This window comes from Paenibacillus allorhizoplanae (assembly GCF_927798215.1).
Classification (GTDB): Bacteria; Bacillota; Bacilli; order Paenibacillales; family NBRC-103111; genus Paenibacillus_E; species Paenibacillus_E allorhizoplanae.
This window is the reverse complement of the sequence record NZ_CAKMMW010000014.1, coordinates 1-194,387: the sequence shown is the minus strand read 5'-3', so window position 1 is coordinate 194,387 and position 194,387 is coordinate 1. Positions and strand designations below refer to the sequence as shown.

The 194,387-nt window shown below is 45.8% G+C and carries 169 protein-coding genes, 2 tRNA genes, 3 rRNA genes and 2 riboswitches; of the genes, 153 read left to right on the top strand and 21 right to left on the bottom strand.

All coding sequences use genetic code 11. The features are described 5' to 3' along the window. From L6I86_RS22050 to L6I86_RS35700, 14 genes are all read left to right on the top strand, one after another. Nucleotides 1–100 (top strand): 23S ribosomal RNA (locus L6I86_RS22050); the annotation flags it as partial. A 106-nt stretch (nt 101–206) separates the two neighbouring features. Further along, a 5S ribosomal RNA gene (rrf, locus tag L6I86_RS22045) occupies nt 207–323 on the top strand. Between the two features lie 102 nt (nt 324–425). Next, nucleotides 426–1,628, top strand: coding sequence for a putative glycoside hydrolase (locus L6I86_RS22040; RefSeq protein WP_236290541.1), 1,203 nt, complete (start codon nt 426–428; stop codon nt 1,626–1,628). Nucleotides 1,629–1,789: 161 nt separating this feature from the next. Further along, nucleotides 1,790–3,247: an IMP dehydrogenase gene (guaB, locus tag L6I86_RS22035; protein WP_171633418.1), complete on the top strand. Its 1,458-nt coding sequence runs from the start codon at nt 1,790–1,792 to the stop codon at nt 3,245–3,247. A gap of 167 nt (nt 3,248–3,414) precedes the next feature. Next, nucleotides 3,415–4,785, top strand: a complete 1,371-nt coding sequence (locus L6I86_RS22030) for a D-alanyl-D-alanine carboxypeptidase family protein (RefSeq protein ID WP_236290540.1) — start codon at nt 3,415–3,417, stop codon at nt 4,783–4,785. Between the two features lie 119 nt (nt 4,786–4,904). Beyond that, complete coding sequence (gene pdxS, locus L6I86_RS22025; protein ID WP_056611791.1) at nt 4,905–5,786, top strand: pyridoxal 5'-phosphate synthase lyase subunit PdxS; 882 nt, start codon at nt 4,905–4,907, stop codon at nt 5,784–5,786. Continuing rightward, entirely contained in the window at nt 5,786–6,364 is a 579-nt protein-coding gene (pdxT, locus tag L6I86_RS22020) for a pyridoxal 5'-phosphate synthase glutaminase subunit PdxT (RefSeq protein WP_236290538.1), read from the top strand. Before pdxS ends, pdxT begins: the two co-directional genes overlap by 1 nt. 92 nt (nt 6,365–6,456) lie before the next feature. After that, nucleotides 6,457–7,737, top strand: coding sequence for a serine--tRNA ligase (gene serS / locus L6I86_RS22015; protein WP_236290535.1), 1,281 nt, complete (start codon nt 6,457–6,459; stop codon nt 7,735–7,737). An 83-nt stretch (nt 7,738–7,820) separates the two neighbouring features. Further along, nucleotides 7,821–7,907, top strand: a tRNA-Ser gene (locus L6I86_RS22010). Between the two features lie 157 nt (nt 7,908–8,064). Next, complete coding sequence (locus tag L6I86_RS22005; protein ID WP_236290533.1) at nt 8,065–12,225, top strand: choice-of-anchor I family protein; 4,161 nt, start codon at nt 8,065–8,067, stop codon at nt 12,223–12,225. A gap of 120 nt (nt 12,226–12,345) precedes the next feature. Further along, complete coding sequence (locus L6I86_RS22000; protein ID WP_236290531.1) at nt 12,346–12,693, top strand: hypothetical protein; 348 nt, start codon at nt 12,346–12,348, stop codon at nt 12,691–12,693. Between the two features lie 20 nt (nt 12,694–12,713). Continuing rightward, nucleotides 12,714–12,869 carry a hypothetical protein gene (locus L6I86_RS21995; protein ID WP_236290529.1) on the top strand — a complete coding sequence of 52 codons (156 nt, stop codon included), beginning with the start codon at nt 12,714–12,716 and terminating at the stop codon, nt 12,867–12,869. An 18-nt stretch (nt 12,870–12,887) separates the two neighbouring features. After that, entirely contained in the window at nt 12,888–13,058 is a 171-nt protein-coding gene (locus tag L6I86_RS21990; protein ID WP_236290527.1) for a small acid-soluble spore protein P, read from the top strand. Nucleotides 13,059–13,085: 27 nt separating this feature from the next. Continuing rightward, nucleotides 13,086–13,208, top strand: a complete 123-nt coding sequence (locus L6I86_RS35700) for a hypothetical protein (RefSeq protein WP_276574885.1) — start codon at nt 13,086–13,088, stop codon at nt 13,206–13,208. A gap of 119 nt (nt 13,209–13,327) precedes the next feature. Here the strand turns inward: L6I86_RS35700 and L6I86_RS21985 are convergent, their stop codons facing one another. The 5 genes from L6I86_RS21985 to L6I86_RS21965 form a co-directional block, all read right to left on the bottom strand. After that, complete coding sequence (locus tag L6I86_RS21985; protein ID WP_236290523.1) at nt 13,328–14,491, bottom strand: hypothetical protein; 1,164 nt, start codon at nt 14,489–14,491, stop codon at nt 13,328–13,330. After that, nucleotides 14,491–14,967, bottom strand: a complete 477-nt coding sequence (locus L6I86_RS21980; protein ID WP_236290521.1) for an anti-sigma factor — start codon at nt 14,965–14,967, stop codon at nt 14,491–14,493. The genes L6I86_RS21985 and L6I86_RS21980 overlap by 1 nt, the downstream gene beginning before the upstream one ends. Further along, on the bottom strand, nt 14,964–15,494 hold the full coding sequence (locus tag L6I86_RS21975) for an RNA polymerase sigma factor (RefSeq protein ID WP_276574886.1): 531 nt from the start codon (nt 15,492–15,494) through the stop codon (nt 14,964–14,966). The genes L6I86_RS21980 and L6I86_RS21975 overlap by 4 nt, the downstream gene beginning before the upstream one ends. 228 nt (nt 15,495–15,722) lie before the next feature. Beyond that, nucleotides 15,723–15,896: a hypothetical protein gene (locus L6I86_RS21970; RefSeq protein WP_236290517.1), complete on the bottom strand. Its 174-nt coding sequence runs from the start codon at nt 15,894–15,896 to the stop codon at nt 15,723–15,725. Between the two features lie 30 nt (nt 15,897–15,926). After that, on the bottom strand, nt 15,927–17,132 hold the full coding sequence (locus L6I86_RS21965; RefSeq protein WP_236290515.1) for an MFS transporter: 1,206 nt from the start codon (nt 17,130–17,132) through the stop codon (nt 15,927–15,929). Between the two features lie 149 nt (nt 17,133–17,281). On the opposite strand from L6I86_RS21965, the gene L6I86_RS21960 reads away from it, so the two are divergent. Further along, entirely contained in the window at nt 17,282–17,614 is a 333-nt protein-coding gene (locus L6I86_RS21960) for a hypothetical protein (RefSeq protein ID WP_236290513.1), read from the top strand. 130 nt (nt 17,615–17,744) lie between these two features. Here L6I86_RS21960 and L6I86_RS21955 read toward each other — a convergent pair. Next, nucleotides 17,745–17,818 (bottom strand) — tRNA-Arg (locus L6I86_RS21955). A gap of 136 nt (nt 17,819–17,954) precedes the next feature. Between L6I86_RS21955 and L6I86_RS21950 the strand changes: the two genes are divergently transcribed. Then, the gene (locus L6I86_RS21950; RefSeq protein ID WP_236290511.1) at nt 17,955–18,197 is read left to right on the top strand and encodes a hypothetical protein; all 243 of its coding nucleotides are present in this window, start codon (nt 17,955–17,957) and stop codon (nt 18,195–18,197) included. A 15-nt stretch (nt 18,198–18,212) separates the two neighbouring features. Further along, complete coding sequence (locus tag L6I86_RS21945; protein ID WP_236290509.1) at nt 18,213–18,782, top strand: DUF1697 domain-containing protein; 570 nt, start codon at nt 18,213–18,215, stop codon at nt 18,780–18,782. On the opposite strand, the gene tadA is transcribed toward L6I86_RS21945, so the two are convergent. Next, nucleotides 18,779–19,237, bottom strand: coding sequence for a tRNA adenosine(34) deaminase TadA (gene tadA / locus L6I86_RS21940; RefSeq protein ID WP_327205090.1), 459 nt, complete (start codon nt 19,235–19,237; stop codon nt 18,779–18,781). The genes L6I86_RS21945 and tadA overlap by 4 nt on opposite strands. A 286-nt stretch (nt 19,238–19,523) precedes the next feature. Next, nucleotides 19,524–19,610: riboswitch (cyclic di-GMP riboswitch) on the top strand. Nucleotides 19,611–19,713: 103 nt separating this feature from the next. Here tadA and L6I86_RS21935 point away from each other — a divergent pair. The 30 genes from L6I86_RS21935 (at nt 19,714) to L6I86_RS21790 (ending at nt 50,562) form a co-directional block, all read left to right on the top strand. Then, nucleotides 19,714–20,454, top strand: coding sequence for a PilZ domain-containing protein (locus L6I86_RS21935; protein ID WP_236290508.1), 741 nt, complete (start codon nt 19,714–19,716; stop codon nt 20,452–20,454). A 78-nt stretch (nt 20,455–20,532) separates the two neighbouring features. Then, nucleotides 20,533–21,633, top strand: a complete 1,101-nt coding sequence (ychF, locus tag L6I86_RS21930; protein WP_236290506.1) for a redox-regulated ATPase YchF — start codon at nt 20,533–20,535, stop codon at nt 21,631–21,633. A gap of 33 nt (nt 21,634–21,666) precedes the next feature. Beyond that, nucleotides 21,667–22,731: a peptide chain release factor 1 gene (prfA, locus tag L6I86_RS21925; protein WP_056611751.1), complete on the top strand. Its 1,065-nt coding sequence runs from the start codon at nt 21,667–21,669 to the stop codon at nt 22,729–22,731. Next, nucleotides 22,731–23,621 carry a peptide chain release factor N(5)-glutamine methyltransferase gene (gene prmC, locus L6I86_RS21920; RefSeq protein WP_236290504.1) on the top strand — a complete coding sequence of 297 codons (891 nt, stop codon included), beginning with the start codon at nt 22,731–22,733 and terminating at the stop codon, nt 23,619–23,621. Before prfA ends, prmC begins: the two co-directional genes overlap by 1 nt. A gap of 153 nt (nt 23,622–23,774) precedes the next feature. Next, nucleotides 23,775–24,542, top strand: coding sequence for a stage II sporulation protein R (gene spoIIR / locus L6I86_RS21915; protein ID WP_056611746.1), 768 nt, complete (start codon nt 23,775–23,777; stop codon nt 24,540–24,542). Between the two features lie 27 nt (nt 24,543–24,569). After that, nucleotides 24,570–25,649 carry an L-threonylcarbamoyladenylate synthase gene (locus tag L6I86_RS21910; RefSeq protein ID WP_236290502.1) on the top strand — a complete coding sequence of 360 codons (1,080 nt, stop codon included), beginning with the start codon at nt 24,570–24,572 and terminating at the stop codon, nt 25,647–25,649. A 65-nt stretch (nt 25,650–25,714) separates the two neighbouring features. Beyond that, nucleotides 25,715–26,275 carry a manganese efflux pump MntP gene (locus L6I86_RS21905; protein WP_171633386.1) on the top strand — a complete coding sequence of 187 codons (561 nt, stop codon included), beginning with the start codon at nt 25,715–25,717 and terminating at the stop codon, nt 26,273–26,275. Nucleotides 26,276–26,330: 55 nt separating this feature from the next. Next, entirely contained in the window at nt 26,331–26,903 is a 573-nt protein-coding gene (locus L6I86_RS21900; protein ID WP_236290500.1) for a low molecular weight protein arginine phosphatase, read from the top strand. A 109-nt stretch (nt 26,904–27,012) separates the two neighbouring features. After that, nucleotides 27,013–27,093: riboswitch (ZMP/ZTP riboswitch) on the top strand. 104 nt (nt 27,094–27,197) lie between these two features. Further along, entirely contained in the window at nt 27,198–27,656 is a 459-nt protein-coding gene (gene rpiB, locus L6I86_RS21895) for a ribose 5-phosphate isomerase B (protein ID WP_236290498.1), read from the top strand. 15 nt (nt 27,657–27,671) lie between these two features. After that, on the top strand, nt 27,672–28,283 hold the full coding sequence (locus L6I86_RS21890; RefSeq protein WP_236290496.1) for a TIGR01440 family protein: 612 nt from the start codon (nt 27,672–27,674) through the stop codon (nt 28,281–28,283). Between the two features lie 36 nt (nt 28,284–28,319). Continuing rightward, nucleotides 28,320–29,570 (top strand): serine hydroxymethyltransferase, encoded by a 1,251-nt coding sequence (locus L6I86_RS21885; RefSeq protein ID WP_276574884.1) that lies wholly within the window; start codon nt 28,320–28,322, stop codon nt 29,568–29,570. A gap of 207 nt (nt 29,571–29,777) precedes the next feature. Continuing rightward, on the top strand, nt 29,778–30,806 hold the full coding sequence (locus L6I86_RS21880; RefSeq protein WP_236290494.1) for a glycoside hydrolase family protein: 1,029 nt from the start codon (nt 29,778–29,780) through the stop codon (nt 30,804–30,806). 140 nt (nt 30,807–30,946) lie between these two features. Beyond that, entirely contained in the window at nt 30,947–31,849 is a 903-nt protein-coding gene (locus L6I86_RS21875) for an ABC transporter permease (RefSeq protein ID WP_236290492.1), read from the top strand. Nucleotides 31,850–31,864: 15 nt separating this feature from the next. Beyond that, nucleotides 31,865–32,737, top strand: a complete 873-nt coding sequence (locus L6I86_RS21870; protein WP_171633376.1) for a carbohydrate ABC transporter permease — start codon at nt 31,865–31,867, stop codon at nt 32,735–32,737. A gap of 79 nt (nt 32,738–32,816) precedes the next feature. Continuing rightward, complete coding sequence (locus L6I86_RS21865) at nt 32,817–34,430, top strand: type 2 periplasmic-binding domain-containing protein (RefSeq protein WP_236290491.1); 1,614 nt, start codon at nt 32,817–32,819, stop codon at nt 34,428–34,430. Between the two features lie 71 nt (nt 34,431–34,501). Beyond that, a complete protein-coding gene (locus L6I86_RS21860; RefSeq protein ID WP_236290489.1) occupies nt 34,502–36,286 on the top strand; it encodes a cache domain-containing sensor histidine kinase in 1,785 nt (594 codons plus the stop codon). Further along, nucleotides 36,283–37,884 (top strand): response regulator, encoded by a 1,602-nt coding sequence (locus L6I86_RS21855; RefSeq protein WP_236290487.1) that lies wholly within the window; start codon nt 36,283–36,285, stop codon nt 37,882–37,884. The genes L6I86_RS21860 and L6I86_RS21855 overlap by 4 nt, the downstream gene beginning before the upstream one ends. Before the next feature lie 16 nt (nt 37,885–37,900). Continuing rightward, nucleotides 37,901–41,065, top strand: a complete 3,165-nt coding sequence (locus L6I86_RS21850) for a glycosyl hydrolase (protein WP_236290485.1) — start codon at nt 37,901–37,903, stop codon at nt 41,063–41,065. A 214-nt stretch (nt 41,066–41,279) separates the two neighbouring features. Continuing rightward, nucleotides 41,280–41,909 (top strand): uracil phosphoribosyltransferase, encoded by a 630-nt coding sequence (upp, locus tag L6I86_RS21845; RefSeq protein ID WP_056611696.1) that lies wholly within the window; start codon nt 41,280–41,282, stop codon nt 41,907–41,909. A gap of 110 nt (nt 41,910–42,019) precedes the next feature. Continuing rightward, a complete protein-coding gene (gene wecB, locus L6I86_RS21840; protein ID WP_236290484.1) occupies nt 42,020–43,156 on the top strand; it encodes a non-hydrolyzing UDP-N-acetylglucosamine 2-epimerase in 1,137 nt (378 codons plus the stop codon). A 223-nt stretch (nt 43,157–43,379) separates the two neighbouring features. Next, nucleotides 43,380–43,601, top strand: a complete 222-nt coding sequence (locus L6I86_RS21835) for an AtpZ/AtpI family protein (protein ID WP_056611689.1) — start codon at nt 43,380–43,382, stop codon at nt 43,599–43,601. Next, complete coding sequence (locus L6I86_RS21830) at nt 43,601–43,981, top strand: ATP synthase subunit I (RefSeq protein ID WP_056611685.1); 381 nt, start codon at nt 43,601–43,603, stop codon at nt 43,979–43,981. The genes L6I86_RS21835 and L6I86_RS21830 overlap by 1 nt, the downstream gene beginning before the upstream one ends. Nucleotides 43,982–44,027: 46 nt before the next feature. After that, nucleotides 44,028–44,726, top strand: coding sequence for a F0F1 ATP synthase subunit A (gene atpB, locus L6I86_RS21825; RefSeq protein ID WP_236290481.1), 699 nt, complete (start codon nt 44,028–44,030; stop codon nt 44,724–44,726). Nucleotides 44,727–44,806: 80 nt separating this feature from the next. Next, the gene (gene atpE / locus L6I86_RS21820; protein WP_028556930.1) at nt 44,807–45,031 is read left to right on the top strand and encodes a F0F1 ATP synthase subunit C; all 225 of its coding nucleotides are present in this window, start codon (nt 44,807–44,809) and stop codon (nt 45,029–45,031) included. A 78-nt stretch (nt 45,032–45,109) separates the two neighbouring features. Further along, nucleotides 45,110–45,595, top strand: coding sequence for a F0F1 ATP synthase subunit B (gene atpF / locus L6I86_RS21815; protein ID WP_236290479.1), 486 nt, complete (start codon nt 45,110–45,112; stop codon nt 45,593–45,595). Next, nucleotides 45,592–46,125, top strand: a complete 534-nt coding sequence (locus tag L6I86_RS21810; RefSeq protein WP_056611679.1) for a F0F1 ATP synthase subunit delta — start codon at nt 45,592–45,594, stop codon at nt 46,123–46,125. The genes atpF and L6I86_RS21810 overlap by 4 nt, the downstream gene beginning before the upstream one ends. Before the next feature lie 32 nt (nt 46,126–46,157). Continuing rightward, complete coding sequence (atpA, locus tag L6I86_RS21805; RefSeq protein ID WP_236290477.1) at nt 46,158–47,672, top strand: F0F1 ATP synthase subunit alpha; 1,515 nt, start codon at nt 46,158–46,160, stop codon at nt 47,670–47,672. 125 nt (nt 47,673–47,797) lie between these two features. Further along, on the top strand, nt 47,798–48,655 hold the full coding sequence (atpG, locus tag L6I86_RS21800) for an ATP synthase F1 subunit gamma (RefSeq protein ID WP_029195659.1): 858 nt from the start codon (nt 47,798–47,800) through the stop codon (nt 48,653–48,655). Nucleotides 48,656–48,704: 49 nt separating this feature from the next. Further along, nucleotides 48,705–50,102, top strand: coding sequence for a F0F1 ATP synthase subunit beta (gene atpD / locus L6I86_RS21795; protein ID WP_056611673.1), 1,398 nt, complete (start codon nt 48,705–48,707; stop codon nt 50,100–50,102). A gap of 55 nt (nt 50,103–50,157) precedes the next feature. Next, a complete protein-coding gene (locus L6I86_RS21790) occupies nt 50,158–50,562 on the top strand; it encodes a F0F1 ATP synthase subunit epsilon (RefSeq protein WP_056611670.1) in 405 nt (134 codons plus the stop codon). A 114-nt stretch (nt 50,563–50,676) separates the two neighbouring features. Here the strand turns inward: L6I86_RS21790 and L6I86_RS21785 are convergent, their stop codons facing one another. Continuing rightward, nucleotides 50,677–50,841, bottom strand: a complete 165-nt coding sequence (locus L6I86_RS21785) for a hypothetical protein (protein ID WP_236290475.1) — start codon at nt 50,839–50,841, stop codon at nt 50,677–50,679. A 219-nt stretch (nt 50,842–51,060) separates the two neighbouring features. Here L6I86_RS21785 and L6I86_RS21780 point away from each other — a divergent pair, with 219 nt between their 5' ends. The 80 genes from L6I86_RS21780 to argH all read left to right on the top strand — a co-directional run bounded on the left by L6I86_RS21780 (nt 51,061) and on the right by argH (nt 145,518). Then, nucleotides 51,061–51,426: an NADH-quinone oxidoreductase subunit A gene (locus L6I86_RS21780; RefSeq protein ID WP_057313434.1), complete on the top strand. Its 366-nt coding sequence runs from the start codon at nt 51,061–51,063 to the stop codon at nt 51,424–51,426. Then, the gene (locus L6I86_RS21775) at nt 51,411–51,929 is read left to right on the top strand and encodes a NuoB/complex I 20 kDa subunit family protein (RefSeq protein ID WP_056611667.1); all 519 of its coding nucleotides are present in this window, start codon (nt 51,411–51,413) and stop codon (nt 51,927–51,929) included. The genes L6I86_RS21780 and L6I86_RS21775 overlap by 16 nt, the downstream gene beginning before the upstream one ends. Continuing rightward, nucleotides 51,926–52,864, top strand: a complete 939-nt coding sequence (locus tag L6I86_RS21770) for an NADH-quinone oxidoreductase subunit C (RefSeq protein ID WP_236290473.1) — start codon at nt 51,926–51,928, stop codon at nt 52,862–52,864. Before L6I86_RS21775 ends, L6I86_RS21770 begins: the two co-directional genes overlap by 4 nt. Nucleotides 52,865–52,867: 3 nt before the next feature. After that, entirely contained in the window at nt 52,868–53,968 is a 1,101-nt protein-coding gene (locus L6I86_RS21765; protein WP_056611664.1) for an NADH-quinone oxidoreductase subunit D, read from the top strand. Beyond that, a complete protein-coding gene (gene nuoH, locus L6I86_RS21760) occupies nt 53,968–54,972 on the top strand; it encodes an NADH-quinone oxidoreductase subunit NuoH (protein WP_236290471.1) in 1,005 nt (334 codons plus the stop codon). Before L6I86_RS21765 ends, nuoH begins: the two co-directional genes overlap by 1 nt. Before the next feature lie 107 nt (nt 54,973–55,079). After that, the gene (nuoI, locus tag L6I86_RS21755; protein ID WP_056611658.1) at nt 55,080–55,532 is read left to right on the top strand and encodes an NADH-quinone oxidoreductase subunit NuoI; all 453 of its coding nucleotides are present in this window, start codon (nt 55,080–55,082) and stop codon (nt 55,530–55,532) included. Next, a complete protein-coding gene (locus tag L6I86_RS21750; RefSeq protein ID WP_056611655.1) occupies nt 55,525–56,055 on the top strand; it encodes an NADH-quinone oxidoreductase subunit J in 531 nt (176 codons plus the stop codon). The genes nuoI and L6I86_RS21750 overlap by 8 nt, the downstream gene beginning before the upstream one ends. Before the next feature lie 2 nt (nt 56,056–56,057). Then, complete coding sequence (gene nuoK / locus L6I86_RS21745; RefSeq protein WP_056611652.1) at nt 56,058–56,369, top strand: NADH-quinone oxidoreductase subunit NuoK; 312 nt, start codon at nt 56,058–56,060, stop codon at nt 56,367–56,369. 15 nt (nt 56,370–56,384) lie between these two features. Then, nucleotides 56,385–58,307 carry an NADH-quinone oxidoreductase subunit L gene (gene nuoL, locus L6I86_RS21740; protein ID WP_236290469.1) on the top strand — a complete coding sequence of 641 codons (1,923 nt, stop codon included), beginning with the start codon at nt 56,385–56,387 and terminating at the stop codon, nt 58,305–58,307. After that, on the top strand, nt 58,297–59,919 hold the full coding sequence (locus L6I86_RS21735; RefSeq protein ID WP_056611647.1) for a complex I subunit 4 family protein: 1,623 nt from the start codon (nt 58,297–58,299) through the stop codon (nt 59,917–59,919). Before nuoL ends, L6I86_RS21735 begins: the two co-directional genes overlap by 11 nt. Nucleotides 59,920–59,923: 4 nt before the next feature. Further along, nucleotides 59,924–61,435 (top strand): NADH-quinone oxidoreductase subunit N, encoded by a 1,512-nt coding sequence (locus L6I86_RS21730; protein ID WP_236290466.1) that lies wholly within the window; start codon nt 59,924–59,926, stop codon nt 61,433–61,435. A gap of 459 nt (nt 61,436–61,894) precedes the next feature. Further along, a complete protein-coding gene (locus L6I86_RS21725) occupies nt 61,895–64,360 on the top strand; it encodes a S8 family peptidase (protein WP_236290464.1) in 2,466 nt (821 codons plus the stop codon). A 19-nt stretch (nt 64,361–64,379) separates the two neighbouring features. Next, entirely contained in the window at nt 64,380–64,640 is a 261-nt protein-coding gene (locus L6I86_RS21720) for a DUF1146 domain-containing protein (protein ID WP_063795496.1), read from the top strand. Nucleotides 64,641–64,838: 198 nt separating this feature from the next. After that, nucleotides 64,839–66,158 (top strand): UDP-N-acetylglucosamine 1-carboxyvinyltransferase, encoded by a 1,320-nt coding sequence (gene murA, locus L6I86_RS21715; RefSeq protein WP_171633436.1) that lies wholly within the window; start codon nt 64,839–64,841, stop codon nt 66,156–66,158. Between the two features lie 711 nt (nt 66,159–66,869). After that, nucleotides 66,870–67,916 carry a stage II sporulation protein D gene (spoIID, locus tag L6I86_RS21710; RefSeq protein ID WP_236290462.1) on the top strand — a complete coding sequence of 349 codons (1,047 nt, stop codon included), beginning with the start codon at nt 66,870–66,872 and terminating at the stop codon, nt 67,914–67,916. A gap of 82 nt (nt 67,917–67,998) precedes the next feature. Continuing rightward, a complete protein-coding gene (locus L6I86_RS21705; protein WP_056611631.1) occupies nt 67,999–68,736 on the top strand; it encodes a M23 family metallopeptidase in 738 nt (245 codons plus the stop codon). A gap of 248 nt (nt 68,737–68,984) precedes the next feature. Continuing rightward, nucleotides 68,985–69,275, top strand: a complete 291-nt coding sequence (gene spoIIID / locus L6I86_RS21700; protein WP_057313422.1) for a sporulation transcriptional regulator SpoIIID — start codon at nt 68,985–68,987, stop codon at nt 69,273–69,275. A 174-nt stretch (nt 69,276–69,449) separates the two neighbouring features. Next, nucleotides 69,450–70,448, top strand: a complete 999-nt coding sequence (mreB, locus tag L6I86_RS21695; protein ID WP_057313423.1) for a rod shape-determining protein — start codon at nt 69,450–69,452, stop codon at nt 70,446–70,448. Between the two features lie 27 nt (nt 70,449–70,475). Further along, entirely contained in the window at nt 70,476–71,369 is an 894-nt protein-coding gene (locus tag L6I86_RS21690; protein WP_236290461.1) for a flagellar hook-basal body protein, read from the top strand. A 24-nt stretch (nt 71,370–71,393) separates the two neighbouring features. After that, nucleotides 71,394–72,260, top strand: a complete 867-nt coding sequence (locus L6I86_RS21685) for a flagellar hook-basal body protein (RefSeq protein WP_236290459.1) — start codon at nt 71,394–71,396, stop codon at nt 72,258–72,260. A 25-nt stretch (nt 72,261–72,285) separates the two neighbouring features. After that, nucleotides 72,286–72,504: a DNA-directed RNA polymerase subunit beta gene (locus L6I86_RS21680; protein ID WP_056611616.1), complete on the top strand. Its 219-nt coding sequence runs from the start codon at nt 72,286–72,288 to the stop codon at nt 72,502–72,504. 114 nt (nt 72,505–72,618) lie between these two features. Next, nucleotides 72,619–73,137 (top strand): CDP-alcohol phosphatidyltransferase family protein, encoded by a 519-nt coding sequence (locus L6I86_RS21675; protein ID WP_236290457.1) that lies wholly within the window; start codon nt 72,619–72,621, stop codon nt 73,135–73,137. Nucleotides 73,138–73,305: 168 nt separating this feature from the next. Further along, entirely contained in the window at nt 73,306–73,734 is a 429-nt protein-coding gene (gene fabZ / locus L6I86_RS21670) for a 3-hydroxyacyl-ACP dehydratase FabZ (RefSeq protein WP_029195635.1), read from the top strand. Between the two features lie 32 nt (nt 73,735–73,766). After that, complete coding sequence (locus L6I86_RS21665; RefSeq protein WP_236290455.1) at nt 73,767–75,461, top strand: phospho-sugar mutase; 1,695 nt, start codon at nt 73,767–73,769, stop codon at nt 75,459–75,461. Nucleotides 75,462–75,634: 173 nt separating this feature from the next. Then, nucleotides 75,635–77,686, top strand: coding sequence for a DUF5693 family protein (locus L6I86_RS21660; protein ID WP_338113428.1), 2,052 nt, complete (start codon nt 75,635–75,637; stop codon nt 77,684–77,686). After that, on the top strand, nt 77,659–78,786 hold the full coding sequence (csaB, locus tag L6I86_RS21655; protein ID WP_236290453.1) for a polysaccharide pyruvyl transferase CsaB: 1,128 nt from the start codon (nt 77,659–77,661) through the stop codon (nt 78,784–78,786). The genes L6I86_RS21660 and csaB overlap by 28 nt, the downstream gene beginning before the upstream one ends. A 78-nt stretch (nt 78,787–78,864) precedes the next feature. After that, nucleotides 78,865–79,656 carry a WecB/TagA/CpsF family glycosyltransferase gene (locus L6I86_RS21650; protein WP_236290451.1) on the top strand — a complete coding sequence of 264 codons (792 nt, stop codon included), beginning with the start codon at nt 78,865–78,867 and terminating at the stop codon, nt 79,654–79,656. Nucleotides 79,657–79,791: 135 nt separating this feature from the next. Next, complete coding sequence (locus L6I86_RS21645) at nt 79,792–80,901, top strand: glycosyltransferase family 4 protein (protein WP_056611602.1); 1,110 nt, start codon at nt 79,792–79,794, stop codon at nt 80,899–80,901. Nucleotides 80,902–81,170: 269 nt separating this feature from the next. After that, on the top strand, nt 81,171–85,124 hold the full coding sequence (locus tag L6I86_RS21640) for an S-layer homology domain-containing protein (RefSeq protein WP_236290449.1): 3,954 nt from the start codon (nt 81,171–81,173) through the stop codon (nt 85,122–85,124). A gap of 283 nt (nt 85,125–85,407) precedes the next feature. Next, on the top strand, nt 85,408–88,296 hold the full coding sequence (locus L6I86_RS21635) for an S-layer homology domain-containing protein (RefSeq protein ID WP_236290447.1): 2,889 nt from the start codon (nt 85,408–85,410) through the stop codon (nt 88,294–88,296). 403 nt (nt 88,297–88,699) lie between these two features. Next, nucleotides 88,700–91,585: an S-layer homology domain-containing protein gene (locus L6I86_RS21630; protein WP_236290445.1), complete on the top strand. Its 2,886-nt coding sequence runs from the start codon at nt 88,700–88,702 to the stop codon at nt 91,583–91,585. Between the two features lie 336 nt (nt 91,586–91,921). Further along, the gene (locus L6I86_RS21625) at nt 91,922–94,978 is read left to right on the top strand and encodes an S-layer homology domain-containing protein (RefSeq protein ID WP_236290443.1); all 3,057 of its coding nucleotides are present in this window, start codon (nt 91,922–91,924) and stop codon (nt 94,976–94,978) included. A gap of 78 nt (nt 94,979–95,056) precedes the next feature. Continuing rightward, complete coding sequence (locus L6I86_RS21620; protein WP_236290441.1) at nt 95,057–95,593, top strand: hypothetical protein; 537 nt, start codon at nt 95,057–95,059, stop codon at nt 95,591–95,593. Between the two features lie 146 nt (nt 95,594–95,739). Next, nucleotides 95,740–96,006, top strand: a complete 267-nt coding sequence (locus L6I86_RS21615) for an alpha/beta-type small acid-soluble spore protein (RefSeq protein WP_056611585.1) — start codon at nt 95,740–95,742, stop codon at nt 96,004–96,006. 481 nt (nt 96,007–96,487) lie between these two features. Next, on the top strand, nt 96,488–97,702 hold the full coding sequence (gene metK / locus L6I86_RS21610; protein WP_173117235.1) for a methionine adenosyltransferase: 1,215 nt from the start codon (nt 96,488–96,490) through the stop codon (nt 97,700–97,702). A 201-nt stretch (nt 97,703–97,903) separates the two neighbouring features. Continuing rightward, a complete protein-coding gene (locus tag L6I86_RS21605; RefSeq protein ID WP_236290439.1) occupies nt 97,904–98,158 on the top strand; it encodes a hypothetical protein in 255 nt (84 codons plus the stop codon). 195 nt (nt 98,159–98,353) lie between these two features. Continuing rightward, entirely contained in the window at nt 98,354–100,957 is a 2,604-nt protein-coding gene (locus L6I86_RS21600; RefSeq protein ID WP_236290437.1) for a stalk domain-containing protein, read from the top strand. A 98-nt stretch (nt 100,958–101,055) separates the two neighbouring features. Next, on the top strand, nt 101,056–102,219 hold the full coding sequence (locus L6I86_RS21595) for a sensor histidine kinase (protein ID WP_171633325.1): 1,164 nt from the start codon (nt 101,056–101,058) through the stop codon (nt 102,217–102,219). Between the two features lies 1 nt (nt 102,220). Then, on the top strand, nt 102,221–102,946 hold the full coding sequence (locus L6I86_RS21590) for a response regulator (protein ID WP_056611570.1): 726 nt from the start codon (nt 102,221–102,223) through the stop codon (nt 102,944–102,946). Between the two features lie 80 nt (nt 102,947–103,026). Next, nucleotides 103,027–103,422, top strand: coding sequence for a glycosyltransferase family 2 protein (locus L6I86_RS21585; protein WP_236290435.1), 396 nt, complete (start codon nt 103,027–103,029; stop codon nt 103,420–103,422). Between the two features lie 80 nt (nt 103,423–103,502). After that, nucleotides 103,503–105,365 carry an ATP-dependent helicase ComFA gene (locus tag L6I86_RS21580; RefSeq protein WP_236290434.1) on the top strand — a complete coding sequence of 621 codons (1,863 nt, stop codon included), beginning with the start codon at nt 103,503–103,505 and terminating at the stop codon, nt 105,363–105,365. Beyond that, entirely contained in the window at nt 105,362–106,117 is a 756-nt protein-coding gene (locus L6I86_RS21575; protein WP_236290432.1) for a ComF family protein, read from the top strand. Before L6I86_RS21580 ends, L6I86_RS21575 begins: the two co-directional genes overlap by 4 nt. A 116-nt stretch (nt 106,118–106,233) precedes the next feature. Continuing rightward, the gene (locus L6I86_RS21570) at nt 106,234–106,650 is read left to right on the top strand and encodes a flagellar protein (RefSeq protein ID WP_236290547.1); all 417 of its coding nucleotides are present in this window, start codon (nt 106,234–106,236) and stop codon (nt 106,648–106,650) included. Between the two features lie 112 nt (nt 106,651–106,762). Further along, on the top strand, nt 106,763–107,032 hold the full coding sequence (flgM, locus tag L6I86_RS21565) for a flagellar biosynthesis anti-sigma factor FlgM (protein WP_236290430.1): 270 nt from the start codon (nt 106,763–106,765) through the stop codon (nt 107,030–107,032). 44 nt (nt 107,033–107,076) lie between these two features. Then, the gene (locus L6I86_RS21560) at nt 107,077–107,574 is read left to right on the top strand and encodes a flagellar protein FlgN (RefSeq protein ID WP_236290428.1); all 498 of its coding nucleotides are present in this window, start codon (nt 107,077–107,079) and stop codon (nt 107,572–107,574) included. A gap of 48 nt (nt 107,575–107,622) precedes the next feature. Then, nucleotides 107,623–109,068: a flagellar hook-associated protein FlgK gene (flgK, locus tag L6I86_RS21555; protein ID WP_236290426.1), complete on the top strand. Its 1,446-nt coding sequence runs from the start codon at nt 107,623–107,625 to the stop codon at nt 109,066–109,068. A gap of 39 nt (nt 109,069–109,107) precedes the next feature. Next, nucleotides 109,108–110,007: a flagellar hook-associated protein FlgL gene (gene flgL / locus L6I86_RS21550; protein ID WP_236290424.1), complete on the top strand. Its 900-nt coding sequence runs from the start codon at nt 109,108–109,110 to the stop codon at nt 110,005–110,007. A 24-nt stretch (nt 110,008–110,031) separates the two neighbouring features. After that, complete coding sequence (locus tag L6I86_RS21545; protein ID WP_236290422.1) at nt 110,032–110,601, top strand: DUF6470 family protein; 570 nt, start codon at nt 110,032–110,034, stop codon at nt 110,599–110,601. 186 nt (nt 110,602–110,787) lie between these two features. Continuing rightward, nucleotides 110,788–111,243 carry a flagellar assembly protein FliW gene (fliW, locus tag L6I86_RS21540; protein WP_236290420.1) on the top strand — a complete coding sequence of 152 codons (456 nt, stop codon included), beginning with the start codon at nt 110,788–110,790 and terminating at the stop codon, nt 111,241–111,243. Between the two features lie 5 nt (nt 111,244–111,248). Then, nucleotides 111,249–111,479: a carbon storage regulator CsrA gene (csrA, locus tag L6I86_RS21535; RefSeq protein ID WP_236290418.1), complete on the top strand. Its 231-nt coding sequence runs from the start codon at nt 111,249–111,251 to the stop codon at nt 111,477–111,479. A 172-nt stretch (nt 111,480–111,651) separates the two neighbouring features. Then, on the top strand, nt 111,652–113,271 hold the full coding sequence (locus L6I86_RS21530) for a flagellin N-terminal helical domain-containing protein (RefSeq protein ID WP_236290416.1): 1,620 nt from the start codon (nt 111,652–111,654) through the stop codon (nt 113,269–113,271). Nucleotides 113,272–113,404: 133 nt separating this feature from the next. Continuing rightward, nucleotides 113,405–114,004 carry a hypothetical protein gene (locus L6I86_RS21525; RefSeq protein WP_236290415.1) on the top strand — a complete coding sequence of 200 codons (600 nt, stop codon included), beginning with the start codon at nt 113,405–113,407 and terminating at the stop codon, nt 114,002–114,004. After that, complete coding sequence (locus L6I86_RS21520) at nt 114,001–115,839, top strand: motility associated factor glycosyltransferase family protein (RefSeq protein ID WP_236290413.1); 1,839 nt, start codon at nt 114,001–114,003, stop codon at nt 115,837–115,839. Before L6I86_RS21525 ends, L6I86_RS21520 begins: the two co-directional genes overlap by 4 nt. Before the next feature lie 26 nt (nt 115,840–115,865). Beyond that, a complete protein-coding gene (locus L6I86_RS21515) occupies nt 115,866–116,870 on the top strand; it encodes an NAD-dependent 4,6-dehydratase LegB (protein ID WP_236290411.1) in 1,005 nt (334 codons plus the stop codon). Beyond that, on the top strand, nt 116,867–118,045 hold the full coding sequence (locus L6I86_RS21510; RefSeq protein ID WP_236290409.1) for a LegC family aminotransferase: 1,179 nt from the start codon (nt 116,867–116,869) through the stop codon (nt 118,043–118,045). The genes L6I86_RS21515 and L6I86_RS21510 overlap by 4 nt, the downstream gene beginning before the upstream one ends. Then, on the top strand, nt 118,038–119,198 hold the full coding sequence (gene neuC, locus L6I86_RS21505; RefSeq protein ID WP_236290407.1) for a UDP-N-acetylglucosamine 2-epimerase: 1,161 nt from the start codon (nt 118,038–118,040) through the stop codon (nt 119,196–119,198). The genes L6I86_RS21510 and neuC overlap by 8 nt, the downstream gene beginning before the upstream one ends. A 17-nt stretch (nt 119,199–119,215) precedes the next feature. Continuing rightward, complete coding sequence (gene neuB, locus L6I86_RS21500; RefSeq protein ID WP_236290406.1) at nt 119,216–120,295, top strand: N-acetylneuraminate synthase; 1,080 nt, start codon at nt 119,216–119,218, stop codon at nt 120,293–120,295. Beyond that, nucleotides 120,292–120,930, top strand: a complete 639-nt coding sequence (locus L6I86_RS21495) for an acetyltransferase (protein WP_236290404.1) — start codon at nt 120,292–120,294, stop codon at nt 120,928–120,930. Before neuB ends, L6I86_RS21495 begins: the two co-directional genes overlap by 4 nt. Continuing rightward, complete coding sequence (locus L6I86_RS21490; protein WP_236290402.1) at nt 120,927–121,976, top strand: nucleotidyltransferase family protein; 1,050 nt, start codon at nt 120,927–120,929, stop codon at nt 121,974–121,976. The genes L6I86_RS21495 and L6I86_RS21490 overlap by 4 nt, the downstream gene beginning before the upstream one ends. Continuing rightward, entirely contained in the window at nt 121,973–122,668 is a 696-nt protein-coding gene (locus L6I86_RS21485; RefSeq protein WP_236290400.1) for an acylneuraminate cytidylyltransferase family protein, read from the top strand. The genes L6I86_RS21490 and L6I86_RS21485 overlap by 4 nt, the downstream gene beginning before the upstream one ends. Before the next feature lie 57 nt (nt 122,669–122,725). After that, nucleotides 122,726–123,883, top strand: a complete 1,158-nt coding sequence (locus L6I86_RS21480) for an N-acetyl sugar amidotransferase (RefSeq protein WP_236290398.1) — start codon at nt 122,726–122,728, stop codon at nt 123,881–123,883. Nucleotides 123,884–123,958: 75 nt separating this feature from the next. Then, on the top strand, nt 123,959–124,723 hold the full coding sequence (hisF, locus tag L6I86_RS21475) for an imidazole glycerol phosphate synthase subunit HisF (RefSeq protein WP_236290396.1): 765 nt from the start codon (nt 123,959–123,961) through the stop codon (nt 124,721–124,723). Beyond that, nucleotides 124,720–125,364 (top strand): imidazole glycerol phosphate synthase subunit HisH, encoded by a 645-nt coding sequence (hisH, locus tag L6I86_RS21470; RefSeq protein ID WP_236290394.1) that lies wholly within the window; start codon nt 124,720–124,722, stop codon nt 125,362–125,364. The genes hisF and hisH overlap by 4 nt, the downstream gene beginning before the upstream one ends. Nucleotides 125,365–125,478: 114 nt before the next feature. Continuing rightward, nucleotides 125,479–127,344, top strand: a complete 1,866-nt coding sequence (locus tag L6I86_RS21465) for a glycosyltransferase (RefSeq protein ID WP_236290392.1) — start codon at nt 125,479–125,481, stop codon at nt 127,342–127,344. Between the two features lie 125 nt (nt 127,345–127,469). Beyond that, nucleotides 127,470–127,880: a flagellar protein FlaG gene (locus L6I86_RS21460; RefSeq protein WP_236290390.1), complete on the top strand. Its 411-nt coding sequence runs from the start codon at nt 127,470–127,472 to the stop codon at nt 127,878–127,880. Between the two features lie 45 nt (nt 127,881–127,925). Further along, a complete protein-coding gene (gene fliD, locus L6I86_RS21455; protein ID WP_236290388.1) occupies nt 127,926–129,857 on the top strand; it encodes a flagellar filament capping protein FliD in 1,932 nt (643 codons plus the stop codon). 34 nt (nt 129,858–129,891) lie between these two features. Beyond that, a complete protein-coding gene (fliS, locus tag L6I86_RS21450; protein WP_236290386.1) occupies nt 129,892–130,302 on the top strand; it encodes a flagellar export chaperone FliS in 411 nt (136 codons plus the stop codon). Continuing rightward, the gene (fliT, locus tag L6I86_RS21445) at nt 130,295–130,636 is read left to right on the top strand and encodes a flagellar protein FliT (RefSeq protein ID WP_236290384.1); all 342 of its coding nucleotides are present in this window, start codon (nt 130,295–130,297) and stop codon (nt 130,634–130,636) included. The genes fliS and fliT overlap by 8 nt, the downstream gene beginning before the upstream one ends. A 412-nt stretch (nt 130,637–131,048) precedes the next feature. Then, entirely contained in the window at nt 131,049–131,246 is a 198-nt protein-coding gene (locus tag L6I86_RS21440; protein WP_028556842.1) for a cold shock domain-containing protein, read from the top strand. Nucleotides 131,247–131,416: 170 nt separating this feature from the next. Further along, on the top strand, nt 131,417–131,965 hold the full coding sequence (gene hpf, locus L6I86_RS21435) for a ribosome hibernation-promoting factor, HPF/YfiA family (protein ID WP_056611526.1): 549 nt from the start codon (nt 131,417–131,419) through the stop codon (nt 131,963–131,965). Nucleotides 131,966–132,251: 286 nt separating this feature from the next. After that, on the top strand, nt 132,252–134,771 hold the full coding sequence (gene secA, locus L6I86_RS21430) for a preprotein translocase subunit SecA (protein ID WP_056611523.1): 2,520 nt from the start codon (nt 132,252–132,254) through the stop codon (nt 134,769–134,771). A gap of 54 nt (nt 134,772–134,825) precedes the next feature. After that, nucleotides 134,826–135,939, top strand: a protein-coding gene (gene prfB / locus L6I86_RS21425; protein WP_171633253.1) for a peptide chain release factor 2 whose coding sequence is annotated in 2 segments (ribosomal slippage) — nt 134,826–134,897 and nt 134,899–135,939 — 1,113 coding nt in all. Because the reading frame shifts where the segments join, the coding sequence is not laid out codon by codon here. Nucleotides 135,940–136,085: 146 nt separating this feature from the next. After that, complete coding sequence (locus L6I86_RS21420; protein ID WP_236290545.1) at nt 136,086–136,928, top strand: YitT family protein; 843 nt, start codon at nt 136,086–136,088, stop codon at nt 136,926–136,928. A 445-nt stretch (nt 136,929–137,373) separates the two neighbouring features. Then, entirely contained in the window at nt 137,374–138,423 is a 1,050-nt protein-coding gene (gene argC / locus L6I86_RS21415) for an N-acetyl-gamma-glutamyl-phosphate reductase (protein WP_236290382.1), read from the top strand. A gap of 31 nt (nt 138,424–138,454) precedes the next feature. Then, entirely contained in the window at nt 138,455–139,681 is a 1,227-nt protein-coding gene (argJ, locus tag L6I86_RS21410) for a bifunctional glutamate N-acetyltransferase/amino-acid acetyltransferase ArgJ (RefSeq protein WP_236290380.1), read from the top strand. 36 nt (nt 139,682–139,717) lie between these two features. Next, the gene (argB, locus tag L6I86_RS21405) at nt 139,718–140,488 is read left to right on the top strand and encodes an acetylglutamate kinase (protein WP_236290543.1); all 771 of its coding nucleotides are present in this window, start codon (nt 139,718–139,720) and stop codon (nt 140,486–140,488) included. A 30-nt stretch (nt 140,489–140,518) separates the two neighbouring features. Next, complete coding sequence (locus L6I86_RS21400) at nt 140,519–141,715, top strand: acetylornithine transaminase (protein WP_236290377.1); 1,197 nt, start codon at nt 140,519–140,521, stop codon at nt 141,713–141,715. A 30-nt stretch (nt 141,716–141,745) separates the two neighbouring features. Continuing rightward, entirely contained in the window at nt 141,746–142,705 is a 960-nt protein-coding gene (gene argF / locus L6I86_RS21395) for an ornithine carbamoyltransferase (RefSeq protein ID WP_056611505.1), read from the top strand. Nucleotides 142,706–142,744: 39 nt separating this feature from the next. Continuing rightward, a complete protein-coding gene (locus L6I86_RS21390; RefSeq protein ID WP_236290375.1) occupies nt 142,745–143,983 on the top strand; it encodes an argininosuccinate synthase in 1,239 nt (412 codons plus the stop codon). 119 nt (nt 143,984–144,102) lie between these two features. After that, on the top strand, nt 144,103–145,518 hold the full coding sequence (argH, locus tag L6I86_RS21385; RefSeq protein ID WP_236290373.1) for an argininosuccinate lyase: 1,416 nt from the start codon (nt 144,103–144,105) through the stop codon (nt 145,516–145,518). Nucleotides 145,519–145,616: 98 nt separating this feature from the next. Here the strand turns inward: argH and L6I86_RS21380 are convergent, their stop codons facing one another. Further along, nucleotides 145,617–147,344, bottom strand: a complete 1,728-nt coding sequence (locus L6I86_RS21380; protein ID WP_236290372.1) for a methyl-accepting chemotaxis protein — start codon at nt 147,342–147,344, stop codon at nt 145,617–145,619. Between the two features lie 237 nt (nt 147,345–147,581). Here L6I86_RS21380 and L6I86_RS21375 point away from each other — a divergent pair, with 237 nt between their 5' ends. The 4 genes from L6I86_RS21375 to L6I86_RS21360 are packed head-to-tail and all read left to right on the top strand — an operon-like array spanning nt 147,582 to nt 151,303. Next, a complete protein-coding gene (locus tag L6I86_RS21375) occupies nt 147,582–148,625 on the top strand; it encodes an HD-GYP domain-containing protein (protein ID WP_236290370.1) in 1,044 nt (347 codons plus the stop codon). Between the two features lie 19 nt (nt 148,626–148,644). Next, nucleotides 148,645–149,190 (top strand): heme NO-binding domain-containing protein, encoded by a 546-nt coding sequence (locus L6I86_RS21370; protein ID WP_236290368.1) that lies wholly within the window; start codon nt 148,645–148,647, stop codon nt 149,188–149,190. Continuing rightward, nucleotides 149,191–150,948, top strand: a complete 1,758-nt coding sequence (locus tag L6I86_RS21365) for an ATP-binding response regulator (protein ID WP_236290366.1) — start codon at nt 149,191–149,193, stop codon at nt 150,946–150,948. Then, the gene (locus L6I86_RS21360; RefSeq protein ID WP_236290364.1) at nt 150,941–151,303 is read left to right on the top strand and encodes a response regulator; all 363 of its coding nucleotides are present in this window, start codon (nt 150,941–150,943) and stop codon (nt 151,301–151,303) included. The genes L6I86_RS21365 and L6I86_RS21360 overlap by 8 nt, the downstream gene beginning before the upstream one ends. Before the next feature lie 100 nt (nt 151,304–151,403). On the opposite strand, the gene L6I86_RS21355 is transcribed toward L6I86_RS21360, so the two are convergent. The 4 genes from L6I86_RS21355 to L6I86_RS21340 form a co-directional block, all read right to left on the bottom strand. Beyond that, nucleotides 151,404–152,036, bottom strand: coding sequence for a DUF975 family protein (locus L6I86_RS21355; RefSeq protein ID WP_236290362.1), 633 nt, complete (start codon nt 152,034–152,036; stop codon nt 151,404–151,406). Between the two features lie 232 nt (nt 152,037–152,268). Then, nucleotides 152,269–153,159, bottom strand: coding sequence for a DUF4097 family beta strand repeat-containing protein (locus L6I86_RS21350; RefSeq protein WP_236290361.1), 891 nt, complete (start codon nt 153,157–153,159; stop codon nt 152,269–152,271). A gap of 3 nt (nt 153,160–153,162) precedes the next feature. Then, nucleotides 153,163–153,948, bottom strand: coding sequence for a DUF1700 domain-containing protein (locus tag L6I86_RS21345; RefSeq protein WP_236290359.1), 786 nt, complete (start codon nt 153,946–153,948; stop codon nt 153,163–153,165). Nucleotides 153,949–154,061: 113 nt separating this feature from the next. Then, on the bottom strand, nt 154,062–155,495 hold the full coding sequence (locus L6I86_RS21340) for a VanW family protein (protein ID WP_236290357.1): 1,434 nt from the start codon (nt 155,493–155,495) through the stop codon (nt 154,062–154,064). A gap of 217 nt (nt 155,496–155,712) precedes the next feature. Between L6I86_RS21340 and ftsE the strand changes: the two genes are divergently transcribed. The 5 genes from ftsE (at nt 155,713) to L6I86_RS21315 (ending at nt 161,622) form a co-directional block, all read left to right on the top strand. After that, the gene (gene ftsE, locus L6I86_RS21335; protein WP_056611468.1) at nt 155,713–156,399 is read left to right on the top strand and encodes a cell division ATP-binding protein FtsE; all 687 of its coding nucleotides are present in this window, start codon (nt 155,713–155,715) and stop codon (nt 156,397–156,399) included. After that, complete coding sequence (gene ftsX, locus L6I86_RS21330) at nt 156,389–157,306, top strand: permease-like cell division protein FtsX (RefSeq protein WP_236290355.1); 918 nt, start codon at nt 156,389–156,391, stop codon at nt 157,304–157,306. Before ftsE ends, ftsX begins: the two co-directional genes overlap by 11 nt. 164 nt (nt 157,307–157,470) lie before the next feature. Next, nucleotides 157,471–158,664 carry a murein hydrolase activator EnvC family protein gene (locus L6I86_RS21325; protein ID WP_236290353.1) on the top strand — a complete coding sequence of 398 codons (1,194 nt, stop codon included), beginning with the start codon at nt 157,471–157,473 and terminating at the stop codon, nt 158,662–158,664. Nucleotides 158,665–158,755: 91 nt separating this feature from the next. Beyond that, nucleotides 158,756–160,219, top strand: coding sequence for a S41 family peptidase (locus L6I86_RS21320; protein WP_236290350.1), 1,464 nt, complete (start codon nt 158,756–158,758; stop codon nt 160,217–160,219). 119 nt (nt 160,220–160,338) lie between these two features. After that, a complete protein-coding gene (locus L6I86_RS21315) occupies nt 160,339–161,622 on the top strand; it encodes a PDZ domain-containing protein (RefSeq protein WP_236290348.1) in 1,284 nt (427 codons plus the stop codon). Between the two features lie 133 nt (nt 161,623–161,755). Here the strand turns inward: L6I86_RS21315 and L6I86_RS21310 are convergent, their stop codons facing one another. Next, nucleotides 161,756–162,577, bottom strand: coding sequence for an OmpA/MotB family protein (locus L6I86_RS21310; protein WP_236290347.1), 822 nt, complete (start codon nt 162,575–162,577; stop codon nt 161,756–161,758). Next, on the bottom strand, nt 162,561–163,352 hold the full coding sequence (locus tag L6I86_RS21305) for a flagellar motor protein (protein WP_236290345.1): 792 nt from the start codon (nt 163,350–163,352) through the stop codon (nt 162,561–162,563). Before L6I86_RS21305 ends, L6I86_RS21310 begins: the two co-directional genes overlap by 17 nt. A 271-nt stretch (nt 163,353–163,623) precedes the next feature. On the opposite strand from L6I86_RS21305, the gene uvrB reads away from it, so the two are divergent. The 4 genes from uvrB (at nt 163,624) to L6I86_RS21285 (ending at nt 169,454) form a co-directional block, all read left to right on the top strand. Next, the gene (gene uvrB, locus L6I86_RS21300) at nt 163,624–165,621 is read left to right on the top strand and encodes an excinuclease ABC subunit UvrB (protein ID WP_056611446.1); all 1,998 of its coding nucleotides are present in this window, start codon (nt 163,624–163,626) and stop codon (nt 165,619–165,621) included. 41 nt (nt 165,622–165,662) lie between these two features. Then, nucleotides 165,663–168,545, top strand: coding sequence for an excinuclease ABC subunit UvrA (uvrA, locus tag L6I86_RS21295; protein WP_236290343.1), 2,883 nt, complete (start codon nt 165,663–165,665; stop codon nt 168,543–168,545). A 264-nt stretch (nt 168,546–168,809) separates the two neighbouring features. Then, nucleotides 168,810–168,959 (top strand): hypothetical protein, encoded by a 150-nt coding sequence (locus L6I86_RS21290; protein WP_236290341.1) that lies wholly within the window; start codon nt 168,810–168,812, stop codon nt 168,957–168,959. 291 nt (nt 168,960–169,250) lie between these two features. Continuing rightward, nucleotides 169,251–169,454 carry a hypothetical protein gene (locus tag L6I86_RS21285; protein WP_056611440.1) on the top strand — a complete coding sequence of 68 codons (204 nt, stop codon included), beginning with the start codon at nt 169,251–169,253 and terminating at the stop codon, nt 169,452–169,454. Between the two features lie 80 nt (nt 169,455–169,534). On the opposite strand, the gene L6I86_RS21280 is transcribed toward L6I86_RS21285, so the two are convergent. From L6I86_RS21280 to L6I86_RS21255, 6 genes are all read right to left on the bottom strand, one after another. After that, nucleotides 169,535–170,503: a sugar phosphate isomerase/epimerase family protein gene (locus L6I86_RS21280; protein ID WP_056611435.1), complete on the bottom strand. Its 969-nt coding sequence runs from the start codon at nt 170,501–170,503 to the stop codon at nt 169,535–169,537. Between the two features lie 51 nt (nt 170,504–170,554). Continuing rightward, nucleotides 170,555–171,709, bottom strand: a complete 1,155-nt coding sequence (locus L6I86_RS21275; protein WP_236290339.1) for an MBOAT family O-acyltransferase — start codon at nt 171,707–171,709, stop codon at nt 170,555–170,557. 90 nt (nt 171,710–171,799) lie between these two features. Beyond that, nucleotides 171,800–172,717: a hypothetical protein gene (locus L6I86_RS21270; protein ID WP_236290337.1), complete on the bottom strand. Its 918-nt coding sequence runs from the start codon at nt 172,715–172,717 to the stop codon at nt 171,800–171,802. A gap of 91 nt (nt 172,718–172,808) precedes the next feature. Then, complete coding sequence (locus L6I86_RS21265) at nt 172,809–174,008, bottom strand: class-II aminoacyl-tRNA synthetase family protein (RefSeq protein WP_236290335.1); 1,200 nt, start codon at nt 174,006–174,008, stop codon at nt 172,809–172,811. A 7-nt stretch (nt 174,009–174,015) separates the two neighbouring features. After that, entirely contained in the window at nt 174,016–174,267 is a 252-nt protein-coding gene (locus L6I86_RS21260) for an acyl carrier protein (RefSeq protein ID WP_065854648.1), read from the bottom strand. Nucleotides 174,268–174,318: 51 nt separating this feature from the next. Then, the gene (locus L6I86_RS21255) at nt 174,319–177,582 is read right to left on the bottom strand and encodes an FG-GAP repeat domain-containing protein (protein ID WP_236290334.1); all 3,264 of its coding nucleotides are present in this window, start codon (nt 177,580–177,582) and stop codon (nt 174,319–174,321) included. 259 nt (nt 177,583–177,841) lie between these two features. On the opposite strand from L6I86_RS21255, the gene L6I86_RS21250 reads away from it, so the two are divergent. The 13 genes from L6I86_RS21250 to L6I86_RS21190 form a co-directional block, all read left to right on the top strand. Beyond that, nucleotides 177,842–180,394, top strand: a complete 2,553-nt coding sequence (locus L6I86_RS21250) for a U32 family peptidase (RefSeq protein WP_236290332.1) — start codon at nt 177,842–177,844, stop codon at nt 180,392–180,394. A 423-nt stretch (nt 180,395–180,817) separates the two neighbouring features. Next, a complete protein-coding gene (locus L6I86_RS21245) occupies nt 180,818–181,903 on the top strand; it encodes an ABC transporter ATP-binding protein (RefSeq protein ID WP_236290330.1) in 1,086 nt (361 codons plus the stop codon). Then, a complete protein-coding gene (locus L6I86_RS21240; protein WP_056611390.1) occupies nt 181,896–182,612 on the top strand; it encodes an ABC transporter permease in 717 nt (238 codons plus the stop codon). The genes L6I86_RS21245 and L6I86_RS21240 overlap by 8 nt, the downstream gene beginning before the upstream one ends. 5 nt (nt 182,613–182,617) lie before the next feature. Beyond that, entirely contained in the window at nt 182,618–184,006 is a 1,389-nt protein-coding gene (locus tag L6I86_RS21235; RefSeq protein ID WP_236290328.1) for a GldG family protein, read from the top strand. Further along, a complete protein-coding gene (locus L6I86_RS21230; protein WP_236290326.1) occupies nt 184,003–184,935 on the top strand; it encodes a DUF4340 domain-containing protein in 933 nt (310 codons plus the stop codon). The genes L6I86_RS21235 and L6I86_RS21230 overlap by 4 nt, the downstream gene beginning before the upstream one ends. An 881-nt stretch (nt 184,936–185,816) precedes the next feature. Further along, complete coding sequence (locus L6I86_RS21225) at nt 185,817–186,041, top strand: hypothetical protein (protein ID WP_056611378.1); 225 nt, start codon at nt 185,817–185,819, stop codon at nt 186,039–186,041. A 28-nt stretch (nt 186,042–186,069) separates the two neighbouring features. Further along, complete coding sequence (locus L6I86_RS21220) at nt 186,070–187,014, top strand: spore coat protein (protein ID WP_236290323.1); 945 nt, start codon at nt 186,070–186,072, stop codon at nt 187,012–187,014. 184 nt (nt 187,015–187,198) lie between these two features. Continuing rightward, entirely contained in the window at nt 187,199–187,684 is a 486-nt protein-coding gene (locus L6I86_RS21215; RefSeq protein ID WP_236290322.1) for a DUF6130 family protein, read from the top strand. Nucleotides 187,685–187,861: 177 nt separating this feature from the next. Continuing rightward, nucleotides 187,862–188,563: a heptaprenylglyceryl phosphate synthase gene (pcrB, locus tag L6I86_RS21210; RefSeq protein ID WP_236290320.1), complete on the top strand. Its 702-nt coding sequence runs from the start codon at nt 187,862–187,864 to the stop codon at nt 188,561–188,563. A gap of 7 nt (nt 188,564–188,570) precedes the next feature. Further along, nucleotides 188,571–190,943, top strand: a complete 2,373-nt coding sequence (pcrA, locus tag L6I86_RS21205) for a DNA helicase PcrA (RefSeq protein ID WP_236290318.1) — start codon at nt 188,571–188,573, stop codon at nt 190,941–190,943. A 67-nt stretch (nt 190,944–191,010) separates the two neighbouring features. Next, nucleotides 191,011–193,032, top strand: a complete 2,022-nt coding sequence (gene ligA / locus L6I86_RS21200; RefSeq protein ID WP_236290316.1) for an NAD-dependent DNA ligase LigA — start codon at nt 191,011–191,013, stop codon at nt 193,030–193,032. A 27-nt stretch (nt 193,033–193,059) separates the two neighbouring features. Then, nucleotides 193,060–194,073, top strand: coding sequence for a DUF1835 domain-containing protein (locus tag L6I86_RS21195; protein ID WP_236290314.1), 1,014 nt, complete (start codon nt 193,060–193,062; stop codon nt 194,071–194,073). Nucleotides 194,074–194,294: 221 nt separating this feature from the next. Continuing rightward, nucleotides 194,295–194,387: ribosomal RNA gene (locus L6I86_RS21190) — 16S ribosomal RNA — on the top strand; the annotation flags it as partial.

Below are 194,387 nucleotides of genomic sequence, written 5' to 3'. Positions count from 1 at the left end.
TATGTAAGACCCCTTGTAGACGACGAGGTTGATAGGTTCGAGGTGGAAGTGCGGCAACGTATGCAGCTGACGAATACTAATCGGTCGAGGGCTTAACCATATATAGGGATCTTTAATCGAAGATTAAAGTCTCTCTGCTAGAAAACCTAATACCTACGTTGAAGTTTCGTATCTAGTTTTCAAGGCGCAAACAAACGCTTTGACTGTTTGGTGATGATGGCGGAGGGGACCCACGCGTTCCCATCTCGAACACGACCGTTAAGCCCTCCAGCGTCGATGGTACTTGAACCGCAGGGTTCTGGGAGAGTAGAACGTTGCCAAGCACATAGTAAGAGTCTTTCTGGATTTTTTCCAGAAAGACTCTTTTTTTTGCATCTGTAAATATTGCTTTTTTAACCATACTAATCCTACGAGGAGGGATGACGATGAGAACAACAAGCAGCATGAGATGGATGGGCAGGGTATGTCTTTGTTCAATAGTAACGCTGATGATGAATGGTTGCTCAACCAAAATCGATGAAGTGAAGGAAGAGGCAATTCCACTTCACTCTTTAAGTCATGTAGGTAGCATGGGGCTTGCGCCTAATCAAGAAGTGAAGAAGATGCCGGTCGTTGCGGTAGCGCCTTCTTTTCAAAACCCTGCGAAACCTATCGTGAAGGGTATTTATGTATCCGCATGGTCCTCCGTAGGCAGCAAATTCGAGCAATTGATTGAGCTGGTGGAGCATACGGATTTAAACGCGATGGTGATTGATGTTAAGAACGATTCCGGCCAGGTAACCTATCCCTCAACGGTTCCTTTGGTCAATGAAATCGGGGCGAATAGCCACGTCATTATACAAGATATGAAAGCGAAGCTGCAAAGATTGAAGCAGAAGCATATTTATACGATAGCTAGGCTTGTTGTTTTTAAGGATCCTTATTTAAGTAAGAAGAAGAGTACGTACGCTATGAAAAACAGAGACGGTAGTGTCTGGAAGGATGCGAAAGGAATCGCTTGGGTAGATCCTTTTAAAACTGAGGTATGGGACTATAATCTTCAAATCGCGAAGGAAGTAGCTGCGCTGGGTTTTGATGAGATCCAATTCGATTATGTAAGGTTCCCAGAGAATGGTCAGAAGGTGGACCAGGAGGTCCTTTTCGACAATCCGCAGAAGCTAAGTAAGGCTCAGGATATTGCAACTTTTTTGCATAAAGCGAAGGAACAGATCGGCAATAAGGCGTATATTTCGGCAGATGTATTCGGATTAACGACGTCTTTACCTAATGATATGGGCATTGGACAAGATTGGGCGATGATTAGTAAAGAGGTTAACTTTATTTCTCCGATGCTGTATCCGTCACACTACACGACAGGAATTTATGGGGTGAAATACCCGGATTTGCAGCCATACGCGATTATCCATCAAGCCATTAACGACGCCAAATGGAAAAACCATCAGTTAGCGAAATCAAGTAGTCAGGTTGCACAAATCAGGCCATGGTATCAGGATTTTACGGCAACATGGGTGAAGCCTCATAAAAAATATGGTGTGATCGATGTAAAGGAGCAGATTAAGGCAGCGAAGGAGCAAGGAATCGAGCAGTTCCTACTCTGGAATCCAAGCAGCACTTACTCCTATCGTTAACGGAATTGACTTATTCGAGGTGAGGGGAAGCTGCAGGCTTGTCCTTTTCCTTGACACCAAAAATAGGCTTTTGTTAAGATTGCAATCATACGAAAGAATGAGCTGAGGCTAATGAATCAAGCTTTCTTCAGTTAGAGGGCTTAAGGAGGACATGGAACGCTGTGAGAGAAGATAAGTTTGGCAAGGAAGGTTTAACGTTTGATGATGTTTTGTTAGTGCCGAGGAAGTCCGAAGTGTTCGGTAAGGAGATCGACGTTTCGACGCAACTGGCGCCTGGTGTGAAATTAAATATCCCTTTCATTAGCTCCGCTATGGATACAGTGACGGAGTCCGCGCTAGCGATTGCTATGGCCCGTGAAGGTGGCATCGGAATTATTCATAAGAATATGCCGATTGAGCTGCAAGCTGAGCACGTTGATCGTGTCAAAAGGTCAGAGAGTGGCGTTATCACCAACCCTTTCTCCTTGACGCCTGAACATCACGTCTATGATGCAGAAGAGTTGATGGCGAAATACCGCATTTCAGGGGTGCCGATTGTAAATGAAAATAATCGTTTAGTTGGTATTTTGACGAATCGCGACTTGCGCTTTGTACATGATTACTCCATTAAAATTAAAGAAGTGATGACGCAGGAAGGTCTTGTGACAGCACCAGTAGGCACGACACTTCAGCAAGCAGAGGGTATCCTTCAGAAGCATAAAATTGAGAAGTTGCCTTTGGTAGACGAGAATTTTGGTCTTAAAGGGTTAATTACAATTAAAGATATTGAGAAGGCGATTCAATTCCCTAACTCGGCTAAGGACGCACAAGGGCGTTTGCTTGTTGGAGCTGCTGTTGGTGTATCTAAAGACGTGCTGGAGAGAGCCGCAGCGCTTGTTACAGCGGGTATTGATGTCATCGTCGTAGATTCTGCACATGGTCATCATATTAACATCGCAGAGACTGTGAAGAAACTGAGAGCCCAATATCCAGAACTGCCGATCATCGCAGGTAACGTAGCGACTGGTGATGGGACGCGTGATTTGATCAAAGCAGGAGCTTCCATGGTGAAAGTGGGGATCGGTCCTGGTTCGATCTGTACGACTCGCATTATTGCAGGGATTGGTGTTCCACAAATTACAGCGATTTATGATTGCGCACAAGCAGCGGCCGAATTTGGTGTTCCGATTATCGCAGATGGCGGTATTAAGTACTCCGGTGACGTGGTTAAAGCGATCGCAGCGGGAGCTAGCGCTGTTATGATCGGTAGTCTTTTTGCAGGGACAGAAGAAAGTCCTGGTGAGTCTGAGATTTTCCAAGGTCGCAGATACAAAGTTTACCGCGGAATGGGCTCCTTAGGTGCAATGAAGGAAGGCAGCAAGGATCGGTACTTCCAAGAGAACGAGAGTAAGCTTGTTCCAGAGGGCATTGAGGGTCGTGTGGCTTACAAAGGGCCAATGGCGGATACAGTGTATCAACTGGTTGGCGGACTTCGCTCAGGCATGGGGTATTGTGGCGCACGCAACATTCAAGAACTTATTCATGATACGCAATTTGTTCGTATTACGGGAGCAGGTTTGAAAGAAAGCCATCCACACGATATTCAAATTACAAAAGAAGCACCAAATTACTCGATGTAGATGAGAGACTTTTAGCTCCGCTAAAGGGTCCCTATATGTTGTCACAATATGGATAAAATTGGAGGCGTGGGAGTTGAACCCACGTTTTCTTTTTTTTGTCTAATGGGGTGTGATACAATATAACGTGTCATATTGTTTTACAAACATTATTTAGGGAGAGTGAAATTGTGAGATTTTTACGATTTACAAAGAAAAAGGTTGCTTTGGTGTTAGGTATTAGCTTAATTGCTCAATCCTTACTTTTACATATACAGCCAACCTACGCGGCAGATGAGAAAAAGCCAGCGGCTTCTCCATCCCCAGCGGCGGTGACAACGCCTGCACCTAACGCAGGGACTACACCAGCACCTGCTTTGAATGAACCTCAAGTAGCAGCGAAATCTGCGATAATCATGGAAGCCAGCACAGGAGCAGTCCTGTTTCAAATGAATGCAGATGAAGCCTTCCCTCCGGCGAGTATGGCGAAGATGATGACAGAGTATTTGGCAATGGAAAGCATTAAAGAAGGCAAATTCAAATGGGACTCACCTGTGACGGCCACTAAGAATGCAGCAGATGTTATTGGTTCCGGTCAGTTGATCGCTGAGAATGAAACACTGACGTTCAAAGATATGTTCAATGCGATGTCCATTTATTCCGCGAACGATGCTTCCGTCGCTTTTGCTGAATTGCTTGGCGGTACAGAAGAAAATTTCGCGAAAATGATGAATGACAAAGCCAAACAGCTTGGCATGTCGGATAAGGCTCATTTTATTAGTGCGACGGGACTTTCACGTGCAGATCTCAAGAATCCACCTGCTTCTATTGAAGGTGAGACGAAGATGACGGCGCGCGATGCAGCCATTCTTGCTTATAATATTTTGAAGGACCATAAAGAAATTCTAGAATTTACGAAGATCCCTTCCTTGAAGCTGAGAGCAACAGATAAATCACCTATGATCAACTGGAACTGGATGCTTGAAGGAAATTCAACGAACACCAACTTTAAGAAATATGCGTATCCGGGCTTGGACGGCTTGAAAACAGGCTCTACCGATGATGCTGGTTACTGCTTCACTGGAACGGTAGAACGTAACGGGATGCGTATGATTACGGTTGTTATGGGGACGAAAACGGAACCAGAACGTTTCAATGAAACACGTAAGCTGATGGACTATGCATTTAATAATTTTGAGATAAAACCGTTCTTGAATGCGAAACAGACGATAGATTCTTTGAAAAGTGTGAACATTAAGAAGGGGGTACAATTGGAAGTACCTCTTGTTACGAAAACAGGTGTAACGTTCGTTGCAAGAAAAGGCGCGAAAGATACGGAATTCCAAGTGACGACAGAGTCTGTTGAAGAAAGCAAGCTAGTAGCTCCTATTGCGAAAGGCGACACGCTTGGGAAAGTCAAAGTAAGCTACAATGGGCAAGAAAAAACAGTAGAACTAATTGCAGATGGCGATGTTGAAAAAGGCAGCTGGATCAGGTTGCTGTTCCGTTCCATTAAAAACTTTTTCAGCGATATGTTCAATGGGATCAAGGGCGGCTCTTAGGCCAGAAAATGGGTTGTATATTACCCCTCCTTCATGTAAAATTGTTGTTTAGAAGTTTATATCGAATCGTGTAGGGAACTACACCGAAATTGCATAGAAGCTATAGGAGGAAATAAAGAATGGAAACTGGAACTTCCCGCGTTAAAACTGGTATGGCCGAAATGCAAAAAGGCGGCGTCATCATGGACGTTATGAACGCCGAGCAAGCTAAAATCGCAGAAGCAGCTGGCGCGTCCGCTGTTATGGCGCTTGAGCGCGTACCTGCTGACATTCGTGCAGCTGGTGGCGTGTCCCGCATGGCGGATCCAACAATTGTTGAAGATGTTATGAAAGTTGTATCCATTCCAGTCATGGCGAAAGCAAGAATTGGACACTTCGTTGAAGCGAAAATTCTTGAATCCCTAGGCGTTGACTATATCGATGAGAGTGAAGTACTTACTCCTGCGGATGAAGTATTCCACATCAACAAGCGTGATTTCACAGTGCCTTTCGTATGTGGTTGTCGTGATCTTGGCGAAGCTTTACGTCGTATCGGTGAAGGTGCATCCATGCTTCGTACGAAGGGTGAGCCAGGAACTGGTAACATCGTAGAAGCTGTTCGTCACATGCGTACGATTCAAGGTCAAATTCGCAAAGTTCAAAGCATGTCTTTGGACGAGTTGATGTTCGAAGCGAAAACACTTGGCGCGCCTTACGAGTTGCTTCTGCAAGTTCACCAAACTGGTAAATTACCTGTCGTTAACTTCGCAGCTGGCGGTGTATCCACACCTGCTGATGCAGCGCTTATGATGCACCTTGGTTCTGATGGAGTATTCGTTGGATCCGGTATTTTCAAATCCGATAACCCAGAGAAATTCGCGAAAGCGATCGTTGAAGCTGTAACGCATTACACAGACTTCAAATTGATTGCTGAAATTTCCAAAAACCTAGGTGCCCCTATGAAGGGAATCGAAATTTCCAAGCTTCAAGCTTCCGAGCGTATGCAGGAGCGCGGCTGGTAATGACGAAGATTGGGGTTCTCGCACTGCAAGGCGCGGTAGCAGAGCATATACGTGGTATTGAAAGGGCGGGAGCCGAAGGTGTCGTTGTTAAACGCACCGAGCAACTTGCTGAGCTAGATGGCATTATTCTCCCTGGCGGAGAGAGCACGACGATTGGTAAGCTTATGCGCACGTTTGGCTTCATCGATGCGTTGCGTGAGTTCTCCGCGGCAGGCAAGCCGGTGTTCGGCACCTGCGCGGGGTTGATTGTCATCGCGAAAGAGATCACCGGACAACCGGAAGCTCATCTCGAGCTGATGGATATTACGGTGGCTCGCAACGCGTTCGGTCGTCAACGCGAAAGCTTTGAGACGGACTTGCCGATCAAAGGTATTGACGAGAACGTTCGCGCGGTGTTCATTCGGGCCCCACTCATTGAGAAAGTGGGACCGGATGTGGATGTACTGGCCACGTATGACGGCCAGATCGTAGCTGCGCGGCAAGGACATCTCCTTGCGGCGTCTTTTCACCCAGAGCTGACGGATGATTTCCGTTTGCACAGTTATTTCTTAGACATGGTAAAGCAAAGCCAAGCATAACCAAATGGTTCAAGCACCCCGAGTTAACCGGATTGCCGGTATGGGTGCTTGCTTCCATATACAAACCATTTTGCGCTAACGGAGGAATCTCCTTGTTTGATGTAAAGTTACTTCGAAGTGATTTAGCAGCTGTACAAGCTGCCATGCAAAACCGCGGCAAGCAGATCGAGGAGCTTAATGGTTTCACAGCATTAGATGTGAAACGCAGAGAGCTGCTGCAAGAAACGGAACAGCTGAAAAACCGTCGTAATACCGTTTCCCAAGAGGTAGCGGGACGTAAGAGATCCGGTGAAAACGCGGATGAGCTGATTCAAGAAATGAAAGTGGTCGGAGACCGCATTAAAGAGCTTGATGACGAGATCCGTGTATTGGACGAGTCTTTACAACAAGTTCTACTCTCCATTCCGAATATGCCGCATACCAGCGTTCCTGTGGGCCGTACGGAGGAAGAGAACGTGGAAGTACGCCGAATTGGCGACATTCCTTCGTTCGATTTCGAAGTGAAGCCACATTGGGAAGTCGCGCAGGACCTAGGCATTCTGGATTTCGAGGCGGCGGCGAAGGTAACAGGTTCGCGTTTCGTGTTCTACAAAGGGCTTGGAGCTCGCCTAGAGCGCGCATTGATCAACTTCATGATGGACTTGCACAGCGATGAGCATGGCTATGAAGAAATGCTGCCTCCATATATCGTCAACCGTGATAGTCTGACAGGTACAGGCCAGCTTCCGAAGTTTGAGGAAGATGTGTTCAAGCTGGAGAATTCGGAATATTTCTTAATTCCAACGGCGGAAGTACCCGTCACGAATTATCACCGCGAAGATATTCTAACGAATGAACAGCTGCCGGTTAATTTCGTGGCGTTCAGTGCTTGTTTCCGTTCGGAAGCTGGATCCGCAGGTCGTGATACACGAGGCTTAATCAGACAGCACCAATTCAACAAAATTGAGCTTGTTAAGCTTGTTAAGCCCGAAGACTCCTACGAGGAGTTGGAGAAGCTTACAGGGCATGCTGAGCGCGTTCTACAGCTATTGAAGCTGCCTTACCGTGTACTGTCACTCTGCACAGGCGATATTGGCTTCACATCAGCGAAAACGTATGATCTAGAAGTATGGCTGCCTAACAGTGGCGCATACCGCGAGATCTCCAGCTGCTCCAATTTCGAAGACTTCCAAGCGCGCAGAGCGAATATTCGCTTCCGCCGCGATGCGAAGGCGAAGCCCGAGTTCGTGCATACACTGAATGGATCAGGCTTAGCGCTGGGTCGAACAGTGGCTGCGATTCTTGAAAATTACCAGCAAGCGGATGGTTCGATTATCGTTCCAGACGTACTTGTTCCTTACATGAACAACGTTAAAGTCATCACGAAAAAATAGCACTTGCATCGAGTGATGATTATGTGCTACAATGCTTTTTGTCACTGCACAAGGTCGTCTCCTTAATCGGAGACGCCTATCGTGGAGAGGTGGTCGAGTGGTTTAAGGCAGCGGTCTTGAAAACCGCCGAGGTCGCAAGGTCTCCGTGGGTTCGAATCCCACCCTCTCCGTAGCCAAGGTAATACCCAACCAAAAAGTCATGCGATTCTTGAAATCGTGTGGCTTTTTTTGTTTTTCATATACATGACATTGAGGGAGAGAGCTTTACAAAATCTACATCATATTTTAACGAAAAGTGGGTATTTAGTAGCTGGAGCTTTTCTTATAATGGACGAGATCATCCAATATGAGGAGAGTGAAAACCCTGTGAAGAAGGTTGGAACGAAGGTAGTCTCGGTACTTTTATCCGTGGCAGTCACGATAAGTTCTTTAGCAATAGCCACTCCAGCAAGCGCTGTAGCGATAACACCAGGAACGCCGTATCAGGTGAATGGTACTTACGATGTCACGGTACCACATGTGTTCATTAATCAGGTCTATGGCGGCGGCTTGAAAAACGACACAGGAAATACAGCGTCTTCCCATGGATTTATAGAGTTGTACAACCCAACGAGCAGTGATATCAGCCTAACAGGCTGGTCTTTGCAATATGCGGATCGTGGATCATCTGATCTAATGGGGCCAACTGGAGATTGGGATAAATTAGACCTTGTCGGCACGATTAAAGCGAAGTCCTCCTTCCTTATTCTTGGAAAGGCGACAGGCGCAACGGCACCTAAACTCAATCTCACAAATACCTATGACCAAGTATGGAGTACCCGTTCTATCAATAACAAAGGGTTGAAAGTTGTTTTGATGAGTAATCAGACGAAGTTGGATGTCGCCAATAAAAACCCTTTTGCTAATGTGCCTAAGCCTAATGGTTATGTAGATATGATAGGTTCAGGAAGTAATGATGGCGACAATATAGATATTCAAACGGACATTGATGGTTTTGAATTTGATTATCCGAGAGGATCTTCCGAAGGTACTTCCAAGAAGATATCCGTACGTCGTAAGACATTAACAGATACGGATAATAACAAGCAGGATTTTGGTCAGTTCGGGATTGCGGATTCGACTACGCAGGAATTGGCAGTCAAAGGACCTAAATATGGGACATTCGGGCAATGGGATAATAATGCGTCCGTTCTTGGCTATTCGAATGAAACCTTTCCTACAGCTTATGAGCAAGAAGCTTACTCGGTATTCATGAATGTGTACGGAGGGAGAGCTCCGTTTACGTTCACAGCTTCAGGATTACCTGCCGGATTAGCCATTAATACAGTCACTGGTGAAGTGTACGGTAAGCCGACGGAAGTAGTTACATCTAACGTATACATAAAAGTGACGGATAGTTTGTTAACACAATATGGCCGTAATTTGACGATAAAGGTAGAACCCGCTTCTAACCTATTCAAAGATACGTTGAGTATCACGAAGCTTACTGATTTTAAAGTAGGGATTACGAATAGTAACGGCGGTGTCGCTGAGATTGTTAAATACAACAAAGATAACAATAAGTTCTATCTGGTTAATGGATCCGGGAATCCACCTAGTTTAGATATCGTTCGTTTAGATCTTGTGCAAGGCCTAGTTAAAGAGAAAACGATTAAAGTCAAAGATTTAGTTGAAAATAACGTCTTCCTATATGGTGACCTGACAAGTGTGGATGTGAATACGACCACCAAGAAAGTATCCGTATCTGTGCAAGAGTTAGATTCCAAAAAAGCTGGTAAAATCGTCGTTCTGGATTATGATGGCAACGTAATGAAAACGTACGACGCAGGTGTTCAGCCTGATATGATTAAATCCACAACGGATGGCAGATATATTTTAACTGCGAATGAAGGTGAGCCTCGTACTGCTGGTACAGATCCAGAGGGAAGTATAACCATCGTTGATACGATGATGGATAGCGTGACACAATTAAGATTTGCCGATCCTTCGGTCATCGATAATAACGTTCATATTCGTGGTGCTTCTAACCCCGTACAGATTACAGGTGAAGGCAAGAAGGAAGATGCAATTTTTGATTTGGAACCTGAGTATATCGCACTTTCGGAAGACAATAGCAAAGCCTATGTATCCTTCCAAGAAAATAACGCGATTGGAACGATTGATTTAGCAACGAAAGCTGTTATCTCGATTAAAGGGCTAGGACTGAAGGATTTGAGCCTTGCGCGTAATGCCTTGGATCTCGTAAAGGACAATGCGATTAAGTTTGAAAATGTCCCATTCTATGGGATGTACATGCCAGATGGGATTGCAAGTCAAACGATCAATGGCATTCCTTATGTATTCTCTGCTAATGAGGGAGATGTCACAGAGTGGCCAGGTGTGAGACTCAATGGAAGCACGATTGGCGCGATGAAAGGCAACTTGGCACCTAATTCACCTGCAGCTCAATTCTTGGCCGGTAAGACGACTTACGACGGCGTAGAAGTAGCTAGTGATATGGGGTCGAATAGTATTTATCTTTATGGCGGACGTTCTTTCTCAATCTGGCAAGCGAACACGATGGCTCAAGTCTATGACAGTGGGAATGAATTTGAGAAAGTGACTGCACAGCGCGTTCCTAACAATTTCAACACGAGTAATAGTAAAACAGCTTTAGATGATCGCAGCTCGAAGAAAGGGCCAGAGCCCGAAGATGTTAAAGTAGGGAAAGTGGGAAGTAAAACACTTGCTTTCGTGGGACTCGAGCGTGTCGGAGGTATTATGACCTATGACGTATCGGATCCAGTGAATGCGAAGTTCGTGAATTATACCAATTCACGTGTTTTTACACCGAAGGACAATCTGAATACAGATACGGGGCCAGAGGGAATCGATCTCATACCTGCCGCGATTAGCCCGAATGGGAATCCACTGCTTCTAGTTGCTAATGAGGTGGGAGGAACGGTTGCTGTCTATCAGCTCAATGTGCAACGGATTAGTGTAGGTAGGTCCGCACTTTCTGTTACCAAGGGAGAAGCTGCAAGCAAGGTCACAGCAACAGTGACGACGGCTGCAGGAGATGCTGTTGGTGCAGGTACGATTACTTGGAAATCTTCAAATACAGCAGTTGCAACGGTGAGTTCAGAAGGTCAAGTGTCAGCCGTGGATACGGGTACCGCGGTAATTACAGCTATAAGCCCTGATGGATATGCGACAGCGGAAGTACCGATAACGGTATCTTCTTCCGGCACATCTTCCTCCGGTCCAGGAGCGGGAACAACACAACCTAGCCAACCAACAACCATTGGAGACACAACCACGATTACGAGCCCAACTATCAAAGATAGCAAAGGTACCTCAACGGCTAACCTTACGCTTGCGCAAGTAACGGATGCTTTGAAACAGATGACCGAATCAGCGGGGAAATCATCTATTCTTGAAATTAAAGCAACTGTAGATGCTACTTCGAAAGAAGCGGTCATTAAATTGCCTGCGGAATCACTCGTTAAGGTTGCCGATAGCTCCACTGCAGCAGTCAAGTTAGACTTAGGTATTGGCTCGGTCACATTGGATAAAAATGTGCTGGCTGCCATCACCTCTACTGCGACGACGGGTGAAGTATCTCTGTCCATCGCTAAAGCGGATTTAACTGCGGTTACCGAACATATGACAGCAAAAGATAGTGATGCGGTTAAAGCGGCTATTGGCGACCGCCCTGTTTTCGATTTCACCATCACAGCAGGAGGCAAAACGGTTTCCACCTTCAACGGAGGTTCAGTTGAGGTTCAAGTACCGTATAAACCGACGGCCAATGAAGATACGAATGCCATTATAGCCTTTTACATTGCTGATAATGGCGAGCTCGTCAAAGTCTCGAACAGCTACTACGACGCGGTTACAGGCACGCTGGTATTCAAAGTAAGTCACTTCTCGCAGTATGCGGTTGGTTATACACCCGTTGCGTTCGGTGATACGTCAGCAAGCTTTGCTAAGAGCTATATCACGTACCTAGCGGCTCGCAATATTATCAATGGAACAGCAGAAGGCCAGTTCTCCCCAAATGCCCAAATCAGTCGTGCAGATTTCACCTTGATGCTGGCTCGCATGGCTGGCGTGAACCTTAGCGCCTACAAATCGTCTATTTTCCGCGATGTGAAGGCGGACAGCTATTATGCCCAGTCTGTCCAATGGGCAGCTGAGAACGGCCTTACAAGCGGTGTAAGCGAGGGTGTATTCGCACCTGCTGCTAACATCTCGCGTGAGCAAATGGTCACGATGATCGCGAGGTTCGCTGCGCTTCAGAAGTTTAGTTTGCCGCAAGTGGTGAGCGCTGCACCTTTCGCAGATGGTGCAGAGATTCCTGCCTTCGCCGTAGACGCGGCGAGAGCGATGCAGCAGGCTGGTATTATTTCCGGGAAATCCGGAAATACATTTGCGTCGAAGGACTTTGCTTCGCGTGAAGAAGCAGTGAAGATGCTGGGTATGCTCCACCAGCAAATTGTGAAATAAGATGATGCAATTAGCACTTACCTCTCGGCACGAATCTGATTCGTGCTGGGGAGTAGGTGTTTTTTTACATGGATAAAACACGTGCGGCTTCCGCATTTTAATCATGTGGAGGTGTTACCTATGAGCAAATCAGATAAGCCTAGCGTGAATCAAGCTGAAATCGTGAAAGAGTGGATGAACGTCATGCCCACGGTCCTGCAGCCTGCCGATCAAACAAGGGTATGGGCAGATGAAGGTGATGCGGATGCGATCCGCGTGCACATTATGACGGCGGGGCATACCGGGTATTCGTTTGATTTTAAAGTGACGTATGTGGATGCCAGAGAAGTGAAGGTTGAGCTAACGGATGTACAGCAGGGAACGACGCATATTGACGAACGCAGCGATGTTGTACAGTCGCTAATCGATGATTATGTGCGTCATATTCATGAATGTGCACAGGCCTTGCAGAAGGTCACCAACGTTTAAGTAAGAAGGAGGACACCGTGATGACGAAGCAAAAGAGTCCGGATAAAAATTTGCAAAATGTGGCCAAAGATCTGGATGCCGATCCAGTGGGTGCGCATAATGCGCAGCAGATCCAGCAGAAGGTCAATGACCATCGGCATCAGGATGCTCTAAATCATGAAGGAACAAACTCGTAAAAGAGAGGATGAAGAGCTATGTCTAAACCTAAGAACTATTCCGCAGGCGACAATCTCATTAATAATGGCAATGTAAAAAACCGAAACAACGCGGGTGGCAATCAGGAGCCGTTGTCTGGATCTAAGAAAGTGAAGAACCAGAATCATCATGGTGGGCACGCTGCGGAAGGGCATGGACACGGCGGATAATAGGCAAAGAAATTTTTTTAATAAAACATGATTAAAAAAACGGAAACCGGTCATACTATTATTGTCGGCAAGCAGAGAGGTGTGGTTCCGTTGGAGCAATTAGCGAAAGCGAAACAACCGTTGCAAAGAGGACTTTTCTACCTGTTATAATCAGGCTGGAGGGCGATGTGCTAAAGACACTTACCGTGTTTTATACGCAGATTTAACTTAAGTTTTATGAGTAACAAGGTTCAAAGAAATATCATCAATGCCGACAGAAAAAAGAACCCTTAGGGGTTCTTTTTTTCGTTGTCTATGGTGTTTTGTTGCTTCCGATTCATTACTAATCGAATGCCACCTCCGATGAGGAGCACTGCGACAATGAAGGTTTGGCTGAAGTTGTTGATCAAATAGATGTAATTCCGCGAAGCGGGTAGGAACTGATACATAAACTGCACAAAGACGTCGCTGAAGATGTAATAACCGCCAAAAACGATCAAAACAGCGCCAATATAGCGTTGGTAGGCTGTCCAGTTTTCAACGAGAGGCTTGTCAGTTAAAGTCCCATTTTCATACTTAGAAATACTCTGCAGGGCATCAAAAAAGCTAAAGAACCATAGAATCGGGATCAAAAAGAAGAAAAGGGACAGTCGCAGCACATCTAACACGTAAATGGAAAAAAGAAACACAGCCATCAGCTGGATACCGCGTTTGGTCATCGATAAGTACAGGTGCGCCGCACCGGGGAAAATGGCGATAATCGTGGCAAGGGTCCGATTTTTGCGTCCATGTTCATCGCGTTGGAAATCTTCAAACATACTGCGATCTATGAGCTCTAGCCCAGCTTGTCTGCGATCTAGCTGCTTCAGCGCATCGAACATGGTGTAAAACCAGAGCACTGGCAACGCCAATAGGAACACGATAAAACCTTCATTATGCGTCAGAATGGCGATGAAGAACACGAGAATGGCTATTCCGAAGAAGGAGATCATGGCTGTAAGGCCTCTTTGCATTAAACCAAGCCAGAAATGGCCAACACCTGGAATGAAGGAGAGCATGAGAACTTTAGATCTTTCTTGCCTTCCTGCAAGTTGAGCATAATAGGAGGCGGTATCCCAAGATGGCACCACCTCTTGCTCAGGTGGATAAGGACCATTATAAGCTGGCATCGGTTGATGATAGGTTGTTGGAAATGGCATTGGCGTTGGAGCTGGAGCGTTCAATAAGTAGATAACCATATCGACCATATTGATGATCCATGTGAGCCCGATAGGTATAAGCAGAAAGGCGAATTCATCGCCATCATGGGACACAATTCCTAAAAAGAGTAGGAAAGATAGTCCGAAGAATAGGAAGCCATATAGCAAGCCGCGGATGGTACGGTTCATATACAAATGACCCACTCCGGGTATGAAGGATAGTAGGAATGCAACAAGATTACTTTTGGTAGGCATTAAGGCTCTAGGCCTCCTTTTTTGTGTTCAATTTGTAAGGTGTCTAACCATGTTAGTGTTTTATGAATGAGTTGATCCGATATCGGCACTTGAGCTTTAAGTGAGGCAGGCGCTTCTAGAGGAGGAGCGGGCTTGAAGGCACTGAACGTTCCTAATTCCTGTGATAAGCCATGGAAAAAGCCAGTCGCCACAAGCACAAGCGTCGCGGCAGCCGCAACCCCATAGTGGAATATGGTCGAGCGATGCCAAGCAGGCTTCATTCCTACCGTTCGGGCTATAATGCCATTCACATAGGCTGTTGTCTGTTTAGCGTCCATGTCTGGTACGACAATTACTTGCTCCGCACACTGCATATAGTTGGCTAGACACTCTTCACATTGATATAGATGACTTTCCATCTCTTCTTGTTCTTGTAACGGCAGACGCTCCTCCACATACTGCAACCACGCTTGTTGGTTAAAATGATGACCCTTCATCGAAACTCCTCCTCCTTCCAATGATTTCGGAGCCACATCTTGGCTCTGTATAGCTTTGATTCGACCGTCTTGATTGTAATGCCTTGAGCATCGGCAATATCTTGATACGATTGTTGATGAATATAGTAGGCCAATAACACATCTTGGTAGTTTGCTGGGATCTGATGGAGCTTGTGACGAACGAATTCCGTCGTTTCTCTGATCAACACTTCCTGCTCCACACTCTGCTCTGGAGGCGCTGGTCCTGCTGAAGACAGTGCCTCCTCGAATTCGGCGACGCTGTCCTCCTTGCGCCGACTGGTGGCGCGTTTGAAATCAATAGCCCGGTTCACAGCGATGCGGGTCATCCAGGTTTTCAGACCTTTCTTTTCATACCGAGGGAGGGAGAAGTAGATGCGGGTCCAAACCTCTTGGGACAAGTCTTCGGCGTCCTTCTGATGACGAACAATAGCAGAGATCGTCTGCAAAATATACGGACGGTACCTTGCAATTAACTCACGGAATGCCGCTTCATCGCCTTTAAGAATACGATCAATTAGTATGTTCTCCTCAATATGCTTCTCCTCCTCTCCGCATGTATAGACGAGGCCAACCCATCTTACCCCTGCACATGTATGAAAAAAAAGAGTGAATCGTGAGATTCACTCTTAGCATTGCGCAATCGTAGTTTAAATCAGGAGCGGACATTCAGCAAGTTCAAAAAGAAAACGCGCACAGATGATGTACGAATGCATGTAGATCGTTTCAAGTATTAATTAACCTTTCATCGCACCGATCGTGATCCCTTGGGTAAAATTTTTCTGGAAGTAAATGAAGACGGCAAGCACAGGGATTGTAGCAATGACGGCACCTGCCATCGCAACGCCATAGTTCATCTCGTACTCGATCGTTACCTGCGCAATCTTGATGCCGAGCGGCAGGGTGAACAAAGAGCGAATCGTGAGATTCGCTCTTAACTATCATTGCGCTATTGTAGGTTTGTTTGTCCCCAGAGGCTGTTTCTTAGCGGAGCTCTGTACGAACAGATAGGCGAGTAGTGCACTGCCGGCACCGAGGACGCCAAGTACAATAAAGCCCTCATTCAGTGAGAAATAGTCACCGATGATGCCCATAAGGACAGGCCCTACGAACATACCGAGTCCATAAATCGCTTGGAAAAAGCCCATTGCTGTCGCTCGCTTATCCGCAGGCATATGTTTAATGCTCATCCCCATGAGCAGGGTAAATGAAAGTCCGCGACCAAAACCGGCGAATGCCTGTGTAATCATGAGCAGCCAAAGATGATGGGTGAACGGCACCGTTAAGGTGAAGATCCCCATAAGAAGGAAGCCGGCTACAACCATGCGTTTCTCGCCATATTTCATCGCCCAACGCCTTCCGCCGAATAAAGAGGCTAGTGCAACAGGAACGTTCGCGAATAAAGAAAGCAAGGAGAGCGAGAATTTATCTGCGCCAAGCTGCATCGCATAAACCGGCGTGAAACCGAACACCGTAGCAAATATCAACACCTGCGATAAGATAGCGAGCAGAGAGACAAAGAGAAGTGTGCGATCCGTCGCCACGTTTCCGATTCCGCGCATGGTGATTTTGGGCGCGTCTTTCTCTACTTTTTCGATGAGGAAGAAGGAACCGATCATGCCTAACAGACCAAGTATTGCGCCGAGAATGAACACGGATTCCCAACCCAGCTTGTCTGCTGCCCAGCCTGCACTAAGTATGCCCAGCACCTGACCGAGTGAGTTGAAAAAGGAGATCGTACCGATCGCCTTCGTAGACTCTTCATGCTTGTAATAGCTTGTGAATAGTACCGTAAAATCAACCCAAGTCGCTGCAGCTGCCCCTGCAAGTGCTCGGAGGATCAAGATCCATGTAAAATCGTGCGTGAACCACAGACCGAGTCCCGTAATGGCAGTGAAGAGGAGACCGAAGGTGATGAACAGCCTTCTTTTATGAAAGCGATCTGACATAATGCCTACGGGTATGCGGAGGAGCATCTGCGAGATGCCGTACATACCGACAATCCAGCCGGCCAGTTGATGGCTTCCCCCGAGGAATTCTACGTAAGGCGCCATGATCGGAACACTTGTGTACATCGACATCCAGAACAGCATTGTGACCGCACAGAAGAGCGGGATGCGATAAGATGAAATAGCGCGAGTTGTCATCGGAGCGAGGACTCCTTTCTAATCAGTGATAACTCTATTATCGTTCTTTTGTTAACTGGGCGTCAAAAGGAATATGCAAAGGCAAAAAAGCTGTAACCGTTTTTTAGTGGGCGAATATCCTATGGATAGTTAAAGAAGGAGGGATAGGCGTGTCCGCAATGAATCCTATTCAAGCTAGTCACATAAGTGGCGACGTAAAGGCACATTGTAACAAATATATGAATTACCATGTTATTGCACATATGAAAGATGGGTCACAAATTGAGGGAATTATTGATGGTATGGATAATGAAGGCGTCACGATGTTAGTTCCAGAAGAGGTTGGTGGCGAGGGAAGGGAAACGGATCCCTACAGACAACCGTTTGGTTATGGATACCGCCGGTTTCGTCGGCAGCATTTTCCGTTTCTTCTTTTTGGATTTCCGTTCTTTAGACCTTTCCCATACTACCGGCCATTTTATCCTTACTATCCTTGGTACTAGTAGACAAGGGCAATACGGCTGCACCAACCGCACCAAATTTATTCCTATATCAACATAAAACAAAAGACGATCGCAGTCGGGGATTATCCGATTAGCTATCGTCTTTTTTAATGCGAATTAATTTCGTATACGCGCCCGATACGATTCGAACGTACGACCTACAGTTTAGGAAACTGTTGCTCTATCCTGCTGAGCTACGGGCGCATAGTATCGTCATTCTAACACGAGATGTTTTAGAGGTGCAACCATTTTAGCCCATGTGCAAGCAGGAGGTTTGATTTGGAGCAAGGAAAGTACATAGTGGAAAAAGAAAATAGAAAGCAGGTGCAAGGTCCCTCATGTGTATAATAATCCGACTCCTATTACAGCCAAGAATGCCAGAGGACAATACCAGAATGCTCGTTTATTTATGAATATTTTAAAAGCAGTGATTGTCATTCTGTTTGGCTTTATTGAATGGTCTGTTATCCAAAGTGCGAAAGAGGGCAACACTGACCTCAATTGGTGGGTGCTAGGGCTCATCCTAGTGATACTGTTTGGCACGATCATCTTCTTTATCATTCGTTCCATACAATTAAAGTAAGGGAGGCAAGCCACAATGACGATTTATGTTGGTTTTCTGCGTGGAATTAATGTAGGGGGCAAGAACAAAATTAAAATGTCCGACTTGAAAAAGACGCTAGAGGCCTTAAAATTAGCGCAAGTACAGACTTATTTGCAAAGCGGCAATGTGCTGTTCCAATCAGAAGAGTCGGGAGAAACCCTACGTCCGCGTATTGAAAAAGCAATCAGCGATGCGGTAGGTGTAGCACCTACTATTATTTTGCGCACCGCGGCGGAGCTAACTGAACTTGTAAGGAATTGCCCCTATGACGCAGAAGCTTTGTCCGAAGGGGAGAGCATTCAAATCTCCGTGCTTACAGAAGAAGCCCCGCAGACATTCACCGACATCTTATCCAAGGGACAGAGTGAAGTAGATGAATTTCAGATACGGGGCTGCACCATTTATTTTCTGTTTCGGCAAAGTGTGTTGGATTCGAAGCTAGCGAGCAACATTCAGAAACTTGGCGATCGTACGACGACACGTAATTGGAATACGATGAGCAAGCTCGTAGTGCTAGCCGAAGCCTTACAGCCAGCAAATAATCCGAACGGCAAAGCCCCCTAGGCTTTGCCCCGTAATTTCCTGAAAAACTGCGTTAACATCGTGGAACACTCCTCTTGCAAAACACCGCTAACCACATCGACCCGGTGATTAAACCGGTCTTCCTGCAGCAAGTTCATTAATGTTCCCGCACAGCCGGCTTTCGGATCTACCGTACCATAAATAACTTGAGGCACTCGTGCTTGCACGATCGCACCCGCGCACATCGGACATGGCTCTAATGTCACATAGAGCTGGCAGTCCAGAAGACGCCAAGCCTGCAAATGCTCGCTCGCTTGTTTAATAGCAATCATCTCTGCATGCGCAAGCGGATCAAGGGTTGTTTCACGTAAATTGTAGCCGCGGCCAATGATTTGACCTTGATGGACGACGACCGCGCCGATCGGAACTTCGCGGATGGCTTCGGCTTTCAGCGCCTCACCGATCGCTTCTCTCATCCAAGGGATATGTTGATCCACAGGGGGACACCTCGCAATAATAGTTTATCCACATGTGTATAAAAATCCGAACAAATATTCGTTGTTAACAAGCTGTGGATAACAATGTGGATAACTTATAAACCTGTGGATATTCAATTCCACTACACATTCATACAATAAAAACATTGTCCATGCAAGGATTTTAGTTGAAAGAAGTGCATAAGCTACGTATAATGGTGAGTACAGTGGGTCTTTTAGACCAGTTTGGACGAAAGATAGATCATTTAGACCAGAAACGATTATATCTATATAAATGAATAGCAAGGTTCGACAATGGCAAACTTGCTGAAAGGCAAGGACGCAAAGCTGAGGGTCTACGGTTCTTATGAACTATGGCAGCCTGGTTACCGAAAATCGATGCTTTTTTTGATTGAGGTGATAGGCTGTCCCTAAGTGGGGGCAGTCTATTTTGTGCGGAAAAGTGTTATGAAATCCATTATTAAGGGAGGGTGAAGATGAGCATGGCAATGAAGCAGGATGCTTTGAAGCGATATGGGAGTAAAGAAGGATATGATGCGGAGGTATTGATAAATTGCCGAGCTGTAGTGGCGAAAGATGATTTCGTGTCAACAGGTATTCTTACCTATGCACAAGGAGACATCATGGAGATCGAGCTGCCGGAATATGAGGTATTTCAACTTGGTGATAAGACCAAAATGACGTTATACACGAAATCGGGTCTATTCGTTTTTCATTCGACAGTCGTAGCTAGAGAGCCTGGTTCACTGATCGTGATCAATCCACCTGAGAATCGGAAGAAGTTTTCGGAGAAACGGGAGTTCCCGCGGGTCGATGTGAAGAACGTAGGATACATTGTAGGATTTCAAAATATTACGCAAAAAGAGCAGCATCACTTGGAAAATCCAATTGAAATTTCGATAAAAAACATTTCCATGAACGGAATTGGTTTTATCATTAATGATAATTCGATGATCGATGGTATTCTCTATAAGAAATGTATGTTGCAAGTTGAGCTGGATTTAGGTTTTGAGATGCCGTGCAGGTTGGAAATTATAAGGAAAGAAAAGCAGGAAGACGGCTACTATTATGGAGCCAGCTTCGAAAGCATTCCTGCCGAGCAAAGCAATGCATTACGGGGGTTTATTCTTCGAAATCAGATCCAAACCTACTTCGAACAGAAGCGGGATGAAGAGTTCAAAAACGCAATGGAAAAAAAGTCTGCAGCCAATCAATAGCTTGCAGGCTTTTTTTTGCCCGCTAAGTACTATATAATAAGAAGGATGATTTTCGAAAATTAAGGAGTTGTAACGACAATGGCTTTGAAAGCAGGTATCGTCGGTCTACCGAACGTAGGAAAATCGACATTGTTTAATGCAATTACACAGGCGGGAGCAGAATCTGCGAATTATCCTTTCTGTACGATCGATCCGAATGTTGGGGTAGTAGAAGTACCAGACGAGAGATTGCAGAAGCTGGTGGAAATCGTTGTGCCTAAGAGCATCGTGCCGACAGCCTTCGAATTCGTTGACATTGCGGGTTTAGTTAAGGGTGCGAGCAAAGGCGAAGGCCTTGGAAATAAATTTCTAGCACACATCCGCGAAGTTGATGCGATTGTGCATGTTGTCCGTTGTTTTGAGGATGATAATATTACTCACGTTTCAGGGAAAGTTGATCCGATTGGCGACATCGAGACGATTAATCTTGAATTGATTTTGGCAGACATTGAGTCGGTTGATAAAAAGATCGAGCGTTCACGCAAAAACCTCAAAGGCGGCGACAAGAAAGTGGTTGCTGAAGTTGAATGTTTGGAACGTATCAAAGAAGCCTTATATAATGATATGCCAGCACGCAGCTTGGATTTGACAGAAGATGAGCGCCTTCTGGTTCGCGATCTACATTTGCTAACGATGAAGCCTGTGCTCTACGCGGCAAACGTGAGTGAAGATGAAGTTGCAACGGCGGACGATAATGCATACGTTAAAATTGTGAAGGAATTCGCAGAGAAAGAAAACAACGAAGTTGTTTCCATTAGCGCGAAGGTTGAATCCGAAATTGCTGAGCTGGAAGACGAAGAAAAAGCGATGTTCCTGGAAGAGTTGGGACTTCAAGAGTCCGGCTTGAATAGATTGATTAAAGCTGCTTATCGCAAACTCGGCTTATACACGTATTTCACAGCTGGAGTTCAAGAAGTTAGAGCATGGACGATTCGTAAAGGAACGAAAGCTCCGCAAGCGGCTGGCGTCATTCATACGGATTTCGAACGTGGATTTATTCGTGCAGAGGTTGTATCTTATCACGATTTGGCTGCTGCAGGATCCATGGCGGGTGCGAAGGAAAAAGGGCAAGTTCGCCTTGAAGGTAAAGAGTACGTAGTAAATGACGGCGACGTTATGCATTTCCGTTTCAACGTTTAATTAATTATAAAAATAAGAAAGGAGTGATCCCCTATGTTGGATCGACTTCAGTCCATTGTGGACCGCTACGACAAACTAAGCGAGTTATTGTGTGACCCGGATGTAACGAGTGATACGAAGAAACTAAGAGAGTATTCCAAAGAGCAATCTGATCTTCAAGAAGCTTACGATGCTTATAATGAATATAAGAGTGTGAGCGAACAGCTGGCTGATGCGAAAGTGATGCAGAATGAGAAGCTGGACGATGAGATGCGCGAAATGGTCAAAATGGAGATCGAAGAGCTTAGCGAGCAATCCGCTAAACTCGAAGAACATCTCCGCATTTTGATGATGCCGAAAGACCCTAATGATGACAAGAACGTTATCGTGGAAATTCGCGGCGCGGCAGGTGGCGATGAAGCTGCGCTGTTCGCAGGCGACCTCTACCGGATGTATACGCGTTATGCGGATGCGCAAGGTTGGAGAACGGAGATTTTGGATGCATCCGTGAATGATTTGGGCGGATTTAAAGAAATAATTTTCATGATTACGGGTAAAGGTGCCTATAGCAAGCTCAAGTTCGAGAGCGGTGCGCACCGTGTTCAACGTATTCCAGTAACGGAATCCGGTGGACGGATCCACACCTCCACGTCGACGGTTGTTGTTATGCCGGAGGCAGAAGATGTGGAAATCGTCATCCACGATGCGGATATTCGCGTAGACACATTCTGTTCCAGTGGAGCAGGCGGTCAGTCCGTTAATACAACGAAATCCGCTGTGCGTGTAACCCACGTACCAACGGGTATCGTCGCAACGTGTCAGGATGGTAAATCACAGAACTCCAATAAAGAGTCAGCGCTTCGCGTACTTCGTACGCGGATTTCAGATAAATTGCGTGAAGAAGAAGAAGCGAAATATGCCGGCGAGCGTAAAAGCAAAGTCGGAACGGGCGACCGTTCAGAGCGTATTCGTACGTACAACTTCCCGCAAAGCCGGATTACCGACCACCGTATCGGCCTAACGTTACACCGTTTGGAGACGGTGCTGAACGGCGATATGGCGGAAATTGTGTCAGCGTTAACGATTGCTGCACAATCCGATGCTTTAGAGGCGATGTAATGACAACTGCCAACATGAGTGTGAGAGAAGCCTTTGTGAAGGCTTCTTCTTTTTTAGCAGAGCAAGGCGTCGCAGAGGCTTCGTCTTGCACGGAGTTATTGTTGCAGCACCTCTTAGGAGGCTGCACGCGGACTGAACTGCTGTTCCGCTGGTGGCAGGAACAGATGCCGGAAGAGCTGGTCGCTACGTGGGACCAGCTAGTTGCAAGGAAGGCCGCGGGTGAACCGGTGCAGTACATCACCGGCGAGCAGGATTTCTTCGGCCTTCCGTTCGAAGTCGGGCCGGCCGTGCTGATCCCGCGGCCGGAGACCGAGCTGCTCGTGGAGGCGATGCTCCACGAGGGCTCGCGTCTGTTCCCGCAAGGCGCTCCGCTGCTTGCGGATGTGGGCACCGGGAGTGGCATCATCCCGGTGACAATCGCACACGCGCGCCCTGCGTGGCGCGTGGCAGCCAGCGACATCTCCGCGGCAGCGCTGGAGATGGCCCGCAAGAACGCGCAGCGCCACGATGTGGCTGCGCGGATAACTTGGCTCGAGGGCGACCTCCTCGAGCCTTATATTGAGCGCGGGCTCGCGCCGGATATGGTGGTGTCGAACCCACCATACATCCCGGATGGCGACCTGCCGGAGCTGATGCCCGAGGTGCGGCTATTCGAGCCGCACACAGCTCTATTCGGCGGTGTCGAGGGACTCGACCTCTACCGCCGTTTGGTTTCGCAGCTGCACCGGCTGCCACGAATCCCGACCGTGGTCGGGTTCGAGGTGGGCATCGGGCAGGCGGAGGCGGTTGCGGCGTTGCTGCGCGCCGCCGCGGATTGGACGGAGATCCGCTTCGTGCAGGATCTCCAGGGGATCGATCGCCACGTGATCGCGATACGCGCTTCCGAGTAGCCGATTCTCCGAGATCGGCTACCTCACTTGTTCTCTCTATTCGGACACCAACTCTATCATTTTGCAAAAAATAATAGAGTCATAGGTTTAGCCCCACCCACTATTGTCCATACTGGCTAGTAGATGACGGGAACGGGAAAGGGGCTACTCTCCATGGTTAAGAGAACGGAGCGCCACTCAGTTAAGAGCTTATCATTCATTGTTTTTGCACTTATACTTATGATTATGTGTTGGGAATCCAATCGTACGAATGCGGCGGTTATTTCGCCTACGATACCAGAAGAGTCGATTCGTTTGCGTATTCTAGCAAACTCGGATTCTGCGCAGGACCAAGCCTTGAAACGCGAGATTCGCGATGCGATTATTGCCCGTATGGCGGATTGGGTTGTTGGACCACATTCCTTGGACGAGGCTAGAGCGGTCGTGAATGCGCACTTGCCTGAATTCGATCAACTTGTTGGCGAGATGATTGCCTCCCGCGGCTACAACTACCCGCATACAGTGGAGCTAGGTGTTGTCCCTTTTCCAACCAAAATGTACGGTAACGATGTCTACCCAGCTGGGGATTATGAAGCTTTACGTGTTGTGATTGGTTCTGGTGAAGGACAAAATTGGTGGTGTGTCTTATTTCCACCGTTATGCTTTGTAGATTCCGTATCGGGTGAAGCGGTTGCTTCGGCAGCAGTTGTAGTGGCCAAAACAACGGATGAGAACGGCAAGGAAAAGCAACCGGTTAAAGAAGATAAGGCTAAAACTAGCAAGGACAAAGCTGCTTCTACAGAGAAAGTTGCTAAGAAGGACGCTAAAGTTGAGGTCGTAGCAGCTTCAGTTTCAACTTCCACGACCGAAGAGCCAGCTCAACCGAAAGTGAAATTCTTTATCTGGGAAATGTTTAAGGCGATCTTTTCATGGTTTAGCTAATGTACATTTTATTTCATACAAGTAAGGATGAGAGTGATTGTGACAACCTATTGGAACGTGGATCAAGGAGAGCAAAGAGAGTCAGCTCAGGATATAGCAGAGGCAGCAAGTCTCTTGCGACAAGGGGATACAGTCGCTTTTCCGACTGAAACGGTTTACGGACTTGGTGCCGATGCGACGAATACCGAAGCGGTTCTGCAGATTTTTGCCGCAAAAGGGAGGCCCTCCGACAATCCTCTAATCGTACATATCGCTGATGCGACGCAGCTCTCAGGCCTTGTTCAGTCAGATAGTCTCACAGCTTATCATCGGGCGCTAATGAAGGCTTTCTGGCCTGGACCATTAACCATTGTGCTACCTGTACGTGCAGGTAGCCTTTCGCCGTTCGTTACAGCTGGACTGCAAACGGTCGGTATCCGTATACCTGATCATCCGGTGGCCCTACAGTTGCTGCGAGAAGCGGGACTTCCGATCGCGGCGCCGAGCGCGAATAGCTCGGGTAGACCGAGCCCTACGCTGGCCTCGCATGTGCGTGATGATTTGGATGGCAAGATTGGCGGGATTGTAGACGGTGGTGCAACGGGTGTCGGTGTAGAATCAACAGTTATTCAACTTGTAGATGGTGAGTTATACGTGTTGCGGCCAGGTGGTGTGACTGTGGAGCAGCTCCAGGAGGTTTTGCCAGACATGCATATTCATGTGGCTGAACCGACAGAGGTTGAAGCTGCGGATACGCCTCGTGCGCCAGGTATGAAGTACACGCACTATGCGCCGAAAGGCTATATGCACATCGTTCAAGGGGACGACGAGTTGAAAGTCATAGCGTGGATTCAACGCGATATCGATGCCGCAAAGTTACGGGGAGAGTCGACGGGCATCCTGACTTTTGAAGAAAGAGTAGGCGGATACCAAGCGGATCTCGTTGTCGCCTGCGGCTCCTTATCACAGCCAGAAACGATAGCTCGAGACCTCTATGCCGCTCTGCGGACTTTTGATCATAAAGGCATTAGCTATATTGTTGCAGAAGGTGTTCCAGATGCAGGGATTGGCAGCGCCATTATGAATCGACTGCTCAAAGCAGCAGGCCACGAGCGGGTCATCCTCTAAATTAGCATGATTCCCAGTTTGTCCGCATATCTTGAGAAAGAATCGTGGACAAGGGGGATCGTGCTATGCTCGCATCTGGGGTACAAGTTGGGCAACTCATGACAATTGGAATAATGGCGATTGCTTTGGGCCTAGATGCTTTTTCATTGGGAATTGGCATAGGGATGAAGGGCATTCGTTTGATGGATATCTTGAAAATCAGCATTGTTATCGGTCTCTTTCACGTGCTCATGCCATTGATGGGGATGTTTATGGGGCAGTATGTCTCCCTCCTTCTTGGGAATGTCGCTACGGCGGCAGGGGGATGTTTACTTATTTTGCTTGGCGCACATATGGTATATAGCTCGATACGCGGGGAAGAGGCTTCGGCCTTCGATCATCGGACGTTATGGGGGCTTATTATTTTTGCCCTCAGTGTTAGTATAGATTCCTTCTCAGTGGGCGTTTCTCTTGGGATGTTTGCCACGGACATTGTGCTTACCGTACTGATCTTCGGTCTATTTGGCGGCTTGCTCTCGATAGCGGGCTTGCTGCTAGGCAGAAGAGTTAGCGGTTGGGTCGGGGAATATGGTGAGGCATTCGGTGGACTTATCTTATTAGGGTTTGGGATCAAGTTTTTACTATGATACAATACATGTAAGTACGAACGGTGATGTAGCCGTTTATTCTAGGGAGGATTTCATGTTGCGAATTCTATTTGTCTGTACAGGAAATACGTGCCGCAGTCCGTTAGCTGAAGGTTTGCTGCGTATGAGGGTGCATCAAGAGGGGCTTGCGGCGGAGGTTCGTTCGGCAGGTGTATCTGCGATGACGGGTGGTCCGATATCGAGAAACAGCCAGTCACTTCTTCATGAAGCGGGTTTTAAGGAATCGATTAGTTCACTAGCGATTAGCGCTGCGGATGTCGATTGGGCTGACCTGGTCTTGACGATGACGACGGGGCATAAACGTACCGTGATTGGGCGCTTTCCTCATGCGGTCGAGAAGACGTATACACTCAAAGAGTATGTAGAGGACGATGCTCGCATTCTCAAGGCGATTGAAGAGCGAGAGCAGCTTGCGACAGAGCTTCAGCTCAAACAATCGCTATCTCAGACGGTATCTGTGGAAGAAAGAAGCCGCATGTATGCGCTGGAAAACACGATCCCTGATTATGATATTTCGGATCCCTATGGCGGTTCACTAGCGGATTATAAGTATACAGCCGAGGAAATTAGTCGGAGCCTAGATAAATTGGTTAAAAAAATACGATAGCCTTCCGAGGTTAACTCGGACGTTTGCTTTTTCCATAAAGGCCCTCAGTGGGTTAGGCCGATAGATCTTTACACATCGCTAGGAATGCGATAAAATACAAATAACAAGCAAGACTCAATGTAACTGGCGACGAGTGGGAGTAACCACAATGGAGCATTGAGCTATACGGCCGGTCGCCTGGGCAAAAGAGCAACGCGCGTTTTTTAGCGTGTGCGCTCTTTTTTTCGTTTTTGGTGAGCTTTGGGATATAATAGGATGGTCGAATTCAAACAGTCAAAAAGGAGCGTTTTATTCATGAAAATTGCTTTAGGTGCAGATCATGCAGGCTATCGTTTGAAAGATGTTATCATTCCTTTTATTGAATCATTAGGTCATCAAGTGATCGATTTCGGATGCAGCTGCGGCGACTCCGTCGATTATCCGGATTATGCACTTCAAGTTTGCGAAAAAGTCGTTTCAGGAGAGGCAGATAAAGGTATTCTGCTTTGTGGAACTGGCATTGGGATGTCTATTGCTGCCAATAAAGTTCCGGGAATTCGCTGTGCACTTGTGCATGACCTCTTCTCCGCGAAAGCGACGCGCGAACATAATGATACGAACGTGCTAGCGATGGGTGAGCGAGTTGTTGGACCTGGGGTAGCAGAGGAAATTGTTAAAATTTGGTTGGAAACCGAGTTTTCAGAAGGTGTCCGCCATAAGAACCGCATCAATAAATTGCAGAGCATCGAGGATCGTTTCACGGTACATCCCTAGAAATGAGGATGATTAATGAGTGATTCCGTATTTGACCCTATAGCAGCAGCAGAAGCTTTGGAAGCGAATCTGCGTGAGCTGGTTACAGTGGGCGGGCTTCGCCCCGGTAACATTCTTGTGATCGGTACGAGTACGAGTGAAATTCTCGGGCATCGGATTGGAACATCGGGTACGCTTAATGCAGCGAAGCCAATTTTTGAGACGGTTGCGCGCATTTGCGGGGAGTTCGGGCTGCATGCAGCCTATCAGTGCTGCGAGCATTTGAATCGTGCGCTGATTGTGGAGGAAGAGTTGCTGGCGCTGGCGCCGCAGCTTGAACCGGTATCTGTGATTCCCGTGCCGAAGGCTGGGGGTTCGATGGCTTCTTATGCGTACAGACACTTCGTGAAGCCGGTTGTTGTCGAGACGATTCAAGCGCATGCAGGCATCGATATTGGCTCAACGCTGATTGGGATGCATCTGCGCAGAGTCGCTGTTCCCGTAAGGCCGCCGGTTCGCCATATTGGCCAGGCTTATGTCACGATGGCATTCGCTAGACCGAAGCTCATCGGTGGTACTAGAGCTGTATATTCCGCAGATCTGGCGGATCAACTTTATCAACAAGCTGCACCTGATGCAGATTGCTAATTACATGTTAACTATCATCTTTAGGAGGAATTCCATATGACAAACTTTTTGAGCAAGCAAGATCCGAAAATCGTAGAAGCAATGAACCTTGAGCTTGGCCGTCAACGCGACAAAATTGAGCTAATTGCTTCCGAGAACATCGTGAGCCAAGCGGTTCTTGAAGCTATGGGTACTGTACTTACGAACAAATATGCTGAAGGTTACCCAGGCAAAAGATACTACGGTGGCTGTGAGTACGTAGACATCGTGGAAGATATCGCTCGTGATCGCGCGAAAGAGCTCTTCGGTGCTGAGCACGCTAACGTTCAACCGCATTCCGGTGCACAAGCGAACATGGCTGTTTACTTGGCTGCTCTAAACCCTGGTGACACGGTTCTTGGTATGAACCTTGCGCATGGTGGTCACTTAACACACGGTAGCCCAGTAAATGCTTCCGGTATTCTGTACAACTTCGTAGCTTACGGCGTAAGCGAAAAAGATTTCCGCATCGACTACGATGATGTTCGTAAAGCAGCTTTCAAACATAAGCCTCGCATGTTAGTTGCTGGTGCAAGTGCGTACCCGCGTACGATTGATTTCGAAGCATTGGCTTCCATCGCTAACGATGTAGGTGCATTGTTCTTCGTTGATATGGCGCACATTGCAGGTCTAGTAGCAGCTGGTTTGCACCCGAACCCAGTGCCACATGCACATTTCGTAACAACTACAACACACAAAACGCTTCGTGGTCCTCGCGGCGGTATGATTCTTACGAAGAAAGCATGGGCTGCAGCGATTGATAAAGCGGTATTCCCTGGTTCCCAAGGTGGGCCTTTGATGCATACAATTGCGGCTAAAGCTGTTTCCTTTGGTGAAGCTCTTCAACCAGATTTCAAAGTTTACGGTCAAAATGTCATCAACAACGCTCAAGCATTGGCGACTGCTCTGACAGCTGAAGGTATCAACCTTGTTTCCGGCGGTACAGACAACCACTTGATGTTGGTTGACTTGCGTAACCTGAACATCTCCGGTAAAGACGCTGAGCACGTTTTGGATGAAATCGGTATTACAGCGAACAAAAACGCGATTCCTTTCGACCCAACTAGCCCGTTCGTAACAAGCGGTATCCGTTTGGGTACACCAGCTGTTACTTCCCGCGGCATGGACGAAGAAGCGATGAAAACAATCGCGAAGGTTATCGGTCTTACTTTGAAAAATCCGAAAGACGAAGCTACGCTTGAGAAAGCTCGTGGCATGGTGTCTGATCTAACGGCACAATTCCCGCTTTACCTAGGTTTGACTTACTAGTAGCTTTTATAGGGCCAGCTCATAGGAGCTGGTCTTTTTTTTGTTCCCCCCAACTCCCGGCTGCCCCGCGAACTACACATCAATCCGCTACTCATACATCCCAAAACTTCAAACCAACTTACGAAAATATGAAACCTTTCCGCGCGGTAGACGCCTTACACTGGTTCTGTATGAATGTAAACCCTTACACAGCTAGGAGAGGTGTGCATGAATTTTCAGGAGATGCTTCGGCCCGTGCCGGCTGGGGCGAAGTTCGAGCTAGATGGATGGCATGTTTGGTGTGGATCGATGACACAAGATGCGGAGGGGAGGTTTTACTTGTATTATTCGCGTTGGCCTGAACGTGCTGGTTTTGAGGCATGGGCCACGCATTCCGAAATCGCCTATGCGGTTGCCAATAATCCGTTGGGTCCGTTCCATCACGTGGATACGGTTTGGACATGTAGAGATGGCGTAGCGAGCTGGGACAAGGATGTGGCACACAATCCAGCCATTTTGCGCTATGGTAATCGTTATTACTTGTATTACATGGGAACGCATGGCCCCGAGTTTGATCTCGACCAACCTGCCGATGAGGCAACTTGGTGGGCGTATCGCAACCATCAACGTATCGGCGTTGCTGTGGCCGATCATCCCGCTGGTCCATGGACTCGAGGGACGTCGCCCGTGCTCGATGTCTCCCCAGAAGAGTGGGATGGACTCATGACGAGCAACCCTACGGTGTGTGTGTCCGCTGACGGCCGTATCCTGATGATGTACAAAGGTGTGGCTGAGGGCCCTCCGCCAAAGGGTGGAGCTGTTAACGCTGGTGTTGCCTTTGCTGATCATCCGCTTGGACCATTCCGCAAGCAGCCAGCCCCAACAGTAACGAACCCAACGAACGATTGGGCGGTAGAGGACCCTTGTGTTTGGTGTCAGGGCAATGCGTACTATGCATTGATGAAGGATTTTCAAGGTTATTTTACGAAATCTGAACGTGGTTCTGTGGCCTTATTTGAATCATCAGACGGAATTTCATGGCGACCATCGCGGCATGTACTGGCTTTCGATTTACAAATTCCCTGGGCTCATCAGGTCGCACAATCCGTCCTCAGACTGGAACGCCCCCAGCTATGGTTCGACGAGAGCGGAATGCCTGCCGTCCTGCTGTGCGCCGTGCTTGAACGGGAGGGAAGCCGATCATATAACATCCGAATTCCATTAGCCTACGATTACATCAAGCTCGTCGATAATTGATCTAGCAAAGCCGTCTCCAACTAGGAGGCGGCTTTCGTATTTCCGAAGATTTTAGACCATCTGCCAAAGATATGAAAAGGATCGCTCCTTCCGCGGCGCTACAATGAAGGTATAACAAACAGAGAGAGGAGAGGCAGCTCATGCATCGAACGATGAACCTGCTGCGAAGATACGGTGTGATGTATTCCCTATTAATTCCGGGCTTGCTGTACTTTGCGGTATTCAAATATGTGCCGATGGTGTACATCGCCGCTGCATTTAAGAACTACAACGTCCTGCAAGGACTCTGGGAAAGCCCGTGGGTCGGCTGGCAGAACTTTCAGCTATTTTTCGATGGTGTGTACTTCAAGCAAATTATCGGAAACACCATTCTCATTTCGTTTTACAAGCTCGTCTTTTCATTTCCAGCACCGATTATTCTAGCGTTAATGCTTAATGCCGTTACTGGGGCGGGGTTCAAAAGAACCATTCAAACCCTGACCTACCTGCCTCACTTTCTGTCATGGGTCATAATTTACGGCTTGCTGGTTGCGTTCCTCGCACCTGGAACAGGGCTCGTTAACCAGTTGTTAACCGCCCTCCACTTAGACCGCATATCCTTCTTAACGGAGTCTGGTCTGATCCGAACCCTTATCGTAACAACGGATATTTGGCAGTCAGTCGGCTGGGGGGCCATCATTTACTTGGCAGCACTCACGGGTATCGATCCGAGCCTTTACGAAGCAGCAACGATGGATGGCGCCTCTCAGTCCCGTCAGTTATGGCATATTACACTGCCAGGTATTCGCAACGTCATTATCCTCATGCTGGTGCTGCGGCTCAGCGCCATTCTTGATGTTGGTTTTGATCAAATCTTCATTATGCTCAATCCGCTTAATCAAGAGAAGGCCGATGTTATCGAGACATGGGTGTATCGGGTCGGTTTACAAGAGGGACGTATTGGACTTGCTACCGCTGTCGGGTTGTTTAAATCAGTAATCGGCTTCGTGCTTGTACTGGGTGCGAATCGGATTGCCAAAAAATTCGACGGACAAATCTGGTAGAAGGAGGAATCATCCATGCGTCACATGACCACAGGCGACCGGCTCGCCCAAGGCGTTAACTATTTGCTGCTCAGCCTGCTCGCTGCTTCCTGTGTATTGCCCTTCCTGTATGTCATCAGCGTCTCACTAACACCGATATCCGAGTTCATTAAGAAAGACGGGCTGGTTATTATCCCGACGCATACCACATTGACGGCTTACCGAGAGATTATGCAAGGGGGCCGGTTACTCGACGCCTACCAAGTGACCCTCTTTCGTGTCATTGTCGGTACGCTGCTGAACTTAGTGTTCACCGTAATCACAGCACTTCCGCTCTCGCGCAAAGCGTTGCCTGGTCGAAGCCCATTCCTGCTGTTCATCGTATTCACCATGCTGTTCAACGGCGGCATTATTCCGGGGTACTTGCTCGTGAAAAATATAGGACTGCTCGATTCCGAATGGTCACTCATTATTCCCGGATTGATCAATGCGTTCTATCTCATGATTGTGAAAAGCTTTTTCGAACAGCTGCCAGAGGCTATTGATGAAGCTGCTCGAATCGATGGAGCGGGTGAAATCGCCATCCTGGTACGCATCGTAATCCCGTTGTCTGTACCGATTATCGCGACAATTGGCCTTTTCTATGCGGTTTGGCACTGGAATAGTTATTTCGATGCCCTGCTCTACATCAACACCCCAGAGAATCAGCCTGTTCAGCTATTTCTAAGGCAGATCTTACTCGCCTCTGTCGCAATTAGCGGGGACGCAGCAGAAGCTGCTAACTCGGTAAACCCAATTTCGGTTCAAATGGCATCAGTCGCCATTACAACGTTACCGATTCTGGTTGTGTATCCGTTCATCCAGAAGCATTTTACCCGAGGTGTTCTGCTTGGCTCTGTAAAAGGTTAATAGGGGGCCAAAATCGCGATGATATCTAGAGGCAACTCTCGATATAGCATGTATAATAGACTAAAGGGAGAGGTTCAAGATGAAAAAGAATCACGCAAGTGCGTTGCTTAGTATGACTGTAATCCTAGGGGTTGTTGCTGCAGGCTGCAGCAAGGCTGAGAATACGGCTTCACCAAGCGCGAGCGTTGCCCCCTCTACTGGAGCCACGCAAACGGCAAAGCCGGTGGAAGCTGATAAGAAGTATAAAGTTAGCTTTTATAATACAGTCGGTTATCGGTTAACAACGCCAATGCCAGCGAAAGAGCAGGATCCGATCCGTCAAATGATCGAGAAAGACAACAATATGGATCTCGATATGATCATGGGCGGCGAGAATTGGAAGGATAAGCTCAATCTGCTGATCTCCTCCAATCAAATTCCTGATATTGTCTCTTTTCCTGACCGTGCCTCTGCGATTAAATATTACGATCAAGGCTTGCTAGCCGATCTCGATGATTTGTTGAAGGAGTTCCCAGAGCTTCCGAAAGCATTCGACCCTTCGCGCCTCGAGCCTATGAAATATAAAGGTCATACGATTGGTTTACCAGCTTCCGAAGCCGTTGGAGGCGTAAATGGTTGGTGGATCAATAATACGTGGCTCAAAAAGTTGAACCTGTCGGTTCCGACGAATCCACAAGAATTGCTCAACGTTATGAAAGCGTTCACTTTTAACGATCCAGATGGTAATGGCAAGAACGATACGTATGGTTATGTCGCGATGCTGCCGAAGGACGGCTCACTGGGTTATAGCACGAGTGGTGCGCAAGGCTTCCAACAGATTTTCTGGATGTACGGTGTACAGCCTAACTTTGTAGATGTCAAAGACGGTAAGGTGGTTGTCTACAACACCGACGCGAAAACGAAAGAAGCGCTGACGTTTATTAAAGAAATGATCGATGCGAAAGTGGTTGACCCTGACTGGGTAACGATCGACGACGGACTCAAACGTGATAATAAAATGTACCAAGGCAAGGTTGGTATTATGATCGAAGACTGGCGCCGTTCGGAGCCTGCGGAAACGAAGAAAATGCAGGATGCCGGTGGCAGTGTGCCGGATTGGAAGCAAATCGCGCCTCCAAAGGGGCCGTATGGGGATCAAATTCTTGACGTAAAACCATTCCAGCAGTCACTCATTGGACTTTCCAAGGAAGCGATGAAGGATGCAGGCAAAGCGAAGCGTGCGATGCAGTTCATTCAATATCTATATACCAATAAAGATGCGTATCCATTCCTTGCATATGGGATCAAAGATAAGTCCTTTACCGCGACGAATGGCACACCGAAGCTAATTGATAGATCCACTTATAACGAGAAGGAAATTGAGTGGCGCTATAACTATGCTTTCGTTCGCAAAGCGACGGATGGCGTGTACTTCGACTTCCAAAAACCTGATATCACGAACGCGAACCAGAAGATTAACACGAGTTATTTGAAGGATAACAACGTAAATCCACGTGTTTTTGACGATCCGGCTGATCCGATGTCGCAAGATCGCCTCAAATATGCCAATGAAATGATGCTCAAATTTGTAACGGGCAAAGAGCCTTTAACGAACTGGGATACGTACGTGAAGACGCTGCAGGACAAATTCAAGCTGAACGATGCGATTGCCAATTATACGAAGCAGTTGCAGGGTGACGGTGTAATAAAATAAATAGGGTAGGGAAAAGGGGAGACGCCTCCTCTTTTTCCACATTTGTATAGCTAGCTACGAGGGGTGCGCACATGCGAGATTGGATCAAGAAATGGTTTCATAACATATCATTCCGACTGTTTTTGGTCTGTTTCGTCTTCGTGCTCAGCTCGGAGGCTATTCTAAGCGGTTTATCCTACCGTTACATTAAGAACGAAATTACTTCGAGTCAGCTCAACCAAGCGACACAGTTGCTGCATAAGGAAGAGGAATATATCGATCTATACTTTCTTCTTGTGCAAAATACGATCGGCCAACTCTCCACTTCAGCGGCTTCGTGGCGTAATGATCTGACGGCTGCGCAAGCTGCCCTGGAGAATGCCTATCGGGAGAACTCGGTCATGCTGACGGACGTGTACGTGATTCGCAAGGATTTGTCCATACTGGGCGGAAATCCTGTAACCAAGGTCATTAACGACCCTAGAGATGATCGGGATCCGCTATATAAAATGGCCTACAGTAACGCCTACGGGGCCGTGACGGTTAGCCAGCCGTATCAGAATTTCTTCTCCGGTTGGACAGTCACTTTCACCAAAGCGATTACCATAGCGGGCGAACCCATGGCCGTGGCTGTGGATCTGAATCTAACCGCGATGCAGGAGCGATTGCAGAAAATTGGCGGCGGTAGCAACGATTTGCAGTTAGGCATTATGGACAAAGAGGGACGTGTCATTCTGGAGCCAGCGGGCAGTCGCCTGTTCAGTATTGTCGATCATCGTTTGCACTTTGATGACCGAGATGGTCGGGAACTTGTCGAGTCCAAGGACGATGTCTTTATTGACCATATGAACGGGACTGCTGTGACGATTATGAAGAGCATTAATCCACGTACCAAATGGATTGTCTTTGCCTTCTATGACGGAACGACGCTGCAAACCTCGCTCAAGCGGATGGAGACATTTTTCATAGGCCTGCTGCTGTTGGGCTTCTTGCTTAGTGTGTTGACGGCTGGCTTCGTAGCCCGCATGATTCGAACGCCTGTGTACTATCTGATTCGTAAAATCAATCAAGTCGGTAACGGAGATTTGAACGTTAGCATATCGAGCGCACGCCGTGATGAATTCGGCAAACTGGCAGCAACATTCGACGACATGCTAGGCCAGATTCGCACCTTAATTGAGCATGTGAACCGTGGCGAACGCAAGAAGAAAGAGTTAGAGATTCAAGTGCTGCAGTCTCAAATTAATCCGCATTTTCTATACAACACGCTAGGTTCAATCTCCAATGTGGTCGCATTTGGGCGCTATCATGAAGTAGATAACATCATTGAAGCACTGATTTCGATTCTAGAATACGGCATTACGGAGTTCTCTGACCGTGTCAACTTGGAGCAGGAACTCCGGAATGTGAAGGATTATTTGTATATTCAAAAGATCCGATATGACTGTGAATTTGAGCTCATAGAGGAGATTGATCCAGTTACTTTAGAACTTCCTGTATTACGGATGGCGTTGCAACCGATTGTGGAGAACAGTATTTTCCATGGCTATGCAGGTGGACGTAAGTCAGGAGCTATACGGTTATCTGCCGTCCGTCGTGATGGCAAACTCATTGTTGAAGTTGAGGATCAAGGGATTGGTATGACACCTGATAAGACAACTGAGCTATTACTTGAGGATCCTGTAGAGAGAAATTTTGATCACCGTAAACGAATAGGCTTGTACAACATTCATCAACGCATACGTTTAAATTACGGGGAGCCTTATGGGCTTAGCGTATGGAGTGAACCAGGTCGTGGAACATGTGTAACACTGACATTCCCAGATGATACAGCACAGGATCAGCTTGAGGAACGCGGAAGGGGGGAGGCGCAATGAGAGAGGTGACTTGCCTCATTGTGGATGATGAGCCGCCGATGGTGCAGCGACTAGAGACATACTTCGGGCGGTGGGCGGAGCGGCGGATGCCATTTCGGCTGGTTGGTCATGCTTATTCGGGCGCTGAAGCGCTGGAGAAGTCTACAGAACTGCGTCCTGATCTCATTATCACGGATATCGTGATGCCTGGCATGGACGGGATTGAGCTCGTTCGTCAGCTGCGGGAGCGGTTGCCTGGCGTGGAAGTCATCATCCTAAGCGCCTACTCGGATTTCGCCTATGCCAAACAAGCGATTGCCATGGGTGTGTTTGAATATTTGGTCAAGGTGCCCCTGCGCGAAGAAGATGTGCGCATGGCCTTGTCCAAAGCGCGCGATAACGTGATCGCACGTGAGGAGAAGGAGCGGCGCCTACAAAGCCTCAGCGGATCTGTGAAGGAGAATTCCTATCGTCTGCGCAAGCATCTGCTGGAAGAACTGCTCCGTGGAGAGGTATCTGATCCTGTTATGGAGCGCCGAAGTGCGGAGCTAGTGCCAAGCTTTGAGCCGCGGCAGTATGGGTGCTTTGCAGTGCGTTTTGATAATTACGATGTATTCTGCTCGGAGTATTCACCAGCGGACCGTAATATGCTCAAGTACGGCATGTTAAATATTATCGAGGAAGTGCTCCGAGAGAATGGGAGCTGCTTCGCTTGTGAGTTGCAGCAGGGCGTCATCGTTGCTCTGGCTACGATTCGGGCAGGCAGCGAACAGTCGTTCGACCGGAACTGTTACGAGCTTGGGGAAAGTATCCGTGATGCGATCAAAACGTATTTGCGGATCTCGGTTTCGATGGGTGTGAGCCGGATGTACAACGGTTGGGGTTCCGCTTCCGCGGCCTATGAGGAAGCCAAAGGTGCGCTTGACGACACCTTCTACGCCAGCTTTGGCACGGTGATTACGCCAAATCGCAGGCTAGGCTATAGCGAAAGTGACTGGCGCGAGCTCACAGAACGCTTCGAGCAAGCGCTCGAGCGCTCTAGTGCGAAGTCGTCAGGAGGCGAAGCACTTGCGCCTTTGCTGCATATTTTGCATAACCACCGGATTATTCCCAGCAAGTTGCTAGGTTATATCGAGGGCTGGTGCGCACGCCTTCGCCAGCGAATGCTACCAGCTGATCATGAAGTTACAGCCGATGTAGTTACATTTGCGGACTGTACGCATCTGCATCAACTGGTGGAGCGTCTGCGCATGGAGTGGGAGAAGCTGCACGCCCGTGCAGAAGGGAGCGGTTTGCGCCTCGAAATGGTGAAGGCGATGCGTTTCGTTGAGGATCACCTGAAGGAATCGATTTCCCTAGGCGTTGTAGCAGAGCATATTCATTTGAATCCGACGTATGTGAGTGAGCTTTTCAAGAAAGAATTAGGGATCAATTTCACTGATTATGTCTCCAAGCGCAGGATTGAGCGGGCCATCGAGCTGCTGCGTAAGCGTGATTATTCGAATTTAGAGCTGGCAGAGGCTGTTGGCGTTCATAATGAGAAGTATTTTTGCACCTTGTTCAAAAAAATAACCGGGACCTCTCCACAGAAGTTTGTCGCAGCAAGCTGGAGGGATTGACGAGGAGAGAGTTGCTTTGTTACCAAAGGGAGCTCGAGATCAATTTAAAGAATCGATTTTTCATAATCCACCTGCTATCTATAGAAGCACGCCATTCTGGTCATGGAACGATAAGCTGGAACCCGAGGAGCTTCGCAGGCAAATTGGCGAAATGAAGCGAGCCGGGTTAGGCGGCTTCTTCATGCATACGAGACAGGGGCTTCTTACTCCCTATATGGGTGAGGAGTTTCTAGATGCGATTGAGATATCGGCAGACGAGGCTAAGGTTCAAGGGCTCGAAGCCTGGTGTTACGATGAGAACGGTTGGCCTAGTGGTACGGCGAATGGTGTTGTGCCGGCATTGGGGGCTTCTTATCAGCAGAAGTCGCTGGAGGGTATCCGAGTCGAAAGAGTAGATGCTGGACAACAGGTTGAAGCGCTTAGGCAGGATCCAGACTTCCTGTACCTGCTTGTTCGTCGAGAGAACGAACAGCAATGGCGGGTGCAAGAGGCGGCTGTGGTGCTGGACGACTGGGATGTCGCAGTGGCTGTAATGTGCCGCGTAAATCCTTATTATATTGATATTCTTTCTGAAAATGCGATGGAGGCTTTCCTGCAGGCGTGCCACGATGTTTATTTCCAGCGTATGGGGGACCGTTTCGGTGAAGGAGGAATGCCGGGCATTTTCACCGATGAGTTTAAGTTCTCAGGTGTTCCGTGGTCTGTTGACTTCGCACAAGAGTACTCTGTACGTTATGGGGATTCGATTGCGAACGCGATCGGTTGGCTGCTAACAGAAGCGGATGAGTCTATGAAGGATGCGGCATATCGCGCACGCTATCAGTTCTGGCATCTAGTAAGTGAACGATTCCGAACGTCAGTTCGATTAGTAGCTGACTGGTGTGATGCGCATGGTTGGCAGCTGACAGGTCATTTCATGGGGGAAGACACTCTCATGGACCAGATGCAGTATACGGCCGGCGTGATGCCGCTGTATGAACGGATGCATATGCCGGGTATTGATATGCTGGGGCGGACGCCGCGTAGTACGTTGCTGCCTAAGCAGGCTGCCTCGGTAGCGCGGCAGTTGGGTAAACCGTTCGTGATTACAGAAACCTTCGGTTGCTGTGGTTGGAACTTGAGCTTTCGCGAGATGAAGCGCATCGCGGAGTGGCAGTTTGTCCTAGGTGTGAACCGACTATGCCCTCATCTGCAATCCTACTCGATTCGTGGGGTTCGGAAGCGGGATTATCCGCCTTCGCTTTACATTCAGCAACCGTGGTGGAACGTGTACAGTCAGTTTAATGATTACTTTGCGAGGCTTACGTATTTGTTGACGCTCGGGAAGGCGGCTCCAGGGATTCTTGTGCTGCATCCGATGCGATCAGCTTGGCTCCTGCAAAGCGTGAAGGATAGTAGTGCTGTAGAGCGCATGCAGGACCGAATGGATGAGTTAGCCCATGGACTATTAGCGCTTCAGCGTGATTTCGATTACGGGGACGAGGCGTTGATGGAGCGTTACGGCAGCGTTCTGGGCAGCGTTTTGCAAATTGGGGAGCAGGCATACGACACGGTGATCGTGAGCGATGTGCTGACGTTGCAGGCTTCAAGCTTAGCCTTGCTGAAATCATTCGCAGGAGCCGGGGGCAAGATCATTTTGGTGGGCGAAGCACCAGCTTACTTGAATGGTGAACGTTGTGAAGAACTGACATCGTGGTTTTTGAGCGAGAACGTGGTTCGCGTTGTGGATTTAAGGAACGTGCGAGAGCATGTGCAAGTGCGCCAGGATTGGCTTCCAGTGGAGGGCACCTCGCAGGAAGCATTGCGAAAGCTCTATGTGCAGGAACGGCGATTGCCAGGTGTGACGTTACTTTATGCTGTGCATACGGGTCATACCGAGATGATCGAGTTGGAGATTCCTGCGTCTGATCGGCGAGTATGGATGGAGATGGATTTGGAAAAAGGGGAAAAGGCCGAATCTGATGCACGTTTGTTGTCATTGAGCGTGAAGCTGGCTCCAGGCGATTCGAAGCTCTTCGTCGTTTGGGATGGCGAGGCTGCGAAGACGGGACTAGCCCCATTCGGACAACCGCATCAGGGAGCAACACCTTCACCGAATGAGAAGTCATTCTCAGCAGTTGAAGCGAACATCGATGCTCCGTGGGACTACCAGTTGTCAGCACCTAATGTCCTGACACTGGACTATGCCATCTATCGCTTGGATGGAGGGGAGTGGTCAGCTCCTACTTATGTGCTGAACATCCAAGAGCAGTGCATCGCGATGCAGCACCCCGTTCACATTGAGCTGGAGTTCACTTTCGAGACGGATGCTGAGCTGATGCGGCAGACGGATCGTTCACTGTGGAAGCTTGCTGTCGAGCGTCCTGAGCATTGGGAGCTGGCGATCAATGGACAGCCTGTCCATGCGGAGGATGCTGACGGCTGGTTTGGCGGAGACCGCAGCTTCCCAATGCTGAGGATTGGCGAATTTGTGCGGGAGGGTCGTAATCGTATCCGCATGTCGGGATCCTTTTATTGTAACGTTGATGTCTATCGGTTCTTCGGCGTGGCAGGCGCCAATTTGGCCCCGATTCGCAATAAGCTCTTATTCGATGTTGAAGTCGAAAGCATTTATGTGCTTGGGCCCTTCGCTGTGAAACCATCTGGCGGCTGGGAGCAGGCAGAGCGCGACGCGTTGTGGACGGAAGGTCCGTTCACATTGACCACATTGCCGAAGCAGCTCCAGTTGACAGATGTCACGACGCAGGGATTGGTGTTCTACTCGGGACGAGTGACTGCAGACCGAACGATTACCTTACCCAAGCAAGTGTTGCAACATATTCGCAACAATAACTGTAGGCTCGTCCTTCAGTGGGATGCTATGCGCTGTCCAGCTATGAGCATCACAGTGAATGGTGGAACCACCACCCATACGATTCTATGGGGAGCCCAGCAGCTGGACATAACAGATGAAATAGCGGGCGAGCAGGTACAGCTCCAAATCGAGCTGCTAACCAGCGGGCGCAATACATTTGGACCTCATCATCATCTAAAAGGGGAAGTCACCTTTGTCGGACCCACCAGCTTCACCGATAAAATCGGTTGGGTCGATGCAGGTGCCGACAAGATATGGACGGATCGCTATTGTTTGGTCAGCTGCGGGCTGACCGGCGTTCAATTGTTGCTGGTTAACGCCAGCTAAACCTCACATGCAAACCCTTGTCTGAGCCCATTTTCCGATTGGAAAGTGCGGTTCGGGAGGGTTTTTTGTTATGATTTTATATCCGCAGGAAAACCACGCTGCTTCGCTGTAGAAGTGATCAAGAGAAATGGCGGTTCTACAGCAGATAAGTTGGATAACATATGATATAATGGACGAGGTTTGCCTGACCTATAAGCTTAATTAGGAGGAACATATGGGTAAAGTACATATTTGCGATCATCCGCTTATCCAGCATAAGCTTACTTATATTCGGGATGAGAACACGACAACGAAGGATTTTAGAGCGCTTGTCGATGAAGTTGCTACATTAATGGTGTATGAAATTACAAGAGATTTGCCACTACAGCAAGTGCAAGTGAAAACGCCGGTTACAACAGCAGATTGCCAAGTTATCTCAGGTAGAATGTTAGGGCTGATCCCTATTTTGCGAGCGGGTTTAGGTATGGTTGACGGTGTGTTAAAGCTGATGCCGGCTGCAAAAGTAGGACATGTTGGTCTCTATCGCGATCCGGATACGCTTCAACCTGTTGAGTACTATGTGAAGCTGCCTACCGATGTATTGGAGCGGGACTTGCTCGTTATTGATCCTATGCTTGCAACAGGTGGATCTGCCAATGCAGCAATTGACGTGCTGAAAAGCAGAGGCTGTTCACGTATTAAGCTAATGTGTCTCATTGCAGCACCTGAGGGCGTAGCTTCTGTACAAAAAGAACATCCAGACGTCGATATCTACGTCGCAGCGGTTGATGATCATTTGAATGATCATGGCTACATTGTGCCAGGTCTCGGGGATGCTGGAGATCGTTTGTATGGCACGGACTAATTTTTTTGAACAAAAGTAAAGCTTACGAAGTCAGTTTTCCTGTAAGAAAACTAAGCTCATGCTTACGAAGATAGCTTTCCTACGGAAAGCTTTAAGGGGAGAAGAAACCGATGAAACGTTTAAAAGTGATTACGATCTTCGGAACAAGACCTGAAGCTATCAAAATGGCTCCGCTCATTCTCGAGTTGGAGAAGCATCCTGAGCAGATTGAGTCTCTGGTATGCGTAACCGCACAACATCGTCAGATGTTGGACCAAGTGCTTGATATTTTCAAAATCACACCGAACTTTGATCTTAACGTTATGAAGGATCGCCAAACACTGAATGAGATTACGATGCGCGTGCTGCAAGGCTTGGAGCCTGTGTTCCAAGAAGCGAAGCCCGATCTGATTCTTGTGCATGGGGACACACTAACAACGTTCCTTGCCAGCTATGCAGCCTTCATGCAGCAGATTCAAGTAGGACACGTGGAAGCGGGTCTTCGTACGTGGAACAAATTGTCGCCATATCCAGAGGAAATGAACCGCCAATTAACAGGCGTTATCGCTGATCTTCACTTTGCACCTACGCAGCAATCAGCGGACAACCTTCGTAAAGAAAATAAATCAGAGTCTCAGATTTATGTGACAGGAAATACAGCCATCGATGTATTTAAGTACACGGTGCAGGAGAAGTTTAATCATCCGGTGTTGGAATGGGCAGCAGGCCGCAAGTTGATCTTGATGACGGCTCATCGCCGGGAAGCTCAAGGTGAGCCGCATCGCCAAATATTCCGTGCCGTGAAACGTATCGCTGATGAGTTTGACGATATTGCGATTGTTTACCCGGTTCATCCGAATCCGGTGGTTCTCGAGCCTGCCCATGAAATTCTAGGCAATCATCCACGCATCAAACTGATTGACCCGCTTGACGTTTTCGAACTGCATAATTTCTATCCGTATACGTATATGATTCTTACAGATTCTGGCGGCCTTCAAGAAGAGGCGCCGACCTTCGGAGTTCCAGCTCTTGTCCTTCGCGATACAACAGAGCGTCCAGAAGGCATCCAAGCAGGGACTTTAGAGCTAGTTGGAACGGATGAAGAAGTGGTCTACACACGTGCGCGCGCGCTACTGACAGATCCAGAACAGTACAATAAAATGAGCCAAGCTGCGAACCCTTACGGAGACGGAAAAGCGTCTGAACGCATTGTTCAGGCGATTCTTCATCACTTCGGTAGGACTACTGAACGCCCGGAATCTTTCTAACCGTGACAAAATCATGACAAACGCTACAGCGTACAGTTGGACTGTTCGGTTTGAAAAAGCGCAAACCCTAGAGCCGCAAGGCTCTAAGGAGTTTTGTGAGATGTGACAAATGAAGTTCCGTCAATTGACAAACTTAGCATGGCTTCGATACAATGAATGAGGATTCGTAGCGGATGAGCTACGAGACGCGTTTTCCCATGTGGAAAACACCCAGGAGGGTGCAATGAAACGGCCAAATTCCAATGATAATCCTTGGCGGGCAGTAGCGTTAACTAGTGCAATTGGCATAGACCTTGTCGTATGTTTGGCAGCCGGATATTTCTTCGGCGATTGGTTGAGTGGCGCACTAGGCGGACAGATCTGGTTGTTAGTCGGGTTTTTACTTGGGCTTGTAACCGGCATCATGAGCATTTACTTCATGATTAAGCGGTACGGAGGGCTATGATGGACGACTTTTCAGCCACTCTGAAAACGGTTCAAAATGTATTTCTTTTCTTTTTATCCTTTTGTTTGGCTGCATGGGCGCTTCTTGTCGATTACCGGATTTACGTTGCGGGGATAATGCTTGGAGCTTGTGCGAGTATGATCAATGCAAGGTTCTTAGCTTGGAAGATTAACAAGCTGGCAGCAGCTGCGATAGAGCAGTCAGGGCGCAAGGTAACCCTTGGCTTTCTGACAAGGGCAGCAATCGCGGGGTTTGTCGGTTTGATTGCCGTCAGGTATCCCGAACATGTTGCATTAACCACGACGATTGTTGGATACTTTTTTGCTCAATTGGCAACACTCGTACTGGGTATTCTTTCTATTAAGAAGTCTAAGAAGTAATTCCACGATGTAACTTCCACGGATGAAAGGGGTGAAAATGGAAAATATGGAACATAAGGTACCAGAGTTTGAGTGGTTAGGCATTCATTTCGATGCATCAGCATTAATGATGATCGGGATTACCACAGTTATCGTGCTTATTCTTGCAATTGCAGGCGCTAGCCGAGCATCCGTAACAAATCCTTCGAAACTTCAAAACTTCATGGAATGGACGATTGAGTTTGTAGAAGGCATTATTGGAAGCACGATCGGTTCCAAGCATGGCAAAGGATTTATTGCACTTGGTCTTACGCTCATCATGTATATCTTTATCGGCAACATGCTCGGCCTTCCTTTCTCAATCGTAACGGAAGATCACGTATCTTGGTGGAAATCACCAACAGCTGATATCGCAGTTACAGGAGCCTTAACAATTATCGTTATCGTAATAAGTCACTACTTAGGGATAACGCGTAACACAAAGCATTACTTCGCGCATTACTTTGAGTTCAAAGGGGCAATGTTGATCCTTCATTTAATTGAAGTTGTATCCAAGCCACTTACGCTTGCGTTCCGTCTTTACGGTAACATTTATGCAGGTGAAATCATGATATCTGTCATTGTTGGAGCAGGTTGGTTTGGAATTGCGCCTCTCTTCGTATGGCAGGGCTTCAGTGTGTTCGTAGGTGCGATTCAAGCCTTCGTATTCACGATGTTGACCATGGTTTATATCTCACAAACATTGATTCATGAAGAAAAGCATTAAGCATTAGACTTACCTCGGGAAGTCTCGAGTCACTTATAAAAAACAACAAAAACCTAAGAGTTTAAGGGAGGATTTTATCAATGGGAGCAATAGCATTAGTAGCAGCAGGTATCGTATTCGGTTTGGGAGCACTAGGTGCAGGTATTGGTAACGGTTTGATCGTAGGTCGTGCTTTGGAAGGTATTTCCCGTCAACCAGAACTTCGTGGTACGCTTCAAACAACAATGTTTATCGGGGTAGGTCTAGTTGAGGCAATGCCGGTCGTTGCATTGGTTCTTGCGTTCATCTTTATGGGAAAAGCTTAAGAAATCGTTTGGCGTTGATGGCCGTAGTCGCCACCACGCCTTCGTTTTGCCCACGTTATCAGAAGGGAGTGACGTTACTTGCATATTGAATGGTCCACATTTTTTATACAACTTATCGCGTTTTTGATTCTGTATGTGTTGCTTTCCAAATTTGCGTTCGGTCCTCTGTTTGGCATGATGGAAAAACGCAGACAATTGGTGAAAGATCAAATACAAACAGCTGAAGCAAGCCGTAAGCAAGCTGATCAATTGTTAGAGGAACAAAAGCAAGCGCTGCAACAAACTCGTAAGGAAGCTTACGATATTATTGAGCAAGCGAAGCATACTGGTTCCAAGCAAGCAGATGATATTATTCATGCTGCTAGTGCAGAAGCTTCACGTCTGAAAGACGAAGCTTTGAAAGATATCGAAAACGAAAAGAACAAAGCGGTTGCCGCTCTTCGCAGCCAAGTTGGCGCGATGTCCGTTCTGATCGCATCCAAAATTATTGAGAAACAAATCGACGAAAAGTCACAAGAAGAACTTGTTGAGCATTACCTCAAAGAGGTAGGAGGCAACGTATGAGTGACATCGTCGTAGCGAAGCGTTATGCCAAAGCTTTATTCGAAGTAGCGAAGGAAAAGAATATTATTTCCCAAGTTGAAGATGAGCTTAAATCTGTAGCTAGTGCGATTAGGGATAATGCAGACTTGCAGAAGTTCCTGAACCATCCGAACATCGGGAATACCGCTAAAACGGACCTGCTGAAGCAGATTTTCGAAGGCAAAGTTTCCGAACCGGTGTGGAACACGCTGCTTGTCTTGATTGATAAAGGTAGACAGTCCATTGTTTCAGCGTTGGCGAACGATTATGCCAAAGTTGCGAATGAAGCGCTTGGTCAAGCGAGTGCGACTGTATACTCTGCATACGTACTTTCGGATGCACAACAAGCTGAGATAGCTTCACATTTCAGTAAAGTAACTGGTAAAACGATCCGTGTTTCGTCTGTAGTTGAGCCTAAGCTGCTCGGCGGCATTCAAGTGCGTATCGGAGATCGTTTATATGATGGAAGCTTGGCAGGCAAACTTGATCGTTTGGCCAAAGCGTTAGTTTAATATAACCACTGTAAGAATAGGGGTGAAGTTCGTTGAGTATCAAACCTGAAGAAATCAGCTTATTGATTAAACAACAGATCGAAAACTATAATTCCGATATCCAAGTAGTTGATGTAGGTACAGTCATTCAAGTAGGTGACGGTATTGCTCGTGCTCACGGCTTGGAAAACGTTATGGCAGGCGAGCTGCTTGAGTTCCCGAGCGGCGTACTAGGCTATGCTTTTAACCTTGAGGAAAGCAACGTAGGTATCGTTATTCTTGGACCTTACCGTGATATTCGTGAGGGAGACCAAGTTAAACGTACAGGCCGTATCATGGAGGTTCCAGTTGGTGAAGAACTTCTAGGTCGTGTAGTTAACTCCTTGGGTCAACCTGTCGATGGCAGAGGTCCAATCAACACAACTGCATTCCGCCCTGTAGAGAACATGGCTCCAGGCGTAATGGCTCGTAAATCCGTACATGAACCAATGCAAACAGGTATTAAAGCGATTGACGCTATGGTACCAGTTGGCCGTGGTCAACGTGAGTTGATTATTGGTGACCGTCAAACAGGTAAAACGGCGATTGCGATCGACGCGATCATCAACCAAAAAGGCAATGGCGTTAAATGTATCTACGTTGCAATTGGTCAAAAACAATCCACAGTTGTAGGTGTTGTTGAAACGCTTCGTGCTGCTGGTGCGCTTGACTACACAATCGTAGTAACAGCTTCCGCTTCTGAGCCTTCACCGATGCTATGGTTAGCTCCATACTCCGGTTGTGCTATGGCTGAGTACTTCATGTACAAAGGCGAGCACGTTCTTATCGTATACGATGACTTGTCCAAACAAGCTGCCGCATACCGTGAGTTGTCCCTCTTGCTTCGTCGTCCACCAGGTCGTGAAGCTTATCCAGGGGATGTATTCTACTTGCACTCCCGTTTGCTAGAGCGTGCTGCGAAATTGAACGATGAGCTTGGCGGCGGTTCCATTACGGCGCTTCCATTCATCGAGACACAAGCAGGCGACATCTCAGCTTACATTCCAACCAACGTAATTTCCATCACCGATGGTCAAATCTTCTTGGAATCCGATTTGTTCTACTCCGGTCAGCGTCCAGCGGTTAACGTTGGTAACTCTGTATCCCGTGTAGGGGGCTCCGCTCAAACGAAAGCGATGAAAAAAGTTGCAGGTACACTACGTGTAGACTTGGCACAATATCGTGAGCTTGCAGCATTTGCCGCATTCGGATCCGATTTGGATAGAGCGACTAAAGCTCGTTTGGATCGTGGGGTTCGTACGCTTGAAATCTTGAAACAAGGCGTTCACCAACCAATGTCTTTGGAGAAGCAAGTTGCTTCCCTATACACGGTTGTCAAAGGTCATGTGGATGATATTCCAGTTCAAGACGTAACGCGTTTCGAAGCACAATTCTTGGCTTTCTTGGAATCTAACCGTCCTGAAGTTCTGAATAGCATTCGTGATACGAAAGATATTACTGCGGATAACGATAAAGCATTGGTTGACGCAATCAATACATTTAAAAAGAGCTTTGCTGTTTCTGAATAAATCATGAAGGCAGAGCTTCATGTCAAGTGAAGCTCTTGCTACCATGTGAATCCTGGGCAGGCGGACGCCTGAATTCAGGTCTTCGAATGAAGGCTTTTTAAGCCTCAAAAGAGAGGTGAGCAGGTATGGCAAAAGGAATGCGCGAGATTAAGCGCCAAATTAAATCCACACAAAGCACGAAGCAAATCACGAGAGCAATGGAAATGGTTGCAGCAGCTAACTTACGTAGAGCACAGCAATCAGCGGAAGCGGCACGTCCGTACTCCGAGAAGTTGAAAGAAGTGGTTGCAAGCATTGCAGCTGGCACCAAAGGCGTGAAGCACCCGATGCTACAGTCACGTGAAGTGAAGAAAACGGCCTATTTGGTCATTACTTCCGATCGTGGTCTAGCTGGTGGTTACAATGCCAACGTATTGCGTAAAGCAATGACTGAAATTCGTGAGAATCATAAATCAACAGCTGAGTACTCCGTCTTCGTAATCGGACGTAAAGGAAGCAATTTCTTCTCGAAACGAAATATTCCGATTGTTGAAGAAGTAACCGGTGTTCCGGATACGCCTAAATTCTCGGATATTAAGCCTGTTGCAACAGCAGCTGTTGCTAATTTCGTTAACGGTACGTATGACCAACTGTTCCTGATTTACAACAAGTTCCAAAACGCGATTACCCAAATTCCAACCATGATTCGTCTGCTTCCTATGGAAGATGTATCCGGCGTGGCTGCAGCTAGCTATGAGTATGAGCCGTCACCGGAAGGCGTTCTGGAAGTACTGCTCCCTAAATATGCTGAGACGCTTATTTACAGTGCTGTTCTGGAAGGTAAAGCGAGTGAGTTTGGTGCGAGAATGACAGCGATGAACTCCGCTACGAAGAATGCAACGAAGATGATCAGCAGCTACACATTGGCTTACAACCGTGCACGCCAAGCTTCGATTACGCAAGAAATTTCGGAAATCGTTGCTGGAGCAAACGCGAACGCATAATGAATAAACGGTCTCGATGGAGACACAAGCTTTACTTAGGAGGGAAACCATGAGCAAAGGGCGCGTTGTGAATATTACAGGGCCTGTCGTCGACATTGAGTTCGAACGCGGACAACTCCCTGAAATTCTGAATGCAATCAAAATTGAAAGAACCGAAGGTGGACAACAGTCCACTATGACGGTTGAAGCGGCTGTTCACCTTGGTGACAACCTCGTACGTTGCGTAGCAATGTCCTCAACAGACGGACTTGTACGTGGTGCCGTAGCAACAGATACTGGCGCAGCGATTACTGTACCCGTTGGTGCAGCAACACTAGGTCGTGTATTTAACGTATTGGGCGATCCGATCGATGGTATCGAAACGGTTGACCGTACATTTACTAGCCCGATCCACAAAGAAGCTCCTGCATTCGACAACTTGTCGACAAAATCAGAGATTCTTGAAACAGGTATCAAAGTTATTGACTTGATGGCTCCTTATGCAAAAGGTGGTAAAATTGGTCTCTTCGGTGGTGCCGGCGTAGGTAAAACGGTAACGATGCAAGAGCTAATTCACAACATTGCACAAGAGCACGGCGGTATCTCCGTATTTGCGGGCGTTGGTGAGCGTACTCGTGAAGGTAATGACCTTTACCACGAGATGAAAGACTCCGGCGTTATTGCAAAAACAGCGATGGTATTCGGTCAAATGAACGAGCCTCCAGGCGCACGTCTTCGCGTAGCTTTGTCCGGTTTGACAATGGCTGAGTACTTCCGTGACGAAGAAGGAAGAGATGTTCTTCTCTTCATCGATAACATCTTCCGTTTCACACAAGCAGGTTCCGAGGTTTCCGCTTTGTTAGGCCGTATGCCTTCCGCGGTAGGTTACCAACCAACCCTAGCGACAGAAATGGGTCAATTGCAAGAGCGTATTACCTCCACGAAAAAAGGTTCTGTTACTTCCATTCAAGCGATTTACGTTCCTGCCGATGACTATACGGATCCGGCTCCAGCAACGGCTTTCGCTCACTTGGACGCAACAACGAACTTGGAGCGTAGCATCGCGGCTGCAGGTATTTTCCCTGCGGTAGATCCACTAGCATCATCTTCCCGTGTTTTGACACCAGAAATCGTTGGTGAAGAGCACTATAAAGTAGCACAAGGCGTTAAACAAATTCTTCAACGTTACAAAGAGCTTCTGGATATCATCGCGATCTTGGGTATGGATGAGTTGTCTGATGAGGACAAATTGGTCGTTACTCGTGCGCGTCGTCTTCGTCTGTTCTTGTCTCAGCCGCTTCACGTTGCTGAGCCGTTTAACGGATTCCCAGGCTTGTATGTACCAATGAAAGATACCGTGCGCAGCTTCAAAGAAGTTCTTGAAGGTAAGCACGACAACCTTCCTGAAGTAGCTTTCCACAACGTTGGAACGATCGAGGACGCTATCGAGAAAGCAAAAACACTGTAAGCTTGGCATCTTGCTAAGATCAGCTTTTGCTAAACTCTAAGGAAGGAGAATCCAAGTGAGTACATTCCTACTGGAAATTGTAACACCGGAGCGCAAAGTGTACGCTGAACAAGTGGACATGGTTAGCGTGAAAGGTGCTGAAGGGGAGCTTGGAATTCTGCCGAATCACATTCCATTGGTCACTCCACTTAGAATTGCTCCGATTACTGTGAAGAAAGCGGGCTCCAAAGACGAAGTCATCGCAGTGAACGGCGGTTTCATGGAAGTGCGCAAGGATAAGGTGGTTATTTTGGCGGAAAGCGCCGAGCTGCCTGAACAAATTGATATCGATCGTGCGAGAGCAGCGAAAGAGCGTGCGGAGAAACGTCTTGCAGAAACGAAGCAAGATAACGTAGATTTCAAACGTGCTGAAGCTTCCTTACAAAGAGCATTAAATCGTATCGGTGTGTCCGGGAAATAAATATATGAAATAAAGCGGGGGAACTTCGGTTCTTCCGCTTTTTTGCTTTGAAATGGCGAAGAAAAAAGCTGCCCCTCTCGGATGAGAGGAACAGCTCGTTGATAATTTACTTTTTTAAGCATGATGCCAGACTGTGGATTCCCCTGTTTTCGGGCATGGAGGGAACGTTTGGCCTGCAACTAGCTCGATGCTTTGGCCGTCGGCATCGCGATAGCGGCCGGTTTCGGTAACCTTGTCATTGGTTCTATGCTGATGATTAGTGTTCGATGCATTTGCCAAAGAAATCATTCCTTTCGCTTATCAAAATAGGAAATTTGGACAAGACTAGAATGCCCAGTGAATAGTATTACCCACTTCTGTGAAATGCTACTCATACATGAAAAGAATTAATGTCGACGCCCAAACCCCTTTTTGTTATACTGATATAGGTGATTATTACCAAAACTATCGAAATCGTAAGGAATGCAAATAAGAAATGGAGGCGGTTACATTCACATGATGTATACAAATAACTATGTAATCGTAGCGGTTTTTCTAGGGTTAGGTATTTTCCTTCCCATAGCAGCGCTGACGATTGGCAAATGGTTAAGACCGAGTAAACCCATCGATGAGAAGTATACGACGTATGAGAGTGGGAATGAACCTGTAGGTGAGGGACAAATCCGGTTTAACATTCGATATTATTTGTACGCTTTGATGTTTGTCATCTTTGATGTGGAGACCGTATTCCTCTATCCGTGGGCAGTTGCCTTTAATCAACTTGGGTTATTCGCATTAATTGAAATGTGTATTTTTGTAGCCTTGCTTGCCATAGGATTAATATACGCTTGGAAGAAGAAGGTGCTGCGATGGACTTCAGTCTAGAATCAATCTCTCCCGAGGAACGGGAAGAAATAAACCGTAATGTATTTATGACAACACTGGAGCAGGTAAAAGCTTGGGCTCGCAGTAATTCGCTTTGGCCATTAACCTTTGGCTTGGCTTGTTGTGCAATTGAAATGATGGGAACAGGCGGTTCTCACTATGATTTAGACCGATTCGGAGTCATCTTCCGTACGTCACCAAGGCAATCAGATGTCATGATTGTAGCAGGGACAGTTACGAAGAAAATGGCTCCTTTGTTGCGCCGACTTTATGAACAAATGCCTGAACCGAAGTGGGTTATCGCGATGGGGTCCTGTGCAACAGCAGGCGGACCGTATGTAAAATCGTACTCGGTCGTGAAAGGTGTCGACCAAATCGTTCCAGTGGACGTGTATATCCCAGGTTGTCCACCGAATCCAGCTGCGCTGATCTATGGCATCAATAAGCTTCAGGAGAAGATTCGTTATGAAGCGAAGACTGGGAAGCAGGTGATCAATCGATGAGTGAGGAGAACAAGCCGGAAGAAACCACGGTTCCGACTCCTCCTGTTGGTGAGGATGGGAAAGAGGAAGGCAAAGCGGTAGGCAGCGAGCCCGCTAAAGCGGAAAGCCGACCGGTTGAGAACAAAACGGAAGGTGGCGAGTCTGTTGGAGCGGAAAGTGCGAAGGCAGGAAGCTCCGAGAGCCAAGCAGCAGGAAGCTCGGAGAGCAAAACGCCAGCCGCCACGGACGCGGCGGCAGAGCGCGCCGCGGCAAGAGCCGCACGCCTCGCAGCGCGCGCGGCAGCAGAGGCGGGCGAGCCTGCGCCCGCCACCACAGCAACGCCAGCGTCCGCAGACGCTGGCTCTGACGAAGAGAAGGCGGCCAAAGCCCAGGCCGCCGCAGAAGCCCGTGCCGCGCGAGCCGCAGCACGCGGAGCGAAGACAGAATCGGCGGATCCATCCACGCCGAAGGAACCATCACCGAATCAGCCGCTGCTGGACCGGCTGGTCGCGATCCTGAAGGCCGAGGCAGGCGAAGACGCCGTTGTCGAATCTTTCATCAACGAAAGGGACGCGCATCGTCCTTACGTCATCATTCACAGCTCGCGCTGGCCGCAGGCCGCGCTGACGCTTCGGAATCACGAAGAGCTGCGCTGTGATTACTTGCGCAATCTCTCCGGTGTGGATCAAGAAACGCACCTTGAGGTGGCGTATCATCTGCTTTCCCTCACACACAAGCATGAGTATTGTGTGAAGGTGAAGACAGATCGTGAGCAACCTAGCATACCTTCGGTAGCTGATGTCTGGCCGACGGCCAACTGGAACGAGCGCGAAGCCTTTGACCTTTTCGGCATCGACTTCCCTGGCCACCCGAACTTAGTAAGGATCATGATGCCTGATGATTGGGTGGGTCATCCACTGCGCAAAGACTACGAACCGCTTGACCCGGAGGTGTAGCACGTGTTACGGACAGAAGAGCTCCTGTTAAACGTTGGTCCTCAGCATCCCAGTACACACGGTGTTTTCCGCGTGATTGTAAAGCTGGATGGTGAAGTCATTCGAGAAGCAATACCCGTTATGGGCTACTTACATAGAGGAACAGAGAAATTGGCTGAGAACCTCAGCTATACCCAAATCATCCCGTACACAGACCGAATGGATTATGTATCGGCGATGACGACCAACTACGCGTTAGTTAACGCCGTAGAGAGAATGATGCAACTCGAAGTACCTGAACGAGCGGAATTTCTTCGCTTAATCGTAATGGAGTTGCAACGGATCGCCTCACACATGGTGTGGTGGGGAACGTACCTACTGGATATCGGGGCGATGAGCCCGTTCTTGTATGCGTTCCGTGACCGTGAAATCATTATCGATCTCTTCAACGAGCTGTGTGGCGCGCGTTTAACGTACAACTATATGCGTGTAGGCGGCGTAAAATGGGACGCACCAGACGGTTGGATCGAGAAGGTACGTAAATTCGTGCCGTATATGTACGGCAAATTAGAAGAGTATCACACACTTGTCACCGGAAATGAGATTTTCCTCTCACGGATTAAGGGTGTTGGCAAATATGACGCTGAGACAGCCATTGCGTACGGCCTTAGCGGGGCGAACCTACGTTGTACGGGTGTTGACTGGGATATTCGCAAAACGCAGCCCTACAGCCTGTACAGCCGCTTCCAGTTCGATGTGCCTGTGCGGAGTGGCGGGGATTGCTATGACCGTTATTTGATACGTATGGAAGAAATCAAACAATCCCTTCGCATCCTGGAACAAGCCTTAGACGTGTTCCCTGAGGGTGGCGAGACGATGGGCAAAGTGCCTAGAGTCATTCGCCCGCCAGAAGGCGAAATTTACGCAGCAATTGAGTCTCCACGTGGGGAAATAGGCTGCCATATTATTTCCCGAGGTAAGCAAGAACCGTACCGCTTGAAATTCCGCAGACCGTCCTTCGTGAATCTGCAAATATTGCCCAAGCTTCTGGTGGGGGAATCGATGACCAATCTAATTACGATTCTGGGCGGCATCGATATTGTCGTTGGGGAGGTGGATGCCTAATGGTCAATTTATTGGAGGAGAGTCTGACATGGACGAACTTCTTCGTATTCCTATTCTGGGGCATCGTGATGCTTATGCTCGTGTTGGGGTTCGTTACCTATGCGATCTACTTCGAGCGTAAGGTCATCGGCTGGATGCAGTTGCGCATTGGGCCGAACCGGACAGGACCTTTTGGGCTGCTGCAAAGCGTCGCCGACGTATTCAAGCTTCTCATTAAGGAAGATACGATCCCTAAGAAAGCTGAGCGTGAGCTTTTCATACTCGCACCCATCATTACCTTTATCCCGTCCTTTACGATCATTGCGACCATTCCGTTCTCGGACCGGATGTTTGGTGCGAATTTAAATGTGGGATTGCTTTATTACGTAGCACTAACAGGGATCTCAACTATCGGAATTATTCTAGGCGGTTGGGCATCCAACAATAAATATGCGTTGCTGGGCGGCATGCGTTCGGCAGCTCAAATGATTAGTTACGAAGTCCCGTTAGTTATTTCGGTTGTAGGTGTAATTATGATGACGGGCAGCTTGAATCTGCATACGATTGTCGATCATCAAACAGGCGGCTTCTGGCACTGGAATTTCATTCCGCAGATCCTGGGTTTCATTATTTTCGTGATTGCAGGTGTGTCGGAGCTTAATCGTACGCCGTTTGACTTGCCAGAAGCAGAATCTGAGCTCGTTGCGGGCTATCATGTGGAATACAGCGGTTTCCGCTTCGCTTTCTTCATGCTATCCGAGTATGTGTACGTCTTCGTCATTGCTTCACTGGTGAGTCTGATTTTCCTTGGTGGATGGCATGCGCCACTCGGATTCCTTGATTTCATACCAGGCGTTATCTGGTTCCTGTTGAAATTCTCATCGGTCGTGTTCTTCCTCTTCTGGCTGCGGGCGACACTGCCACGTGTTCGAATTGATCAATTGATGGGGTTCGGCTGGAAAGTGCTGCTTCCATTGGCACTGGTCAACATGCTGGTGACGGCGATTATCATGACCATCTTCTAAGCAAGTAAGATAGTTAATCTTGGTCGGATCTTTCCTCTCCGCAAAACTTTAAGTCCATGCTTTCGAAGTTAGTTTTGCTAACGCAAAACTTGAAGGAGTTGAAACACATGAAGGGCATTATGAAAGGTTTAGGCTTTACGTTCAAGCATTTGACTGAGAAGAAAGTAACGTACGCATACCCGGAAGTTCCGATTAAAATGCCGGATCGTTTTCGTGGTATTCAATATTTTGATCCGGAGAAATGCATTGTGTGCAATCAATGTGCGCGTGTGTGCCCAACGGAGTGTATTACGTTGACTGGAAAAGCGAACCCAGACCCTGAGAAAAAGGGGAAGGTCATTGATACGTATGACATCAACTTCGAAATTTGTATCCTGTGCGACCTGTGCACAGAAGTGTGCCCGACAGAAGCCATCGTGATGACAAACAATTTTGAGCTTAGCAGCTACAGTCGGGATGACTTGTTCAAAAATATGGAGTGGCTGAGCAACAACACCCAAAACATTCGTCAAGAGAACAATTCTGCGATGCCTAAAGGGGGCGCGAAGAAAGATGTTTAGTGGACTCGGCGATTTCTTATCCAGCGGTACGAGTTGGGCGTTCTTCATTTTCGCGTTGCTCGCGATCGGCGGGGCGATCTTTATGATCTCTTTTACGAAAGTCGTGCACATGGTTGTTGCAGTGGCCCTCACGTTTATCAGCTTGGCTGGCCTGTATGTCATCCTTGAAGCGGAGTTTGTCGCTTTCGTGCAGGTCTTGATTTATGCCGGTGCCATCTCCATTCTGATGATTTTCGGCATTATGATGACGAAGCATAGACAGGGTGAAGACGAGGGACTTAAGCGTCCATGGCATGAAGGCTTGGCCATTCTTGGCGCTGTGGGATTGTTCGGCGTTTTGTTCTATGCGATTCAGAAATCGACCTTCGTCTCTTCGGGGACATTGGATGCTGGCAAGGATAATACGCTCGAAATTGGGAAGCTGCTGTATAACGTGCATGTCATTCCCTTCGAAATCATGTCCGTGCTGCTGACGGTAGCATTCATTGGTGCCATCGTAGTTGCAAAGAGAGAGGAGGATTAGCGTTGGGTAACTTAATTACTCCTTATCTTACATTAGCGGCGATCCTATTCTGCATTGGACTGTACGGTGCATTAACGAAGAAAAACGGAGTAATCGTCTTGCTCTCCATCGAGCTTATGCTCAATGCGGTGAACTTGAATTTGATTGCCTTCTCGAAACTAGGAGATCACCCAGCATTAACGGGGCATATCTTCTCCCTCTTTAACATTACGATTGCAGCTGCAGAGGCGGCTGTAGGGATTGCGATATTAATCACAATTTACCGGAATAAAGGTACCGTCGAAGTGACAGATTTGGATTCTATGAAGCGCTAGGAGGCTAACAAGGCTATGGTATCGGACTATTCACAGTACGCCTGGCTCATTCCATTGTTTCCGTTGCTTGCTTTTCTAGCGCTTACGGCAATGGGGCGTCAACTGAAAGATTTAGGGATTTACATTAGCATTTTTGCGATGCTGCTATCGTTTATTGTGGCTTTGCTCATTTTTGTGGAGCGAATTGGCGGCAATGTTGAGGATTTTACATGGGATAAAATGAATTGGCTCCAAGTGGGCGATTTTACGCTGAAAATGGGGTTTGAGGTCACCAATCTTAACTCCCTGATGCTCGTAATCGTCACACTGGTTTCGTTACTAGTGAACATTTATTCCAAAGGATACATGAAAGGCGACGAGCGTATTCACGTGTTTTTCGGTTATATTGCGCTGTTCTCTTTCTCCATGCTAGGTCTTGTTATTTCTGAAAATATGCTGGAGCTTTACATCTTCTGGGAGCTAGTAGGGGTATGTTCTTTCTTGCTTGTCGGATTCTGGTACTTCAAGCCAGAGGCGAAGGCTGCCGCCAAAAAGGCATTCATCGTCACCCGCATCGGGGATGTGGGCCTATTCATCGCAATCCTGCTGTTGTATCTCTACATGCCAGGGCATGCGCTTGATTTCACATCGATACATAATGCCTTCACAACAGGCAAAATCGACCCTACGATCGTCACATGGATCGCTGTTCTGATTTTCATCGGGGCAATGGGTAAATCTGGTCAATTCCCACTACACACGTGGCTACCCGATGCCATGGAAGGGCCAACGCCGATCTCAGCGCTAATTCATGCTGCAACGATGGTTGCTGCTGGGGTGTACCTCGTAGCGCGGACGTTTGATATTTTCCACGCCTCACCGGATGCGTTAATGGTTGTTGCTTATGTCGGTGGATTTACCGCCATATTTGCAGCTACCATCGGTATCGCGCAGAACGATATTAAGCGGATTCTCGCTTACTCGACCGTGAGTCAACTCGGCTACATGATGATGGCACTGGGGATTGGCGTTTCAATTACGTCAGGAATGTTCCACTTGTTTACACATGCCTTCTTCAAAGCGCTGCTCTTCTTGGGTGCAGGTAGTGTGATTCACGCGGTTCATACGCAGAACATCAACGAAATGGGCGGTTTGTCCCGCAAAATGAAAATCACGACCTGGACCTTCGCGATCGGAACACTGGCTTTAGCTGGTATCTTCCCATTCGCAGGCTTCTGGTCGAAGGACATGATTCTGACAGAAGCGTACGAGCATAATCAGCTTCTGTTCTGGGTCGGTGTGATTGCGGCTTTCTTCACCGCTTTCTATATGTCACGCCTGTTCTTCCTTGTGTTTATGGGCTCTTCTAGAGCGAAAGCAGTGACTTCGGAGGATCACGATGATCATGGGCATGACCACGCACATGAGCCGCATGAATCTCCAGCTTCGATGACGACACCGCTTATTGTGCTTGCTGTGCTTGCTGTCGTGGCAGGCTTCGTGAATACGCCATTCAATGAATGGCTGGGTCACTGGTTAACAGGGCAAGACCATGAAGAGGCAGCTAACTGGACAGTAATTATTTTATCCACATTAGCTGGCGTACTCGGAATTGGCTTGGGTTACCTGATTTATCTCAAACGTACCATCCCTCGGGACATTGTTTCGGGTAAATTACCTTGGCTGTATACTTTACTAAATCGCAAATATTTCATCGATGAAATCTATGACACCATTGTTGTCAAACCACTTCGTGGCCTTGGCTATATCCTGGAATTGATTGATATTTACATTATTGACGGGATTGTACGCTTAGTTGCTTTCACCGTGGTTAGTCTTGGACGCTTAGGCTCCCGACTCCAAAATGGTCAACTGCAGTCCTACGGGGTCATCATGCTGCTCGGGATGCTGATTCTGGCACTTGCCATTGCAGGAAGGAGGTTCATACATGCCGGCTAACTTACCCATTCTTAGTATGATTGCCTTCTCACCTCTGCTTGGTGTGCTCGTCCTGCTCTTCCTTCGGGGTGATCGTGGACGTCTGATCAAAACGGTAGGTATCGTCACGACGCTGATTCCGCTGATTTTGGCGGCATGGCTGTATGTGGACTATAACTATCAAGGGGATCCACTACAGTACAAAGAACAGCTCGATTGGATCAAAGTCCCTTTGAACCACGAGGGTATTCAACAAATTACACAATTCTTCTTCGAGTTTAAATATTCGTTAGCCGTCGATGGCATTTCGTTGCCGCTCGTCTTTCTAACGGCGCTGATTTCGTCGATGGCCGCATTAGCGTCTGTTTACATCAAGAAACGTTGGAAAACGTATTTCATTTTGTTCCTCTTGCTAGAAACGGGGATGTTCGGTGTATTCATGGCACAGGATCTCTTCTTGTTCTTCCTGTTCTTCGAAATTACACTCGTGCCGATGTTCTTCTTGATCGGAATTTGGGGGTATATGAACCGAGAGCAAGCGGCAAACCGCTTCTTGTTGTATAACGGTCTTGGCTCAGCCATTATGCTGATTGCCTTCCTTATTCTGGTTACGACTGCAGGATTTAACCAAGATCCATCGCAGACAGAGGCTATCATTTACTACAGCGGCGACATTCATACGATTGCACACAATCTACTGCAGGCCCCTGAGGCTTATGTGAATCAGAGCGGTACGCCATTCTTTATGAGTCAAAACATGAAGTGGACCGTGTTCATCATGCTGCTGGTCGCTTTCGGGATCAAGCTGCCGATCTTCCCGTTCCATACGTGGATGCTGAAAGTACATACAGAGGCTCCGCCTGCTGTGGTTATGATTCACTCCGGGATTTTGCTCAAAATGGGGGCCTACGGCCTTATCCGTTTCGGCATTCTGTTCTTCCCGGCGGAAGCTCAGCAATGGGCGTGGGTGCTCGCGCTCCTAGGTGTCATTAACATCGTGTACGGCGCGTTGCTCGCGATGGTCCAGAAGGACTTCAAACTCGTGCTCGCCTACTCGAGTATCAGCCATATGGGCATCGTCCTGTTGGGACTTGCTGCATTCAACATTGCAGGTCTGCAAGGCGCCGTGTTCCAGCTGATCTCACACGGTCTCATCTCAGCCCTGATGTTCTTGCTCGTCGGCAGCATCTACGAACGAACCGAAACCACACAGCTCGATCGCTTGGGCGGTCTCGCTCGCAATATCCCCTTCATCAGCGGTATTCTGCTGATTGGGGGCATGGCCTCACTCGGATTGCCAGGCTTATCCGGCTTCATCAGTGAGTTCCTCGCGTTCGTCGGACTCTTTGAAACACACCGTGTGTACGCGATTGTCGGTACACTGGGTATTATCTTCGCAGCGGTTTACGTGCTGCGTGGGGTCCTGAACATTACGTTCGGCCCTAAGCAGCCGAGCTTACTGCAGCAAGGGATGCGCGACGCGCGTCTCATCGAGGCTGTTCCGATGATTACCTTGGTCGCGTTCATTCTCTTGCTGGGCGTGTACCCAAGCGTGCTGAGCCAGCCGCTACAACAAACCATTGGCAGCTTGGATCAATTGATCCATAGCGTAGCCGGGAAGATAGGAGGTTAGTCCAGTGGAACAGATTAGACTCCATGCTAGTGATTTATCGTATCTGCTCCCTGAGCTTGCGCTGGTTGCTACCGCGATCATCCTATCTCTCTTGGATTTGGTTCTGCCGAACCGATTCAGTCGTTCGATTATCGGATGGTTGACCCTAGTCGGCATCGCGATTTCTGCCGTGTTCGTTGTCCTGCAGCTGAATCCGGATGAAGCGATTCAACTCTTGAATCAAAGCTATCGCGTTGACGACTTCTCGAACTTACTTAAATTATGTACCCTTGTCGGCACGGGACTCATCGTCTTTATGAGCTTAGGCTTCGTGAAAGAGGATAGCATCCCGCATGTCGGAGAGTATTATTACTTCTATTTGCCTGCAGCGCTAGGGGCTATGATCATGTCGTCCTCGGGCGATTTGATTACACTCTATGTCGGGTTAGAATTGCTGAGTATCACTTCTTACCTCATGGTAGCTATGAAGAAGAAAGATAAGAAATCCAATGAAGGAGCATTCAAATACTTGGTGATGGGTGGTATCTCATCCGCGATTATCCTGTACGGCATGTCCTTCCTGTACGGGATGGTAGGTTCTGCGAATCTGCAAGAGATTGGCGCAGCCCTTCCTACGTTGGTCACATCGTACGAGCCGCTGCTCTACGTTGCTTTCTTCTTGTTGCTGGCAGGATTCGGTTTCAAAATTGCCGCTGCACCTTTCCACAGTTGGGCGCCAGATGTTTATGAAGGTGCGCCAACACCGGTTACGGCATTTTTGGCTGTCGTGTCCAAAGCGGCTGGATTCGCCATCTTGTTCCGTGTCTTCTATGTCTTGTTCGGATTCAGCGACTTCGGAGAGAGTAAATTGCAATCTGATGTCTTCCTAGCGATCTCCGTTATGGCGGCTATTGCGATGGTCGTGGGGAATTTCATTGCGCTGAAGCAAACGAATATGAAAAGGCTACTCGCCTATTCGGGAATTGCCAATGCAGGTTATCTGCTCGTTCCGATTGGAACGTACTTTTCGGCCACGCATTATGCCAATTTCTCGGAATTCATATTCTACTTAATCGCGTATATGTTTATGAACATCGGAGCTTTCGCTGTATTGATGATAATCGAGCAGGCGGAAGGTCATACCGAAGCCAAAGGCTTCGCAGGTCTGTACTATCGCGCACCTTTAACAGCTGTGGCGATGGTATTGATTATTCTTTCCTTAGCTGGTATTCCGTTATCAGGCGGATTTTTCGGTAAGCTCTACATCATTTTAGGAACGATGCAGACGCAGCAATACTGGCTTGGTGCTCTAATGATCGCAACCAGCGTTGTTTCGTTCTACTACTATTTCAGCATTGTGCGTCAAATGTTCATGCGTAGCGATTACGAGCCAGCAGCGATCAAAGTGTCCGTGCCATTAGGCATAACCGTTTGGTTATGTGCGCTAATCAGCGTAGTGCTTGGTGTGGTTCCGCACTTGGTGCTGAAAGGCATCGAGAGCGTCTTTACTTTGACGAAGGATTTTATCATCCAATAATCTGTACCCTAAGCAGCCTTTCCTACGTAAATGTAGGGAGGGCTTTTTTTTTACCTCATTTCCCCGGAAATAAAGGCGAATAGGTCCGATGACCCAATATTTACATTATTTAGATGAGCTCCGGGCAACTCCCAGAAAATACTTTAAAAAATATTTACTAAGATCTGAACTTTTTGCGAAGATGAACCGTTATAGGTATCGAGAAGATGTTTAATATGGTATAGATATATGAGAAAACTTTTATCGAGGCACCTCGAAGATGAGCGACCGTGTTTAGATGTAAGTTTTATCGCCAATAACAAAGCTGTTTTCGGACACCGAAAACGTATACTTTCTTATGTGGTAAGTAAATGACAAAGAGATTCAATTTGGGATAAAGGACCTGATGTGATGACTTATTTTCGATACGTAGGCCCCATGATACTGATGACAATGCTAGTCCTAGGACTAACGAGTTTCGTGCCTAACGTAGATGCGGCTTATGCGGTGTCTTCGGATCCCATGAGAGTGAAGCAAACTTATCTGGATATGATTCGCGTTGACCAAGCATGGGCTGCGGCAGGTGATGCCCGTACGCCGATCGTTGTCGCCGTGGTTGATACAGGCGTTGACCTTGGACATCCAGATTTGACTGGCAATTTAGTGGATGGTGTGAACTTGCTGCAGGCTTCGAAGAAGCCTTTTGATGATAATGGACATGGAACGAACGTAGCCGGCTTGATTGCCGCTGCGATTAATAACGATAAAGGCATCGCGGGCATTGCCCCTAATGCCAGAATTATGCCAATCAAGGCACTTGAAGCAGATGGAACTGGCGGTGAAGCTAAGCTGGGTGAAGGCATTAAATATGCCGTGGATCACGGGGCGAAAATCGTAGTCCTTTCCTTGGGATTGAACAAATACTCGGATTATCTGGCAGGTATTGTGCAATATGCAGAGGATCGCAATGTCTTGCTCGTCGCCGCTGTCGGTAATGAAAGCACGAGTGTGAAATACCCCGCGGCATATCCAACTGTGCTTTCTGTTGGGGGTGTGAGCACCAATAAACAGGCAGATCCACGATCAAATTATGGCCCAGAGCTCGATATTATGGCGCCTTGGGACGTCTACACGACGGCGCTTGGCGGTGGCTACCAGTATCAAGATGGAAGCTCAATGGCTGCGCCGCAAGTGGCAGCCGCAGCTGCGCTGATCTGGGGGAAATATCCGGCAATGTCGGCGTATCAGGTGCGCTCACAGATCGAGCAAACAGCCACAGATTTGATGTCCAAAGGGTGGGACGCCAAGACGGGTTACGGCTTATTGAATATCGAGAAGGCACTGACGGAGCCTTATAAGCAAGATCGCTTCGAGCCGAATGATCTTGCAAGTCAGGCTGCTTCACTTCCTAATCATACGGTAGTCAAAGCGAACCTCAGCTCAGGGCAGGACCAAGACTGGTATGCGATTGATGCAGCTTACGACGGTTATATTCAGTTAGCGGTACAGCCCGAGGACGGCGCAGGCATTCGTGTGAATTTTGATTCTGGACAGAGCTTTGTCGCGGCTAGTGGAACTGCTGCAGGAAGCCAGTCTTTCACTGTAGCTGTGACCAAAGGCATTACCTATGTGCAGTTGGAGAATGTTGATCGGACACGCAAGACCCTGCTTAATTACACGTTGCAAACGGATTTTGTTATTTATACGGATCCTTTTGAGGATAATGATAAGCAGTATAAAGCTTTTACATTGCCAGAACGTAGTCAGACCATTCGAGGCACGTTTCATGAAAAAGGCGATATCGATTGGTTTGCACTCACGCTAGAACACTCAGGCACGATGCGCCTTAGACTATCTACGGATACGGGGCGGATCGACCCTATGCTTCTTTTCCAGAAAGAAGGGGAGAAGTCGACGACGATCGATCAAGCGGGCGATGGCGGTATCGAAGTAAGCTCCCAGATGGAAGTACTTCCTGGGCAATATTATATTCGTGTTAGTAACGTGAAGGATTATACCGGACCGATTACGGGTGAATACACATTAGAGATTGAGTATACGCCCAAATTGATTGATGCGAACGAACCAAATGACAAGTCGTATCAAGCTACTTTTGCTGCGATGAATGCAGGGTATGAAGGTGTTTTTAGTAAAAATGAAGACGTTGATTGGTTCGAGTTCCGATTAACTTCCGATAGTTTGGCCCAGATCAGATTGACGAATATTCCAACCTCACGTACGTTGTATGCTACGTTGTATAATAACTCGTTGCAGGAACAAGGCACCTATCGTAGTGACAGTGGTTCGAGTCAGCTTAATTTCGAGAAGCCGTTGCCCGAAGGAACGTATTATATTAAACTTCAGGCGAACCAGTGGTTCATGAGTCAGATGTATCGCTTACAGTTGAACAGTTATGGGCTGGTCAGCGGGTATGTTGATATTGCTGGACATTGGGCACAAGATGCCATTAGCAAGCTTACCGAGCAAGGGATGATTAGCGGCTACGGGAATTATCGTTTTGCTCCGAATCAATCCATTACAAGAGCTGAAGCGGCAACCGTGCTGTCTCGTGCTTTGCGTTTATCGAAACGCAAGGATTTGCGATTCAGCGATTTGTCCGTTTCACATTGGGCTTACGACGATATAGCCAAAACCGTTCAAGCCTCTATCGTAGATGGTTATCCAGATGGGACATTTAAACCCGACGGCAAGCTGACCCGTATGGAAATGACACAAATGCTTGCGCGCAGTATGAATATGACAGGGAAGCTGAGAGGCAATGCACCTTTTAGCGATGTGAGTGAATCTTATTGGGGTGTAGGCATTCTCAAACAGATGGCGGCAGATGGTTGGATCAGCGGATTTCCCGATGGAACCTTCCATCCAGAAGATCAAGCAACACGGGCTGAATTTGTGACTTTGCTGGCTAGAGTTGTAAATCGGTAAAATTGAAGAGGAGTGACCTATGGGCGAGACGGACAAATGGAGTGAAGTGGCGCAATACGCGTCGTTGATGAACATGGCTAGTATAGCTGTCTATATTCTTTGCATCGGGTTGGCGTGGTGGTCGCTGCAAGCGTTCCGCTTTGATGTTTTGCTGCGAAGGCCCAAAGGCGCACAAGCGATTATGCTGCAAATTTTACTTTCGATCGGACTCGGGCAACTGGTTGCAGGGTTTTTCATTCAGTATTTAGGTCTCTCGATGAGCTTCAGTAAGATGTTTTAATGCGATTTTCCGAATAATGCGGAAGTTTGTTGTCAACAATGGATAATAGAACGGAATGAAAATCACATGACGCTTCGAACTCTATGTAGGGCATCTCTGACTGCCAAAAGAACACAGTTGTAACTATGTGGCTCCAAATGATAAACTTAGGAAATGTGCAAAACCTGTCTTTTAAAATAAGTGCGCGGAGGGACCATGATGAGCAAAATTATCGTCCGCGGTGGCCGAAAGCTAGCTGGCAATGTAAAAATCAACGGAGCAAAGAATGCGGTACTGCCGATTATTGCGGCTTCCATTCTGGGGTCGGAAGGTGAAAGCGTCATCCATGATGCGCCTCCCCTTGACGATGTACTAGTCATTAATAAAGTATTACAAAGCTTAGGAATTGAAGTCGAATACAACCGTCAGGTGATTCGAGTAAGAGCTGGGCAGATTAATACCTGTGAAGCTTCCTATGATCTAGTCCGTAAAATGAGAGCTTCTTTCCTCGTGATGGGTCCTTTGTTAGCTAGGTTGGGTCAAGCGAGAATTTCGCTTCCAGGCGGTTGTGCGATTGGCACAAGACCGATTGACCAGCATCTCAAAGGCTTTGAAGCGATGGGTGCCGATATTGAACTAGGTCAAGGCTATATCGAAGCTAAAGTGAAAGGGCGCCTGAAGGGTGCCAAAATTTATTTGGATGTTGCCAGCGTAGGTGCAACCGAGAACATAATGATGGCTGCAACACTTGCTGAAGGTACAACAACGATTGAAAATGCGGCAAAAGAACCGGAAATTGTTGATTTGGCTAATTACCTGAATGCGATGGGCGCTGTGATCCGCGGTGCGGGAACGGGTGTTATTCGTATTGAGGGTGTAGAGAAGCTTCGTGGTTGCGTACATACGGTGATCCCAGATCGCGTAGAAGCCGGCACATACATGATCGCTGCAGCTATTACAGGCAGTGAGCTGTATATGGAAGGCGCGATTGGAGACCACCTTCGTCCTGTCATTTCCAAAATGCAGGAAATGGGTGTAACGATTGAAGAAGATGAGAACGGCATTCGCGTTCGAGCTACAGGTCCGTTGCGTGCAGTAGACGTGAAAACGTTGCCGTATCCTGGCTTCCCAACCGACATGCAGTCGCAAATGATGGCACTGTTGATGGTAGCGGACGGAACGAGCCTTGTAACGGAGACTGTGTTCGAGAACCGTTTCATGCATGTGGAAGAATTCGCGAATATGAATGCAAACATTAAAGTGGACGGTCGCACAGCGATCGTAAGCGGTAATTCCAAACTGCGTGGTGCTAAGGTATGTGCAACAGACCTGAGAGCTGGTGCAGCGCTCATTCTCGCGGCATTGGCGTCTGAGGGTGAGACGGAGATTACGGGTGTTCATCACATTGATCGTGGCTATGTTGATATCACTGACGTTCTGCGTGAACTAGGTGCCGATATCTATCGCTCGGTCCCACAAGAAATTGAGCAAGAAGTGGCGGAGCTAGGATTTTTCAATATCCAGCCGACGCTAGCGTAAGACAAGAGAACCATCAGGGAACGGACCTGATGGTTCTTTTTTTTGACCATGTAAGAAAGTATACGTTTTCGGTTACCGAAAACTGCTTTCTGATTGGCGATAAATCCGACTACTAAAACGCGGTCGCTCATCTTTGAATGGCCTCGATAGAGGTTTTCTCAATCTACCACTATACCTGACTTCACTTCTATTCACTTCTACCGCTTCGCCTACTTAAATATCTCTATCCACTCCTGCCATTACACTTTATCTACGTTTAGCAATTACACTTTATCTCCCTACCACTACATAGAATCTACACCTGCCTCACAGCTAGATTTTCCCCAACTTGTATCCTCTTTTCCTGCTTCTATTACATGTAACGTTACCCTCTCGCGTGTTTAACTGTAAAATCTACAGTTAATTCATTCGCTTTCTCGCAGTAAATGAACTAACTTGATTTCCTGTAGTTCATTTCGCGAGACTAGGCTGATATGGCCGATTACAGCGATTTTACCTGTAACTTTTCCATCTAATCAGCAATTTCGGGCATATCCAGCGAAAATAGATGGAGGTTTTCCAGATAAAACGCAGCCGCCGGGGCGAGGCGTTTCGGCACTATCAATTCCCGATCCTAGCCTCGTTCGTGTTCTATTCTAGCAACCCCTCTCATAAGCTAAGACATACCAAAATTGCTGCTAGTAAACGCGCTAATGGAGGCTGCTCAGACATATGTTCAAAAAGAAACGCGTGCTCAGAAAAGAAGTCATCCTGTGGATGGCTGTTTGCTTATCTTCCATGTTGTGTGTCACTATCATCGTGCCTGGATTGCTAGTCAAGAAGATTCCGACCGACGAGGTGTACCCGATCCCCATTGAAGGCACAACCCTGCAAGAGACTAGCGGTCAACAAGGGTTGATGATTCCCGTGTATTTGACGAAGCAGGCCATCGTGCAAACCGTTCCACTAGAACAGTATGTAAGAGGTGTGCTAGCTGCCGAAATGCCCGTAGATTTCGAGTTAGAGGCACTCAAGGCGCAAGCGATGGCGGCGAGAACCTATGTTGTGCGTAGAGTCATAGAGAAGGATTATAGCAATATGCCCGTGAATGATGCGCTAGTGACAGACACGACAGCCCATCAAGCCTATCTGACGGATCAAGAGCTTCGAACGAAGTGGGACAAGACCAAGTACGAAACGAATATGGCCAAAATTGATAGAGCCGTCAATGAGACCAAAGATAAGATACTTACTTATGGACATGTACCGATCAACGCGACTTTTTTCTCAACAAGCAATGGGTATACCGAGAATTCGGAAGAATATTGGCCGTTCGCAAGTCCTTATTTACGCAGCGTGCCTAGTCCATGGGATATTAAGCTGTCCTCTCGCTATCAAGAAAGTGTCACGATTAGCTATAAGACGATGCTTCAGAAGTTAGGTGTAGCTAGCATCTCAACGACAGATACCAGTGCCAAAGGGATGAAAGTACTCTCTTGGTCTACCGGACATCGGATTAAAAGCATGACGATAGGAGGCAAGGTATTCACAGGTCGCGAAGTAAGAGAGAAGCTAGGTCTAGCATCCTCTCAATTCGCTTGGAAATGGGCTGGCCCTCAAATTACAATTACCACGTTCGGATACGGACACGGAGTAGGTCTAAGTCAATGGGGCGCCAACGGTATGGCGAAAGAAGGGAAAACCGCGGAGGAGATCGTAACCTATTATTACACGGGCATCTCTATTGAAAATGCCGCTTCTTTTCTCAACAAATCGTAAACTTGTAATGTTTCTATAAAAATATCTTTCTGGAAGTATAAAACCTTGTAAAGTGTCAAGAATGGTTGATGAGGTGATAACCATGAGTGATAATAACAAAGGTTTTCAGAAAGAAGAAGCTCCTAAAACTGTTCAAGGAGCACAAGGTCCAACATCTGCATGGAAGAGGTTGCTTGCTAAGAAATGGGTATTCCCAGCGACGTATGTGGCAGCAGCAGCAATTATCTTAACCTTAATGTGGGTGTACCAGGGAGCAGGAACGAAAACAGTCAGCCTAGATGATCCGGGTCTTAAGGTTAGCAGTAGCGAACAAACCGATAATCCGAAAGCACCACATGATGGGGCTCTCGCGGTTAACGGAACCACGGAAGCCATGCAATGGCCTGTGAAAGACAGAGCTGCAGTCGAAGTGGCAATTCCTTACTATGACACGAATGCATCCAATGATGTGAAGGCAGCGGCGATGATCGAATACCTCGATCAACTGACACCGCACACGGCAATCGACTTGAAAGCCAAAGATGGCGCAGCATTCGATGTACTTGCGGCACTAGGTGGTAAAGTTACAGCAGTTGAGCAAAGCCCTGTTGTTGGTAAGCTGGTTGAGATTACACACAGCAACGGTTTGATCAGTATTTACCAAAGTTTATCTGATGTGAAGGTAACAAAAGGTGCAGAAGTGAAGAAAGGCGATATCATCGCTAAAGCAGGCAGCAACGATTTCGAGAAGGAAGATGGCGTGCATTTACACTTTGAAGTACGTCAAGTTAGCGACAATGCAGCTGTTAACCCAGAAAACCTCTTGAACGTCAAGCAATAAAGCAGCATTTCGAGCATTACGATACATGGGGCTAAGGCCTACATATAGTGAACGGCAGCGGGTATATTCCTGCTGCTTTTTCACATTTTTCTTGGACATTTGACCCATTTGAGCACCAAAAGCTGATTTCTTGATATTATTTTGAAAATAAATATGGGAAATGAGCTTGTCAGGCTTGGTTACGTAGAATATCTAGTCATGCCCCTCATATACTTTACCAAACTATCTCGAGTAGGGAGGCGAGGGGAGTGCACGATTACATCAAAGAGCGAACCATTAAGATTGGTACCTGTATCGTCGAGACCAAGAATACGGTTCGCACCATTGCTAAGGAATTCGGCGTTTCCAAAAGCACAGTGCATAAGGATTTGACGGAAAGACTACCGGAAATCAACCCAGACCTGGCCAATCAGGTGAAGCACATTTTGGAGTATCACAAGTCAATTCGGCACCTTAGGGGAGGAGAAGCGACGAAAATTAAGTATCGTAAGACCCGTAATCCTAAGCTTTCCGAAGTCCTGGTTACGGTTAAGTCCTAAGATACCCTTCATCCCGAGATGTTTCCTGTGTTTCCTATAACTGGACGTGTCGAAATTTCACGGAAAAAGAGGAAAACATGCATTTATAGCGAATTTAGCTTATAATTAGAACTGTATATCAGAGCGCCGATTCTTCACGGGATGGACGGTAGGTTTAGGGAGGATTAATTAGAAATGTTCAGCAAGGATATTGGAATAGATCTCGGCACGGCAAATGTGCTTATTCATGTAAAAGGTCGCGGAGTTGTGCTTGATGAGCCGTCCGTAGTTGCAATTGAAAGCGATACGAAACGTGTGTTGGCTGTTGGAGAAGAAGCCTTCCGCATGGTAGGTAGAACACCTGGTAACATTATTGCGATTCGTCCTCTTAAGGACGGTGTTATCGCGGATTTTGATATTACGGAAATGATGCTGAAGCATTTCATTGCGAAAATTGGGGGCAAGAATTGGTATTCTCATCCGAGAATACTGATCTGCGCCCCTACCAACATTACCTCAGTTGAGCAGAAAGCGATTCGCGAAGCAGCTGAGCGCAGCGGTGCCCGAGAGGTATTCATGGAAGAAGAACCGAAGGCAGCGGCAATCGGCGCTGGTATGGACATCTTCCAGCCTAGCGGTAACATGGTTGTTGATATTGGCGGGGGGACGACGGATGTTGCCGTGTTATCCATGGGCGACATCGTCACCTCCTCTTCCATCAAGATCGCTGGCGACAAGTTCGATACAGCGATCATGAAGTATATCAAAAATAAGTACAAGCTGTTGATCGGTGAACGGACAAGCGAAGATATTAAGTTGAAAATTGGAACGGTATATCCACATGGGCGTGATCAAGAGATGGATATTCGCGGAAGAGATATGGTTTCTGGACTTCCATTGACGATTACCATTCACTCCAGTGAGGTACAGGAAGCGCTATGGGATCCGGTTTATTCCATCGTCACAGCGGCGAAGAGCGTACTCGAGCGGACACCACCTGAGTTGTCTGCTGATATTATTGACCGTGGCGTTATTCTGACTGGCGGCGGCGCATTATTGCATGGGCTTGATCAATTGCTTGCAGATGAGTTGAAAGTGCCTGTACTTATCGCTGAAGATCCGATGTCTTGCGTTGTTAAAGGCACGGGGATTATGTTGGATAATTTAGATAAAGTAACCAAACGTAAATTTTAATGAGATAACCTACTAAGAGGTGACTAGATGTTAAGAGGACTGTATACCGCGGCGGCAGGGATGATTTCTGAGCAACGCAGACACGATACCATAACGAATAATATTGCCAACTTGAATTCCCCAGGTTTTAAACAGGGTAATGCCTTGTCGCGTTCGTTTCCAGAAATGCTAATCTCTACGATTCGCGGTGGACAAGGTGCCTCTCCAGCACCGCTTGGGAGGATGAGCTTAGGTGTGTTCTCGGAGGAGAGTATCTCTGTTCACACCCAAGGCGATCTGCAGGAAACGCAGAACCCCTTCGATTTCGCATTGGTTTCCAACATTCAATTACCGGGAATTGCATTTGATGCAACGGGTAAATACGTAAATGCAGAAGGGGAGCGAACGTTCCAACCGCAGGCACTTTTTACCGTCTTGAACCCGAATGGCGAGCAGCGTTACTCCTTAAACGGGAAGTTCACTGTCGATGCAGGGGGTCAGCTTGTTAATGCTAATGGCGAACAAGTATTGGGCCGAGATGGACAACCCTTGGTCTTGTTGGATGGAGCCGGGCAACCGATCTCCAATTTCAAAGTAACGGCTAAGGGCGAGTTCATGGATAGCGACGGACGCCCGATTCTGGATGCGGCGGGGGCGCCGATCGGTTTGATGCTTTCACGTGCAGAGAATCCGAATCTATTGCTCCGTGAGGGGAATGGGTTATTGCGTATTAATCCAGGAGATGAAGCGACGATCTCACAAGTAGCGCCAGGTGATCAAGTTGAAGTGCGCCAAGGCTTTATCGAGAGATCGAACGTGGATTCCGCGCAATCCATGGTGGATATGATGTCGGCGCTGCGCGCCTATGAGGCGAATCAGAAAGTGATCCAATCATATGATAAAAGTATGGACAAAGCAGCAAATGAAGTAGGACGCGTCTAAATCTAGCTTGCGAAGGAGCCAGCCATGAACAATTCCATGATCAACTCATCGGTATCCATGCACAGCTTACAGCAAAAGCTGGATATTCTCTCCAATAACATAGCAAATGTGAATACAAACGGCTTTAAGAAGAAGGAAGCCTCCTTCGAGGATGTGTTGACGAATGTGCAAGCGCAGCCTGAAGGGTTCCGTCAGCAAGGTCGCTTCTCGCCGCTCGGTTTTAACCAAGGCTGGGGATCGAGGCTTGTGCAAATTCAGACGAATTTGGCGCAAGGGCCGATTCAGCCGACAGGTAATACAACCGACTTCGCCATTCAAGGCGATGGCTTGTTTGAAGTAGCCGTTAGCAAGGTGGACGATAATGGTGATCAAGTATTCCAGCCCGCATGGACACGTAACGGGGCATTCAGCTTAACGCCGGACGGACAGGGTGGGACGGTTCTTACGACGAAAGAGGGCCATTATATCTCCGATATCGATGGAAGCCCGATTAATGTACCATCAGGGACTCGGCCAGTCGTTGAGCAAGACGGTACGATCAAAGGGTACAATGAACAGGATCCAGCTGCTGCGCCCGTAACATTAGGTCAAATTAAGCTGGTGCGTGTCGTACGACCGCAGCTTCTTCAAGATGTGGGGGATAATTTATACACACTTCCAACGGGGATTACTGAGGCTGAGAAAGCGAATATCTTGCAAGATGTGAACGGCGTGGCTGCAACAGAAGCGACTCGCGTTAGCTTAATGCAGGGTTTTCTGGAACAATCCAATGTGACACTCTCGGATGAAATGACTGACCTGGTTATTGTCCAACGCGCTTTACAGCTGAATTCCCGGGCCATCACATCCTCCGATCAGATGATGAACATGGCTAACAATTTACGTGCATGATCGTAGAAAGGTAGGGATAGGCTCGATGGCAGACAAGCCAGCTCCAGTCAAGAAGAAGCCGAGGCCGAAATGGCAGAAGATCCTATGGCTTATTTTCAAAATTGTACGTATTCCCGTGCTGGCCATTGCAGCGATCTATATTGGTCTATGGGTGGGCTACACGAAGTTTGGGAATCAACCTTCATCAGAAATTTTACATATTAGCACATGGCGGCATTTATACGATCTCGTTTTTGCGAATTAATCGAACTCCCGTATGGGAGTTTTATTTTTGTAAGAGCAGTTGTATAATGAAGAAAGACTTTATCTACCAAATATTGAAATTTCGGATCGGATACTTAGGCGCAGGAGGAGTACCTTGAATATACCGAACATGCTCACGATCAGCAGGTTTGTACTAATCCCCGTGTACCTCGTGCTTTTTTTCAATGGCCACATCCGAACCTCCTTCATCATTCTACTTGTAGCTGGATTAACGGATATTCTAGATGGCTATATCGCTAGAACGCGCAAGCTGATTACCCCGATGGGTGTGATGTTAGATCCACTTGCCGACAAGTGCATGATGATTGCGGTCATCCTCTCCCTCCTCATCTCAGAGATGATTCCTTGGCAGGCAGCAGTGGCCATGTTCATCCGTGATGCAGGCATGATTATTGGCTCCGCCTTCTTTCATTTCAGAGGCAAACTGACCGTTCCAGCGAACGTTATGGGGAAGCTAACGACGGTACTCTACTATTTCGCCATCCTCTTTATTGTGTTTGAATTCACCTTTGCCATCACCTATTTGTGGTATGTGATCGGGGTCTCTTTCTTAACGTCATTCATTTATATTTTCCAGTTCCTTCTATTAAATCGTGGGGCTCGAGCAAAATAACGGTTATGTTCAAAATGAAAAAGAGCCTATGTAGGGGTCTGTCATACAGACCGTTACATAAGCTCCCCTTATATGAACCTTCACTTCTGCAGGATATGAAGGGACCTCCCTATTGTAAGTAATTCCCTTGTATTTTATACAAGTATTCGAAAGGAGCACGAACGCAACATGCTAGATATTAATCAAATTCAAGAGATCATTCCTCACCGCCCGCCTTTCCTTCTAGTTGACCGTATTTTGGAGGTAGAAGAAGGGGTTAGAGCTGTAGGAATTAAAAATGTTACGATCAATGAACCATTCTTTGCAGGACATTTTCCTGGTTATCCGGTTATGCCGGGGGTTTTGATTGTTGAAGCTTTAGCACAAGTTGGTGCTGTAGCCGTATTGTCCATGCCTGAATATAAAGGCAAAATCGGCCTATTCGCAGGTGCAGATGGCATTCGCTGGCGTCAGCAAGTTGTACCTGGAGATACACTTACCTTAGAAATGACCATCACACGGGTAAAAGGCACTATTGTTAAAGGTCAAGCTGTGGCTAAAGTTGGCGACAAAGTGGTAGTCGAAGGTGAGCTTATGTTCGCCCTTGCTAATAAATAGCCCATACATATAAAGGAGATGAACCTACGACGATGACGCGTGTGCAAACAGAGTATCAATTATGGCTCCAAGATCCAGCTGTCGATGAGCAAACGAAGCAAGAACTTCAAGCAATTCGGGAAGATGAGAGAGAAATCGAGGATCGCTTTTATAAAGATCTTGAATTTGGGACAGGTGGTCTCCGTGGGGTCATTGGCGCGGGTACCAATCGTATCAATGTATACACCGTGGGTCGTGCTAGCCAAGGCTTAGCGCAATATGTAAACGGAACGGGCGCGGCTAATCCGTCAATCGTACTAGCGTATGATTCCCGCCATATGTCACCTGAGTTCGCACTGGAATCCGCGCTTGTTTTTGCGGGTAATGGAATTAAAGCGTATTTGTTCCAGACACTTCATGCCACACCGCAGCTTTCTTTTGCTGTCAGATACTTAGGAGCGACAGCGGGTGTGGTTGTCACAGCGAGCCATAATCCACCGGAGTATAATGGTTATAAAGTGTACGGTGCAGACGGTGGGCAATTGGTGCCTGAGTTTGCAGAGCAGGTTATTGATCACGTACAGAGCATCAATACCTTTGATAAAGTGAAGAAGTTGTCTCAGCAAGAAGCGGAAGCACAAGGGCTTCTCGCATGGTTAGGCGAAGATGTCGATCAGGCTTACATACAAGCGGTTACGGCCGTTAGTCAAAATCCAGACGTCATTAAGGAAATCAGCGATGATTTCCGTGTGATTTTCACTCCGCTGCATGGCGCAGGGAATATACCGGTACGCGAAGTTCTGAAGGCTGTTGGCTTCGAACAAGTGCGGGTTGTTGCTGAGCAAGAACTGCCAGATGCACAATTCTCTACCGTCAAATCGCCGAACCCAGAAGAGCGCGAAGCGTTTACGCTAGCAATTGCACAAGCGAAGGCATGGAATGCCGATATTATTATCGGAACCGATCCGGATGCTGACCGCATGGGTGCCGTCGTGAAGGATCCGAATGGTGAGTATGTCGTGTTATCGGGTAATCAATCCGGTGCGATTATTGTGAACTATCTATTGTCGAGTATGAAAGAGCGTGGAACCCTTCCAGCTAACGGTGTTGTGATCAAAACGATCGTAACGAGTGAGATGGGCGCAGTTATCGCGAATCACTATGGAATTCCCACACTGAATACCTTAACGGGCTTTAAGTATATCGGTGAAAAAATGTCGCAATTCGAGAAAACAGGTGAATACACTTACTTGTTTGGCTATGAAGAAAGCTATGGTTACTTGGCTGGCGATTATGCAAGAGATAAAGATGCAGTCATCGCGGCTATGTTAATTGCGGAAGCTGCGGCTTACTATAAGAAACAAGGCAAAACCCTGTATGAGGTACTACAAGAACTGTACGAATCCTTTGGTTACTTTTTGGAAAAACTGGAATCTAGAACCCTTAAAGGGAAAGACGGCGTAGAACAAATTGGCCGCATGGTGGAAGCTTGGAGAACAAATCCGCCAACTGAGATCAGCGGTACACGTGTAATCGCGGTTGAGGACTACGCACAAGGGATTAATGGCTTACCTCGGGAGAACGTTCTTAAGTTCAAACTAGAGGACGGTTCATGGTTCTGTTTACGTCCATCCGGCACAGAACCGAAAATTAAATTTTATTTTGCAGTCCAAGGAACAACAGGACCTAAGGCTGCACAGCAACTAGATGGCATCATCCAATACGTGCTTAATCGTGTAGACGGATAGTGAAATAGGTGTACAAAACCTCTTCAGAACCTAAGTGAGGGATAGATCGTCTAATACATGGCTGGATACGAAATCTAGCATGTATTGGGCGTATTCCCCGCGTTTGGGGGCGGAGGGGTTTTCGAGTGTATAAGGGATTGGAAAGTAGAATGCTCTAAGGAGTGGACAAACTGGTGAATCTGTATCAAACCTGGAATAACCCGTTAAGAAATATTTTATGGTGGATCGTGATTTTGGGGATGCTGTGTTCCTTGCCGCTTGCTTATACACGTCACCAAACCGAAACGTCGGCGAATCAAGTTGAATTCGTGTTCGACTATCGTGATTTATTGGATATTGCTGATGTGCAGACAAATCCACAGAGCTTTGTGAACAATGAGTTGAAGAACATGAAAGCCGCGGGCATAAGCTCTATGGCTGTTTACGAAAGCACGTTAGGTGAGTTCAAAGAGAGCCGTCGCATTGAGATGTACAACTCCCGTGACGCGGCTATGCTTACTCAAACACTTGGTAATCCTAGCGAGAACTATACGTATGTGCTGTTCGCAGATAACCAAACGCAACAGAAGTTAGAGCCGCTTATCCAGAAAACGTTCGCGGATCTGCAAGTGGGCGTGAAGCCGTGGAGCTTCAAAAACCGTAATGGTCTCATCATTCAGATGAGCATGGACGATGCCTCTATTAAGGCGATGGATCCTGACCCAATTACGCTGCAAATGCTGAAAGAACAAGGCTTTCAAATCGTTGTGCGGTTAGCGAATCGCAGACCGTTCCACACCAATGAGATGGATGCTATGCTTAAGCAGTTCCATGATCTTGGTGTCAAACGCATCATCGTGGATGGGAACGAAGTCCCAGGATATACCGAAGAAAATACAGAAGTTAATTTGAATAAAATGGCTGATCTGCTTAATAAGAATGGCATCGGACTCGCAGCAATTGAGTTATTGAAGGAGCCGCAAAAAGGATTCAGTACATTAGCTAAGCAAACGAATTACAACGTTGTGCGCCTGCACTCTTTTACAGAGAAAGATGGCGAGAAACTGACGGAACCGCTGAAAAAAGCTGAGCTTGCTGATCGTGTGCAAGGTGTGTCAGATCGGCTTGTATTGGCTGTGAAGGATCGTAATATCCGAATGGTATTTCTGAATGCCAAACCGGTGAAAAACTTAGATAAAGGCAAGGTTGTTGATCCGCTTTCGTCCTACTATGCAGCCTTGCAGGGTAAAGACGGTGCAATTCCTCGTATCCAAGACGTAGGCTTTACGTTGGGACAAGCTGAGGCTTTCGAAGTACATACTACAGGTTGGCAAAAGATTGCTCGATTCTTCTTGCTGTTAGGCGGACTGAGCTTGATTGTATGGATGATTTCGTTCTTCTTGCCTGAATTGACGATTGTATTCTTCGTTGTGGGCTTGCTAGGTTTGGTTGCTCTACATACGCTTTCGGCGAATTTGTACGCGCAAGGACTTGCTTTGGCGACAGCTATTAGTGCACCTAGCGTTGCGGTTATGCTGGCCATCCGCTCAGTGAAATCAGGTGTTGCAGAGAAATGGAAATCAGGACTGGCTTATGGGCTATGGCAGCTGCTTCGAACATCGCTTGTTTCCTGTATAGGTATTGTTTATGTTGTGGCGTTGCTAAATCATGTGACGTATTCCTTGGTACTTCAACAGTTTAGAGGGGTTGGGATGCTGCATTTGCTACCAATTGCCATAGTTGGTGTGTATCTCTTATTCTTTAGTGAGAATACTACGTATAAGGAAAAGATCGCGAATATTCGCCGATTGCTTTCTTCCTATATAAGTGTGTTGTGGATCGTGATCGCAGGCGTTGGACTTGCGGCAGTTTTCTATTACTTGTCACGTACAGGGAATGAAGGACAAGCTTCTTCGATCGAGAAGTTATTCCGTTCCTTCTTAGAAAATACATTAGGCGTACGTCCGCGGACGAAGGAATTCCTAGTCGCTCATCCGATATTCGTACTGGGTGCGTACTTGTCCGTTCGTTACCGTCATGCCGTGTACTTGCTGTTCATCGGTGTCGTTGGTCAACTTTCCTTAGTGGATACGTTTGCTCACCTGCACACACCGCTGCACATTTCTTTAATCCGTATCTTCTACGGACTTGTGCTAGGTGCAATCATCGGGTTAGTTCTCATTGCAGCTTGGGAAATACTCACAAGGAGTTGGAAACGATGGGTACAGCCCCAATTGTCAAAATAGCGTTATCCGGCTACTACGGTTTCGATAATAGCGGGGACGAGGCTGTACTGCAGTCGATTTTGTTCGCTTTGCAAGAGCAGGGTCAGGCACAGGGCATTCAGATTGAACCTATCGTGCTTTCGGCCAATCCAGCGAAAACAACAGAGATGTATGGCGTGAAGGCATATCATCGGATGAAGCCAGGCCCGTTATTGCGAGCGTTACGCGAATCGGATGGTCTAATTAGCGGTGGCGGCAGCTTATTGCAAGATGCCACTAGCTCGAAGACGATCCCGTATTACTTGGCAGTCTTGAAAATTGCGCAATGGCTCGGGAAGCCAACGTTTATTTATTCGCAAGGCATCGGGCCGGTGAGCCGGCCGATGTTTTACGGCTGGATCCGCAGCGTGTTCAAGCGCTGCGCGTTCGTGTCGGTCCGCGATACAGAGTCCGCGGACTTATTGGGTAAGATGCGTCTCCCGCGGGAGCGCATCACGGTTGTGCCCGACCCGGTGATGGGCTTGCCCCTCCGGGATGGCGGGGATGCCGCGCCGAGTGATGGCGCGTCTTCGGTGGCGGTGCGGACGATCGGGGTGTCCGTCCGCTTCTGGAACGAGGACCGCTCCGAGCTGGAAGCTCTCGCGCGGTCTCTGCAAGAGCTGCTCGCAGCACGCACGGACGTGCAGCTGCGGTTCTTGCCCTTCCACCTCCCCTCGGATGAGGTGGCGTCGCAGTTCGTGATCGACCGATTGGGCGATCACGGTGGTCGTGCGGAGATGGTGCGTGGCATCACGCATCCGCAGGATATGCTCGCGCAGGTCGCGGCGTGCGACCTGCTGATCGGGATGAGGCTGCATTCTTTGATCTATGCAGCCTCGCAGTTCGTGCCTATGGTGGGGATCTCGTACGATCCGAAGATCGACCAGTTCCTCCATAGGCTTGGTATGAAAGCCGCCGCATCGACAGCTCGCTTCGATGCTTCTGCCTTTACGCAGGAGGCGCTGGGCCTCCTCGATGCTCGCGAGCAGTGGGCGGCGTCAAGTCGCGCCGCCATTGAGCAGCTGAAGGCGCAAGCACAGCTGCCCGCGCAGCGAATCATTTCCTTTTACCAAAGGAAATAGTAGATAGATTTTCATCCACATTCCACCAACTAGCAACCAAAATGCAACCTACAACGTCAATAATAAGGAAGAGATATAATGAGCTCTACTTCTGTTACCAATCAGCCAGCAGCACTGGCATCCTTGCAAGCTATACCGAAAGTGCGCATTTACGGTGTGCCTATCTCCAAAATGAGCATGAAACAAACCGTTGACTACTTAACGAAGGTCATTGAATTAAAACAGCCGCATCAGGTTATTACGGCTAATCCGATTATGGTGATGGCTGCGCAGGACGATCCTTCTTATTTGAAGATGATGCAGCGCGCAGAGTTGATCGTGCCAGATGGAACAGGTGTTGTTTGGGCCGCTAATCACGTCGGTCAACCTGTCGCAGAACGAGTGCCTGGCTATGATTTAATCCACGAACTCATGAAGGTCGGAGAGAAGAAGGCATGGAAGGTCTATCTGTTAGGTGCTTCCAATGAAGTGATTCAAGCCGCGGCTGAGAAAATTCGCACGACTTATCCGAAGGTAAACCTGGTCGGAGTAAGGGATGGCTATTTCGGCGATGCCGAGGACGCGCAAGTGATTCAAGCCATTAAAGATGCTGGGCCAGATCTGCTTCTCGTTGGTAGAGCGGCAGCGAACCAAGAGCCTTGGATCGGGAAATACAAAGAACAACTGGGTGTGCCTGTAATGATGGGAGTTGGCGGAAGTTTCGATGTGCTTTCGGGCAAGCTAAAGCGAGCACCTAAATTTTTTCAAAAACTACGTCTGGAATGGTTTTACCGCCTTCTTCAGGAACCGTGGCGCTATAAAAGAATGCTTCTATTACCGAAATTCGCAGTGAAAGTGATGCGCGACAAAGAGAACGTCACAAAACCATGAAAATATCTTTGAAAATTGGCTGAAAACGGTCATTTCAGATGAATTTAGCAGTAGTATTTGTGACGGAATGGGAGTATAATTCATTTCGGCGGTCACCGGCCTGCCACCCATGACAAGAGGAGCTGTGAAGAAGACATGTATGGATTATATGCGATAGGGTTTATTGCTGCGTGCGTTATGGCGTTGTTGCTGACACCCCTGGTCAAAAAATTTGCCTTCTGGGTAGGAGCTGTTGATGCCCCCAACCATCGGAAGGTTCATACGCGAATTATGCCGCGTTTAGGAGGATTAGCGATTTTCCTCGCGTTCGTTGGAGCTTATTTCGTCGTCTCTCCAGCACTTGATGCCGTGAATTCAGATGCTGCTTTTGGACTTCTGCTCGGAGGCTTTGTGATTGTTGTCACAGGTGCTCTAGATGATCGCTTTCAATTATCTCCCAAATGGAAGCTTTTAGGACAGCTTATTGCTGCCTGTATCGTTGTTTCCTTTGGACTCAAAATAGATTTGGTTAATATTCCATTTGGTGAAACGAACCTGCCGATTGGCTGGTTGAGTATCCCGATTACAATATTGTGGATTGTTGGTGTATCCAATGCGATTAACTTGATTGACGGCCTGGATGGTTTGTCAGCAGGTGTATCGGGTATCGCAACAACAACGATTCTCATTCTTGCCCTGATGATGGGGAACGTAACTGTTATTTTACTTTGTGTGATTTTGCTAGGAAGTATTTCAGGCTTTATGTTCTTTAACTTCCATCCGGCCAAAATCTTCATGGGCGATTCTGGCGCCTTGTTCCTGGGCTTCGCCCTTGCGACACTTTCAATTCTCGGCTTTAAGCAAGCTGCTGTTGTTTCACTATTAATTCCGATTATGATTTTAGGCGTGCCCTTATCTGATACTTTCTTTGCGATGCTTCGCCGTTATGTAAATAAACTGCCGATCTCGGCACCGGACAAAAGCCACTTGCATCACTGCCTATTGCAAATGGGGTTCAGCCATCGTACAAGCGTCCTTATTATCTATGGAATTGCTGCTATTTTCGGTGGGAGCGCGGTGGTCTGCTCAGTATTTATTTCCCAAGATTCCACGTGGGGACTTATCATGATTATTGTTGCATTATTCCTCGTTATGCTTGTTGGGGCAGAGGCGATCGGTATCATTAGCAAAAGTCGCAAGCCTGTGATCAACTTCCTGCAAAGGTTAGTAGGTAAGCAGGTTCAGAGTGATCGCGTAGGTAAATAACTTTACCTTATTTCATATGACTTATCTAACCCAGCCCTTGTGGCTGGGTTTTTTACTTTTTAAGGGAAAACCTTTCTATCTCTAAACATTTACCTGCAATCAACCGATAAGTAATATACAGTAACTTTTGGCGATTAGCCGCGTCTAATCATGTAGAATGATAGAAGAATTTGGGAGGGATTGTCGAAAGCTAGTTAAATAATAAGTGATACACCAGTCCATTACATAAACAGCTAATAACATTTAGATAACATAAGGAGGAAATTGTTTTGAAACGATTACAGACCAAACTAGCAAGCATACTGTTGATCATATCCTTAATGATTAGTTTAATGCCTGCGATGACAGCAAGTGCGGCTTCAACGCTAGTTATCAAAAATTTATACACGGATACCGATAATGCCGGCACATCTACGGCTCGGCCAAAGGATAATAACTTGGTAACACGGATTACACAACTGCCATTTGTATTAAATGTAGAAACAACAAATGTAACAGATTCACAGATCCCATCCATCTATTTCGAAATTACGAATATCAACTCAGGCGCTGTGACAACAGAGAAGAACAACAAAGCGGTTGTTACTGGAACGAATCTTGTGAAATTTGATAATATCCAGTTAACAGAAGGGTTGAATAAAGTCGTCGTTTATCTAGGTGATTCTAATGCAATTGCATCTGCACCAGGTTGGTTGTACTATGCTCCAACGACCAATTTATCCGATATTACGGTAAATAACGCTCAACTGGAAGAAGGGAAGATCTACCCAGTTGACCGTGGTCCTCTGAAAGCAGGGACAACAGGTATCCAAATTAAAACGAAGGCTTCCAACGCTAGTGCTGTTCAAGCTACATTAACTGGCGATAGTCTGCCTAAACAAGGCTTCAAAAGTAATGATGGATACTTCTATTTTACTGGGGATGACAAGAACAAATCTGCATCAACTTGTGCATCTGTTACCAGTTTCTGTCTGAATCCAGGCGACAACATCATTAACTTCATTGCGAGCAATGATACGAATAAATATCAAGTAGTTAAGAAACTATGGTACGATAATGGTCAGCCGTTTGCTTTTAACGGAAAGATACAGGATACGGCTGCGTTATTACCTCAAAAAGACTTAATTACGATTCCAACATTTCAAACAAGTGCTTTGACTTTTACAGCTAGTGTAAAAAGCGATTTGGAAGCATCAGGGTCATTACGATACCGCTATGTAGATGTGGCAATTAACGATGCTTCCGTGGCTACAATTGATTTAGGTAATCCTAGTGATCTGCTACCCACAACGGTATCAGGAGTCACCTACTCTGCTAAAAACAGTTCGTTGACTCGTAACAATGAATATCTGGTCAAAGACTTGAAGGTTGCCATACCTAACATTACTTCTGTCGCGGCGAATGAGCAGCGTCTAACATTTACTTTTAGAGATGTTACCAATAGCCTAATTCCAGTAATAACAGAATATAAATTTAAATATGTTGATCCTAGCCATCCTTACATCGATAGATCAACAATAAGTAATGGAACGATTGAAAATGAACTTAGTCTAACCGATGCAACATTGGTTAACGAGCTTCCGGCTGACATCCATGTTTATGCAAATGACAAAACACTTACAATTAAGGCTCTGATTGATGGAGTTTATTACCCTGATCTAAATCCAATTGTAGGGACATGGGATTCCGTAGCCCAGTTATTTAAGTATGATCTTAAGTTACAAGGCATAACCGATGGCAATAAGAAATTAAGTATTGAGCTCTATAGTGACGTTGCGGGAACCACGCGATACAGCACAGTTGATTATAAGTTGAGCATAAGTAACGCTCCCTATGTCTTAGTTAATAATATCTCTAACAGTATGACGATCAAGAATATCAAGAATCTAACATGTGGAGCTACAGAAGCATGTATTTCGGGTAGACTTGTTAATTTCTATCAAGATCCAGTAACTGCGCCAGCAGTACCTGTTAATAAAGTAGAAGTATCTATGAATGAAAGTGTTTATACCCTTGACTCCAGAACTGTTGAAGCGATATTTGGGAAAATTCCTTCTACACCAACAGTACCAGGAACATTGAATACCTTCACGTTACCATTAACTTCTTTTAACGCTGATCTCACGAAGGTAATGGTTGAAGGTAAAAATACGTTGAAGTTCAAAATTTACGTCAATAATGTATTTATCACGGAACAGTCGTATGACATCTATCTATTCTCAACAGATGCACCTCAATTTACGGCTATTAAACCAGTGGAAAGTGGTACATCAGGCATTCAATTTATCGCAAACAGCGATTCTGATACTTATACAACGACACAACGTACTGTGTCATTTGACGGGTTATATTCAAGTCTAGATGCAAATGGAGTGGCATCACCAATCAAAGCTTTAACGTTGGTTGTGCATACGAAGGATGCTAAGGGAGATGCGTTGGTCTATCAGCAAACGATAGGAAGTTCCAGCTCGATTGCTGTTATCGACCAATCAGCTAATTCGCAATCAGTAACGTCAGCTGGCAATGCTAATTATTTCACATCAATTAGTAGCACAAATTTTAAAACAACAGCATTTAAATTGCTGGATGACTCAGATGTTGTCTTTGAGTTTAGAATCACCAATAATTCAAATATCACTGCAACGAAGTCTATTACTATTACAAGGCAGAATGTTCCTTACACGGTTGTTCAACCCCTCTTGATCAAGAATCCTAAAGGGGAGTTACAATCTAACATCAATAGTGATTTCTATAACATCATTATTGAAGCTGAGAACGCAGAAAGTGTTTTATTCGATAAGAATGAAGCAACCAAACGTACAGTGAATTCCGTGGATCAATATTTATATCAAGTTACTAATTTGAAGCCTGGTGCAAACCAAATTAAGTTTACTATTAATCGTAATGGGACTAAGGTGAACGGAAGCTTTATTCTATTCAATACCAATACCAATGTTCAGGGTGCAGCAACGCTTCAAAATATGAATACTAAGTTTAAACTCTTTAATAGTGGGCTACAGCTATCTTTCCCTAAAGACACTAAGTTAATGAGAAATGTACCGGATAGCAATAACAATCAGTATATTACAACAGGACGTAAGATATTGTTTGGTATCGCGGATACAGATGATGGTCGAGTAGATAAAGCATTATTTCCTGTACCGAATGGGTATTATAAATCTAAAATTAGTGTCAAAGTTGTAGAAGATACCTTCCATCCAGCAAGTAATCTCTACTATATGGATGCAGGTTTCATTCCAGCACCAAATTCAACTACAACAACACCTGATGATTTAACTAAAGGACTTAACGGCACTGGTGTCGATCCATATGACACTACGAACTCGGGAAGAGCTTATTTTAACCGTCTAAACGATGAGATCGTTGTACCTACACAAGATGGAGAATTGACGCTGCAGTTTGATCAAGCCATTCGTCAAGAAGCTGGAAAGTACATCACTGTATTCTTCTATGATATTTATGCGAATTATTCTAATACGACAGACTATGGTTGGAGGAACCTCGGCGGCGTTGTAGATACCAAAAACAACACGATCACAGTTCCATTCCGGAAGTTCGGATACTATCAAGTCATGTATATGGATCGTAGCTTCGATGATATGACAGGGCACTCATTCGCAAGAAATGAGCTCGAGACACTTTACTCCAAAGGTTTAATGAGAGCGAAAACTACGTTCTCTTTTGGCCCGAATGATTACATTACCCGTGGTGAGTTTGCTCAAGTATTGGTCAAGATCTTTAAGCTTCCTTTGAACTATGCTGGTAACTCAACTTTCTCGGATGTTCTGAAAATTGATAACGCAATCGGTATGCTTTACGACTATAAATATGTCGAGACAGCGGCAAGAGCGGGTATTATTCGTGGTCAAGCGAGTAATCGGTTTAATCCAGGAGGATCCATTACACGCCAAGATGCTGCTGTAATGATCGCTAGAGCAGCTGAAATGAAAATGAATACTGATCTGAATAAATCCCTGGCCACTTTGCAAAAATCGTTCACGGATGGCGATAGAATCGAGTCCTATTCAAGGCCAGCCGTTGAGGCGGTGTCTAAAGCCGGGTTGATCGAAGGCATTCCGAATACTTTACTTCCAGGAGAGAAGAAAGAAACAGTGCGATTTGACCCAACTGAGCTCCTTACACGCGCACAAGCATCCATAATCGGATATCGCGTAATGAAGCAACAAAAGATGGTTCCATAAGCAAGCGAGGATAAGAACGTAAAACAAACAGCTCTGTCACTTAATAAGTGATGGGGCTGTTTTTGGTATGTATTTAGAATGCCGTGAGACACACATTTGGAAAATACTTATCAATGAAATGTAGTATAGAGTGTCGTATACTAAGTTTGTAGCCGAGGTGATAGACGCGAAGCTACACGAAAGAGAATCAGAGATCGCAGAGCAAGTAGATTCAAAAGTCGCCCCGTTGGTTATAAGTTTTTATAACAAAAAAACTTTAAAATATTAGGAGGAAATACCCTTTATGAAGAAAACTTTATCCGTAGTGCTTACGTCCGCAATGGCTCTTTCCATGTTCTCATCCGTAGCTTTTGGTAAAACATCTGCAGATTTCACGGATTTGAAAGACCTTGACGCAGCAACAAAAGCAAAGTTCGACGCGATGATCTCCGCTGAAATCTTTGATGGCGTAAGCGACACAACATTTGGTCTTAAAGAAGAAATGAACCGCGCACAATTCGCTAAAGTAGCAGCTTTGATCATGGGTCTTGAAGTAAATAAAGATCTTAAAACATCAAGCTTTACTGACGTTAGTGTAACCGACCCAGCGAATGGTTATGCACTTCCTTACATCGAAGCTTTGAAAACAGCTAATGTAACTGATGGTTATGCAGAAGGTCAATACAACCCGGCTGGTAAAGTAACAAAAGAACAACTAGCTACTTTCTTGGTTCGTGTTCTTGGTAAAGATGCAGAAGCAAAAGCTTTAACTGGTACAGATAAAACAGTTTCCGGTTGGGCACAAGGTTATGTAGCTGAAGCACTTGCATTGAAAGTTCTTGCTAACAATACAGATGGCACTTTCGGTGGTATGACTAATGCAACTCGTGATCTTCTAGTAACTGGCGCATATGAAGCAAAACAACAATACGTACCAGCTGGTCAAGTTTCCTTGACTGAAGCGAAAGCTACTGGCGTACAACAAGTAACAGTAACATTCAACAAACCAGTTGATACTGCGAAAGCAACAGTTGCTTTGACTAAAGGTACAACAAGTGTTGCTACAACAGCTAAGTTTGCAGACGATAAGAAATCGGTTGTTCTAACATTGACTAATGTTAAAGTAACAGAGGGTAACTATACAGCAACTCTTTCCGGTCTTGATGCAGCTAATGTAGCTAAAGCTACAGCAACATTCACAGCTGAAAATGAAAAAGTAACAAAACTAAGCTTTGTAAATGCAAGTGATGTAGTTCCACAAGTGGAAGATTTCATCATTCAACTTAAAGCTGAGAATCAATACGGTGAAAATGCAACATTAAATGGTGGAAACTACTCAGTATTCGGTTACACAGGTACAATTACACGTAATGCTGATAACGGCTACCTTGAGCTTAAAGTAGATACGAGTGATAAAACTAAATATCCAACTGAAATTGGTGTGTTACCAATCACAGTTAGCCTAAATCAATCTGCTGTAACAGTATCCAAAACATTTAAAATTGGTACTGAGCAACGAGTTTCTAAAATTGAGTTAGGAAAAGCAACATACGAAAATGGTAAAACGGCTCTATCCAGTGAAGGTGATAAAGTAACTTATGACATCACAAGATATGATCAATACGGTTACAAAGTAGTAGAAGATGCTTCCGCATCAATTACTCCTGTAATTACGCCATCTGACATGAATATTTTAGATAAAAAAGTAGAAGACAATAAAGTAGTAGTAACAGTAGCAACTGGTAAAAAAGTAGATAAAACTGGTGATTATACAGTAACTTACTACGAAGGCGGAGCATCAGCGACAGCAACTGTATCACTTAAGGCTGGTTCCGTACCAACTAAACTTGAGTTCGGCACTTATAATGGAGTAGTTGCTGAAGGTGACACAAATGCGAAATACATTCCGATTACAGCATATGATGCTGATGGTAAAGCTCTTTCCGCACAAGCTATTGTTGACAATGCAAGCAGCATTAACTTTACTGTTTCTGGTGCAACGGTTGCAACAGGTACTGACGTAACTTCGAATGGTATTGTAAAATACGGCGAAAACAAAGGTAAGTTAAAATTAAGCTCTATCCAAGCAAAAGAAAGAGGCGTTGTATACCTATACATGTCCATCTACAATGCTAACGTACAAACACAAGCTCAGCTTCCATTGACTGTAGTAGCAGCACGTACTCCAGAGAGTGTAGTGCTATCAGGTAGCGAGCCAACAACAAAAGCATTGGTAGATGCTACAACAACGTTTAAAGTTCTTGTAAAAGACCAATACGGTGAAACGCTTGATGCAGTTCCTACTGGATACGAAGTAAATGTAAATGTAGACGGAGCATCCTCTGCTGTAACTGTAGATTCTGCAGCTCAAGCTACTGGAGATAACTTCAAAACTGATCTAAAAACAAAGCTTAATGACAAAGAGATTACGTTCACAGCAGATTCTCTTGGTAAAACAACAGTTAAAGTAGCAATTACAAAAGGTGGACAAGAAGTAGCCCCAGCTTTGAAAAGAACTGTAGAAGTTGTAAATAACACAGATCTAACATACAAAGCCAAAGCAATTTCTGACGTATTCGCAATCACGACTAATGAAGTAGCGAAAACTGGTGATTTTGCAAATGGAGCAGTAAGTAAATTTGCGAAAGCTGTAGATGTTACTGTAACAGATAAATCAGGCAATACAGTTGCTGTACCTAGTAGCCTTAAAGCGGTAAAAACAGCTTATACTTCTGATTCTAATATTGCTACAGTAACAACTGATGGTAAAGTATTAGGTCAGCGTGTAGGAACAGCTACAATTACAGCTGTTGTATTGAAAGCAAATGGTGAGACACAAGACTTCACATACACAGTAAATGTAAAAGCAGATGCTCCTACAGTGGCAACTTTAACTGCAGATGCTAATGCAACGTACAGTGCATCTAAAACTGTTGCTCAAATGTTGAATGTAAAAGCTGTTGATAACTATGGCACAGAGTATAAATTTAATACAGACACTAACGTGAATGAAGTTAGTAAGTACAAAGAGTTCTTGGGAGTTCAATACATTATCTCTGACGTTCAAGGTGGAGGTACTGTCCAATATGACCCAAGTACTGATAAAATTACTACAGGTGGAACAGTTAATGAGTTTGTTGTAAAAACAATCGCATCTAACGGTAAAACAACAACTACTTTGGTTACTAAGTAATTAAATATTAATCTTTAACAAAAGGAGACCTACTTGGTCTCCTTTTGGGTTTTAATGCGAAATTGATGGTTGAAAAGCAGGGGTTTGGCTGAGAACAGTTAACGATACATTCAGCAATCTTTCAGGTAACTTTTAAGTTCTATTAAGCTTCCATTCAAATCTTTTTTACAATTATTGATTACAATTTAATTAAGTGGTCTGGATGTGGCAAAGGGTGACGGCCATGTTTGGAAAATACTTAGCAATGAAAAATCGCATGTATTATCGTATACTCAGTTTGCAGCAAAAAGTGATATACGAAATTATATACGATAGATATTGCGACTTTAATAGAAAGTTTTACATCAATTTAGTTATAAGTTTTATAACAAAAAACTTAAAATATTAGGAGGAAATACCCTTTATGAAGAAAACATTATCCGTAGTTCTTACTTCCGCAATGGCTTTTTCTATGTTCTCGGCTGTCGCTTTTGGTAAAACATCAGCTGACTTCACGGATTTGAAAGACCTTGACGCAGCAACACAAACGAAATTTGATGCAATGATTTCTGCTGGCATCTTCGACGGCGTGAGTGATACAACTTTTGGCTTGAAAGAAGAAATGAATCGTGCGCAATTCGCTAAAGTAGCAGCTTTGATTATGGGTCTTGATGTAAATAAAGATCTTACAACATCAAGCTTTACTGATGTTAGTGTAACCGACGCGGCTAACGGTTATGCACTTCCTTACATCGAAGCTTTGAAAACTGCTAACGTAACTGATGGTTATGCAGAAGGTCAATATAACCCAGCTGGTAAAGTAACAAAAGAACAACTTGCTACTTTCTTGGTTCGTGTGCTTGGTAAAGATGCAGAAGCAAAAGCATTGACAGGTACAGATGCTACTGTTTCTGGTTGGGCTCAAGGTTATGTAACTGAAGCACTTGCATTGAAACTTCTTTCCAACAATGCAGACGGCACTTTTGGTGGTATCACAAATGCAACTCGTGATCTTCTTGTAACTGGTGCATACGAAGCGAAACAACAATATGTACCAGCTGGTCAAGTTTCTTTGACTGAAGCGAAAGCTACTGGCATACAACAAGTAACAGTAACGTTCAACAAACCAGTAGATACGACTAAAGCAACAGTTGCTTTGAAAAAGGGTTCAACTAGCGTTGCAACAACAGCTAAATTTGCAGAAGATAAGAAATCAGTTGTTCTGACTTTGACTGATGTTAAAGTATCAGAAGGCGAATATACAGCAACACTTTCCGGCCTTGATGCAGCTAGTGTAGCTAAAGCTACGGCAACATTTACAGCTGAGAATGAAAAAGTATCAAAACTAAGCTTTGTAAATGTAAGTGATGTAGTTCCGCAAGTGAAGGATTTCGTCATCCAACTTAAAGCTGAGAACCAATATGGTGAAAATGCAACATTAAATGGTGGTAACTACTCGGTATTCGGTTACACAGGTTCAATTACCCGTAATGCAGATAATGGCTACCTCGAGCTTAAAGTAGATACGAGTGACACATCCAGATATCCTACTGAAATTGGTGTACTACCAATCACAGTTAGCTTGAATCAGTCGGCTGTTTCAGTATCCAAAACATTTAAAATTGGGACTGAACAACGTGTTTCTAAAGTTGAACTAGGAACTGCAACTTATGAAAATGGTAAAACGGCTCTATCAAGTGAAGGCGATAAAGTAACCTATGACATTACAAGATATGATCAATACGGTTATAAAGTAGTAGCAGATGCTGCTGCATCAATTATGCCTGTTATTACACCTACTGACATGAATATTCTAGATAAAAAGGTTGAAGATAACAAAGTGGTAGTTACAGTAGCAACTGGTAAAAAGGTTGATAAAACGAGTGATTACACATTAACTTACTACGAAGGCGGCGCTTCTGCGACGGCTACAGTATCTCTAAAAGCTGGTGCGGTACCAACTAAACTAGAGTTTGGCACTTATAATGGAGTTGTCGCTGATGGTGACACTAGTGCGAAATACATTCCAATCGTAGCTTATGACACGGAAGGTAATGCTCTATCCACACAAGATATTGTTGACAATGCAGGTAGCATTAACTTCACAGTATCTGGTGCAACAGTGGCAACAGGTACAGATGTAACTTCGAATGGTATTGTAAAATATGGTGAAAATAAAGGTAAACTAAAACTAAGCTCCATTCAAGCAAAAGAGAGAGGCGTTGTATATCTATACATGTCTATCTACAATGCTAACGTACAAACACAAGCACAACTTCCGTTGACTGTGGTTGCAGCACGTACACCAGAGAGCGTAGTGTTATCAGGTGATGAGCCAACAACAAAAGCATTGGTGAATGCTACAACAACATTTAAAGTTCTTGTAAAAGACCAATATGGTGAAACGCTTGATACAGTTCCTACAGGATACGAAGTAAACGTAAATGTAGACGGAACAACTGCAGGTGTTACTGTAGATTCCGCAGCACAACTTGCTGGAGATAACTTTAAAACTGATCTAAAAGCAAACCTTAATGATAAAGAGATTACGTTCACAGCAACTTCCCTGGGTAAAACAACAGTTAAAGTAGCACTTACAAAAGGTGGGCAAGAAGTAGCCCCAGCTTTGAAAAGAACTGTAGAAGTTGTAGAAAACGCAGATCTAGTGTATAAAGCAAAAGCAATTTCTGACGTATTCGCAATCACGACTAATGAAATAGCTAAAACGGGCGATTTTGCAAATGGAGCAGTTAGTAAATTTGCGAAAGCTGTAAATGTTACTGTAACAGACAAATCAGGTAACACAGTTGCTGTACCAAGTGATCTTAAAGCAGTAAAGACAGCTTATACATCTGATTCTAATATTGCTACAGTAACGACGGATGGTAAAGTATTAGGGCAACGTGTAGGTACTGCGACAGTTACTGCTGTGGTATATAAAGCTAACGGTGAAACAGAAGACTTCACTTACACAGTAAATGTAAAAGCAGATGCTCCTACAGTGGCAACTCTAACTGCAGATGCTAATGCAACATACAGCTCAACTGAAGACGTTGCTCAAATGTTGAATGTTAAAGCAGTTGATAACTATGGCACAGAGTATAAATATACAGATGGTGGCGTAAATGAAGTTACTGCTTACCAAGACTTCTTAGGAGTACAATATATTATCTCTGATGTTCAAGGTGGCGGAACTGTAGTATACGACCCGAGCACTGATAAAATAACAATTAGTGGAACTGTTAATGAGTTTGTTGTAAAAACAATCGCATCTAACGGTAAAGCAACAAGCACTGTAGTGTCGAACTAATAAAATAGTAAAAAAGGAGTCATCTTTGGGAATTTCCCGAGGATGGCTCCTTTTTGTTTTTAATTATTTTTATAAGTTCAAAGCGATTCAAAAATTTTTTTTTATTTTTTTCTAGGTAAACGCAACTTTTTAAGATTATATGCGTTTAATACTTTGAAAACAAAATGAAATGTGAAAAATAAAAAAAACTTTACGGAGCTATTCGACCATTGTATAATGTGAATTGGTATGAATGGATATTATCGTGAAATTACTAGTTTCTAAAGTAGCCAATAGAGCTACTAATGAACTTAGTTATACTTTATGCTCTAACTCTGGAAAGGAGGTGAACCAAAAATGAGTACATCGAGCTCAAATAATAATGGTTTTAAAGAAAAAAATTATACAGATATTCAAGGAGGAGAAAAAAAGGTTATGAAAAAAAGTTTATCCGTAGTTCTAACTGCAGCAATGGCATTATCCATGTTTTCTTCCGTAGCATTCGGTAAAACATCCGCTGATTTCACAGATCTTAAAGATCTTGACGCAGCAACAAAAGCAAAATTTGACGCTCTTATCAGCGCTGGTATCTTTGATGGCGTGAGCGAAACAACTTTCGGTTTGAAAGAAGAAATGAACCGTGCTCAATTCGCGAAAGTTGCAGCTTTGATCACTGGTATCGAAGTTAACAAAGATCTTAAAACTTCCAGCTTCTCTGATGTTAAAGCAGATGACGCAGCTAACGGCTACGCACTTCCTTTCATCGAAGCTTTGAAAACTGCTGGTATCACTGATGGTTACGGTGAAGGTACTTACAACCCAGCTGGTAAAGTAACAAAAGAACAACTTGCTACTTTCTTGGTTCGCGTTCTTGGTAAAGATGCTGATGCTAAAGGCAAAACAGGTACTGATTCAACAGTAACTGGTTGGGCACAAGGTTATGTAGCACTTGCACTTGAATTGAAACTTCTCTCCAACGGAGCTGACGGTAAATTCGGTGGTACATCCAACGCTACTCGCGATCTTCTTTTGACTGGTGCATACGAAGCGAAAGCTCTTTACGTATCTCCAGGTAAAGTATCCGTTTCCGAAGCGAAACCTACTGGTGTACAACAAGTAACAGTTTCCTTCAGCAAACCAGTTGATGATACTAAAGCTAAAGTTGCTTTGACAAAAGGTAACTTGGCAGTAGCAACAACTGCAAAATTTGCTGACGACAAGAAATCCGTTGTATTAACTTTGACTAGCGTTAAACTAACTGAAGGTTCTTACACAGCTACGCTTTCCGGTCTTGATGCAGCAAATGTTGACAAAACAACAGCTACATTCACAGCTGAAAACGAAAAAGTTACTAAACTTAGCTTCGTAAACGCAAACGACAAAGTTCCACAAGTAGCTGGTCTTGTGCTTTCAATCAAAGCTGAAAACCAATATGGTGAGAATGCTTCCTTGAACGCTGGAAATTACTCCGTTTATGGAGTTCCAACTGCTGCAGCTCCATCAATTATTCGCAATGCAGATACAGGTTTGCTTGATCTAACAGTTAACACGTCTAACACTACGACGTTCCCAACTGAAATTGGTGTTCTACCAATTACTGTAAGTTTGAATCAATCTTCCGTTTCCGTTTCCAAAACATTTAAAATCGGGATTTCCCAACAAGTTTCTAAAGTTGAGATTAAAGATGCAGTTTATCCAACAGGTAAAACAGCTCTTTCATCTGAAGCTGACAAAGCAACTTATGATCTTGTAAGATATGATCAATATGGTTTCAAAATGGTTGCAGAAGCAGCAACTTCAATCGTACCAGTTATTACACCAAGTGACTTGAATATCCTAACTAAAACAGTTGTTACTGGAAACAAATTGGAAGTGGCTGTTGCTACTGGCAAAAAAGTTGACAAAACAGGTGACTACACTGTTACTTACTATGAAGGTGGAGCATCTGCTACAGCGAAACTTTCTTTGAAAGCAGGTAGTGTTCCTACGAAATTGGAATTTGGTTCTTATACAGGCGTAATCGCTGAGAACGATACAGCTGCTAAGTATATTCCAATCGTAGCATATGATGCTGAGGGCAAACAATTAAGTGCTCAAGACATCGTTGACAATGCAAGCAGCATTAACTTTACTGTATCAGGAGCAAGTGTTGCTGATTCAGGAACTGATGCAACAGTAACTGACAATGGTATCGTGAAATATGGTGAGCACAAAGGAAAACTTAAATTAGGTTCAGTTTCTGCAAAAGAGAGAGGCGTTGTATACCTATACATGTCCATCTACAATGCAAACATCCAAACACAAGCTCAACTTCCTTTGACAGTAGTTGCTTCACGTACTCCTGAAAGTGTAGTACTTTCTGGTAGTGAGCCAACGAAAAAAGCTTTGGGCAGCACTGTTGGTACTGCTTCAACAACGTTCAAAGTTCTAGTTAAAGACCAATACGGTGAAACTTTGGATACAGTAAACACTGCTGCAGTTACTGCTGGCTATACTGTAAGCTTCAAAGTAGATGGAACTACTGCTAACGTAACTCTTAATGGTGGAGCTGTAGCTGCAGGAACTATTTCTCTTACTGATCTAGTAAATGGCTTAAACGATAAAGAAATTAAGTTTGTAACAGCTGGTGCGACAGCAGGTAAGACATATGTTGAGATCTCCATCAAAAAAGGAACTGCTGAAGTATCTCCTGCTTTCAAGAGAACTTTAGAAGTTATTACAAGCACTGATTTGACTTACAAAGCTAACACTTTGACAGATCTTTATGCTATCACGGTAAGTGACACTTCTAAACTAACTGCTCCATTCAACGTGAATGCTGACAGTAAATTCGCTAAAGGTGTAGGCCTTACTATCACTGACAAAGCTGGGGATACAGTAGCTGTTCCAGATGCTCTTAAAGCAGTTAAAACTGCTTACACATCTGATTCAAGTGTTGCGACAGTTTCCACAGCTGGTAAAGTACTAGGTCAAAAAGCTGGAACTACAACTGTAACGGCAGTAGTTTATAAAGCGAACGGTGAAACTCAAGACTTCACTTATACAGCAAATGTAAAAGCAGATGCTCCAGTTGTTGCTACTTTGACAGCTAGTGCAAACGTTGCTTACAACGCTGCAAAAGAAGTTGAGTATCTGATTGGTGCGAAAATTGTTGATAACTATGCTGTTGAGTACAAATATGATGATAAAGGTACGACAACTGGTGCAACTCCAATGGCTGATGACGTAAACTTCATCAAAAATTACAATGTATTCTTCGGTCTTCAGTACATTATCTCCAATGTTAAAGGTGGCGGTACTGTAGTTTACAACGCTACAACTAACAAGTTTGATATTACTGGAACTGTTAATGAGTTCGTTGTAAAAGCAATCTCAAGCAATGGTAAAACTACAACAACACTTGTAACTAACTAATTTTGTTAAGTTATATTGATGAATGAAAGGGACCCTTCGGGGTCTTTTTCTTATTTATTTCAAGTGGAGGGAACACAAATGAGTAAAAAGAAAAAGCTTTTATTGATAAGTGCATGCGGTCTGGTTATTTTAGCTTTCTCATCTACTTCCCAAGCCGAAGCCCCATCCCCAGGAACAACCGATCCGCTAATCACCCAAAGCTACTTCGAGCAAAACACCTTAAGCGAAGCAAAGGTGAAGGACATCGTGGCCTCAGCGATCGCAGCGAATGCTGTCGGGAGCAACGGAGGCACGAGCACTCCCCCTACGGCAGCGGCGAATATGAAGGTTGTCCAATTGGAAAATGGACAAACCATGTATGCCGGAGCTGGCGCGGAATTTATCGTGCGAAGCGGCAAGGTACTAGCCGTGAGCAACGATGAGAACGGCATCCCGGATGTAACGGGAGGCAAGGATCTGCCAGCAGGGACGGAAGTCGCGCTGAATCATCTTTTGATTTTCCCAACAGAGGGCCGCGGGATTAAGCCTTCCCCAAAAAATGACACGTCCATTTATGTCATGGTACGTGGTGGATTTTTGATTTTAAATGCCGATGGTAGTAAAGTTCCGCAATAAATGTTTACTCCATAATTTTACCCAAAATGACAACTTCTTATTCGATTCATGGAGCCGATTCTAGCCATACTAATAACGTACCCCATTGATCGGGTAGCTGCTTATCGAGTGCATGATGAACTAAAACTCTAAGGAGGCGTTTAGTTATGGCTAGAAGTAAAGTGGTTCCGGAATCGAAAAAAGCTTTAGATATTTTAAAATACGAAATTGCAGCTGAATTGGGTCTGCCAGTAGGCAACTCGATGTCGGCCAATGCGGATACCGAATTTGCGGGTGAGCTTGGATCTATTCCTTCAAATTCTATGAAAAAAGACTACTGGGGGCATATCACCTCCAGGGATGCAGGCGCTGTAGGCGGGCGCATTACGCAGCGTCTGATTCAAAGAGCTGAAGAAACCTTGTTTACTCTGTAGTTATTATTCCTTCTATCTATAGTGATGAGAAAGAGGTCGGCTATAGGCTGACCTCTTTCTTCAAATTTTCACGAACTCAGTAGTTAATATATGAGTAGTATAGATAATAGCTGTGAAAAAAAAGTGAAGCGTACCTTAAAGTAAACTTAATAAGAATATTAATGTGATTTTAAAAAATTATAAATTGACATTACACGACAAATAAAGTAGGATGGTTAATTGAAGGTCAATATTCAATTTAACCTTTTCCAATAGGGGAAGGTTCATTTTAATGTTGTCTTTATTCATGTATTGTCTTTATTTATGCTTTATCTATTTGTACCAGTGCGGAATTCAAAGATCTTATCAGCGCATGAGCGCAAAAGAGGGATTCCGTTTGGCGAGAAAAGCTAGCGCTAAAGCCGGGCCCGATTTTTTATTATAGAGGCATCGAGTAGAAGCTTTTCAAACATACTAAATGTAATGTAGGAGGATGAATAATATGGCTCAAGTTCGTGGACGTCGTTTATTTACATCCGAATCCGTAACAGAAGGTCATCCAGATAAAATTTGTGACCAAATTTCTGACTCGGTTTTGGATGCATTTCTAGCTAATGATCCGAATGCTCGTGTAGCATGTGAGGTATCTGTAGCAACTGGTTTGGTTTTGGTAATTGGTGAAATCACTTCGAAGTCTGAATATGTCGATATTCAAGCTATTGCAAGACAAACAATTAAAGACATTGGTTACACACGCGCGAAGTATGGTTTCGACTCCCAGACGTGTGCGGTTCTCGTTTCGTTGAACGAGCAATCCCCTGATATTGCACAAGGTGTTGACAGAGCCCTTGAAGCAAGAGAAGGTAACATGTCTGATGAAGAAATTGAAGCAATTGGTGCTGGTGACCAAGGCTTGATGTTCGGTTTTGCAGTAAATGAGACGCCTGAGCTTATGCCTCTTCCGATCTCTATTTCTCACCAATTGGCTCGTCGCTTGACAGAAGTTCGTAAGAACGGCACTCTTCCATACTTGCGTCCGGATGGTAAAACTCAAGTAACTGTTGAGTACATCGATGATAAACCTGTTCGTGTAGATGCAATCGTTGTATCCACGCAGCATGATGAGAATACAACTTTGGAGCAAATCCAAAAAGATATTAAAGAGCATGTTATTCTTCCAATCGTTCCAGCACACTTGTTGGATGAGAAGACGAACTATTTCATTAACCCAACAGGGCGTTTCGTTATCGGCGGACCTCAAGGGGATGCAGGTCTTACAGGTCGTAAAATTATCGTTGATACGTACGGTGGTTATGCTCGTCATGGCGGCGGTGCGTTCTCCGGTAAAGATCCGACAAAAGTTGACCGTTCCGGTGCCTACGCGGCGCGTTATGTTGCGAAGAATATCGTAGCAGCTGGCCTTGCTGAGAAATGTGAAGTTCAATTGGCTTATGCCATTGGTGTTGCTCGTCCTGTATCTATTGCTGTAGATACATTTGGTACGGCTAAAGTGAGTGAAGAGAAGCTTGTTGAGCTGATCCACAGTAACTTTGACCTTCGCCCAGCGGGAATCATTAAAGAGCTTGATCTTCGTCGTCCGATCTACCGTCAAACTGCAGCTTACGGTCACTTCGGCCGTAACGATCTAGATGTTCCTTGGGAGCGCACAGATAAAGCAGAATCATTGAGAACTCAAGCGTTAGAGCTTAAGCATTAATATAGAGAGGCCGTCCATCTGGGGCGGCTTTTTGTTTGTCGATTTTACCCTGACACAATTTACTATAGTAAATATTAGGTTTTCCTTTTGCTAATAATAGTGGTACTATATGTATATGTCATCTGATGCTAATTCATAGGGGATTATGTTATGATAAATAGCAGATAGAGTTCTGCGTTAGTATACAAAGGGAGCGATATGATGGACAATGAAATGAAGGAATCACTTACTACGTTGCTAAGAGCAGAATTATCCCCGGTTTTTGAACAGTTAATTGGAATGAACACGAGATTGGACAGACTAGAATTAGAACAATCTCAAATCAAGCAAGCTGTACTTGAAACCAACGAAATCGTGAAGCGTTTGGAGAATGTGCAAGAGCAACAACACAGGATCATTGAACTGCTCTCAGCGCGATCGATTGAACAAGAAGCTAAATTAAAGAAAATAATTTAATCAATATATAAGCATCTCAAGCAGAGAGCAAACCCGGGAGGGTTGTGCTCTTTTTTACTTTTTTACCCATTATCTATGACATATGAATACAACATGGGGAATATCGTAACTTTTTCCATAGTTTAAGAGTCTATATAGTTATCGCTATAAAGATAGATACTAGACTTAGATGAAAAAGAGGAGTGGAACGGCAACGTGAAGGTACAGAGGCAAGTAGGAGTAGCAGCGCTGGCTTGCGCTATGGTGTGGCAGTTGGTGTCGGGAGTTACGGTAAACGCGGCGGGCACGAAGCTGACGTTAAGCTCGCAGGAGACGATTACATCAGGTGCAATTATGAAGAACTACGTATGGTCGACAACACGAAGCAATAAGGAAGTATCGGTGAACGCCAATGTGATCGAAGTGGATCTGACGAACCCGAACGTGAAGATAGACGCAATGGCAGGAACGAACAATCAGTTCACGAAGAACCAGAGTGTGCTCGGCATGGTGAAGGATACAGGCGCTGTAGCAGGGGTGAACGGGGATTTCTACAATACCCAGGCAGAGGGAGTACCAGAGGGTGCGCAGATCACGAACGGACAGGTGATGGCAACGCCAGCGAAGATTTCGGGGTTGTATTCTTTTGCTATTACGAAGACGAATCAGCCGATTATTGATATTTTCGATTTCCAGGGTACGGTTACGGCAAAGGATGGGACAAAGTTCGAGCTAGGTGGCGTGAACAAAACGTTCTACTGGGACGATAACGATGTTCCGCTGATAGCCGACGGTCTTTTCCTTTATACAAGTGCTTGGGCGATGACACAGCGTGCTGTGGATGGTACACACGTACCTACCGAGGCGCTTATCCAGAATGATATCGTTAAGGAAATTCAAGTTGATACGAATGTGAAAATGGTTGCTCCTGCAGATGGTTATATCCTTAGGGGTTCCGGCTTGGCGAGAGAGTTTATTGTAAAGCATCTCAAGGTTGGGGATAAAATCACGACGAAATACGACATGATTCCACACGACGCGTCAAAGACATATGATTGGAAGAATTTCAAAATGCTTATCGGCGGCAGCACATTGCTGGTAGATGAGGCGAAGCCGAGCTATTTTACGCGGAATATTAATGATTTCAACGGATATAGTCCTGTTTCTAGGACAGCTGTGGGTTACTCCAAGGATCTGAAGAAGGCCTATATTATAACTGCCGATCGCAACGGTCCTAGTGCAGGGATGACACTGCCTGAGCTGCAGCAATTCATGATTGATGCCGGTGTTTGGAGAGGGATGGTCCTCGATGGCGGTGGATCGACACAGATGGTGTCTAGGCCACTTGGTGATGTAGATCCGAAGCTAGTGAACAAAACACAAAACGGGAATCAACGTGCAGTAGCAAATGGTTTGGGCGTATATTCGACAGCACCAAAGGGTGAGTTGCTAGGTCTTATTTTAAAAGGACAATCCTTATTATTCGTAAATGAATCCAGCACTTATCAATTTAAAGCTTATGATGATTATTATAATCCCATTGCCGTTACAGGTATTGTTCCACAATGGAGCAGCACGGTAGCCAATGGCTCGTTCAAAGAGAACGTATATACACCAACAATGCCTGGGAAAACGCAGATTGTTGCAAAATCAGGTAAAGGATCCGCCACGATGGATGTCGAAATTGTCGGGCGTGATCAGATTACGTCGATGGCTTTTAGCTCAGGATCATTCTCATTGACAGAGGGCGGGGATTTCAAGCTTCCGATTACCGTTACAACACGCAGTGGAGCTACGCGAGAATTACCCGCGGCATCAGCGACTTGGGAGCTTAGCGGAGTTAAGGGGACGATTACGAATGGTGTTCTGCACGTAGACAGCACAGCTGGAGCGCAGACAGCACAGGTCATCGCTCACTACGACGGGTATAGCACTATGGTAACTTTACCTGTCGGGCAGGAGAAAGTGTGGTACGATTTAGATAAATTTGCAGTTATGACAACAGGGGATAAATATCCGGCAGAGGTCGCTTCTAGCGTCAATATTGTGCCAAACAATGGAAATAAGAACTTGGAAATCGCCTATGATTTCTCCAAGGGACTAGGAACGAAAGCAGCATATGCGAGGTTTAATAATGGGAATGGTGCACCGATTGAGGGAGAACCCGAATTTATAACGGCTAAAGTTTTGGGCGATGGCAGTTTCAATTGGGTGCGTGCAGAGGTCATTGATGCGGATGGCAAGCTGAATTATGTGAGTTTTACGGAAAATATGAACTGGACAGGCTGGCGCAAGGTGACGGCAGATGTGTCGGATCTGAAAGCACCTTTGCTGGTGAAAAGCATTTATGTCGCAAATCCGGCTAACGGGCAGGATGAAAGAGCCGCTAAAGGGAAAATTAATATTGACGATATTTCATTTATTTATAAAGGACAATTGCCATCGCTACCGAAAAATGCAATCAAACTTACCGTAAATAAGAAGCAAGCAACTTTGAATAGCAAACCGATGACGTTGGAACAAGCGCCGACGATCGTGAAGGATAATACGTTGGTTCCGATTCGTTTTGTCACAGAAGCATTGGGTGGCACTGTGAAGTGGGATGATAAAGAACGTAAGGTAACCGTCCTTCGTGGTGATAAACTAATTGACCTATGGATTGATCAAACTGATCTCCTAGTAAATGGAAGCCGTGTTACGGCAGAAGTGGCACCAGCAATCATGAATAATGTGACAATGGTCCCATTACGACTCATTTCTGAGAGATTAGGCTTCAAAGTAGGCTGGGATCCCCAGAATTACGGAATTTCTATTGAATAAATAGTACTAGAAGTACACGGCAAACGGGAAGAACTATGCTACAATATGGGGTAGACAACTTACTATTATAAGGTTTTATTAAAAGGAGCTCGTTTCATGTGCAACCAGACGCTATAGACAAGGTCATAACCAACGCCATTAACGTCATGGAAAGCAGCAAATATCAATTATTTGAGATTGCTGAGTCATCACGCTTAGAGAAGGAGTCGCTTACTCGGGAGCTCAATGACATTAAGCATGAGACGGGTGTCACGATTGATCTCGTGGATATGTTAGAGAAAGAATACAAGCGGTCGCGGATCCGGCTGACGGAAGTCAGTCGAGATTTCAACAAGTATCGAGAAGAAGATATCAAGATTGCTTATGAAGCCGCTATCGCTTTTCAATTACAGCTAACCGTTGCGCGGGAAAAAGAGAATAATCTCAAAATCCGCCGCAATGACTTGCAGGTTCGCATGAAGAATGTGGACAAACAGGTAGAACGCGCCGAAACGATCGTCTCTCAGATGAATGTTGCATTGGAATACTTGTCAGGGGACCTCAATCAGTTAACACGTATTATTGAGTCTGCTAAGAATCGACAACTGCTGGGGCTCAAAATTATTTTGGCCCAAGAGGAAGAACGCAAACGAATCGCTCGCGAAATTCATGATGGTATGGCTCAAACCTTGGCGAACGTTGTGCTTCGGACTGAAATTGCCCATCGGATGCTCGTCAAGGAAGATATTTCTGCGGTGAAGGATGAGTTAGTTGATTTAAAGGGACAAGTCAGAAATGGTCTTGAAGAGGTTCGCAAAATTATTTTCAACCTCCGACCAATGGCGCTCGATGATTTAGGGATTGTGCCTACATTACGGAAGTATGTGCAGGATTTCGAAGACAAATATCGAATTCACACACAGTTTAACCTGGTCGGAAAAGAAACACGCATACCGTCTGGGTTGGAAATTGCCATTTTCCGCTTGGTGCAGGAAGCTTTATCGAATATAAACAAACATGCCAAAGCAACCTTCTTGTCTGTTGAACTCACGCTAGAACCAGATCAAGTACAGATTTACGTTGTAGATAACGGAATCGGCTTTGATGTTCCGCTAACAGAACTAAGAATAGCCAAGGGGAATAACTTTGGTTTACTGGGAATGAGAGAGCGTGTAGAGCTGCTAGAAGGTACCATGGTTCTGGAGTCCGAGAAAGATTCAGGAACAAAAATTACGATGCTCATCCCTATCGGCGGCGTTGGAGAGAACAAGGAGGAAAACTAGAATGGACAACACGGCGAGTCACAAACGCAATGTACATATTGTCATTGCAGACGATCATCAGCTTTTTCGTGAAGGTGTTAAACGGATCATTAATATGGAAGATGACATGGAAGTTATCGGTGAGTGCGGCGATGGTATCCAAGTCATTGAATTGTGTAATCAAATCACGCCCGATATCGTGCTCATGGACATTAATATGCCCCTGGAGAACGGTGTCATTGCAACAGAACGTCTGAAACTAATCTTTCCTGATATTAAAGTCATCATTTTATCAATTCATGATGATGAAAGCTATGTGTTTGAGACACTTCGTAAAGGGGCTTCAGGTTACCTGCTGAAGGATATGGAAGCAGAATCGCTGATCAATGCCATTCGTTCTGTTGTTGCAGGACATGCCTACATTCATCCGAAGGTAACGGGTAAGCTTATCAATCAACTAAGACGTATGACGTATCTGGATGACGTTGGTGTGGTTGGTACGGGCACAGGCGTGAAGGATTCTGGATTGAAGTACATACATAATGCGAACAGTCCACTAACCAAAAGGGAAGCAGAAGTGCTTCGACTTATGGCGGAAGGCAAGAGCAATAAGCTGATTGGCGAGTTCTTGTACATCAGTGAGAAAACAGTGAAAAACCACGTGAGTAGTATTCTTCAAAAAATGGAAGTCGATGACCGCACGCAAGCGGTAATTATTGCAATCAAGAATGGTTGGGTAACGCTGTAATTCGCTATCCTGCATTTCTGTGCCCATAGGAACCCCCCTTTGCACTGCCGCATACACTGCAGGTAAGGGAGGGACCCGCTATGTGGATTGGATTGCTTTGTATCTTCGGTTGCTATGGCGTGAGCATTATCGTGCTGCATCTCTTATTGGGTACCCGTAAGGGGACGAAGAAAAAACCAGCTACTGTTTTACTTGTTACCAAAAACAATCAAAATCAAATTGAGTGGGTTATTCGCTCATTATTTTTCTTTTCGCGTGTAAGAGGCAACCAGGTCAAGGCTACGATTATTGACGAGGGTTCGTCTGACGATACAAGAGAGATCATTGAGCGTTTATCCCAAACGTATGCCTTAGAGTTGCGTTTACAGTCTGACTACGATGCTGTTGATCGTTTCCTAAGTCAGCATGACGAAGATCCCGTTGTACTTGTTCACCTCAGTAATAGGGAGGAACTCGTAAAGATTCCTGTTATCTGAGAGCAAACGCTTTCAATAGATCCTACACATTTCAACCAACATACGCGCCAAATAATTTGATGAAGAGAGTACGGTGAGGAATGAAAGTTCAGATCTATGCCGTTCGCAAGGGACATGTGTGGGAGTGGCAATTCACGATACATGCCCAAACAGATATCCAATATTGGTTCGAGCACTACGCAGCCGACGCCGGCCTCGTATTGTTCGAACCTTTTGTTTCGTTAGGGCAGGGCATTCGACTGCTTGAGGGGTTGAGGAAGAGTGATGTGACTTCTCAGGATCATAGCGAGGGTCGGTTACTTTCGATGGTAAAACGGGAAGCAGCGGCGCTTGGAATGGCCAATACGGATGAGATGCGTTCGGAAGTAATGGACTATACGCTTTGGCGGGACAAGCCTATTCGCAGCTTTCAGCTACACTCATCCACTTATATTAATCTCGTTGAAGCTTGCAGAGGGCGTTCCCTGTTGGTAGATGAGCTGCAGCAACTAATAGAAGCTGCTAGTGTTGAGACGGTAGGGCTGGCGGGGTTGGAAGCTTCGTGGCCAGCTTATTTGCAACTCGCCTATCTCAATGGCGATGTGTCGCTCACGAGTGGCTTACACATGCAAGTTAAGCGTGACTGGCGGCGCTGGTTCAGGAAGAATTCGCATTACGCTTGTAAACGTTGTGGAAGCGGTGAAGAGCGAATGTTCTGGTCGGCTTGCTTGCATTGCGGACAAGACTGCCCCTATTGCGAGGAGTGCCTCACAATGGGCAGGGTGCGATCCTGCTCCTTGCTTGTGCTCGGAGGCTCGGGTGATGCGCTGTCCGCTGCTGCCGCAGAGGCTGCCGACGAATTACAAGCTTACATAGAGCCCTGGGGGCTCAGTGATGCTCAGACCCATGCTTCCCTGGAGGGGCTGCGCTACATCCAAGGCAAGCAGCCTAGTGGCCCAGGGAAGTTCCTCATCTGGGCCGTTACGGGCGCCGGGAAGACGGAGATGATCTTCCCGTTCATTCACTACACTGCCGCTCGTGGCGGGCGTGTTCTTATTGCTACACCACGCAAAGACGTGGTGCTAGAACTGCAACCGCGCATCCAGCGGGCGTTCGCTACATACAGCGTGGTAACGCTGTATGGCGGAAGCGAGCAGCGCTGGGAGCAAGGGCAGATCACCATCGCAACAACGCATCAGTTGTTGCGGTTTCATCAAGCTTTTGACCTCGTCATCATTGACGAAATCGATGCATTCCCGTACCACAACAACCCCATGCTTAGCTATGCTGCAGAGAAAGTGTGTAAGTCCAGCGGGACGAACATTCTGCTGTCTGCGACACCGCCCACGCGGGTAAGACACGCCGCCGAACGCGGACGTCTGCCACATGTACGCGTCCCTGTCCGATTTCATAAACATCCCCTACCAGTACCTCAGTTGATCAGTACGCCTACTTTAAGAAAATCCATCGCTTTTCAATCCATCCCGCAGTCGATTCAATCCGGCTTAAAGGTATCTATTGAACGTGGAGCGCAAGTTTTTGTGTTCGTTCCGAATATTCAGCTCGTAGAGCCGATGGTGGAGCTCCTGAGAGAGAAGTTAAAAGGGGATAAATTCGTATTTCGTGTAGAGGGCACCTCATCCAAAGACCTGTCGCGAACAGAGAAGGTACAGCTTTTTCGCAATCGGGAAATTCGTGTGCTAGTCACGACAACCATCCTTGAACGTGGGGTAACCGTACCCCAATCGGATGTTTTCATTTTGGATGCAGACTCGAAGTTATTCGATGAAGCCGCACTTGTCCAGATGGCAGGTCGTGCAGGGAGATCGAAGGATGACCCACATGGCAAGGTCTATTTGGCAGCTGCAGAAATAACAAAATCACAGAAAGAAGCTGTTCGACAGATTCGTACAATGAATCGTATTGCGCGTAAACAGGGATTTCTACAAGGAGGCCAGGTATGAGCAAGTGGAGGCAGTTAGGGAACAGGCTATTCTCACTATTAAGCCCTAAACGGCATGTGTGTTTATTGTGCAAACAGGTGACCAGTCTGGAAAGAGGTCAGTTGGGGCTTTGTCACACGTGCTTCACCCGAATTCCATGGATTCGTAAGGTGATTTGTTTATCTTGTGGACGCGGTGAGTATTGTCCAGATTGTCGGCGGAAGCCGCCCACCTATTTCTCCAAAAGCCGAAGTGCGGTCCGCTATGATGAAACGATGAAAGAGTTGCTTGCGAGATATAAGTATCGAGGAGATGAGCGTTTAAAGGCAGTTTTCGGTCAGATGTTAGTTCATGCGTTTCAGCAACTTCGGCTGGATAGGGCATTGGTGTCGACGGGGCAGTTTCGGGAGATTATCACCTACGTACCCGTAAGTGAGCAACGTATGCAAGAGCGTGGATTCAATCAAGCGGAGCAACTGGCGAGAGAGCTAGGCCGGCGAGTGGATCTCCCTGTCATCCGTTTACTCAATCGTTCTAAACATACAGCAAAGCAGAGTTTTAAAAAACGAAGCGAGCGGATCAACGATCTTGCGCACGTTTTTGAGTTCGATACTACAGAAGTGGGAGAAATAATCGGTTACGGGGACGCCATCATCATTTATATCGTGGACGATGTATACACAACGGGGAGTACAATGAATCAATGTGCAATGGTGTTAAAAGAGAAAATGTCGATACCTGTCGAAATTTGTGGCATCACTTGGGCGAGGTAAATAGGTCGAAGTCCTATTTTCATAAAAATAGTATTAGGCAAAAGCTGTCGAATTGCGGTAAACTGGAATTAAAAAGTGGAAACTGGGAATGCTGAAAAGGGGGACATAGAATGGGTATGAATGTGGCGAATTGTTCACGTTGTGGGAAGATATTTGTGAAGGGTTTCGCGGAATTTTGTCCGAACTGTATGAAAGACTTGGAGCTGCAATATGAGAAGTGTCTGAAATTCCTGCGTGAAAATAAAGGTGTCAACATAAATGAACTAAGCGATGCGACCGGTGTAGCAGTTAAGCAAATCACCAAGTTCATTCGGGAAGGTCGTATTTCAATTGTACATGCACCTAATATGTCGTACCCGTGTGAAGTGTGTGGAACACTGATCCGTGAAAATACAATTTGTGAACCTTGCCGTATGAAGCTTGTTAAGGATGTAAGGAATAATTCGGAAGATGAGCGGCGTAGACAGGAGCAGACTTTACAAGACAGCAAGGTCAGTTTTAAAATTCAAGAACGCTTGAGGGATCGCCACTAATTTAGAAATAGGTCCGTAGAGATATAAAGTTTCATATAGAAGATGCCGATAATAGTTCTAACGATTATCGGCATTTTATTTTTTAGGTCAAAGAATATAGGAGTGAATCGGTATGAAAATTAATGATAATGGGCGCATTGGTAATGTGAATCCATATAAGAAATCAGGAGAATCCGCATTCGTACAGGCAGCAGGGAAGAAGGGCAAAGCGAAGGATCAGGTTGAGATATCTGCTGAAGCGAAAGAGCTACTTGGTGCTCAAGGAAATCGAACAGAAGAGCGATCTCTTCGAATTGATCAATTGAAATCTTCCGTTGCATCTGGGACTTACCATGTGGATGCGGGGAAAATTGCAGAGAAGCTACTTCCATACTTAAAGTAGGACGATCACGCAATGTATACAACAGATAGAAGCAGGTGACAATCATGTCGGTACAACCCTTGTTGGAAACGATGGATAAGCTTCAGGAAGCGCATGAAGCTCTACTGGAACTCGCCAAGGTGAAGAAGCAGGTTCTTGTCAGTAACAATATTGATGAGCTCAATATGATTGTTAATCGAGAGAACAAGTGGGTTAGAGCGATTGCAGAGGCGAATCAACAACGCATTCTATTTATCGGTTCTTACTTGATATCGAGAGGTTACAATCCTAATCCCAATATCACGGTAAGTGATTTAATTAAAGTTATTTTTAAAGCTGAAGAGAAGCAAGCGCTTATGAATGCCCAACAAAAGCTGCTTGTTACCATAGAGGAATTAAAATCAAGTAATGTGATCAATCAGCAATTGATTGAACAATCGTTGGCTTTCGTAGACTATTCACTGGATCTGATTATTGGACCGCCAGATGATGATATGGTGTACAAAAATCCGAACCAAGCAAAGAGCGGAAATCGGCAAGGACTTTTCGATCGAAGAGGCTAGGTGTAAATCTTAATTAGAATACCCAGTGGGGCATAGGAGAGAGAAATCATGAGATCAACTTTTGGCGGAATTGAGATATCCAAGCGTGGGATCCTAACGCAGCAAGCAGCACTTACAACGGCTGGACATAACGTGGCAAATGCCAATACGCCGGGCTTTTCACGCCAGGTTGTCAAAATGGTTGCTTCTGAGCCCATTGAGGCATTAAGTTTTAACCGTTCAACAATCCCTGGACAAATGGGTCAAGGGGTTGAATTCACAGAAGTAAAGCGCATACGTGAAGCTTTCCTTGATAAGCAATATGCGAATGAGAATAAGAGTCTAGGCGAGTGGACTGTTCGCCAGGATACTTTAGAGAAACTAGAAGCGATTATTAATGAGCCTTCTAATACAGGTCTTCGTCAAGTTCTTGATAACTTCTGGAACTCCTGGCAAGAGCTAAGCAAGCAACCAGACAATTTAGAGACGAGAGCCGTTGTTAAAGAGAGCGCATTGGCAGTAACAGACGCGTTTAATCATGCAGCGAAGCAATTGAACGACCTTGCGTCCGATTTAAATGACAATATCACGGTTAAAGTTACACAAGTGAATACAACACTAAAGCAAATTGCCGGCCTGAATAATGAGATCTTCCGTGTTGAGGGTCTTGGCAATAATGCGAATGATCTTCGCGATCAACGGGACTTGTTAGTCGATGAATTGTCTAAGGTTATCAATGTTTCCGTTCAAGAGGAATCCGGCGGATATCGAGTGAAGATGGGTAATCAGGATTTGGTTGTGGCAAGCACAGCAACAGAGTTCGATGAGAATACTGCAGCTTCAGCGTATCCAGCTGATTTGAACAGCGGTGAACTTTATGGACTCATGCTATCCAATCAACGTTATGTTACAGAGTATAAGAACCAACTGAATTCAATGGTTTCCACCATTGTAACTGCGGTGAATGCGGCACATAAAGAAGGCTACACGCTGCAAGACCCTCCTACAAAAGGTGGCGATTTCTTCACTCCGATTGCTGATTTCAGTACAGCTGCAGCCACGTTTAAAGTTAGTGCGAATATTACAGATAATGTTGAAAATATTGCAGCTTCTTCGAAGACGTATTTTGATGCCAATGGTGTTGAGCATGTTGTAAAAGGTAATAATGAGCTAGCGCTGAAATTGGCGGGAATCAAAAATCAGAAATATAATTTCGACGGATCGGGAGTTACCAAAATTATTTTGAATGGCGGGACATTTGACGAGTTCCTTCGTGCGGTAGTCTCCGAAATCGGGGTTCAAACACAAGAGGCTCAACGCCAGGTTTCTAATCAGAAAATACTTGTCGATCAAGTGGATGCAAGACGCCAATCCGTAAGCGGTGTTTCGTTAGATGAAGAAATGGCCGATATGATTAAATACCAGCACGCATATAACGCGGCAGCGCGTTCCTTGACTACATTTGATGAGATGCTAGATAAAGTAATCAATTCAATGGGTACGGTAGGCAGATAGATGTAAGTAACAAAACTAGAGGTATGGGGTGGAATTGGTATGGCTCTTCGCGTCACACAAGGCATGTTGAATACACAATTGCTACGTAATTTGAATGGGAATTTATCTCGGATGGATAAGCTTCAAGATCAATTGTCAACAGGTCGCAAGATCAATAAGCCTTCAGATGATCCGGTAGGAATTAGTTTCTCTATGCGCTACCGCAGTGAGCTAGAAACGAATGATCAATATCAGAGAAATGTCGATGCGACGGTTTCTTTTCTAGATTATACAGATACGATGTTGGATCAAACCGGAAGTGTCATGCAAAGAGCACGTGAGCTTGCTGTAGCAGCGGCGAACGGCACCAACTCAGAAGAGTCGTTGAATGCGATGAAAACGGAGATTGACCAATTGTACAGTCAGTTAACGAACATCGGAAACAGTCAATTTAACGGGAAATTTGTCTTTAATGGACAAATCACAGACAAAGCGCCGTTCCCTGATCCGGATAATGCAGCTAATGCTGTAACGGATAGTGGAGAAATCAAGTTCGAAATTGGTGCCGGCGTTCAAATTGCCATGAATAAAACAGCGGAACAGATTTTTGGGAAATCCGGTGATGCGAATAACGCTTTTCAAATTTTAAAGGATTTATCGGCGGCTTTAGCATCAGGTACAACACCAGGTATTCAGAAGTCTATTGAACTTATGGATCAACGAATGAGTGGAGTCTTAGGAGCACGTGCGGATATTGGTGCCAAAACGAATCGCGTTCAGCTCGCAGAGGAACGCCTGCAAGACATTGGTATTAACTTGCAAAGCCTGCAATCGAAGACGGAAGATGCAGACATGTCTCTGGTTATCACCAATTTGAAAATGGAAGAGAACGTCTACCAGGCTTCACTTTCTGCCGGCTCCAAAGTGATTGTCCCGACATTAGTAGATTTCTTGCGTTAATAATTCAATTAGGAGGCGGTTGAAGTGCCAAGTATTCCACAAATACAAATAAGCCAGCAGCCGGCTCTAATTGGTATAGACGCCGATCTTGGAACGCAAGATATTCGACAGCCTAGAGCAACATATGAGATGCAAGTGGATCGTCCTAAACAGGACATGCGACAGCCTAGAGGAGAACTAGAGATCGATCAAAGCCGAGCTTGGGACGCTCTTGGTCAAGGACCAATTCTTACAGCGTTAAATCGGATCTATTCTCAATGCTCACAAATCGCTATGCAAGGGATCGCAAGGCGCGTTGAGGATGGCAATAGGATGGCTGCCATTCATCATGGTGGGAATGCGATTGCTGAGATTGCGAAAGACCTTAGTATTAGCCGTCCGCAGTTCGATTACTACGGGGAAGCGGCTTATGATAATGTTGATATAACGTACACAGCTAGCAAAGCTGAAATCAATGTTACGGACGGTAGAGTAAATGTTAATGCACAGGTAAACAAGCCTGAGATTGATTATAATCGAGGTAAGCTTGATATTTACATGAGACAATATCCTAAGGTGGATATCTCAGTGTCACAAATTGATTTCAAAACATAATGGGGTATAATCAGGCTATAGATGATTTCTATAGCTTTTTTTACCACATGAGAAAGTATAAGATTTCGGTTTACGAAAACAGCTTGATTATTGGCGATAAAACCTGCCTCTAAACGCGGTCGCTCATCTTCGAATGGCCTCGATAGAGGTTTTCTCATTATTTGTTCAAATGAAGGAGCTAGGCAGATGAAAATAACGACTTTATTTTTCGGTGAGATTGAAGTGCAGGACTCTGATATAGTCACGTTTACACAAGGAGTGCCAGGCTTTGAAGAACTAACTCAATTTACTTTGGTTCAGCCTGCGGATAGTGCTCCTTTCTCATATTTCCAATCCGTTGAGGAAGGCGGTCTTGCTTTTTTAGTGACAGATCCTTTCCTTTTTTTTAAAAATTATGAGTTAAATATTCCAGATGCTGTGCAGACTGAATTAAAGATTGAGAAGCCAGAAGATGTGCTAGTCTGGTCAGTCGTTACAGTAAATGATGACTTCACGAAGATCACACTTAACCTCTTGGCGCCTATCATATGGAATGTACAAGAGCAGTTAGCCAAGCAGATCATTCTACACGACTCGGCGTACAACGTCAAACATGAAATCGTGTTAAGCGAAGTGGGCGAACCAACACAAGTGGAGGGGTGAGGAGTATGCTCGTATTGGCCAGAAAAAAAGGAGAATCGATTATGATCGGTGATCAGATCGAGATCGTCGTTCTGGGTAGTGAAGGAGACACGATTCGTGTTGGCATTCGCGCTCCAAAACATGTCGAAGTTTTCCGCAAAGAGATCTACCAAAACATCCAAGAATCGAATAAAGAAGCGATTTCTAGTCCGATTAGTCCTTTAAACCTAAGTAAATTAATAAATAAGTCTAAATAGAGCAAAATGTCGGCCATAGGTCGACATTTTTTTTATTTTACCTATAAACTTTCGGAATCGCTAGGACGATATATATAACAACGGGCCTCAAGCTGGGCGGCCGACCCGCTTGTGAACCCAAAATAAATCCACATGGATGTGGATCAAACGAACCTTCAGGAGGAAGAAACAAATGAGAATTAATCACAATATCGCAGCAGCGAACACTCACCGTCAATTGACGGGTAACACAGCAGCAGCAAGCAAATCCCTTGAGAAATTGTCTTCCGGTCTTCGCATCAACCGCGCTGGTGATGATGCAGCTGGTCTAGCAATCTCCGAGAAAATGAGAGCACAAATCCGCGGTTTGGATATGGCTTCCAAAAATGCTCAAGATGGTATCTCCTTGATTCAAACAGCTGAGGGTGCATTGAACGAAACTCACTCCATCCTTCAACGTATGCGCGAATTGGCTGACCAATCCGCAAACGGAACGAACACAACTGAAGATCGTACAGCGATCCAAGAAGAAGTAAAACAATTAAAAGACGAAATCGATCGTATCGGTAACACAACTGAGTTCAATACTCAGAAATTGTTGAACGGTGCATTGAAAAATGCTGGCGGCGCTAACGTAGCTCAAGATACTACAACTAGTGCAGTTGTAGCTAAATTGACAAACGGGCAATTCACTGGCAGCGGTCAACTTATGGCATCTGGTGCATCAGTTGCTGCCGACTTTGTTAAAGAAACAATTAAAATCGATGGATCCGATATCGATATTAACTGGCAGAACCTCACTACAGATGAGCAAAATGTTCTAAAGGGTGTTACGACAAGTACAGCTACGCAAACTGCAGCTAAGGACCTAATCGTTAGCAAAATCAATGAAGCGATTGATGCTTCAGGTAAAAATGTTGCTCATGTTACTGGTTATGTAAGTGCATCTGGTACTCTAGTGCTAGAAAGTGCAACTAAAGGTGTCGACTCCAAGATTTCTATTACTGGTGGCGGTGCTGCTGGCGTTCTTTCTCACATGACTAGTGGTGGTGGAGCTATCAACGGAACTACTAATTTCAATGGTACTACTGTGGCAGCAGGTACTCTTGCAGATTTCAAAATTGGAGATACTAATCTTCAATTGACTATTGCGACAGCAATAAGCAATACTACAACAATGGCAAGTGGGGCATCTATCATCCAAAGCGGCATTAATGCTGCAATTGATACTTACAACACGGCTAATGGCTTTACTACAGGGCAAGATAAATTTATTGAACACGTAACAGTAAACGCAACAACTGACGGAAGATTCTCAATCGCTAGTCAAAGTGGTCCTGTAACATTGACTGATCGTACTGGTAAAACAGCGATTTCTGATCTTGGGCTAACACAAGCTCAAACAGAATCTGCTGGTGGCGGTGGTGTGACGTTCCAAATTGGTGCTAACCGTGGTCAAACAATTAGCTTTGGAATCGGCGATATGCGTACTGCCGCTCTAGGATTATCTGCAGTGGATGTTTCATCTGCTTCTAGTGCATCCCAAGCATTAAGTACTCTTGATGGAGCAATTAAATCTGTTTCTTCCCAACGTTCCAAAATGGGTGCTGTTCAAAACCGTTTGGAGCATACAATCAACAACTTGCAAACTGCTTCCGAGAACTTGACATCTGCTGAGTCCCGTATTCGTGACGTAGACATGGCGAAAGAAATGATGGATTTCACTAAGAACAACATCCTTTCTCAAGCTGCTCAAGCAATGTTGGCACAAGCAAATCAACAGCCTCAAGGCGTTCTTCAATTGCTTCGTTAATCATCATAAATATAAAGAAGACTCTAGCTTATCTAGAGTCTTCTTTTGCTATTTCTAAACATTGCTATTTACAATCCTTAAGGAAATACCGATATAATGATTATAGAAATACAAAGTTCATGGAGGGTTGATCGTGCAAATAAAGCTAAAAGATGAGTGGTTTATTCTTGGTAACAATAAGGAAAGTGTGGATCTTCTCTTTGAACAATTAGATGAACTTAAAAAGAACGAAAATGTAATGGTGAGCACTGTTTATGTAAATGAAGAGGAAATTTTTGGGGACTTTTATGATTATATCGTTTCTAATATAAATCAGATTAATAAAGTAGAATTTAAAGTTATATCCCACAAAGAGTATATTATCGATTTAATTAAAAGCGTTGGAGAGTATTTAGAAGGTGCACTTCCAGAAGCTAATAAATTACCGCAGCAATTTTATACTAATCCAACTGACCAAGCATGGGCAAGTATGGTTCATCTTTTTGAGGGAATGGAGTTTATTCTAAAAACATTTGACGTATTTACGAATCATTACCCTAACCATGCTTCACGGCAACAATACGAAGGATATATTCATACAATAATAAATGAAATATCAAATTTAGAACATGCAATGAATGATGTGGATTATATCTTAACTGCCGATTTATTAAAATATGAAATATTACCTGCTCTTAAGGGACTGCGCATCATTGCAGAAACCATAATCAATCCTGAGGAGTCACAATTATGATTTTTGAAGCGAACTTGAAAATACTTGAGAAAAAATTTCCAATGGTTTGGAAAGCGAGAAATGCAGCAAGTGTAAATCGAATGTCAGGTATAGAAATCGGTGTTTCAAAAGCAGGTGATCCGACATTAGCTATTAATATAAATGGAAAAGTCACGCAGGTAGTAAGTAAGTATAACCCTATTGATGAAGCTGAACAATTTATAAATCAATTGGTGGATGTGGACAAGTATAGTAACGTTTTATTTTATGGGTACGGTATGGGATACCAAGTAGAGTGTTTTAATCAAAAATATCCGAATAAATCGTTTTCTATTTTCGAACCTTATCCCGAAATTTTTTACGAAAGCTTAAAGCATTGTTCTTTAAAACAATCGATGATAAATAAATTAAATCATATATATTTGGAATATACGAAAGATGATTTATCTAATTATTTAAGACATTTAGTCGGTTCCCTTGAAGGGGAATTGCTCCTTGTTGTGCATCCAGCCTATGAGAGGCTCTTTTCCGAGATGTTCCAGCGATTCATTCAAACCTACAAAGTAGAAATTTCAAACAAATTAGAGAACTTGAGAGTTAACTCTGCCTTTGAGAAAAGATGGATTTTTAATAGTCTTATCAATTTGCCGGTCGTTATCCAAACGCCTAATATCACAGTAGCCATGAAAGAAAGACTTAGAAATAAGCCAGTTGTATTGGTTGCAGCCGGTCCCTCTCTTGATGAAGAAATTGAGAATCTGAGGTATATAAAGGAAAATGGTTTGGCATATATCATCTCAGTTGGTACAGCTATTAATGGGCTTCTAGCAAATGATATATTCCCTGATGCAGCGTGCACCTACGATCCTACAGACTTAAACGCAAAGGTTTTTCAGGTTTTAGTGGATAAAGGTATTACAAACTTGCCATTAATTTTTGGAACTAGTACCGGATTTGAGGTCATCCAAAACTACCCAGGTCCTAAATTACACATGCTGACAAGCCAAGATACGATTTCACCCTTTTTTCTTCAAGAGAAACAAGGAAAGGCTATTTATAAAATTGCTGATGCGGGGTCTGTTTCGATAATCGCATTGCAATTATTGAAACTGCTGGAATGTAATCCAGTTATACTCGTAGCTCAAAACTTCGCTTTTAAGAAAGACCGGACATACGCAGATAGCACTCTAGTTATTGAAGATTTCACCCAATTAAAACCAATTAAGGTGGAGAGTGTAACAGGTGAGGATGTATACACGAACGAAGACTGGAATCGCATGCGCAAACAAATGGAAATTATAACAGGTGATAATAAACATCTTGAAGTTATCAATACAACGAGTGGCGGAGCAAAAATAGCAAATACAGAATATATTTCTTTAAAAGAAGTTATACAAGAGAGATTGAGTGGGGTTGTCGTAGAGGAAGGATGGTATGCAACGAATGAAAGCTCTTATGACTTAACGGATTTAGATGTAAAAATGAAAAGAATGGCTTTGTCATGCAGAACTTTGTTAAAGAATATTGATGATATTGTAGAAATGCTAAAGAAATTAGAGAGAGCGATTGCACGGCGTGATCTTCCCAAGATGAACGAACTATTCCCAAAACTCGATAAAGATATGAATAAAGTTTCAAAAAATGATTTCTTCAATATTTTGGTACTACCAATGAACAGAGTGAAGTATGAGTTCTTTATGAAAAAAATTGATGAAATACGAAAAGAATTGAATGTGTTGATTAAGGCAAAGTTAATATTAACTGAATTTGGTGATTTCTTATATCGGACACAACATGATGCTTTGGTTTTGCAACCTATATACAAGGCAACATTTGATAGTATGGGAACTCGATAGCGATAGTTAAAAGAGATGGAGTGATGATGTTGAGTCGAAAAATATTAGTTACCGGTGCAGATGGATTTATTGGCTCGCATCTCGCAGAGAAACTAGTACATTTAGGATATCAAGTAAGGGTATTTGTTCTATATAATTCATTTAATTCTTGGGGATGGCTCGATTATGTACCTGAGAATATCAAAGAAAGCATCGAAGTTTTCTCAGGTGATATCCGCGATCCTCACGGTGTTAAGGTTGCTATGGAGGGTTGCGATGCTGTTATGCACCTTGCTGCGCTTATTGCAATACCTTACTCCTATCACTCACCGGATACTTACGTGGATACCAATATTAAAGGAACGTTAAATGTGGTTCAGGCTGCCAAGGAACTTGGGTTATCAAAGGTGGTCCATACTTCCACAAGTGAAGTGTACGGAACAGCTCGGTTTGTTCCAATCACGGAGGAGCACCCTCTTCAAGGACAATCACCTTACTCTGCTTCAAAAATTGGGGCCGACCAGATTGCAATCTCATTTCACAATTCCTTCCAAACGCCGGTCTCTATTATTAGACCTTTTAATACTTATGGGCCAAGACAGTCCGCCCGAGCGGTGATTCCTACAATAATTACTCAGATTCAAGCTGGTCAGCGTGAAATTAAACTAGGGGCTATTCACCCAACTCGAGATTTCAATTACGTTGAAGATACGGTCAAAGGGTTTGTTTCAGTTTTGGAGTCCGATAAATCAATCGGAGAAGTTATTAATATCGGGAGTAATTTCGAAGTTTCTATTGGCCAAACTGCACAATTTATTGCCGATGTAATGCAAGTGGAGATCCAAATTGAAGAAGATACGGCACGTTTACGCCCAGAAAAAAGCGAGGTAGAGCGTTTGTGGGCAGATAATAGCAAAGCAAAAGAACTGTTAAATTGGGAACCGCAATATGCCGGTATAGAGGGTTTCAAAGCTGGTCTGTTACAGACAGTAGATTGGTTTGCAAATTCTAATAATAGAATGCTTTATAAAGCTGGGTTGTATAATATATGACTAAGACAGCTGAACTAACTTCCCTTATAGTTGATAAGCTTAAAGATAGTTTGCCTAAGGAAAACTTTATAGCGCTGCATGAACCTCATTTCTCAGGGAATGAGTGGAAATATGTTAAGGAATGCTTAGACACAGGATGGGTTTCATCTGTCGGGAAATATGTTGATTTATTTGAGCAGATGCTGTCAGATTACACAGGCGTGCAGCATGCTATCGCAGTGGGGAATGGTACTGCAGCTCTACATGCTTCTCTTCTAATAGCTGGGGTGGGGCCTGGGGAAGAAGTGCTGATCCCATCGTTATCCTTTATAGCCACAGCTAATGCAGTATCCTATTGTGGAGCTATTCCACATTTTGTTGATGTGGAAGAATTGACATTAGGAATGGATCCTAGAAAGCTTGCGGATTACTTAAAAGAGATTACTGAGGAACGTTATAATGGGTGCTATAATCGATCAACGGGGCGAAGAATTTCAGCCGTTGTGGTTATGCATACCTTTGGCCACCCAGTAGATCTTGAACCAATTGTTGAAGTTTGTGATCGTTACGGGCTTACTCTGATTGAAGATGCTGCTGAATCATTGGGTAGCTATTATAAGGGTAAGCATACGGGGAATTGGGGAAAGTTATCTGCAGTTAGCTTTAATGGAAATAAGACAATAACAACGGGGGGCGGTGGTGCAATTCTGACCAATGACCCTAATTTAGCCAAACAAGTTAAGCATATAACGACTACAGCGAAAGTGCCCCATCAATGGGAGTTTTATCACGACCAAATTGGGTATAATTATAGGTTGCCCAATATTAATGCCGCTTTAGGGTGTGCACAACTAGAGCAGCTTCCGGATTTTATTCATAAGAAAAGATCACTTGCTAGTATGTATCATGAGGCATTTCGAGAGATTCCAGGTGTTACATCATTTAAAGAAGCTGATTTTGCATGCAGTAATTATTGGTTGAATGCATTAGTTTTTGACCAAGAATATAGAGCTTGCCGAGAAATATTTCTAAATCAAACGAATTCGCAAGGGATTATGACAAGGCCAGTGTGGGTACCCCTTCATAAGCTTGAGATTTATAGTGCGTGTCCTGCAATGGATTTAAGTTATACTAATGATTTAAGTACTAGGCTTGTAAATATTCCAAGCAGTGTTATCTTAGGTCATTATGAATAAAAGAAAAATTATGGTTGTTACAGGGACACGTGCTGAATATGGATTGCTTTACTGGATTATGAGAGAGATCGAAGCGGACTCTGGCCTCGTATTACAGCTTGTAGTTACGGGAGCCCATTTATCACCAGATTTTGGGATGACATACCGTTTAATTGAGGAAGATGGTTTCCGTATTGATGAGAAATTGGAGATGCTTCTTTCTAATGATTCCCCAACAGCAGTCACTAAATCAGTGGGATTAGCTGTTATTGGTTTTGCAGATGTTCTAGATAGGTTGAAACCCGACATAGCTCTACTTATAGGTGATCGATTTGAGATGTTTGCTGCTGCACAAGCTGCTATGATAAATCGAATCCCCATTGCACACATTCATGGTGGGGAAGTGACTGAGGGCGCCATTGATGAGGCAATCAGGCACTCCATAACTAAAATGTCACACATCCATTTTGTAGCCGCGGAAGCTTATCGGCAAAGAGTTATTCAATTAGGGGAAAACAAGGATTTTATTTATAATTATGGCGCTCCTGGTGTAGAAAATATTAAACGCGTAAAGTTGCTCAGCAGGTTGCAGCTAGAAGAGGCAATTGATTTTCCTTTAGGTTTACTCACTTTTCTTGTAACTTATCATCCAGTAACATTGGAGGGTAAGGGGCCAAGGAGGGCTATGGAAGAACTCATAACAGCACTTGAACATTTTCCAGATGCTCATATTATTTTTACTAAACCTAACTCAGATGCAGATGGAAAAATAATCATTGATATGATGGATCATTATGCGGAAAAATACCCTGAGCGGATTAAGGTATTCGCGTCTATGGGACAGGTAAATTATTTAAGTACTTTAAGGCAGTGTGACGTTGTTATTGGTAATTCGTCAAGTGGAATTATCGAGGCGCCTATTTTCCAGAAGCCAACGATTAATATCGGACGCAGGCAAAGTGGAAGGTTAAAAGCTACTTCTATAATAGATTGTACTGAAACTTCAGATTCTATTAGAGATGCTATCAGTTTAGCGATATCTTTAGATTTCCAATCTTCATTAAGAGATGTACAGGCTCCGTATGGAGATGGAGACACTGCTAAAAACATTAAGAACTGTTTGAAATCAATTAATTTACAAAATTTAATAAATAAAAAGTTTTACGATATTTAATTGCTTGGAGGCTCTAGATGAAAAAGTGCTACATTATTGCTGAGGCTGGTGTAAATCATAATGGCTCGATGGAGATGGCTAAGCAATTAATTGATGAAGCCTCAAATGCGGGAGCCGATGCTGTTAAATTTCAAACCTTTAATGCGAAAAATTTAGTAACACAGAATGCTCCAAAAGCTCAATACCAGAAGAATTCCACGGATCAAGACGAATCTCAGTTTGAGATGCTTAAGAAGTTGGAATTGACTTTAGAGAATCACTTAGAGCTTCTAGAACATTGCAAAAAACGGGGTATTCAGTTCTTATCAACTCCTTTTGATATAAGTAGCGTGGAACTGCTTACTGAAAAGTTGAAACTCACAACTCTGAAGTTACCTTCAGGAGAAATCACTAATGCTCCTCTTTTGCTGAAAGCGGCTGAGTCGGGTGCGAACTTAATAGTATCTACTGGAATGAGTACTTTAGCGGAAGTGGAAGCAGCACTAGGGGTTCTGGCATTTGGATATTTGAAGGCCGATGACTTGATACCATCACTATTGGCTTTCCAACAGGCTTTTGCGTCGGATGAGGGTAAAAGAATATTGAAGCAAAAGGTTATTTTGCTGCATTGCACGACAGAATACCCAGCGCCCTTTAATGAAGTCAATTTATTAGCTATGGATACCTTGAGGGAGTCTTTTGGACTTAATGTTGGTTTCTCCGACCATACGGAAGGTATAGCCGTCCCTATTGCCGCAGCTGCTAGAAATGCTGTCGTTATTGAGAAGCATTTTACTCTTGATAGAGGATTATCAGGTCCTGATCACAAAGCTTCACTCGAACCTGGCGAGCTTAAAATGATGATCGCATCAATAAGGCAAATTGAAGTATCGCTAGGTACCAGGGAGAAGTCCCCTACTTCTTCTGAAGAAGGAAATCGGGTGGTAGCAAGAAGAAGTATTGTTGCTGCAAGACGGATTACGCAAGGAGAACTATTCACGGAAGAAAACTTAGCAATTAAACGTCCTGGTGGTGGGGTTTCTCCAATGATGCTGTGGGATTTAATTGGGAAGCGATCTGATAAGGATTATCTTTCCGATGAAATGGTTGATATATGAATCTCCCCATTATTATTATCGGTGGCGGGGGGCACGCTAAGGTTCTAATTGAAAGTCTATTATTAGATTCTAAACAAATTCTTGGATATACGGAGTTAGATCCTCTTAGTGGACGAGATACTATTCTAGGAATACCTTTTCTTGGGACTGATGATTACATATTACAGAGAGATCCTGAAAGTATTCTATTAGTTAACGGAATTGGTTCTATAAAGACCCTGTGTGTACGCAAGCAAATATATTTGAAATATAAAGAGATGGGTTTTACTTTTACTAATGTAATCCATCCGTCCTCTATTATTTCTCCGAATGCAAGATTAGGAGAAGGTATCCAAGTGATGGCGGGAGCTATTGTTCAAGTAGGCAGTTCAATTGGTGATAATTCGATAATTAACACTAAGGCGTCAGTTGACCACGACTGTTTGATAGGGAAGCATGTTCATATAGCTCCTGGCGTAATAATTTCGGGAGAAGTTGTAGTAGATGAAGGGTCCCATATCGGGAGTGGTTCAACAATCATTCAACAGGTGCATATTCATCCTAATAGTACAATTGGTGCGGGATCTGTTGTTTTAAAAGATGTGCAAGCCAATAGAACTGCATATGGTGTTCCGGCGAAGGAAGTGGACAAATGAAATTTTGGAAAGAAGTTACAGTTAATGCGGATACCTCAATACTTTCTACCTTAGAGATTATTGATAAGGGTTCACTACAGATAGCTCTTGTAATCGATTCACATAACAAATTGTTGGGAACAGTAACAGATGGAGATATTAGACGTGGTATTTTGAATGGTATAAGTCTGCAATCTCAAGTAAGTTTAGTAATGAATACGCAACCCTTCACAGGAAGTGTCCATGAAAGTAGAGAAAATATACTTCAAAAAATGAAAGATCATAGATTGCATCAAATTCCAATTGTTAATGATAATGGTTGTTTAACAGGAATCGAATTATTCGAGGAGCTAGTTCAATCGAAAAAACTTCATAACTGTGTGTTATTAATGGCAGGAGGATTAGGAACTCGATTGAGTCCTATGACTGATAATTGCCCTAAGCCACTACTTAAAGTTGGAATCAAGCCTATTCTAGAAACCATTATTGAGAACTTTATTGACCAGGGCTTTTATCGATTTTATTTGTCTGTCAACTATAGGGCGGATATGATAAGAGATTATTTTGGTGATGGTTCGAAATGGGGAGTAGAAATTCGGTATATCGAAGAAAGCATGAAGCTAGGAACCGCTGGTGCGCTTAGTTTAATTGGAGACAAACCAACTGAACCTATCATTGTTATGAATGGCGATTTACTCACTAAAGTTAATTTCCAACAATTACTTCAGTTTCATACAGATAATAATTCCAAGGCGACTATGTGTGTACGAGAGTATGAATTTCAAGTGCCTTATGGTGTTGTTCAAATTGATAATCACCGATTAATGAATATTGTGGAAAAGCCAAAACAATTATTTTTTGTTAATGGGGGCATCTATGTACTTGATCCCGAGGTAGTAAAGTTTGTACCCAAGGATTCTTTTTATGACATGCCAAATCTATTTGAAGTTTGTATTGAGCATAAACTGGAAACAACTGTGTTCCCCATTAGAGAATATTGGATTGACATCGGCCAGGTAGATGATTTTAATCGTGCTAATAATGAGTATAAAGAGAGGTTTTTATGATTGAAGGGAGTCGTGTTCTAGGGGTAATCACAGCACGGGGTGGTTCTAAAGGTGTACCTAGGAAAAATGTAAGGAATATTGCTGGTAAGCCCCTGATTGGTTGGACTATTGAAGAAGCTAAAAAATCACAATACTTAGATAATCTTATACTATCTTCTGACGACGAAGAGATTATTTCAGTTGCTCAATCTTTTGAATGTGAGGTTCCATTTATTAGGCCTAGCGAACTTGCTTTAGATGGAACGCTTGGTATAGAACCAGTATTGCATGCGATAGATAATGTTAAAGGTTATGACTATGTGGTTTTATTGCAACCAACTTCTCCGTTAAGAAGTGCCATAGACATTGATAGATGTATTGAAATATGCATCGCAGAAGGTTACCCGTCTTGCGTTTCGGTTAGCGAATCAATCAAAAGCCCATATTGGATGTACAAACTGAATGTCGATGGCACTTTAGATCCATTGCTTAAAATTGAAAATCGATTAGCAACTCGTCAAGAACTTCCAGTTAGCTATGTACTAAATGGTGCTATCTATGTAGCGAAAATAGGTTGGCTGAAAGAACAAAAGAGTTTCCTTCATAAGGAAACTGGTGCATATATTATGCCGCAAGAGCGTTCATATGATATTGATACTGCTATGGACTTCGAGTTTGTTGAGTTTTTAATGAAAAAAAGATCTGAGTGCTAATATATGATGTAATGAAAATAAGAAAAGATTGCTTTTAATTATAGGGGTGAATAAAGCATGCAAAAAATTGATGTGCTGAGGAAATACAATTTACCGGAAATTGTTAAATATTGCGTTAAATGCACGATTTCAAACCAACGACCGAGAATTACCTTTGATGAGAATGGAGTTTGCAGTGCTTGTAATTTTGCAGAATTCAAAAGAACAAAAATAGATTGGAAACTAAGAGAGAAAGAATTAGAAGAGTTATGTGATAAATACCGTAAAAGGGATGGTTCATACGATGTAGTTGTACCATGTAGCGGCGGGAAGGATGGTTCCTATGTTGCGCATCTGCTAAAGTATAAATATGGTATGAACCCCCTTACTGTGACTTGGGCTCCTCATATCCCAACAGAGATTGGAAGACAAAATCTCGATAATTTCATTCAATCGGGGTTTGATAATATTCTTGGGACACCTAATGGTAAAATTCATAGATTAATGACCAAATTATCTTTTATTCATGTTGGCGATCCATTCCAACCTTTCATCTATGGGCAAACAAACTTTCCACTTCGTGTTGCTGTTCAAAATAGTATTTCTCTAATTATGTATGGTGAGAATGGTGAGGTTGAGTATGGTGGGGATATGAAGAATGCTTTCAAACCAACTAGAGATATTCAAGATCATGATAAACACTATTTCTCAGGGCTTCCACCGGAATTTTGGACAGATAAGGGTGTTAATCAAGCGGATATCTACCCATATAAGGCGCCTGAGTATGAGAAAATTGTTAATAATAAAACTGAGATTCATTTTATGGGGTATTACACGTTTTGGGATCCTCAGGAAAACTATTACTACTGCTCTGAACATACAGGATTCAATGCAAACACGGAAAGATCAGAGGGTACCTATTCAAAGTACGCCAGCTTGGATGATAAAATTGATGGATTCCACTATTACTTAGCTTATATTAAGTTTGGTCTAGGTAGGACTACCTCAGATGCTGCTCATGAAATAAGGGATAATAAAATAACAAGAGAAGAAGGAATAGCGCTTATAAAACGATACGATGGCGAATTCCCGCAAAAGCATTATAAAGCATTCTTAGATTATTGTGATATTACGGAAGATCAATTTTGGGAAGTGATCAATTGCTGGAGAGCTGAGCATCTATGGATACAAGAAAATGGTACATGGAAACTACGTAAACCGATATGGCTTGAGTAGGAAACCAAATTCCATATTATCAGGAATAGTGGAGTAAAGTTTGGTCTTAATAAAGGAGTAACAAAGGAGTAACAAATGAGTAATATTCGACTAATTGCTCGACTTGATATTAAAGGGCCAAACTTAATAAAAGGCATTCATCTGGAGGGTCTTCGCGTTTTAGGGGACCCTCAGGTTTTTGCACAAAGATATTATGAGCAAGGTATCGATGAGATTATATACATGGATGCAGTAGCTAGTCTTTATGAAAGAAATAATCTAACGGAAATTGTGAAATATACAGCCCGAAATGTTTTCATTCCCTTAACCGTAGGTGGAGGAATTCGCTCGGTAGATGATGTCTATCAGCTACTTAGAGCAGGGGCTGATAAAGTTGCCATTAACACAGCGGCCACCCGCAATCACGAATTGATTAAACAAATATCTCGGAAATTTGGCTCTCAATGTATGGTCTTATCTATAGAAGCTAAGAAGGTAGGACCTCAAAAGTGGGAAGTATATACAGACAATGGTCGTGAACGTACCGGCATAGATGTTATTGAATGGGTAAAGCGTGGAGAGGATCTAGGAGCAGGTGAAATATTACTGACTTCTGTGGATCAAGAGGGAACGAAAAAAGGGTTTGATGTTGAACTCGTAAGGCAAGTGAGTACTTCAATTACTATCCCCGTAATTGCAAGTGGGGGAATGGGAAAAGTGGAGCACTTAGTGGATGTAATAAGAGAAGGAAAGGCTGATGCGGTAGCCATGGCTGATATTTTGCATTATGATCGAAGTTCTTTGAGGGAAATAAGAGATGGTGCAAAAAGAAATGGCATCGAACTTAGGAGTACATTATGAGTAACTCACAAGTAACCATAATCGATTACGGTGTAGGGAACATTTATAGTGTTACAAACGCATTTGAGGCATGTGGTGCCCAAGTCACTCTAACGGATGATCCAGAAATTATTTTAAATTCAGAAAGAGTAGTATTACCTGGTGTTGGTGCTTTTCAAGATGGTATGAAAGGTTTACAGGATAGGGGACTTGTTGAGCCCATAGTAAATTATGCAAACTCAAATCGGCCTTTCATAGGAATCTGTCTCGGTATGCAAATGCTTATGGATACTAGTGAAGAATTTGGCCTTCATCAAGGTTTGGGTATTATTAAGGGGCGCGTTGTGGCAATACCCGGTACTGATCTAAATAAGCAAAGACACAAAATCCCTCATATTGGTTGGAATGAGCTGCAAAGATTGAGTACGAGTTGGGATAGGACAATTTTAGAAGCTATTGCAATCGAATCTTCCGCATACTTTGTCCATTCCTATACAGTTATTCCGGATAACCTTGAGAATAGACTTGCAGACAGTTATTATAACGGCAGACAAATTTCTGCTGTCATTAAATCGGGATCGGTGTATGGTTGTCAATTTCATCCTGAAAAAAGCGGGGAAATTGGTTTAAGGATATTATCTAATTTTCTGAAACTTGAATAAATCAAAAATGATTTGAGTTAGGGTATTATACTCACTACTTTGTAGGGGGTATTTTTATTATTTAATAATAAGTCGTGCTTAAAGGGAAAATAACTTGTTTAAGGTGATGTTAAAATGAAAAATAGGGATGTATATGATAAGCAATGGTTAGAACAAGATCTGCAAGATATAGATAAGTTGTTAGAAGATGGCTCCGTTGATTTTGCATATAAAGCTTTTACTGAGCTAATCAACAAGATTGAAAGTGAAGGATACGAAGCGAGTGAAGAGGTGAAAGCAAACGCTTATGCTTCTTTTGCATATTTTCTTTTTAGAGTTTCGGAATACGAAGGTTTCTTTGAAATGTATGTTAAAGCTCAGGACCATGGCTATCCAAAAGATGAAATAGAGAAGTTTCTATTGGAGGCTTTTGTTGAACCAAATAGTAATGAATTTCAAAAAATATATGAAACTAATATTCAGTTTTTAGTTTCAAATAGTTATATAAAGGAAGCAATTGGTTTTCAAAGTTTGAGTTTTTGGTTATTACCTACAGGAAATGCAAATGAATATTATATGTATGATAGAGAGCAAAAGGTTATTAAAGATAAAATAGCGTTATTCAAATATCAAGTCCTGAAGTCAATACCAACTATAAACCCATTTTCAGATTTTTTGTTAGTAGAAAGTTGGGATTGGAGAAGTATTCTATCCTATACTAACGCAGTCAGGAAAATGAACAAGAAAGCCTATATTGTTTTAGACGATATTAGGAGGTTTCTTGCTTGTTTGCAGGGTGCTTTATTAAATGATGCTATTCTATCTAACGTTTTAATTTTTGATAGCGTGAGTAGTATGATAAATTATTTTAAAAGCTGTAGTGCATTCCTTCCTAGGAATATGATTAATAATTCAAATAAAAGCATTGAAGTACAAGAAGGTCTCAATGAAGTCCATAAATTTCGTCTTTTAAAAGGTAATCGAAAAGGAGACAACATACTACTTAGCATCTGTATACCAAGCTATAATAGGGGAAACAGAGCTTATGATAATATTACTCATTTATTGCAATCCTCCTATGATGAAGAAATCGAGGTTATCCTCTCTAATAATGGAACCGAGAATACAACAAAAGAGCATTATGAAAAGATTGGGCATATTGATGACACAAGGTTCCATTACTTTTCTTTTAAAGAAAACCAAGGATTTGCGATTAATCTCTGCAAAGTATGTGAACTAGCTAGAGGAAAGTTCATCCTGCTACTAAGTGATGAAGATTTAATTGACTTCGATAGTCTGGATAAGATAATGAGTACGATAAATCAAGCAAAAGAAACCTTAGCCCTTATAAGAACATCAACTTCAATTCAAAGTAGACCGCCAGCTTTCACGACAGCAAAGTTAGGCAAAGATGCATTATTAACTTTTATGCTTAGTTCTAACTATATATCAGGTATTATTTTTAATAATGATTTATTAAAGAAATACAGGGGAATTGAGTTTATTAAAGAAAATATAACTAATAGCGTCTGCTTCTGGTATCCCCATATGTTTTGGGAGCTGTTATTATGCCAATATGGGAATGTGCTCGGCACAGATCTTGTTCTTGTGATTGAGGGAGAAGCAGAAAAAATGGAGGTTGGTGAGACAGTATTTAATGAAATAATTATTCCGACCTATGCAACAATTGAAGGAAGAATAGAGCAACATGAAGATTTTTTTAGAATTATTGAAAAGCTGGAAATATGTGCAGAGGATCTTGCTCTCTTTAGGGAGATGTATATTAAGCTTTGTTTAAAAACAATGTTTTTGGCAGTGCTTGCAATAAATATCTATTATAAAAAGGTGGATAGCAGGCCTTTGGAATTACTTGATAAGGTATATGAGTTCTGTACGAGGAAAGAATTCTTTGAAACTAGTATGAATAATAATCCTGCCAACTATCAAAGTGATTTAGTGTTAATTAGCCAATATTACGAACACTTTAAAAAACAAATATAGCAGCCTTTGCTCTATTATCTTAAAATAAGAAGTTGAACCATTAGTAATACATTTTATTCTAATAAATATCAAACCTCCATCCGATATATAAGATATATGTATATCTTCGGCTGGAGGTTGTTTCTATGAGTATTAATAACCCTGTAAGTGGCTTTGGAAATCCGGGAGATAGCAGACCTTCTCCTGAACAAGTAAAGGTTCATAAAGTGGATGAGATCGGAACGAGCAATGCAGCAGCAATCATTGCATCCAATTTTACGAATACATCGGAACTCAAACAAGCGGAATTGCAAGGTGAGAATGTCACAATTAGTGATGCGCAAGTCGTTAGAGCGATTGAGCACGCCATCAAAGCCATGCAAGGAAGAACAACTTCGCTTGAGTTTTCTATCCATCAAAAAACGAAGTTAATCTCCGTAAAAGTGTTAGATAAAGATACAGGCGAAACGATTCGTGAAATTCCGCCAGAAAAGAGTTTGGATTTTGTAGCTAAACTCTGGAAAATGGCAGGGATTCTTGTCGATGAGAAGAGATAAAAGTTAGTATTCCAGCATGAGAGGTAGGATAATATGGTACTACGATTGAGTGGGTTTTCAAATTCAGGTATTGATATTGATGATACAGTCAAGAAGCTAATGACTGCGGCTAAAATACCACAAGATAAGCTTAAACAACAAAAGCAATTACTTGAATGGCAACGCGACGATTATCGTGCGATAAATACGAAGATTTTAAATTTTCGTAGCGCAGCAACGGACATGACACGTCAAGGGACCTTTCAATCTAAGAAGTCTTCCTCAGCTGATGAGAGTGTATTCTCAGTTACTTCTACAGCAACAGCACCAGAGGGCATTTATTCGTTGAAAGTTAATAAGCTTGCTACATCGGCCTCAGTGACTTCCGAAGCAACTGGAAAATCATCGGAAGCTGCATTACTCAAGGACATCGATCCAACTTTTACTGCTAACACAACGTTATCCATTGGTGGGGAAAAAGGAACGGCAACGATAACAGTCAAACCAACAGATTCTATTGCAGTCTTAGTTGCATCTGTCAACGGTAAATCAAGTACTACTGGCGTAACGATGAGCTATGATGCAACCATTGATAAATTTTTCTTTGCATCGTCTTCAACGGGAAGTAAAGCAGCAATTGATCTTAAAATGGGAAGCGAAGAGAATGGTCATAATCTACTAACTTCGGTGTTAAAGTTAAAAGGCGATGCAGATAACAATCCAGTAACACCGAATACTCCGCTCTCAACTGATGTAGTCGATAAAGGACAAACACTTACAGGAACTGTGAACTTCACTACTGGCAGTGCAACGCTAATCGACAAGGATTTAACAACCGTTCAGAAGTTTCATATGGAAGTTAACGGAAAGTCACTTGATTATGAGATATCCAAGACAACCACGGTGGGCCAGTTGATTGACCAAATTAATAGTTCGGACATTGGTAAGTCTGGTGTATCCGCATATTTAGACGAAAATAATAAAATTGCATTTAACAATCCCGATCAAACGAAACCGATTACTTTCAGTGACGCAACAGTTGACTCTTACTCTCTTCTTGATAAGCTCGGAGTTAGTGCACCAATTCCATCGCATGATCCTAATAGTCCGACTAATCCAGGTAAAGATTATTCCTCGTTCCGTATCACAGGACAAAAGGCTCAAATCGAATTCAATGGGGCTACAGCGGATTACGACACGAACACCTTTGCTATCAGTGGGATGAATATTACCATTAAAAAAACTTCAGCAACCGCGGTTAATATCACAAACACACGCGATGTGGATACGGTATTTAACTCCATCAAATCGTTTGTAGATAAATATAACGAGCTTATTGACACAGTAAATACGAAGACTTCCGAAAAGAAATATAAAGATTTCACTCCACTTACTGACGAGCAGCGAGAAGCCATGAAGGAAGATCAGATCACAATTTGGGAATCCAAAGCAAAAAGTGGTTTGCTCCGCAGTGATTCATTACTTACAAGTGGTTTAAGTAATTTTAGACAAGCCTTCTCAAGTGCTGTTGATGGACTTCCTGTGGGCAATGCAAAAACCCTTTCTCAAATAGGGATATCAACAGCTAATATTAGTGGAAAGAGTATTTCGGGTAGCTATTTAGAGAACGGTAAAATTTATATCGATGATGATAAATTAAAGAAAGCGATAGCAGAAAAGCCTGACGAAGTGATGGCTTTGTTTACCGCAAATGACGGGGTCAAAGATTCGAATAAAGGTGACGGATTGGCAAGACGTCTTTCTGATCAGGCTGATGCTTTATTCAAGAACATCTCATCTAAAGCTGGTATTACGAATAGCGTTGATTCTAGTTATCTCATGGGTAAAACGTTAAAAGACATGAACAAACGTATCGACAATTTTACAGACAAACTTGAAGCACTTGAAACTCGCTACTACAATCAATTCACCGCCATGGAAAAATATATGAATCAAATGACGGCACAAAGTGCACAACTAACACAGCAAATGGGCTAGTAAGAGTCCTACTTTAAACTAGGGGGAAATATCCATGATTCAAGCCCAACGTAATAAATACTTGGAGAACACTGTTCAAACAGCAAGCCCGGCGCAATTGTTAATTATGCTTTGTGATGGGGCTATTCGTTTTTGCCGTGCGGGTATTGAGGCTTTGAAAAATACCAACTACCAAGACGCTAACACCAACCTAGTCAAGGTACAGGACATTATTAGCGAATTCTCCATCACGATTGATCGTAATGCTCCAATTGCCGTTGAGTTGTTGCGATTATATGAGTACTTCAATTACCGTTTAATTGAAGCTAATATGAAAAAATCTGTGGAGCCAGCTGAAGAAGTGTTAGGTTATCTGATTCAGTTGAAAGAAACTTGGATGCAAGCTGCGTTACAAGTTAAAAGCGGCGCAGTAAGTACTGCACCAGCTGGAGCTACGCATGGGTGAGTTGGTTGCTGAATTAGAAAAACGTACACAGCAAGCGTTAGCAGAGCTTACTACGATGGATATAGACCAGCTATCCGAGTATATGGAGCAGCGTGGCCTACTGATGCAAGCGCTAATAAATGCTACAGAAAATGCATCTGACGGTGATAAGGAGAAGTTCAAGGATCGTATTGAATCGATCGTGAGCCTTGACCCCATCTTCCTTCAAAAACTAACAAAATTCCGTGATCAGGCTAGATCCCAATTGACTAAGATTGACAACGGGAAGACGCAAAAGAATGCGTATGATAACCAATATGACGGAGATAGTTACTTCTTCGACAAGAAAAAGTAGTCTATCCACACCAACCTTTTGCCGCGGCAGGGGGTTTTTTCTTTTATCCCCTGTTTTCCTCAAACCCCTACATCATTCCGTGGATAAACAATCCGATCTGGCCCCACCATGTGAATAAATGAACTGTTTTAGCGCGAGTTATCCATAATTCTCTCCATTCATCCTGTGGATAATGTGCATAAACCTGTTAATAACTTTGTTAATAACATGTAAAGAAGCCCGTCATGACAGGATTCTACAAATTCTGCAGTTATCCACGGGATGTAAATACTTGAATTTTCTAAATATTCTATTTAATTAAAAGTTAGAAATTGACAGGTCAAGCAAGTAGGTGTTATAGTCAAAAAGAAAGGGCTTACATTTTATTTAAACTCTTTTTTATATTTTTTAAAACGAAAGGATTGTGTACGATATGCAAGGTAAAGTGAAATGGTTTAACGCAGAAAAAGGCTATGGCTTCATTGAGCGCGAAGATGGTGGGGATGTATTCGTGCATTTCTCAGCGATTCAGTCTGAAGGGTTCAAAACGCTAGACGAAGGTCAAGCTGTTGAGTTTGACATCGTAGAAGGCGCACGCGGACCACAAGCTGCAAACGTAAGCAGACTATAATTAATCGGCACGTGTTGTGCTATCGCATACAACGATGACAAGATCACCCTAGGGACATACTCTGGGGTGTTTTTTATATTTTGCATAGAAAGTTTAGCTCGGAATTTAAAGGAATTATGAAGATTGAGTGGAATGTAGTATAATGTAAGAAGGAAGGGAGATGTTTAACTATGGAAATTAGCATTCGCGGAGAACACCTTGAAGTTACTGAAGCCCTCGGAGACTATGTCGACAAGAAGTTGAATAGACTAGAGAGGTATTTTGAAGCTCCCCTTACATCCGATGTACAAGTAAAGCTAAGCGTGGTTAAAGGTCTTCAGGCCATCGAAGTAAGCATCCCATTAACAGGAGTGCTACTGCGAGCTGAAGAACGCAACACAGACATGTACGCATCCATTGATCTGGTTGTGGACAAATTAGAACGTCAAATTCGTAAGCACAAGACCAAGACGAATCGTAAAATTCGCCAAGATGGCGGCAAACGTGATTTGTTCAAGGTAGAAGTCGCGGCAGCTTCCTACATGGAAGAAGAAGAGGACTTTGAACTCGTACGTAACAAACGCTTCAATCTGAAGCCGATGGACGTGGAAGAAGCGATTCTCCAAATGAATATGGTGGGTCATAACTTCTTTGTATTCTCGAACATGGAGACAGACACAGTCAATGTGGTCTACAAACGAGACGACGGTAAGTACGGTTTAATCGAACCAGCGATGTAATGCATAAACAAATTGCCTAATACATTCAATATCATTCCTATACAAAATGATCAAGTGAGCTTAATTCGATATCATCGGATTAAGCTCTTTCCTTTAGCACATGAAGTCATAAACCTTGCTATGCATGTTAGGGGCACCTCCATTTCATACTAAGAAATACGGAAAGCATGGTTTTTAAGTCCTATTTCTATAGGTTTTAGATGGAAGAGAATGCTCGTTTGTTGCGACAAGACTGTCATAAGTGGTACAATTTAAGGATACGAACGTAAGGGAAAGGGGTTCACCGATGCTAGGACTAGTGAAGAAAATTTTTGGTGATTCCAATGAACGGGAGATTAAACGGATGCTCAAGGCCGTTGACTACATCAACGAGCTTGAAGCCAGCATTAAACCGCTGACCGATGAAGAGTTAAAAGGGAAAACAATCGAGTTCAGAGAACGTCTTGAGAAAGGCGAAGAAATCGATGATTTATTGCCTGAAGCTTTTGCAGTAGTCAGAGAAGCAGGTATCCGTGTACTAGGAAAACGTCATTATGACGTTCAACTTATCGGGGGTATGGTTCTGCACGAAGGCCGTATCGCAGAGATGAGAACAGGGGAAGGGAAAACGCTTGTTGGAACACTTCCTGTTTATTTGAATGCTTTGCTTGGAAAAGGTGTACACGTTGTTACCGTCAATGACTATTTGGCACAGCGGGATAGCGCCGAAATGGGTCAAATCTACGAGTTCCTCGGATTAACCGTTGGGGTTAACTTGCATGACTTGTCTCATGAAGAGAAGCAAGCAGCTTATGCTTGTGATATTACGTATGGCACGAATAACGAATACGGGTTTGACTACCTGCGAGACAACATGGTGCTGTACAAAGAGCAGATGGTTCAACGTCCGCTGTACTATGCGGTTATCGATGAGGTGGATTCCATTCTAGTCGATGAAGCGAGAACGCCATTGATTATTTCCGGACAAGCCGCGAAATCGACAGATATGTACTTTACGGCAGACCGTTTTGTTTCGACGCTGAAAGAAGAAGAAGACTACACAATCGATATCAAAGTGCGTGCTGTCGCATTGACGGAAGAAGGCGTTGCGAAAGGCGAACGAGCTTTTGGCATTGAGAACTTATTCGATCATCAGAACGTCAACATCAACCATCACATCACACAAGCACTTAAAGCGCGTTTCATTATGAAACGTGACGTGGACTACGTTGTTCAAGAAGAAGAAGTTATGATCGTTGATGAATTTACTGGCCGTATCATGACTGGCCGTCGCTATAGTGATGGGTTGCACCAAGCCATTGAGGCGAAAGAGCAGCTGAAAGTTCAGAACGAGAGCATGACACTCGCTACGATTACGTTCCAGAACTATTTCCGTATGTACCGCAAGCTAGCGGGAATGACGGGAACGGCGAAGACGGAAGAAGAAGAGTTGAAGAAAATTTACGGCCTTGAAGTTATTATCGTGCCGACGAACCGCCCTATGATTCGTAAGGATCTACCGGACGTGGTGTATAAGTCAGAGAACGGTAAGTTCAGAGCTGTTGTGGAGCAAATCCTAGAACGCCATAAACTCAATCAGCCGGTGCTTGTCGGTACAGTATCGATTGAAAACTCCGAGAAGCTTTCCGAAATGCTGAAGAAGAAAGGCGTTCAACACAAAGTATTGAATGCTAAGTATCATGCTGAAGAGGCGGAAATCGTTTCACGTGCAGGTCAACCAGGATCCGTAACGATCGCTACGAACATGGCGGGCCGTGGTACAGACATTATGCTAGGTCAAGGCGTACATGAAGCTGGCGGCTTGCATATTATAGGTACAGAACGTCATGAAAGCAGACGGATTGATAACCAGCTGCGTGGACGTGCAGGACGTCAAGGTGACCCTGGTTCCTCACAATTCTACCTTTCTCTTGAAGATGAATTGATGAAACGATTCGGCGCTGAAAATATTATGGCGATGATGGATCGTCTCGGTATGGAAGAAGATCAACCAATTGAGAGCAAATTGATCTCTCGTGCCGTGGAATCCGCGCAAAAACGCGTTGAGGGTAACAACTTCGACGTGCGTAAAGTCGTCCTTCAATATGACGATGTTATGAATCAACAACGTGAAATTATATATAAACAGCGCCGCGAGTTGCTGGAGTCCGAAAATATCCGCGAAGTCATCGAGGGTATGATCGGTGCCGTAATCGAGCGCATCGTGAAAGCACACTGTCCTGAGGAGCAAATCCCAGAAGAGTGGGAACTGCAAGAAGTTGCGAACTTTGTGAACAACAACTTGCTGCACGACGATGCACAAATTACCGATCAAACCATTTGGGGTAAAGAGCAAGATGAGATCATTGAGCTGATCAAAGATCTTGTGAGCAAACGGTATGATGAGCGTGAAACGGAAATTGGCGCAGAATTCATGCGTGAATTTGAAAAGGTCGTAGCGCTTCGTGCGGTAGATAGCAAATGGATGGATCACATCGATGCGATGGATCAGTTGCGCCAAGGTATTCACTTACGTGCATATGGCGGTACAGATCCACTTCGTGAGTATCAATTCGAAGGCTTCGAGATGTTCCAAGAGATGATCGACAACATTCGTGAAGAAGTCGCGATGTACATCATGAAAGCGCACGTACAGAGCAATCTGGAGCGCCAAGCGGTAGCGGAAGGTCAGGCTGTTGATACGAAGAATGAAGCAGGCGGAAAAAAACCGCTGGTACGCGATGAAGAGCAGCGTATTGGACGCAACGACCCATGCCCATGCGGCAGCGGCAAGAAGTTCAAGCAGTGCCACGGGCAAGGCATGTAAGCAACTAAACAACCTGTCTAGGTACATGCAAGCAGAATAAACGAGGTGTACGACATGCTAGAACCAGAAGTGAAACAAGACTTAAGAGAAACAGCGAAGCGACTAACCGAATTACGGGGGTCTCTTTGACTTAGATCATAAGCTAGAAGCCATCGGGGATTTTGAGGAGAAAATGGGCGCGCCAGACTTCTGGGACGATAACGAACGTGCCCAGAAGACGATCGCTGAGCTCAACGTGATCAAGAGTGTCGTGGATGAGTTCCAAGGCTTCACGAACGCGTTCGAGGATATTCAGGTCATGGTCGAACTCGAAGAAGAAGAGAGCGATGCGGGTCTTGTCAAAGACATCGAAACCGGCATCGCGGCGCTCGTCAAGAAGCTCGAGTCCTTCGAGCTTGGTTTGCTGCTCAATCAGCCGTACGACCGGCTGAATGCGATTCTAGAGCTGCATCCAGGCGCCGGCGGCACCGAGTCGCAGGACTGGGCAGAGATGCTGCTGCGGATGTACCGCCGCTGGGCAGAGAAGCGGGGCTACAAGGTCGAGGTACTCGACTATTTGCCCGGCGACGAAGCCGGCGTGAAGAGTGTCACGCTGCAGATCACAGGCTTCAACGCCTACGGCTATCTGAAGGCAGAGAAGGGCGTGCACCGGCTCGTCCGGATCTCGCCGTTCGACGCCTCTGGCCGTCGTCACACCTCGTTCGCATCGTGTGACGTGATGCCAGAGATCGAAGACGACACCGACGTGGGTGAGATCCGCTCCGAGGATCTCAAGATCGATACGTACCGCGCAAGCGGCGCCGGCGGTCAGCACATCAACACCACGGACTCGGCTGTGCGGATTACGCACATTCCGACTGGCGTTGTGGTGAGCTGTCAGCAAGAGCGCTCGCAGATCAAGAACCGCGAGAAAGCGATGAAGATGCTTCGCTCCAAGCTCTATGAGCGGAAGATCGAAGAGCAATTGAAGCACCTTGCCGAGATTCGCGGCGAGCAGTCGGATATTGCGTGGGGCAGCCAGATTCGCTCCTACGTTTTTCATCCGTACAGCATGGTGAAGGACCATAGAACCTCCGCTGAGACGGGTAACGTTGGAGCCGTCATGGACGGGGATCTCGATACCTTCATCGACGCGTATCTGCGTCATCAAATACGGAAGCCAGAATAAGCCTGCCACAAGCCAAGCAAGCTGATTTGCCGGGCTGTGCATGGTTCACGTCATAAACGTTGATCCTACACCTAATGGGTGTAGGATTTTTCATGTAAACGAACGAAGGAGGACCACGGGTGTCCAGAAGAGAACCACGAATCACAATGGGAAGTCCCACGCATACCCTTTTTGAATATATATTACTGATCGTTGGTTCGTTGATCATGGCAGCGAGTTTTAACAGCTTTCTGAACCCGAACCAAATCGCGACAGGTGGGGTATCGGGGATTTCGACCATTTTGCAGGAAGTCACCAAAATAAACCCGGCGTACACACAATGGGCGCTCAATATTCCAATTTTGCTGTTAGCGCTGTGGCTGCTCGGGAAGAAATTCGGTATTAAAGCCATCGTAGGATCGGTTATTTTCCCATTCTGCGTACTCGTCACGACCCACTTAGGCGTGCCGACGCATAATCCACTGTTAGCTGCTGTATACGGAGGCATAGGTGTAGGTTTGGGTCTGGGTATTGTCTTCAAAGGGCGTGGATCCACAGGCGGGCTTGGGTTGGCAGCACAATTATTACATAAATACTCCGGCTTAAGCCTAGGCTTTTCGGTTGCCATATTCGATGGGCTTGTCATTATCAGCTCGGCCCTAGTGTTTACCCCAGAGAATGCGCTATACGGGATGATCGGATTATTCGTTACGACTAAAACGATTGATATTGTGCAGCTCGGCTTTAATTATGCCAAAGTGGCCTTTATTATTTCGGATCATACGGATGCCATAAGGAAGGCGATTTTGTACGATTTGGATCGCGGGTTAACCGAACTTAGCGGATCGGGTGGATTTACGGGTGAATCGCGGACGGTCATGATGGTGGTCGTGAAACAGAATGAAGTTAGTCGGTTAAAAACACTGGTGCAATCCGTGGATCCACAGGCTTTTGTAATTTTGAGTGAAACGAATGAAGTGTTGGGAGAAGGGTTTAAGCGCCACGCGTAGTGGATGGCCGTCGGGAGAAATATGCCTGATGGTCTTTTTTGTGGATAACTTGTTGGCAAATTGTGTGTAATCCCCCGACTTATACACAATGCCTGTGTACAAATGTGCATAACTCAAGGGTAACTAACATAATTTGCCTTCCGGCTATAGTCTTTGGGATAATGAGTAAGGCTGAGCGAATGGGTAACGGAAAGAAGCGATGGCGGTGATTACGATTAGTTTTATGCACGACTTGCGAAAATTGATGCATAATGTGTATATAACTCGATATAGTCAGACTATTCAGTTAACTAAAATTAATTCGATTTTACCGGATAAAAGCCTTGAAATACCTTGCTGAATAGCAATTTTGGCCAAAGCTAGAGCGCAAAAAAATTCATTGAATTATTATGTATACGAATGTATAATAATACATATATTTTCGGAACATCGGGAGGTCATGGGAATGAGTCAGAGCATTAGAGCGGCTATTATTGGAGCAACAGGGTATGGTGGTGCGGAATTGATTCGTCTTTTGCAGGCGCATCCACTTGTACATATTACATCCGTTATTTCAACTTCGAATGCAGGAGCGCCGTTGGCGGAGCATTTTCCACATTTGCAGGAAGTGGTCGTCGATATTCTCGATGTCCTTGATGTTGATTTGATCGCTGGTAAAGCAGACGTTGTGTTTCTAGCTACTCCGGCAGGTGTGAGCGCTGGACTTTCGCCTAAATTGATCGAGGCGGGCCTGAAAGTGATTGATATTTCGGGGGATTTGAGATTGAAGTCCGCTAGCGATTATGAAAAATGGTACAAAAAGCCGGCTGCTTCGGAAGAAGCTTTGGCGCGTTCGATTTACGGTCTATCCGAAGTGTTCGGGGACGAAGTGAAGGGCAGCGATCTGATCGCGAACCCAGGTTGTTACCCAACAGCAACGCTGCTAGGACTTATTCCTGCGGTTGAAGCAGGATGGATTGATCCGTCTACGATTATCATTGATGCAAAATCCGGTGTATCGGGTGCGGGTCGAAGTTTGAGCCTAGGCGCACACTACTCCGAAGTGAATGAGAATTTATCGGCTTACAAAATAAATAAGCACCAACACATCCCGGAAATCGAGCAAGCGCTGAGCCGCATTGCCGGGAAACCGGTTGTGACGACGTTCACGACGCACCTTGTGCCAATGACACGCGGGATTATGGCGACGATGTATGCCACGCTAACAGGTGAACATACAGCTGAAGAATTTATCGAAAAGTATCGTCAGTACTATGAAGGCCGCAAATTCGTAAGGATTCGCCCACTTGGCAAATATCCTTCAACGAAGGAAGTTATGGGCTCGAACTACTGTGATATCGGCTTCGCTGTGGATGAGCGTACAGGACGTGTAACGATCGTGTCGGTTATCGACAATGTTGTTAAAGGTGCCGCAGGTCAAGCGATTCAAAACTTAAATATTATGCAAGGCTGGGACGAAACGACAGGGTTGTTGTTCGCACCGGTATATCCATAACAAGAAGATGAGGATAGGTGAGTAGACGACCATGTCGGACCAAGTTAGCTTCACTGTCGTGCCAGAGGGCACTGTAACAACACCGAAGGGCTTTCGAGCAGGCGGACTGCACTGCGGATTGAAGAAGACGGAGCGCTATGATCTTGGCGCGATCCTCTGTGATGTACCTGCGTCAGCGGCAGGCGTTTACACGCTGAACGCGTTCCAAGCGGCACCGCTGCGCGTGACGCAAGAAAGCATCGCCCACAGTGGCAAGCTGCAGGCGATGATCGTGAACAGCGGCAACGCGAACGCGTGCACCGGCCAGCAAGGCGAAGACGACGCTCGCGCTATGCGCGCGGCAAGTGCGAAGGCGCTTGGCGTGGCAGAGCACCACGTCGGCGTGACGAGCACGGGCGTTATCGGCGAGCTGCTGCCGATGGGCAAAGTGCTGAGCGGCATCGAGCAGCTGCCAGCGAAGCTGAAGCTAGACGGCGGCGAAGACTTCTGCCAGTCGATCCTGACGACGGATCTCGTGCAGAAGATGACGTGCGTCCGTGTTGTGGTTGGCGGCAAAGAGGTTCACATTGCCGGAGCGGCTAAGGGTTCGGGGATGATTCACCCGAACATGGCGACGATGCTCGGTTTCATGACAACCGACGTCGCGATTGAGAGCGAATACCTGCAGCTGTTGCTAAGCAGGATTACAGATAACACGTTCAACATGATCACCGTTGACGGAGATACAAGCACCAACGACATGGTCGTGGTGATGGCAAGCGGGCTTGCCGGCGGCGACTCCCTGCATCCGGGGCACCCGGATTGGGAAGCTTTCGCGGCAGGGTTCCAATACGTTGGCGAATACTTGGCCAAAGCGATTGCACGTGACGGCGAGGGCGCGACGAAGCTGATCGAAACGACGGTGATCGGAGCTGAGAGCGACGATGCGGCGCGGAAGATCGTGAAGTCGATCATCGGATCGAGCCTCGTGAAGTCCGCCGTATATGGCGCTGACGCGAACTGGGGCCGGATCATTGCGGCTGTAGGTTACTCAGGTCAGCCGGTGAACGTGAATACCGTTGATATTCGCTTAGGCGATATCGCAGTGTTGGAGCAATCGCGTCCCGTGAAGTTCGACGAGGAAGCGGCGCTGGTTTATTTGAAAACAGACACGATTCAAATTCATGTGAATTTACATATGGGCGAAGGCAAAGCAACGGGCTGGGGCTGCGACTTGACCTATGATTATGTCCGCATTAATGCGGCATATCGGACGTAAGGAGGAAAAAGAGCAGTGAAGAACAATTGCTTTGTCATGAAATGCGGGGGTAGCACGCTTGCGGCGCTGCCTAGTAGTTTTTTTGAAGATATGCGTCAGCTTCAGGAAGAGGGAATCGTTACGGTCATCGTGCATGGCGGTGGTCCTGCTATTTCGGATACGTTAGGCAAGTTGGGCATCGAGTCAGGCTTCGTGAACGGTCTAAGGGTAACTTCTGAAGCGGTGCTCGACGTGGTTGAGATGGTGCTGTCTGGCCAGATTAACAAGGAAATCGTACGCCGTATTCAGTTGACGGGTGCGAGAGCGCTTGGTTTGTCCGGTGTGGATGGACATTTGATCGAAGCGAAGCCGGTAGCCAATAGCCATGAAGTTGGTCTTGTAGGCGATGTGACGAAAGTTAATGCGGAGCTAATTCAAGGGATTGTCGGTATGGGCTACATTCCGGTTATCGCGCCAGTCGGTCTTGGTGCAGATGGCGGACAGCGATATAATATCAACGCCGATACAGCAGCTGGTGCTGTCGCTTCCCACCTTGGTGTAGAGCAAATGGTTGTGGTGACGGATGTTCCTGGCATTATGAAGGTTGTGGATGGCGAGAAGCAAGTGCTTCCTGTCGTCAGCGTAGCGCAGATTGAAGAAATGATCACAAGTGGCGACATCTATGGCGGCATGATCCCGAAGGTTCGTGCAGCGATTGCTTGTATACAAGGACAAGTGCAAGAAGTGGTTATCGTGAACGGTTCGGAACCGAACGTGTTAAGTAAAGTGCTGAAAGGCGAAGGCATCGGCACGCGTATTGTACGTTAATTTTAATAACCCCATAAGGAGGGAATGTACATGACAGAACAAGGGAAAAGCTCGTTATTTCCAACCTACGCCAGATATCCGATTACGCTAGTGAAAGGTGAAGGCAGCCGACTGTGGGACGATACAGGTAAGGAATACATCGATATGATGAGCGGGATTGCCGTTGCAGCTCTTGGGCATGCACCGCAAGTTGTGAAAGAGAAATTGATCGAGCAACTTGATCAGCTTTGGCATGTGGGTAATCTATTTCATATTCCGAATCAGGAAAAATTGGCTGGTTTATTGACAGACAATAGCTGTGCGGATGCTGTGTTTTTCTGTTCCACAGGAGCGGAAGCGAACGAGGCTGCGATCAAAATCGCACGTCGCTACTCGCAAAAAGTGCTGAACAACGGCCGCTACGAGATTATCACGTTCAACATGTCCTTCCATGGGCGTACGATTGCTACATTAACAGCAACGGGTCAGGACAAAGTAAAGGAAGGTTTCCTTCCGCTTCCTGAAGGATTCGTCTATGCGGATTATAACGATATTGAGTCTGTTCGCAACCTAGTGAACGACCGGACGTGTGCGGTTATGCTTGAGTTCGTTCAAGGCGAAGGCGGCGTGTTGCCAGCGGATCCGACATTTGTGAAGCAGCTTGCTGAGCTTTGTAAGGAACATAATCTACTTCTGATCGCTGATGAAATCCAGACAGGCGTAGGTCGTACGGGTAAGCTTTTTGCCTATGAGCATTATGGCGTAGAGCCGGACATTTTCACTTTGGCCAAAGGTCTTGGCGGTGGATTCCCGATCGGTGCGATGTTGAGCAAAGGTTACTTGGCTGAAGCTTTCAGCGCAGGCAGTCACGGTTCTACCTTTGGTGGAACTCCGATTGCAACAGCAGCGGCTCATGCAACGTTAAGCACGATTATTGACAATCAATTGCCAGAGCGTGCAGCTCAGTTAGGCGAATACACAGTGAAGAAGTTGGAGAGCAAGCTAGCGGGTAATCCGTTGGTCAAAAGCATCCGTGGTATTGGCCTTCTCATTGGTATTGAATGTGCACAGCCAAGTGCCGAAATCATCAGCGAAATCCACAAACAAGGCGTGTTGGTCATTCCAGCAGGACCTAACGTGATTCGTTTGGTGCCGGCGTTAACGATACCGCAAGAAGATTTAGATCAAGCATTAGAAGTCGTGTGCGGTGTCCTCTCCCAGAAGGCATCCACCATTAGCGGCGTCTAACCGAAGTTTACAGTAGAGAGGTTGGATCACATGAATAGCACGGTCAAGGAAGAACTGGCTGCCCAGTTGAAGGGCAAGGATTTTCTTGCATTGATTGATTATACAGCGGAAGAAATCGAATATCTGATTCACTATGGCATCGAGCTGAAGCGCAAGCAGAAGGCAAGAGAGCCGCATGCCGTGCTAGCGGGTAAGACGCTGGGCATGATTTTTGAGAAATCCTCGACGCGTACGCGTGTGTCTTTTGAAGTGGGGATGTACCAATTGGGAGGCCAAGCGCTTTTCCTGAGCAAAAATGATCTGCAGCTGGGCCGCGGAGAGACGGTATGGGATACCGCTCAAACTCTATCCCGTTACCTAGACGGAATTATGATTCGTACTTATGAGCACCGCAAGGTGATTGATCTGGCACGAGGATCAACAGTGCCTGTTATTAACGGCTTAACCGATCATGCGCACCCTTGTCAGGTGATGGCGGATTATCAGACGGTTTTGGAGAAAAAAGGCCGTTTGAAAGGCATCAAAGTCGCTTATATCGGCGATGGCAACAACATGGTTCACTCCCTGATGATGGGAGCTAGCAAGCTAGGGATGGATTTCGCCATTGCTTCGCCAGAAGGCTATGACGCTGATAAAGAAGTGATTCGCCAATCTAGGGAAAACATTGCTGAAACAGGCGGAAGCCTGCTCGTTACGCGCGATCCACGCGAAGCTGTTGAGAATGCGGACATCATCTATACCGATGTATGGGCTAGCATGGGGCAAGAAGCAGAGCAGCAGGAGCGGGAAATCGCGTTCAAAAACTTCCAAGTCAACGAGGCTTTGGTGAAATATGCGAAGCAGGATTACTTGTTCATGCATTGCTTGCCTGCACACCGTGGGGAAGAAGTGAGCGAGGGCGTCATCGACGGCGGACATTCCATTATTTTCGATCAAGCAGAGAATCGTCTTCACGCGCAAAAGGCTATCATGGCCGCGACAATGATATAAATTTCAAATGAGAGTGTAGAAACGGAGCGAAGAGTAGACATGGCTAAGGAAAAAATCGTACTCGCGTATTCAGGCGGGTTGGATACATCAGTTATCCTCAAATGGTTAAAAGAAACGTACGACGCAGAAATCATTGCATTCACAGCGGATATCGGGCAAAAGGATGAGCTGGACGGTTTGGAAGAAAAAGCACTTGCAACCGGCGCATCCAAAATCTACATCGACGACCTTCGCGCTGAGTTCGCGAAAGATTTCATCAACCCGATGTTCCAAGCGGCTGCTCTGTATGAAGGGCAATACCTGCTCGGCACGAGCATTGCGCGTCCTTTGATCGCGAAGCGTATGGTTGAGATCGCTCGCGCTGAAGGCGCAACAGCGATTGCTCACGGCGCTACTGGTAAAGGTAACGACCAAGTGCGTTTTGAACTTACAGCAGCGGCGCTAGCGCCTGAGCTATCTGTAATCGCGCCTTGGCGTTTGGAGCAGTTCCGCGAGGAGTTCCCGGGCCGCGCAGAGATGATCGCTTACGCCGAAAAGCACAACATTCCAGTAACGGCATCTGCAGCGAAACCATATTCGACAGACCGCAACTTGTTACATATCTCCTTCGAGAGCGGCATGTTGGAAGATCCTTGGTTCGATCCAGCTGCTGACTCCAACAAGGGCATGTACGTGCTTAGCGTTGCGCCAGAAGATGCACCAGATCAAGCAGAGTACATCGAGCTTGAGTTTGCTGCTGGTGATTGCGTAGCGATCAACGGAACGAAGCTTTCCCCACTTGAAGTGATGGAAACGTTGAATGAAATCGGTGGGAAACATGGTATTGGTCGTGTGGACATGGTTGAAAACCGTTTCGTCGGCATGAAGAGCCGCGGCGTGTACGAGACTCCGGGTGGTACGATCCTATTCACCGCTCACCGTAAAATGGAATCCCTAACAATGGACCGCGACGTTATGCACCTTCGTGATTCCTTGATCTCGAAATATGCATCCCTTGTATACAATGGCTTCTGGTTCGCACCTGAGCGTTTGGCGATTCAGGCGCTTGTGTCCGAGAGCCAAAAGAACGTATCCGGTACAGTTCGTTTGAAACTGTACAAAGGTAATGTCATTGGCGCTGGCGTGAAAAGCCCAGTATCCCTCTACAACCCGGATATCGCTACAATGGAAGCTGATCCAACGAAGGCTTACGATCAAGGCGATGCAACAGGCTTTATCCGCTTGAATGCACTGCGCTTGAAAGTGGGTTCCGGCGTGGAACAAAACGCGAAGAAGTAATTAACATTTCAAATAGCCTCAGCCGCGGGCTTTCCCTTTGTGGAAAGCCTTTGGGCTGTCCATAAGGTTGTCCCATAAGAGTTTGTGTAGGTATGTGAAAACGAGAGGGGTCATGCAAGGTGTCTAAGCTTTGGGGTGGACGTTTCACGAAACAAACCGACCAATTGGTCGAAGAATATACAGCATCCATTACGTTCGACAAAGAGCTTGCCGAGGAAGATATTGAAGGCAGCTTAGCGCACGTGACAATGCTGGGCAAATGCGGGATTCTTCCTGCGGAAGACGTAGAGAAAATCAAAGACGGCTTGCTGCAAGTACAAGCAATGATTCGCCGCGGGGAGCTAGAGTACACGATTCAGAACGAAGATATTCACATGAATATCGAGAAAACCTTGATCGACCTGATCGGTCCTGTCGGCGGCAAGCTGCACACGGGCCGCAGCCGTAACGATCAAGTGGCAACGGACATGCATCTTTACCTGCGCAAGCGCGTGGTTGAGTTCGTTGGCTTGCTGATCAAGCTGCAGGAAGCCCTGCTTGAGAAAGCGAAGGCTAATCTCGATACGATTATCCCGGGGTATACGCATCTGCAGCGTGCACAGCCGATCTTGTTCGCGCACCATCTGATGGCCTACGTCAGCATGTTCCAGCGTGACCTTGAGCGCTTGCAGGACAGCTACAAGCGCGTAGACATGCTGCCGCTCGGCGCAGGCGCGCTCGCGGGCACGACCTTCCCGATCGACCGCCATTTTGTGGCGGAGCAGCTCGGGTTCGGACGTGTGTACGAGAACTCCCTGGATGCGGTTAGTGACCGCGATTTCATCCTGGAGTTCCTCTCCAACGCGTCCATGATCATGATGCACCTTTCTCGCTTCAGCGAGGAAATGGTGCTATGGTCTTCGACCGAGTTCGCGTTCATCGAACTCGACGATGCATTCTGCACCGGCAGCTCGATCATGCCGCAGAAGAAGAACCCGGACGTAGCGGAGCTTGTCCGTGGTAAGACAGGCCGCGTCTACGGCAACTTGTTCGGTCTGATGACCGTACTTAAGTCGCTGCCGCTGGCGTACAACAAGGACATGCAGGAAGACAAAGAAGGCATGTTTGATACGGTTCGTACCCTGCAAGGCGCGCTGCAATTGTTTGCACCCATGGTATCCACGATGAAAGTGAACACGGAGCGCATGCGCCAAGCCGTGAACCAAGACTTCTCGAATGCAACGGACATTGCGGATTACCTGGTGAACAAAGGTCTTCCTTTCCGTCAAGCGCACGAAGTTATCGGCAAAACGGTGCTCTACTGCATCCAAAACAAAAAATACTTGCTCGATATGAGCATCGAGGAGTTCAAAACGTTCTCCGAGCTATTCGAGTCCGATATTTATGCTGTTCTTCAACCTGAGCAAGTCGTGAATGCGCGTAATGTGTTCGGTGGTACAGCGAGCAATCAAGTGAGCGAGGCCATTGGTCGCGCGGAGCAAGTGTTGGCCGAATCGCAGTCATGGTTGCATGACTTTTTAGAGAAAAGTAAATAAACTATTTTCGAATAGGCACGTAAAAAAAAGCTCTTCCCGTCATCACTAGGATGAAGGAGAAGAGCTTTTTTATTTTACGCTAATGGCAGGGAACCGCCCTATACCTTAAATTGTTGAATAACATTCTGCAGCTGGGCTGACATGTCATTTAAGTTTTTAACCGAGGCTGAGATGCCATCGATGCTGGATAGCTGTGTTTCGGTCAAAGCGGATATAGTTTGTGCTGTACCTGCCGATTGGTTGGCGGAATTCTCCATTTCGGATAAGGATGACATGATCTGTTGAGAGGTAGCTGACATGCGATCGGCTTCCGAGGAAGCTTGCTGTACTTGCCCTAGCACCTGCTTAACAGCGCTGTGAATTCGTTCAAAAGCGAACCCCGTTTCCTTCAGCGTCCCTACACTGGATGAGACTTCTTGGTCACCTTTATACATGGTTTCAACGGCTCCGAGGATATCATCTTGGATACCAACGATCAGCTCTGTGACCTGCTCTGAAGACGTCTTGGAGCGTTCGGCAAGCTTCTTAACTTCCCCAGCGACTACGGCAAACCCTTTGCCATGTTCCCCCGCACGTGCGGCTTCGATTGAAGCATTCAAGGCTAATAAGTTCGTTTGTGACGAGATGTCGGAAATGATCGAAACGATTTCACCAATCTGCTGGGAGCGATCACGCAGTAAGTCGATGATGCTAGACAGGTTGTCCATGGTTGAGCTAACGACCTGCATTTGCTCATTCGTTTGCTGGATATAGGCATTTCCCTTTTCGGCTTCCAGAACCGTATTTTCTGATAAATCGAAGGCAATAGAAGAGCTGGATGCGACTTGCTGAATGCTGTCGGACAATTCTTTCATAGCGGAGGAGCTTTCCATGACACTTAGTGCATGTGAGTTTGTACTAGCTGCAACACCATGCATCACAGAGGAAATGTGGTTCGCTGCTTGTGCCATTTGATCCAGAGAATGTGAGACTTGCTTAGATTCCTCATTTAAGGCACCGGAGCTTAAGCTTGCTTGCGAAACGAGCTGCTTGATATAGGCTTTCATCTGATTGAAAGATCCAGCCAACTTACCGATTTCATCACGATTCATCACATTCAAATCCGCTATCGATAAATTGCCTGTCGCAATCTGACTGGCTTGACGTTCTACTCGGACGAGAGGCTTAGAGATATGTCTTGCAAAGAGGATGAGTACCAATAGACCGACCAGTAAACAAATGACAAGAGTGATTACAATCGTATTCAACATGTCTGTTTGTCCGGCGTTATAATCTTGTAAATAGGAGCCGGCTGCGACAACCCATCCCCACAGTGGATCCTTCTCCGCGTAGGTAATTTTCAAGGCTTCCTTCGTGGAACCGCCAGGCAGTGGCCACATATAGGTTGTAAATCCACCGTTATTTTCTGCTTTTTGAATCATTTCTTGGATGAAAAGTTGACCATCATTCGATTTCTTATCCCAAATGTTTTGGCCTTCCAACGAAGGATGAGCAAGCTCGGTACCCTTGTTATCAAGGACGAAGAAATACCCGTTTTTGCCTAAATCAATCTTAGGATTGATCGGCCTTTTCCCATCGGTTTTGGGACCGAGCATCCATATTTTCACTTTTTCTTGCGCTTCTTCCTTAGTAATACTCCCCGATTTAACAGAATCATCGAAGGATTTAATCAGTTGGATGGACATTTGCACGGCATTCCGTAAGTCTTTCTCGATCAAGGAATTCGTGACATTGGAAGATACATAGTAGCTGATACTGCCGAGGATGAGAATGGGGATAAGTAGTAAAAGCAGTGATGTTGTCACAATCTTCATCTGAATGTTCATCTGAAAACTTTTTAACATATGGTTAATTTACCTACTTTCTGTATTATTTTGTATATATTCTTGATAGTCATTGTAATCCCTCTATTTCGACAAAATTTTTACAATTCGAGTAAACGACGACATCCATATCAGCTTTTTATTCTACATTTCGACATTACAAAGTCACACAGCATGATATATATGGTAAAATATGCATTAGAATTAGATCTACAAGCAAGGATGGAATGAGGTGCATAGATGGATAAAATTTGGATGCAAGGCGCTCGTTTTCTGATTATCGACGATCAGGCCTACAATATTAGCCTGTTAGAGCGAATACTGAGCCGTGCAGGTTTTTCCAATTTACACTGTACAACGGATCCCAGACAGCTAGAAGTCCTTTTTGAACAGATTAAACCTGATATTATTTTATTAGATCTACATATGCCTGACGTGGATGGATTTGCGGCTTTGAAGCTAATTCAGGAGCGGGTGGAGGAAGGTCATTATCTGCCGATCTTAGTGCTTACTGCAGATGTGACGCAGGAGGCTAAGAAGGAAGCCCTGCATTTGGGCGCTCATGATTTCCTTACGAAGCCTTTAGATAAAACAGAAGTTGTCTTACGGATCAAGAACTTATTGAAAACACGTTTCTATCATTTGCAGCTGCAAGACCAGAATCAGTTATTAGAGCTGCGCGTACAAGAACGGACCGTTAAACTAGAGCAAGCGAAGCTGGAAATCCTTCAATTGCTGGGAAGAACTTCGGAATTCCGTGATGATCAGACGGGGCAGCATACGCAGCGTGTGGGTCAAATGGCGAAGGAGATTGCTTCCTCACTAGGTTTATCGGATCACGAAGCATCGCTGATTGAGCGAGCTACACCGTTACATGATCTGGGGAAGCTAGGCATACCGGATGATATTTTATTGAAACCAGGAAGATTCAGTCCAGAAGAATTCGAACAGATGAAAACACATACGACGATTGGTGCAAGTATTCTTCAGGGGAGTCAATTCCCGGACTTGCAGTTGGCCCATACGATTGCCTTAACGCACCATGAGAAATGGGACGGTACAGGGTATCCGAACGGATTAAGGGGGGAAGCGATTCCGCTTGCAGGGCGCATTGTGGCACTTGCCGATTTTTATGATGCCCTAACGCACGAACGTCCCTATAAACGGGCATGGTCCACCGAGGAAGCTTTGACGGAGATTCAGAAGCAGCGTGGCCTTCATTTTGATCCTCAAGTGGTGGATGCCTTCATGCACATCGTACGTAAAGAGAGTTATTCTAATTAGCAAAGGGGAGTTTGTTACGATGAAAGGCATGGTTTTTACTTCTTTTCTCGAAATGGTGGAGAATAAATTTTCTTTAAGTATCGTGGATCAAATTATTGAAGGCTCGGATTTACCTTCGGGCGGCAGCTATACCTCCGTAGGTACTTATGATCATAGTGAAATGATTCAGCTTATCGTGCAGTTAAGCCAGCGGACAAGCATCCCCGTTACAGACTTGATTATCACTTTCGGTGAATATTTATTTACCCAGCTCATCGAGCTGCACCCGCAATTTCTTCAAGAAAATAGCACGGTATTCAGCTTTTTGCAAAAGGTTGACAGCTATATTCACGTTGAAGTCCGTAAGCTCTATCCAGGCGCGGAGCTGCCTGCATTCGAATATGACACTTCCGTAGAAGGGACGCTGATCATGATTTACCGATCCTCGCGACCGTTTGCGGATTTGGCTGAAGGACTGATTAACGGATGCATTCAGCACTATGGTGAGGCGATTAATGTGGTACGTGAGAACTTGGAGGAAGGAACCGCGGCACGGTTTATTTTGTCTAAAGCGGAAGTGGAATAAATGCAGGATATATCCGAAATTGATGTTCTTCGAAGGCAGCTAGAACGGGAGAAGAAGGCGCGGAAGGCAGCCGAACAGATCGCCGAGGAGAAGACTCGGGAAATTTATTTCGTGAATCAAGAGCTGATGCAGTTAAACGATCAACTGGAGGAATTGGTGAAGGAGCGTACGGCGGAGCTTTCCAAAGCACGTGACGAGGCCATTGAGGCCAATCAGATCAAAAGTCAGTTCCTCGCGAATATGAGCCATGAGCTGCGTACCCCGCTAAATGCGATCATTGGCTATAGTGAGATGCTCAAAGAAGATGCTGAAGACATGAATGAACCGGCATTTGCTGACGATTTGGGGAAAATTCACAACGCTGGCAAACATCTGTTGACACTCATCAATGATATTCTGGATCTCTCCAAGATCGAATCGGGTAAGATGGATATGTATCTGGAAGTCTGTGATATCCCGACTCTGATTCGCAATGTGCTGACGACTGTCAATCCGCTTATAGAGGCAGGCGGCAACCGTTTGGAGGTTGTTTTCCCTGAAGGAGAAATACGAACAGATGTCACGAAACTGATGCAGGTTCTCTTCAATTTGTTGAGCAATGCAGGCAAGTTTACGAAGGATGGCACAATCTCGCTGACGGCAGGTTACGAGATGGTTAATCGGCAATCGGGCATTAGCTTTAGTATTCAGGATACCGGGATCGGGATGACTGCGGAGCAGATGACGCATCTATTTCAAGCGTTTAAACAGGCCGATTCCTCGACAACCAGGAAATACGGAGGTACGGGGCTTGGACTTGCTATCTCTCAGAAGCTGTGCCAAATGATGGGTGGCCATATCACCGTTGATAGTGTGTACGGTCAAGGTACAACGTTTACCACTTGGTTGCCTTTAAAGGAGAGTCAGGTAGCTGGAAGTTCTGATGAAGTGATGGAGAGCAGTCCGTTCGACATTCAAAATAATCGCACGGTGTTAGTCATTGACGATGATCCAGCTGTGCTGCAATTGATGCAGCGGTTTCTTGGTAAAGAAGGCTGTACGGTTGCTTTGGCCCAAAATGGAGAAGAAGGCATTCGACTCGCTAGAGAGTTGCGTCCTACCTTGATATCTCTAGACGTACTTATGCCGGGAATGGATGGTTGGGCCGTGCTGACGACGCTCAAGAACGATCCGGAATTATCCGGTATCCCCGTTATCATGATGTCGATGACGGATGACAAGAATACGGGCTATGCGCTTGGCGCGGCAGAGTTTCTAACCAAGCCCGTTTATATCGATAAATTAATCTCTGTGTTGGATAAGCATATCCCTGAGCGTCAAACCAACGCTGTACTTGTCATCGAGGATGATGTGACAACAAGTCATATGATGACGCAAATGTTGGAAAGGGAAGGTTTCAAGGTCTCGAAGGCGAAGGATGGTCGCGCGGCTTTGAATATGATGTCTCAAGCGCTTCCGCAATTGATTTTGCTCGATTTAATGATGCCGGGGATGGATGGTTTTGAGTTTGTTACGGAGCTGCGCAAACGTGAGGAATGGCAATGGATTCCGATTGTCGTTGTTACGGCGAAGGATATTGCTTCCGAGGACCGGATGCGGCTGAACGGGTATGTGAAAAACATTATCCAAAAAGGAAGCTTTAAGCGCGAAACGCTGCTGCAGGAGATCCGCAGCCTTATGGCAAGTGCGAGGAATGAGCATAGCAACGGGGATCAAGCCTGTATTCGACGCAAAGAGGAAACGGACGACCATGTATAAAATTTTATTAGTGGAAGATAACGAAATGAACCGCGATATGCTGTCCCGCCGTTTAATTCGCAAAGGCTATGAAGTCATTATGGCGACAGACGGACAGCAAGGTGTAGAAGCAGCGCGGACCGAGGCACCAGCCCTTATTCTAATGGATATGAGTCTTCCTGTCATGGATGGCTGGCAAGCGACTCGACTGCTCAAAGCGTCGCCGGAGACGCAGGGAATTCCCATTATCGCGTTAACCGCTCATGCCATGGCATCGGATCGGGAGATGGCCTTTGAGGCCGGCTGCGATGATTTCGATACGAAGCCGGTTGATTGGAATCGGCTGTTGGAGAAGATTCAGACCTTTTTGAAATAGGGTGCCGACTGAGAAGTCCATTTATCTTAAAAAAAGCTCTTCCCATCATCCATCGGATGCTTAGGAGGAGCTTTACTGTTTAAGTTTATTGTATGACTTATTAGGTAAGTTTAACTAATCTGTCCGCGTTCAGGATATCGTAGAATACCGATCTTGCGGTATTATAATATGCGCCAACCCATAATCCTCCGATAAATAAAGTGAATGGAACTAATAGTACCCAGCCTATAAAACTAAGTGCTAAACAAAAGTATTTCCACTTGTACCCTTTCATCATCTCCGAACTAAGTCGAATGGCTTTCGACGAAGATACATCTGGATCGTCTAACTTAATGTATATCGCTTGTGAATATCGTAAGGAAGCAATGATACCCGGAATGATAAATAGAAGCGTCCAAGCCAATATTTTGAGACCCATTAAAAAAGTTAACTTGAAAAATGGCCAGAACTTTTTAATTCCGTATGCAAATGAGTCAGAGTACCCAATCTTCTGTTGTCTAGCTAAGTGGAGGAAGTAAGTTGATACAGTTGTAGATATGACAACGGAAAGAAGGAGGGATCCCAACGTGATTAAAATAGATAATACATAATGCTCGTTTGTTTCAACTTGATTGCTAGCAATTGATAAGGGTATCGTGATCAGGATTGTAATCAGATACAGTCCAACTGCTGCAAGCCAATTCCCCTTTAATGCTTTTCTTGCTTCTTCTCGAATTTCTCTACTATTTTTCATGTTGACCCTCTTCTCTCTTTGTATATACAGTTTTTTTAACTTTTGGATAAATATAGAGGAAAACTGTATATTTTTGTATATTCGTGGGCGTGTGACTTAATTCCTTCTTCTTCGACAAAATAATATACATGTAAGTAATTGCTTTGTTAACGCAAAGAGGCTGCCCCAAAAGGTCTAAATCGACCTAAGAGGAAGCCTCTGGAAAAAACATGCGTATCTGAAAGAGGGGAGATTATCTACCCTTAACCTCTACATAACCTGTATCCGTTCGTACCGTAACTTTTTTGCTGCCATTGCCGATCGAGCCCTTGGCTTGATTATGGCCGGAACGCTGTTGAACGTTCACACCTGGCACATCCAACGTAGCAGTGCCCGTATCTGTACTTAGATCAAAGGTTGCATCTGTGGGTGCGGAATCTAGTTGTATGCGGACTGATCCTGTGTCTGATTCAGCGGTAACTGTATCACCAAGCTCGCGAAGTTTCGCTGTGATGGAACCTGTATCGGTTTTGAGCTTCACATTACCTTGCCCGTCATTGAGATGGATACTGCCTGTGTCTGTTTGTAGATTCAATGCTTTTCCTTCATAGCGGTCAACCGTAATAGTTCCGGTATCTGTACTAGCAGTTAGCTTCTCAGCTTTCACTTCCTTGAAGTTAATGCTGCCTGTATCTGTGCTGGCGGTAATCGCCTTGTAAAGCTTGTCGGGCAAACGAACTTCTGTCTGTAAACGAAGGCGTTGGCCGCTGAACAAGCTTTTGAATTCGGTGAGATCAAATCCGAAATCAATGTGATTTTTTCTATTCGTACAGACGTCAACTCGCCACGTATTTGAACCTTCTGTTACGGCCTCGATTGTGCAGTTCTGGGCATTCTCGGATCGGGCGGCGCCGACTAAACGAACGCTGATTTCATCTGAATTGCTAGGAACGAACGTCATGCCTGAGATATCATTTTCAATAATTAATGTATCGATATTGGCTGCTGCTATTTTCTTCTCGATATCTAGGTTAGCGACGCCTGTATCAAAGTCCAGTGACTGGAAAGATACAGCTGCTCCAATCAGGCCTATTGCCAGGCAGATAAAGCCGGTCACTAAGAAGAATTTCACTTTAAGTTGCATGGCTTAAACCCCCTTAATCAATTTGGCGTTGAATTGGATGTACTTCCAGCTAAGCTTGAAAAACTGTTTGAGCAGCCAACTGCTTAGCGTCGTGATGATGATACCTAAGCCAAAGCAGGCAAGCAGCGTAAAGGAGATGAATTGGAAGTCACTCCCGGATGTTCCCGCTAAGCTGGTAAGCACGCCAATAACAGGGGCGATCAGAAGAGCGAATCCGGAGGCGAACAACCCAATCAACGCAGAGCAAACCCCAACCCATGGACCTACAACGAATACGAGATTAAAGAAACCGAGCATAATCGAAATAATGATCGCCTTAATCCCGCTTTCAGGCTTTGTTGTCGGATAGGGAGGCGGATAAGGTGTATTATACATAGGTTGGTAATTCGGCTGAGGTGGCTGGGTATAGGCAGGCGGCACCCAGGTCTCTGGGGCTTGTACGGGAATCTTCGGTCTGATGGCCGGATCGGGCTGCTTTACATACGGGATAGCTGCCTCTTCAAGCTCATCATTCGAATAAGGCAGTTCCTCAGCTTGTATCGCTTCAACATCAAACTCATCTATGGATCGCTTGGTAGCTTCCTCTTTAACTGGTGGTGTCTCTTTCTGTGCATCCCAGTTTGGTACCCGCGGATAGCCGAGAGACTGTGACACCTCATCTTCATGCTTGCCGTTTTCAACGGCTTTTTGAAATAATTCCTCATATACTTTTAATATATTTTGGCGCTCCTTCTCGGGAAGTCCGCGCAAGCGATAGTTTAATTCTTTGAAATAATCTACTTTGCTCATCGTTATGCCTCCTTCACTACTCTTTCCATAGTCTTATCATAAAAGAAAAAAGTCATAATGACGTAGTAACTACAGTCACATGACCTTCATGATTTCATCACATTTATTGGTTATCATTGTACAGCGAGCGTACTTACGCCATCTTCTACCATAGGTTGCTTTGGAGCGGGCTCTTCCGTTTGAAGACCTTTACGGTTGGCCGCGATAACTGTAGGCACAGGTGAATACTGATCTTTCGAGATTAACTCTTTGCTCACGATTGTGCCGTTTTCTCGTTTGGTTCGATAGGTCTCAACCTTGTAACCGACTTTTCCGGTGCTGATCGGACGTTCCAACCCTGGGCTCAAGCTTGGATTGTTCACATATTTGACTGGAGGCTGAATCGTTTCTACGATCTTGGACGCAATGTCATAGGTGATTGTTGGTGTTTGATGTCCAAAAAGTTTCACGGTCACCGCAGAATCCGTCGTTATGGTACGAATCCAGATGTAGCTATTGGTATTGTTACGAAATTTGAAATTAATATAGCCGCTTGCGAATGTGGCATCTTGCCCAAGAGGGACGTAACTGACCGGGAGAGAGTGATTACGTCGTTCTACGATTTCAAGACCGCTGCGTAAAACGGCATTATAGAGCGTTGTGGATACTTGGCATATGCCGCCGCCGATTCCTGGGACGAGACTCCCATTGAGAATAACAGGGGCTTCCTTATAACCGAATTTGGCTTCCGTCTGTGCAATAATTTTACTGTAATCAAAGGTTTCGCCCGGTGCCATCAAGTAATCTTGAATAGATGCAGCGGTTGCTCGTATATTGTGAACCCGTCCTTCGCCTGATTGGGGGAACGAGGTCGTGAATTCGGAAATTTTGCCATCGATACCTTGCTGCTTCAAGGATGCCATTGTGATAGAGGGGCTCTGCTCATAAATGGGTAACGAGAGCCCGAGTGGTGCGGTGTGCGTTAGCGTACCCAAGCTAGGGGCGATGATTTGTAACTGTTCCTGTAAGTGCGCAGTATCGATGCGCAGCACATTTCGCTCTGGTTCGTAATCAACCTGATCTTGCGATTTGAGGATGCGTTTGGCGGCAACAGGCTGTTTCGAATATAGCTCTTTCCAACTGTCCTTTACGGTGGCCGAAAGTTGAATGGGATCCAGCGAGACATTTAAAGGGATATTCGCATTACGCAAGGTCCAGCGGGCTTTGGCGCGTTCGAAAGGAGATCCGCTAGTTAATTGTTGGAGGGATTGAGTGAGAAGGCTCCTGTCATAACGAATGCCTAGTTGTCCAAGTGACAATTCTTTGGCTGGAACTTCTGGATAGGATGCGTGCAAAAAGACCGGGAAAGCGGCTAGTCGCTTCAGGCGCTGCTCGGATTCAGACTGAAATTCGGCATAGGACATGCCACCAACACGCCACCCAGCAATCGTGACATTCCCAGGGAAGGTAGATTGAGATCCATATATGTAGAGTGCGGTGCCGCACGTAACGAACAAACCAAGAGCGACCGAGAAATAGAGGATGGGGTTTCTGAATGAGCGTGTCATGAAGAGCCACTCCTTTACATACGAATGTGATACGGCCTGTCTCTTTATATGTATCAATCTCGATGCCAATTTAGTACATAATCCTGATTCGGCTAAAATATGTACAATAAATGGTATAATGACGGTATTCCCCATGAATTTCAAAGTGGTTTTAGAAGGATTTTCACCTTTTGTGTCGAATGGATATAGGCTATCTATATAATTAGGATGTGATATTGTGATCGAAATGCAGGACGTATGGAAAACATACGCCAACGGGACGCATGCATTAAGAGGTATTAATGTAAAAGTGGACCGCAATGAGTTTGTCTATGTGGTTGGACCTTCAGGCGCAGGTAAATCTACTTTCATGAAGTTGATGTATAGAGAAGAAAGACCAACGAAAGGTCAAATTTTCGTAAATGGTTTTAATTTAGAAAAACTAAAACAACGTAAAATTCCTTATGTACGTCGAAATATCGGCGTTATTTTCCAAGATTATCGCTTACTTCCGAAATTATCGATTTTTGAAAATATAGCTTTCGCCATGGAAGTTATTGAGGCACCTAAGAAGCAAATCAAGAAACGCACCATGGAAGTTCTTGAGCTCGTTAAGCTAAAGGACAAAGCAAACTCCCTCCCATCCCAGTTATCCGGGGGCGAACAGCAGCGTGTTGCTATTGCCCGGGCAATAATAAACAGCCCTTCCGTCATTATCGCCGATGAACCGACAGGAAATTTGGACCCCGAAACGTCATGGGGCATTATGAAATTGATGGAGGAAATTAATTTCCGCGGTACCACCATTGTCATGGCTACACATAACAAAGAAATCGTAAATACGATGCGTAAGCGCGTGATTGCGATTGAGAATGGCCTTATTGCTCGCGATCAAATCCGGGGGGAATATGGCTATGAAGATTAGTACAGCTTCTCGACATCTGCGAGAAGGTACGAAAAATGTCGTGCGAAATGGTTGGATGACGTTCGCGTCGATTAGCTCCATCGCGATTTCCCTATTTATTCTTGGTATTTTCGTACTTATCACCCTAAATGTGAATGATGTTGCTACGCAAATTGAGCAACAAGTTGAGATCAACGTGTACCTGGAGGTCAACACCGCTCAGGATCAAATCACAGCGCTTGAAACGCAAATCAAGGCGATCCCTGAAGTGAAAACGATTAAATTCGTTTCGAAGGAAGAGGGACTTGTCTACTTACGCGAAAAGTTAGGGGATAGCGGGAAAGCGCTCCTTGATGGCTTCGAGGGGGATAACAACCCGCTGAACGACGCATTCACGATCGAAGTGGATGATCCGCGGAATGTGGCGGTTGTGGCCGACCAGATCTCAGCGCTTAATGTTGGTAAGGATCCTAAGCCTATTTACAAAGTGAACTACGGTAAAGGAACCGTGGAAGCGTTGTTTAAAGTGACGAAGATTGCACGTTGGATTGGCATTGGTATCGTTGTTCTCCTTTCCTTTACAGCGGTATTCCTGATTGCGAATACGATCAAAGTTACGATTTTGGCAAGAAAACGTGAGATTTCAATTATGAAGCTTGTTGGTGCGACGAACTCTTTTATTCGTTGGCCGTTTTTCATTGAAGGTGCGTTGCTCGGACTCATTGGTTCGGCTGTCCCCACTGCCATTATTCTTGCTGGTTATTGGAAATTGCTGAATTTGAGCTCCTTGAATTTGAATTTATTGATGATTAAATTAACACCATTTGAAGATATTGCACCAACGATGACTGTTTTGTTGATCGGCTTAGGTATTGTTATCGGCGTATGGGGTTCCCTCATTTCCGTCCGTAAGTTCCTACGCGTATAAGGAAACCTTGAATGAAAACTGGGCAGAGCGTTCCTCTGCCTCCTTTTTCATCTTTTCTTTCGGTTTTCTCATTTTCAAAGATTCATAGATTCCTAGAGACAGAACGTAAGAGATTCAAACCATACATGCAGCATCAATCGCTTGAAAATGGGGAGGCTACGTGCTTGAAGAAGAAGATTCTACCTGTCGTTTTGACATTAGGTATGGCGATATCACTGACTATACCTCATGCAGCTAGTTATGCCGCTTCGGCAACGGACAAGATCGACCAGCAGTTGACGCAGCTTAAGAAGCAGAAGGCGGAAGCGCAGCAGAAGGCCAATAGCGCCCAGAGTCAAATCACGAAAGTTCAGTCTGAGAAAGAGCAGACAACGAAGGATATGAATGCCCTTGTCAGCCAGGTGAATGAGGCGAGCAAGAAGCTGACACAGCTCAATGAACAAATTGATCAAGTGTCGAACGCCTTGGAAGAGAGCGCTAAGCAGTTGGATGAAGCTGAGGCTCGTGTAGAGAGCCGTGATAATATGTTGAAATCCCGCGTTCGCTTAATGTATATGAACGGTTTCGTTTCCTATATGGATGTGGTGTTGAGTGCAACGAGCTTCTCTGATTTTTTGAATCGGGTCGAAGCCTTGAAATCTATCGTCAATCAAGATAAAGAAATATTAGAGTCGAATATGAAAGACAAAGAAACGGTTATGCTGAAGAAGGCAGATACCGAGAAGCAGCTTGAGAACGTGAAGGGGCTTTATGCGGAAGCAGATGCCTTGCGTGACGATCTGCAAGCGAAGGAAAAAGCGAAAGAAGTGAAGATAGCTTCCCTTTCCAAGCAGGAGAGAGAGCTCGAGGATATTTCAGAAGAAAGCGACAGAATGATCACGCAACTGGCGAAGCAAGAGGCGGATTTGCAAGCGAAGAAGCGGGCAGCACAGAATGCGAAATCACCGTTTACGTATTCGGGCGGTAAGCTTGGATATCCTTTGGCTGTACAGGCGCCAATGACCTCTGATTTCATAGCGCGGATTAATCCCGTTACAGGGCGAGCAGAGAACCATAAAGGGATTGACTTAGGTACGGCGAAAGGTACGCCAATTCTTGCTGCGGAGAATGGATCTGTTATTTATGCTTCTTGGATGAACGGTTACGGGAATTGTGTCATCGTGGATCACGGGAATGGGCTGTGGACGTTATATGGTCATATTATGAACGATGGGATTTATGTGAAAGTAGGCGATGTCGTGAAGCGCGGCCAGAAAATTGCTGGCGTGGGCTCCACAGGACAGTCGACGGGTAATCACTTGCATTTTGAAGTTAGGAAAAATGAAGTCCCTACCGATCCTAAACCATACCTACGATAGGACAAACTGGTTATAAAAGGGGTATGGCTTGTCATATACTACAAACAGGCCAACTCAAATTCGGTTTTAGGAAAAAGGCGGTGAATCGGTTTTGCAATTCAAAGGTCGCACGGTCATTGTATTTGTTCTGTTAGCTATGTTTGCAAGCAGTATTGTCACATTAACGATTGTAGATCCCTCCTTTACTTGGGGGCAGAAGGAGCAATCAACAGGAGGTTCAGCTACCTCAGTATCTGCTTCGTCTGGTCTTTCGAGCAAGGATTTAAGCAAGATCGCAACAACGTTTCAGCTAATTGAAAGCAAATATTTGAAACAGCCTGATCATGATCAATTAGTTAACGGAGCTATCAATGGGATGTTGGAATCATTAGAGGATCCTTTTTCCGTTTATATGGATCAGAAGGAAGCCAAACAATTTGATGAGAGCATTACGTCCTCTTTCCAAGGCATCGGGGCTGAGGTATCGCTTGAGGATGGTAAATTCGTCATTGTATCACCGATTAAAGGTTCACCTGCCGAGAAAGCAGGCATTCAATCCAAAGACGTTGTCCTTTCTGTGAATGGCGACAAATTGGACGGGCTTACATTGAATCAAGCGGTTATGAAAATCCGCGGACCGAAGGGCACGCAAGCTAAGCTGGATTTACTCCGTCAAGGAACTGGGGATCCGGTTCAAGTCATCGTGGTTCGAGACAATATTGACGTTGAAACGGTCTACGGTGAAATGATGCAGGATCAGATTGGCAAAATTGAGATTCGTCAGTTCTCCTCGAACACGGCCGTTCGTTTTGCTGAAGAGTTGAAAAACTTAGAAGCCAAAGGGATGAAGGGACTCGTCATCGATGTTCGTAATGATCCAGGCGGTCTTCTGAATGTCGTTGTCGATATCGTGAATCCATTCGTGAAGAGTGGGGCTTCCATTCTCCAAGTGGAGAATCGGGACGGCAAACGTGAGCCAACACCTTCTACAGGTAAAGGTAAGAATTATCCAGTAACCGTGTTGATTAATAAAGGAAGTGCCAGCGCATCGGAAATCCTTGCAGGCGCATTCCAAGAAGCAGTAGGCAGTAAGATTGTTGGTGAAACGTCCTACGGTAAAGGAACGGTTCAAGTCACGTTCGAGAAGGAAATGGGCGATGGCAGCAACATTAAGATGACTGTCTACAAATGGTTAACGCCAAATGGCAACTGGATTCACAAAAAAGGTATTACACCGGATATCCTGATCGAGCAACCAGCCTATTTCAAAGCAGCACCGCTTACGAAGAAAGATGTGTTGAAACTAGACAACAACAGCGATGATGTGAAGAATTTGCAGCTGATGCTGGCTGGTATTGGTTTCAATCCGGAGCGAACAGATGGCTATTTCAACGACAAAACGGCTCTCGCGGTTAAAGCGTTCCAACGGACCAATGATTTGCCGGTGACCGGCGAAGTTGATACGGATACAGCGGCCAAAATCGAAAAAGCGATTTTAGCGCAAATTCGTGACCCGAAGAATGACTCGCAATTGAAAGCAGCTGTCTTTCAAATTCAGAAACAACTTGGAAAATAATAACCGTTAGTTAATGGAAATTGTGCGGAGCGGCAGGAAATAAGCTTTCACAGTCGAAATAGAGTAGGAAGGTTGCTTAGGCAGCCTTCCTATTTCTTTTTCAAGGAGCCTAGATTCGTATGGATGTGTGGTTTCAATTATTGGACAGAATGCTGCTGGCTGTGGGGCAGTTGTTTACGAATCCTTTCTACTATATAGGCATTGTTTTTATCGTGTTACATTACAGGAAGCAAATCCAATTAGAACGCAAGCTGTTTCACACGCGGCTTCATTCGTTGTTGAATGAAACGTGGCGTGTGGTGCTGTGGGGCTGGTTAGGCGGGCTAGGAGCCTCCGTTCTACTCCTTTTCGTCGGAGTAAACATACAACTGAATGTCGTGATCGTGCTCTGGATTATCACCGTCGTACTGATGATATTCCGCATCCGATTCCTATGCTTAGCTTATGCAGTAGGGATTCTAGGAATTGCCCAAGTGATCTTCTCTTGGTTTCCTAATGCAGACAGTCTACGTGAGTCTTACACGTTTCTCGAGACCATTGCAAGTGCAGATATCCCATCGCTGCTGGTCATCGTAGGCGTGCTTCATCTCTTGGAGGGAGTGCTCGTTGGTTTCCAAGGTGCGCGAATGGCGACTCCTCTGTTCCTGGAAGGGAAGCGCGGGCAAATGATTGGCGCGCAGCAGCTGCAAGGCTTCTGGCCAGTCCCTCTGTTTCTCCTAGTGCCGATGGCTGGAGGTAGTGAACTGGGCTTGCCGTGGCAAACGTTGTTTGCCTCTAATTTAAGCGCTGGTTGGACGATGCTGGCATTCCCAGCGATGATTGGCTTCACGGAGCTGACGATTTCGAAGCTCCCGAAGAGACAGGCACGCTTTAGCGCTAAGCTGCTCTATCTGTACGGGCTCGTTCTGCTAGGCACAGCCGTTGCTGCCCACTACTGGACGCCACTGGTGCTGCTTGTCGCGATCCTTAGCATAGCCCTTCATGAAGGACTGCTGCTCTACAACCAATGGGTAGAAGCGAAGCAGACGCCTTTCTACATCCACTCAGAGCGCGGGCTTATGGTGCTATCCGTTGTTCCGAACAGTCCAGCTCAGCAGTTAGGAATCAGCGTCGGGGAGATCATCCACAAAGTCAATGGATACAAAATTAAGACAAAGACGGATCTGCATGCAGCCATGGGGCTCAACTCCGCTTTCTGCCGACTGGAAGTCTTGAATGATCAAGGAGAGGTTCGCTTCCTGAAGCGGGGGATTTTTGCCGGTGATCATCATCAACTCGGCATTCTACTGGCACCGGATCAGGATGTGCTGTATTTCTTGGAGCAGCGTCCGATGCACTTGTTTAGTTATCTGCGAAGCAAATTAACGGGCTTATTGCCGAATGACACAACGAAGTCATTATGAGAAGAGTCGTCCTCAGTGTAGTGAAAACTACGGGTGAGGATGGCTCTTTTTTTGTATGAATAGTCGGCGTGTAACACAACAATGCCCTACCTCCACAAGCGTGGAAATAGGGCTTCTATTCGTCCAGACGAACTTATTGAACTGGCGTCGTTGGTGCAATATCGTTCCGTAAGACTATGATCTCCACGCGGCGATTCTTGCTGCGATTGGCATCGCTTGAATTGGCCACTTGGGGCATTGTATCCGCATAAGCGGTGGCAATGAATTTGTGATCATCCAGATTAGCCGTATCGCTGAAATAGCGAAGTACAGAGAGGGAACGGGCAAACGATAATCCCCAGTTATCCTTATAGGGAGAGCCTGGTGCAAGGGGCAAATCGTCTGTATGTCCTTCGATACTAACCTTACTCTTCAAGGTTGGGAAGAGCGAAGCCAGCTTTTGCAGAATCGGGAAGGATGGCGCCTTGAGATCAGCTTTTCCCAAATCGAATAAGAACAAGTCATTGAGCGTGATCGCCACACCGCGTTCCGTATCACTGGCGGACACCTGCGCTTCTAAATTTTGATCCTTAATATAGGCTTGTACTTGTTTCAGAAGATCTTGAAGCTCTTTCTCACGCTTTTCTTTCTCGCTGTCTTCCGTCTTCGTCTTGTCATGCTCTTCTTTCTGATCATCTTGATTCTGATGCGTTAAATCCTTATCTTTGCTGTCCGCGTCCCCTTGCTTAGGGGTCATCGAGCCGCTGATACCATGGTTTTTATCTAAGACAGAGTCAGCTTTTTGGAATTGTAGGTTTAAGGCTTGCGCCAAAACGGCATACTTTTGAACATCCACTTTACTCATCGCATACATAATAATGAAAAATACGAGCAACAGCGTAATTAAGTCAGCGTAAGTAATGAGCCATCTTTCATGATTAACATGCTCTTCTTGCTTCTTACCGCGCCTCGCCATTAACGTCATCCTCCTCTACGGCTTTTTTCGATTTATCATGGAGGAAGGAGTTCAGTTTTTTCTTAATTAATTGCGGGTTTTCACCAGCTTGCAAGGCAAGGATGCCTTCTAACATGAGTTCCATTTCATTGACCATTTCTTTACCACGGACTTTGATTTTGTTAGCGATGGGTAAATAAACTAAGTTGGCGCTCATAACACCATAGAGTGTAGCTGTGAAGGCAACGGCAATCGCTGGGCCAAGGGAAGAAGGATCTTCTAGATTTCCGAGAACGTGAATAAGTCCCATAACCGTACCGATAATCCCCATTGTTGGTGCATATCCGCCTCCAGCTTCGAATACCTTCGACATATTATTAACTTGATGTTCGATGGCGTCCATTTCTAGCTCAAGAATTTGTCGGGTAAGCTCGGGATCGGTTCCGTCTACGACCATGAGCAATCCGTCCTTCAAGAACGGGTTCTCGTGCTCCTGGGCGCGCTGCTCTAGGGCAAGTACGCCTTCTCTACGAGCGACAGAGGCCATATCGACAATTTCATTAATAGTTGTTGCAGGATCTCGTTTGACTTGCATAAAGGCAATGCCGAGTGCTTTAGGGATTTTGGCTAAAATAGAGCCAGGGAAACTAACGGCGACTGCACCGAAGGTTCCGCCGAAGACGATGAGCATCGCACTGGGGATGATCAATGAATTGACATGACCGCCATCCCACATATACCCGCCAATTAAACCTGCAAGTCCTAATAGTAATCCTAATACTGTTGTCAAATCCATGACTGTACCACTCCTAATTATCATAAAAAGAATAGGGTCCAAAAACTCAGGAAAACCGCCTTGTATAAGGCTAAAACACATAAAGCTGTTTGCATCCATGATTCAAAAATAGTATAATGAAAAAACGAGAACAAACATTCTTATGTTGGATAGATATTGCAATCCTTCATATATGTAAGAAAAAGTTCCATAGACTTCTATATCGGAATGTCGAATGGGAAAGTTTATAGGATAAAAGTTCGATTTATTTCGACAATGAGGGTGATAATGGATGAGTGAACTTGTCATGAGCTCTAAGAAGTTTGAGCTTGTATCCGATTTTCTTCCGCAGGGGGACCAGCCTCAAGCGATTGAGGAGATCGTCCAAAGCATACAAGCCGGCAATAAGCATCAGACGCTGCTCGGTGCAACCGGAACAGGTAAAACGTTCACAGCTGCACAAGTAATAGCGAAACTAAACAGACCAACCTTGATTATTGCCCACAATAAAACCTTAGCCGCACAACTGTGCAGTGAATTCAAAGAGTTTTTCCCTCATAATGCTGTTTCCTACTTCGTTAGTTACTATGACTACTACCAGCCCGAAGCCTACATTGCCTCCTCCGACACTTACATCGAGAAAGATTCCAGCATCAATGAAGAAATCGATAAACTTCGTCACTCGGCGACAAGTTCCTTGTTCGAACGCCGTGACGTCATTGTTGTTGCCAGCGTGTCGTGTATTTACGGCTTGGGTTCACCAATAGAGTACGGTAACTTACTGTTATCGTTACGAGTAGGGATGGAGAAGTCGCGGACTGAAATCCTGCATCGTCTAGTGGATATCCAGTATCAACGCAATGATATGAACTTTGTTCGCGGCACGTTCCGTGTGCGTGGAGATGTAGTGGAGATTTTCCCAGCTTCACACAGTGAGCACGCAGTTCGTGTTGAGCTGTTTGGGGATGAGATTGAGCGGATTACGGAGATCAATGTCCTAACGGGTGAAATTATTGGCCAGCGTGATCATATTGCGATTTTCCCGGCATCTCACTTCGTGACAGGCGAGGATACGATGAAGCGCGCGCTCGTGAACATTGGTCAAGAGCTCGAGGAGCGTTTGGCTGAGTTGAGGGAGCAAGGTAAGCTTCTAGAAGCGCAGCGACTGGAGCAGCGTACACGCTACGACATGGAAATGATGGAAGAGATGGGCTTCTGCTCAGGTATCGAGAATTACTCCGGTCCACTGACATTCCGTGAGCGAGGGGCAACTCCGTATACGTTGATGGATTATTTCCCAGACGACATGCTATTCATGGTGGATGAGTCCCACGTAACGTTACCGCAAATTCGCGCGATGTTTAATGGGGATAAAGCACGGAAAGATGTATTAGTCGATCACGGCTTCAGGCTGCCTTCCGCATTGGATAACCGTCCGCTGCGTTTCGAGGAATTCGAAGAGAAAGTCAGTCAGATTTTATATATATCAGCAACGCCAGGACCTTATGAGCTAGAACATTGCCCTACGATGATTCAACAAATTATTCGGCCCACAGGGTTATTGGATCCAATTATTGAGGTTCGACCAACCAAGGGTCAAATTGATGATCTGATCGCCGAGATCCAAGACCGTGTTCGTAAAGATGAGCGCGTACTTGTAACCACCTTAACGAAGAAGATGTCGGAGGATTTAACGGATTACTTTAAAGAAATTGGAATTAAAGTGCGTTATTTGCACTCGGATATTAAGACGTTTGAACGTATGCAGATTTTGCGGGACTTGCGCTTGGGGACTTTCCATGTGCTAATCGGGATCAACCTCCTTAGAGAGGGTCTCGATTTGCCAGAGGTTTCACTGGTCGCTATTCTAGATGCGGATAAGGAAGGCTTCCTGCGTTCGGAGCGTTCGTTGATTCAAACGATCGGTCGTGCAGCGCGGAACTCAGATGGCCGAGTCATCATGTACGGGGATAAGATCACTGATTCCATGGAGAAAGCGATCTCGGAGACCAATCGACGCCGCGCCCTACAGGAAGCAAACAATGAGCGATTGGGAATCACACCACAGACGATTGCCAAGAAAATCCGCGATGTGATCGAAGCAACCAAGGTTGCCGAACAGAAATCCGACTATCTGGCTGATGTGAAGGGTGCTAAGATGTCGAAGAAAGATCGAGCATCCCTCATTGAGCGCTTAGAAGTTGAGATGAAAGAGGCGGCGAAGAACCTACAGTTCGAACGTGCAGCACAGCTGCGTGACGCGATTATGGAAATGAAAGCTGACGCCTAAGTAAGTGGGTTTCAGTTTCACATAGGAGAGGAAGGGTATCTGTGTCTAGAGATCAGATCGTTATTAAAGGAGCTAGAGCTCACAATCTTAAAAATATTGATGTCACCATTCCGCGTGATAAGTTCGTCGTACTCACGGGCTTAAGTGGATCGGGGAAATCATCGCTGGCCTTTGATACGATTTATGCAGAAGGGCAGCGACGTTATGTAGAGTCATTGTCTGCCTATGCGCGTCAATTTCTTGGGAATATGGATAAACCAGATGTCGATTCCATTGAAGGGTTGTCACCAGCCATATCCATTGACCAAAAGACCACAAGCCGTAATCCACGTTCAACGGTTGGAACCGTAACGGAGATATACGACTATTTGAGGCTGTTGTTTGCTCGTATTGGACGGCCGCACTGTCCTACCCATGGTATCGAGATTACTTCGCAAACCGTGGAACAAATGGTAGACCGGATTATGGAGTACCCGGAACGTACGAAGATTCAAATTCTAGCACCGCTTATTTCTGGGCGCAAAGGTGAGCACACGAAGCTATTCGTGGATATTCAGAAGCAAGGATTTGTGCGGGTTCGTGTAAACGGGGAAACGGTAGACCTTTCCGAGAAAATTGAGCTCGACAAAAATAAAAAACACACCATTGATGTGGTCGTTGACCGTATCGTGGTCAAAGATGATGTACAGACACGTTTGGCAGATTCCTTGGAAACTGCGCTTAAGTTGGCGAATGGTCGTGTCATCGTCGATGTTATGGAGAAAGAAGCGCTGCTATTCAGCCAGAACTTGGCATGTCCAGAGTGTGGATTCAGTGTCGAAGAGCTTGCGCCGAGAATGTTTTCCTTTAATAGTCCATTCGGTGCTTGTCCAGATTGTGATGGCTTAGGCAGTCAGATGATCGTCGATCCGGATCTGCTTGTTCCTGATATGAAGCTGACGATTGAAGAGGGGGCATTTGAAGCGTGGGCAGGCAGTACTTCCAACTACTATCCGCAGTTTCTTGCCGCTGTTTGTGAACACTACAAGATCCCACGCAATGTACCTGTATCTGAGATAAGCAGCGATCAAATGAAAGTGATCTTGTATGGGACGGGTGGCGAGAAAATCCGTTTCCGTTATGAGAATGATATGGGTGCGTCCAAAGAAGCGCTGGTTCCATTCGAAGGCATCATTCGCAACTTGGAACGCAGGTTCAAAGATACCTTCTCTGAGGGTATTCGCGAGCATATTCAGACCTACATGAGTACGAAGCCTTGTCCGAAATGTAAAGGTCACCGCTTGAAGCCTGAAACGCTTGCCGTAACGATTAACGGTAAGAACATCTCGCACGCAACTTCCCTTTCCATCGGAGAAGCGGAAGAATGGTTTAAGGGTCTACAGCTGAACGAGCGCGAGCTAACGATTTCGAATTTGATCTTGAAAGAAATTAGAGCTCGTCTAGGCTTTCTCGTGAACGTTGGTCTTGATTATTTAACGATGCATCGCGCAGCAGGCACATTATCAGGTGGAGAGGCGCAACGGATTCGCTTGGCTACGCAAATCGGTTCAAGCCTGATGGGAGTCCTCTACATCCTCGATGAGCCGAGTATCGGTCTACATCAACGGGATAACACGCGATTGATTCAAACTCTTGAGCATATGCGTGATCTGGGCAACACGTTGATCGTTGTCGAGCATGATGAAGACACGATGATGGCGGCCGATTATATCATAGATATTGGTCCAGGCGCTGGTATTCATGGTGGACAGGTTATTGCCCAAGGTACACCAACAGAGCTGATGCAGGATGAGAATTCCTTAACAGGTCAGTATTTGAGCGGCAAACGGTTCATTCCGATTCCTGCGGTTCGTCGAAAGCCGAATGGCAAATGGATCGAAGTGAAAGGCGCCAAAGAAAATAACTTGCGAAACGTGTCGGCTAAGGTGCCTTTAGGGGTATTCACTTGCGTGACCGGAGTATCCGGGTCAGGCAAGAGTACTTTGATTAACGAAATTTTGTTTAAGACGTTATCCCGTGATTTGAATGGTGCGAAAGTTCGACCTGGCGAACATAAAGAAATTGTCGGATTAGAGCATATAGATAAAGTTATCGATATTGACCAGTCGCCAATTGGACGCACACCGCGCTCCAATCCTGCAACATACACAGGTGTATTCGATGATATCCGTGATGTATATGCGAATACGAACGAAGCGAAGGTTCGTGGTTATAAGAAAGGACGCTTTAGCTTTAACGTGAAGGGCGGCCGTTGTGAAGCTTGTCGTGGGGATGGCATCATCAAGATCGAGATGCATTTCTTGCCGGACGTTTACGTGCCTTGCGAAATTTGTAAAGGCAAGCGCTACAACCGCGAGACGATGGAAGTGAAGTACAAGGGCAAGAGCATTTCTGAAGTGTTAGAGATGACAATTGAGGACGGCTGCGAGTTCTTTAAGAACTTGCCGCGCATTCATCGTAAGCTGAATACACTTCTGGATGTCGGCCTGGGCTATATGACCCTCGGCCAGCCAGCAACCACGCTGTCAGGCGGCGAAGCCCAGCGTGTGAAGCTCGCGGCGGAGCTGTACCGCCGTAGTACAGGCAAGACGATCTATATTCTGGATGAGCCCACGACGGGGCTTCACATCCATGATATCGATCGTCTCCTGAAGGTCCTTCACCGCCTCGTGGAGAGCGGTGAAACGGTACTGGTCATCGAGCATAACCTCGATGTCATCAAAACGGCGGACCATCTCATCGATCTAGGACCCGAAGGTGGTAACCGAGGGGGCTTGATCGTGGCGGCGGGTACGCCAGAGGATGTCGTGAAGGTGGCCGGGTCGTATACTGGCCAATATTTGAAGCCGATCCTGGAACGGGATCGCGTGCGTTCAGAGGACTATGCGAAGCGGATGGCGGTCCTAGAAGGATCCGTCAGCTAGAAAGCGAACTATTAAGCTTGAAATTGGGTGTTTCATTTGCCAATTTCAAGCTTTTCCTTTTTGCAAGTGACGTAAATACCTAAAATTTTGCTAAGACTTAATTGAATGATACAGGCTTCGACAATTTAACCCTCTATCAATCCTGATAGAAGTAGGCCTATAATAATAGTAAGTAACAGTGAACATCTCCCTCTACCTTAACCATTGACTTGATGATTGAGAGATATAGCAGTTCTAATCTAATTCATGTAATGGAGGCAAATAATGAAACCGACGTTAGAGCTTCAGGAAATTGTATCTGCATTGGGGATTGATCCATTCCGATTTCTAGCATGGCAAGAGAAAGAGCTATCTTACGCCGGATTGACCGAAGTTCCGGAAGATGAAGATCACCGAGATGCGCTAGCCGTGTAAGCATACTCTTAAGTTCTAATCGAACAAAGCCCGCACGGTTTCCCCGTATGGGCTTTTTGTTGTCCATACGGAGAGTAATAAATAGTTGCACAGATGGACATTTTATACGTACAAGGGATATTAAAGAAATCTGCCTGCATGGCTAGCCAAATAGGCCTAATCCCAAACAAAAGGTGACAAACTTGTTACACATCGATGCAACTACTTGCATCTCGTGTCCAATCGAGCTAACATAGTATTAAAATAGCAGGACGTGTGCCTTGCACCGAGTTACTATAAGGAGGTTTCACCATGTTATTAGCAGAAGCAGCTGAAGCATCAACTAGCACGTATACAAGCTTTGATATCTATGTTTTGATCTTCACAGTGGTGATTGCAATTGCCGTTATCCGTCAATTGATCAACCCAAGAAGAAATCTGTTTGCACTTGGATTTGGAACTGTATCTCTACTCGTATTTCTTTTCATGGATGTCATCATGATCAAAGGCTGGTAGTACATACAAGTAAACAAAAGCCCGCAGGACTCTAGATCGGAAGATCTAGCCTGTGGGCTTTTTGTGTGCGATCTATTCGATTACACCCACCACATTTCACCAAGTGGTTCCTTGATGAGTACTTGTTGTAGGTTCGATACGGCCTTGGAGAAGCCCTCGTCAACGGACATTAAGCCGTCTTCGTGCTCGATACTGACGACATAGTCATAGCCAACCAGACGCAATGCACTGATAATATCTGCCCATACTTTCATGTCATGACCGAAACCAACGGAACGGAACTGCCAAGCACGATCCAGCATGTTCGTGTAGGACTGCATGTCCGTGACACCGAAACGGTTCGTGTTGTTGTAATCATGTGACGTATCTTTCGCATGGAAATGGTGAATCGCGTTCGCGCGTCCAAGAATTTGAACCGCTTGTACAGGATCAATGCCTTGCCACCACATGTGACTTGGATCCAAGTTAGCACCGATTGCCTCACCTGCAGCTTCACGAAGACGAAGAAGGGTAGCTGGCGTATGTACGGAGAATCCGCCGTGCAGCTCTAATCCGATTTTGATATTACGATCTGCTGCGAATTTACCTGTTTCTGTCCAGTAAGGAATGACTTTGTTCGTCCACTGCCAGTCCAAGATCTCTTGGAAATCGTTCGGCCATGGCGCTACCGGCCAGTTCGGATATTTGGCATCCTCATGGTCACCAGGGCAACCAGAGAACGTGTTAACAACAGGTACTTCAAGGCGTTCAGCCAATTCAATCGTTTGTATAATAGCATCGTGGAACTCTTTCGCGATGTGTTTTTGCGGGTGAAGAGGGTTACCGTGAGCGCTAAGTGCGCTAATCGTCAAGCCGCGGGACTCTACCGCGTGTTTAAAAGCTTTCAGTTTACCTGCATCAGCAAGTAGTTCAGCTGGGTTGCAGTGTGCAGTACCTGGGTAGCCACCCGTACCAATCTCAACAGCGTCCAAGCCTTTCGCAGCAATATAATCCAAAGCTTCCTCGAAAGGTTTTCCACCGAAAAGAACCATAAAAACGCCTAACTTCATTCGATTACACCTCCATAATTGATAAAACAATCAGATCAAATTATACCACTATCATCCAGTAAAATGAAGCAAGCCTTTATAGATCCGAAGCACGGTATCGTAATTCGAACTATAGATGATAACGGAGAACGTCACGAGCGTCTGCGTCACCAAACAGCGGAAGTAGAAGTATGCTTTAGACACCTTTTTCTTATTCACGGTCGTGAGTTTGAAGATATTCTCAATCGCGATAATGATGCCATGGTACAGCCCGTAAAAGAAGTACAACCACGTAAAGCCATGCCATAAGCCCATCAGCACCATGATCAGGATGGATAGACTGGCTGTGAGCGCCGTGGAGGGAGTTTTACGCGAGAAGAACATGAAGATGTGATCCCGGAAAAAATCGCCCAGCGTCGCATGCCAGTTCCGCCAAAACTGCGTCATGGAAGGTGAGAAGAGAGGCTTCTTGAAGTTCTCAGGCATCGTGTAGCCCATTAATCGGCCAAAGCCAATCGCCATATCGGAATAGCCCGAGAAGTCGAAGTAGATGAGCGCATAGAACCAGACCAACAGAAATAACGATTGATGCGTGTGAAGCTCCTGCTTCAATACGTGGTCGAACACCCCAGTCATCCAGGTGACGACGACGATCTTTTTAAATAAGCCTAAAATAATACGCTTTATACTGTCTTCAAACAGCTTGGCATCTACCGTGTAGGGCTTCTTGCTGTCAGCCATAAAATCGCGGAATTTCAGAATCGGTCCGGAAGTGAAAGTCGGAATGAATATCAGATAGTTGGCATAATCAATGGCTGGGACCTCGCCGTCTTTTCCAAAGAAATAAGCGAAATAGTACGAATCAATTACTTTGAGAACGTTGTAAATGAGTCCTAAATAAATGATGGCGTCGAACAATGGAGAGCTGAAAACACCCATAACGAAAAAACGAACACCGAGAAAGACACCGACAATATTCGCGGCGATTCCGAAAATAAAGGTCGCTTTCCGCCATATCGTCGTCCGGCACAGATACACAAACCCAAAATAATTAATAATCGTAAAAGCAGCATAGAAAACGACCAGCTTCTTACTAAACAACAGGAGAAAGCACAGACTGAATATGATCATCAAAATGCGCTTATTATCCGCCCACTTGCGGGTGAGCATCAGAACGGCAATCATGCCACTCATCGCGACCATCGCGTTCATGTGCATATAAAACATAGCTAAAGAACTCCTCGCTTGCTAGATCTTAGAACTTCTCGTAGATGAACAATCCCTTGCCGGTAAAATAAATGAAAACCAAGTAAAGCATCACGAGGTAGATGAGGATTTCGACGGTTTTCCTAAGGAATTTAACCATGTGTCAACCTCCTTCGTAAATAGCGGCGCGCCTTCTTCCCGGTTCAAGTGAACAAGGTCATGGAAATAACGCGGATCGTACGTGTGCATCAAATCGAGCGTGGGAACGTTCGCAGCCTTTAGCTGGGTGTTAACGGCATCCTTCAGTGAAGCGATATAGGGAGGATCGGAGTAGCCTTTGTTCCACGGCATCCAAATCACACGCAGCGCGAGATTATGCTCGTCCGCATACTGGAGCACCCACTGTAGGGCATCCAGATTGTCTTGGAAATCCTTCAAGGTCATGGCGCCGAACCGCTTGTCGTAGTCGTCCCACTTGGTCTTCAGAGCAGCGTCGTCCTTGCGGCCTGGGTACAGCTCCTTATCAATCCAGCGAGGCTCGAAGGCAAGGCTGCCTTTACTTAAATTGCGAGCAAACTCGATACCCGAATCGCGGAAGTAATCGCGGTACGTATACACATATGGCTGATACCAAGGCTTGAACCACTGATAGGTCGGATCTGTTTCGAGAGGGTCGAGCATCGTATGCACGTCGATCCCGATGACAAGCTCATCCTTCACCTGATAGAGGTTGTTCTTCAGTATGCCCTTCAGATCAGTCAACTTCCCGTAGGAAAGCCCCATCTCGACCAAATGGCTATCCGACTTCTCTTCGATATAAGCACCCGTAACGGCCGAATTACCGAAGAAAACCGGACCCGTATGGGACCAGCTATGGTGGTAGAGCGTTTTGGTGAAGTCGTTTTTGTAAAAACGGCGTGAAGACGCCATCGGGTTCCACCAAGAGATAAGCAGGTCGGAGACGACGATGGCGAGCAATAGGCCGAGTGCAAAGCTATTTTTTTTGAGAAAAGCAGCGGTTGCTTTCAATAGAATCACTCATTATCTTCGTAGTGGTTAAAATGAAAACCCAAGGACTCGTTCGTATAACACGAGCACCCTGGGGTAATTGAAATAAGACTTACAAAGCCTTCTCTTGCCAAGCGTGGTACTGCTCACGGAAAGTAACAGGCCATTGCCCCTCATCGAGACCGTACTGTGCAAGGAACGCGAACGCCCAGCGCTCAATACCGAAGCCTACGCAGCCCGTAACGGCGTTACGTTTGCCCATTTTAATATTAAACGCATTCCCGAATGTGTTGCTATGGAAATTAACGGAAGAACATGCAATGGACTTCTTCACATGCGGAATGTTCAGGCGAAGCTCGTACTTCATCTCCTGGTTACGTTGGAAAGACGCTTTCACTTGGAAATCGTTCGTGAAGAACGGATCGTTCGCGATCTCCAGCAAGCTGTCTACTTGCCATTCAACGGCCAATTCTTTCAAATACTCGATGGATTTCAAACGGTTCTCTTTCACGAATTCCGGCTTACCGACGAAAATAATTTCACGCATTGAGAAGTCGAGTAGGCGACCGAAGTCTGAATGGTTCTTGGACTCGAAACGGTGACATTTCGCAATCGCGGTCACGACAATGCCGTCGCCTTCCAGGGTTTCATTCTCAAGACCTTCATAGCAGTGGTAACAAGTCGAAGGGTTCATCATGAAGTTAGGCTTCACCATGTTGTTGTCGAGTGCCAAAGGCTTCTCTTGATCCCAACCACCAGCTTCGCGAATCGTTTGGGAGAATGCCTCAATGACATCGAGATCTTCACGCAGATGCGTCACGAAATGAATGTGCTCAGGGAACGAAGTGAAATGGTTCGTTTTGTTCAACGTATGGCTATTGATGACCGCAGGATATTGTTCCTCTTGGACACCTTCGAAACGTCTCGCAATTTTGCTGACGAACGAGTAGTCAAGGAAACGCATCAAGCTGGAGAAAGGCTCACGGAAGATGAACAGGCCGGGCTCTAGCACCTTAATCGCTTTACGCTCAGCGAGCTCAGCAATAATATCGCCTTCATAAGGCGTGTCGACTTTATTTTCGAACAGGATATTCTCTTTAAACCCGAAATCGCCATGAGAGAAACGCTCAATGAGACGCTCGACCCGCTGAGTAATACCTTCATCGCCGTTTGGTGAGTTGTGGGTAATGATGATGTGTCCATCGATCAAAAGGATTTCTTGAATATGCTCATCAGCGAAAGCAGAGGCATATTTGACTTGACCGTGCTGGCTTTCAGCAAGACCAGCCAATGAGATTTTAACTGTCGTCATGAGTCGCTTACCTCGCTGTCTTCTTGGAAATAAATTCGGCAATTTCATTCACCGTGTTCATCGGGTAGAGCATCAAATCTTGGTTCGTTACTTGCAGGTTATACGTTTTCTCAATGTGAGCGATGAGGGCAGTCGCCCCAACGGAATCGATAAACCCATAATCGAACAGATGAACGTCCACATCGAAATCGTCGTCATCCTCGGCAATTTCGTAACGCTCGCGAATATGCTGCTCAAGCTCTTCTAATAAAGTAGACATGGGGAAAGCCTCCTGATTCAAAAATAAGTAGATAATTAAATGTGGATAGGGTTACTGCGCATTGGCGACAGGTCCGGTAAAAGTAAGTGTCGTCACATCCCCATATCGGGTCAGTGTGTAAGTTTGGGAAGCGGCGTCATGCAGGACGGCAACATCAGGTGAAGACGCTATTTTGAGCTCAACTGGACTAAACAATTTAACTTGCTGCAGACCCGCTGATTCAAGCTTCAATTGATAGGTATTTCCTTTCTCCGTAAGGGTAAAAGGAACATTTGAACGGACAACATGGAACTGTTGTGACGATGGGCCCACGCGAATCTCAGTTTTCTTCGCTAATCCGAGATAAAACTTGTTCTCAATCGTCGTATAGATGTTTGAATTGCTTTGCAGGGAATATAGGGCGAGCTTATCCCCTTTTTCAATGGTGACGCCTAAGGTATCCGCGTACTCTTCAGCTAAAAGAGAAACATCTGATGTTTCAGGTGACAGCGTAGCGTGGAAGTGGGGACTGCCACCGCTGAGGCGATCCTTCAATCGATCCCACAGGTAGGACGCCCAGGATTGGCTGATCTTCACATCGCTTTGCATAGCGGATAAGAACGATTTGGCCATCTGTGTTTCGGACATAAAGTTATAATCATGCTTCGTGCGAAGCTTGTCAAAGTAATCAGCAAATTCCGTTAAATTAGCAATTTTCTGAGGTTCAGGGAAATGGTATTCAATATGCTCGAAGTAATCAATCGGCATATCCAGCTTTACCATAGATTCGAAAACATCTGTGTTCGCATTGTCACCAGCCGGCCTAAGGACAGGTGTAGGTGCATGAATGAGCATCGTCGTATCGGTCTTTCCTTGCTCATCTTGTAAAAGGAAGGGAAGCGACCAGATCGATTCTGGACGAGCAAGCACAGGTGACTCGGAAGGTAAGAATCCGAAGTTGTACCACATGCCTTTTCCTTTCTCGGTAAGCAGGGTTTGATCGTGATCTTCATTATTAATGCGCCAGGTGTGCTGGTTCGTTCCAGGATGTAACCATGGAATGCCAAGCTTATCGAAAGCCTGTTGATGCAGGTTGAACTCAATTCTCTCGTCATCAGCACTCTTAAAATTATGTACAAATGTGTGCGGATTTAATTGTAAATGCTGATCTTTGGCATACGCAATGAATTCGTTTAATTCCGTTTTATAAGGAAAGTGCGGGTCATCGATCGCTACTGGAGAGCCGAATTCGATGCCACCCACGATGAGATCGTCATTGCCATCGTGATTGATGTCCAGCCATAAAGGCACGGAATAATGTCCAGCAACCAACGCGTTATTGCCGACTTGGTTTAAGGTTGTCCCTGCCAGGGGACCTTGTGACGTCCATGCGCCGTCGGCGCTTTGGAGGAACACTTGCAGATCCCCATCGCTGCTGCCGACCACGAGATCCGGTCGGCCGTCTTGATTCATGTCACGCACCGCTGGCGCGGCGTGCGTGGAGCGGTGCGGCAGCGTGATGATTACGCTGCCTTCTGTAAGATCCAGGGCCGCTGCGCTTCGGCCCTGATACAGCCACACTCGTCCATCGGCTGCGCCTAGGACGAGGTCGAGCTTGCCGTCGCCGTTCACGTCGGCGACGCTCGGTGCTGCAGGCCCTCCGGGCAGCTGCAGCGCAGTTCCGCCCGCGAGCACGGCCGCGGGCTTGCCGAACCTGCCGCTAGCGAGCTGCGGCAGCTGCCACACCCCGCCGGACTCGTCTGCGACGACGAGGTCCGTGCGGCCATCCCCGTTCACGTCGGCGGCGTGAACGGCACTGTAAGGGCCGAGCTGGAGCGGCGCGCCGCTCTCCAGCAACAACTTCGCAGGCGCGCCGAACGTGTCGGGCAGCGCCAAGCCCTTAGGCGGCGGCTCGCTGACGTAAGCCGCCTCATCCTTGCCCAGATTCGTGTAGACATACACGAATCCATCACTGCTGCCGGCCAGCAAGTCCGTGCGGCCGTCGCCGTTCAGATCCGCAGCGGCAGGGTACGCGCGGTACGGCAGTTCAATCGCGCTTTGCAGATCGCGATACGGCCCGTACGTGGCTTGCCGCAAGGGGATGCCGGCAGCCATTACGTGCAGTCCGCTCGCGTAGCCGGAGCCGGGCAGCTCACCCACAAACGAAGGCTTCGCATTCGTTCCTGTGTTAAGCTGCACCGTCACGCTCTCGCGCCATTCACCCCAGTAGAAGGCGTTGCGCACGAGCGTAAACGAGGGAACCTCGTTGTACTCCTTCAGCTTCTCCGCCCAGGCAATGCCGTCTTTTTGCCCGATCGACGGCATCGCCTCGAAATGGTTCTGAAACGCCATCGCAGGACGGCCATATGGCCCAAGGCTCTTCTTAATACTGTACCCGAGCGTTTCCTTAGACACATAGGAGAGCAACTCACTGCGATACTGCATATTAGCCGCTGTCCAAGCGAAGTTAAAATATGGCTCAATCGGCAGCGCTCTTTTATTGAAGTAAGTCGTTCCCGGTGTTGGCTTGCTTGCTGCTTGGTATTTCTCTGCGAGCAGGGAAAAGCCTAACTTCGGATCGAATCCGCTCTTCATATCAAAGCCCGTAGGGAAGTAACGGTTCGGTAGGAAGTTACTGCTGATGAGCACGGCACCTTTGCCCACACGATTGTGCAAGACAAGGGAGACAGGCTGCTTCGAATCGGATGCTTTCGACATGTTAACAACGGATTGCCCCGTAGATGGATTGAAGCCGTAGCCAAGGTGAAATCCAGGCATATCATCCGTGGCATTATGTTTGAGATAGCTTTGAGTAAACAATTGAAACGATTGCTGAATGCCTTGTAAATTAACAGGTACCTGTGGATAGCCAAGCGTTAGCGAATCTGAAGTCTGCGGCGTTAAGGCTAAGTTGCTAATGGGCACTTTTTTTAAATCAACGATCCCAGCTGCACCCAGAAAGTCTAGCGGAAACCGATTCGCAAACTCATTTTCCAACAATAAATGTCCGCCCTGCTTCACGAAAGCTATTAATTTATCCGCTTGTTTGGACCATGCAGCATCTTGGGCTAGCCCTGGATCCAAATACAGTGCGTCGTACTTGCGAAGCTGACGGGTTGAGATTGCAAGCAAACTAGTTCTATCAATTTCAACACCTGCTTGCAAGGTTTGCTCGAAATTACTATAAGCGGCAATATCATAAGAATCTCCGCTCGTTGCGTACAGAAGCTTAGTTTCCTCGACTTTTGGCAAAAATAGAAGGGTTAGCACGATGACTAAGGTGCCAAGGCTTAACCCGATCAGTAGTTGGGTTACACGAATTTTCGACAAATTCAAAAGGATCCCTCGATTGCTAGAAAGGTTGCAATTCACCCTTGTCGAAGCATGGGGAATTGTCAATAAAGGTCACTATCCTTGCCATTATAGCATTCATAGATAGGTTTGTTAACTTCTAAAGGCATGGTAACGGACCGTATTGTCGGATATTGGCTTTATTGGAGATATCCCTGCCCTAGATTCCTACCTATCGTTTCTGTTACACTAAAGAGAAGAGTTTGAGGATTACCGAGGATTGATATTGAAAGGATTTGCTGCCATGCGTACGATACGCAGAGAAGATGTAGAATTATTGGCCCCCGCGGGGGATTGGGATTGTTTGCGAGCGGCTGTAGCCAATGGGGCGGATGCCGTGTTTTTTGGTGTGGAGAAATTCAATGCGAGAGCGAGAGCGCATAACTTTACGATGGCTGAGCTGCCGGATATTATGTCGTTCCTTCATCTATATGGTGTTCAGGGCTTCTTGACGTTTAACATTCTGGTGTTTGAGGAAGAGTTGAACGATGCCAAGCAATTAATTGAAGCGTGTGTCGATGCGGGCGTAGACGCGGTAATTGTTCAGGATTTGGGCTTGGTTAAAATGATTCGTGAAATCTCACCCGATTTCCCGATTCACGGTTCAACGCAGATGACGATTACATCGCCGGAAGCGGTTGAATTTACGAAACCGTTCGATATTGAGCGTGTCGTTCTTGGTCGCGAGAATAACCTGAAACAAATTAAACAAATCGGTGATCAAGCGAAGCTTCCGATGGAAGTCTTCGTGCATGGTGCACTTTGTGTGTCCTATTCGGGACAATGCTTGACCTCCGAAATGTGGGGAGGCCGTTCCGCTAACCGTGGTGAGTGCGCGCAGGCTTGTCGTTTGCCTTATGATCTGATGGTCGATGGTGAGCAAAAACCGATGGGTGACGTCACATATCTGCTGTCGCCGAAAGATTTGGCGGCGATTGAAATCGTGCCGGAACTGATCGAAGCGGGTGTTCGTTCTTTTAAAATTGAAGGGCGTCTGAAGACCCCTGAATATGTAGCTAATGTCGTGAGCAAATATCGCAAAGCGATTGATCGTTATTTCGATGGGCTGGACGCTCGTCCGTCCAAAGAGGAAGTGCGTGAGCTTCAGCAAAGCTTCTCACGTGGTTTTACGGTTGGGTTCCTGCAAGGAACCAACAACAAGCAGTTGGTTGACGGCACGTTTCCAAAGAGCCGTGGAGTATTCGTGGGCCGTATCAAGCAGATTCTGCGCGATGCGGTGATCTGTGAGCTAGAAGCGCCGCTGAAGCGCGGCGATGGGCTAGTTTTCGACGCGGGGGATCCGACGAAGAAGGAAGAGGGCGGACGCATCTACGATTTGCGCCGTAAAGGAGAGAAACTCGAAGGCGAAGCCGAGGGTGGATTGATCGAAATCGTTATGGGACGCAACGATGTAGAGCTTGGTCGTTTGCACGTTGGCGACCGTATCTGGAAGACGAACGATCCTGCGCTCGACAAACGTCTGCGTCAGACGTTCGAGACGGATAAGCCTTACCGTACATTCCCGGTAAGCGTAAAAGTAACCGGCGTCCTTGGCGAGACGCTGAAGAGCTGGTGGACGGATGTGAAAGGCGGTCACACCGTCTTCGTACAGTCCGAGCTTCCGCTAGTTCAAGCGGAAAAAAGACCAATGGACGAACAGCTCTTCACCGAGCAGTTCGGTCGTCTTGGCGGCACGATTTATGAGCTTGCCGAGCTGGATGTCCAGCTGGACGGCGCGCTGATCGTGCCGATGCGTGAGCTGAACGGCATGCGCCGCATGGCTGTCGAGCTGATGGAAGACGAGCGGCAGAAGCCGCGCGCGTACATCAAGCGAGAAGTCGGCGTGTATGATGACGTGCCGGTAGCTGTGACCGAGCATCACGCGGCTGTTACGGCTGTGAATGCACCTACTCTATCCCAAGCAGATCGTAGTAGCGTTGAGTTGACCGCACTTTGCCGTAGCTTGGATCAGGTGAAGGCTGTGCTGGCGACAACGGACGTCAACTTGATTTATGCTGATTTTGAATTTATTAAGCAGTTCCCTGCCGCTGTTGAAGCCGTTCATGCCGCTGGGCGCAAAATTGCCCTCGTAACACCACGGATTCATATGCCAGGGGAAACGGGCTATTTTAACAATATACTCAAGCTTAAGCCAGATGCAGTTCTGATTCGTAATACGGGTGCAGCCTACTATTTCTTGAAGCATCGCTTTGAGAATCCAGATGCACCACAACCACAGTTGATTGGTGACTTCTCCTTGAATGTGGCCAACCATAAAGCCGCAGATTTGTTCTTGGCTGCCGGGCTCTCGAAGGTTACGCCTTCGTATGACTTGAACATTCAGCAGATGGTTGACTTGCTTCGCCGCGCGGAAACATCCAAGCTCGAAGTCGTCATTCATCAGCACATGCCGATGTTCCACACGGAACACTGCGTGTACTGTACGTTCCTGAGTGAAGGAACAGACTTCACGAACTGTGGTCGTCCATGTGAAGAGAAGCGTGTTTCTTTGCAGGACCGTGTGGGTATGTCTCATCCTGTTCGCGTAGATGAAGGCTGTCGGAATACCGTTTACAACGCGATAGATCAGTCTGGTGCCGAGTATTTGAACCACTTCATGGATCTGGGCATCCGCTCGTTCCGTGTAGAGTTCTTGGAAGAGACACCGGAGAAAGTAACGGAAATTCTTGATTTGTATCGCAAAGCAATCGATGGCCAAATTAGCGGAACGCAAGTATGGCGTTCACTGAAGGCAACGAACCAGTTGGGTGTAACGAAGGGTACTTTGGTTAAATAAATAGTTGGAACATCATAGGTATTCCTTAGAGAGGTGAGCAGAAGCTCACCTCTTTTTTATTTCTCAGAAAGTTATATAGGATTTATGTAGGGTGTATTGAAATAGTGAACATTTTATTGAAATAAGTGCATAGTATCCGATCTGCAGTGGGCTTTATAATGAGCGATAACACGAAATGAAAACGCTTTAATAATCGCTTATCTCGGATGGGTTCAACCGTATGATGGACAACATTCAGCTGTTGTTCGAGTATATCCGACATCATGCGCACTAGCGGAATAAAGCTAGAGTATACACATCCACTTGTTCACAATTTAGACACATTATTTTAATCTATTTTTCAGATTTGCTTAAGGTTGGTTTATTGTTCCACCCGTATAGTGATGATGAATAATACGAACGCATAGAAATGGGGGATCTTGGATGCTAGAGGTCAAACAAGTCAGCAAGCTGTACGGAAATGATCGCGGCGTGCATAACATCGACTTCTCGATGCAGCGCGGTGAAATCGTCGGCTTCTTAGGGCCGAATGGTGCTGGCAAAACAACGACGATGCGCATGATTACAGGTTACCTGAATCCAACGCATGGTCAAATATGGGTGGACGGTCACTCCATGTCCGACAACCCGAAGAAGGCGCGCCGTAAGATCGGCTACTTGCCGGAAACACCACCGCTGTACCCCGAGATGACGGTACAGTCTTACCTGCGCTTCATCGCCAACCTGCGCGATGTGCCTGCGCGCGAGCAAAAACTCCGTGTCGGCGAAGCCATCGACAAGCTTGGACTGCAAGGTCGCGAGAAGCAAATTATTCGCTCCCTCTCGAAAGGCTACAAGCAGCGCCTCGGACTCGCGCAAGCGATCCTGCACCAACCGGATCTGCTTATTCTGGACGAGCCCACGTCGGGCCTCGATCCCAAGCAGATCATCGAGATCCGCCAGCTCATCCACGAGCTGGGCGAGAACCACACCGTGCTGCTGAGCACGCACATTTTGCCTGAAATTAACGCGATATGTAACCGCGTTCTCATCATTAACCAAGGCCGCGTCGTCCTTGACGAGCGCCCTGAGCATCTCGGCCGCACGATGGGCGAGACGTTCGAGGTGTCGCTCGAGGTCAAGGGACCTCGCGAGCGAATCTTGCACGAGCTGCGCAGCCTGCCTTCCATCGGCGAAGTCAAAGAAGTCGACGCACCGGAAGCGGGTGCAGCAGCACCGGCGGCGTCTGCCCTTGAATCTTTGGAATCCGCGGAGTCTGCTACAGACGAAGCAACCGATGTTCCCGCAGTTGCTCTTTCATCCGCACCAGCCGAGTCCGTCAAACTCCTCGTCACCTCCGCAGATCGTGCAGAAGACATCCGCGAAGCGTTATTCTTCCGTCTCGCAAGCGCAGGCTTACCGATCTTAGCGATGAAGCGGGAAAGCCTCAGCTTAGAGGATATCTTCCTCAAGTTGACGACGGACGAGCCAGCGGACACATCCAAAGAGGAGGGTGACACCGATGCGTAGAATTTGGGCCATTTGCTCCAAAGAACTGCAAATGTATTTCTTCTCGCCAGTTGCGTATGTGGCGTTTGCCTTCTATGTGCTGTTGTCGAGCTTCTTCTTTTACGTGAATTTCGTGGCTGGACAGCCACCAATCGTGGACGCGCGCTCCATTGTGGGCAATACCACGTTCATCTACCTTTTCATCATCCCACTACTAACGATGCGTCTTGTTGCAGATGAGTTTCGTCAGGGTACGGATGAGTTGCTTCTGACATCACCTGCCGGTATTAGCGAAATCGTGCTGGGTAAATATCTATCCGCTCTAATCGTACAAGTCGGCCTAGTGGCGATCTCCCTTGTATATCCGCTCATTATGTCCTCCTTCGGTACATTGGATATGCCTGTCACGTGGTTGTCGTACCTCAGCATGTTCCTATTAGGCTGCGCGATGATGGCCATTGGCTTGTTTGCATCCAGCTTGTCGAATAACCAGATGGTTGCGGGGATTACAGGCTTTGTTATTTTGCTGTTGCTGTGGCTATTGGATTGGGTTAGCAGCTCTATGACGGGTAAATTGAAGGATTACGTAGGTCAATTCTCATTGACCGGTCACTTAGGAAATCTCCAAAAAGGCGTTTTTCACGGCGGCGACATCCTCTTTTACATCACATTAACAGCCGTGTTCCTGGTTCTTTGTATACAAGTCCTTGAAAGAAAGCGTTGGAGGTGAGCGGAATGAATAAGTGGATACGGGGAACTAATGCGACGGTTCTATCAATCGCGGTTATCGGCATTTTCATTATTCTGACAATCTTCCTTCACTCGCTTAAGGGCTTCCAGGTCGATTTGACGAAAAATAAAAATTTCACGCTCTCAGAGCAAACAACCGCTGCACTCAAAAATCTCAATCAAGATATTCACGTCATCGCCTTCACAAACAGTGGAGATGGCAATGATTTTGTGACACGTCAAGTTACGGATATGGTGGCTGAGTATAAGAAGCAAAGCAGTAAAATTACGTATGATGAGTACGATATGCTGAAGCAGCCTTCGATGGCGAAGCAGTATGGGGTGGACCAAGGCGGAACGATTATTTTCGAATTGGGAACCAAAAAGCAAAACATCAACTTCTATGAACTGTTTGTGGGACAACAGGATGGTTCCTACACATTCTCAGGTGAAGAGAAATTTACACAAGCGATTCAAAGCCTGACATCCACGGAGAAACATACGGTTTACTTACTGTCAGGTCATCAAGAGTATCCGGCGTCTGCTATGAGTATTTTTAAAAGCAGCCTGGCTGCTGCCAACTACGACGTGAAAGATCTGAATCTTTACGTAGAAGGCAAAATCCCGGATGATGCGCAAATGCTCATGCTTCTTGGACCGACCAACGATCTTAACGACAAAGAAGCAGAGCTCATTCAGACCTATTTGAAGGGTAAAGGTAAAATTTATATCGCGCTGGGCTTCAATAAGGATATGACGACGAAGTGGAAAAATATCGATGCCATCATGAAAACCTACGGTGTTCAGGATCAGCACGCGATTGCGATTGAAACGAAACAAACGTCGTTGTATGACCCGTTAACGATCATTCCAGAGTACGGCTCACACGATATTACGAACAAATTGTCCAACAATAATTTGATTACCATGCTCTCCTTGGCTGTTAGCTTGAATGCGGATGAAAGTGCGCCGGACTATACCAAATCCTTGCTGTTAACAACAACGGATAAAGCTTACGGTGAAACGGACATTAACCTGCTTGCACAGAACAAGACGAAGCAAGATGTAACCGATGTTAAGGGTCCGCTGAACTTGGGTTACGCCATCTCAGACAAAGATAACAAGCCGAAAGCTGTTATTCTAGGTGGTTCTACATTCGTGTTGGATGAAGATATTCAGAATCAAGGGAATAAGGACTTTGCTCTGAACAGTATTGGCTGGCTGCAAGAACAGAAAGATCAAATTACGATCCGTCCACGACAAGGGGATGCGTATCAACAGGCAATGATTACACCTAGCCAAGCGAATACGATTTTCCTCATCACCATCGTGTTCTTACCACTCTTGTTCCTTGTCATTGGCGGCTTGATCTGGTGGAGGAGGAGAAGAGGATGAAACGGTTTATTCCAACCATTCTGTTAGTCGTCATTTGCATCGGTGGCTTCTGGTACGCCTCAAGCAAAGACTTCTTTCAAGAGAAGAAAGATGAACCCAAGTCCCTTCTAATCCTGAAACAAGAAGATGTGAAGGCTGTCACCGTGAAAACGGAGGAGGAGCAGATTGAATTAAGCCGCACGACCACTGGTTGGGATATGCAAAAGCCAGCGGCTGCGCCGATCAATTCGAATCAAGTTGACTCATGGTTAGATATGTTAGGTCTGGTAACGTCGACTAAGCTTGTGGAGGATCAAGCAACGAATCTAGCCGAATATGGCTTAGATAAACCAGTGGGCACCTATGAAGTCACCTTGAAGGACGGTTCCAAACAGGGCTTGCTCGTAGGGACTGCGTTGCCGATCGAAGGCTTCTCTTACGTACAAGTGGAAGGCTCATCTGCCGTGTATCAAGTCAGCGATCAATCGTTGACATCGCTGAACAAAACGCCGGTCGACTTTGCCGACACAAGTCCTATTCATCAAGAGAACGACAAGGTACAAAGTGTCAAGTTGACATGGAAGGGCCAGTCCTGGACGCTTTCTAAGACAGATAAAGATAAAGTCGCTGCGGACGCAAGCTGGAAGCTTGGGGATAAAGAGATGAAGGGCACGGAGGCAAGTCCGCTGCTCGATCAATTAATCTTCTTGCATACTGGCGAATTACCGCAAGCGGCAGCTGGGACGCCGACAACAGGTGGAGAGCTTAAATTGGAGATTGCCATGACGGTAGACGGGAAAGACGTTACCGATGTTTATGAGGGTAAATTGAGCGGAGAACAAGTGTGGTTAGCCAAGCAGGGTGGGCAGTGGGCCTACTCGCTGGCAGCCGAGGATATTCAAAAACTAGCAGATGCGTATGCGGGCAAAACCGCTCAGCCTGCTTCCTAATCGAAAGCTGCTTCCTACAGGGATTAAACTGTAGCGAAGCAGTTTTTTGTTCATGTAGGCCTCCGGTGGTCGCAGACAACTCACCTAACACCTGCTATTTTAGGAAGTCCAGCGCCTTCAGCGCCCTAACTCCATTAACTTTCCATCTTCTCCAGCACCCTAACTCCATTAACTCTCCATCTTCTCCAGCGCCCTAACTCCATTAACTCTCCATCTTCTCCATTGTCCTAACTCCATTAACTCTCCATCTTCTCCATTGTCCTAACTCCATTAACTCTCCATCTTCTCCATTGTCCTAACTCCATTAACTCTCCATCTTCTCCAGCGCCCTAACTCCATTAACTCTCCATCTTCTCCATAGTCCTAACTCCATTAACTCTCCATCTTCTCCATTGTCCTAACTCCATTAACTCTCCCTCTTCTCCATTGCCCTAACTCCTTCAACTCTCCATCTCCTCCATTGTCCTAACTCCATTGACTCTCCATCTTCTCCATTGCCCTAACTCCTTTAACTCTCCCTCTTCTCCATTGCCCTAACTCCTTCAACTCTCCATCTTCTCCACCTGGTCATCCTCCAGCCATTCCTCCCCCCTGCCACTGGATAAATCCAGTGAAATCCCCATTCCAGACCTGAAAATGAGACTTTCATTGGATAAATCCAGTAAAATCTTAGATTTCACCATAGAAAATGTCCTTTTTAGTGGAAAAGTCCAATGGAATGGTCTGTTTTCGCCTAAGAAAGTGAAAAACACTGGATATATCCAGTGTTAGCGACATATTCACCATCCTAGCTTAAAGTGGTGAAGCAGTTTTTTTGTTCATCCGACATAAAACGGCATTTTTTGGGAAAAATAAAAGAGAGGAAAGGAGGTCACATGCACATGTATAACACGCAAGAGAACCAAGCTATTTCAGGTAAAGAACTTTCGTATCTAACGGATACGTTCAAGAATGAAGAATTGTTAGCGAAGCTTTGTGTACAAGGCGCGGTGAACAGCCAAAGTCAGTCCTTGAAGCAAACCTTGTCTCACCTATCGCAAGAGCGTTTGCAAAATATGAGTATCCTGATCAATGCCCTGCAACAACAATCCGGAATGACCCACTAATTCGAACCTACAAGGAGGTGCAAGACGCATGTATCAGCAAAATTCTCAACAACAGCACCAACAGCAGCAAGTAGACTTAGAAGATCTGGACTTTGCCAACTTCGTCCTGTCTGAATTGAAACGCAGTGCACGTGAATACACAACGGCTGCCTTGGAAGCTGCTAATCCTAGCATTCGACAGACTTTCGAAACCTTATTACAAAAAACATTAGATGACCAAGCGCTTGTTTTTCAAGAAATTCAGAGTCTTGGCGGTTATCAGATTCAACAGGCTGAGCAGCAGATGATTGAGCAAGAGATTCAGAAGCAGAGTCAGACGGCGTTACAAGTACAATCCATCGTCCAGCAGCATGTGAGCAGAGCGGCGTCAGCAAGCTTTGATCAGCAAGATCGGAGTTCGGAGTCATCAGCACAGTCTCAGCAGCATCAGTCGTACGCACAATCACAGCCGCAATCACAATCACAACAGCATCAATCGTACCAAACACAGTCCCAGCAGTCCGAACAGTCGTACCAACAAAGACAGCCATACAGTCAGCAACAAGGACAAACAAATCAACAGCAGAACCAAGTTGCGGCACTGCACCAAGCGCCAACGCCAACGGCAGCACCTACACCTTCGTTCCAGCCAGTGAATTATGCTAACCAGTATCCGAATGCGGTATACAATAATCAACAAGGTCGAGGCCAAGGATATACACCTAGTCAGTCTCAGCAACAGTCCTCTTCTTATAACCAAACTCCAACAAGGAGCTACCAAGATCAAAGCCATGATCAGTCAAGCTACGGTCGTGGATCTCTGGGATATGCTGCTTCTTCCAACCATGCGAATGAGAATACAGGTATAACGGGGGCAGGCAGAGGTGCGCAAGCACGTATTGTTTCCCGTACTCAGCAAGGCATGCCATCGTCCGGTTCCGAAGGGAACTCCTACACGAATAGGTCGCAAGAAGGTACGAAATATAACTTCTAAGCAAGTGTAATCACGAGTAGATCGTTTCCGGATAATCAGACATCCTGTCCTCCTCGGGCAGGGTGTCTTTTTTTCTTCCTCTAATTTGTCCCACTATTTTTCTAATTCAGGAATGAGTACGGCTTGGCACACATATATAAGGAACATAGGATGTCCAAACTTAGGAAAAAGGGAGCTTAAGCTGATGAAAAAAACATGGGTATATGGTGCGGCTACTTTAGTGGTACTGGGAGCATTAACAACGGCGTGCGGTTCCAAAGATGAGGTCATCCCGTCCGTAGCAACTGGGACAAAGGATGCGGGTACGACGACAACGGTTCAAGTGAAGACGGAGACGGGAACAGGAACAGGAGCAGGAACGAAGGCGTCTACGACGAGTGCTAAGCCTGCGATAGATGCCAGCTACAAAGTAGATGGGAAGAATGTCACGATCACGTACCAAACGTCCAATTTCAAATTATCTGAAGAAGACATGAATAAAGCCAATGTACTGGGAGAAGGACATCTCCACTTGTATGTGGATGGTAAGCAAAAGGCGATGATCGGCAAGACAGGCCCATTAACCCTCACGAATTTAACAACAGGTGCCCATGAAATTAAACTTGAGCTTCAGCAAAATGACCACAAAGAAATCAATGTAGAGAAAATTCTCAACATTGTCGTGAAATAACGAACATTTGTACGCATTCGGGCGCAAATGTAGCTTCAACGAAGATCGGATACGTTCAGTTGCATATTCCTCTAAAAGACGGGCGATTAGCCCGTCTTTTGTCATTTGACACACCAGAATGCGTAGCATAGACTGTTGATAGTATGGCAGAACTGCCGCCTAATCGGAGGGAAACAATTGATCGTCGATATACGTAAGTGGAAACATGTATTTAAGCTCGACCCAGACCGGGACATCTCAGATGAGGCGCTGGATCGGCTCTGTTTATCGGGTACAGATGCGATTCTCGTAGGTGGCTCCTCCGGAGTGACGTTCGATAATACGGTAGATCTTCTATCGCGAATCCGTCAATATGAGGTTCCTGTTGTCTTAGAGATTTCGAATCAGGAAGCGATCGTACCGGGATTTGACCTTTTCTTGATCCCCGTTGTGCTGAATGCAGATGATCCGAAATGGATCGTCGGTCAACATCACGAGGCGCTCAAGGAGTACGGCGCATTACTGAATTGGGATGAGATCGTAGCCGAAGGCTACATTATATTGAATAAAGAAGCGACGGCAGCCCAGCTGACCTCAGCGCGTACCGACTTGGATGCGAAGGACGTAGCAGCTTATGCGCGTATGGCGGACAAGCTTTTTCACATGTCGATTGTGTATTTGGAATACAGCGGCACCTTCGGAGATATGGAGCTCGTCCGTCGGACGCGGCAGGTGCTCGAGAATGCCCGTTTATTGTATGGCGGTGGGATTGACTCGCTAGAGAAAGCGCAACTAGCAGCCGAAGCGGCAGATACCATTGTGGTCGGCAACATTATATATAGTGACTTGGAGCAGGCGCTTCAGACCGTGCATGCGAACTTTAATAGAAATGGAAGGTAACTCTAACGTGAATGAAACTGTCAATATTTTAGAAGCTGTCAAAAAGTTGAATCCCCAACAGCGCAAAGCTGTAGAAGCCGTGGACGGCCCTCTTTTAATTATGGCTGGAGCAGGAAGCGGTAAGACGCGCGTGCTCACGCATCGGATCGCCTACCTGATTGGCACGCGCAAAGCGGCGCCGTGGAACATTTTAGCGCTAACCTTTACGAACAAAGCAGCGCGCGAAATGCAGGATCGTGTAGGCAAGCTGGTAGGTGGCAGTGGAAGCGACATTTGGGTATCCACGTTTCACTCCATGTGTGTGCGCATGCTGCGCAAAGACATCAATCGGATCGGCTTTTCCTCGAACTTTACGATTCTAGATTCTGGTGACCAACTATCTGTCATCAAAACCTGCTGCAAAGAACTCAACATTGATACGAAGAAATACGAGCCCAAAACATTCCAAGCAGCCATCTCCACTGCCAAAAACGAACTTATCTCTCCTAAACAATTTGAAGACAAAATCGGTGATTACATTGACGGGTTGACCTCAAAAATTTATACCCTGTATCAGAAGAAGTTAAGAGCCAACAACTCCTTGGATTTCGACGATTTGATTATGGCGACCATTCATTTATTTAAAGAAGTGCCAGAGGTGCTGGAATTTTATCAAAACAAATTTCAATATATTCATGTGGATGAGTATCAGGATACGAACAGAGCGCAATATATGCTGTGTCAGATGATCGCGTCCAAACATAAACGCATTTGCGTCGTCGGGGACAGTGATCAGTCCATTTATCGTTGGCGCGGAGCGGATATTAGCAATATCCTCAATTTCGAACAGGATTACCCGGATGCAACGGCGATCCTCTTGGAGCAGAATTATCGCTCAACTTCGAATATTTTGCAGGCTGCGAATAAAGTCATTGCGAACAACACAGGTCGTAAGCCGAAAAACCTTTGGACAGATAAAGAAGGTGGCGTTGGGATTAAGCTGTACCAAGCGGATACCGAGTATGAAGAAGGTTACTTCGTTACGAATGAAATCAATAAGAATAAGTCCAATGGCAAAAGATTCGGCGATCACGCGATTCTATACCGTACGAATGCTCAGTCCCGGGTCATCGAGGAAATTTTGATTAAATCGGATATTGCCTACACCATCGTCGGCGGGGTTAAGTTCTATGATCGTAAAGAAATTAAGGATATTTTGGCTTACTTGAGACTCATCTCCAACCCGAACGATGATATTTCCTTGAACCGAATCGTGAACGTGCCGAAAAGGGGCGTTGGCGGTACGACGTTGGATAAAGTGGCGGAAATGGCTGGACGTAGAGGGATTTCCCTATTTGCCATGTTAGAGGAAGTTGATTCTCTTGAGATCAACACGAAGGCGAAGCATGCCCTTGCTGATTTCCGCGAGATGGTGGATAACCTCAACCGCATGGTGGACTACCTGTCCGTAACCGAGCTTACCGAGAAAATCCTTGAAATGTCTCAGTACCGTTTAGAAATGCAACGCGAGAACACCATCGAATCCAAGGCTCGTCTCGAAAATATTGAAGAGTTCCTGTCCGTGACGATGGACTTTGAGAAGCGTAATGAGGATAAATCCCTCATTTCCTTCCTCACAGACCTAGCATTGATCGCGGATATTGATACACTAGATAAAGATAAACCCGAAGAAGAGCAGGATGCTGTTGTCCTCATGACGATGCACAGCGCCAAAGGACTCGAGTTCCCGGTTGTGTTCATCATCGGGATGGAAGAAGGCGTTTTCCCGCACAGCCGTGCATTCGCCGACAACGAAGAGCTTGAAGAGGAGCGCCGTTTGGCCTATGTGGGCATTACGCGCGCCGAGCAAGAACTGTTCCTCACGTGCGCGCGCATGCGTACGCTCTTCGGCCGTACCGCCGCGAACGCGCCGTCGCGATTCCTTCAGGAGATTCCGAAGGAACTCCTGGAAACCGTCTCCGCTGGCGGCGCAAGCGGAGGCTTCTCACGAGGAGGCCGTTCCGGCGGCACCTCGTCCTGGGGCAGCGGCGGCAGCGCCGCTGCATCGAGCCGCGGTGGCAGCACCACCGGCTCGTCTGCTTGGGGCACACCGTCCTCCTTCGGGGGACGGCCTAGAACGGGCACTGCCGCTGGCGCGACTGCTGCGCCAAGCCCTGCGGCCGCGCCCCGACCGGCTGCGTTCCGGGCTCCGCAGCCTGCCGCAGGCGGCGGGGTGACGGACTACAAAGCCAGCGACCGCGTGTCGCATGGCAAATGGGGTGTCGGCACCGTCGTGTCCGTAAAGGGCTCGGGTGATGACACCGAGCTGCAAATTGCTTTCCCGGCGCCTGTTGGCTTGAAGCGCCTGCTCGCGAAGTTCGCTCCAATCACGAAAGTGTAGGAGCGCTCTGCCTTGCCTTGTCTTACCCTTGTCACACACATATTCTCATTGAGAGAGGAAGTCCGCCATGACCGATAAACTCGCGGCAATGAAAACCCTCATCCAAGAAATTAACAAGCATAACCACAACTACTATACGCTGGATCAGCCTACGATTTCGGACGCAGAGTGGGACGCGCTTTATGATAAATTGTCCGAGCTGGAGAAGGAGACAGGGGTTACCCTGCCGTCCTCCCCTACCCATCGGGTAGGTGGGGACATCCTCAAAGGCTTTGAACCGCACCGTCATTTAGCACGTCTCTGGAGCCTGGACAAAGCGCAAAACGCCGAGGATTTAGCAACTTGGCATGCACGCGTGCTTAAGCTGATCGCGGATTACAATAGCAAGAACCCTGAAACACCGCTGCCAGACCCGACTTACGTGGTCGAGCTGAAGTTTGATGGGCTTACACTAAACCTAACCTATGAGCAGGGGCAGCTGGTCCAAGCCTCTACGCGGGGGAACGGTACAATTGGCGAGGGTATTTTGGCCCAAGTCAAAACAATCAAATCGATCCCGTTAGAAATTCCTTACGATCAAGGGACGATTGAAGTACAAGGCGAGGGCGTCATGTTCCTGTCTGTCCTAGAAGCTTACAATCAGACGGCCGCAGAGCCGCTCAAAAACGCTCGTAATGCCGCAGCAGGTGCCCTGCGTAATCAGAACCCTAAGTTAACCGCAGAGCGTAAACTGAACGCTTTCTTCTATAATGTGGGATACTCGAGTGACCTTCAATTTGAAAATCATGCGGAGATGGTTCAGTTCTTGCGGGATAACCTGTTCAAAATCAGTAACCGCACGCGGTACTTCTCCACCATCGAAGAGGTAAGTAGTGAACTCGAACGCATCGCTGAGGAGCGATCCAGCTTTGACTTCCTTATTGATGGAAGCGTCGTGAAGCTGACGGATATGCGCACGCGAGAAGTATTCGGCTATACAGATAAATTCCCCCGTTGGGCGATTGCTTACAAGTTTGAAGCCGAAGAGGCGACGACCATCCTGCAAAGTGTATCTTGGGAAGTCGGCCGCACGGGTAAAATCACACCTCTAGCCCGCGTAGAAGCCGTTGATCTCGCAGGCGTGACGGTGCAGAACTGTACGCTCAACAATGTCGGGGACATTGAGCGCAAAAACCTCAAACACGCCCTCGGCAGCCTCGTCTACATTCGCCGTTCGAATGACGTCATTCCAGAGATTCTCGGCAAGGTTACCGAGGAGAATGACGGCGAGGAGATCGTTGCTCCGACGCATTGCCCGTCCTGCGGCAGTGAACTGGAGATGCGTGGTGCGCATCTCTTCTGCCTCAACCGTCTCGGCTGCAGTCCGCAGCTTGTGGGCCGGATGGCGCATTTTGCTTCGCGCGATGCGATGGACATAGAGTTTTTCAGCGAGATGACCGCCTCACAGCTGCATCAAGAGCTGGATGTCCGTGATCCTGCGGATCTGTACACCTTGCAATTCGAAGATCTCGTGAAGCTCGATCGCTTCGGCGAGAAGAAGGCGCGTAATCTGCTCAGCGCCCTCGACAAGAGCAAGTCCCGCGATCTCGCGTCTTTCCTGTATGCACTTGGCATCCCGAACTCCGGCAAAACCACCACGAAAGTGCTAGCCGATCACTATCGCAGCCTTTCGCGCATCATGGAAGCAACGACAGAGGAGCTGATCACCCTCCCAGACGTGGGTGGTATCGTAGCGGAGAGCATTCACTCGTTCTTCCGTGATCCTGTGATGGTATCCAGCATTGAGCGGATGCTAGCCGCAGGCGTGAACCCCGTTGCAGAGGAAGCCCCGGTCATCGTGGCCAGCGAAGATAACCCATTCTTCGGCAAAACGATCGTCCTTACAGGAACACTTTCCTCGATGGGACGGGACGAATGTGCGAAGAAGCTCGAAGCCAGAGGTGCTAAGATCACCGGCAGTGTCTCCAAAAAGACCGACATCGTGATCGCAGGCGAAAGCGCAGGCAGCAAGCTGACCAAAGCGCAGGAGCTAGGCATTCGAATCATTGAAGATGAGCAGGAGCTTTTGCAACTGCTAGGTGAAGTTTAATCAATATAGAAGAGAGGTGACGGTGCCATGCCATTAACGACCCTGCATATCGTCAACGGAGACGCATTTGGCGATAAACTGCGAGCATCTGGTATCAATGGTGAGATTTTGGTATGGCACGAGTCGCTCTATGAGGGACCTATCGGCATGCAGATGTCACATAGTGCCCTTTTATCTATGAGAGCAACTTATATGAATAATCGTTATGGCATTCCCGAGGACACTTTTAAATCGCAGACCATTCAGCAGGAAGCGAAGCTGGATACCCTCACGGATGAAGTGGACGAGGTTGTCCTATGGTTCGAACATGATTTATATGATCAATTGATGCTGTGTTATTTGCTCTCTAGAATCGATGAGGTAACTCGTCGTCCCTTCCAACTATCGTTGATCTGCATTGATGGCTTCCCTGGCATAGATCCTTTCTATGGCTTGGGGCAATTAACCGTGGATCAAATTCTATATCTGCATGGTACTTGGTTGCCTGTGAGCGAAAATCAGCATTCCCTTGCCTGCAAGGTCTGGACAGCCTATTCGGCTCCCGAGCCTATGCTTATGGCTACGTTATTGGATGAAGACTTATCAGGACTCCCTTTTCTTAAAAAGGCCTTAGAGGCCCATATAGCTCGATTTCCTTCCATGCAAAATGGCTTGTCCGCCATTCAGCAGCTGACACTTGAGCTGATAGTGGATGACGAGGTGTCCGTCTTGTCCTTATTTCAAACCATATCTGAGCAAGCAAGTCACTATGGCTTAGGAGATCTGCAATTCTTTGGCATCCTGAATGGGCTGTGGCATTGCGAACATCCCCTTATCCAAGTCCTCGGTGGTGAAAGGCTGCCAAGGTACAATGAAGCATGGCCGCCGCAATTTGAAAATTACAGAGTAAAGATAACAGAAATGGGTAAACTTATTCTTACGTGTGAGCAGGATTATATCTTCCTGAACGGGATCGATGACTGGATCGGTGGCGTACATTTGCATGGTAGGAAGGATGTTTGGCGTCGAAACGCAGTAACTGCAGGCTTTTCAAAGCTGTAAGATAATGGATTTTAAAAGATGCTTGCATTTCATTTTGAAACCTGATAATATATGTTCTTGTCACCGCAAGAGCGATGCATTAACGCTTTAAACGGTAACGCAATAAAGCTCTTTGAAAACTGAACAAATGAATGAAGCATATCAGCAAATTCAGTCACGTAAGTGACTACAATTGAGATTGCAAAATCTCGCTAGCTTCAAATGAGCATTTCAGATTTTCTATTATGGAGAGTTTGATCCTGGCTCAGGACGAACGCTGGCGGCGTGCCTAATACATGCAAGTCGAGCGGGTTTATCCTTCGGGATAAGCTAGC

What these genes read in the sequence shown, in the direction of transcription:
- L6I86_RS22040 (WP_236290541.1), top strand. Translation starts at nt 426, where the DNA reads ATGAGAACAACAAGCAGCATGAGATGGATGGGCAGGGTATGTCTTTGT.
- pdxS (WP_056611791.1), top strand. Translation starts at nt 4,905, where the DNA reads ATGGAAACTGGAACTTCCCGCGTTAAAACTGGTATGGCCGAAATGCAA.
- pdxT (WP_236290538.1), top strand. Translation starts at nt 5,786, where the DNA reads ATGACGAAGATTGGGGTTCTCGCACTGCAAGGCGCGGTAGCAGAGCAT.
- L6I86_RS22005 (WP_236290533.1), top strand. Translation starts at nt 8,065, where the DNA reads ATGGACGAGATCATCCAATATGAGGAGAGTGAAAACCCTGTGAAGAAG.
- L6I86_RS22000 (WP_236290531.1), top strand. Translation starts at nt 12,346, where the DNA reads ATGAGCAAATCAGATAAGCCTAGCGTGAATCAAGCTGAAATCGTGAAA.
- L6I86_RS21995 (WP_236290529.1), top strand. Translation starts at nt 12,714, where the DNA reads ATGACGAAGCAAAAGAGTCCGGATAAAAATTTGCAAAATGTGGCCAAA.
- L6I86_RS21990 (WP_236290527.1), top strand. Translation starts at nt 12,888, where the DNA reads ATGTCTAAACCTAAGAACTATTCCGCAGGCGACAATCTCATTAATAAT.
- L6I86_RS35700 (WP_276574885.1), top strand. Translation starts at nt 13,086, where the DNA reads ATGATTAAAAAAACGGAAACCGGTCATACTATTATTGTCGGCAAGCAG.
- L6I86_RS21985 (WP_236290523.1), bottom strand. Translation starts at nt 14,491, where the DNA reads ATGCCTACCAAAAGTAATCTTGTTGCATTCCTACTATCCTTCATACCC.
- L6I86_RS21980 (WP_236290521.1), bottom strand. Translation starts at nt 14,967, where the DNA reads ATGAAGGGTCATCATTTTAACCAACAAGCGTGGTTGCAGTATGTGGAG.
- L6I86_RS21965 (WP_236290515.1), bottom strand. Translation starts at nt 17,132, where the DNA reads ATGACAACTCGCGCTATTTCATCTTATCGCATCCCGCTCTTCTGTGCG.
- L6I86_RS21945 (WP_236290509.1), top strand. Translation starts at nt 18,213, where the DNA reads ATGACGATTTATGTTGGTTTTCTGCGTGGAATTAATGTAGGGGGCAAG.
- L6I86_RS21935 (WP_236290508.1), top strand. Translation starts at nt 19,714, where the DNA reads ATGAGCATGGCAATGAAGCAGGATGCTTTGAAGCGATATGGGAGTAAA.
- ychF (WP_236290506.1), top strand. Translation starts at nt 20,533, where the DNA reads ATGGCTTTGAAAGCAGGTATCGTCGGTCTACCGAACGTAGGAAAATCG.
- prfA (WP_056611751.1), top strand. Translation starts at nt 21,667, where the DNA reads ATGTTGGATCGACTTCAGTCCATTGTGGACCGCTACGACAAACTAAGC.
- prmC (WP_236290504.1), top strand. Translation starts at nt 22,731, where the DNA reads ATGACAACTGCCAACATGAGTGTGAGAGAAGCCTTTGTGAAGGCTTCT.
- spoIIR (WP_056611746.1), top strand. Translation starts at nt 23,775, where the DNA reads ATGGTTAAGAGAACGGAGCGCCACTCAGTTAAGAGCTTATCATTCATT.
- L6I86_RS21910 (WP_236290502.1), top strand. Translation starts at nt 24,570, where the DNA reads ATGAGAGTGATTGTGACAACCTATTGGAACGTGGATCAAGGAGAGCAA.
- L6I86_RS21905 (WP_171633386.1), top strand. Translation starts at nt 25,715, where the DNA reads ATGCTCGCATCTGGGGTACAAGTTGGGCAACTCATGACAATTGGAATA.
- L6I86_RS21900 (WP_236290500.1), top strand. Translation starts at nt 26,331, where the DNA reads ATGTTGCGAATTCTATTTGTCTGTACAGGAAATACGTGCCGCAGTCCG.
- rpiB (WP_236290498.1), top strand. Translation starts at nt 27,198, where the DNA reads ATGAAAATTGCTTTAGGTGCAGATCATGCAGGCTATCGTTTGAAAGAT.
- L6I86_RS21890 (WP_236290496.1), top strand. Translation starts at nt 27,672, where the DNA reads ATGAGTGATTCCGTATTTGACCCTATAGCAGCAGCAGAAGCTTTGGAA.
- L6I86_RS21885 (WP_276574884.1), top strand. Translation starts at nt 28,320, where the DNA reads ATGACAAACTTTTTGAGCAAGCAAGATCCGAAAATCGTAGAAGCAATG.
- L6I86_RS21880 (WP_236290494.1), top strand. Translation starts at nt 29,778, where the DNA reads ATGAATTTTCAGGAGATGCTTCGGCCCGTGCCGGCTGGGGCGAAGTTC.
- L6I86_RS21875 (WP_236290492.1), top strand. Translation starts at nt 30,947, where the DNA reads ATGCATCGAACGATGAACCTGCTGCGAAGATACGGTGTGATGTATTCC.
- L6I86_RS21870 (WP_171633376.1), top strand. Translation starts at nt 31,865, where the DNA reads ATGCGTCACATGACCACAGGCGACCGGCTCGCCCAAGGCGTTAACTAT.
- L6I86_RS21865 (WP_236290491.1), top strand. Translation starts at nt 32,817, where the DNA reads ATGAAAAAGAATCACGCAAGTGCGTTGCTTAGTATGACTGTAATCCTA.
- L6I86_RS21860 (WP_236290489.1), top strand. Translation starts at nt 34,502, where the DNA reads ATGCGAGATTGGATCAAGAAATGGTTTCATAACATATCATTCCGACTG.
- L6I86_RS21855 (WP_236290487.1), top strand. Translation starts at nt 36,283, where the DNA reads ATGAGAGAGGTGACTTGCCTCATTGTGGATGATGAGCCGCCGATGGTG.
- upp (WP_056611696.1), top strand. Translation starts at nt 41,280, where the DNA reads ATGGGTAAAGTACATATTTGCGATCATCCGCTTATCCAGCATAAGCTT.
- wecB (WP_236290484.1), top strand. Translation starts at nt 42,020, where the DNA reads ATGAAACGTTTAAAAGTGATTACGATCTTCGGAACAAGACCTGAAGCT.
- L6I86_RS21835 (WP_056611689.1), top strand. Translation starts at nt 43,380, where the DNA reads ATGAAACGGCCAAATTCCAATGATAATCCTTGGCGGGCAGTAGCGTTA.
- L6I86_RS21830 (WP_056611685.1), top strand. Translation starts at nt 43,601, where the DNA reads ATGGACGACTTTTCAGCCACTCTGAAAACGGTTCAAAATGTATTTCTT.
- atpB (WP_236290481.1), top strand. Translation starts at nt 44,028, where the DNA reads ATGGAACATAAGGTACCAGAGTTTGAGTGGTTAGGCATTCATTTCGAT.
- atpE (WP_028556930.1), top strand. Translation starts at nt 44,807, where the DNA reads ATGGGAGCAATAGCATTAGTAGCAGCAGGTATCGTATTCGGTTTGGGA.
- L6I86_RS21810 (WP_056611679.1), top strand. Translation starts at nt 45,592, where the DNA reads ATGAGTGACATCGTCGTAGCGAAGCGTTATGCCAAAGCTTTATTCGAA.
- atpG (WP_029195659.1), top strand. Translation starts at nt 47,798, where the DNA reads ATGGCAAAAGGAATGCGCGAGATTAAGCGCCAAATTAAATCCACACAA.
- atpD (WP_056611673.1), top strand. Translation starts at nt 48,705, where the DNA reads ATGAGCAAAGGGCGCGTTGTGAATATTACAGGGCCTGTCGTCGACATT.
- L6I86_RS21780 (WP_057313434.1), top strand. Translation starts at nt 51,061, where the DNA reads ATGTATACAAATAACTATGTAATCGTAGCGGTTTTTCTAGGGTTAGGT.
- L6I86_RS21775 (WP_056611667.1), top strand. Translation starts at nt 51,411, where the DNA reads ATGGACTTCAGTCTAGAATCAATCTCTCCCGAGGAACGGGAAGAAATA.
- L6I86_RS21770 (WP_236290473.1), top strand. Translation starts at nt 51,926, where the DNA reads ATGAGTGAGGAGAACAAGCCGGAAGAAACCACGGTTCCGACTCCTCCT.
- nuoH (WP_236290471.1), top strand. Translation starts at nt 53,968, where the DNA reads ATGGTCAATTTATTGGAGGAGAGTCTGACATGGACGAACTTCTTCGTA.
- nuoI (WP_056611658.1), top strand. Translation starts at nt 55,080, where the DNA reads ATGAAGGGCATTATGAAAGGTTTAGGCTTTACGTTCAAGCATTTGACT.
- L6I86_RS21750 (WP_056611655.1), top strand. Translation starts at nt 55,525, where the DNA reads ATGTTTAGTGGACTCGGCGATTTCTTATCCAGCGGTACGAGTTGGGCG.
- nuoL (WP_236290469.1), top strand. Translation starts at nt 56,385, where the DNA reads ATGGTATCGGACTATTCACAGTACGCCTGGCTCATTCCATTGTTTCCG.
- L6I86_RS21735 (WP_056611647.1), top strand. Translation starts at nt 58,297, where the DNA reads ATGCCGGCTAACTTACCCATTCTTAGTATGATTGCCTTCTCACCTCTG.
- L6I86_RS21720 (WP_063795496.1), top strand. Translation starts at nt 64,380, where the DNA reads ATGGGCGAGACGGACAAATGGAGTGAAGTGGCGCAATACGCGTCGTTG.
- murA (WP_171633436.1), top strand. Translation starts at nt 64,839, where the DNA reads ATGAGCAAAATTATCGTCCGCGGTGGCCGAAAGCTAGCTGGCAATGTA.
- spoIID (WP_236290462.1), top strand. Translation starts at nt 66,870, where the DNA reads ATGTTCAAAAAGAAACGCGTGCTCAGAAAAGAAGTCATCCTGTGGATG.
- L6I86_RS21705 (WP_056611631.1), top strand. Translation starts at nt 67,999, where the DNA reads ATGAGTGATAATAACAAAGGTTTTCAGAAAGAAGAAGCTCCTAAAACT.
- mreB (WP_057313423.1), top strand. Translation starts at nt 69,450, where the DNA reads ATGTTCAGCAAGGATATTGGAATAGATCTCGGCACGGCAAATGTGCTT.
- L6I86_RS21690 (WP_236290461.1), top strand. Translation starts at nt 70,476, where the DNA reads ATGTTAAGAGGACTGTATACCGCGGCGGCAGGGATGATTTCTGAGCAA.
- L6I86_RS21685 (WP_236290459.1), top strand. Translation starts at nt 71,394, where the DNA reads ATGAACAATTCCATGATCAACTCATCGGTATCCATGCACAGCTTACAG.
- L6I86_RS21680 (WP_056611616.1), top strand. Translation starts at nt 72,286, where the DNA reads ATGGCAGACAAGCCAGCTCCAGTCAAGAAGAAGCCGAGGCCGAAATGG.
- fabZ (WP_029195635.1), top strand. Translation starts at nt 73,306, where the DNA reads ATGCTAGATATTAATCAAATTCAAGAGATCATTCCTCACCGCCCGCCT.
- L6I86_RS21665 (WP_236290455.1), top strand. Translation starts at nt 73,767, where the DNA reads ATGACGCGTGTGCAAACAGAGTATCAATTATGGCTCCAAGATCCAGCT.
- csaB (WP_236290453.1), top strand. Translation starts at nt 77,659, where the DNA reads ATGGGTACAGCCCCAATTGTCAAAATAGCGTTATCCGGCTACTACGGT.
- L6I86_RS21650 (WP_236290451.1), top strand. Translation starts at nt 78,865, where the DNA reads ATGAGCTCTACTTCTGTTACCAATCAGCCAGCAGCACTGGCATCCTTG.
- L6I86_RS21645 (WP_056611602.1), top strand. Translation starts at nt 79,792, where the DNA reads ATGTATGGATTATATGCGATAGGGTTTATTGCTGCGTGCGTTATGGCG.
- L6I86_RS21635 (WP_236290447.1), top strand. Translation starts at nt 85,408, where the DNA reads ATGAAGAAAACTTTATCCGTAGTGCTTACGTCCGCAATGGCTCTTTCC.
- L6I86_RS21630 (WP_236290445.1), top strand. Translation starts at nt 88,700, where the DNA reads ATGAAGAAAACATTATCCGTAGTTCTTACTTCCGCAATGGCTTTTTCT.
- L6I86_RS21625 (WP_236290443.1), top strand. Translation starts at nt 91,922, where the DNA reads ATGAGTACATCGAGCTCAAATAATAATGGTTTTAAAGAAAAAAATTAT.
- L6I86_RS21620 (WP_236290441.1), top strand. Translation starts at nt 95,057, where the DNA reads ATGAGTAAAAAGAAAAAGCTTTTATTGATAAGTGCATGCGGTCTGGTT.
- L6I86_RS21615 (WP_056611585.1), top strand. Translation starts at nt 95,740, where the DNA reads ATGGCTAGAAGTAAAGTGGTTCCGGAATCGAAAAAAGCTTTAGATATT.
- metK (WP_173117235.1), top strand. Translation starts at nt 96,488, where the DNA reads ATGGCTCAAGTTCGTGGACGTCGTTTATTTACATCCGAATCCGTAACA.
- L6I86_RS21605 (WP_236290439.1), top strand. Translation starts at nt 97,904, where the DNA reads ATGGACAATGAAATGAAGGAATCACTTACTACGTTGCTAAGAGCAGAA.
- L6I86_RS21590 (WP_056611570.1), top strand. Translation starts at nt 102,221, where the DNA reads ATGGACAACACGGCGAGTCACAAACGCAATGTACATATTGTCATTGCA.
- L6I86_RS21585 (WP_236290435.1), top strand. Translation starts at nt 103,027, where the DNA reads ATGTGGATTGGATTGCTTTGTATCTTCGGTTGCTATGGCGTGAGCATT.
- L6I86_RS21580 (WP_236290434.1), top strand. Translation starts at nt 103,503, where the DNA reads ATGAAAGTTCAGATCTATGCCGTTCGCAAGGGACATGTGTGGGAGTGG.
- L6I86_RS21575 (WP_236290432.1), top strand. Translation starts at nt 105,362, where the DNA reads ATGAGCAAGTGGAGGCAGTTAGGGAACAGGCTATTCTCACTATTAAGC.
- L6I86_RS21570 (WP_236290547.1), top strand. Translation starts at nt 106,234, where the DNA reads ATGAATGTGGCGAATTGTTCACGTTGTGGGAAGATATTTGTGAAGGGT.
- flgM (WP_236290430.1), top strand. Translation starts at nt 106,763, where the DNA reads ATGAAAATTAATGATAATGGGCGCATTGGTAATGTGAATCCATATAAG.
- L6I86_RS21560 (WP_236290428.1), top strand. Translation starts at nt 107,077, where the DNA reads ATGTCGGTACAACCCTTGTTGGAAACGATGGATAAGCTTCAGGAAGCG.
- flgK (WP_236290426.1), top strand. Translation starts at nt 107,623, where the DNA reads ATGAGATCAACTTTTGGCGGAATTGAGATATCCAAGCGTGGGATCCTA.
- flgL (WP_236290424.1), top strand. Translation starts at nt 109,108, where the DNA reads ATGGCTCTTCGCGTCACACAAGGCATGTTGAATACACAATTGCTACGT.
- fliW (WP_236290420.1), top strand. Translation starts at nt 110,788, where the DNA reads ATGAAAATAACGACTTTATTTTTCGGTGAGATTGAAGTGCAGGACTCT.
- csrA (WP_236290418.1), top strand. Translation starts at nt 111,249, where the DNA reads ATGCTCGTATTGGCCAGAAAAAAAGGAGAATCGATTATGATCGGTGAT.
- L6I86_RS21530 (WP_236290416.1), top strand. Translation starts at nt 111,652, where the DNA reads ATGAGAATTAATCACAATATCGCAGCAGCGAACACTCACCGTCAATTG.
- L6I86_RS21520 (WP_236290413.1), top strand. Translation starts at nt 114,001, where the DNA reads ATGATTTTTGAAGCGAACTTGAAAATACTTGAGAAAAAATTTCCAATG.
- L6I86_RS21515 (WP_236290411.1), top strand. Translation starts at nt 115,866, where the DNA reads ATGTTGAGTCGAAAAATATTAGTTACCGGTGCAGATGGATTTATTGGC.
- L6I86_RS21510 (WP_236290409.1), top strand. Translation starts at nt 116,867, where the DNA reads ATGACTAAGACAGCTGAACTAACTTCCCTTATAGTTGATAAGCTTAAA.
- neuC (WP_236290407.1), top strand. Translation starts at nt 118,038, where the DNA reads ATGAATAAAAGAAAAATTATGGTTGTTACAGGGACACGTGCTGAATAT.
- neuB (WP_236290406.1), top strand. Translation starts at nt 119,216, where the DNA reads ATGAAAAAGTGCTACATTATTGCTGAGGCTGGTGTAAATCATAATGGC.
- L6I86_RS21495 (WP_236290404.1), top strand. Translation starts at nt 120,292, where the DNA reads ATGAATCTCCCCATTATTATTATCGGTGGCGGGGGGCACGCTAAGGTT.
- L6I86_RS21490 (WP_236290402.1), top strand. Translation starts at nt 120,927, where the DNA reads ATGAAATTTTGGAAAGAAGTTACAGTTAATGCGGATACCTCAATACTT.
- L6I86_RS21485 (WP_236290400.1), top strand. Translation starts at nt 121,973, where the DNA reads ATGATTGAAGGGAGTCGTGTTCTAGGGGTAATCACAGCACGGGGTGGT.
- L6I86_RS21480 (WP_236290398.1), top strand. Translation starts at nt 122,726, where the DNA reads ATGCAAAAAATTGATGTGCTGAGGAAATACAATTTACCGGAAATTGTT.
- hisF (WP_236290396.1), top strand. Translation starts at nt 123,959, where the DNA reads ATGAGTAATATTCGACTAATTGCTCGACTTGATATTAAAGGGCCAAAC.
- hisH (WP_236290394.1), top strand. Translation starts at nt 124,720, where the DNA reads ATGAGTAACTCACAAGTAACCATAATCGATTACGGTGTAGGGAACATT.
- L6I86_RS21465 (WP_236290392.1), top strand. Translation starts at nt 125,479, where the DNA reads ATGAAAAATAGGGATGTATATGATAAGCAATGGTTAGAACAAGATCTG.
- L6I86_RS21460 (WP_236290390.1), top strand. Translation starts at nt 127,470, where the DNA reads ATGAGTATTAATAACCCTGTAAGTGGCTTTGGAAATCCGGGAGATAGC.
- fliS (WP_236290386.1), top strand. Translation starts at nt 129,892, where the DNA reads ATGATTCAAGCCCAACGTAATAAATACTTGGAGAACACTGTTCAAACA.
- fliT (WP_236290384.1), top strand. Translation starts at nt 130,295, where the DNA reads ATGGGTGAGTTGGTTGCTGAATTAGAAAAACGTACACAGCAAGCGTTA.
- L6I86_RS21440 (WP_028556842.1), top strand. Translation starts at nt 131,049, where the DNA reads ATGCAAGGTAAAGTGAAATGGTTTAACGCAGAAAAAGGCTATGGCTTC.
- hpf (WP_056611526.1), top strand. Translation starts at nt 131,417, where the DNA reads ATGGAAATTAGCATTCGCGGAGAACACCTTGAAGTTACTGAAGCCCTC.
- secA (WP_056611523.1), top strand. Translation starts at nt 132,252, where the DNA reads ATGCTAGGACTAGTGAAGAAAATTTTTGGTGATTCCAATGAACGGGAG.
- L6I86_RS21420 (WP_236290545.1), top strand. Translation starts at nt 136,086, where the DNA reads ATGGGAAGTCCCACGCATACCCTTTTTGAATATATATTACTGATCGTT.
- argC (WP_236290382.1), top strand. Translation starts at nt 137,374, where the DNA reads ATGAGTCAGAGCATTAGAGCGGCTATTATTGGAGCAACAGGGTATGGT.
- argJ (WP_236290380.1), top strand. Translation starts at nt 138,455, where the DNA reads ATGTCGGACCAAGTTAGCTTCACTGTCGTGCCAGAGGGCACTGTAACA.
- argB (WP_236290543.1), top strand. Translation starts at nt 139,718, where the DNA reads ATGAAATGCGGGGGTAGCACGCTTGCGGCGCTGCCTAGTAGTTTTTTT.
- L6I86_RS21400 (WP_236290377.1), top strand. Translation starts at nt 140,519, where the DNA reads ATGACAGAACAAGGGAAAAGCTCGTTATTTCCAACCTACGCCAGATAT.
- argF (WP_056611505.1), top strand. Translation starts at nt 141,746, where the DNA reads ATGAATAGCACGGTCAAGGAAGAACTGGCTGCCCAGTTGAAGGGCAAG.
- L6I86_RS21390 (WP_236290375.1), top strand. Translation starts at nt 142,745, where the DNA reads ATGGCTAAGGAAAAAATCGTACTCGCGTATTCAGGCGGGTTGGATACA.
- L6I86_RS21380 (WP_236290372.1), bottom strand. Translation starts at nt 147,344, where the DNA reads ATGAACATTCAGATGAAGATTGTGACAACATCACTGCTTTTACTACTT.
- L6I86_RS21375 (WP_236290370.1), top strand. Translation starts at nt 147,582, where the DNA reads ATGGATAAAATTTGGATGCAAGGCGCTCGTTTTCTGATTATCGACGAT.
- L6I86_RS21370 (WP_236290368.1), top strand. Translation starts at nt 148,645, where the DNA reads ATGAAAGGCATGGTTTTTACTTCTTTTCTCGAAATGGTGGAGAATAAA.
- L6I86_RS21365 (WP_236290366.1), top strand. Translation starts at nt 149,191, where the DNA reads ATGCAGGATATATCCGAAATTGATGTTCTTCGAAGGCAGCTAGAACGG.
- L6I86_RS21360 (WP_236290364.1), top strand. Translation starts at nt 150,941, where the DNA reads ATGTATAAAATTTTATTAGTGGAAGATAACGAAATGAACCGCGATATG.
- L6I86_RS21355 (WP_236290362.1), bottom strand. Translation starts at nt 152,036, where the DNA reads ATGAAAAATAGTAGAGAAATTCGAGAAGAAGCAAGAAAAGCATTAAAG.
- L6I86_RS21350 (WP_236290361.1), bottom strand. Translation starts at nt 153,159, where the DNA reads ATGCAACTTAAAGTGAAATTCTTCTTAGTGACCGGCTTTATCTGCCTG.
- L6I86_RS21345 (WP_236290359.1), bottom strand. Translation starts at nt 153,948, where the DNA reads ATGAGCAAAGTAGATTATTTCAAAGAATTAAACTATCGCTTGCGCGGA.
- L6I86_RS21340 (WP_236290357.1), bottom strand. Translation starts at nt 155,495, where the DNA reads ATGACACGCTCATTCAGAAACCCCATCCTCTATTTCTCGGTCGCTCTT.
- ftsX (WP_236290355.1), top strand. Translation starts at nt 156,389, where the DNA reads ATGAAGATTAGTACAGCTTCTCGACATCTGCGAGAAGGTACGAAAAAT.
- L6I86_RS21315 (WP_236290348.1), top strand. Translation starts at nt 160,339, where the DNA reads ATGGATGTGTGGTTTCAATTATTGGACAGAATGCTGCTGGCTGTGGGG.
- L6I86_RS21310 (WP_236290347.1), bottom strand. Translation starts at nt 162,577, where the DNA reads ATGGCGAGGCGCGGTAAGAAGCAAGAAGAGCATGTTAATCATGAAAGA.
- L6I86_RS21305 (WP_236290345.1), bottom strand. Translation starts at nt 163,352, where the DNA reads ATGGATTTGACAACAGTATTAGGATTACTATTAGGACTTGCAGGTTTA.
- uvrB (WP_056611446.1), top strand. Translation starts at nt 163,624, where the DNA reads ATGAGTGAACTTGTCATGAGCTCTAAGAAGTTTGAGCTTGTATCCGAT.
- L6I86_RS21290 (WP_236290341.1), top strand. Translation starts at nt 168,810, where the DNA reads ATGAAACCGACGTTAGAGCTTCAGGAAATTGTATCTGCATTGGGGATT.
- L6I86_RS21285 (WP_056611440.1), top strand. Translation starts at nt 169,251, where the DNA reads ATGTTATTAGCAGAAGCAGCTGAAGCATCAACTAGCACGTATACAAGC.
- L6I86_RS21280 (WP_056611435.1), bottom strand. Translation starts at nt 170,503, where the DNA reads ATGAAGTTAGGCGTTTTTATGGTTCTTTTCGGTGGAAAACCTTTCGAG.
- L6I86_RS21275 (WP_236290339.1), bottom strand. Translation starts at nt 171,709, where the DNA reads ATGTTTTATATGCACATGAACGCGATGGTCGCGATGAGTGGCATGATT.
- L6I86_RS21265 (WP_236290335.1), bottom strand. Translation starts at nt 174,008, where the DNA reads ATGACGACAGTTAAAATCTCATTGGCTGGTCTTGCTGAAAGCCAGCAC.
- L6I86_RS21260 (WP_065854648.1), bottom strand. Translation starts at nt 174,267, where the DNA reads ATGTCTACTTTATTAGAAGAGCTTGAGCAGCATATTCGCGAGCGTTAC.
- L6I86_RS21250 (WP_236290332.1), top strand. Translation starts at nt 177,842, where the DNA reads ATGCGTACGATACGCAGAGAAGATGTAGAATTATTGGCCCCCGCGGGG.
- L6I86_RS21245 (WP_236290330.1), top strand. Translation starts at nt 180,818, where the DNA reads ATGCTAGAGGTCAAACAAGTCAGCAAGCTGTACGGAAATGATCGCGGC.
- L6I86_RS21240 (WP_056611390.1), top strand. Translation starts at nt 181,896, where the DNA reads ATGCGTAGAATTTGGGCCATTTGCTCCAAAGAACTGCAAATGTATTTC.
- L6I86_RS21235 (WP_236290328.1), top strand. Translation starts at nt 182,618, where the DNA reads ATGAATAAGTGGATACGGGGAACTAATGCGACGGTTCTATCAATCGCG.
- L6I86_RS21230 (WP_236290326.1), top strand. Translation starts at nt 184,003, where the DNA reads ATGAAACGGTTTATTCCAACCATTCTGTTAGTCGTCATTTGCATCGGT.
- L6I86_RS21225 (WP_056611378.1), top strand. Translation starts at nt 185,817, where the DNA reads ATGTATAACACGCAAGAGAACCAAGCTATTTCAGGTAAAGAACTTTCG.
- L6I86_RS21220 (WP_236290323.1), top strand. Translation starts at nt 186,070, where the DNA reads ATGTATCAGCAAAATTCTCAACAACAGCACCAACAGCAGCAAGTAGAC.
- L6I86_RS21215 (WP_236290322.1), top strand. Translation starts at nt 187,199, where the DNA reads ATGAAAAAAACATGGGTATATGGTGCGGCTACTTTAGTGGTACTGGGA.
- ligA (WP_236290316.1), top strand. Translation starts at nt 191,011, where the DNA reads ATGACCGATAAACTCGCGGCAATGAAAACCCTCATCCAAGAAATTAAC.
- L6I86_RS21195 (WP_236290314.1), top strand. Translation starts at nt 193,060, where the DNA reads ATGCCATTAACGACCCTGCATATCGTCAACGGAGACGCATTTGGCGAT.